We start from the raw sequence: 227,991 nt of genomic DNA on the forward strand, positions 1-227,991 counted from the left end.
GCTTCCTATGTGGAGGCCATCCTTGCGCTCTACATCGCGTTTGCGGCGGCCTTCCAGGTGCCTATCGTGGTGATGCTGCTGGTGCGCTTTGGCCTGGTGGAGATTGACAAGCTCAAGTCCTTCCGCGGCTACTTTGTCGTGGTGGCCTTCATCATTGCGGCCGTCATCACGCCTCCCGACGTGATTTCGCAACTGGCGCTGGCCATCCCCATGTGCCTGCTGTACGAGGTGGGCATTGTTGGCGCCCGCTGGTTCAACAAGGCATCGCGCCCCGAAGGCGAGTTGCCCGAAAGCACCGAAGTGGACAAGCCTGCCGATCAGAATTGAAGCTGCGGCCTATGGCCGAGTTCTGATCCCCAAAGCCCTTGAAGCGATTCAAGGGCTTTTGTTTTTATCGGTTTTGATAGCTGCAAGCGCTTGATGGGAAAGCGCCAGATGCCGATTTGATGCATAAAAAAGCCAGCGCATTGCGCTGGCTGGTGGTGAGCGGAGGCGGAACCCTTGGATGCCGCTGTGCTGTTTGAGTTAGCGGCGGCGCGCGCCTTGCTGCAAGGTGCTGGCCGCAGGTCGTACGCCGGGGGTGATGGCCAGAGCCACTTCGCTGTCGCCACGGCGCACTTCGAACTTGGAGGCCTCACCGGGCTTGAGTGCGGCCACGGCCGTCAGTAGTTGCGAGACATTGTGGATGTCGGTTTCGCCGACCTTGACGATCACATCGCCTGGGCGCATGCCGGCCTGGGCTGCGGGGCCGGCCTGCAGCACGCCGGTGATGATGACGCCGGCATCGGCCTTGACGCCAAAGGTTTCGGCCAGCTCGGGCGAGAGCTCGTTGGGCTCCACGCCAATCCAGCCGCGTGTGACCTTGCCGTCCTTGACGATGCCGTCCAGCACCATCTTGGCCGTGGATACTGGAATGGCAAAGCCTATGCCCATGCTGCCGCCCGAGCGTGAATAGATGGCGGTGTTGATGCCCAGCAGGCTGCCGTTGGCATCGACCAGTGCGCCGCCGGAGTTGCCGGGGTTGATGGCGGCATCGGTCTGGATGAAGTTCTCGAAGGTGTTGATGCCCAGCTGGCTGCGGCCCAGCGCGCTGATGATGCCGCTGGTCACGGTCTGGCCCACGCCGAAGGGGTTGCCGATGGCCAGCACGCGGTCGCCCACGGCCACCTGATCGGAGTTGCCCAGCACGATGACGGGTAGCTTGTCGAGTTCGATCTTGAGAATGGCCAGATCGGTCTCTGGGTCGGTGCCTATCACCTTGGCCTTGGCCTGGCGGCTGTCGGTCAGCGTGACCTCGATATCGTCGGCACCTTCGACCACATGGTTGTTGGTCAGGATGTAGCCATCTTGACTGATGATGACGCCGCTACCCAAACCAGATTGCTCTTGCGGACCCTGGTCGCCAAAGAAGAACTGGAACCAGGGATCGTTGGCGCGTGGATGACGCACGGCCTTGCTGGTGTTGATGCTGACCACGGCGGGTGCGGCCTTGCGGGCGGCAGGTGCAAAGCTGCCAGGGGCGACTTCACCGGCTGGCGCAGCTGGGGCCTGCAGCAGGGAGACGCCAGCACTGCTGCGGACATTTCCGCGCTGAAGCCAAGTGGGCTGTAGGGTAGCTACTACAAAATAGATAGCCACCAGCACGGTGACGACCTGCGAAAACAGCAACCAGGTGCGTTTCATGTAATGCGTATGAAAAGTGGTGGAAACAAGCCCCATTGTGAAGCATGGCGCCATGGGCCCTGATGACGGGCATTGAGCTTGCTTGTATTTGCTTAACGCAAAGTTGCAAGTTCTGCACGCGAGGCAGGCATAGGGTTGCGGCCATCTATAGTTTTGCAGCGGCTGTAGCCATGGGTGTAAACCCTAGAATGATTTTTCGACTGCGCCAATGTCGCCGTTTGCCAGAGTGATTGCCCACCAAGCGCTCATCTCTCGCCAAGCGTGGCTTTGCACCTGAAGCCCGCCGCATCCGGTTTGCTGCTGCACGCTGACCCGTGCGAGCCGCTTCTATCCGCGCTGTCCTGCTGTTCGATCTAGGAAACACCATGACTACGCTTGACACCGCCGCCCCGATAACCACGTCGGCTGCTGCGAAAAACCGTTCCCTGAACCGGGAGGACTACAAGACCCTGGGCCTGTCGGCCCTGGGCGGAACGCTGGAGTTCTATGACTTCGTGGTGTTCGTCTTTTTTGCCAATGTGATTGGCAGCCTGTTCTTTCCGGCGGAGATGCCTGAATGGATGCGCCAGCTGCAGACGCTGGGCATTTTTGCGGCTGGCTATCTGGCCCGCCCCATTGGCGGCATTCTGATTGCCCACTTCGGCGACATCCTGGGCCGCAAGAAAATGTTCACGCTGTCCGTCTTTCTGATGGCCGTGCCCACGCTGGTCATCGGCCTGTTGCCCACCTATGCCTCCATCGGCATCGCGGCGCCCATCCTGCTGCTGCTGATGCGTGTGATGCAGGGCGCAGCCATTGGTGGCGAGATGCCCGGTGCCTGGGTGTTCGTGGCCGAGCACGCACCGCAAAAACGTTATGGCTTTGCCATTGGCGCGCTGACCTCGGGCATTACCGGCGGCATTTTCCTGGGCTCCATCATTGGCGTATGGCTTAACAGCACGTACAGCCAGGTGGAAGTGCACGACTGGGCCTGGCGCATCCCCTTCATCCTGGGTGGGGTGTTTGGCCTGGTGTCGGTGTATCTGCGCAAGTTTCTGCACGAGACCCCCATCTTCCAGGAGATGCAGGCCCGCAAGGCCGTGGACCGCGAGCTGCCCATCAAGACCATTTTGCGTGACCACCGTGAGGCCAGCATCGTCGTTGCGCTGATGACCTGGGTGCTGTCCACAGCCATCGTGGTGGTGATTCTGTTCACGCCCGCCTATCTGCAAAAGGTCTTTCACATCGCTCCTGCGGATGCGCTCAAGGCCAATGCGGTGGCCACGGTGACGCTGACCATAGGCTGCGTGTTCTGGGGCTGGCTGTCCGACAAGATCGGCACCAGGCTGAGCATGATCATCGGCTGGGGCGGCATGACGGCCACTGCCTATCTGTTCTATCTGAACCTGCCAGGTACCGAGGCCTCGCTGGTCTGCACCTATGCGACGGTGGGATTCTTTGTGGGTGCCATCTCGCTGCTGCCCGTGGTGGGCGTGCGCGCCTTTCCGCCCGAGGTGCGCTTCACCGGTCTGTCCTTCTCGTACAACATGGCTTATGCGGTGTTCGGTGGTCTAACTCCCATGCTGGTCTCGGTGTGGCAACAGGTGGATGTGATGGCGCCTGCCCACTATGTGGCCGCCATGGGCGTGCTGGGTGTGGTCATGGGCTTCTGGCCGCTGGCCTGCAAGGGCTGGCAGGCTTCGGTCCCCCTGAGTCGCTGACGCGCCTTCCCCAAAGGGGACGACGGCCTTTGCTGCGGGGCGGCCCTTGCTGGCCGTCCTGCGCATAGGGAAGCTTTGGTCATGGATAGGATGGTCTTGGCACAATGGCAGCCATGAGCATTGAGCGAAACAACCTGCTGTCCGTCTTCAATGGACTGCTGCAACCCGAGCGATTCAAGGACTACGGCCCCAATGGCCTGCAAGTGGAGGGCAAGGGCGAAATCCGCCGCATCGTCAGCGGCGTCACGGCCAGCCGTGCGTTGATCGAGGCCGCCATTGACGCCAGGGCCGATGCCATCTTCGTGCACCACGGCCTTTTCTGGCGCGGCATGGATGGTCGCATCACCGGTTGGCTCAAGGAACGCATACGCCTGCTGCTGGCCCATGACATCAATCTGTATGCCTACCATCTGCCGCTGGACGCCCATGCAGAGCTGGGCAATAACGCGCAGCTCGGCGCCAGGCTGGGTGTGCAAGGGCAGGCCGCATTCGGCGACCAGAACCTGGGCTGGCTGGCCGATGCCGATTTTGCCAATGCCGATGCGCTGAACACCCATGTGCAAACCGTGCTGGGACGCAGTGCCACCTTGGTCAGTGCAGATGCTTCGCGACCCATCCACAAGCTGGCCTGGTGCACAGGGGGTGCCCAGGGCTTTTTCGAGGCGGCCATTGCCGCAGGTGCCGACGCCTTCATCACGGGGGAGATTTCGGAGCCTCAGGCCCATCTGGCGCGTGAGACTGGGGTGAGCTTTATTGCGGCCGGCCACCATGCGACCGAGCGTTATGGCGCACCGGCTGTGGCTGACCATGTGGCGCGGGAGTGCGGCATAAAGCACCAGTGGATAGAGATCGATAATCCCGCCTGAGCTGTTTATTGACACGACTTGCGCAAATTAGGCCCAGGTAAGCGTTTCGCCTCAAGGACGCTGCCTTGGTGCATCCTCATTTGCGTCAGTTCTATTTAATTTGATAGCTGCAAGCGCTTTAAAACAAAGGGTTTGAGCTTAATCTCTATGTTTGCTGCCGAAACAACTGCTGCCTTGCCCATAGCCATCACCCAGGGTGACTGCGCCGGCATTGGTCCCGAAATCATTGCCAAGGCTTTTCGTGCGCAGCCGCAGCTGCTGCGCGGCTGTTTTGTCGTGGGGGAATTGCAGACGCTGCGCCGTGCCACGGCCCTGGCGGCCAGGGCCGCCGACGGCGAACAAGGCATTGCTCAACCCATTGCCGTGATTGACCAACCGCAGGATGCCTGGTCTGTACCCGAAGGTGCGATCGCATTGCTGGGGCTGCCGGGGCTGGCTGGTCCTCAGCCCTATGGCCAGATATCGGCGGCGGCGGGCGAGGCGGCGGCCAGGTGCGTGGTCTGGACCGCGCAAGCGGCTTTGCGTGGCGAGATTGCGGCCCTGGTGACGGCGCCTTTGCACAAGGAAGCGCTGCATCTGGCAGGTGTCGCTTTTCCCGGTCACACCGAGCTGTTGCAGGCCGAGGCCGCCATGCATGCCGGTGTTTCGATTGCACAGATGCCGGTGCGCATGATGCTGGCCAACGACGAGTTGCGCACGGTGCTGGTCAGCATTCATGTCTCTTTGCGCGAAGCCATCGAGGCCGTCACGCAGCCGCAGATTCTGCAGACCTTGCGCATCACGCATCAGGCTTTGAGCAAAAGTCTGGGCCGCTCACCACGCATTGCCGTGGCCGGCTTGAACCCGCATGCAGGGGAGGGCGGCATTTTTGGCCGCGAGGAAATCGACATCATTGCGCCGGCGATTGCGGCTGCGCGGGCCGAAGGTATCGATGCATCCGGGCCCTTTGCACCCGATACCGTGTTCATGCGCGCGCGAAACACGCTGGATCACCCTGGGGAATTCGATGCAGTGTTGGCGATGTACCACGACCAAGGGTTGATCCCGGTCAAATATTTGGGTGTGGAGGACGGCGTGAATGTGACGCTGGGGCTGCCTCTGGTGCGCACCAGCCCGGATCACGGAACCGCTTTTGACATCGCCGGAAAAGGCATTGCCGACGCAGCCAGCCTGCTGCAGGCCGTGCAGATGGCGCGCAATCTGGCGGCCTGAATCGCAAGCCAAAGCGATGGCCGATTGCAGCCATCCGCTCGCAATGCGCTCTTCATTTTTTGAGAGTGAGTTCAGTCATCGCTGCATGGCATTGCAAGCTCTTGATCAAGAAAAATCAGGATGAAAAAAGCCTGCTGGGTGCAGCAGGCCGAGTATCTTGAAATCTGTTTTTTCAGGCTTTGCGATTGAGGCTGTCGCGGATCTCGCGCAGCAGCTGGATGTCTTCAGGCGTAGCAGGCGCTTCTTCTGGAGCGGCCGGTGCTTCGCGCTTGAGACGGTTGATTTGCTTGACCATGATGAAGATGATGAAGGCCAGAATCAGGAAGTTCACCGCCACGGTGATGAAGCTGCCGTAGGCAAAAACAGGAACTCCGGCCTTCTTCAATGCGTCCAGTGTGCGCGGCACACCCTCGGGCATGGTGCCCAGCACCACAAACAGATTGGAGAAGTCCAGCTTGCCAAAGATCAGGCCTACCAGAGGCATGATCAGATCGCTGACCACCGAGTCCACGATCTTGCCAAACGCGCCGCCAATGATCACGCCCACGGCGAGATCCATCACGTTTCCCTTGATTGCGAATTCGCGGAATTCTTGCATCATGCCCATAAGCAGTTCCAGTCACTGAGAGTTTGAGATAGCGCAGTATTGCGTGACTTTGGCGCTTGTCAACGTCGGACATGGGCTGGAATAACCATAACCCCGCCGCTAGAATTTGCAGTTGACCCCAAATCAAGCGATGTACTTCGAGGAAATCCATGAGTGACTCTCCAGTCGACTCCAGCAAGCGCACGTGGATCATCACGTCAGCCTGTGCTGGTGCCGTGGGCGGTGTGGCAACGGCCGTCCCTTTTGTGAGCTCCTTTCAGCCTTCTGAAAAAGCCAAGGCAGCAGGTGCTGCGGTAGAGGTGGATATCTCCAGCCTCAAAGAGGGTGAGAAGCTCACCGTCGAATGGCGAGGCAAACCTGTCTGGATCATCAAGCGTACGGCCGAGCAGCTCAAGGAGCTGCCAAGCCTGGACGCGGAGCTGGCTGACCCCAAGTCGCAGCGCCACCCGGAAGAGTTCACTCCCGTCTATGCGCAAAACGAAGCGCGCTCCATCAAGCCCGAAGTGCTGGTGGTGGTCGGCATTTGCACCCACCTGGGCTGCTCTCCTACCGACAAGTTCCACGCGGGTCCGCAGCCTTCGCTGCCCAACGACTGGAAGGGCGGCTTTCTGTGCCCTTGCCACGGCTCGACCTTTGACATGGCAGGCCGCGTGTTCAAGAACAAGCCTGCGCCCGATAACCTTCAGGTGCCTCCGCACATGTATCTGTCTGACACCAAGATCCTGATTGGTGAAGACAAGAAGACCGCCTGAGGGAGACAAGAACAATGGCCCACGAATTCAAGCAAATTGACCCGAACTCCACGACCGGAGCGAAGGCGATGAACTGGTTGGAGAACCGTTTCCCGACAGCATTTGACGCCTACCGCGTCCATATGTCGGAGTACTACGCTCCCAAGAATTTCAACTTCTGGTACATCTTCGGCTCGCTGGCCCTGCTGGTGCTGGTGATCCAGATCGTGACCGGCATCTTCCTGGTGATGCACTACAAGCCCGATGCAGACAAGGCGTTCGCATCGGTCGAGTACATCATGCGCGATGTGCCCTGGGGATGGCTGATCCGCTATATGCACTCCACGGGCGCATCGGCCTTCTTCATCGTCGTGTATCTGCACATGTTCCGCGGTCTGCTCTACGGTTCCTACCGCAAGCCGCGTGAGTTGGTCTGGATCTTCGGCTGCGCCATCTTCCTGGTGCTGATGGCCGAAGCCTTCATGGGCTATCTGCTGCCTTGGGGTCAGATGTCGTACTGGGGCGCGCAGGTGATCGTGAACCTGTTTGCTGCCATCCCCTTCGTCGGTCCCGATCTGGCGCTGTTGATTCGTGGTGACTATGTGGTGGGTGACGCCACGTTGAACCGCTTCTTCAGCTTCCACGTGATTGCCGTGCCTCTGGTGCTGCTGGGCCTGGTGGTGGCGCACTTGCTGGCGCTGCACGATGTGGGCTCCAACAATCCCGATGGCATCGAGATCAAGGGTCCGAATGCACCCAAGGATGAAAAGGGCCGTCCGCTGGATGGCGTGCCTTTCCACCCCTACTACACGGTGCACGACATCTTCGGTGTGACGGTGTTCCTGTTCCTGTTCTCGGCCGTGGTGTTCTTTGCGCCCGAGTTCGGTGGCTACTTCCTGGAGTACAACAACTTCATCCCGGCCGATCCGCTCAAGACGCCCAATCACATTGCTCCCGTCTGGTACTTCACGCCCTTCTATTCGATGCTGCGTGCCATCACCAGCGAGATGGTGTATGTGCTGATCGCCTGCGTGGTGCTGGGTGCCGGCTACGGCATCCTGAAGTCCCGCCTGCCTGGCTTTGCCAAGGGTGCAGTGGGTATCGTGGCTCTGGCCGTGATCGCCATGATGCTGTCCATCGATGCCAAGTTCTGGGGCGTGGTGATCATGGGTGGTGCCGTCATCATCCTGTTTGCCCTGCCATGGCTCGATTGCAGCCCGGTCAAGTCGATTCGTTACCGACCCAGCTGGCACAAGTATGTGTATGCCGTGTTCGTCGTGAACTTTGTCATCCTGGCCTATCTGGGCGTGCAGCCTCCCTCGCCCGTGGGTGAGAAGGTGTCGCAGGTTGGAACCCTGTTCTATTTCGGCTTCTTCCTGCTGATGCCGTGGTGGAGCCGTTTGGGCGAGTCCAAGCCTGTGCCTGAGCGTGTGACCTTCAAGCCTCACTGAACCGGGAGACAACAAGAATGAAGAAACTGATTCTGACCCTGGTTGCAGCCCTGGGCATCATGGGTGGCGCGCAAGCGTCCGAAGGTGGTATTCACTGGGACAAGGCCCCGGTCAATACCGGTGATACGGCCTCGCTGCAAAACGGCGCCAAGATTTTTGTCAATTACTGCCTGAGCTGCCACTCCGCTGCCTTCATGCGCTACAACCGCCTGAAAGACATCGGCCTGACCGATCAGGACATCAAGGACAACCTGCTGTTCACCACCGATAAGGTCGGTGAAACCATGAAGGCAGCCATCAACCCCAAGGAGGCCAAGGAGTGGTTTGGTGCCAATCCGCCGGATCTGACCGTCATTGCGCGCTCGCGTGCGGGGGCGGGTGGAAGTGGCGCGGATTACCTGTATACCTTCTTGCGTACTTTCTACCGGGATGACACAAAAGCCACAGGCTGGAATAATCTGGCCTTTCCCAGCGTAGGCATGCCGCATGCGCTGTGGGAGCTGCAGGGCGAACGTCGCGCGATCTTCGAGGAACACGATGATCACGGCACTAAGACCCAGGTCTTCAAGGGTTGGGAGCAGATCACTCCTGGCAAGATGACCGCAGTGCAGTACGATCAAGCGGTTGGCGATCTGGTGAATTACCTGCAATGGATGGGAGAGCCTGCCCAAAATACCCGTACCAAGGTTGGCGTGGGTGTGCTGATTTTCCTGGCTTTCTTCATCTTTGTAGCCTGGCGCCTGAACGCCGCGTTCTGGAAAGACGTCAAGTAAGTTGTTGCTGTGCAGATGCTGTCTGCAGCCAAACCGTGTTAGTGCAGAGTGGGGCGCCGTGGGCGACCCACTCTTTTTGATTTTTAGGAGCCTCCACCATGATGGTGCTTTATTCGGGAACGACCTGCCCCTTCTCACACCGCTGCCGCTTTGTGCTGTTTGAAAAAGGCATGGATTTCGAAATCCGCGATGTGGACTTGTTCAGCAAGCCCGAAGAAATCAGCGTGATGAATCCCTATGGCCAGGTGCCTATCCTGGTGGAACGCGACCTGATCTTGTACGAGTCGAACATCATCAACGAGTACATCGACGAGCGCTTCCCCCATCCCCAGCTGATGCCCGGTGATCCCGTGGACCGTGCCCGTGTGCGCCTGTTCCTGCTGAACTTCGAAAAGGAGCTGTTCGTGCACGTGAACACTCTGGAAGAGCGCAACGTCAAGGGCAACGAGAAGGCACTGGAAAAGGCTCGTGCTCATATTCGCGACCGTCTGACCCAGATGGCTCCCATCTTCTTGAAGAACAAGTACATCATGGGCGAGAACTTCTCCATGTTGGACGTGGCCATCGCTCCCCTGCTGTGGCGCCTGGACTACTACGGCATCGAGCTGTCCAAGAACGCAGCTCCTTTGCTCAAGTATGCCGAGCGCATCTTCTCGCGCCCCGCCTATATTGAAGCGCTGACGCCTTCTGAAAAGGTCATGCGCAAGTAATTGCACATGAGCATGGAGCGGGCACGCTGAAGGAGGTTTCCTTCATCTGCCCGCTTTTTTGTCTTTGCAAATGTCCGGAATTGATTGGTCAGGAAACGACATGACAGCCCCTGAAGCGACATCGACCCGCCCCTATCTGCTGCGTGCCCTGATGGAGTGGTGCACCGACAATGGGTTCACTCCTCACATCGCAGTGCGTGTGGATCGCAATACCCAGGTTCCGATGGAATTTGTGCGCGATGGACAGATCGTGCTCAACATCAGCTATGACGCCACCAGCGGCCTGCTCATCGGTAACGACTATGTGCAGTTCACGGCCCGCTTTGGCGGCAAGCCTCGCGAGATCATGGTGCCCGTGGTCAACGTCATGGCCATTTATGCGCGCGAGACCGGACAAGGCATGGCTTTCCCGCCGGAGGACGAAGAGCTGGATGAAGCTGCTGAAGTCGAATCCGAAGAGCTGGAGGCCGCGCTGGATGAGGAACACGCTGCTGAAGACCGTGTGGTGCAGCTGGTCACAGCGAAGGCCGAGGACGATGACCCAGATGACGATCAGCCCCGTACGCCACCTCCCGCCGGTGGCCGCCCTGCGCTGAAGCGGGTCAAGTAAGGCAGCAGGCAAGGCAGGCGGGAATTTGCAAATAAATTGCCGCTTCCAATTTTGAGAGCAAATTTCTCAGTTAGAATTTGGGCTTCGCCGGTTTAGCTCAGTTGGTAGAGCACCCGCCTTGTAAGCGGTAGGTCGTCAGTTCGAATCCGACAACCGGCACCAAACAAATAGGTCTCTTCGGAGGCCTTTTTTGTTTTCTGGCCTCGGCTGGCTTCAGCCCTGAACCTTGATGCGGATGCTGGCTACGTTCCAGCCCTTGCTGCGCAAATGGGCGGCCATGGCCGGCAGCAACTGGCGCACCTTGGCCGCTGCGGCATTGTTCTTGACCAGCAGGCACCAGCAATCACCCTCGATAGGGCCAGCCTGAAGACTGGCACGCAGCATGGGTGGAATCAGGGGCTGCACGGCCTTGAGTCGCCTGCTGGAGTCCTGAGTCAGCGCCGCCAGCTTGGCCAAGGTGGGTGAAGACTCCACGGCAGTGATGGCTGTGACGGCGTGATGGCGGCGAACAATGGTCATGGCGGCGGCAGACTGATGGGCAGAAGGCAGCTTATCCCAGAGCGGATGGCCTGCAGGCCTGCAGGGCAAGGGCGAATGCCCTGTCCAGGCGCAAAAACAGCGAAAAACCTAGGGTGGCTTGCGCGGTTAGAATCATTTTTTGGTCCGTGTTTCAGTTTTTGGCAGTTCAGGCCGGCTTTAATGGTTAAAGCAGGCTCTTGATTGCCGCTGGGACGGCCCCATTTGAATACCAACAATCAAGGGATTCTGGGCATCGTGCTCTACGTCTGTGACGCATGAGAGCAGGGTGTCTTTGCACGCATGGCCACCAATTTCCTCACCAAACTGTTCGGCAGCCGCAATGACCGGTTGCTCAAGCAATACCGCAAGACAGTCGCTCGCATCAATGCGATGGAGCCTGAGTACGAAAAGCTCAGCGATGAGGCATTACGCGCCAAGACACAGGAATTCAAGGATCGCGTCGCCAAGGGCGAATCGCTGAACGCCTTGCTGCCCGAAGCTTTTGCCGTGGTGCGCGAGGGCTCCAAACGCGTCATGAAGATGCGCCATTTCGATGTGCAGCTGGTCGGCGCCATGGCCTTGCACGAAGGCAAGATTGCCGAAATGCGCACCGGCGAAGGCAAGACGCTGACTGCAACTTTGCCGGTTTACCTGAATGCCCTGTCCGGCGACGGCGTGCATGTGGTGACCGTCAACGACTATCTGGCCAGGCGCGATGCGATGACCATGTCGCGCTTGTACAACTTCCTGGGCCTGACAGTAGGCATCAACCTGCCCAACCTCTCGCGTGAGGAGAAGCAGGCAGCGTATAACTCCGACATCACCTACGGTACGAATAACGAGTACGGCTTCGACTACCTGCGTGACAACATGGTCTACGAGCCCGTGGATCGCGTGCAGCGCGTGCTGAACTACGCCATCGTCGACGAGGTGGACTCGATCCTGATCGACGAGGCGCGTACCCCACTGATCATCTCAGGCCCTGCCGAAGATCACACGGCCATGTATGTGGCCATGAACCAGATCGTTCCGAGTCTGGTGCGCCAGGAAGGCGAGGCCGATCCCCGCACGGGCGAAGGCGTGACCAAGCCCGGCGACTTCACGGTCGACGAAAAGTCTCATCAGGTTTATCTGACCGATCAGGGCTATGAGGCGGCCGAGCGTCTGCTGGCGCATGCCGGTCTGATTGCCGAAGGCTCGTCGCTGTACGACCCATCGAACATTTCGCTGGTGCACCATCTGTACGCAGCGCTGCGTGCCAACCAACTGTATTTCCGCGACCAGCACTATGTGGTGCAGGATGGCGAAATTGTGATCGTGGACGAGTTCACGGGCCGCCTGATGGCAGGCCGCCGCTGGAGCGATGGTCTGCACCAGGCCGTGGAAGCCAAGGAAGGCGTGACCATTCAGGCCGAGAACCAGACCATGGCCTCGATCACCTTCCAGAACTATTTCCGCCTGTACCGCAAGCTGTCGGGCATGACGGGTACGGCCGATACCGAAGCCTACGAGTTCCAGGAAATCTACGGTCTGGAAACCGTGGTCGTACCGCCCAACAAGCCCAGCAAGCGCCAGGACCAGCTCGATCGCGTCTACAAGACTACCAAGGAAAAGTACGACGCTGCGATCAAGGACATCCGCGAATGCTACGAGCGCGGCCAGCCCGTGCTGGTGGGAACAACCTCGATCGAGAACTCCGAAATTATCGACCAGCTGCTGACGCGCGAAGCTCTGCCGCACCAGGTGCTCAATGCCAAGCAGCACGACCGCGAAGCCGACATCATCGCCCAGGCCGGTAGCGAAGGCATGATCACCATCGCCACCAATATGGCTGGCCGTGGTACCGACATCGTGCTGGGCGGCAATATCGACAAGGAGATCTCTGCCATCGAGGCAGACGAGGCCTTGAGCTCCGAGCAGCGTCAGCAGAAGATCGAGCAGCTGCGTGCCGACTGGCGTGTGGAGCATGACAAGATCGTGGCCCTGGGCGGCTTGCGCATCATTGCGACAGAGCGCCATGAGTCGCGCCGTATCGACAACCAGCTGCGTGGCCGTTCGGGCCGTCAGGGCGACCCCGGTTCCTCGCGCTTCTATCTGAGCCTGGACGACCAGCTGATGCGCATCTTCGCGGGTGACCGCGTCAAGGCCATCATGGATCGCCTGAAGATGCCCGAAGGCGAAGCCATCGAGGCCGGCATCGTGACGCGATCCATCGAGTCGGCCCAGCGCAAGGTGGAAGCACGCAACTTCGATATGCGCAAGCAGCTGCTGGAGTATGACGACGTGGCCAATGACCAGCGCAAGGTCATCTACCAGCAGCGCAACGATATTCTGGATTCCAGCGATCTGGCCGGCATGCTGGCTGCCATGCGTGATGACGTGATCACGGGCGTGGTGCACCAGTACGTGCCTCCCGAGTCCATGGAGGAACAGTGGGATATTCCGGGCCTGGAAAAAGCCTTGTCCAGCGAATGGCAGGTCGAGCTGCCGCTGCAGCAGGAAGTGGCTGCCTCGGAGTCCATCACCGACGAAGACATTCTGGAGATGGTGCTCAAGGCCGCGAACGATATGTTCGATGCCAAGGTGGCTCTGATCGGTCAGGAGAACTTCACCCAGTTCCAGCGTGCCGTGCTGCTGCAAAGCTTCGACACCAACTGGCGTGACCATTTGGCCGCGCTGGACTATCTGCGCCAGGGCATTCACCTGCGCGGCTATGCCCAGAAGCAGCCCAAGCAGGAATACAAGCGCGAAGCCTTCGAGCTGTTCCGCCAGCTGATCGACCAGGTCAAGTCCGAGGTCACCCGTGTGTTGATGACGGTGCAGGTGCGTTCGCGTGAAGAGATGGATGAAGCTGCCGTCGCCATGAACGAGCGCGGCGCGCAAAGCCTGGAGCATATGAGCTATGCCTCGCCTTCGGAGACGGAGGCCATGAGCATAGAAGACGATGTGACGCTGGCCGAGCCTCTGGCCCTGCCGGAGGGCGTGCATGTGGGTCGCAACGATCCTTGCCCCTGCGGCAGCGGCAAGAAGTTCAAGCTCTGCCACGGGAAATTGTCGTGACCCTCTGAGCGGCTTTGCCGCTTCCCCCTGGAAGGGGGACGACGCCCTCGCCGCGAGGCGGCTCTTGCTTGGCGTCTCTGACTTGGGTCAGCGATTTGGCGGAGCGCAAACACAACACGGGCTGAGGCCCGTGTTTGCGTTTGTGCAGTGGCTTTTTACTCGGGCAATCTCAACAAAGCCCGGCAAGGCTTGGATTGTTCCGATAATGGAGCGCGTTTTCTCAATCACAAGGACTTTTGCAATGCCCGTGAATCTCTCCGCTCCTGTTGCTGCTGATCTGCTGGCGATCAACGGCGTTCGCATCGGCATCGCCGAAGCTGGTGTGCGCAAGGCCAATCGCAAGGACCTGACCGTGTTCCTGCTCGATGAAGGTGTGTCGGTTGCGGGTGTGTTCACGCAGAACCGTTTTTGCGCTGCGCCGGTGCAGATTTGCCGCGAGCATCTGGCGGCGGGCAGCGGCATCCGCGCCATGGTCATCAACACCGGCAATGCCAATGCCGGCACTGGCGCTGCGGGTCTGGCCAATGCACGTGCCACCTGCGCTGCGCTGGCCAAGGAGCTGGAGCTGAATGCGGGCCAGATCCTGCCTTTTTCCACCGGCGTGATCATGGAAGAGCTGCCCGTGGATCGCATCGTGGCCGGCTTGCCCAAGGCCATCGCTGCTGCCAAGGCCGATAACTGGGCTACAGCTGCCGAAGGCATCATGACCACCGACACTCTGCCCAAGGCTTTCAGCCGCAGCGTGAGCATCGGTGGCAAGACGGTTGCCATCACCGGCATCAGCAAGGGCGCGGGCATGATTCGCCCCAATATGGCGACCATGCTGGGTTTTCTGGCCACCGATGCGGCGATTGCTCCCGAGCTGCTGCAACCCCTGGTCAAGGAGCTGGCCGACGGCTCCTTCAATCGTGTGACGATTGACGGCGACACATCGACCAATGACTCCTTTGTGCTGATCGCCACCCACAAGGCGGGCAATGCACAGATCACGACGCTCTCCAGCGCCGAAGGCGAGCAGCTCAAGGCTGCGCTGCTGGAAGTGGCGCAAAAACTAGCTCAAGCCATTGTGCGCGATGGCGAAGGAGCTACCAAATTCATCAGTGTCAAGGTCGAAGGAGGCAAGAGCGAGGAAGAGTGCCGTCTGGTTGCTTATTCCATCGCTCACTCGCCCCTGGTCAAGACAGCTTTCTTTGCCTCCGACCCCAACCTGGGTCGTATCCTGGCGGCGGTGGGCTATGCTGGCATTGCCGATCTGGATCAGACCCAAATCGATCTGTATCTGGATGACGTGCATGTGGTGATCGACGGTGGCCGCAACCCTTCCTACAAGGAAGAAGATGGCCAGCGCGTGATGAAGCAGCAGGAAATCTCGGTGCGTGTGCTGCTGGGCCGTGGCAATGCAGCGCAGACCGTGTGGACCTGTGATCTGAGTCACGAGTATGTGACGATCAACGCTGATTATCGTTCCTAGTCACCCCCTGAGCGGCTTTGCCGCTTCCCCCTCTCTGGCGCTTTGCGCCGGAGGGGGACGATACCTTCGCTGCGCGGCGGCGCTTGCTCGGTATCTCTGGCTTGGCTTGCGCCAGTTTTATGCCTCGCAGGCCATGATTTGCGCTTCAAATTGAGAAGCTGCTAACGCTTGCTTGTATTGGATCTCAGTCATATTTGTTGCTGAAACCAATCAATACCAAGCGCAGGCAGCTATAAAAACAGATGGAGATACTGCCGTGCAAGATGTGATGAACCCTTTGGAGCGCTTGGTCGAGCGTGCCGAGCAATTGATGCAGCGCATCGAATCCGTGCTGCCTCAGCCCCTGCAAGCGCCTGCCGACTGGAATGACGCCATTGCCTGGCGCTACCGCAAGCGCTCCAATGGCTGCGGTGTGCTGGAGCCGGTGCGCCATGTGGGTGCCATGCAGCTTTCCGATCTGCAGAACATCGATGTGCAAAAGGAAAAGATTGCACGCAACACCGAGCAGTTTGTCAGCGGTCGCACGGCCAACAACGTGCTGCTCACGGGCGCGCGCGGTACGGGCAAGTCTTCGCTGATCCGCGCCTGCCTGCACAGCTATGCACCCCAGGGCCTGCGTCTGATCGAAGTGGACAAGGTCGATCTGACCGATCTGCCCGATATCGTTGACGTGGTGGCGGGCCGGAGCGAGAAGTTCATCATCTATTGCGACGACCTGAGCTTCGAAGAAGGCGAGCCCGGCTACAAGGCCATGAAGTCCATGCTGGACGGCTCCGTCTCGGCTGCCACGCCGAACGTCCTGGTCTACGCGACCAGCAACCGCCGTCATCTGCTGCCCGAGTACATGACGGACAACCTGACCCAATCCAAGGGCGAGAACGGTGAGATCCATCCCGGCGAGGTGGTGGAGGAGAAGATTTCCCTGTCCGAGCGCTTTGGCTTGTGGGTGAGCTTCTATCCTTTCAGTCAGGACGAGTACCTGCGCGTTGTGGCGCAGTGGCTGTCGGCTCTGGGCATGGACGAGGCCACGATCGAGGCAGCAAGGCCCGAGGCTCTGGTCTGGGCGCTGGAGCGTGGCTCGCGCAGCGGCCGCGTGGCCCACCAGTTTGCACGCGACTATGCGGGCCGTGCAGAGCGCCCCGCGTCCGGCATTGCACGCATTGCCGATGTGCATGGCTTGGCCGAAGAGGCGGATCTGGAATAGAGCTCTGCACCACGCCTTGCCACCTTATTGATGAGAAAGACTGAAAGTGACTGCTGAAAACATGGCCAAGCCTGTGCGCAAACATACCGAAGTGGCGGTGGGCGTGCTGCTGCGCGAATCCGATGGAGCGCTGCTGATTACCAGCCGTCCTGCGGGCAAGCCCTATGCGGGCTACTGGGAGTTTCCTGGCGGCAAGCTGGAAGAGGGCGAGACCGTGGAGCAGGCGCTGCGCCGTGAGCTGATCGAAGAGCTGGGCGTGACCATAGGCGCGGCCATTGCCTGGAAGATCACCGAGCATGACTATCCGCATGCGCTGGTGCGTTTGCACTGGTGCAAGGTAACCGAGTGGACAGGGAATTTCGAGATGCGCGAGGGCCAGAAAATGGCCTGGCAACAGCTGCCGCTGGATGTGCATCCGGTGCTGCCCGGTTCCTACCCTGTGCTGCAGTGGCTCAGCGAAGAGCGGGGGCTGAGCTTTGATGCCCGGTACTACGAGGAGCATCAGCCAGCCTGAGCTTCGGCTAGAGACTTGCAAAAGAAGAGCGCCTTGCGCTTGCCAGATAGTGACTTCAGTGATGAATCGGCTGAAGTTGCATGACTGGCAAGCGCAAGGCGCTCCATTTTGGTGAATGCCCGAATCAGGGCTCGGTTTTGGGGTCACCGAAAGGTGCGTCCTCTGGCGGTGTCTGCGCAGGAACGCGGAACTCTTCATTGGCCCAGGCGCCCAAGTCGATATTGCGGCAGCGTTCGCTGCAGAAGGGGCGGAATTTGTTGCTCGGCGCAAAAACGCTGGGGCCGCCACAGGTGGGGCATGTCACCATGGTTGGCGATGGCTTGTCAGTACTCATGGCGTAGATGTATCACAGGCGGAAAATGCGCGCGCAGTGCGGAGTTTGATGCGGGTGCGGATCAGGCAAAGATCAGGCGCACAGGGTGAGTTCGAACGAGGCGTCCTCGGTGCAGGGCTGAGGCTTGCTGCCGCTTTCCATCTTGAGTAGTCGCACGGACACCAGCAGGCGGTTGCCACTGATCTCGGGCACCAGATTCAGGTGCGGCGCTATGCGCAGGCGCAGCAACTGAAAGCTGCGCCCCGCTGGCATGGCCTGCTGAAAAATGCCCTGCTCGGCCGCCACGCGCTGGGGAACCCCTGTCTCGCGCAGCAATTGCAGGATCAGCTCCAGCGACTGGCCCAGCGGCATCAGCTCTGCGGCCCAGTCTTCCAGATCGCGCTGGCGATAGCGCGGGTCCATATTGAGCCAGGCATGGTAGGCCGGCAGGTCAAAGCTGCAGGTGCCGCCAGGAATGCCCAGGCGGCTGCGAATGGACATCAGCCATTCGTTTTCCGTCAGTGCCTGGCCGGTGCGGCCGGTCTGCTCGTTGATGATCTTGAAGCAGTGCTCGACCTGCCGCGCCACCTGGTGCAGCATGTGCTGGGAGATATCGGGGTTGTCGCGCAGCACTTCCAGCAGGGTTTTCTGGCGCTCCAGATCCTTGAGCACATCGGCCCTGAGGTCGCTGCGTGACGCCACCTCCATGATCTCGAAGATGGTGGTCAGCGTGAAGTGGTGATCGACCGCGTGCGCGCGCGTCAGCAGTTCGCTCAGACGGCGATACAACTGCTCCAGACGCAGATAGGTTCTAAGACGCTCGTTAAATGGATATTCGTACAGGATCACGCTTGCTGGGCTCCTTGGTGCACACAGGAACAGCGGTTAACGTGCACATGCGGCGATCACACGCACAGGCCAAGCCATGCGCGCATCATAGCCCGAACCATGCAGCGATTTGGTCTGTAAATGCGTCGAGAGCTTCGATCGTGACGCCCTCATCGTTGTAGAGCACCCAGTCGGCCGCGGCCAGGCGCTGCGCGCGGCTGGCCTGGGCATGCATGATGGACCGTACGGCATCGACGCTCAGGCCATTGCGGGCCATGACACGTTCCACCTGGGTGCTCTCGCGGCAATCGACGACGAGTACACCATCGAGGTCCTGGCGCCAGCGGCCGGACTCGACCAGCAGGGGAATGTCATGCACCACCAGCTTGCAGCCGGTCGCCACGGCTGCCGCATATTGCTGCCGGGTTTGTTCGGCGATCAGAGGGTGGAGGATGCTCTCGAGTTGCTGGCGAGTCTGGGTATTGGCAAACACCAGCTCGCGCATGCGGGGGCGGTTGAGAGCGCCATCCCCGGCAATCAAATCGTTACCAAAAACCTGTGCGATGACGGGCAGTGCGGCACCGCCTGCCGCTGTAAGGCTACGGGAAATGGCATCGGCATCGATCAACGCGGCGCCGCGCTGGGCCAGGCGCATGCCCACGGTGCTTTTGCCGCTGCCAATGCCGCCGGTCAGGCCGAGGCGAAAGGGCTGGGCTGATGTCGCTGCTGCCATTTGCATGCTTATGGGTAGCTGCTCAGAGTCCGGCTAAGCTCAACACGGCCTGAGGGCCCCAGATCAGGCTGACAAAGCCGCCACCTGCCAGAAATGGGCCAAAGGGGACATAGCCACCTTCGCGCAGCTTGCTGTTGATCTTGAGCGCAATGCCAATAACGGCACCTACCACCGAAGCCATCAGAATGATGGGAATCAGTGCCTGCCAGCCAAACCATGCGCCCAAGGCAGCAAACAGCTTGAAGTCACCATAACCCATGCCTTCTTTGCCAGTGGCAAGTTTGAAAGCCCAGAAAATCAGCCACAGCGACATATATCCTGCCACAGCGCCCCAAAGCGACTGCGCCAATGGCACTGCAGTCCATTGCAGAGCCGAGGCGATCAGTCCGGCCCAGAGCAAGGGCAGGGTGATGGAATCCGGTAAAAAGGTGGTGTCCCAGTCAATCAGAGCCAGTGCCAGCAGCGCCGCGCTGAAGCCGCACCAGGCAAAGCCCGTGGGGGTCAGGCCATCACGGCTCAGGCAAAAGGCGAAAAGTGCTGCGCATGCCAGTTCCACCACGGGGTAGCGCAGGCTGATCGGCTTCTTGCATTTTGCGCAGCGCCCGCGCAGAAACAGGTAGCTGAACACGGGGATGTTCTCGTACCAGGCAATCTGGTGACCGCAGTGGGGGCAGCGTGAGCGAGGTGTGCTGAGTGTGATGGGATCTGCTGCGGGAGGCAGCTGGATTTTTGCGCCTTTTTCCTTTTGTTCCTCGGCCCATTGCGCGCCTTCGGCATTCCATTCCTGCTCCATCATGCGGGGCAGGCGATGGATGACAACATTGAGGAAGCTGCCAATCAGCAGACCCAGCACGCCACCCATGGCGGCGTTTGTTGCGACTTCGGAAATCATCAGACGACTTGGCCCAGTTTGAAGATGGGCAGATACATGGACACGACAATGCCGCCGATCAGCGTACCCAGGAAAACGATGATGATGGGCTCCATCAGGCTGGAAAGGCCGGCTACCATATCGTCCACTTCTTCTTCAAAGAAGTCGGCAGCCTTGCCCAGCATGTGGTCGATGGAGCCGGATTCTTCGCCGATGGCGCACATCTGGATCACCATGGAGGGGAAGATGTTGGCATTGACCATGGCCACGGTCAGGCTGGTGCCCGTGGAAACCTCCTGTTGGATCTTCTCCGTGGCATTCCGGTAGATGTAATTGCCCGAAGCTCCGCCGACGGAGTCCAAGGCTTCGACCAGTGGCACACCGGCTGCAAACATGGTGGACAAGGTGCGCGTCCAGCGCGCTACACAGGACTTCTCGATCAGTACGCCGAAGACGGGCACCTTGAGCATGGTGCGGTCCATGAACTGCTGTACGCGTTCATTGCGTTTCCAGGCCTGCATGAAGAAGTAGATGCCGCCACCCAGAATGCCGAAGATCAGCCACCAGTACTGCACAAAATAGTCACTGATGCCCATGACGATCAAGGTGGGGGCGGGAAGATCGGCACCAAAGGAGGTAAAGACCTCCTTGAAGGCCGGAATCACGAAAATCATGATGATGGTCACCACGATGAAAGCCACGACGACCACCGAAGTGGGGTACATCAATGCCGATTTGATCTTGGACTTGATGTTCTCCGTCTTTTCCATATAGGTGGCCAGGCGATCCAGCAGAGACTCCAGGATACCGGCGGCTTCACCCGCTTCCACGAGGTTGCAGTAAAGGCTGTTGAAGTACAGAGGGAACTTGCGGAAAGCCGAACTCAGGGACGTGCCGGTTTCCACATCCGAGCGGATGTCATTGAGCAGCTTGGTGACGCTGGGATTGTTGTTGCCACGGCCCACGATGTCGAAGGCCTGCAGCAGCGGCACACCAGCTTTCATCATGGTGGCCAGTTGGCGCGTGAACAGGGCAATGTCCTTGGGCTTGATCTTCTTGCCGCTGCGGGTCTTGCGCTTTTTGATCTTGGAGGGCGTGACGCCCTGGCGGCGCAGCATGGCCTGGATCTGGTTTTCACCACCAGCCCTGGTTTCTCCGCGCACGATCTTGCCGTGCCTGTCCTTGCCTTCCCACTCGAAGACGAACTCCTTGATACCGCTGGACGCTGCAGTCGCCATGGCATTCCCTCGCTGATCTTATGTTTTTACTCGTTGGTGACGGCCAGCACTTCTTCGAGTGATGTCAGGCCTAATTTCACTTTGTGCAGACCGGATTCGCGCAGAGAGCGTACACCTTCGGCCTTGGCTTGTGCGGCGATTTCTAGCGCACTGCCGTCGCGCAAAATGATGCGCTGAATTTCCTCGCTGATGGGCATGACCTGATAGATACCAACACGTCCCTTGTAGCCATTGTTGCAGGCGGCGCAACCTACGGGCTTGTAACTCACCCAGCTGCCATCCACTTCGTCCTCGCTATAGCCGGCATCGATCAAGGCTTCATGCGGTATATCGGCCGGCTGCTTGCACTGCGAGCACAAACGTCTCGCCAGCCGCTGGGCCGTGATCAGAATCACGCTGGATGCAATATTGAAGGGCGCAATGCCCATATTGCGCATGCGCGTGAGCGTTGTCGGGGCGTCGTTGGTGTGCAGCGTTGACAGCACCAGGTGGCCGGTCTGCGCAGCCTTGATGGAAATGTCGGCGGTTTCCAGATCCCGAATTTCACCCACCATGATGATGTCCGGATCCTGACGCAGAAAGGACTTGAGAGCCGCCGCAAAGGTCAGACCGGCCTTTTCGTTCACATTGACCTGGTTGACCCCCGGCATATTGATTTCGGAAGGGTCTTCTGCGGTCGCAATGTTCACACCGGGCTGATTGAGCAGGTTCAGGCAGGTATAGAGCGACACGGTCTTGCCGGAACCTGTGGGGCCTGTGACCAGAATCATGCCGTAAGGGCGCTTGATAGCCGACAGCAGGCGTTCCTTTTCCTCGGGCTCATAGCCCAGGGCATCAATGCCCATCTTGGCGGAGCTGGGATCCAGAATACGGATCACGATCTTCTCGCCAAACAAGGTGGGCAAAGTGCTGACGCGAAAGTCGATGACCCGATCCGGGCCAACCTTGAGCTTCATGCGGCCGTCCTGGGGCACACGCTTTTCGGAAATATCGAGGCGTGAGATCACCTTGATGCGAGAAGCCAGCTTGTCCTTGATGGCGATGGGCGGGGAGGTGATTTCGCGCAACTCGCCGTCAATACGGAAGCGCACGCGATACTGGTGCTCATAGGGCTCGAAGTGCAGGTCAGATGCCCGCATGTTGAAGGCGTCAAGCAGCATCTTGTGCAGAAACTTGACGACAGGCGCATCCTCTACATCGGCTCCGATGGCGTTGTCTTTTTCCTCGGGAGCATCTTCGATCTTGACGTCATCAAAGTCGAAATCGTCGGAGCTGGGGTAGGTATCGAGGGATTCACCGACACTTTTTCCAGCTTGGTCAATGAGCTTGTGCAGCTTGTCGGCTTCAACGACTACCCAGTCCACGAACAGCTGGGTGGTGAACTTGATCTGCTCGGCCGCTTCCTGCTGCGTGGGGTCGGCGGTGGCAACCGTCAATCGGTTGCCACGCTTGCTCAGGGCCAGGACGCGATAGCTGCTGCTGATCTTGGGATCCAACAGTTCGCGCGGCAGCTGCGAGACATCCACGGCGTTCAGGTCCAGCAAAGGTGTGCTGAACATGGTGGAGATCGTCTCGGCGATTTCCAAGGCGCTGATTTCGCCGGATTGACTGAGCTCCGAAATAAACGGGGTTTTGCTGCTGGCAGCTTTTTTTGCAGCAGCTTCGGCCGCTTGCTGTGAAACCTTGCCAGCAGAGATCAGCGCACGACCCAGGCCGGGGATAGCGATGGGTGCTGGAGGGGTTTTTTGCAGCGAATCGGCAGCAGCCATGTAAGCAAGCTCTGTAGGACAAGGAAGGGTGATCCTACCATTGCTACAGGGAATTCAGATGCGCACAAGCTCCCATGACTGGCCTTGATGCAACGCCATTGCATTGGCTCAATAAAAGAGGGTAGAGGAGGAAGTGGTCGGGGTGAGAGGATTCGAACCTCCGGCCTCTACGTCCCGAACGTAGCGCTCTACCAGGCTAAGCTACACCCCGCAAACTTTTATCGCTGAGCACCTTTGCGCACCTGTAGCTTCAGGTGCGGCGCTCCAAAAGTTGAGAGGCCAATTGTAGCAAACTTGCCGTGTGTTCGTTGTCTGGCAGTGCCGCCAAGGAGTCGATGGCGCGCTGTGCCTCGTCATGTGCCGCTGCACGTGCAATGTCCAGGGCGCCTGTGCTGCGCACGATCTCGACCACTGCATCAAGCTGGTCGGTGGAGCCCTGCTCGATAGCATTGCGAACGATGGTCGCCTGCTCGGGTGTGCCGCGCTGCATGGCCGCAATCAGAGGGAGTGTACATTTGCCTTCGCGCAGGTCATCACCAAGGTTCTTGCCCATTTCCTGGGCGTTGCCGGTGTAATCCAGCACATCGTCGATGATCTGAAAGGCCGTGCCCAGTGCCTGACCGTAGGTGGCGCAGGCTTGCTCGACTTCGGGGGATGCATCTGCCAAAACGGCTGCCAGCTGAGCACTGGCTTCGAAGAGCTGTGCAGTCTTGGAACGGATGACATGCAGGTAGCCGGCTTCATCCAGCGAGGCATCATGCGTGTTGATCAGTTGCTGCACTTCGCCTTCTGCGATGACGTTGGTGGCATCGGACAGGATCTTCAGCACGCGCATACTGCCCACTTCCACCATCATCTGGAAGGAGCGGGTGTGAAGAAAGTCGCCAACCAGCACGCTGGCAGGATTGCCAAAGGTCTCGTTGGCTGTGGGGCGGCCGCGGCGCAATGTGGACTCGTCCACTACATCGTCGTGCAGTAGGGTTGCGGTATGGATCAGTTCCACCACGGCGGCAAGAATGTACTTGTGATGGCCTTTGTAGCCCAGGGCGCCGCAGATCATGAGCAGCAGGGCTGGGCGAAGACGCTTGCCGCCTGCTGCGATGATGTACTGAGAGATTTGACCAATCAAGGGAACGCTGGTTGTCAGTCGCTGAGCAATGACACGATCCACTTCACGCATGTCGTCTGCGATCAGGGCAAGCGGATTGGATGTGGAAATTTCTGTAGTCAAGGTGATGAACCGCCAAGTGGACTTGCGATTATAGAAAGATGCAGCTCTTCTCAGAGCAGCAAGTGCCGGCATGCTCCAGTGAACACTGTGGGGGAATAAAAGCGAAAAAAATCCATGCGTGCTAGAATCTACGGCTCTGTGGAAATCATTTCGCAGAACTCTCAAACTTTAGAGGTTTTCATGTACGCAGTCATAAAAACCGGCGGCAAGCAGTATCGCGTTGCAGCTGGCGAAAAGATCAAGGTAGAACAGATTGCTGCGGACGTAGGCCAGGAAATCGTGATCGACCAAGTTTTGGCCGTCGGCAACGGCGCTGAAATCAAGGTCGGTGCACCCCTGGTGTCCGGCGCATCTGTGAAGGCAACCGTGGTTGCTCATGGCAAGCACGACAAGGTGCACATCTTCAAGATGCGTCGCCGTAAGCACTATCAAAAGCGCCAAGGCCATCGTCAGCAGTTCACCGAACTGCAAATCGTGGCGATTGCTGCTTAATTTTTAGGAGCTAGACATGGCACAGAAAAAAGGCGGCGGCTCTACGCGCAACGGACGTGATTCCAAGCCAAAAATGCTGGGTGTGAAGGCCTTTGGTGGCGAGCTGGTGACAGCTGGTTCCATCATCGTGCGTCAGCGCGGCACCAAGTTCCACCCCGGTGAGAACGTTGGCGTGGGCAAGGATCACACCCTGTTTGCATTGGTTGACGGCCACGTGTCGTTCGGTGTGAAGGGCGCTCTGTCCAAGCAAACAGTCAACATCACGGCTGCATAAGTCGTATTTGACTCACACAAAGCCCCGACTTGTCGGGGCTTTGTTGTTTGAAAAGGCTCCAGGCCGCAGATTTCTGGCAGATGGGGCATGGTAATAGAGCACTCAAGTGTGGCCCGGGGCTCTGGTGCACACTGATTTAGTAGACTGGATGCCTCATGAAGTTTGTTGACGAAGCTTTTATCGACATTGCAGCCGGTGACGGCGGCAATGGTTGCGTGTCTTTCCGGCACGAAAAATACAAGGAATTTGGCGGCCCCGACGGTGGTGACGGTGGCCGTGGCGGTCACGTTTTCGCCGTGGCCGATGTAAATCTGAACACCTTGGTGGACTACCGCTATTCGCGCCGCCACGAAGCCAAGCGCGGCCAGCATGGCATGGGCTCCGACATGTTCGGGGCTGCGGGTGCCGACATCACGCTGAACATGCCTGTGGGCACCATCATCAGCGATGCCGATACCGGCGAAGTGCTGTTCGAGCTGCTAGAGCCTGGTGAGATCATCACCATTGCCAAGGGCGGCGATGGCGGTTTTGGCAATCTGCGTTTCAAGAGCGCCATCAACCGTGCTCCACGCCAGAAGACTCCCGGCTATCCCGGCGAACGCCGCAGCCTCAAGCTGGAACTCAAGGTGCTGGCCGACGTGGGTCTGCTGGGCATGCCCAATGCGGGCAAGTCCACTTTCATCACGGCCGTGTCCAATGCACGTCCCAAGATTGCCGACTATCCCTTTACCACTCTGCACCCCAATCTGGGTGTGGTGCGCGTGGCTGCCGAGCAGAGCTTTGTGGTAGCCGATATCCCCGGTCTGATCGAGGGAGCCTCCGAAGGTGCGGGCCTGGGTCACCAGTTCCTGCGCCATCTGCAGCGCACGCGTCTGTTGCTGCATATCGTGGACATTGCGCCTTTCGACGAGGGTGTGGATCCGGTCGAGCAGGCCAGGGCGATTGTGGGCGAGCTCAAGAAGTACGACGCCGAGCTCTATGACAAGCCGCGCTGGCTGGTGCTCAACAAGCTGGACATGGTTCCCGAAGAGGAGCGTGAGGCCAGGGTCAAGGATTTCGTCAAGCGCTTCAAGTGGAAGGGACCTGTCTTTGAGATCTCGGCGCTGACCCGTGAAGGCTGCGAGCCGTTGATTCGCAAGATCTTCGAGCATGTGCACAACCAGCAACTGGCGGAGCAGGCTCCCAAGGAGGTTGACCCTCGTTTTGCGGGAGGCGAGGATTCTGGTCTGGATATGACCGATCCGCGTTTTGCCCCCCAGGATCCGGAATAAGCTTGGGGCTATGAACCAGCAGCGCACTTGGTGCGCTGTTTTGCTTTGAATTTAATAGCTGCTTGCGCTTTCCTTATAAGCGTTAGAGGCCTAAAACACTGTAGATTCTCATGTCTTCCAACGTGTTGCGTGATGCCCGTCGCATCGTCGTCAAAGTCGGCTCCAGCCTGGTGACCAATGAAGGTCGAGGGCTGGATGAGGCTGCCATTCAGGAGTGGAGCCGCCAGCTGGCGGCCTTGGTGCATGGTGAGGATGGCATCAAGCGCGAAGTCATCATGGTCTCCAGTGGCGCCATTGCCGAAGGCATGAAGCGTCTGGGCTGGGCCACGCGTCCGACCGAGGTGCATGAGCTGCAGGCCGCTGCTGCCGTCGGTCAGATGGGGCTGGCCCAGATGTACGAGACCAAGCTGCGCGGCGAAGGCGTGCCCAGCGCCCAGGTGCTGCTGACTCATGCGGATCTGGCCGATCGCGAGCGCTATCTGAACGCCCGCACCACGCTGCTGACGCTGCTGCAACTGGGCGTGGTGCCCGTCATCAACGAGAACGACACGGTGGTGATCGATGAGATCCGCTTCGGCGACAACGACACCCTGGGCGCGCTGGTGGCCAATCTGGTCGAGGCCGATGCCCTGGTCATACTGACCGATCAGCGCGGCCTCTATAGCGCCGATCCGCGCAAGAATCCCGATGCCCGGTTCATCGACGTGGCCGAAGCCGGCAACCCCGAGCTGGAGGCGATGGCCGGCGGCGCGGGCCTGTCCATCGGTACGGGCGGCATGATCACCAAGATTCTGGCGGCCAAGCGTGCGGCGGGCTCCGGTGCTTCCACCGTGATCGCCTGGGGGCGTGAGAAAGACGTGCTGCTGCGCCTGACGCGTGGCGAGTCCATAGGCACGCTGCTGGTTGCCAACACGCACAAAATGCAGGCGCGCAAGCAGTGGATTGCCGACCATCTGCAGCTGCGCGGCTCGGTGACCGTGGATGCGGGTGCCGTCTCCAAGCTGCGTGATGAAGGCAAGAGCCTGCTGCCCATCGGCATGATCGCTGTGGACGGCGATTTTTCGCGCGGCGAAGTGATTGCCGTGCGTGATGAGGACGGTGTCGAGATCGCCCGTGGCCTGGCCAGCTATGCCAGCGCGGAAGCGCGGCTGCTGTGCCGCAAGAGCTCCTCGGAGATTGAATCGCTGTTGGGCTACTCGGCAGGTCCCGAAATGATGCACCGCGACAATATGGTGGTGGCAGGACACTGAGCACCAGCCGTCACCAAAAAAGCCGTAATGCTGTGAGGCATTACGGCTTTTTTCATTGTAGAGGCTTGTGATCGGGCGGATTGTCTATGCCGGTCTGCGGGTCCGGGTCAAAACTGGCGCCGGGCGGCAGCTCTATGCCGGGGTTGATGCGAAAGCTCCCTGTGCGGGCAGGGTACATGACCTGATGGTGCTGCCCCGGATGGGGAGTGCCGCCGGTGGCCTGGCCTGCCTCCTGATCGCGCGGCCGCATGCCGCTGCGAAGATAGCGGTTGCGCTGCTGCTCGCCGCGCGGCAGAAAGCGCGCCAGCTCGGTCAGCGCCATTTCATAGACGCCGCGTTTGAATTCGACCACCACATCCAGAGGAACCCAGTAGTCATTCCAGCGCCAGGCATCGAACTCAGGGTGGTCGGTGGCACGCAGGTTCAAGTCCCAGTCATGCCCGACCAGTTGAAGCAAAAACCATATCTGCTTCTGGCCTTTGTAATGCCCGCGCGCGTCGCGGCGGATGTACCTGTCTGGCACCTCGTAGCGCAACCAGTCCCTGGTGCGGGCAACCACGCGAACGTGATTGGGCTTCAGCCCCACTTCCTCGTGCAGCTCGCGGAACATGGCTTGCTCGGGTGTCTCACCCCGATCAATGCCACCTTGCGGAAACTGCCAGCTGTGGGTGCGAATGCGTTTTCCCCAGAACACCTGGTTTCTTTGGTTGAGCAGGATGATGCCGACGTTCGGGCGAAATCCGTCCCGGTCAAGCATAATCAAACCCCAAATTTTTGAATTGTGTTCATTATGCATGGCCCCTTGTGATCGACAAGCGGGCCATGCCTATTTCCACTGAATTGCCAGTTCCATGAAAGCCTCCCAATTTCTCATCTCCACCCTGAAAGAAGCTCCGGCCGACGCCGAAGTGGTCAGCCACAAGCTCATGATGCGGGCTGGCATGATCAAAAAGCTGGGTGCTGGCATTTACAACTACATGCCCATGGGCCTGCGCGTGATCCGCAAGGTCGAGGCCATCGTGCGCGAGGAAATGAACCGCGCCGGCGCCATCGAAACCACCATGCCCGTGGTGCAGCCTGCCGAGCTGTGGCAGGAAACCGGCCGTTTCGAGAAGATGGGCCCCGAGCTGCTGCGTATCCAGGATCGCCATGGCCGTGATTTCGTGATCCAGCCCACTTCCGAAGAGGTGGTTACCGATATCGCGCGCCAGGAGTTCAAGAGCTACAAGCAGCTGCCCAAGAACCTCTACCAGATCCAGACCAAGTTCCGCGACGAGCGCCGTCCCCGCTTCGGCCTGATGCGCGGTCGCGAGTTCATCATGAAGGACGCCTATTCCTTCGACAAGGATCGTGATGCGGCCCAGATCAGCTACCAGACCATGCGCGAAGCCTACAAGCGCATCTTCGACCGCTTCGGCCTGCAGTACCGCGCCGTGCGTGCCGACTCGGGCGCCATCGGCGGCGATCTGAGCGAAGAGTTCCAGGTCATCGCTTCCACGGGCGAGGACGCCATCGTCTACTGCCCGAACAGCGACTACGCTGCCAATATCGAGAAGGCCGAGAGCCTGGCGCCCACCCAGGCTCGTCCTGCCGCCGCCCAGGCCATGCAAAAGGTCGCCACACCCGGCAACAGCACCTGCGAAGCCGTGGCCGAGCAGCTGGGCCTGCCCCTGGCGCAGACAGTGAAGTCGCTGGTGCTGGCCACGGACGAGCTCGACGACAAGGGTCTGATCGTCAAGTCGCAGGTGTGGCTGTTGCTGCTGCGCGGTGATCACGAGATGAACGAGATCAAGGTCGGCAAGGTTGAAGGCCTGGCGGGCTTCCGTTTCGCGACCGTAGGCGAGATCGAGGAGCACTTCGGTGCCAAGCCCGGTTATCTGGGCCCCATCGGCCTCAAGAAGCCCGTGAACATCGTGGTGGACCGCGACGTGGCCGTGATGGCCGACTGGGTCTGCGGTGCCAATGAGGAAGACTTCCACATCACCGGCGTGAACTTCGGCCGCGACCTGCCCGAGCCCGCCGTGGTGGCGGATCTGCGCAATGTGGTGGCTGGCGATCGCTCGCCCGACGGCGCGGGCGAACTGGCGATCGAGCGCGGCATTGAAATCGGCCACGTATTCTATCTGGGCACGAAGTACTCCAAGGCCATGGACGCTACCTTCCTCGGCGACAACGGCAAGCCCCAGCACTTCGAGATGGGTTGCTACGGCATTGGCGTGACCCGCCTGCCCGCCGCTGCCGTGGAGCAGAACCACGATGAGCGCGGCATGATCTGGCCCGATGCGATTGCGCCGTTCACCGTGGTGATCTGCCCCATCGGCATGGGTCGCAGCGAGGCCGTGAAGACCGAGGCCGAGAAGCTCTATGGCGAGCTGCTGGCACTTGGCGTGGACGTGATCCTCGACGACCGCGACGAGCGCCCCGGTGCCATGCTGGCCGACTGGGAGCTGATCGGCGTGCCCCACCGCGTGGTGCTGGGTGACCGTGGCCTGAAGGAAGGCGTGCTCGAGTACCAGCAGCGCCGTGACACGGAAGCCACAAAGCTGGCGACGAATGAGGTGCTGGGTCACCTCAAGAGCCGCCTGGGCTTGTAAGCTTCTGCTTCCATGTTGCTCAACAGACGTTCCTGTCTCGCTGCCGCTTCGCTAGCCCTGCCGTCGGCGGGCTGGCTGCTGCCGCAAGCGGCCTGGGCTGGAGGACAGCTGGAAGAGCCGCTGGCCGACTCTGTGCGTAGCGCCATGAGTGCTGCCGTGGCTGGATCGGGGGCGCCTCCCGAGCTGGAGTTCATCTCCACCGAGTCTCGCATGAGCTATCTGCGCTGGCTGGTGGCCTGCAGCGACAAACTGGCCAAACGCAAGCCCGACCCGCAGGTGCGGCGCGAGTTTTTGCAGACCGTCTGGTATGAAGCCAAGCGCGCGGGTCTCGATGTATCCATGGTCATGGGCCTGGTTCAGGTAGAAAGCGGCTTTCGCAAGTACGCGATCTCCAGTGTGGGCGCGCGAGGCTATATGCAGATCATGCCGTTCTGGATGCGTCTGATTGGCGATGGAGACTCGGGCAAGCTGTTTCACATGCAGACCAATCTGCGCTTTGGCTGCGTGATCCTGCGTCATTACCTGGACCGGGAAAAAGGCGATGCCTATATGGCCCTGGGCCGCTACAACGGCAGCCGTGGGCAGCCCCAGTATCCGAATGCGGTCTTTGGCGCACAAAGGCGTTGGCTGATTGAAGAGCCGCGTTCGGTCTGAGTACCCAGCTTTCATGCGAAAAGCGAGCCTCAGGCTCGCTTTTTTATGCTCGAAAAGGCTTGAAATCCAGGGGAGTCAAGCGCTGTCAGCTATGGTTCGAGGAGTCTTTGGCTGATATGGCCGAGCTCTGTACCTTGGCTGCGGCAGCGGCCGCCGGGGCCGCTGACTCTGCCGCGTCTGTGGACATGCGTGTGACCATGACCTGGTCGATACGGTAGCTGTCCACGTCCAGCACCTCGAACTTGTAGTGGTTCCAGTTCACGGTGTCCGTGCGTCGCGGCACGCGGCGCAGCATGACCATGAGAAAGCCGGCCAGCGTTTCGTACTCGTCGTCATGTGGCATATCGTCCAGATGCAGCACACGCATCACGTCCTCGATGGGCGTGATGCCGTCGATCAGCCAGGAATGCTCGTCGCGGCGGATGATCTGCTCCTCGTCGGCCGGGCCCACCAGGTCGCCCATCACCGTGCTCATCACGTCGTTGAGCGTCACCACGCCCACGACCAGGCTGTATTCGTTGACGATGACGGCAAAGTCTTCATGCACCATGCGGAACTGCTCCAGCACCTCGGCCAGCGTCAGGCGGTCGGGCACGATGAGCACCTTGCGGATCAGGCTGTCGTCGCTGAGCGACAGCGGCTGGTTGTTGAGCGCGCGCTGAAACAGGTCCTTGGCGTCCACATAGCCGATTACATGGTCGATATCGCCGTCGCAGACCGGGTAGGTGGAGAAGGGCTCCTCGGCAATGCGGGCGCGGATGATGGCATCGCTGTCGTCGCGGTAGAAAAAGGCCACGCTGTCGCGCTGGGTCATGGCCGAGGCCACGGTGCGCGAGTCCAGCTCGAAGACATTGGCAATCACCTGCTGCTCGCGGGCGGCCAGCACGCCGGCCTTGGTGCCCGCTTCGGTCATGGCCAGGATGTCGTCGCTGGTGATGCGCTCGTCGCGCGTGGCGGGCAGGCCCAGCAGGCGAAACAAGGCGTCGGTCGCGAGGTTGTAGAACCAGATGATGGGCTTGAAGATCACCACAAACCAGCGCATGGGGGCGAGCACGCGCACCACGTAGCGCTCGGGCTCGTTCATGCTGATGCGGCGCGGCAACAGGTCGGCCAGCAGGATGAAGGCCGAGGTGACTATGAAAAACGAGAGCAGGAAGCCGAGGGTTGCAGAGAGGCTGGGCGAGAACCAGATCGAGAAGAACTCGGTCAGCGCAGGGCTGAACGCCCCCTCGCCGACGATGCCGCCGAGTATGGCGACGGCATTCTGCCCCACTTGCACCACGGTGAAATATTCGCCCGGCTGCTCCTGTACGCGCAGCGCATGCTCGGCTCCCTCATTGCCGTCGTCGGCCATCTGGCGCAGGCGCAGGCGACGCGAGGCGGCCAGAGAAATCTCCGCCACAGAGAAAAAGGCGCTGAGCAGAATCAGCAGAACAATCACCGCAAGGCTTTGGGACACACTCATAGGCAGGGCTGCTGCGGCACGTCGACGTGCCTGCGGCCGGTTATCAAGGAGTCTCTATTCGACCACATAAAGCCTGTGGCAGGCAGCCGTACTGGCTTCAGGACTGAAGCGCGGCTGCCGAATGGGCCATGCGTGCCAGCGCATCGGCCTCGGTGTTGCGGTGTCTGGGCACCCATTGCAGCACCAGCTCGTCAAAGCCCTGCATCTGCGCACGGGCGGCCTCGAACAGCGTGGCGAGCCGGGCGATGGGCCGCGCCGGCTTGGCCGTGGGCGGGCCGAGCTGCTCCAGCAGCACCTGGGAGTCGGTGCGCACGGTCAGGCTGCGCGCGCCGAGATCGCGTGCCAGCGTCAGGGCGGCCATCAGGGCCCGCAGCTCGGCTTCGTTGTTGCAGCCGCTGCGGTGCAGATTCTGCGACAGCGTATGGCGGCTGCCGTCGGGCAGCTGCAGCAACACGCCCAGGCTCATGGGGCCGGGGTTGGGCAGGGCACTGCCATCGATATGGATGCAGCAGTGGTGAGGGGGAATGGGTTTGGGGGGCGGCATGAAAAAAGCCACCGGGGTGCCGGTGGCTTGCAGACGGGATGCGGCTTACTTGGCGGCCAGCACTTGCTGCAGCTCGCCCGATTCGTACATCTCCATCATGATGTCCGAGCCACCGATGAATTCGCCCTTGATGTAGAGCTGGGGAATCGTGGGCCACTGGCTGTAGTCCTTGATGCCCTGGCGGATTTCCTGGTCTTCCAGCACGTTCACGGTGGCGATGGACTTGGCATCCACGCCGCAGGCCTTGAGGATCTGGATGGCACGGCCCGAGAAGCCGCACTGAGGGAAGCTGGCGTTGCCCTTCATGAACAGCAGGATGTCGTTGTTCTTGACCAGGTCGTCGATGCGTTGTTGGGTGTTGCTCATAGTGGGCTCCGGATTTTGGAAATGGCGGTACCAGCCGCGATGTCTGTGATTATTTCACCGTCTGCAAGCAATGCGGCGGTGTGAGGAAATGTGAAGAAATCCTGTGCGGTCTTAGCTGAGGCTGCCTGACGGAATTTCAAGCCTTGCCGGGCCATTGGCCGCCGGTGCAGCGTTCTATGCCTGCGAGGTCTCTTCGGTGCTGCACCTGGACAAAGCCTGCCTCGCGCATCAGTTGGGTCACATCATCGGCCTGATCCCAGCCATGCTCGAAGATGAGCCAGCCACCGGCCTTGAGCACCTGAGGGGTCTGACTGATGATGGCACGGATATCTTGCAGTCCGTCCGCTCCGCTGGCCAGTGCCGAAAGCGGCTCATGGGTGAGGGCGGCCAGGTGGGGGTCATCCGAGCGGATATAGGGAGGGTTGCTGATCACCAGATCGAAGGCAGCCTGGCCAGCCAGTGGCTCCAGCCAACTGCCATGGGCAAACTGCACTGGCAGTTTCAGCTGCCGGGCATTGCTTTGGGCGACGGCCAGTGCATCGGCACTGGCGTCGACAGCGAAGACCTGCGCGGTAGGGCGCTGGCTTTGCAATGCCAGAGCAATGGCGCCGCTGCCGGTGCCCAGATCGACAGCACGCAGGGGCCGGTTCTCGGGCATCAGTTCCAGCGCCCAGTCCACCAGGGTCTCGGTATCGGGGCGCGGATCCAGCACACGGCTGTCCACGGCCAGATTCAGGCCGTAGAACTCCTTGTTTCCGGTCAGATAGGCAACGGGTGTGCCTTGCTGGCGCAGGGCGCACAATTGCTCCCAGCGTTGCTGCTGCTCGGTGCTCAGAATATCGGTGTCATGCGTGATAAGCCAGGCACGGGCATGCGCTGGCTGCTGCACTAAATGTAGCAGCAGCATCTGTGCATCGACACGAGCTATGCCTTGGCGGGCGGCTTGTGCAAGTGCCTGAGCCACGTTGAGCGGGCTGGGAGTGATGATCTCTGTCATGTTCTTAACGACCGGGCGCCGAGATAAAGGGGCGCGACTGCAGGATGATGAGCTGATCGCCCTGCACGGCCCATTCAATATCCTGATCCCTGCCGCCAAAGCGCTGCTTGATGCCGGCACCGGCGCGGGCCAGGCGCTGCACCAGTTCATCGCTGAGAACGGCGCGGCCGGCGGCCACGGGTACTTCGCGCACGCCGCCTGCGTTGTCGAGTTGCAGAGCCACGTTGTCATCGGAGCGGTTGAGCACCTGCACGGCCTTGCTGCGGCTGTTATAGAGGATTTGCTCTGCGACTCGCTTGCCTTCCACCACGCGTATGCCTATGCCACGCTTGGCGGCGATATAGCTGGCGTAGCGGCGGGCGGCATCAAACGGGTCGCGCGTGATCATCACGCCCGAAGCCGTGGAGTCCACGGCCTTCTGCACAAAGACGGACATGACAACCTGCTGGTCGTCAATGCCCGCGGCCTGGCGGGCTTCCCAGGCCTCGAAGTTGTAGACCGAGGCCCAGACCTTGCGCACGGCTGCTGCCAGATCGGCGCTGCTGCGCACATTGGGGACGGTGGTGTAGAGACCCGCGCCGCTGAAGCCGGGAAGGTCTTCGGAGCTTGAGGAGCTGCGCACAAATACGCCCTGGCTGCCCAGCTGGCTGGCCCAACGCTTGGCCCAGGCGTCTGCGACCGGCGGACTAACAGGCCATTGTTCGATTTCGGCCTGCAGCGCAGACAGGGCCTGCCTGCGAACTCCTGCATCTGTAGCAAAACCGGGCTGCTGGCGCATGCGGGCAATGCGTTCTGCCAGGCCGTTGCCGCGCATGAAGTCGGCATAGGCGGCAAAGGGAATGCAAAAACCATCGGGCACGATCACATCGGCCAGCCTGGCCGACTGAATTTCCCCCAGGTTGGCGGCCTTGGCCCCGCAGCGCTGGCGGTCTGTGCTGCGCAGGCTGGTCAGTGGAATCAAGTCGCTGCGCTTCAGATCAGGCTTGATGAGCACGCGATTACCATTGGCGGGCTTGTTCTGGAAATTCTTCTCGGCGGCCTGACGCTCGGCATCGGTGGCAGCGCGCAGTTGCATGCCAGAGGGCTGAACATCGATATGTACCCATTGGCCGTTGAACGGTGCATATTGCTCGGCGGCTTCCTGCACATAGGCATTGGGTATGCCCCAGCCGCGGGCCAGCAGGTTGACGTGGGAAAGCACGGTGGAAGGGCGCTCCGTGACTATGCCGGCAACCGGGGGTAGGCTGATGGGAACTTCGCGCAACAGGACGATGTCCTGCGGTTTCAGATCGCTGACTGCTTCTGCCGCAGACAAAATGCGCAGCCGACCCGTGGCTCGGCCCTGGTTCAAAGGCAGGAAAGTCTGCGAGCCCAGCAACTGCGCCTGGGTTACGGCTTCGATACCGGCGGTCTGGGCGACGGCCTCATGCAAGGTGGAGTTGGCCTTGAAGCGTACCGGGGCGAAGAAGCTGGTCTTGAGCGCGTTGGCCGTGGTCTGCAGCAGCTGCGGGGTCAGTTGGTCGCCTTCCCAGAACTCATAGCTGTAGTCCTTGAGCATGGGCTGCCAGCTCAGCGTGCCCAGGATAAAGCGTCGGTCGGGCTCGCGGTAATTGCGGTTGAGCGCCTGTTTGCCCGGTGGCAGCAGATGCTTGGCATGCAGGAAATCTTCGTGAAAGGCGTAACGCGGTGTGTTGATGAAATAGATCTTGGCGGGCTTGCTTTGACGGTCGATGACAAACAGCAGATGCGGCATGGCGTTGGCGCTGCCGGCGTCATAGACGCGGGCCAGACGGTCAAAGTCCGCACGGTTGCCCAGAAGGCCGAGGCTGGCGGGAGAGGTGCGGTTGCCGCTGGCATCGACCGGGCTGCCTGCGCCGGAGTCATAAGCCGAGGGCTTGCGCACCACCAGTGCATGGGCAGGGCTGAGGAAGGCTGTCAGCAGGGTGCAGGAAAGCAGCAGGGTGCCCAGGTCTGGCAGCAGTCGTCTCATATCAATGGGTCTCTAGTTCGGCAAGCAGTTCGGCTTCGCGGGCATGTTGCAGGGCTTCGATCACGTCGCCCAGATCGCCTTCCATCACGGCCAGCAGCTTGTATAGCGTGAGGTTGATGCGGTGGTCGGTCAGGCGGCCTTGCGGGAAGTTGTAGGTGCGGATGCGGTCACTGCGGTCGCCAGAGCCTATCAGACCTTTGCGCATGGCCGCTTCCTTGGCGGCGCGCTCGCTGCGCTCTTTTTCCTGGATGCGGGCCTGCAGCACCTGCAGAGCCTTGGCCTTGTTGCTGTGCTGGCTGCGGCCGTCCTGGCATTCGGCGACGATGCCGGTAGGCAGGTGGACCACGCGCACGGCGGAGTCGGTCTTGTTGATGTGCTGACCACCTGCACCGCTGGCGCGGAAAGTGTCTATGCGCAGATCGGCGGGGTTGAGGGTGATGGCCTCGGCCTCGTCGGGCTCGGGCATCACGGCCACGGTGCAGGCGCTGGTGTGGATGCGGCCCTGGGTTTCGGTGGCAGGCACACGCTGGACGCGGTGGCCGCCGGACTCGAAGCGCAGCGCGCCGTAGACGTTGTCGCCCTCGATGCGCAGCACCACTTCCTTGTAGCCACCGATTTCATTCTCGTTGGCGCTCATGACTTCCACTTTCCAGCCCACGTTGGCTGCATAGCGGGTGTACATGCGGGTCAGATCGCCGGCAAACAGCGCGGATTCGTCGCCGCCGGTGCCGGCGCGGATTTCCACGAAGGCGGGACGAGCGTCATCGGGGTCCTTGGGCAGCAGCAGACGCTGCAGCTCGGCTTCGAGCTTGAGCAGCTCCTGCTCGCCACCGGCGATTTCCTCCTGCGCCATCTCAACCATGTCGGGCGAATCTTGGGAGTCCGCGAGCATTTCGCGGGCAGCGGAGACGTCGGCCTCGGTCTGCTGATAGCGGGTGTAGCGGCTGGCAATGGCCGTCACGTCGGCATGTTCGCGCGAGATGGCGCGGTACTGCTTCATGTCGCCCATGATGTCCTCGCGCGAGAGCAGGAAGTCCAGCTCCTGCAGGCGTTGGGCATAGCGTTCTAGCTGGTTGCGCAAAAAGTCTTGCATGGTGTCTACCAATGGCTGGGAATATGCGCGGCGGCATGTTCCTTGAAGGGGAGGAGAAGGGAAAGTCTTCAGGCCACGACCGGGCCCGGGCGCTGCGGGAAGGGAAGCGCGGCATGCGGGCGAGCGCCGCTAAAGCTTGCTGGAGTTGCGGCTGGCGCGCAGGAACAGGCGGGAGACAGCATCGGCCGTCTGGGCGCGCTCCTCGGCACCACCCTTGTGCAGCTCGGCCATGGTGCCGTGCAGCATTTTCTGTGTGAGACCGCGCGAGAGCGCTTCCAGCACGGTGTCGATGTCTTCGCCCTTGGCCAGCAGCTTTTTGGCACGGGCAATCTCCAGCGCGCGCCATTCGTCGGCCTGGGCGTTGACCTGCTGGATCAGCGAGACCGAGCCGCCTACGGGCTTGCGCTGGTCCATCCATTGCATAAAGCTTTGCACGCCGGTGTCGATGATGACCTCGGCCTGTTGCACGGCGGCCTGGCGCTGGGCCTGACCGGTGCGCACGACGGTTGCCAGATCGTCCACGGTATAGAGATAGACGTCGTTGAGGTTCTTGACCTCGGATTCGATATCGCGTGGCACGGCCAGATCGACCATGAAGATGGGGCGGCGTTTGCGCTTCTTGAGTGCCGATTCCACCGCTCCCAGGCCGATGATGGGCAGGGTGGAGGCGGTGCAGCTGATGATGGCGTCGTATTCGTGCAGATGCTCTGGCAGATCGGCCAGACGCATGGTGCCGGCGCCGAATTGGGCCGCGAGCTTCTCGCCGCGCTCCATGGTACGGTTGGCGATGGTGATCTGCTTGGGGTTGCGTGCGGCAAAGTGGGTGGAGACCAGCTCGATCATCTCGCCTGCGCCGACAAACAGCACGCGGATCTTGGTCAGGTCTTCGAACAGCTGACCGGCCAGACGCACGGCGGCGGCAGCCATGGAAATCGAGTGCGCGCCGATTTCGGTGGAGCTGCGCACCTCCTTGGCAACGGCAAAGCTGCGCTGGAACAGCTGGTTCAGCGTGGAGCCCAGAGCGCCCGCGGTCTCGGCGGCGCGCACGGCATTCTTCATCTGCCCGAGGATCTGGGCTTCGCCCAGCACCATGGAGTCCAGGCCCGACGCGACGCGGAAGGCATGGCGGGCGACCGAGCCGTCCTGCAGCAAATAGGAGTGCTGGCGCAACAGCTCGGGCGTCACGCCGCCGCTATTGGCCAGCCAGTGCACGGTGTGCTCCATGGCAGGCGCATTGGCGGCGCAGTAGATTTCCGTGCGGTTGCAGGTGGAGAGAATGGCGGTCTCCACAGCATCATGGGCTTTGCCGGAGCTGCTCAGAGAGCTGCGCAGACCCTGCAGCGTCGGCGCGATCTGATCGAGCGCGAACGCAAAACGGCCCCGCATATCGAGCGGAGCCGTGTGGTGATTGATACCTAGAGCCCAGACTGCCATAAGTGCCGATTATAAAATTTCGTGCCGGATTGGGCATCTTGCCGCCTCAAAGCCTTGGAAACGATTGCTGTCATGGGTCTTATTGCGAGCGTGAATCATTTGCTGAACTTTGTGGCCCCGGCGTTTTTTATGGCGCTGGGCTTGGCGCTATGTGCTCGTATTTTCAAGCAAAACAAGCCTGGATCCCAATCCTTTATTGCGCAAGTAGCTATTAATTTCATACTGGGAAGCTTGGTTCTGCTTGCCGGTTTGTGGCTGTTTTCCCGGGATGGAAAGATGGCCAGCTATGCCGCTTTGGTCGGCTTAAGTGCCTTGTGCCAGTGGGTGCTTTCACGCGGTTGGCGTTGATTGCGGCATCAAACGCGAAGCTGTTTTGTGCAAAAGCTTGATGTGACTCAAGGCGACTGTTGTATTTGTGCCCGCTGTTCAGAGTGAAATTGCCTTGGGTGCGGCCTGCTCCCGTATCCAGCTTCTGAATTGATCGAGAGCCTCCGTCGCTGTGCGGTTGGCCGGGCGGCACAGAAAGTAGCCGCGTTCGATATTGACCGGTGCATCCAGAGCCAGGGCCACGCGGCCTGCAGCCAGGTCTTCCTCGACCAGACAGCGCTGTACCACGGCCACGCCCATGCCGGCGGCCACGGCCTGCACCAGCAAGGCCACGGTTTCAAAGTCTGCAATCGGGGCGGGACAGGGCTGGCTCAGACCCCGGGCCTGCATCCAGCTGGCCCAGTTGCCTGGGTAGTTGGTGTGGAACAGCAGCGGGCGGCCCAGCAAATCCTGCTCGGTGCGAATAGGGGCAGGCCCCTGCAGCTCGCGCGGGTGGCAGATGGGTATCAGGTCGCGGCCAATCACATATTCGGCTTCCATGCCCGCCGGCCATTGCTGGCCGCCGACGCGAATCCAGGCATCGATCTCGGGAGCGTTGAGCGGATCGTCGCGCCGGTAGGGCGCAAAGGAGAGCATGATTTGCGGATGGCGGCGGTTGAAGTCGGGCAGGCGTGGAATCAGCCAGTGGCTGAACAGCGTGGGAATGACCGACAGGCGCAACTGCGGCCCGTGACGGCGCCGGCGTGCGGCGGCCGATGCGGCTTCTATCGCCATGACGGCGGGCTCTACCGCCTGCAGATAGTCCTGCCCTGCCGGGGTGAGCGCGTTGCGTCTGCCCAGGCGTTCGAACAAGGCAAAGCCCAGATGCTCCTCAAGCCGAGCAATGGCCCGGCTGACGCCGCCCTGCGTCACATACAGCTCCTGTGCGGCGAGCGAGTAGCTGCCCAGGCGGGCCGCGGCGGCAAAGGCGTGAAGTTCGGACAGGGAGGGGGAGTGCATGCGCATGACGTCTTGAATTATGACGGCTGGTAATACTTGCGTGCCGTCTTGTCGCTTTTCGTTGTGTGGTCAGCGGCACAGAATGAAAAAAAGGTCGGAGTGCCGGCGGAGCGCCGGATGAAGTGCTCTCAACCGACTCATAACCAGTCTTTCAAGAGATCCAAGGAGAAGCCGCATGGCTATTCGTCGTACCGTTCTGTCGTCCATTGCTGCTTGCGCAGCTGCAGCAGCGCTGTCCCCCGCGTTTGCTGCCAATGCCGCAGCCGATTACCCCAATCGTCCCATCCGCCTGGTCGTGCCCTTCGGTGCCGGTGGCTCCACCGACATGGTCGCGCGCCTGCTGGCCGAGAAGATGAGCACGGTGCTGGGCAAGTCCGTAGTGGTGGACAACAAGGGTGGCGCAGGAGGCTCCATCGGCGCCTCCGAAGTGGCCAAGGCCGCCGCCGACGGCTACACCATCGGCATGGCCACGGTGTCTACCCATGGCTCCAACCCCGCCATCTTCCGCAAGCTGCCTTACGACGCGATCAAGGACTTCGCTCCCATCACCAATGTGATGGCCGTGCCCAGCGTGTTTGTGGTCAACGCCAGCGTACCCGCCAAGACCATGAAGGAATTCATTGCCCTGGCCAAGGCCAACCCCGGCAAGTACAGCTTTGCCTCGCCGGGCACGGGATCGCTGGGTCATGCCAATATCGAGAACTTCATGAATCTGGCCGGTATCGACCTGCTGCACATCCCTTACAAGGGAGCAGGCCAGGCCATCACCGATGCGCTGGGCGGCCAGGTCAATGCCATGACGGACAACCTGCCCTCGACCCTGCCGCATATCAAGGATGGCAAGCTGCGCCCTCTGGCCGTGCTGGCCTTCAAGCGCGCCGATGTGCTGCCCGATGTGCCTACCTATACCGAGCTGGGCTTCCCCCAGATGGGTGATGGCGGCTGGTTCGGGCTGGTGGCGCCTGCCGGCACACCCAGGCCCATCATCGACAAGCTCAATGCCGCTGCCCACAAGGCCATGGCCATGCCTGACTATCTGGAAAAGCAGAAGTCCATCTCGGGCGAATCCATGGGCAATACGCCCGAGCAGTTTGCAAAGCAGATCAAGACCGCCATCGACCGCTACACCGCTGTGGCCAAGCGCGCCAATATCAAGCTGGACTGATGAAGGCCTGGATGTCTTTGCCTGACTTTCTGCAAGCCCTGCCCGACCAGCCGGTGCTAGTGCATCTGCCCCAAGGCCGGGTGCTGCCCATAGTCTGCGATTCGCCACATAGCGGCACGGCCTATCCCGAGGACTTCGGTGCGGTCGTGCCCATGAGCCTGCTGCGCCGTGGCGAGGACACGCATGTGGCGGCGCTCTGGGACCGCTGGCCCGAGTTTGGTGCAAGCCTGCTCGAGGCCACATTCCCGCGCACCTATATCGACCCCAATCGCAACGAGTCCGATCTGGACCCGGCGCAGATCGAGGGCGAGTGGCCCGTGCCGCTGGCGCCCAGTGTCAAGACCCAGCAAGGGCTGGGCCTGATCTGGCAGCGCATCAGCAAGGCCGGTGTGGCGACGCCGCTGTATGAGCGCAAACGTACGGTGGCGGAGGTGCAGCATCGTATTGCCAATTACTGGCGTCCCTACCATGTGGCGTTGGCGCAGGCGATCGATGACAGCGTGAGCCGTTTTGGCCGCGTCTGGCATCTGAATCTGCATTCCATGCCCAACGATGTGTATCAGCGCCTGGGGCGTACCGATGCGCCGCCGCTGGCCGACTTTGTGCTCGGAGACCGCGATGGCACAACCTGTGCGCCGGAGTTCATACACCTGATCGGCGACACGCTCCAAGGCTTTGGCTATAGCGTGGCTTATAACGAGCCTTACAAGGGGGTGGAGCTGATTGGTCGTATCGGTCAGCCGCAGCTGGGCCGTCATTCGCTGCAGATCGAGATTCGTCGCCCTGTCTATATGGATGAGGATACGCGCGAGACCAATGCCGGCTTTGAGCCGCTGCGCGCCCACTTTGCCCAGCTCATGCAGGTGGTGGCCGATTATGTTGAGCAACAAATGGCTACAAACTGAGCGCCAATTTCTCGAGAAATCCAGAAAAACCTGTCCAAAGCCCGGCATCGCCGGGCTTTTTATTTCAGCCTGGAAATGTCAAAAAACTGTGGCGAGGAAGCTGCGATTCAGGGATTCCTTGCCTTATCTGCTATCAGAATCAGTTACGCTCGCAGGCTGGTGTCATCGTATATCTGATGTAACTACACGAAACAAAGCGTCTAGGAATCGTACCGGAATGAAGTTCACTCCCATCGCAGTGCTGGTCATGTCGAGTCTGGCGGCTTTTGCCCAGAGCGCATCCGCGCAAGCCGGAGCAGAAGGCCGTATGAATTTCCTGCGCGATGCCCGCGCCAGTACCTCCGGTCCGCAGTTCGAATTCAGCCGCCTCCAGTACGGGCCTTTGCCGATTTCTGGCTCCCGTGTGGCATCCCCTGCCGGGCCTTTGCAGGCCGCCGAGCGGGGTGACGCCAAGGCCCAGAATCAACTGGGCGAGATGTATATGCATGGTCAGGGCGTGCCGCAGAATGCCGCCACGGCTGTGCAATGGTTCCGCAAGGCCGCCGCGCAAAACCATGTGGGTGCGCAAAACAGCCTGGGCGCCCTGTATGCCAGCGGTCAGGGTGTGCCACAGAATTACCGCGAAGCGGCCCAGTGGTACGCGCGTGCTGCCCAGCAGGGCAATGCCGTGGCGCAGTACAACCTGTCTCACCTCTATCAGGAAGGTCTGGGCGTTCCCCAGAGCTTTGGCACGGCTGCCCAGTGGCTGGAAAAAGCCGCGGCGCAAGGTCATGTGACGGCGCAGTTCGAGCTGGGTCAGCGTTACCTCAAGGGTAATGGCGTGGCCGTCAACTACATGACGGCGGCAGACTGGTTCAAGAAGGCCGCCGACCAAGGCCATGCCGAGGCACAGAATCAGCTGGGCTCCATGTTGTCCGATGGCGTGGGCGTGAAGCTCGATCCCGTGCAGGCCGCCCAGTGGCTGCAGCGTGCTGCGGAACAAGGCGATGCCCGCGCCCAGAACAGCCTGGGTCGCATGTATATGGATGGCGTGGGGGTCTCGCGCAACTACCAGACTGCGGCGGGATGGTTCCAAAAGAGTGCCGAACAGTGGAATGCCGATGGCCAGAACAATCTGGGTCGCCTGTATCTTTACGGCCTGGGTGTGGAGCAAAGCCCGGCCTATGCCGCGCAATGGTTCCAGCGCGCCGCCGACCAGAACCATGCCGATGCCCAGTACAACCTGGGTACGGTTTATGCCGAAGGCCTGGGTACGCCCCAGAACTACGGCACGGCCCTGCAGTGGTATCAGAAGGCGGCCGAGCAAGGCCATGCCGCTGCCATCAATAACGTGGGCACGCTCTACGCCGAAGGCCGAGGCGTGCCGCAAAACTATGCGACGGCCATGCAATGGTTCCGCCGTGCGGCCGACAAGGGCGATGCCTCGGCCCAGTTCAATCTGGCGCGTCTGTATGCCGACGGTCAGGGCGGTGCGGCCAGCCCGGCTCAGGCTCTCAAGTGGTATCTGGCTGCGGCCGAGCAAGGCCACTCCGGTGCGCAGAACCGCCTGGGCGTGATGTATGCCGAAGGCCAGGGCACGGCGCGCGACTACGGCAAGGCCGTGCAGTGGTACCAGCGCTCCGCCGAGCAAGGCGATGCCGCAGCCCAGTTCAATCTGGGCATGGTCTATGCGCAGGGCCAGGGCGTGCCGCGTGACAATGCCAAGGCCTATTTCTGGTACAACCTGGCCGCCATGGAGCTGGGTGGCGACGCGGCCAAGCGCCGCGACGAGACCGCGCAAAAGCTCTCGATCGCCCAGGTGGCCGAACAGCAGAACAAGGCTTTGGCCTGGCAGCCCAAGCGCTGATCGCGATCGGGCCCCGGGATTCCTGTCAAAGCGCTTCCTTGATGAAGCGCTTTTTTCTTGGGCGTTTCCATGGGTTTATGCGGATGCTTCACCTCTGAATCAACGCTGGGCGGCGTGCAATGCGCCGCTACACTGCAGCCTCCCGGAGAGGGGCGCACCAGGGCAATTCAGGCTTGGATGCGTTCGCACAATTTCTATTCGTGATGGAGACAACAATGAAGAAAACCGTTCGCACCTGCCTGGCAGCCCTGATGGCTGGTGCAGGCCTGCTCATGTCCATGGGTGCTCAGGCTGCCGATGCCTTCCCCAGCAAGCCCATTCGCATCGTCATGGGCTTTCCGGCGGGCGGCCCGCTGGATCAGCATGCCCGTCTGCTGACCGACAAGTTGCAGGGCATTCTGGGTCAGCCCGTCGTGGTCGATTACAAGCCCGGTGCCGGCGGCTCCGTGGGCGCGCAGGATGTGATGCGCTCGTCGGCCGATGGCTACACATTGATGCTGGCCAATACCGGCGTGATGGTGATCAACCCCGCGCTCTACAGCAAGCTACCCTACAGCACGCTCAAGGACTTCACTCCCATTGCGCGTACTGCCATGCAGCCGCTGGCCTTGCTGGTCAACAACAAGGTGCCTGCCAAGAATCTGCAGGAGCTGATTGCCTATGCCAAGGCCAATCCTGGCAAGATCAATTTTGGCTCGGCCGGCAACGGTGGCATCAGCCATCTGGTGCCCGAGATGTTCAAGAGTGCAGCGGGCGTGGACCTGGTGCATATCCCCTACAAGGGCAGTGCCCCGGCCTTTACCGATCTGATCGGCGGTCAGGTGCAGTTCATGGCCGAGAGCATTCCCCAGGCTGCGGCTTATCACAAGCAGGGCAAGGTACGTGCCCTGGCCGTGACCAGCAAGGAGCGCAACCCCGCATTGCCCGAGGTGCCGACAGCGATCGAATCCGGTCTCAAGGGCTTTGAAGTCGTGGGCTTTTACGGCTTTCTGGCTCCCGCCAACACCCCCAAGGATGTGGTGGCCAAGCTCAGCAATGCCTTTGGTCAGGTCATGAACATGGCCGATGTACGCGGCCGCATGGTGGAGCAGGGCGCGGATCCTGCCTTCCTGGACTCGGAAGCCTTTGGCAAGTTCCTGGCGGCCGAAACGCCGCGCTGGGCTGCTGCGGTCAAGGCATCGGGTACGAAGCTGGATTGACACCCCCCTGAGGCGCTGTGCCTAGGCGGCCCCGCGCCTTCCCCCGCTCTCGCAGCGCTGCGCACTGCGGGCAGGGGACGCAGCCATCGCCGCGAGGCGGCTCTTGCTGGGCTGCTCTGATTCTGTCAGCGCCAGTATTGGAGGTCGTGAACGCAAAAAAGCCCGGTCACTTTGCAGTGGTCGGGCTTTTGTTTGCTATCAGTAAGAGAGCTGTTAGCGCTTTTTATACAAAGATTTCAGACTTGATCATTCCTGAAATATCGACTGGTTAAGCGGCGGCAGCTCTCAAATTAGATATGCTTGCCCGTCTGCGCGGGGCTGAACAGGTCCACGCGGTCGGTGATGATGCCGTCCGTGCCCAGGTCTATCAGGCGCTGGGCGGCCCATTCGTCGTTGACGGTGTAGCTGCTGCAGCGCAGGCCTGCGCCATGCACCTTGGCAACCAGCTCTGGGCTCCACAGGCCCTGGTTGAGCACCATGGCCGAGCAGTCCAGATCCAGCGCGATTTTCAGATCGGCGTCCCCCGTGCCGTCGGCAAGCTTGTCCACCAGCAGGCCGCGCGGGATATGGGGTGCTACCTCGCGTGCGCACTTGAGCGAGCTGGCCTTGAACGAGGTGAATAAGGGTTGGACGATGTCCTTGGGCCAGATGCGGTTCATCAGCTCGCCGCAGGCACGGCCTGTTTCCTCTTCCTGGCCGGGCGTGGGCTTGATTTCCACATTCAGGTGCAGATGGTTGGCCAGGCACCAGCGTGCCAGGGCTTCCAGCGTGGGCAGGGCCTCACCCGCATAGGCGCGCGAGTGCCAGCTGCCTGCATCGAGCTGAGCGATCTCTCCCATGGTCAGCTCGCCGCCGATGCCATGGCCGTTGGTGGTGCGCTCCAGTGTGGCGTCGTGCATCAGGAACAGCACGCCATCCTTGCTGAGCTTGGCATCGCATTCAAAGAAGCGGTAGCCATGCTGGGCGCCCAGGCGGAAGGCGCTCATGGTGTTCTCGGGGGCCAGCTTGCCGGCGCCACGGTGGGCTGCCCAGCGGGGGTAAGGCCAGGGTTTCAATGCGGTAGTCATAACTTTTGTATGCCTTTATGTGACAAGAGCACCGCAAGCTGGTGCCTGGGTGCTCTTTGAAAAGTCAGTCTGGTGTGACCTTTGGCTGAATCAGACGCGCTTGCCTGTTTCAGCGTTGAACCAGTGCAGACGGTCTTCGCGGGCGGAAATACGGGCGGTTTCGCCGGGCTTGGGGAAGGGCTTGCCTTCTTCCACGCGCACGGTCACATCCTCGTCGCCGACCTTGCCGTACAGCAGGCGTTCGGCGCCCAGTAGTTCCACGGTGTGGACCTTGAACTCCACGCCACCGGCCTCGACCAGGTCGATATGTTCGGGGCGGATGCCCAGGATCAGGCCGGGCTTGCCGTTGGGCGAGTTCTTCAGCAGGTTCATGGGGGGCGAGCCGATGAAGCTGGCCACAAAGGTGGACGCCGGCGTGTGGTAGACCTCTTCGGGCGTGCCGAACTGCTCCACATAGCCGCCGTTCATTACCACCATGCGCTGGGCCAGTGTCATGGCTTCGACCTGGTCGTGGGTCACGAACAGGCTGGTGATGCCCAGCTCGGCGTGCAGCTTCTGGATTTCCAGGCGGGTCTGGCCGCGAAGCTTGGCGTCCAGGTTGGACAGCGGCTCGTCAAACAGGAAGACCTGGGGCTGGCGCACGATGGCGCGGCCCATGGCCACGCGCTGGCGTTGGCCGCCCGACAGCTGGCGGGGCTTGCGGTCCAGCAGGTGGCTCAGTTCCAGAATCTTGGCGGCCTTGTCCACGCGGCGCTTGATTTCGTCTTCGGGTACCTTGGCGAGCTTCAGGCCATAGGCCATGTTCTCGTAGTTGGTCATGTGCGGGTACAGCGCGTAGTTCTGGAACACCATGGCGATATTGCGCTTGGCGGGTTCCAGGTCGTTGACCTTCTTGTCGCCGATCAGCAGGTCGCCGTCGGTGATTTCTTCCAGTCCGGCGATCATGCGCAGCAGAGTGGACTTGCCGCAGCCCGAGGGGCCGACCAGAACGATGAATTCGCCGTCCTTGATTTCGACGTTGATGCCGTGAATGACAGGCACGGCAGCCTTGCCGGTGCCGTAACGCTTGATGATGTTCTTCAGAGAGATGGATGCCATGAGAGGTATTCCAGGTATTCGTTCAATGGGGCAAAAGAGGGGGAGTCTTGGGGCGAGGCTTACTTCTCGGTATCCACCAGACCCTTCACAAACCACTTTTGCATCAGCATCACCACGGCCGTAGGCGGCAGCATGGCCAGGATGGCAGTGGCCATCACGATATTCCAGTCCACGCTGGCGTCGCCGCCACCGCCCAGCATGCTCTTGATACCCACGACCACGGGGTACATGTCTTCCGAGGTGGTCATGAGCAGAGGCCACAGGTACTGGTTCCAGCCGTAGATGAACTGGATCACGAACAGGGCGGCAATCGAGGTCTTGGACAAGGGCACGAGGATGTCCTTGAAAAAGCGCATGGCGCCGGCGCCGTCAATGCGGGCCGCTTCCACCAGCTCGTCCGGCACGCTCAGGAAGAACTGACGGAACAGGAAGGTGGCCGTGGCCGATGCAATCAGCGGCAGCGACAGACCGGCATAGCTGTTGAGCAGGCCCAGCTCGGCCACAACCTTGTAGGTGGGCAGGATACGCACTTCCACGGGCAGCATCAGGGTCAGGAAAATGGCCCAGAAGCAGAGCATCTTGAAGGGGAAGCGGAAGTAGACGATGGCAAAGGCCGAGAGCAGGGAGATGGCGATCTTGCCCACGGTGATGATCATGGCCACGACAAAGCTCACCCACATCATGCGCACGACATTGGTGTTGGAGCCCAGCTTGCCGGAGCCCAGCAGCGCTTCCTTGTAGTTGTCCCACATGTGGGCACCGGGCAGCAGCGGCATGGGGGCCTGCACGATGGCGTCGGCCGTATGGGTGGACGCGATCAGCGCCAGATACAGCGGGAAGGCGACGATGGCCACGCCGAGAATCAGTACGGCGTGAGAGAGGAAATTAAGCCAGGGGTTGCGATCCACCATGATCAGTACTGCACTTTCTTTTCAACATAGCGGAACTGGATCACAGTCAGCACGACAACGATAAACATCAGGATGACCGACTGCGCGGCCGAGCCGCCCAGATCCAGCGCCTTGAAGCCGTCCAGATAGACCTTGTAGACCAGGATCGAGGTCGACTGGCCGGGGCCGCCGTGGGTAGCTGCGTCGATGATGCCGAAGGTGTCGAAGAAGGCGTAGACGATGTTGATCACCAGCAGGAAGAAGGTGGTGGGCGACAGCAGAGGCAGCTGGATGTTCCAGAAACGACGCCATGGGCCGGCGCCATCAATGGAAGCCGCTTCGATCAGCGCCTTGGGGATGGACTGCAGGCCCGCAAGGAAGAACAGGAAGTTGTAGGAAATCTGTTTCCACACCGAGGCGATGACGATCAGGGTCATGGCCTGGTTTTCGTTCATCAGGTGATTCCAGTCGTAGCCCAGCTTGCCCAGGTAATAGGTCACCACACCGATGGAGGGCGAGAACATGAACACCCAGAGCACGCCGGCGATCACGGGAGCGACGGCGTAGGGCACGATCAGCAGGGTCTTGTAGACCATGGCGAAACGGATGATGCGGTCGGCAAAAATGGCCAGGGCCAGCGATGTGGCGATACCGATGCCTGCGACCAGCACGGAAAACAGTGCGGTGCGCTTGAAGGAATTCAGATAGGTGGGGTCATCGAGCAACTGTCTGAAGTTGTCCAAGCCTACCCATTCGGAGCTCATGCCGAACGCGTCTTCCATCTGGAATGACTGGAGGACAGCCTGACCAGCGGGCCAGAAAAAGAAGATACCGATGATGAGGAGCTGGGGCGCTATCAGCACCCAGGGCAGCCATCTGGATCGGAAAAGAACGCGTTTTTCCATGAGGAGTCACAAATAAAAAAACCACCGGAGCCTGGGTTCAGTCAACGTGGCATTCAAGGGGCTGTGCCTTGGGTGAAGGCACAGCGGGCCCGCAGGCGCCTTGCGGCGCCGGCAGGATTACTTCTTGTAAGAACGCTCGAAACGGGCCAGCAGTTCGTTGCCGCGGCTCACGATGGCGTCCAGCGCTTGCTGGCCGGTCTTCTTGCCTGCCCACACCTGTTCGAGTTCTTCGTCCTCGATGGTGCGGATCTGCACATAGTTGCCCAGACGGATACCGCGCGAGTTGTTGGTGACCTTGCGGATCATCTGCGTCACGGCAGTGTCGGTGCCGGGGTGCTTCTGGTAGAAGCCGGACTTGTCAGTCAGTTCATAGGCAGCCATGGTCACAGGCAGATAGCCGGTGCGTTGGTGAGAAGCTGCCTGAACCTTGGTCTGGGACAGGAATTCGAAGAACTTGGCCACGCCCTTGTAGTGTTCTGCCGACTTGCCGGCCATGACCCACAGCGAAGCGCCGCCGATCACGGTGTTCTGGGGCGCGCCCTTCACATCGGGGTAGTAGGGCAAGGGAGCCAGGCCGTAGGCGAACTTGGCGTTCTTGGCCACATCGCCGTAGAAGCCGGACGATGTCTGGATCATGGCGCACTCACCGGCGGTGAACGAAGCCTGGGCGGTGGAGGCACGGCCCTTATAGACGAATTCGCCGGCCTTGGCAGCAGCCGCCAGGTTGTCGATATGCTTGACGTGCAGAGGCGAGTTGATCTTCAGGCGGGCCTTGTAACCATTGGCGCTCAGACCGTTCTGTTCGGTGGCGAATTCCACGTTGTGCCAGGTGGAGAAGGACTCCAGCTGGGTCCAACCCTGCCATGCCAGCGTCATGGGGCAGCTATGACCGCTGGCCTTGAGCTTCTTGGCGGCTTCGAACACTTCGGGCCAGGTCTTGGGAGCCACGTCGGGGTTCAGGCCGGCCTTCTTGAAGGCGTCCTTGTTGTAATAGAAGATCGTTGTCGAGCTGTTGAAGGGGAAGCTCAGCATCTGGCCATTGGGGGCCGTGTAGTAACCAGCCACGGCGGGGATATAGGCCTTGGGGTCGAAAGCGACGCCAGCGTCGGCCATCACCTTGCCCACGGGCACGGTGGCGCCCTTGGAGGCCATCATGGTAGCGGTGCCCACTTCAAACACTTGCAGGATGTCGGGTGCATTGCCCGAGCGGAACGCGGCAATCGCAGCGGTCATGGACTCGTCATACACGCCCTTGAAGGTCGGCACGACCTTGTAATCCTTCTGGCTTTCGTTGAACTGCTTGGCCAGGTCGTTGACCCACTCGTTGTTCACGGCAGTCATCGAATGCCACCATTGGATTTCGGTGGCGGCTTGTGCCGAGAAGGCGGTAGCGGCGACGGCGGCGGCCATGGCCAGTTGCTTGAATTGCATGAGGGCTCCTCTAACTATGGGTGACTAAATGTGCAGCACGCACATTAGGTCATGCATATGACATATACGTGTCATTGTTTGCCAGGACTTCGCGGACTGTCGTAGGTCTCAACCCTCAGAGGTTTGACAGTTTGATGACGTCGAAATGACGAACCAAGGCCGCGCGAAGCTGCGCCATTCTATGGCAAGCTCATTTCGTTTGTTGTTGGTAGTCTTTCGTATTGAGTTGTTTTTGATTCGTAAATGGTTGGTTCTGTCGTAAATAGCCTATGAAAATCGGGAGTTGCGCAAGAACATGGCTGGAATGATTCTTCAAATATCCTGCCTGGACATGTGTCAATGAACGAGGGGGGAAGCTGGAAAGGCTGCTGGCAGCTTCAGCGCTGGTTTCAAGGCGGCGCCTGTCGCCCATGGCGATGGCATGACAGAGTCCTCAGCAAAGCATAAGAAGGCGGGCGTCGCTTAAAATCGTCATCCCACTGGCTTAGGGGCGCCACCGGGCGCCCAACACGGTCTACCCCATGAATGTACCGATTGCGTTGGCTGCCGCCTTGCAGGCACAGGCTGCCGAACCTGCTCGACTGCGCGAGATTCCCTATAACTACACCTCGTTCTCTGACCGTGAGATCGTGATCCGTCTGCTGGGCTCATCCATGTGGGATGTGCTCAACCAGCTGCGTCAGGAACGTCGCACGGGGCGATCTGCACGCATGCTCTATGAGGTGCTGGGGGATATCTGGGTTGTGCAGCGCAATCCCTATCTGCAGGACGACCTGATCCACAACCCCGAGCGCCGCAAGTCGCTGGTCGAGGCACTGGAGCACCGTCTGGCTGAGATCGACAAGCGCCGCGAGCCCAACGAAGACCCCGTGCGTGATCGTCTGGTGGGCCAATTGGTGGATGCTGCGCATCGTGCCGTGCATGAATTCAACGCCACGTTTGTGGAGGCCGAGCAGCTGCGCCGCCGCGTGCAAAAGACGCTGCGCCCCTACACCGCCAAGGACAACATCAAATTCGACGGTCTGTCGCGCGTGGCCCATGTGACCGACGCGACCGACTGGCGCGTCGAATACCCATTCGTCGTTCTGACGCCCGATACCGAAGCCGAGATGGCCGGTCTGGTCAAGGGCTGTATCGAGCTGGGTCTGACCATTATTCCCCGTGGAGGCGGCACCGGATATACGGGTGGTGCTATTCCTTTGACATGGCGTTCGGTGGTCATCAACACCGAAAAGCTCGAAGCGCTGAGCGAAGTCGAGATGCGCATGATCCCCGGCGTGGATCACGAAGTGCCCACGATCTACTCCGAAGCCGGTGTGGTGACCCAGCGTGTGGCCGATGCGGCCGAGCGCGGCGGTTTCGTGTTTGCCGTGGACCCGACTTCCATCGAGGCCTCCTGCATAGGCGGCAATATCGCCATGAACGCGGGCGGCAAGAAGGCCGTGCTCTGGGGCACGGCCCTGGACAATCTGGTGTCCTGGCGCATGGTGACGCCAGACGCTCAGTGGCTGGAAGTCACGCGCCTGGATCACAACCTCGGCAAGATTCACGATGCCGCAATGGCCTGCTTCGAGCTCAAGTACTTCGAGGCGGACGGTAAGACCCCTATCCGAACCGAGCGTCTGGACATTCCGGGCAGCACTTTCCGCAAGGAAGGCTTGGGCAAGGACGTGACCGACAAATTCCTCTCGGGCCTGCCCGGTATCCAGAAGGAAGGCACGGACGGCCTGATCACCAGCGCGCGCTGGGTGGTGCACCGCATGCCCGCGCATACGCGCACCGTGTGCATGGAGTTCTTTGGCAACGCCAAGGATGCCGTGCCCTCCATTGTCGAGATCAAGGACTTCATGTTCGCCGAGCAAAAGCGCTCGGGCGTGCTGCTGGCCGGTCTTGAACACCTGGACGACCGCTACCTCAAGGCCGTGGGTTACGCGACCAAGAGCAAGAAGGGCAACGGCCATCTCCCCAAGATGGTGCTGCTGGGCGATATCGCTGGCGACGATGCCGACGAAGTGGCCCGCGTGACCAGTGAAGTGGTGCGCATTGCCAATTCGCGCAACGGCGAAGGCTTTATTGCCATCAGTGCGGAAGCGCGCAAGAAGTTCTGGCTGGACCGCAAGCGCACGGCAGCCATTTCGCGCCATACCAACGCCTTCAAGATCAATGAAGACGTGGTGATTCCTCTGCCGCGCATGGCCGAGTACACCGATGGCATCGAGCGCATCAATATCGAGCTGTCGCTGCGCAACAAGCTCAAGCTCTGCGACGAGCTGAGCGGTTTCTTCAAGCATTCCGACCTGCCACTGGGCAAGAGCGATGACGCTGGGGATATCCCCAGCGCCGAGCTGCTCGAAGACCGTGTGCAGCAGGCCCTGGCTCTGGTGGCCGAGGTGCGGGGGCTCTGGCAGGGCTGGCTGGACGGCGTGGCCACGCTGTTCCCCGAGCTGCAGGATCACCGGCTGCGTGCGAGCTGGAAGACCCAGCTCAAGGAGCCGTTGTCCAAGATTTTCGCGGGCGCTGCCTTCCAGCCGCTGCGTGAATCCCTCAACGAGATTCACCAGAAGGTGCTCAAGGGCCGTGTCTGGGTAGCGCTGCACATGCATGCCGGCGACGGCAATGTGCACACCAATATTCCCGTCAACTCCGACGACTATGAAATGCTGCAGACCGCGCACGAAGCCGTGGCCCGCATCATGGAGCTGGCGCGCAGCCTGGACGGCGTGATCTCGGGCGAGCACGGCATCGGTATCACCAAGCTGGAATTCCTCTCGGATGCCGAGCTGGCACCGTTTGCCGATTACAAGAAGCGTGTGGACCCCGAGGGCCGCTTCAACAAGGGCAAGCTGATCCGCAACGAGGAATGGGATGCGTCGGCGCACCAGAGCCACGACGGCCGCTCGCCGCGCGAGTCGCTGATGTTTGCCGACCTGACCAATGCCTACACGCCGTCCTTCGGCCTGATGGGCTATGAGTCCATCATCATGCAGCAGTCGGACATTGGCGCCATCGCCAACTCCGTCAAGGATTGCCTGCGCTGCGGCAAGTGCAAGCCCGTGTGCGCCACTCATGTGCCGCGCGCCAATCTGCTGTACTCGCCGCGCAACAAGATTCTGGCGACCTCGCTGCTGGTGGAGGCCTTCCTCTACGAAGAGCAGACACGCCGTGGGGTCTCGCTCCAGCATTGGCAGGAATTCGAGGATGTGGCCGACCACTGCACGGTCTGCCACAAGTGCTTCAACCCCTGCCCGGTCAAGATCGACTTCGGCGACGTGACCATGAATATGCGCAATCTGCTGCGCAAGATGGACAAGAAGAGCTTCAGGCCCGGCAACAAGCTGGCCATGGCCATGCTCAACGCGACGAATCCGGACACCATCAAGTTCATGCGCTCCGCCATGGTGGGTGTGGGCTTCAAGGCCCAGCGTCTGGCTGCCGATGTGCTGGGGGCCGTCGCCAAGAAGCAGACTGCCCATCCACCGGCATCGGTGGGCACGGCTCCCATCAAGGAGCAGGTGATTCACTTCATCAACAAGAAGCTGCCTGGTGGTCTGCCCACCAAGACGGCGCGCGCCTTGCTGGACATCGAGGACAAGGACTACGTGCCCATCATCCGGGACCCGCAGGCTACCAAGTCGGATACCGAGGCGGTGTTCTACTTCCCTGGTTGCGGTTCTGAGCGCCTGTTCAGCCAGGTGGGTCTGGCCACCCAGGCCATGCTCTGGCATGCCGGCGTGCAGACCGTGCTGCCGCCCGGTTATCTGTGCTGCGGCTATCCCCAGCGCGGCTCGGGCCAGTTCGATAAGGCCGAGAAGATGATCACGGACAACCGTGTGCTCTTCCACCGCGTGGCGACCACGCTCAACTATCTGGACATCAAGACCGTGGTGGTGAGCTGCGGTACCTGCTATGACCAGTTGCAGGGCTACCAGTTCGACAAGATCTTCCCTGGCTGCCGCATCATCGACATCCATGAATATCTGCTCGAAAAAGGCATCACGCTGCAGAACAAGGGTGCTTACCTCTACCACGACCCCTGCCACACGCCCATGAAGCTGCAGGACCCCATGAAGACCGTCAAGGCCTTGATGGGCGACGATGTGCTCAAGAGCGAGCGTTGCTGCGGTGAGTCTGGCACGCTGGGCGTGACGCGGCCCGATATCTCCACGCAAATACGTTTTCGCAAGACTGAAGAGATCCGCAAGAGCGAGGCAGTGCTGCGCGAGACCGGCAAGGTGGGCGAGAAGGACAACGTCAAGATCCTGACCAGCTGCCCCAGCTGCCTGCAGGGCCTCTCGCGCTACGGCAACGATCTGAACAACGGTCTGCTCGAAGCCGACTACATCGTGGTCGAGATGGCGCGCGACATCCTGGGCGAGAACTGGATGGCCGATTACGTCAAGCGCGCCAACGATGGCGGTATCGAGCGCGTGCTGGTCTGAGGTCGCCATGAGCCATCAAGACAACTGTCCTCTGTGTGCAACCGACGGCGGCGCACTGATCTGGAGCGGTGAGAAGCTGCGCGTGATCCGCGCAGCGGAAGCCGGCTTTCCCGGTTTTTATCGCGTGGTCTGGAACGACCATGTGGCTGAATTCTCGGATCTGAGCGCGCCAGACCGCAATCTGTGCATGGACGCTGTGGCCGTGGTGGAGCAGGTGCTGCGTGAGCAGCTCTCGCCTACCAAGATCAACCTGGCAGCGCTAGGTAATATGGTGGCGCATCTGCACTGGCATGTGATCGCGCGCTATGACTGGGATAGCCATTTCCCGGGCTCCGTCTGGGCGCAGGCCCAGCGGCCACGCGATGAAGCGAGGGAAGCAGTTCTTGCCCAGCAACTGCCGCAAGTGGACGCAGCGCTGCAAGAGGCATTGACGCGCTGGGCCGCTTGAAGTTTTTTAGAACTTACGCAAACAAGGATGCACAACGGGCATTTCTATGGAGGAAACGCCATGTCTGATCCGAATTTGCGTAAGTCGTGTTTTTGTCTCCTGGCTGGAGATTCAAAGGGCAGCTCCAGGCTGCCCTTTTACGCATTGAATAGGAGAAAGTCATGGCCGGATTGCAAGCCCATACTCCCACCCCCAAATCCCTGACCGTGCACGGAGCATCGCGTGTGCTGGAGGTTTCCTACTCGGACGGCAAGACCTTCCGCATTCCGTTCGAGCTGCTGCGAGTGTATTCGCCCTCGGCCGAAGTGCAGGGTCATGGCCCCGGCCAGGAAGTGCTGCAGACCGGCAAGCGCGAGGTGGGCATCAACACCATCGAGCCCGTAGGCAACTACGCGATCAAGCCCTTTTTCAGCGACGGCCATGAAAGCGGTCTTTTCACCTGGGAATACCTGTACCAGCTGGGCAGCCAGCAGGATGAGCTGTGGCAGCAATATCTGCAGCGCCTGCAGGAGGCGGGTCTGGATCGCGACACACCCATGCCCGAGAAGGGCGCCAGCGGCCATGGCTGCAGCATGCACTGAGATTGAGATATGACTTTTCAGGGCCTGCCAGCAGCGCCAAAAGCCTGCGGCAGCGTCCCTCTTGCACCACATCACCCATGCGTTGTACGCAGGGTTATTGAGGCTGGTGCTATATTTCCAATAGCTTATGGCGCAGGCGTACCAAGCGCGCAAGGCCAATTCTTTCAAAAAACCATAGTGCTTCAAAGCCTGTAGTCATACGGGGTTGTCGCTGTACGCGCAAGCACTGCCTGCTTAGCATTCTTTGTTATGAGCTCCACACACTTCGGATTCCAGACTGTTGATGAAAGCGAGAAAGCATCGCGCGTACGCGGTGTGTTCGACTCCGTGGCGTCCAAATACGATGTCATGAACGATGTGATGTCCGGTGGTCTGCACCGCGCCTGGAAGGCCTATACCTTGATGGTGGCCAACCTCAAGGAAGGTGACAAGGCGCTGGATATCGCAGGCGGTACCGGAGACTTGGCCCTGGCCTTCTCCAAGAAAGTGGGCGCGTCGGGGCAGGTGGTGCACACCGATATCAACGAAGCCATGTTGCGCGTGGGGCGCGACCGCCTGACCGACAAGGGCGTGATCCTGCCCACCATGGTTTGCGATGCGGAAAAGCTGCCCTTTCCCGACAACTATTTCGATCTGGTCAGCGTGGCCTTCGGCCTGCGCAATATGACGCACAAGGATGCCGCGCTCAAGGAAATGAACCGCGTGCTGCGTCCCGGCGGCAAGCTGCTGGTGCTGGAGTTTTCCAAGGTGGCCAAGCCCCTGGAGAAAGCCTATGACTGGTATTCGTTCAAGGTGCTGCCTGCCATGGGCAAGCTGATTGCCGGCGACGCGGAAAGCTACCGCTATCTGGCCGAGTCCATTCGCATGCACCCTGGCCAGAAGGAGCTCAAGGCCTTGATGCAGCAATGCGGTTTTGGCCATGTGGACTATCACAACATGACAGGAGGCGTCTGTGCCTTGCATGTGGGAATCAAGTGTTGAGAGCGCCTTGTGCGCAGATTTGTAGCGACTTTCCAGAAGAAGGGAGATGAGATGAAAAAATTGTGGTCAATCGCCTTGGTGGCAATGCTGGTCGTGGCCCATGGCCAGGCCGATGCAAAACGCATGGGCGGCGGCTCGTCGTTCGGCAAGCAGTCCGGCAATGTCACCCAGCGTGAAGCTTCTCGTGCTCCCGCCCAGAACCCCCAGCAGGCTCCTCAGCAGAATGCTGCCCAGCAAAACCGTGCTGCAACGCCTCCTGCACCTGCGGCTGCTCCCAAGAAGCCATGGGGCGCCATGCTCGGCGGTCTGGCTGCAGGCCTGGGCTTGGCCTGGCTGGCCAACTCCCTGGGCCTGGGTGCAGCCTTCGGCAATATTTTGCTGATCGCTTTGCTGGCCATGGTGGCCATGGCGGTGATCGGCATGATCATGCGCCGCCGCAATGCAGCGCCTGCTCAGGCCAATAGCAGTCCTTTTGCCTTCCAGGGCGCTGCGCCCGCGGGTGCCGGCAATATGGGCGGCAACGTCAACGCGCCTCAGGCTCGCCAGTACAACCCCGAGAAGGTGGGTAACGATGCATCGGCTCGCCCCTGGGAGCAAGACCATCTGCCCCAGGCTGCTGCTGGCGGCTCCATGATCGGCTCGGCGCTCTCCGGCTCGCAAAGCTGGGGCGTGCCTCCCGGCTTCGATGCCGAGGGCTTCCTCACGGCCGCCAAGCGCAATTTTGTGTCCCTGCAGTCTGCCTGGGACCGCTCCGACATCACGTCGCTGCGCGCCATGATGACCGACGAAATGCTGACCGAGATCCGCTCGCAGCTGTCCGAACGCGAAGCACAGCGCCCGGGCGAGCCCAATCACACGGAAGTCCTGATGATCGATGCCCAGTTGCTGGGTATCGAGGATCTGGGCAACGACTACATGGCCAGTGTCGAGTTCTCGGGCATGATCCGCGAAGATGCTTCCGCAGGTCCAAGCCCGTTCCGCGAAGTCTGGAACATGACCAAGCCCAAGAGCGGCTCCAGCGGCTGGCTGGTGGCAGGCGTGCAGGCGCTGCAATAAGCAGCGACGGCCCAAGCAGGCATGCCCCAGCTAAGGGGCGCCGAGCAAGGGCCGCCCCGCCGCGAAGGTGCCGTCCCCCTCAGGGGAAGGCGCGTAGCGCCACAGGGGGGAATCAATTTCATGAATAATCGGGGGCTATGGCAACACAGTCCCCTTTTTCTTTTCTGGGCGGTCTCGTCGAACGCGCGATGGCCGGACCTCAGGCTCCCCAATGGCTGGTGAGTGAAATGCACCAGCGTCTGGTGCTGTTCCTCAATCATGTGCTGATGCAGGAAAAAGAGGCCATGGATCGCCTCGTGCGTCAGAAGGGCCGCATTGCGCGCGTGCAATGGCGCCAGTATTCGGTGGCTTTGCTGGTGACGCCAGCTGGCCTGTTCGATGTCGCTCCCGAAGACGCCACGCCAGACCTGATGCTGGAAGTGACCGAGACATCTCCTTTCTCTCTGGCCCAAACCGCTCTGCGTGGTGACAAGCCTTCCATTCGCATCGAAGGCGATGTGCAGTTTGCCGCCGAGATCAACTGGCTTGTGGACAACGTCAAGTGGGATGTGGAAGAAGACCTGGCGCGGGTGATCGGCGACGTGCCGGCGCACACCATCGCCAAGGTGGCACGTACAGCTTCCCAGGGGCTGCGCCAGTTTGTGGGCGCACGCATGGGTGGCAAGGCCGCAGCGACAGCGACCGAAGCCAATACCGCCAGCACAGTGCCCGTGGCCTCCATGCCGGGCGGTGATTACACACAGCCATGAGCCGTTTTCTGCGAGGTTGGGCCATCCTCTGGGTGGTGTTTCGTTATGGCCTGGACGAGCTGGTGCTCTCCGGTCTGCCCCATCCGGCGCTGCGCAAGCTGCGTGGCGTGCTCACCTTTGGCCGCAAGCTCGACAAGCCGCGCGGCCAGCGCCTGCGTGAGGCACTGGAGGAGCTGGGCCCCATCTTCGTGAAGTTCGGTCAGGTTCTGTCCACGCGCAGCGACCTGATGCCGCCCGATGTGGCCGAAGAGCTGGCCAAGCTGCAGGATCGTGTGCCGCCGTTTGATTCGCAGATTGCCGTGGACACCATAGAGCGGTCCTTTCGCAAGTCGCTCGATCAGATTTTCGTGAGCTTTGAGCGCGAGCCTGTGGCCAGTGCCTCGATCGCCCAGGTGCACTTTGCCGTGATCCGTGACAAGAACGGTGTGGAGCACGAGGTCGCAGTCAAGGTGCTGCGCCCCGGCATGAAGACCGTGATCGACAAGGATCTGGCGCTGATGCACATGATGGCGAGCTGGCTGGAAAGGCTCTCGCACGACGGCAAGCGGCTCAAGCCCAGGGAGGTGGTTGCCGAGTTCGACAACTATCTGCACGACGAGCTGGACCTGATCCGCGAAGCCTCCAATGCTGCGCAATTGCGCCGCAATATGGAAGGCCTGGATCTGGTGCTGATTCCCGAAATCTTCTGGGATTACTGCCACACCGATGTGATGGTGATGGAGCGCATGAAGGGCGTGCCCATCAGCCAGGTCGAGCGCCTGCGTGAAGCCGGTGTCGACATCCCCAAGCTGGCGCGCGATGGCGTGACCATCTTCTTCACCCAGGTGTTCCGCGACGGCTTCTTCCATGCCGACATGCACCCGGGCAACATCATGGTCAGCCTGGAGCCCGAGACCTTCGGGCGCTATATCTCGCTGGACTTCGGCATCGTCGGCACGCTGACCGAATTCGACAAGGAATATCTGGCGCAGAACTTCCTGGCCTTCTTCCGCCGCGACTACAAGCGTGTGGCTGCCTTGCACGTGGAAAGCGGCTGGGTGCCGGCCAATACCCGTGTGGAAGAGCTGGAAGCCGCCATACGCGCCGTGTGTGAACCCTATTTCGATCGCCCGCTGGCAGAAATTTCGCTGGGCATGGTGCTGATGCGCCTGTTCCAGACCTCGCGCCGCTTCCAGGTCGAGATACAGCCGCAACTGGTGCTGCTGCAAAAAACCCTGCTCAATATCGAAGGGCTGGGCCGTCAGCTCGACCCCAATCTGGACCTCTGGAGCACGGCCAAACCATTTCTCGAAAAATGGATGCTGGACCAGATGGGCCCGCAGCGCCTGTGGCGCGAAATCCAGGCGCAGGCTCCGCGCTACGCGAAAATCCTGCCCGATCTGCCGCGTGTACTGCACCAGTACCTGTCCAGCAAGGGCGCAGACCGCGAGCACGATGATTTGCTCAAAGAGCTGCTCAAACAACAACAGACCACAAACCGTCTGCTGCAGGCCATTCTCTGCGGCGGCATTGGCTTCGTCATCGGTCTGGTGGTGCTGCAGATTCTGCTGCGCGTCCGCTTCTAACAAACAACCTCCAATTTCTGCAACAGGAGTGCCAGCGTGCTGCTCTCATTGGTGATCGTCTACCTGTTTGTGACCATAGGCATTGGCCTGTGGGCGGCCAAGCGGGTGAAAAATACGGCCGACTTTGCCATTGCCGGGCGTCATCTGCCTCTGTACATGATCATCACCACCACCTTCGCGACCTGGTTCGGGTCCGAGCTGGTGCTGGGCGTACCTGCCAAGTTCATCGAGGGCGGTCTGCACGCCCTGGTGGAGGACCCGTTCGGCGCGGGCATGTGCCTGATTCTGGTGGGGGCCTTTTTCGCGGCCAAGCTCTACCGCATGAATCTGCTGACCATCAGCGATTACTACCGCGCGCGTTATGGCCGAGCCATCGAGGTGATCTGCTCGATGATCATCATGCTCAGCTATCTGGGCTGGGTCTCGGCCCAGGTCACGGCGCTGGGTCTGGTGTTCAACCTGCTTTCGGGGGGCGCGGTCAGTATTCCCATGGGCATGACGATCGGCGTGCTTTCGGTGCTGGTCTATACGCTGTTCGGTGGCATGTGGTCCGTGGCCGTGACGGACTTTGTGCAGATGATCATCCTGGTGCTGGGTCTGCTGGTGCTGGCCTTCTTCGCTGGCGACATGGCCGGCGGTGCCGGCAAGGTGGTGGATCTGGCCACCAGTCGCGATCTGTTCAAGTTCCTGCCCGAGCCTTCGCTGCATGAAATCGTGTTCTTCATCGGCGCTGCCGTGACCATGATGCTGGGCTCGATTCCGCAGCAGGATATCTTTCAGCGCGTGATGTCGGCCGATACCGAGAAGTCTGCCGTGCGCGGCACCATCATCGGCGGTGCCTGCTATGTGATTTTTGCCTTTGTGCCCATGTTCCTCGTGGCCAGTGCGCTCATCATCATGCCGACGGAAGCCACGGCCCTGCTGGCCGAAGATCCGCAGAAGGTGCTGCCTACCCTGGTGATGGACAAGATGCCGTTCGCCATGCAGGTGCTGTTTTTTGGCGCGCTGCTCTCGGCCATCAAGTCCTGTGCTTCGGCTACCTTGCTGGCGCCCAGCGTGACCTTCACCGAGAACATCTGGCGCCAGTTCCGTCCGTACACCACGGACAAGGACAACCTCAAGACCATGCGTATCAGCGTGCTGGTGTTTGCTGCATGTGTGCTGGGCTACTCCATCCTGATGCAGGGCACGCCGATCTATGAGTTGGTGGCCAGTGCCTATCAGGTGCCGCTGGTGGGGGCATTCGTGCCTCTGGTCTTTGGTCTGTACTGGAAGCGCGCCACGACTCAGGGGGCCATCAGCGCCGTGGTTCTGGGCATTGGCGTATGGCTGGTCTTCATGGTCACGCCGGTGCTGAACCAGTCTTTCCCACAGCAGCTGGCTGGTCTTTTGTCGGCTGTCTTTGGCATGGTGGCGGGCTCCCTGCTGCCGCAATGGATTGGCAATCACCAGCGTGAAATCGAGAACTACACGCAGGCCAAAGCCTGAATCCAAAATCCGGGCGCTGTCGGAGATGTCGCTGCAATGCAGCAAAACAAGGGTCGGCGCCTATAATTGAGAGTTTTTGCACTTCCCTCGTTTTAGCGCTATGCCTATCTATGCATACAAGTGTGGCTCCTGTGGCCACGCCAAGGATGTGCTGCGGAAAATCTCGGACGCGCCGCTGACCGTGTGCCCAGCTTGCGGGGCCGAGGCCTTTTCCAAGCAGCTCACAGCCCCGGGCTTTCAGCTCAAGGGCTCTGGCTGGTACGCCACGGACTTCAAGAACAGCGGCAGCAAACCGGCTGCAAGCAGCTCTCCATCCACTGACAGTGCTGCTGCGCCTGCAGCCGCTCCTGCTCCTGCCACCGCCAATTCCTGAGGCTCACTCACACTATGTCTGCATTGCGCAAGTGGTTGATTGCCGGCCTGCTGGTCATCGTTCCCTTGGTGATCACGCTGGGCGTGCTCAACTGGATCATAGGAACCCTGGACCAGACCTTGGCAATCCTGCCCGAGGCCTGGCAGCCCGACAAATTGCTGGGCATGCATATCCCGGGCTTCGGCGTCATATTGACTCTGCTGATTCTGCTGCTGGTCGGCGGCATTGCCAGCAACTTCATCGGCCGCAAGCTGGTGGGCTGGGGCGATGCGCTGGTGCGCCGCATTCCCGTGGTGCGCTCCATCTACTCCAGCGTCAAGCAGGTCTCGGATACCGTGTTCTCCGACAGCGGCAATGCCTTTCGCACCGCCGTGCTGGTGCAGTGGCCGCGCGAGGGCGTATGGACCGTGGCTTTTGTCACGGGTCAGCCCAGCGGTGAAGTGGCGGCCCTGCTGCGCGATGAATATGTGAGCGTCTTTGTGCCCACCACGCCCAACCCCACCGGGGGTTACTTCGTGCTGGTGCGCAAGAGCGAGTGCATCGAGCTGGAAATGAGCGTGGATGCGGCGCTCAAATACATTGTTTCGATGGGTGTGGTGGCTCCGCCAGACCTCGCCCTGATCGAAGAATCCAAACAAACAACCTTGTCGCACCCCTAAGGTGCAGGAAGACTTTTCATGGCAATGCGTTCTCAATACTGCGGTCTGGTGACCGAAGCCCAAATGGGCGAAACCGTGACCCTGTGCGGCTGGGTGAACCGCCGCCGTGACCACGGTGGTGTGATCTTCATCGACCTGCGCGACCGCGAAGGCTATGTGCAGGTGGTCTGCGACCCTGACCGTGCCGAGATGTTCAAGACCGCCGAAGGCATCCGCAACGAGTTCTGCGTGCAGGTCAAGGGCGTGGTGCGTGCACGTCCCGCAGGCACGACCAACGACAAGCTCAAGAGTGGCCAGATCGAAGTGCTGTGCCATGAGCTCAACGTGCTCAACGCTTCCGTCACGCCTCCCTTCCAGCTCGACGACGACAACCTGTCGGAAACCGTGCGCCTCACAAACCGCGTGCTGGACCTGCGCCGTCCCGTCATGCAGCGCAATATGATGCTGCGCTACAAGACCGCCATCCAGGTGCGCAACTATCTGGACAAGCTGGGCTTTATCGACATCGAAACCCCCATGCTGGGCAAGTCCACGCCCGAAGGTGCGCGCGACTACCTCGTGCCCTCGCGTGTGCATGACGGCGAATTCTTCGCGCTGCCCCAGTCGCCCCAGCTGTACAAGCAGATGCTGATGGTGGCCGGCTACGACCGCTACTACCAGATCACCAAGTGCTTCCGCGACGAAGACCTGCGCGCCGATCGCCAGCCCGAATTCACGCAGATCGACTGCGAAACCTCCTTCCTGAACGAAGAAGAGATCCGCGCCATCTTCCAGCAGATGATCACGGAAGTGTTCCAGACCCAACTGGGCGTGGAACTGGGCGAGTTCCCCATCATGACCTACCAGGACGCGGCCTTCCGCTTCGGTTCGGACAAGCCTGACCTGCGCGTCAAGCTGGAGTTCACCGAGCTGACCGACTGCATGGGCGACGTGGACTTCAAGGTCTTCTCCGTGCCTGCCACCACCAAGGGTGGCCGCGTGGTGGCCCTGCGCGTGCCTGGCGGTGCCCAGATTTCGCGTGGCGAGATCGACGGCTACACCGAGTTCGTCAAGATCTACGGCGCCAAGGGCCTGGCCTGGATCAAGGTCAATGAAGTGGCCAAGGGCCGTGACGGCCTGCAGTCGCCCATCGTCAAGAACATCCATGACGCGGCGATCGCTGAAATCTTGAAACGCACCGGCGCGCAAGACGGTGACCTGTTGTTCTTCGGTGCAGACAAGGAAAAGATCGTCAACGACTCCATCGGCGCCTTGCGCCTGAAGGTCGGTCACAGCGAATTCGGCAAGAAGAACGGTCTGTTCGAAGACAAATGGGCGCCGCTGTGGGTGGTGGACTTCCCCATGTTCGAACATGACGAGGAAGACAACCGTTGGGTGGCCGTGCACCACCCCTTCACCTCGCCCAAGGATGGCCACGAGGAGCTGATGGTCACCGACCCCGGCAAGTGCATCGCCAAGGCCTACGACATGGTGTTGAACGGCTGGGAGCTCGGCGGCGGCTCGGTGCGTATCCACCGCGCCGACGTGCAGGCCAAGGTGTTTGCGGCTCTGAACATCTCGCCCGAAGACCAGCGCGCCAAGTTCGGCTACCTGCTGGATGCGCTGCAATACGGCGCGCCTCCCCATGGCGGCCTGGCCTTCGGCCTGGATCGTCTGATCACGCTGATGACTGGTTCGGACTCCATCCGCGACGTGATTGCCTTCCCCAAGACCCAGCGCGCCCAGGATCTGCTGACCCAGGCTCCTTCGCCCGTGGATGAGAAGCAGCTGCGCGAGCTGCACATCAAGCTGCGCAACCCCATGGTGACCACCACCGAGGCTTGATGCATTGCTGTCGGCACAAGGCCTTGAGGCTTTGTGCGATAGTCCGGGCGCCAGACAGCGAATTCGCTGCTGGCGCTTTTTTGTTGCCGGGCCGCCCAAAGGCAAAAAGCGGTCCCCACCGGGGACAGCGGCCACACGTCAATGGGCGCGTGAGGGTATTTGTTGGTTGTTGCTAGGCTATCAATAGCTGAAGCCGCCTGTCTTTATTGATATTCCATGAATTTGATACCTGAAATCCATGATGGACGCGCGCAGTCAGCTCTCAAAATGGCTGCAATAGCCTTGCTGACAGGCTTGGCCCTGGCCGGCTGCAACAAGCAGCAGACCGAGCTGGGGCAGGGGGGCTCCGAGATCTCGGGCTCCGCCGGACCGCTGGGTGCCAACCACGCGGCCAAGTCGCTGGAGCAATGCGATGCGCCCATCGCCACCGTGGCCCTGGTGGAGAATCCGCGCGGCTATGTCATGCCTCACGGCAACGGTCAATTGCCGCCCACGCCCGTGCCGCTGATCAAGCTGCTGGCCCAGCAAAGCGGGTGCTTCCGCGTGGTGGACCGCAACGCCGGCCTGCAGGGCACGATCCAGGAGGGCGAGCTGCGCGACTCGGGCGTGTTGCGCAAGAACGGCACGGTGCACAAGGGCCGGGGCTACGAGGCCCAGTACCAGATGGTGCCCAGCCTGACCTTCAGCGAGCAGAATGCGGGCGGCGGCCTGTCCGGCATCATCGCCATGATTCCCGTGTTGCGCGATATTGCCGGGCTGGCGGGTCTGGCCGAGAACGTCAAGCTCAAGGAAGCTCAGACCGCGCTGTTTCTAACCGATACCGAAACCACGGAGCAGGTGGCGGCCTCCACCGGCTCGGCCCGCGCCACCGACCTGGGCGTGGGTGGCCTGGTGCTGGGCAAGCTGGGCGGCGGTGGCGGCGCGGGCTGGAGCAATACCAATGAAGGCAAGGTCATCGCAGCGGCTTTTCTCGATGCCCACAACCAGCTGGTGCACCAGCTGCGCGCGCTGCAGGCCAAGGAGCTGCCGCCGGCCGTGGCCACCAGGGCAGGTCGCTCCTGAGTCGATGGCCGTGCTCAGCCTGCCGTCATGCTCCAGGCGTAGGATGGAGGCATGACTTCATCGTCCGAAGAATCCAGGCCACTGCCCAGGCCCTACAAGATTCCGGAATCCGTGCTCGTGGTGATCTACCGCGAGGGCGGACAGGTCCTGCTGCTGCGCCGCACCCTGCCAGCGCCGCAGGGCGAGGATTTCTGGCAATCGGTGACCGGCAGCAAGGACAGCGCTCAGGAAGACTGGCGCGAGACCGCCGTGCGCGAGGTGCTGGAAGAAACCGGTATCGATGCACTGGCCGAAGGCTGCCAGCTCACGGACTGGGAACTTGAGAACATCTACACCATCTATCCAGAGTGGCAGCACCGCTATGCGCCAGGGGTCTGGCACAACCATGAAAGAGTCTTCGGGCTTCGTGTGCCGTCCTACATGCCTGTGCACTTGAATCCGAGAGAGCACACCGCACATGATTGGCATGATTGGCGCGAAGCAGCCCGGCGCTGCTTTTCCTCTTCCAATGCCGAAGCGATTTTGCTGCTGCCGCGCTTCGCACCGGAGCTTGCCGGTGCCCAAGACCGTTTGCCGCAGCCATGAACAAGCCTGAGCCTATGCCTGAAACACAGTTGTCCGCCGCAGCCGATCCGCAGATTCTGCGTGTGGCCACTTACAACATTCACAAGGGAGTGCAGGGCCTGGGGCCCGCCAGACGGCTGGAAATCCACAATCTGGGACTGGCCGTGGAGCAGCTCGATGCCGATATCGTCTGCCTGCAGGAAGTGCGCAAGATGAATCGCAAGGAGGAGCAGTACTTCGACCGCTGGCCCAGCGTGCCCCAGGCCGAATATCTGGCTCCCGAAGGCTACGAATCCGTTTACCTGACCAATGCCTACACGCGCGATGGCGAGCACGGCAACGCGCTGCTCAGCCGCTGGCCCGTGATCGGCTACCAGCGCGAGGACATCTCCGACCACCGTTTCGAGCAGCGCGGCCTGCTGCATGTGGAGCTGGATATTCAGGGCAAGCGCGTGCACTCCATCGTCGTGCACCTGGGCCTGATTCATGGCAGCCGCATTCGCCAGATTGCCCAGCTGCATCGCTTCATCGAGCGCGAGGTGCCGCCCAATGCCCCGCTGGTGGTGGCGGGCGACTTCAATGACTGGGGCAACCAGATCAAGCGCATGCTGGCCGGCTTTGGCCTGTTCGAGTTCGAAGGCGATCGCGGTGCACTGACCTATCCCTCGCGCCTGCCGATTGCCCAGCTGGACCACATCTATGTGCGCGGGCTGACGCCGCTGGGCCTGCAGGTGCCCAAGGGGCGCATCTGGTGGCGCATGTCGGACCATCTGCCCCTCATCGCAGAGTTCAGGCTGTAACACCCCCTGAGGCGCTTTGCGCCTTCCCCCTCTGTTCAGGAGGGGGACGACAGCTTCGCTGCGGGGCGGCCCTTGCTTGCTGTCTCTTGTTTAGGCTCTGCCTGATCTGAGTTGCTCCTGAAATAATAGCTTTCTGGGCCTTCTAAATCAGCCTGGGATGACAAATCCTTTGTGGCCTTGGGTCGTTTATTCGCTGGTACCATGCCTGCCATGTTCAGAGATCTCGCCGACATGAAAAAAGACAACTCAGCCGAGGGGACGCCCGTCTCGGTCAAGATCCGCGAGCGGCTGCATGCAGCGCAGAAGCGCTTCCACGCTAACGACAATATTTCCGAATTCATCGAGCCCGGCGAGCTGGAAAAGCTGCTGGACGAGGTGCAGGAGAAGATGCAGGGCGTGCTCGACTCCATGGTCATCGACACCGAGCACGATCACAATACCCGCGCCACGGCCCGCCGCGTGGCCAAGATGTACCTCAACGAAGTGTTCCGCGGCCGCTATGTGCACCAACCCGCGATCACCGAGTTCCCCAATGCCGAGCATCTGAACGAGCTGATGATTGTCGGCCCGATCACCGTGCGCAGCGCCTGCAGCCACCACCTGTGTCCCGTGATCGGCAAGATCTGGATCGGCGTGCTGCCCAACAAGAACACGAATGTGATCGGCCTGTCCAAGTACGCCCGTCTGGTGGACTGGATCATGGGTCGCCCGCAGATTCAGGAAGAAGCCATCATCCAGCTGGCCGACCTGATCATGGACAAGACCCGTCCCGACGGCCTGGCCGTGGTCATGGAGGCATCCCACTTCTGCATGTCCTGGCGCGGCGTGCGCGAGATGGACAGCAAGATGCTCAACTCCGTCATGCGCGGTGCTTTCCTCACCAACTCCGAACTGCGCCGCGAATTCCTGTCGCTCATAGCAGCTAGAAAATAAATGATCCCCCTGTGGCGCTTCGTGCCTTCCCCCACGGGGGGACAACGCCTTTGCTGCGGGGCGGCCCTTGCTTGGCGTCCCTCACAAGTGCTGTGCCAGTCACATCAGGCACTGGTCATGTGCGGCCAGATGAGCAACTGAATTTTTCTTTTCAAAAGGCTGCGCGTCGCGCGGCCTTTTGCATTTCTGGCCCTCATGTCCCTGCAAGCGTTCACTCTCATCATTTTGGCCGGCCTGATTCATTCGGGCTGGAATATCGTGGCCAAGAAGGCGAGGGGAGATGCGCGCTTTTCGCTGTATGTCTCGGTCTTCAATGCGCTGATCTGGGCGCCGCTGGGCTGGTGGCTGGGGCGGGATGTGGTGCCGGGATGGGGCTGGATGGAATGGGGCTTCGTCACGGCCAGTGCCTTGCTGCATGTGGCGTATTTTGTCGTGCTGCTGCGTGGCTACCGCGTGGCGGATCTGACGGTGGTCTATCCGCTGGCGCGTGGCAGCGGGCCGCTGATTTCTTCGCTGGTGGCGGTGCTGTTCCTGGGAGAGCAGATTTCCACACTCGGTGCAGCCGGCATCGCAGGCGTGGTGCTGGGCGTGTTTCTGATTGCCGGTGGACCGCGCATGATTCTGGCCGTCCGTGAGGGCCAGAATGCCGAGGCCCGCCAGCGCGTGCTGGCCGGGCTGTACTACGGCTTGCTGACGGGCATGTTCATTGCCGCCTATACGGTGGTGGACAGCTACGCGGTCAAGATGCTGCTGATGTCGCCGATTCTGGTGGACTATGTGGGCAATCTGATCCGGCTGCTCGTTCTGGCCCCGCTGGCGGTGCAGGACTGGTCCGAGACCCGGCGGCTGTGGCGCGTGCAGTGGCGTTATGCGGCTCTGGTGGCCTTTTTCAGTCCCATTGCCTATGTGCTGGTGCTGTATGCGGTGCAAAGCGCGCCCATCTCCCACGTGGCTCCCGCGCGCGAGGTCTCCATGCTGTTTGCCGCGCTGATCGGCGGCAAGCTGCTGGGCGAGGGCGATAGAGGTCTGCGCATTGCGGGCGCCATCATGATCGCGCTTGGCGTGACGGCGCTGGGTCTGGGTTGAACAGGGGCTTGGCATGCAGTTCACACGATTGCTGGGTTGTGACTTCAGCAGCAGTCCAAACCGGCGCAAGCCCATAGTCGTGGCACGTGGGCGGCTATGTATTGATGAGCAATTCATACAGCTGCAGCAGCTTATTGAGTTTGACTCGCTCGATACTTGGCAGCAGTGGCTGGCCAGCGCGGAGCATGGCCCCTGGGTCGGCGGCTTTGACCTGCCCTTTGGCCTGCCCAGGGAGTTGCTGCAAGCACTGGGCTGGCCCATGGAATGGGCGGCTTGCATGGACTTCTACGCCGGCCTGAGCCGTGCGCAGATACGCGAGCAGTTCAAGTCTTTCTGTGATGCCCGGCCTGCCGGCAGCAAGTTTGCGCACCGTGCCACCGACTTGCCTGCAGGCTCCAGCCCATCCATGAAATGGGTGAACCCGCCGGTGGCCTATATGTTGCATGCGGGCCTGCCCAGGCTACGCGCAGCCGATGTTTACCTGCCAGGGCTTGAGCCCCTGAAACCCCAGGCGCAGCGCGTGGCGCTGGAGGCCTATCCAGGCCTGCTGGCGCGCACCGTGCTGGGACGGCGCAGCTACAAAAGTGATGATGCGAGCAAACAGACGACAGCACGTGCAGAAGCCAGGGCTCTGTTGCTGCAGGCGCTGGAGCAGGGCGATGCGGGCGGCCTGGGGCTAAGCCTGCAGCTGGACGAAGTGCAGCGCAGCCTTCTGCTGGCCGATGGCAAAGGGGATGCGCTCGATGCCGTGCTGTGCCTGATGCAGGCCGGCTGGGCCGCCTGCCGGCACCATGCTGGCGACAGCTTGTACGGCCTGCCGCCGGACATGGATGCGCTGGAGGGCTGGATTGTCACCGCGGGTATGCCGTCACCGGGAGTAGCCAAGTCTTGATAAAGCCGAATTTTCACTGGAGCCACTCGCTATGCCTGTGCGTTGCATTGCTGGCCGCGCAGCAGCCCGCTGTTCAGGCCGCGCCTGCGCCCTGGTATCTGTGGCGCAGCCAGCTCGATGGCGCGCTGACCTGCCAGCAGTTCTCGCCGGGTCAGGCCTGGAGCCTCTACGACGGTCCGTTTGCCGATCTGGCCTGCCAGAAGCGTGTGACTATCAAAAGGTGAGCTGCCCGCGCTTGATAATCCAAGGTTTAGATGTGTAATCAGTGCAGATTGAGAGACTGCAGCGCGCAAGCAGCTATTGATTTGATTGCCGCAGAGAAATCCATATGCCTACTTTGCAGACCTTGATCGCGTTTTTCGGTGTGGCCGTCCTGCTGGGCCTGAGCCCTGGGCCGGACAATCTGTTCGTGCTCATGCAGTCGGCCCAGCGCGGCTGGCGTGTGGGCCTGTGCGTGGTGCTGGGTCTGTGCCTGGGTCTGGTGGGGCACACGGCCGCCGTGGCCATGGGGCTGGCCGCCATGGTGGCGACTTCGCCCATGCTGTTTACGGCCATCAAGCTGTGTGGCGCGGCCTATCTGCTGTATCTGGCCTGGGGCGCCTGGCGCGCACCGGTCAGCGCCGGGGGCTCGGTGCTGCAGCAGTCCGAGCGTGACCGGCTCACCTGGGACTCGGCCCTGCGCTGGGTGGGGCGCGGCACAGTCATGAACCTGACCAATCCCAAGGTGCTGATCTTTTTCCTGGCCTTTTTGCCGCAGTTCGCCGACCCGGCCCGCGGCAGCCTGGCGCTGCAGGTCGTCGTGCTGGGCTGCGTGTTCATGCTGGCGGCGCTGCTGGTGTTCGGCTCCATTGCCTGCGGCTCTGGCCTGTTCGGCGAGCTGCTGCTGCGCTCGGCCCGCGCCCAGCGCTGGCTCAACCGCATCGCCGCCACGGTATTTGGCGCGCTGGCGCTAAAACTGGCTTTAGCCCAGCGCTGAAACAAATATCTTCAAAAACTGGCGCGGTCCAAGCCAGGGATGCCGAGCAAGAGCCGCCTCGCGGCGGGGCCGCCCAGGCGAAGGCATCGTCCCCCTCCCATAGCGCGAAGCGCGTAGAGAGAGGGGGAAGGCGCGCAGCGCCTCAGGGGGTGTTCAACGTCACCCCCAGGATAAGGAAGACAGGTCGTTGACGAAGACGGGCATATCCTTCCACAGCCCGCGCAGCTTCTTGTCGGCCACGCTGACCCATTGCGGGGTGTAGAGGAAACCGTGTACCGCGTCCCTGGCCAGCAGGCGCTGGGCATCGCCGAGCAGGCGGGCTCGGTCTGCCGGGCGCGGGGTGCTTTTGATCTTCTCGAACAGCTCGTTGAACTCCTGGGAGTGGTAGCCCCAGTAATAGTCGGGCTTGGCAAAGTTGCCCAGATCGAAGGGCTCCACATGGGAAATGATGGTCAGGTCATAGTTCTTGTTGGTATAGGTACCCGACAGCCACTGGGCCCATTCCACGTTCTGCAGCTTGACCTGAATGCCGATCTTGGCCAGCTGGGCTGCAATCAACTCGCCCCCCTGGCGCGCATAGGGAGTGGGCGGCAAGGTCATGGTCAGCGACAGCGGCGTCTTGATGCCGGCCTCGGCCATCAGCGCCTTGGCTTTTTCCAGATCAAAGGGGTTGACGCCCGTGGTGTCCACATAGCCGAAGGCCGTGGGCACGTAGTAGCTGCCTATGGGCACGCCATAACCGTCGGCAGCGCCGGCAATCACGGCCTTGCGGTCGATGGCTGCGGCGATGGCGCGGCGCACGCGTACATCGTTCAAGGGCTTGCGCGCATTGTTGATGGCCAGGATGGTCTTGGCGCGTGAATTGCTCACCACCACCTGAAAGCGCGGGTTACGCTGGAACTGGGGCACGCTGCGCGGCGTCACGCGGGGGAAGGCGTCCACGTCTCCGGCCAGCAGCGCCGCGACCTGGGCTGCAGGGTCGGGGATGAAGCGAAATACGGCGCGCTTGATGCGAATGCTCTGCGCCGCGCGGAACTCGGGCCAAGCGGCCAGGGTTACCGACGAGCCCTTGCTCCAGCTGCGCAGCACATAGGGGCCGGTGCCCACGGGCTTGGCGGCATTGGTGGCGGCGCTTTTGGGCTCGACGATGATGGAGGTGGCCTGGCCCATCACGAACAGGAAATCGGGGTCTATGTCCTTGTTGGTGATGACGATGGTGTGCTCGTCCGAAACCTGGGTGCTGAGGTTGGCAAAAGTGCGCTTGTCCTTGTTGGTGCTCTTGTCGCCGGCTGCGCGGTCGAACGAGAACTTCACGGCGGCGGCGTTGAAGGGTTCGCCGTTGTGGAATTTCACATTCTTGCGCAGGCGGAAGGTATAGGTCTTGAGGTCGGAAGAAACCTCCCAGCTCTCGGCCAGCAGGGGTGAGACGCTGCCATCGGAGTTGATCTTGGTCAGTGTCTCGAAGAGGTTGTAGTGCACCACTTCGGCAATCGAAGAGGCTGCGCCTGCAGTGGGGTCCAGTCCTGGCGGCTCCAGCGTCATGGCCAGCGTGACGCTGTCTTTTTTGGCCTGGGCCAGAGCGGGCCAGGCCGTGAACAAGGGCAAGCTGGCAGCCGAGCTGGCCAGCAAGGAGCGGCGATTGAGCATCAACAAAGTCTCCGAAGGGCGTGCGCAACCCTGAAAGCTGCGCAAAAAGGCGGTGCAGTCCATGGCGATAGAGCCAAGGCTGTTTCACCTGCCTTTTTACACCAGGCCACGGGTGCTACCCGAGCTCGACCGGCATATAAGCGGTAACTTCCGTCAGCCTATGCGTGGAGCGGCGCGGACCAGGGATTGGGTGTAGGGATGCTCGGGGGCACTGAAAAGTTTCTGCGGTGTGCCGCGCTCCACGATTTCGCCTTGATAGAGCACGATGACCTGGTCGCAGACATGTTGCACCACGGCCAGATCGTGGCTGATGAAGAGGTAGGACAGGCCCAGCTCCCGCTGCAGATCCTGCATGAGGTTCAGCACCTGGGCCTGCACCGAGACATCGAGTGCGCTGACGGGCTCGTCGGCCACGATCAGGCGTGGCCTGGTCATCAGCGCACGGGCGATGGCAATGCGCTGGCGTTGGCCGCCAGAAAACTCATGCGGGTATTTGTGCGCGTCCTGCTCGCGCAGGCCAACCTGCTGCAGCACGTCGTGCACGCGTTGCCGCTGTTCATCATGGCTGGGCTTTTCATGCAGGGTGATCAAGGGCTCGGCAAGAATGCGAGCCACGGTCATGCGTGGGTCCAGCGATCCGTAGGGGTCCTGGAACACCATTTGAAAATCACGGCGCGCGGCGCGCAGCTCGCGCTCACCCAGTTGGTGCAGACTGCGGCCCAGCAGTTCCACGCTGCCGGCGCTGGGCCGGTCCAGCGCCATGATCAGACGGGCCAGCGTGGATTTGCCCGAGCCCGATTCGCCGACCACGCCCAGGCTCTGGCCGGCAGCCAGTTCAAAGCTCACGCCGCGCAGCGCCTGCAGCGGCTCGGCCGCATGCCACAGGGAGGTGCGCGGTCTGGGATAGGCACGTTCCAGCCCGTTAACCCTTAGCAGTGGCGCGCTGGATGCTGCGATTTCAGGAGTCATCTCCGGGCTCATGGCTGCTCTCCGGGCTGCAGGGCTGCTTCATACAGGCAGTGCGCGATATGGGGCTGGCGCCAGAAAGCCAGGGAAGCCGGGGCGGCGGTGCCGGGCGCTTGCAGCAAGTGGGCGGGCGGCGTCTGCAGATAGCAGTCGCCCTGGGTATAAGGACAGCGGCCCGCAAACGGACAGCCAGCGGGAAGATCGACCAGCTCCGGCACGGTACCCGCGATGGTGGGCAGTTGGGTGGGCTGCGAGATCCGGGTGCTGGCCACATTGAGCTGCGGCCGCGCGGCAAACAGGCCACGCGTGTAGGGGTGGGCGCGGCGGGCAAACACGGCCTCGGTCATGCCGGACTCGACCACCGTGCCGCCGTACATGACCAGCAACTGCTCGGCATTCTGGGCAATCACGCCCAGATCATGCGAGATCAGCACCAGTGCCATGGAGTGCTCGGCCACCAGCTCCTGCAGCAGGTCAAGAATGCGTTGCTGCACGGTGACATCAAGGGCCGTTGTGGGCTCATCGGCCACCAGCAGGTCGGGACCGCAGGCCAGGGCCATGGCAATCATGATGCGCTGGCGCTGGCCGCCCGAGAACTGGTGCGGATAATCATGAAGTCGCTGTGCGGCCTGGGCAATGCCTACGCGTTCCAGCAGCTCGGTGGCGCGGGCGAGGGCCTGGGCACGGCTCAGACCCAGGTGCAGGCGCAGCGGCTCTGCAACTTGGCGGCCAATGCTGTGCACGGGGTTGAGGGCGCTCATGGGTTCCTGAAAGACCATGGCCAGACGATTGCCGCGCAGCGCGCACAGCTGGCGCTCGTTCAGGTCCAGCAGTTCCTTGCCATCCAGGCGTATGCTGCCGCTGACCTGGGCATGTTCGGGCAGCAGGCCCATCAGGGACAGCGCCGTCAGCGATTTGCCGCAGCCCGATTCACCGATCAGGCCCAGCGTGGCTCCATGCTCCAGCGTGAAGCTGACATTGCGCACGGCCTGGGCCAGCCCGCGCGGAGTTTGCAGATTGATGCAGAGGTTGGATACTTCAAGCAAAGCCATGGTCGGCATTCCTGCGCATTAGCGCTCGCGTGTCAGTCGGGGGTCCAGCAGATCGCGCAGACCGTCGCCCAGCAGGTTCAGGCCCAGCACCGACAGGGCAATCGCCACGCCGGGCCAGACGGCCAGCAACGGTGCCTGGAACATCAGGGTTTGGGCTTCGCTGAGCATGCGGCCCCAGGAGGGCTGGGGCGGCTGGGTGCCCAGGCCCAGGTAGGACAGGGCGGCCTCGGCCAGAATGGCCAGCGCAAACTGTATGGTGGCCTGCACCACCAGTACCGAGGCGATATTGGGCAACACATGGCGCAGGGTGATGGCCGTGCGGCCTTGCCCACAGGCGCGCGCCGCCATCACGTAGTCGCGTGCCCAGATGGCATTGGCAGAGGCTCGGGTGATGCGCGCAAAGGTCGGAATGTTGAAGATGCCGATGGCGATGATGGCATTGACCATGCCCGGCCCGAAGACTGCCGTGAGCATGATGGCCGAGAGCAGGGCGGGAAAGGCGAAGGTGAAGTCCGCCAGCCGCATGATGATTTCTTCCACCCAGCCACGACGTGCGGCGGCGATCAGGCCCAGCACCACGCCCAGGCATAAGCCTATGCCCACGGCGATCAGGCCTACGGCAATCGAGGCACGGGCGCCGACGAGTATCTGGGAGGCCACATCACGCCCGTAGGCATCGGTGCCCAGCCAGTGCTGGCCGCTGGCCGGCAGCAAGGCGGCATCCATATCCATCTCGTAGGCAGAGCCCGGCGTCCAGACAAAGGACAGCAGGGCTGCGGCAATCAACAAGATGGTGAGCATGGCGCCCAGCACAAAGCTGCGATGCCGCAGGGCTCGCTGCAGCAGGTTTTGCGGTTGCTGGCGACTGAGCGCGCGCGTGGGATAGGAAAAAGGCTCCGGCGCGCTCATATATCGCTGGCCTGGATGCGCGGGTCTATGAATGCGTAGAGCATGTCGACCACAAAATTGACAAAGATCACCATGGCTGCCAGCAGCAGCACGCAGTTGCGCACCACGATCACATCGCGGTTGGAGATGGACTGAAAGATCAGCCGGCCAAGCCCTGGCAGATAGAACACACTCTCCACGACGATGGTGCCGGCCAGCAGATTGGCAAACTGCAGGCCCATGACGGTGACGACGGGAATCATGGCATTGCGCAGCACATGGCCCCAGAGCGCGGAGCGGCGGGACAGCCCCTTGGCACGCGCCGTGCGTACAAAGTCCTCGCGCAGTACCTCCAGCACGGCAGAGCGTGTGATGCGCGCCAGGATGGCGGCCTGCACCACGGCCAGAGAGATGGCGGGCAGCAGCAGCGCCTGCAGCGCAGGCCAGAAGCCGCCGCCGTCTTCCTCGCGCCAGCCCGGAAAGCCGCCGGCCGAGAACCATTGCAGCTTGACCGAAAACAGCAGGATCAAAAGAATCGCAAACCAGAAGTTGGGGATGGCAATGCCGATCTGCGCCAGTCCCATGACGCCGATATCGCCCCAGCGCTTGTGCCTGGCTGCGGCAAACACACCGGCGGCGATGGCCAGCACGGCCGTGATGAGCATGGCCAACACCGCCAGCGGCACCGTCACCAGCAGCCGCTCCCAGACCAGCTCGGATACGGGGGAGCCGTAGGCGTAGCTGTTGCCCATGTCTCCATGCAGCAGACCGCGGATCCACTGGCCGTAACGGGTGAGAACTGGTTGATCGAGACCCAGTTGCTGCACCATGGCTTGCACGGCCTCAGGCTCTGCATCGGGGCCCATGAGCATCTGGGCAGCATCGCCGGGCAGGATTTCAAGCACGGCAAAGACCACGATGGAGGCACCGAGCAAAGTGACTATCAGGGTGATCAGGCGTTTGAGCAGAAAGATGCTCATGACTTCAGGCGGATTTCATCGGAGGAAAAATCGGAGAGGAAGGTGTATCCAGGCTTCGATTGCGCTGTGCAGCATAGCGGCAATTGCGCAGCGCCGTGCTGCAGCCCCAGACTTTGCCTGACGGGCAGCGCTGTCTCTTGGCGCACAGGATAATGTGCCTTCGAAAGATGTATAGCCCACCAAAACTGGCGTACCCCGAGCGAGGGACGCCGAGCAAGGGCCGCCCCGCAGCAAGGGCGTCGTCCCCCTTTGGGGGAAGGCGCGCAGCGCCTCAGGGGGAAAGGACAATATGGCATTGATGATCACCGATGAATGCATCAACTGTGATGTGTGCGAGCCCGAGTGCCCGAACGACGCCATCTATATGGGCGAAGAGTTCTACGAGATAGACCCGCACAAATGCACCGAGTGTGTGGGGCACTTCGACGAGCCGCAGTGCGTGCAGATCTGCCCGGTGGCCTGTATTCCCGTCAATCCCGAATACATCGAAAGCCGCGAGGTATTGCTCAGAAAATATGAGCTGCTTACGCAAGCCAAGAAGGCAGATTAAAGCCTTTCTGGGAGAAATCCCAGGCCCATCAAGCGCTGATAGCTCCTTTTCAAGGAGCTATTTTTTATTCAGGCTGGCTTTGCGGGTTGGCTGCGGCTTCGGGTGCGGGCTTGCGTGGGGGCTTGGGACGTGGCGCCTTGGTGGTATGGATGGCGAGAGTGGCCTTGTCCATCTGGCCGGCCACCATCTCGGGCCAGGCCTTGAGCGAATGTGAGATCGCGTCTTCGATCAGCTTGAGCTGATCGGGAGCTGGCTTCTTGAGCACCCAGTTGGCGACTTCGCCCTTGTTGCCGGGGTGGCCTATGCCCACGCGAAGGCGCCAGTAGTTGGGTGAGCCCAGCTGCGCATGAATGTCGCGCAGACCGTTGTGGCCGCCATGGCTGCCGCCTTGCTTGAGTTTGACCACGCCAGGTTCAAAGTCCAGCTCGTCATGCACGACCAGCACTTCCTCGGGCTGAATCTTGAAAAAGCGTGCCAGTGAGCCTACCGATTTGCCGGAGAGGTTCATGAAGGTCTGTGGCTCCAGCAGCCAGACGTTCTGACCGTGGATGGTGGTGCGTGCCATCAGGCCCCAGTAGCTGCGCTCGGGCACCAGTGTGACCTTGAGTTCGCGCGCCAGTGCATCAATCCACCAGAAGCCTGCGTTATGGCGCGTATCTTCGTATTCAGGGCCAGGATTGCCGAGGCCGACAAACAGTTTGATCATGGCTTGATTATCTTCTTGCTGAAAAAGGTGGACGAGGGATTGGCAAGGTTCCAAAGAAAAAGCCCACCGAAGTGGGCTTTTTCTTTGGATACAGCGGCAGGCGCTGTACCTGGGACACAAGAATTACTTCTTGCCCTTCTTGGCGGGAGCAGCTGCGGGAGCAGGTGCGGCGCCTTCGGCAGGAGCCACTTCGGGCAGCTTGATGGACACCAGAGCGGGGTTCTTGTTGGCGCCACGCACCACAGCCTTCACGCCGTTGGGCAGCTTCAGAGCTTGCAGGCCCAGCACGGATTTGGAGGTCAGGGCGCTCAGGTCCACCTTGATGAACTCGGGCAGGCTTGCGGGTTCGCAGATCACTTGCAGTTCGTGCATCAGAGGAGTCACGGTGCAGTTCTCGACCTTCACGGCGGGGGATTCAGCAGCGCCTTCGAAGTGCAGAGGCACGTTCATGTGCAGCTTGGTGTTGGCGTCCACGCGCTGGAAGTCGATGTGTTGCACCAGCTTCTTGTAGGGGTGGAACTGCACGTCGCGCAGCACAACCTTGGTCACTTGACCGTTGATTTCCATGTCCAGGATGCTGGAGTGGAAAGCTTCCTTGTGCACAGCGTGCCACAGGGCGTTGTGATCGATTTCGATCAGTTGGGCTTCACCAGCACCGTAGACGATACCGGGGGTCTTGCCCGACAGACGCAGACGGCGGCTCGCACCCGTACCTTGCTTGGCGCGCTCAGTAGCGACGAATTGCATAACTAACTCCTTGATGGGCGGACCGCGACCAGTCTCGCCCGATTGAAAAAAGAATCTGTACCTACTAGAAAGGCCCTGGACTCTTGCGGTGGCCTCGAAACAGTCAAACCTCCCGAAGGAGGTTTGCTTGGGCCCGAAGCCGAAAAACCAGAGATTTTAAGCGGTAAACAGGCTGCTCACCGAATCACCTGTGGAAATGCGGTGAATTGTCTCGGCAAACAAGCCGGCCACGGACAGCTGGCGGATCTTGCCGCACTGCTGGGCAGCGGGGCTCAGGGGGATGGTGTTGGTCACAACCACTTCGTCCAGAGCGCTGCCGTTGCCGATGCGCTCCAGGGCCGGGCCCGAGAAGATGGGGTGCGAGCAGTAGGCGTACACGTTCTTGGCACCGCGCTGCTTGAGCACTTCGGCAGCCTTTACCAGGGTGCCGGCGGTGTCGATCATGTCGTCCATGATCACGCAGTTGCGGCCGTCGATATCGCCGATCACATGCATGACTTCAGACACGTTGGCCTTGGGGCGACGCTTGTCGATGATGGCCAGATCGCAACCCAGTTCCTTGGCCAGGGCGCGAGCACGCACCACGCCGCCAACGTCGGGGGAGACAACGATCAGGTCTTCGTAGTTCTTCTGACGCAGGTCACCCAACAGCACGGGGGTGGCGTAGATGTTGTCCACGGGGATGTCGAAGAAACCCTGGATCTGGTCGGCGTGCAGGTCCATGGTCAGCACACGTTCCACGCCGACGGCCTGCAGCATGTTGGCAACCACCTTGGCGGTGATGGGCACGCGGCTGGAGCGGGGGCGGCGGTCTTGACGGGCGTAGCCGAAGTAGGGGATCACGGCGCAGATGCGCTCGGCAGATGCGCGCTTGAGGGCATCCACCATGACCAGCAACTCCATCAGGTTGTCGTTGGTCGGTGCGCAGGTGGACTGAACCACGAACACGTCGCGGGCGCGAACGTTCTGCTTGATCTCGACTGCGACTTCTCCGTCGGAGAAGCGGCCAACGTCGGCAGCACCCAGGGTAGTGCCAAGGTGCTTAACAATCTCTTCAGCCATGCCAGGGTTGGCATTGCCTGTGAAGACCATGAAATCAGAGTGATGTGAATGCATTGTGCGTCCCAGTGCTGTGGGTTGCTTTGACGCAAGAAGATGTTTGGCAGGGGAGGAAGGATTCGAACCTTCGCATGCTGGAATCAAAATCCAGTGCCTTAACCAACTTGGCGACTCCCCTACACAGGCTTTCTGTCGGAAACAAAAAGCCTTAAAACTTTTGATCTGAAACCCAACTTGAAAGCGGATGAATTTCGAGATTTTTGCAGATTTTGACTTCCCATGTGCGAGCTGCACTATTGATGTCAATAGTCTGCGTCAGCGGTGCAAAGACTGCACTTCCTGAGCCGGTCATTCTAGCATGCAATTTGAATGATTCCAGCCATTGTATGGCTTGGCTCACTTCAGGCTGCAGACTTTCTGCGACTGGCTGCAAGTCGTTATGACCGAAGTCATAGTGCTTTGCAACGAAGTCGGCGATTATAGCAGGCTTTGTGTCGCGCTTGAGCGCACTGCTGGTGAAAATCTTGCCCGTATCCAGTCCGTGTTCGGGCTTGACCACGACGAACTGCTGGCTGGGCAGTGCATGGTTGCCCGTCAGCGGCTCGATGATTTCGCCGATACCGCCGACCCAGGCCGAATGACCGCAAAGGAAAAACGGCACATCGGCGCCCAGCGCAAGGCCAATGGACTGCAACTGCTGCCGTGTCAGACCCAGGTTCCAGAGCCGGTTCAGCGCAATCAGGGTGCTGGCCGCGTCCGATGAGCCGCCTCCCATGCCGGCCTGAGCGGGCAGATTCTTGTGGATGCCGATATGCACGCCTTGTGTGCAGCCCGTGGCTTGCTGCAGCGCGCGCGCCGCGCGGGTGATGAGGTCATCAGCCGGCAAGGCCATGCCGCTGAGATCTTCCCGGCTGATCTGTGCGGTGCTGCTGCGCTCGAAATGCAGCACGTCGTGCCAGTCGAGCAGCATGAAGACCGATTCCAGAAGGTGGTAGCCGTCGGGCCTGCGGCCGGTGATATGCAGAAAAAGATTGAGCTTGGCCGGAGCCGGCACGTCATAGAGCGAGTGCATGGCGAAATAGAGGATGGGACTTGCGCAAACAAGGGGTCGCCAGGGATTGCCGCCTTGAGGCGAAGCTTTGGCCTGAATCTAATTTGCGTAAGCCGTGTATTGGAGAGGGAACGGCGCAACCTTAGCACCGAAAAACAGTTCTCAGCGCGCGTCCTGATCGAGAACAATGCGCAGAGACGCTTCTGGCGGCGGGCTGAAACGGTCGGCGCGCAGGCGTCCCTGGGTCAGATTGCTCAGATCGGTCTTCCAGCCGCCAACTGCCGTGTTCTTGCCTTGCAGCCAGTCAAACAGCGCCGTCACCGGAATGTCGCTGCCGGTCATGCGGTTGATGAGTTCGGGCAAAGATGCGGACTCGGTAATGTTCTCGCCTTGCTGCAGGGTTGCGCCCTGAGGCGTCCATTGCAAGCGTGCAATGACCGAGCCCAGAGGGTTGAAGACCAGCAGCGTGCCTTGTTCGGGGCGGCCCTGCAGCTCGAACCCGGCGCTGAAGGATTGCTGCTGCGAGTCCTGCACCTGAAGTGCCATGCGACCAGACCAGTGATGGCTTGCGCCGACCTCGCCTTGCAACTGGCGCACGGGCTGGGCGCAGCCCGCGAGAAGGGCGCTCAGTACAAGCAGAGCGGACAGAGGGCGCGGCAGTCTCATGGCTTGACGTTCAGGCGCTTGAGGGTTTCGAGCAGGGTGGCGTTGCTGTCATCGGTCTGCAGGCCTTCGCGCCAGACTTTCAGGGCGCGGTCGCGCTTGTTCTGCGCCCAGAGCACTTCACCGAGGTGGGCCGCAATTTCGGCATCCTGTCGGGTTTCGTAGGCTTGCTCCAGCAGTTTTTCCGCCTCGTCGAGATGGCCGCGGCGGAAATGCACCCAGGCCAGGCTATCGGTAATGAAGGGGTCGCCGGGCGTCATGTCCAGCGCTTTCTGGATCAGTGCCTGGGCTTCTTCAAGCTTGATGTTGCGGTCTGCGTAGGAGTAGCCCAGGGCGTTGTAGGCATGCTGGAAATCGGGCTTGCGCTCGATGATGCTGCGCAGCAGGCGCTCCATCTCGTGGGTCTTGCCGGCTCTTTCGGCCATCAGCGCCGTGTCGTAGGCCAGCTCGATATCGTCGGGGAACTGGGTCTGCAAACGGGCCTGCAGCGCATAGGCTTCCTGGGGCAGGTTGGCATCGCGCAGCAGCTGAATTTCGGCGATCTGCTTGAGCCTCTGCTGGTTCGGCCCTTCGGCCGGGACGGCGCGGATGATGGCGCGGGCTTCCCTGATCTTGCCCTGACGGGCCAGCAGGTCGGCGCGGCGGGCCTGTACGCTCAGCAGATTGGGGGCATCTGGAATAAGCTGGAGATAGGCATCCGCTTCGTCATAGCGTTTGCGCTTTTCGGCCAGATCGGCCTGCAGCAGATACAGCTGAGCCTGGCCCGCCTTGCGTGCCACGCCATCGGGCAGCCTGGGTTGCAGGGCTGCAAATTGCGTGATGGATTGCTCGGCCTCGTCATATTCCTTGTCCTGCAATTGCAGATTGGCAAGGACGGCCCAGGCTTCAGGAAACTCGGGTGACTCACTGGTAATCGCCTTGATCTGGGCCTTGGCGTCGGCAGGCCGCTTCTGGCCAATCAGCACGCGGGCAAAAGCCATGCGCAACTGGGGCGAAGGGTTCTTGTTGATGTAGCGCTGTACCAGTGGCTCCACCTCGGCAGAGCCCGATTCCAGCAGCTCCATGCCCAGCAGGGCGACGGCGCTGGAGTCGGGGTTCAGCTTTTCACCGTTTTGCAGAGCTTGCAATGCGGCGGGCTTTTGCCCCGCGACCAAGCGCATATGACCGATGGCGGCCCAGGCCATGGGGCCGGTTTGCGGATCTCTGAGGCTGCTCTCAAGGGCCTGTTCAACCACATCGGCAGCCAGGGGTTTGTCCGAAGCATTGCCATAGAGCTGGGTGATTGCCAAAAAAGTGGAGCCGCGTCTCTCGGCAGGCGTCAGCTCCACCTCGCGGCGCAGATAGCTGGCGGAGTCGGCAATGCGGTTCATCGTCACCATCAGCCGCAGCACGGCGCGATTGGCATCTCGGGATTCGGGGTAGGCGTTGAGCCAGGCGCGGGCGTTGCGCAATGCCTGCTCACCGGATCGAGACTGCACGGCCAGTTCGGTTGCGCGGCGATACAGCTTTTCGTTGTCGCTGTTGCGAGCGGCCTCCATCATCAGGGCCTGGGCATCGGTCAGGGCACCTTCCTGGGCGGCCATTTCCCCTACCAGGATTTCATAGAACAGCTCGGCAGACATGGCTGCCTGGCGGTTCTCGGTCTCCATGGCTTTTTCCAGGTCAGAGGTTTGCTCCGATTCGGCAGGCTTGGCCGGTGGGTCTGAAGGTTGGGCGGAAGCGATTGCTGTTCCCATGGCCAGAATGGCGGCCACGGCGAGTCCCTGAAAACGATGAGGATGAGCCATCAGCCCATAATAATCGAAGCCTGTTGAACACTTGCCGAAGATGAGATTGCATGCCTGAGTTGCCAGAAGTCGAGGTCACGCGCCGCTCCTTTGCCGAGCGCATTGCCGGTGCACGCATTGTTTCCTCAGTCTTGGGCAAGCCTTTGCGCTGGCCACTGGGCCTGCAGCCCCAGGCATTGCAGGGGCGGCTGGTGCAGGGCGTGCGGCGCAGGGGCAAATATCTGCTGCTGGACCTGAACGAGGGTCTGCTGCTGATTCATCTGGGCATGTCGGGCAGTCTGCGCTTTGTGGGCGGTGATGAAGAACCTCTGGGGCCGGCCGGGGTGCATGATCATTTCGACCTGCAGACCACGCGCGGATTGCTGCGGCTTCATGATCCGCGCCGCTTCGGGGCAGTGATCTATGTGCCGTCCGAAACCGATGCACTGGCGCGCAAGCTGCTCGATCATCTGGGCATGGAGCCTCTGGGCGACGGCTTTACCCTGCCTGACTTCAAAGCAGGGCTGGCGGCCAGCCGTGCGCCCATCAAGCAGTTGCTGCTCAGTGGCAGCGTGGTGGTGGGCGTGGGCAATATCTATGCGTCCGAGGTTCTGTTCCTCTCCAGAATTCACCCGGCAACGCCGGCGCGGGACATCGGTCCGCGCAAGGTCAAGGCTTTGTACGAATCCATCCGTGAGGTGCTGGCTCTGGCCGTGGAGCAAGGCGGCACCACCTTGCGCGATTTCTCGTCGGCCAACGGCATGGAGGGGCACTTTCAGCTGCAGGCCAAGGTCTATGGGCGTGAAGGCATGCCTTGTACCCATTGCGGAGCCCCCATCCGGTTGCTCAAGCAGGGGCAGCGCAGCACCTATTACTGCGCTCGTTGCCAGAAATCGTCCTGATTTATCAAGATTGATAGCTGTCTGCGCTTATGAGATAAGCGTTATCAGCCTTTTCTATGAATTTTGGCGTAGTGCTTGATATGTGTCAGAGGGCGGACGCAAGCGGGCCGTCTCCTGGGGTTGAGGGACAGGCAGGCGCGATACTTCATACCGTCAAAAAGCATCGGGCCTAGCCCTGTGCCGCTCTGTCACGGGCCAGTGCTATATTTTGTAAGGCTCGGCAGCAGGCGCTGCCAGGGCCTACAGCAAGAATAAAGAGGGATTCACGTGGGAGCTTCATTCAACGAGCAGTTTGACCAGCATGGCGCATGGCGAAGAGGCTTTGCCGCGCAACTGCAGGAGCTGCGCGAGTGGCTGATGGCCCAGGAGTTGCTGGACGCTTCCGTACAGGAGCGTCTGCAGAGGCTGGAAGAGCAGATGCGCAGTGACAAGGTCATGGTGGCCTTTGTGGCTGAGTTCTCGCGTGGCAAGTCCGAGCTGATCAATGCCATCTTCTTTGCCCATTACGGGCGCCGCTTGATGCCGGCCAGCGCAGGCCGCACCACCATGTGCCCGGCCGAGCTGGCCTGGGATTCAGAGCTGCAACCCTGCTTGCGTCTGCTGCCCATCGAAACCCGTGCCTCGACGGAAAGCCTGGGCCAGTGGCGCATGCGCTCCGACGCCTGGCAGCAGCATATGCTGGACATCGCCAGCGCGCAGCAGATTGCCGACACCCTGGCCAAGGTGGCCGAGGTGCGCAAGGTCAGCATCGACGAGGCGCGTGAGTGGGGACTGTGGCATGACGACGAAGCGGCAGACAACCCCTTGGTCGATGCACAGGGCATGGTGGAAGTGCCCATGTGGCGCCATGCCCTGATCAATATGCCGCACCCGCTGCTGCGTCAGGGGCTGGTGATTCTGGATACACCGGGTCTCAACGCCGTGGGCGCAGAGCCTGAGTTGACCGTCAACCTGATTCCCCAGGCCCATGCGGTCGTGTTTGTGCTGGGTGCCGATACAGGGGTGACCAAGTCCGATCTCGCCATCTGGCGCGACCATGTGCTGCCTGCGGGCGCGGGCAAGCTCGCAGGGGACGAGGCTTTGACGGCTTCGCGGCTGGTGGTCCTCAACAAGATAGACACCTTGTGGGACAGCCTGAGCTCGGGGGCGCAGGTGCAGGCCCAGCTGCGTCGCCAGCAGCAGGATTCAGCCCATCTGTTGGGCCTGCCCGAAGACCGAGTGCTGCCAGTGTCCGCGCAGAAGGGACTGGTTGCCAAGGTTGGCAAGAACGATGCCTTGCTGCAGGCCAGTGGCCTGCCGGCTTTCGAGGATTTGCTGGCCAACGGCATCATGGGGCGACGCCAGCAGGTGCTGCAGGCCGCCATGCAGGCCAATGTGACCCGGCTGCAGGGCGAAGTCGAGCGCGTCATCAATATGCGCCGCAGCGATCTCGATGATCAACTGGCGGAGCTGTGCAGCCTGCGCGGTAAGAACGTCAATGTGATTGCCGGCATGCGCAGCCGTATCGAGGCCGAACAAAAAGAGTTCGAGCAAAGCACGAGCAAGATTCTGGCCATGCGTGCGATACATATGCGCATGCTCAAGGAGCTGTTTCAGCTGCTCAGCTCTGGCGCGCTCAAGACCGAGCTGGCCGAACTCAAGGACGCGCTGGCCCAGCGGGGCTTGAAGCTGGGCGCGCGCAAGGTCTATGCTCATACCTTCGAGCGCTTGCATGCCATTGCCGCCAAGGCACAGGCGCAGGCCGAGGAGATCCACGCCATGCTCAGTTCCGCGTTCAAGGAGCTCAATGCCGAATATGGCTTCTCGCTGCAGGCGCCGCCGCAGCTGGTGCTGCCGGAGTTCACGGATGACCTGCGCAGCATCGAGGCCAGCTATACCCAGTACCTGGGCCTGAGCAGCGCCATCAAGCTTAGCAGTGCGGCTTTTTCTCAGCGCCTGATCAAGGCGCTGGCGCTGCGCATGCGCACCGTGTTCGAAGCGGCATCCAATGATGTGGATATGTGGAGCAAATCCCTGACTGCGCCAGTCGATGCACAATTGCGGGAACGTAAACGCAGCTATACACGTCGCCTGGAAGCCGTGGACCGCATACAAGGTGCGGCCACAGGTCTGGAGGAGCGTATTTCCGAGATGGAGAGCGCCCAGGTCCGGCTTGGCATGCTGCAGTCACAACTGGCCAGCGTGACAGGGCAATTGCTGCATTCTTTGGTGTCCACAAAGCAGGCAGGTGCCGTGCTGCTGGACATCAATCTGGTAGCCTGAGATCTTGACTCTTCCTTCGATTGCCACCGCCGTCGTGCAGTGGCAGGCCAGCCATGGCCGCAACCACCTGCCCTGGCAGCAAACCCGTGATCCTTACCGTGTCTGGCTGTCGGAGATCATGCTGCAGCAGACCCAGGTCAGCACCGTGCTGGGCTACTACCAGCGCTTTCTCGACGCTTTTCCCGATGTCGCCAGTCTGGCCGCCGCTCCGCAGGACGCGGTGCTGGCGCTGTGGAGCGGCCTGGGCTACTACAGCCGCGCGCGCAATCTGCACAAGTGCGCGCAGGCCGTGATGGAACTGTGGGGCGGAGCCTTCCCCGGCAGGGCCGAAGACCTGGAAACATTGCCCGGCATTGGCCGTTCGACGGCGGGCGCGATTGCCTCGTTCTGCTTTTCCGAGCGAGTGCCGATTCTCGACGCCAATGTGCGGCGCGTGCTCACGCGCGTACTGGCTTTTGACGGCGATCTGGCCCAATCCCGCAATGAAAAGCAGCTCTGGGAGCATGCCCAGCAACTATGCCCCACGCAGGATCTGCAGCAGTCCATGCCGCGCTACACCCAGGGCATGATGGATCTGGGCGCCAGCATCTGCACGCCGCGCAAGCCCAGCTGTCTGGTCTGTCCTTTGCACGGTGAATGCCGTGCAGGCCGCGCAGGCAATCCGGAAAACTATCCCGTACGCACCCGCAAGGTCAAACGCACGGCGCAGGCCTGGTGGTTGCTGATCGTCATGGATGGGCGGGGGCGTGTCTGGCTGCAAAAGCGCCCGCAGGCGGGTATTTGGGCCGGGCTCTACAGTCCGCCTGTGCTTGACAGCTATGAAGCATTGCAGAGTTATGCGCAGCAGCGCTGGCCGGAAAGCACTGCGCAATCTTGGCGGGAGCTACCAGGATTCCTGCATGTGCTGACCCATAAGGACTTGCATCTGCATCCTGTTGTGGTGCCCGTTGCTAGTGTGCAAGCAGCTATGGTTTGCGAAGCGGATGAGTCCTGCTGGGCTGATGCCGCGGGTTGGGCAGACCTGGGGCTGCCGGCGCCCATACGCAAATTGCTGGATACCGAATTGAGTTGATCCGGTTCGGCGCGTTCCATAAAAAAAGCTGAGCCTGCAAAGGTCTCAGCTTTTTTTGGGTCTTGCAGACGGTTTTAGAAACGCATGCGTGGCATCAGCATGGAGCAGCGCAAGCCCATCAAGGCCAGGCACAGCGCTTTGGCTCTTGGGTCGCCGCGCCTTGCCTGCAGTTGACGGCCCGCTGCTGCTACCAGCTCGCGTATGGATTGCTGGGCCTGGCGGTTACCGCTGCTCTGCGCCACCTGCCATAGTTGCCGGTATTGCTGCACGCGGGTTTGCCAGTCTTCTTCGCTGAGCAGGTGGCGGGCCGAGATTTCCAGCAGCGCAGCAGCATGCGGATTCAGGTTGGCATTGTTCATGGTTCCTGCTCCTGGATGGAGATGGCTTGCGTGGCAGATTTGGCATCAGTACCTTGGCCAAACGCATACCAGTCCACGCGGCGGGTGCAGATCATGACCAGAGTCAGCACGGCGAACAGCGCGATGGAGCCCACGACCAGCGCGGTCTGCTCCAGCTGCAGCAGCACGAACAGCAACCCGTAGAGCGCAGCAATGGCGGCCGCAAACGGCAGGCCGCGCCTTATGCTGCCGAGAATGTGGCTGGCATAGAAGGCGAGCAAGGCAACGCAGGCACTGGCTGCAATCGCATAGGCAGTGGCAAAGCCCAGGTGCTCGGACAGACTGATCAGCAGCAGGAAAAAGCTGCACAGCGCCGTGCCCACCAGCAGGTATTGCACGGGGTGAACACGCAGCTTTTTCAGAACCTCGAACAGGCCCACGGCCACAAAGGTCAGCACCACAAACAGCAAGCCATACTTGGTGGCGCGCTCGCTCAGCGAGTAGATGTTGACGGGGTTGACGAACTCCGTGCCCATGGTCTCGATGCAAGAGTCATCCTCGCCGGAGGCCGCAGCGTTCATGGTGTGAGCGAATGCTAAGTTGCCCTGATCCACGCACAATGGTTGCTGGCGATTGAAGGCGGTGCTGGACGAGGTGGCCAGCGAGGAAATCTCCCAGTCGGCGGTAAAGCCGTTGTTCGTCACTTCACGGCGTGTGGGCAGAAAGCTGCCGCCGAACGAGGGGTGGGGCCAGTCTGCCGTCAGCGTGACTTTGTTCTCGGTGGCGATAGGCGTGAAGGCCAGGCGTTCCGTGCCCAGCAGTTGCAGCTTGAGGCTGATGTTCAGCGGCTCGCCTTTCTTCAGGGCAGAGGTATTGACCTCGGCTTGAATGCCTTTGCTGTAGCGCTGCAGCGAGGTGCCGGTCTCTACCGACAGCTCCTTGTCATTGGCCTGCATGGTGGCGCTGCGAATGCCACGGGGGTCGCTGAGCGCAAATGTCAGATAGAGCTTTTCGCAGCTGACGACTGTCTTGCCGGCAGCCGGCGACTTGCTCAGACGCTCAGAACCACCAGATCCCGGGGGCTGGGCAAATTGCTCGGCATTGCTAAAGCTGGCCTGAATCTGGTCATGCAGCACATAGGCATTGACGCGGTGCAGGCCGCGCGCACGTTCCTCCATCGTGGCGTTGGCGTTGTGATGCACGCTGTCGGGCAGCAACTGGCGCTGGAATTCGCGCGTGGTGTATTCGATCTTCTTGCCATTGGGTATGGCCGTGGTTTCGGTGCAGCTTTGCACCAGAGCCGGACCTATCAGCGTCTGCGAGCCTGCAAGGCTGGAGACCACGCTTTGCACCGCATATTCACGGTTGTTGATGCGGTCTCTGACCACGTCCTGGATGATGTTCAGTCCAAGCATCAGCAAGGCCAGAACAATGAGCAGCGAGACTGTCTTGAATATCCGCTGGTGTTTCATGAATGCTCCCGAAGTTCAGATTCGAGAGCGAGTGTGGACAGGGTCTGTGTGCCGCCAATGAAGTCTGTGAAGGCAGTGTGAAGTCGGCTTCAAATCACTTGGGTCTTATGCAGACAAGGGTGTGGCAAGGACTGCTGCCCTTGAGGCGAAGTGCTTGGCCGAGCCTGATTGGCGTAAGTCTTTTCACTTCTCAGGAGCAAAGTCCAGTGAGACGGCAAGACCGGGGTGCAGATTGCGCACGCTCATATAGCCGCCGTGCAAATGCATGATGCGGGTGACGATGGACAGGCCCAGTCCCGTGCCGCTGCGCTCGCCATTGGGCCTGGGCGTGGTCAGGAATCGCTCGCCCAGGCGGGCCAGCATGGTTTCGGGGACGCCCGGCCCCTGGTCGCTGATGGTGATGCGATGCGGCGCCAGTGTGGCCGTGATGCAGCTGCCGTCAGGTGAAAAATCGAGTGCGTTCTGTAGCAGATTGCTGATGGCCAGCACGATCAGACCTGCTTCCCAGGGACCGGTGCTGTCCACGCCTTGCAGCTGCAGCGTGATGCCGCGCTGGCTGGCATGGCCGTTCAGGGCCTGGATGGCTTGTTGAGTGCAGTCCATCAGGCTGCAGCTATGGCTTTTGTCCAGTTGCTGGCGCTGCTCCAGGCGGCTGAGCTGGAGCAACTGGTCGATCAGGTTTTGCAGGCGCAGGCTCTGGTCGACCACCTGGCGCGCAAACATTTCGCGGTCCTGCGCAGGCAGGTCCTCCTGCAGCAGCTCGCCCGCGCCGCGTATGGCGGCCACAGGGCTTTTGAGCTCGTGGGTCAGGGCGCGCACATAGCCTTCGATGTAGTCGCGTCCCTCCAGGCGTTTGCGCATGGTGTCCATGGCCAGGGCCAGCTCGCCCAGCTCGCCAGGCATTTGCGGCACTGCGAGTGCGGGGCTGGCCTGATCGGGGTGAAGAGCCTCGTTGAGCGTGGGTGCCTGTACCTGCTGGGCATAGCGGCGCAGCCTGCGCACATGGGCCACAAACCACAGGGTCACGGCGCAGCCCACACCAGCCGAGAGCAGCACAAACAGCAGGCCGCCGCGCAGGATCTTGCGCTCGGCTCCATCCACGATTTTCTGTACCGAGCGGGAGGGTTTGGAGGCCGTCAGCACTCCGGCAATCCTGCCGTCCACCATGATGGGGGCAGAGACATGCATGACGCTGCTGGACTCATCGTCCTTGACCGCGCGTGTGGTGCGGGCGCCGTATTCGCCGCGCAGCGTGAGATAGACATCGCGCCAGCGCGAATAGTCGGCGCATTCGTCCTTGCCGTCCGAATCAAACAGCACCATGCCTTGTGCATCGGTGACCGTGATGCGCATGTCCAGCGTGGTCTTGCGCGTGTCCCAGATCCAGGCCTGGATGGGGCGCTGCGTATAGCCCGTCAGCTGCTGGCGGAACTGGCTGTTCTTGCCCGGTTGCAACTGGCCGCTGGCCAGGTCAGGGCTGGCCAGCGCGGCCAGGGCATAGGCAGTCTCGACCAGAGTGTCCTCCGTCACCTTGCGCACGCTGGGCTTGATCTCGACCATGAAGACGCGCAGCACAAAAAATGCGGCCAGCCCGTTGATCAGGAAGAAGGCAAAGAACAGGCGCAGGCCCAGGCGCATGGCAGCTAGACGGGCAGGCTCAGGCTATAGCCCAGGCCGCGGTGGGTGGCGATGATTTCCCTGTCGGGCAGATGCTCGCGCAGCTTGGCTCTCAGGGTTTTGATGTGGGTGTCCACCGTGCGGTCCGTGCTTTCGCTGTCCAGTCCCCAGATCTGCTCGAGCAGATGCTCGCGGCTCAGAATGCGGCCCGCGCCTTGCATCAGGCATTGCAGCAACTGGTACTCGCGGCGTGTCAGGTCCAGTGTCTTGGCGTGAACCAGTGCACGCTGACCTTGCTCATCTATTTGAAGTGCTGCCGCTGGCTGGGCTTGCGCTGCAGGCTGAAATTGCCTTAAGCGGCGCAGCAGGGCGCGTGTGCGGGCCAGCAGCTCGCGCGGGCTGAAGGGCTTGGTCAAATAGTCGTCTGCACCGAGCTCCAGCCCCAGCACCTTGTCCATTTCTTCACCACGTGCGCTGAGCACCAGAACAGGCGCGATGGAGCCTGCAGAGCGCAGCTCGCGGCACCAGTCCAGGCCGTTGCCGTCGGGCAGGCCCACATCCATCAGCAGCACATCAAATGGTCTGCTGCCCCATTGCCGACGTGCGTCGGCAATCAGCAGGCTGTGGGTGACGGCAATGCCCTCGCGCTCCAGCGCATAGCAGATGGTGCGGGCAATGGCCGGATCATCTTCGAGAAGCAAGACCTGGGGCGCGTTGGCGGGCATGCGGAATCAACCGGCGGCGGGGGCTGCCAAAAACTGCTGGGAAACCTGCATGAAGTGACCGCGGAAGTCTAGCGAGCGATGGCGGCGCACCGTGGGCCATGTTTTCTCGAAGTGCCTGGCCAGTGCCTCCACCAGATAGACCGAGCGGTGCTGTCCGCCCGTGCAGCCAATGCCGATGGTGACGTAGCTGCGATGATCCTTGGCCAGCAGCGGCAGCCAGCGTTCCAGGAACTGCTGTATGTCCTGCTGCATCTGCTGCACCTCGGGCAGGTTGCGTAGATAGCTGGCCACCGGCTCGTCCAGTCCGGTCAGAGGGCGCAGGTCTTTCTCGTAGTGCGGATTGGGCAGCATGCGTACATCGAACACATAGTCTGAGTCCGTGGGCATGCGGTGCTTGAAGCCAAAGGACTGGAACATCAGCGTCATCTGGCTCTCGGGAGCCTGGATGGTCTGCTTGATATAGCTTTGCAGCTGCGCGGACTTCAGGTCGCTGGTATCGATGACGGTGGAGCGATCGCGCAGCGCACCCAGCAGTTCTCGCTCCTTGTCGATGTCCTGCACCAGTGCCTGACGCTCTGACACCGAGGGACCCGGCGAAAGCGGGTGACGCCTGCGGGTTTCGGAAAAGCGCCGTATCAGGGTGGAGGTGCTGGCGTCGAGAAAGATCAGATGGGGTTGAATGCCCAGTGCCGAGCACAGATGCTCCAGCTGCTCCGGCAACTGGGGCAGGCCCTGGGCACTGCGTGCATCCATGGCAATCGCCACCTTGTCGTTGCTCTGGCTGAGCTTGAGTTCCACAAAGGCTTGCAGCAGCTCGGGCGGCAGATTGTCCACGCAGTAATAGCCTGCATCTTCCAGCGCATGCAGTGCAACGGATTTGCCCGATCCGGACATGCCGCTGATCAGAACAAGCTCCATAGACATGATTTCAGACTCCTCTGACTCTGCTGCCCGTTTTGCGGGCCGCAGTCGTCGATTTGTTGTCCCGGAGGCCGGGCGTATTCAGATGGGGGGTGGACGTCAATCTTGCCATGCCCAGCATTTCTCTGGCATGTGCCATGGTCGCTTCGGACAGGTGCTCTCCGCCCAGCATGCGAGCCATTTCCATTTCGCGCTCCGCGCCTTCCAGGGGGTCCACGCTGCTGATCGTGGTGTTGGACTTGGGACGCTTGGTGACGCGGTAATGCTGGTCGGCATAGGCCGCCACCTGGGGCAGATGGGTCACGGCCAGCACCTGGCGAGATACACCCAGCGAGCGCATGAGGCGACCCACCGTCTCTGCAACGGCTCCGCCGACGCCGGAATCCACCTCGTCAAAAATCAGCGTGCCGGCTTGGCCCAGTTCACTGGTCGTGACGGCAATTGCCAGCGAGATGCGAGACAGCTCGCCACCCGATGCCACCTTGGCAATCGGTTTGGGGGTTGCGCCAGTATGGCCTGCGACCAGAAAAGTCACATTGTCCGTGCCTGCAGGGCTGTTGGTCTGGGAGGATTCCAGCTGAACTTCGAAGCGACCGCCTTTCATGCCCAGGCTTTGCATGGATTGCGTGATGGCACGCGACAGGCGCGGGGCGGCCAGGCTGCGTTGCTGAGAGACCTGACGCGCTTCGGTCTGAAAGCGCTGCAAGGCCGCTTGCTCCGTAGCGCGCAGACCATCCACATCCACGGCAGCATCCAACTGGCGCAGCTCCTGCTTCCAGCCCTGCAGCAGACTAGGCAGCTCCTGCGGTGTGCGCTTGTAGCGGCGTGCCAGCTGCATCCAGAGCGACAGGCGCTGATCCAGATCGGCCAGTTGTTCCGGGTCCAGGTCTGCGCGGCGCAAATAGGCCTGCAGTGAATGGCGAGCATCATGCAGCTGGGCCACGCAGGAGCCCAACACATCGGCGATGTCCTTGAATTCCGGCTCCAGATGTTCCTGATCCTGAAGCATGTGGTGAGCTCTGCCCAATGGCGTAGCCGCACCGGCATCGTCATCCTCCAGCAACTGCAGGCAGGTCTGGGCGCTGTCCATCAAGGTCTGCGCATGGGACAGTCGCGTGTGCTGCGCGTTGAGCTCCTCCCACTCATCGTCGCGCGGGGCGAGTTTGTCCAGCTCGGAAATCTGCCATTGCAGGCGTTCACGCTCGCGCTGCAGATTGTCCTGGGCTGCCAGGGCCTGCTCCAGTGCCTGGCTGGCCGAGCGCCAGTTGGACCACAGTGTTTTGAGGCCGCTGGTGTCTATGCTTCCGTAGGTGTCCAGCATGGCGCGCGCCGCATCGGGGCGTGTCAGGCTTTGCCAGGCATGCTGGCCATGGATGTCGATCAGCTGATCGCCGAGCTGGCGCAACTGGGTGGCCGTAGCCGGGGTGCCGTTGATCCAGGCACGGCTGCGGCCCTGGTTGTCGATCACGCGGCGCAGCAGCAATTCAGGCTCTTGCGCAAAGCCGGCCTCTTCCAGCCAGGTCTGCAATGAAGCGGGGCAGTCAAATGCCGCGCAGATGTCTGCCTGGTTGCAGCCTTCACGCACAACCTGAGCGTCGGCGCGTGCACCCAGCACCAGTTGCAAGGCGTCGAGCATGATGGATTTGCCGGCCCCGGTCTCGCCGGTCAGCACCGTGAAACCTGCCTGCCAGTCCAGATCCAGCGACTGCACGATCACAAAGTCCCTCAGGACGATGCGCTTCAAGGCCATGATCAGGAACCTCCCTCGTTCCAGCCCAGCTTTTTGCGCAGCGTGGCAAAGTAATTCCAGCCCTTGGGATGCAGAAAGTGCACGCTGTGGTCGGCTCGCTTGACCAGAATCCGGTCACCATGCTGCAGCGATGCCAGCGACTGCATATCGAAATTGGCACTGACGTCACCGCGACCGCCAACAACTTCGATCGTGATTTCCTGCGCGTCCGAAAGCACGATGGGGCGGTTGGAGAGGTTGTGCGGCGCAATCGGCACCATGACCCAGGCCGGGATGGATGGGTGCAGCATGGGGCCGCCTGCGGACAATGCATAGGCGGTGGAGCCTGTGGGTGTCGCCACGATCAGGCCGTCGGCGCGCTGGTTGGAGACGAAATGACCGCCGACTTCGATACGTAGCTCCACCATGCCGGAGGTGGAGCCGCGATTGACCACCACATCGTTCATGGCCTGGGCCTCGAAGACGCAGACATCGTCGCGCATGACGCGCGCATGCATCAGCGGGCGCTCATCTTCTTCGTACTCGCCCTGCAGGATGGAGGAGATGGAAGACTCGAAATCATCGAGTGCGATATCGGTCACAAAGCCCAGGCGACCCTGGTTGATGCCCACCAGCGGCGTGCCATAGCGCGCAAGATGGCGGCTGACACCCAGCATGGTGCCGTCTCCGCCCACGACCAGACCCAGGTCGCAATGCTTGCCCAGCCCGTCCACGTCCATGCTGGGGTAGTCGGTCATGCCTGCATAAATGGCGGATTGGGTATCCAGAATCACTTCACAACCCAGGCTGCGCACATGGGCGGCAATGCGCTGCAGCGACGCGCTCGACTCAGCCGACGGAGCCGCTGCAGAAGGGGTGTGGTACTTGCCTATCAAGGCAATATGGCGAAACGTGGATGTCATCTGGGAAATTACATCATTAAAATGAAATCATGCTCGACGAACGTGCCAAGTTATTGCTCAAAGCGCTGATCGAGCGTTATATCGCTGACGGTCAACCAGTCGGCTCGCGCACACTCTCACGTGCATCCGGGCTTGAATTGTCGCCTGCCACCATACGCAATGTGATGGCCGACCTGGAAGAAATGGGGCTGATCATCAGTCCCCATACCTCGGCGGGCCGGGTGCCCACAGCCAGAGGTTATCGCCTGTTTGTGGACACCATGCTCACCGTGGACCGGGCGAACCTTGTAACGCCGGATCTGGTGCCCGAGCAGCCGCAGAAGGTCATTGCCAATGCGGCCAATCTGCTCTCCAACCTCTCCCAGTTTGTGGGCGTGGTCATGGTGCCGCGCCGCAGTTCCGTCTTCAAGCATATCGAGTTTGTAAGACTGTCCGAGCGGCGCTTTCTGGTCATCATTGTTTCGCCCGAGGGAGATGTGCAGAACCGGGTGATCTTCACGGATGTGGATTACGGCTCCTCGCAGCTCATCGAAGCCTCCAACTTCCTTAACCGCCACTATGCAGGACTGACCATGGAGGAGGTTCGCGTGCGCCTGAAGACCGAGGTCGAGCAGTTGCGCGGAGAAGTGGCCAGCCTTATGCAGGCTGCCGTTAATGTGGGCGCAGAGGTCATGAGCGGCAACGAACAGGAGGATGTGGTCATCGCTGGCGAGCGCAATCTGCTGTCCGTCAGCGATTTCTCCAGCGACATGGGCAATCTGCGCCGAGCCTTCGATCTGTTCGAGCAGAAAACCCAGATTCTGCGGCTGCTGGATTTTTCCAATCAGGCCGATGGCGTGCGCATCTACATTGGCGGTGAAAGCCAGACTGTGCCGTTCGAGGACCTCTCGGTCGTCAGCGCGCCCTATGAGCTCGATGGGCAGGTGGTGGGCACGCTGGGTGTGATCGGACCCACGCGCATGCACTACGACAAGATGATCCAGATTGTCGATATCACATCCAAACTGGTGAGTAATGCTCTAAGTCACAAGCGTTAGGCCCTACAATGGTGGAGTTTTTCTGTCGGCAGCCATGGCTGTTGTCAGTGTTGGGGCGTTAGCTCAGTTGGTTAGAGCAGAGGACTCATAATCCTTTGGTCGTCGGTTCAAGTCCGCCACGCCCTACCATTTTTTCTAATGGAAACAACAGATTAGGCTTGCACTGTTGTAGCGAAGGCTATTCACCATAGCCCCTGAGGTAACAGTTTCGGTACATTGAACCGAAGGCACCTCATGGCAAGCATCATCAAAACCCCCTCTGGCACCTGGAAGGCCATCATCCGCAAGCGCGGCTTTCCCACCACCATCAAGACTTTCCGCGTCAAGCGAGATGCCGATGATTGGGCTCGCACGACTGAGGATGAAATGGTGCGCGGCTTGTACATTCGTAGACAGTCCGCCGATCGCATGACGTTGGTCCAGGCTCTGGAGCGCTATGCGGCTGAAGTCACTCCCACCAAAAAGCATTACACCCAGCTCGGTGAGCGATCGCATCTTGCTGCCTTGACGAAGTTCTTTGGGGCGTACTCCATGAGTGCAGTGACGCCCGAGCTGGTAGCTAAATTCCGTGATCAGCGTTTGGCTGATGGCAAGGCTGCCAACACAGTGCGGCTTGACTTAGCGCTGTTAGGCCATCTGTACGCTGTGGCTATGCGTGAATGGGGTGTAGGGCTCGTTTACAACCCGGTGCGCTTGATTAGGAAGCCTACTCCTGGCGCTGCCCGCGACCGGCGTTTGGATGCTGGTGAAGAAGCTCGATTGTTTGCCGCAGTGGCAGCACATAGCAATCCCATGTTGAAGTGGATTGTGGAGCTGGCTATTGAGACTGGAATGCGCCGATCCGAAATAACTTCATTAAAGCTAGAGCACGTGGACATGGAGCGGCGTATCGTCAGACTGCTTGACACTAAAAATGGTGAGCCACGAACCGTTCCTCTCAGTCGGCGGGCTACCGAAGTGATGCAAGAGGCTATTTCTAACCCTGTTCGTCCTGACGATACCCGTCTTATATTTTTTGGAGAACCTGGCCGGGATGGTCAGAGAAGACCATGGCAATATGATCGAGTTTGGCGCCAAATTTTGACGAAGAAAGGGTTCCGTGACCTTCACTTTCACGATCTTCGCCATGAGGCTGTAAGCCGTCTAGTTGAGCAAGGTTTCAGCGATCAAGAGGTGTCTGCGATCAGTGGGCACAAATCCATGCAGATGCTGAAGCGCTATACCCACTTAAGGGCAGAAGATTTGGTTGCGAAGCTGGACAAGAGAAGTGAATCAAACTTACTCGATTGACGGCATTTTGGAGCTGAGCACAACTTGTCTAGATAGCGCTTTGCAACGATTGCTGCTGGTTGAGTTGTTTGCTTTTTAGGTGAGGTTTCACCGTCGGGAGCGGGCGCTTGCCATCAACAGCTTCGCCTCATCGCGTATGGAGATCAAGCGCTTAGATTTGTCGTTTAGTTCGAATAATGCGAGCGCATATCAATCGTCTGGTTCGCGCAATGAAATCAGGCATCGAAGGACTATGCCAATTCTTCTCTCGAAGCCTCGGTCTGAAGTAGTCGACCGCCTGTCGAGATGTTGAATAGTACCCTCGACGCACGTTCAAGCGTGATATATGGCGCGCCCGTTCCTCGATAGGCAGACGCAAAAGTAGGCCAGTCGGCGAGCACCATTTGCCTTAACAACTCAACCTCGGTCTCCGACTCGCAAGCCACGCCAAGAACACAGTCCGACAAGGTCACTCGTCGACCTTTGCCGAGCACGCACAACTTACCCGGCGTGACGAGCCCGACGCGAGGGAAGAGGAGAGCTGGACCAGTAAGGACCGCCCCCACGACATACACCCCGGAGCTCGTTACGGCGCCATTCTGCAAGTGGTTCGTGTGGACCAACGGTTTTCCTGCTCGGGACGAGACTACTTTGCGGGAGTGCATCTGAACGCAGCCGCGCACAATCGCAAGCGTTGGTGGGCTGGCAACATGCTCGGAGGCAGCCAAAGGTATGCTCAACTTCGTCATACGAACTAGGCATGTGCGTGCCCTTACGCCCTGGAATGCAGACCGAGCGTTGTCGCGAATCACCTCGACTTTGAACTGCTTGTGCAGAGCCCTCCACACAGGCTCATCATGTTTACTCACCAGACATCCGTCAGGTAGAACTGCCAAGATGGCGCCATCCGTCCTCAGGAACGGAATGCTGTTGACGACAAACGCCATTGCAATGCTGGCGTGAAATATCTCATCTCCAAACGCAACCTCGAAAGTCTGTCGGTTTCTACGCGAGAACGGAGGGTTCAGCAGGACCAGGTCGACGCCTGTAAGGTGATTCCGGAGCGAAGACGACCGTACAGAGCGTGGGTTCAGGAAGTCCGAACATGCTGTCCGCCACTTCGGCCGGCTCTTCCGCAGGCTGCCCACCGATGCTGCGGAGACGTCATTGGCGATCATCAAAGCCGCTGGCCAGCGCCGCTCGGCGGCCAGCAACAGGCTGCCTTCGCCACATGCAAAGTCGGCAATCGTAAGCGTACGACGATGCAACGTTGCGAGGCCAACCAGTGCATCGGCAAGTTCGGGCGATGTGTAGAAGCGGTCCATTAGTACCGCCCCACTCCGGTCGTCATTGAGTTGCCGCCCGCGCCTGCGGTGATGGCGCCAACGTGATAGACCAAGAGCCTATCTAGGCCGTCAGTTCGGCCCTCCTTACGAATCGGGTTGTCATAGATGAGCTCAATGCGATTCGGTGACGTCAACGCGAACATCACCGCCCCCAGTGCGTGTGGCTTCGTGCCAATCATGGCAACCTTCAACGTGGAGTTGGGATGGTACTGAGCCAATTCCTGCAGAAGGTAGAAGCAACTGAAGGGGCAGTTCGCCGGCACGAACTCAATGTGGTGCCAGGCGCTCGTTTCCTCTAGCGCCGCCCTGTTCCCCATGTAGGCTTCGAAGACGTACCAGGGTTTGAAGCCTGGGATGCCCACCACTGGCACCATCCGCTCGTTGCTTGGCTGCACTTGCTCGATGACATGACGAAACCTTGCACCTTCGAACCCCAGCAGAGGCACAAAGACTGATTCCTCCGTTGTGGAAATTGTTGCGAAGCCCGGCATTGGCGCGATACCTGCGATGCGTGCACTGAGGTCGTAGATTTGGCCTTCAAGCGGTGCTGCACTTCGCTTGTACCGATACGGTTCCACATAGACAGCACGCACCTCCATCCTTGCGGCGATGGCTGCCCGGATGAGCGCAGCCCAGGTCGGATGGCTTAGGCCGGTGATGTCGACATAGAGGACTCGACCGGTTCCCAATGGAGCAAGCAGCCTCGAAAGCGATGCGGCGCTCCGCAGGAAGAATTCCTCCTCGCCTCCAGAAATCTGGAAACCAGAGACGGATTCAGTGGTGACCTCGATGAACTGAACATCCTTGCAGCTCTGTTGCCATTGTCCGGTGTGACCGCTGCGGTCTTCACTGCTGACGCGATAGATGTACACGCTTCCAGGCACGGGCGTAAACAGGTTGACCGACTCGAAGGTGTCAGTAAGAATCGGCTCGCGCTTCAACTCACGCATAGAAATCACCGAACAACTGCATCTGATCGGGAAGGTCTGCTTCAGACTCCCTGTGGTTGAGCTTTAAGACGGCTTCGATGCCCTCTCTAGGCTTGTCCACCAAGCTCAACAGGTTCGCCGTCGACAGCAGAATTTTTCGTTTCTTTCGGTGGCTGAAGACAAAGAAGGGCGCAAAGATGGGGTGAATCATGTAGTCGTAGGCCTTGGTGTCCCGCTCGTCCAGTAACTTGCTGCCGGCATACCTGACCAACGCCAAATGCATCACCGAATGCTTGAGCAGGTCCATTGCCTTCCCGTCACTATCGGACTCCTGCTCCTCGCGGAGGTGGAACTGGTTCGCCTCAGGCGTGTGTCCAGCTGGCGACTCAGCCAGAACGCCAAAGACCCGGCCGAGGCTTAAAAGTAGCTTCGTTAACCGCGCGCCGTCGACGCTGAGACCCTCCAGCTCGGATAGGTTCTTCCGCCCGACTGCTTGGGCAGCTCGGGTCTGAACTTCGGGGCTGATGGGCAATAGCGGCTCGCCACCTTCTTCGTCGTGAAGGAGAAGCGCTGAGTGCACCAGCTCAAGAAGGTAGCGGATGTTGCCTTCACAGAGCGCCAGGTAAACATCCCAGCCACTGTAGTACTTTCGGATGCCCCGCTTGCCGTTGCGAATAGCGAACAGTGACGCATGAAAGTGGTTGTTGAAACGGTCCTTGCTGGAAGATTTTTCCGAAAGCCACCCATCAATCTCGTCGGACAGCGTAGTCGTTCCCTTGTGAGAACTCGCCCAATAGTCCAAAAAATACTGAACGCCAATCGGAAGCGCCTTGGCAGCCTCGAGCTGCTCTGGAGAGCTGGCTGCTGCAATCGCCTTGCGAACCCGAGCTTCTTGACCCTTGTCAATCAGGCGCGCGGCCTCATTGAGTTCATCCAGCTTAGGAAACAGTGAAGGGAAATCTGCAACAACGGCAGTTCCCTCAACTGCTCCCTGGTATCGCGCCGACAGAACGCCCTCAGCGAACGATTTGAAGCGAGATTCCGTCAGCATCTCCGCGATGGAGATGCGTGCGTAGTCAGCCGGAGAGGTCAACTGCTCGTTCTCATTCAACGTTGATCGCTCTCGCCATCCAAGCTCTCGCACACCGACCTTAAATGTGTAGGCGCTCTGCGAGTGCTTGATGATGGTGTTGAGGATGCGCTGCTGATAATCCTCAAAGTTTTCAAATTCGTCGATGAGAAAATAGAACTGCTTGCCTGCCAACTCCTTCGTACCGAGTAGCGCGGAGGCAAGCGTGTCAACTGGCGTGCCCTGCATTGACAGGAAGGTCGGTGGCGAATCTATGATGCTGTTGATAGATGCTTCAAACACCAACATCTGAAGCCTGACTTCCTGGGCCAAGTCAGCGAGGCGGCCAGTGGACTTGAGGTTTAGGGTCGCTCGGAACGCGGCTAATTCGTTCGGGGCCAGTGACAGATCTCGACCCGTCTGAAGTTCGTACCAGCAGGCAAACTCCAGGAGCTGCATGCAGAACACCAAGTTTAGATAGTGGGCAAAGCAAGCGCGCCACCTTTCTTCAGACAGCTCCGGTCCCCGGAAGGCCGTCACGCGGTTGGTGTTGACGCGGTGGTAGAGGCCAAAGAACTGCCAAGTGTCGATGACCTCCTTGTTAGATTTAGCTAAGGCGAATTGACCTTGATACGAGAGTCCCTGCAGGACAGTCGTCTTCCCCGTGCCCCGTCCTCCAATAAGTACACAAGGGCGGTTCGTCTTCAGTAAGTCGAAGTACCCCGGCACCGAAAATAAATCGAACAGCTGCTCACGAAGCCATTCAGCCTTGTATAGGCCAAGCACCGTACTCAGCTTATCGATAGACCCGTTCTGGCTTGTCATGTTATCTCTGCTTCAGAAGCGGCTTCCAGCCATTCTTTTGGTGTGTGAAGATAGGCAGCACCGCGTCTGGCCACCCATGCTCGAAGGCAAGCGCCAAGCCAAGCCCTCGGTAGCCCGTCCAACAGCCTTCTTGTCCCTCGCGAAAGGGGATACCCGCCCTCTCGCTTGCGCGTTTGACGAAGAGTGGGCCATCCTCTTGCATGTCATCCCGCCATATCACGGAGTTAACAGACAAGGCGCTGTAGGTTTCTGGCAGTACGTGGGCTGGTACTACCTTCACCCAAGGACAGTTGTCCGAGATGTGCTTACGGCCGCGCTCGGTGCAAATCAGTGGACAGTAATAAAATCCCACAGTGCCTGAGCCGATAGCGCTGACCAGCGAGTTGAATGACGCGGAGGCGAAGCCAGACAGCCAGTGATTCTTGGTCCAGGTGTCCTGGAACTGCTCACCCGAACCTACGAAGTCGTCCACAAAGACGACATTTCCGCGCGGTGTTGCCCGCAGCTTCTCCAGTGCCTTCGCCGGCGAAAGAAGCTGCTCTTCCTGCACACCAAGCTTGTTGCGCGCCAGCCTGGTGAAGATGAAGCCGCTGTCAGCGTCGCTGCTGTAGTTGCCCTCGGCGCGAACGACAATGACCGACTCTAGGAACTGGGTCCACTGGGTGCTGGCGGAGAAGTAGTTGTTTTTATTCTGAACTACGAGCTGCGAGAGGTTCTGGAAGGCCGCCTGGAACAATGCCTCAATCAGCTCATCCGCGAAGTAGGTGAAGCCCTCCAACAAGCGGATTGCGTATTTTTGGTCAGCCTCATCGAAGTTCGTGAGCCAGCCCTTGGGGTCAAAACGGGCTGCACGAGGCCACAGCTGCGCGTTAACAAAGAACTTCCAGTTCTCGGCAACCGTAGGTGGTAACTCAACGGTCACGCATTACCTCGGCATACTTCTTTGAAAGCTGACCGTAGAGCTCGACTGCGAAGGTGGTCGGGTTCTTGTCCAAGCCCGCCGCGAACTCAACCAACCACACGTTGTCCTCGCGGCCGTCCCAGGTCTTGATGTACGTGCCCGCCTTGTAACCATGGTCCTGCCGGAACGCGTTGAGCACGTTCTTCCCGACGTACATCTCGTAGAGGGTTTGCTCTTCTAGGCCGACGGCACTGGCGAGCTCGCAGAACCCAGCTAGGTCGAAGCGCCTCGTCGTCAAGACGAACGTCGCAAAAGCTTCCACCAGAGTGATGCGTGCCGTGGAGTCGTCAACGCCTGCACCGCTGCGCTTTCCGTAGACGACGTAGGCACTGAGGAGCTGCGTTGTTGCCGCGTTCGGCGTCCCGTGCTGCTGCAGAAGCTCGCTCAACCCGAAGTGAAAGATGTCGACCAGCTCCAAGTGGACCTGAAGGATGTCTGGCGATTGATGCTTCCACCACTTCCAGCCGATGTGGTCCACGAGCTCCGCACATTCCGTCCAAATCGCCCGGAACCAAGCGTTGTTCGCGTTGCGCCAGTCGGGACGAATCTTGCTATTGATGCCATCCTGAAGCTCGAGCATGGACTGCAGCCTGCTCTTGAAAATGACGTCGTCTACACCATTCATATCGTTAAGCCTAATATTTGTCCAGGGCATTCTAAGTGGGAACCGAGCTATGAAGCCCCTGGGCGATACCAGATCTCGACGGGCTTCTCTACTGCCGCTTCAGTCGATAGCGGCCCCGACCGCGAAGCATGCAGCGAATGGCTGCAATTAGCTGCCTGAAGCTGACACTGGTGTAGATCAGGCAGGTCGGTGCTTAGTTAGCCGCTGTCGTGATTTCCAAGATATCTAAGCCGTTCTCACAGGTGGTGAAGTAAAAGAATTTTTAAAAAACATATATATGACAACATGTTAAGGGTTTCTGTCTCATTTTTACTATATTCACCATACTTCCGCTGATCAGTTCATTTGCTCAAACTCCGCTCATACCCGATGTGTTTCGGTTGTTTGTGGAGTAAGAACATGACAAAAGAACAAGCCCTAATCAGCAAGTACGGCACCTTGATGACATTGGTGCATTTGGCTCAAGAACTTCACCGTTCACCCGATGGCCTGCGTATCAGTTTGCGTAGCAATGCCGTATGGGCAAGTCAGGTCAATGCCGCACGCAAAAAATTCGGGCGACGCGTTTATTTCGACACTGCGCAGATCGCAGCCATCATTGATTCAATGAACTGATCTGGGTTTCGGCATGTTGATGTCAGAACTCGTTGACGCGCCGCAAATTGAGGCGTTGCAGCGGTAGTCGCGTATGGAAGATTCCTTCGAGTGGCTTAAACAGCGTGTATACGAGGCACAGGCTTATACAGAGCCGCCACAAGTAGCTCGTAAGCCCGTTGAATTGTTTCTTCGTGGCATGGATGATCTCAGGCGAGCAATGCCGAATCAGATAGCAAGATCGTCACTCTTTGCCCCTCTAGCTAGAGGGCGGCGAGAGCAGCTCACCGAGGCGCAGCTTGTAACGCGCGCAGATGCTGTCATGAGCTATTCGGGAGAGCAGCTTGATGAAGCTGATGCGGATATTGCGTTGCAGCTATTCTTCGAGGCCAAAAATCAACCGTTGGGCTTGCCAATGAAGCTTAATCGTGCAGCTTTTCTGCGTGCAATGGGCAGGCAAACAAGCGTGAGCCAGTACCAGTGGCTCATGAGGCGGATGAAAGCGCTAACCAAGGCAACACTCATCGTTGAAGCAAGGAGATCGGACGGCAACAGGAAGTACCGAGTGGGAAAAGCTGATGCGTTTCACATTGTTCAGAGCTTTTGCTATGACCCCGTCACAAAGAGCTATACCTTCACGTTGGATTCGCGGTGGGCAGTACTGTTTGGCAACGACGAGTATGCCCTTCTGGACTGGCAGAAACGAAAGCAAATAGCTAGGGGGCAAGATATGGCTAAGGCTCTTCAGCGGCTTGTAGCAACCTCTAGTGACCCCATACAACGCTATTCGCTTGAACGGCTCAAGGAAAAAATGCAGTATCAGGGGCGGATGCGAGATTTCAAGAAGGCACTCGTGCGTGCGTGCCAGGAACTTGAGCGTTTGAGCATCGTTGTCAATAGCAAAATCGAGATGAGTACCAAGGGCGGGCGTGTCCGAATTTTTGTGTAAACGGTTCGGACTTCAATTGACGGAGATGCGGTCTCCGAACTGAATGGTAAAGCGGGTCAGCGCAGCCTTCCAATCCCGGATGGGCATGGTCCACTTCTGACTGATGTTGCGCAGGGCCAGATAGAACAGTTTGGTCAGCGCTTCGTCACTGGGGAACGAGCCCCGGTTCTTGGTCAGCTTCCTCAGGCTCATGTTGACCGACTCGATGGCGTTGGTGGTGTAGATGACCTTGCGGATTTCGGGTGGGTAGTCAAAGAACGGAATCAGCCGGCTCCAGTTCCTGCGCCAGGACTGGCCGATGGGTTGGTACTCGGCATCCCAGCGGGCCTCGAATTCACCGAGCATCAGCTCGGCCTCCTCGGCGGTGGTTGCCGTGTAGATGCGTCGCAGGTCGGCGGCCACTTCTTTGCGACGCTTCCACGAGACGTAGTTCAGGCTGTGGCGCACCATGTGCACGATGCACAGTTGCACCACCGCCTTGGGGAATACCGCCTCAATGGCGTCGGGGAAGCCTTTGAGCCCGTCGACGCAGGCGATGAAGATGTCCTGCACGCCCCGGTTGCGAAGTTCGGTGACGACCTGCAGCCAGAACTTGGCACCCTCGGTTTGCGCCAGCCACAGGCCCAGCACCTCCTTGTCACCCGTCATGGTGATGCCGATGGCCAAGTACACCGCCTTGACCCGCACAGCGCCCTCGCGCACCTTCACATGGATGCAGTCCAGATAGACGATGGGGTAGATTGCATCGAGCGGGCGGGCTTGCCAGGTCTTGACCTCATCGGCCACGGCGTCGGTCACCGAGGAAATCAGGCTGGGCGAGACCTCGGTGCCGTACATCTCCTCCAGGTGGGCCTGTATCTCGCGCACCGTCATGCCGCGGGCGTACAGCGAGATGATTTTGTCGTCGAAGCCGGCCCAGCGGGTCTGGTGCTTGGGGATGAGCTGGGGCTCGAAGCTGCCATGGCGGTCACGTGGCACCTCGATGGGCAACTCGCCGAAATCGCCCTTGAGGGTCTTCTTGCTCTTGCCATTGCGGGTGTTGCCAGTGGTGTTGGCTACCGCTTCGTTGCGTTCGTGGCCCAGATGCTCGGTCAGTTCGGCGTCTAGGGCTCGCTCCACCAGCAGCTTGGTCAACTGCTTGAGCAGGCCGTTCTCGCCGATGAGGTCTTCGGGCTTCTTGTAGTTGGCCAGCAGGCCAGACAGCAGTTCTTCGGGTACGTCGTGTTTCTTGATGCTCATTGTGCTTACGGACAGGCCGGCTTGCGCCGGCGGTTGATTGTCCGTTTACACAAAATTCTGCACACCCTCCCAAGGGCAAGCAACAACTATCGCTCTGGATGGCTGTCTCCGCATAGCGTCGCTCCTAGCATCGAGCAACGTATCCCTGCCGGATTCAGCGCTTGTCCTGGTTAAGATGGATCGGTTTGCTGGTCGTGACCTACTGAGTTCAGCTGTAGAAGTTCAGCCAACAGTAGTCGGCATCAACCCTTTAAGGATGACTGCTTCGGACGGGGCGCGGATATTGAACTCATACCACCCGGGGGTGCCTCAACAATGGAGACGCTCAACCCTCTCTTGTGGCTTTTTCTAGCCCCGATCCCGGTCTGCTGCATAGCGGCCTGAGCAGTAATAGCAGCGGTACTCAACTCCGTGTTCGTCACTCCAAGTTTCTAGGTCGCCGGATGTCATGTGCGCGCCGCAGATTGTGCAGTTGGCAGGCAATTCATCTCCATATTCGTTATCGCAGAACGTACAGCGATAGCCCGTTCCAGATTCTTTATTGACCACCATCGTGTGGTTACCGCACTCCTCGCAATCCATGCGAACAGGATCGATTTCAGGATCCATTGGATCGGTAGGGTTCGCCTTCTCGACTTCATCTGCGGTCTTGAGGGCATCGTGCAGCTTGAACTGGTACTCATCGGAGAGAACCGAGAAGATCGCTTTGGTCTCTTCCGGGATTCGCTTCTCAACGTCTACGACCCCGTAGTAGTCGAGGAATTCCAGAACAGAGCGGAAAAGACGGCCGATGGCGATCCGAGCGGTAGGCACGTCCATCTCGAACTTGTGGTGCTCGATGTCGTTCCGCAATTTCTTTAGCCACTCCAAATCCTTTCTGAAATCTCCTGCAACGGCGTCCTTTTCTTCGTTATTGATGAAGTTGACCGCCTCCCATAGGCCGATGGTCTTAGCAGTCGCTGGGTCTATCTTTGCCGCGAAAGGGTTGGCGTAAATTAGCAGCGGGTGCTTCTCGGTAATGTGGTGCTTGAAGATCAGCTCAATGAAGTGCGCCATGTGGAGCACGCAGAACTTGTAGGCCTTATGGTCACCTTCGTCTCCTTCTTGAAACTTCTTCAGCGCCTCTTCCAGGCTGTCCATCGCATTGCCGAGCAAATCTAGCTTGTGGCTCATGTGAGCACCCTCCCGTGGTTGTCTTTCGATAGTGCGTGCATGCCGTAGACAGGCATCCGCTTTTGCCACAATTGTCGCGACTTCGGCCGACCGTTAGGCATCTTGACGCTCCTGCAACTGGCAAACGAATTCATCATGAAGAGACCCAACTGCAGATGACATTCAGATGGCGGCTGGCCAATTCATTCAACACGCTGGACTACAGAACTCTGGTCGATTCAGTTTAGGTACTGAAGTTGCTCAGAACATCCGCATAGCGTCGCGCCCCTTTCCGCATAGCATCGCTCTTCATCTGCATAGCGTCGCGCTTTATCCGCATAGCATCGCGCAGGGTGTCTGCAAGGTATTGTCACCATTGGTTTTTTTGACACTTTTTTGCCCTTTACCTTCTTATTACCTTCTTTTTACCTAGCGTGACCTGTGGATAGACAGTTATGCATGGGCTTTATCGAGCAACTGCTGGGGCTGGCCATCCGCCCACGCTCCGCTTGGAAAAACTGGCCTCTGCTTTTTGGACGCTGGCGTTACTTGGATTTTTTCCAGGCCTTGGCCGGTGCGGGTCTGCCCAATGGATGGCCTGAGGGGAAAGTGGAAATGCGCGTCCTTAAGCGCATCCTGAGGTCAACTCTTTAGAGCTTGCTGATCTTTTGCTTATGTTTTGCTGATGCCCTATTGAGAGTTGCTGATGTTTTGCTGATCCCGACTGCATTGCGGAACGTGGTCGATATTCGATGGAGTGTCTTGGACACTGCGGCAACTCAACTGAACGAACTTCGCTGCTTAGTGGAACATAAAGAACGTGCCACGTTGCAGGTTGTTTTCAATGATTTTTCTTTGTAAATCATTGAGTTAGTGAGTGGCACATGCAAGCCGCAATGTGCTCCATTTCGAGCACATGTCATGACGTCCTGTTGGGGCAGTGAATTTGCAGTGAAACTGCAGTGAACTTGCGGTGTAAGGGGTCGCCTCAGAAAACGGAAAATAAAGCACGTTAAGGCAAAACGGCTCCGCCGTTGGGCATCAATACGGCTTTGTCATTGACGCGCTGTCGCGCATTCCTGGCAGAACACAACAGCAGGATCGGCGTTCAACAGTTCCGGCTCCAAATCACTGTGACAGGCGCAGCACAGCCCATAGGTGCCAGAGTCGAGGCGGGCCAGCGCAGCTTCGACCTTGCGCTTGCGAATGGTCAGCCGCTCCCGCAATCCTTGGGCGAGAGCCTGCTGTTGGAGGGCGTCGATACGCGACACCCTACCGACACAGGATTGATCCAGCTCGACCGGCGCGGCGGACTGTTGAGCCTGCTGGATTGCCTCAACGGTTTCCCTTTGCTCGATCAGCAGTCGAGCGCGGAACTGTTCCATGTCCATTGAGGCGACTCCTTCGCTATCGCAGTAGAAGCGTGGGGACGGTCGAGGAACGCAGCAGGTCAGCGGTCTTGCTGCCGAACATCAAAGTGCGCAGCGGCGAGTGACCGAATGCGCCCATGATGAGCATGTCGATGGACTGCTCCTTGACCGTCTTGGCGATGATGTTTTCCGCATCGCCGGGGATCAGCGAGGCGGTCACATTGAAGCCAGAGGCCTCCAAGGTGGTCTTGGCCCAATCAAGCTGCTTGGGTGCGTCCTGGCTTTCCTTTCCCGACATCAGCAGGGTGATTGGCAAGCCACGGAACAGCGGGCTGCCTGCGACCATTTCGACGCCACGCCGGGTCACGGTACTACCGTCGAAGGCGATCATCACGCGCTGCGGCTCTTTGAAGCCTTCGGTCACGGTCAGGATCGGTTTGTGCAGGGACCGCACTACCTGTTCCACATTGCGGCCCAAGTCGCGCTGTGTGGCTCTGTTGCAAAGATTGGCGGCAGTCAGAGGTAGGCTGTCGCTCTGCGCCGATCAGGCGGCTGCTGCGAAATGGTGGTTGAGCATGCCCATGGCCTCCGTCAGCGCCGAGGGCCCAATGCCAAAAGCTCTCTCCACAAGGCGCACCTCGCCCCTGATGCCGGGCTGCAGGCACCAGGGGCGAGCCTGTCCTTTGCGCAGGGCTCGCATGACTTCGAATCCCTTGATCGTGGCATAGGCCGTGGGGATCGATTTGAAACCGCGCACCGGCTTGATCAGTATCTTGAGCTTTCCGTGATCGGCCTCGATCACGTTATTGAGATACTTCACCTGCCGGTGGGCCGTCTCCCGGTCCAGCTTTCCTTCGCGCTTCAATTCGGTGATCGCTGCACCATAGCTCGGCGCTTTGTCGGTATTGAGCGTGGCAGGCTTTTCCCAGTGCTTCAGGCCTCGCAGGGCCTTGCCCAGGAACCGCTTCGCTGCCTTGGCGCTGCGGGTCGGCGACAGGTAGAAATCGATCGTGTCGCCCCGCTTGTCGACTGCCCGGTACAGGTAGGTCCACTTGCCCCGCACCTTGACGTAGGTTTCATCCAGGCGCCAGCTCGGATCAAAGCCACGCCGCCAGAACCAGCGCAGCCGCTTCTCCATCTCCGGGGCGTAGCACTGGACCCAGCGATAGATCGTCGTATGGTCGACCGAAATGCCGCGTTCCGCCAGCATTTCCTCAAGGTCGCGATAGCTGATCGGATAGCGACAATACCAGCGCACCGCCCACAGGATCACATCACCCTGGAAATGGCGCCACTTGAAATCCGTCATCGTTCCGTCCGTCCAATCTCCGCCAAGCATGCTCAAGCTTCACGATTTTTGCAACAGAGCCGGCCAGCGTGCCGGTGCAGATCGCCGCCCGGCGGCTGGCGCAGTACCGGATCGCGGTGCTGGCGGGCCTGCGGCCGGTGGAGCTGGGCGAACTGGACGGGGACAGGGTGCTGCCGCCGCTGGACACCCGTCTGCCGATCGGCGACGTGAGCGCCTTGCTGTCGCGCCGCCCCGACGTGCTGGCGGCCGAACGCAACATGGCCGCCGCCAACGCCGACGTGGGGGTGGCGACCGCCGAGCTGTACCCGCGCATAGACCTGGGCGGCTTCCTGGGCTTCGTCGCCTTGCGCGGCGCGGATTTCGGTTCGTCGGCCAGCCGCGCCTTCAGCGTCGCGGCCAATGCCAATTGGCCCGCCTTCCACCTGCCGACGGCACTGGCGCGCAAGCGCGGCGCGGTGGCGCGCTCCGATGGCGCCGTCGCCAGCTACGAGCAGACCGTGCTGCGCGCGGTCGAGGAGCTGGAGTCGGCGCTGACGGAATACGGTCAGACGCAGCAGCGGTTGGGCAGCCTGGCGCAGGCCGCCGTGCATAGCGGCAGGGCGGCGGAGCTGGCGCAGCTGCGCTACCGCGAAGGCAGCGCGCCGTATTTGACGGTGCTGGACGCGCAGCGTACGCTTTTGCGCGCCCAGGACGCCGTGGCCGTCGCCGAGACCGAGTCCTATACCCGCCTGATCGCGCTGTACAAGGCGCTGGGCGGCGGCTGGGAAGCGCCCGAGGCGGCGCCGCAAGCGGCCGCCGGCTGACCGCCAGGCGCGGTTCGTGGCACCATAGGCACCTATCCGGAGACCCCACATCCATGTCCGACAGCCCGTCCCATCCCGTCGCCTGGCAGCATCAACCGGCGGACCGCGTGCTCATGACCCTGAAGACGCGCGGCCCGCAATCGGTCGCGGTCATCGCCAAGGCCATGGACGTGACGGCCGAGGCCGTGCGCCAGCAGATGGCCCGCCTGCATGCCGAGGGATTGGTAGATTCGGAAAGCCAGAGCGCGGGCCGGGGCCGGCCTACGCAGATCTGGTTCCTGACGGAAGCGGGGCATGGGCGCTTTCCGGACACGCATGCCGAAATGACGGTGCAGATGATAGGCGCCATCCGCCAGGTGTTCGGCGAGGATGGCGTCGAAAAGCTGATCCAGGCGCGCGAGACGGCCATGCTGAACGGCTACCGCCAGGCCATGCAAGGCGCCCGCAGCCTCAAGGAAAGGCTGGAGCGGCTGGTGGAAGTGCGGTCCGCGGAAGGCTACATGGCCGAGCTGCGCAAGGACGGCAAGGACTATCTCTTCATCGAGAACCATTGCCCGATCTGCTCCGCGGCCAAAGCCTGTATGGGCTTTTGCCGCAGCGAGCTGGAACTCTTCCACAAGGTGCTGGGCGACGAGGTCCAGGTGCGGCGCGAAGAGCATATCCTTGCGGGCGCGCGCCGCTGCGCCTATCGCATCGAGAAAAGCTGACGGCGGGATGGGGCCGCGTCGAAAGGCCGGAACAGGAATTCCGGCCTGCGGCGCGCGTAGCCCGCCAGCGCATCAACCGGAAATGCCCGGCGGGTCCGCCTGTTCCCAGCCTCCCAAGGCCTTGTACAACTCCACCGCATTGACCAGCCGGCGCTGTTGCAGCCGGATGAACTCCTGCTCGGATTCGAACAGGCTGCGCTGCGCTTCCAGCATTTCCAGGTAGCTGGCCACGCCGCGTTCGTAGCGTCTTTCGGTCAGGCGCTGGCGGTCGCGGTCGGCGTCGCGGACCTTGCGCTGGGCGTCGATCTGGGCGCGCAGCGTGTCGCGCGCGGACAGGGCGTCGGCCACTTCGCGGAAGGCTTGCTGGATGCTGCCTTCGTACTGCGCCACCGCGATGTCCTTGCGCGTTTCGGCCAGCGACAGGTTGGCGCTGTTGCGCCCGGCGTTGAAGATGGGCAGCGTCAGCTTGGGCACGAAGCTCCAGGTGCCCGTGCCTGAACCGAACAGGTCCGAGAAGCTGCCGGCGGTGGTGCCGATGTCCGTCGTCAGCTGCACCGACGGAAAGAACGCCGCGCGCGCCGCGCCGATGTCGGCGTTGGCGGCGCGCAGCGTGTCTTCGGCTTGGCGCAGGTCCGGGCGCCGGACCAGCAGCGTGGACGGCAGGCCGGCCGCCAGCGGCGTCAGGCTTTGGCTTTCCAGCGTGACGGCGTCGGCGTCGGGCGGCAGGGAAAAGTCGCCCGCCAGCAGGCCCAGCGTATGCACGGCCTGGCGGTACTCGCGGCTCAGCTCGGCGTGCGTGGCGCGCGACGACTCCACCAGCATCTGCGCGGTGCGCAGTCCCACGGCCGTTTCCAATCCAGCGTCATAGCGGCGCTGCGTGAGTTTGAGCGAGGCCTCGCGCACCGCCAGGGTGCTCTCGGTCAGGCGCAACTGCTCGGCCAGCGAGCGCTGGTTGAAATAGGCCGTCGCCGTTTCCGAGACCAGCGACAGCGTGGCGGCGCGGTGCGCCTCCTCGCTGGCCAGGTAGCGCGACAAGGCGGCGTCGCTCAGGCTTTTCACGCGGCCGAAGAAATCCAGCTCGAACGCGGAAATGCCGACGGCGGCGCGGTAGCGGTCCGCCACGGGCATGCGCGGCTGGCCGGGTTCGGCGTCGCGGCCGCGGCTGTACTCGCCCACGCCGTCGATGGACGGCAGGCGGTCGGCCTGTTGCACGCCATAGAGCGCGCGCGCTTCCTGGATGCGGAGCGCCGCCACCCGCAGGTTGCGGTTGTTCTTCAGCGCGGCTTCGATCCAGGCTTGCAGCGCCGGGTCGTTGAAGTAGCCGCGCCAATCCTGCGGCATGGCCGCCAGGCCTTCGGCGGCGGGCGTGTCATAGGCCTGCGGGACCGGCGCGGCCGGGCGTTCGTACTTGGGGGCCAGCGAGCAGCCGGCCAGGGCCAGCGCAAGCAGGGTCATTGCCATAGCCTTCATGGCGAGGTCTCCAGCGTTTCGCGGCCTTGCGGACGCAAGGGGCGGACGCGCGTGCCCAGCACGCGGCCCACGATGAGAAAGAACAGCGGCACCAGGAAGATGGCCAGCACCGTCGCGGTGATGATGCCGCCCAGCACGCCCGTGCCGATCGCGGCCTGGGCGCCCGAGGCCGCGCCGGTGGCCAGCGCCAGGGGCAGCACGCCCACGCCGAAGGCCAGCGAGGTCATCACGATGGGGCGCAGCCGCAGCCTTGCCGCCTCCAGGGTGGCGGACACGATGCCCTGGCCGTCGCGCACCAGGTCCTTGGCCACTTCCACGATCAGGATCGCGTTCTTGGCCGACAGCCCGATGGTGGCGATGAGGCCGACCTTGAAGTAGATGTCGTTGGGCATGCCGCGCAACGTCACCCCCAGCACCGCGCCGATCACGCCCAGCGGCACCACCAGGATCACCGCCAGCGGGATGGACCAGCTTTCATACAGCGCGGCCAGCGCCAGGAACACCACCAGCACCGACAGCGCGAACAGCACGGGCGCCTGGTTGCCGGACAGCCGTTCCTCGTAGGACTGGCCCGACCAGTCGAAGCCGATGCCGCGCGGCAGGTCGGCCGCCAGGGCTTCCATGGCGCGCATGGCTTCGCCGCTGCTGTGACCCGGCGCCGCCGAGCCGTTGATCGTGAACGAAGGGAAGCCGTTGTAGCGGTTGAGCTGCGGCGGCCCCATCGACCACGTCAGGGTGGCGAAGGCGGACAGCGGCACCATCTGGCCCTGCAGGTTGCGCACGTGCAGGCGCGACACGTCGTCCACCTTGACGCGGCTCTTGCCGTCGGCCTGCACGGTCACGCGCCGCACCTGGCCGTTGAGCATGAAGTCGCCGATGTAGTCCGATCCATACATCACCGCCAGCGCCGTGTTGATCTCGTCGATCGTCACGCCCATGGCCTGGGCCTTGTCGCGGTCGACGAACAGCTGCAGCTGGGGGGCGTCTTCCTGGCCGGCGAAGACGACCTCGGTGAGCGCGGGATGCTTGGCCGCCGCCGCCAGCAGCTGCTGGCGGGCCTGGGTCAGGGCCTCGTAGCCCAGGCCGCCGCGGTCCTGCAGGCGGAAGTCGAAGCCGGAGGTGGAGCCCAGGTCGGGCAGCGGCGGCGAGTTCAGCGCGTGCACCATGACGTTCTTGCGGTCGGCGAAGGCGGCGTTGATGCGTTCGACCACCGCATTCACGTGCAGGTCGGCGGCGCCGCGCTGCTTCCAGTCCTTCAGCGTGACGAAGAACATGGCCGAGTTCGGTCCGCTGCCGTAGTTGCTGAAGCCGTTGACCGAATAAACGTATGCGACGGGCTCGTGCTCCATCATGTAGCGCTCGACCTCCTTCACCATCGCCATGGTCTCGGCCTGCGGCGAGCCCTGGGGCAGGATGACCATGGCCATGAAGCTGCCCTGGTCCTCGTCCGGCAGGAAGGAGGAGGGCAGGCGCGCGAACAGCAGCGCCACCGCGGCGATCACCGCCAGGTAGGCCAGGCCGAAGCGCACTGGCCGCGCCAGCACGCCCGAGACCCGCGCCGTATAGCGCGTGGTCAGGCGCGCGAAGGCCCGGTTGAACCAGCCGAAGAAGCCGCGCTTCTCGTGGTGGCCCGCGGCGATGGGCTTGAGCATGCTGGCGCACAGCGCCGGCGTCAGCGACAGCGCCAGGAAGGCCGAGAACGCGATCGACACGGCCAGCGTCACCGCGAACTGGCGGTAGATGTTGCCCACCGCGCCGTCGAAGAAGGCCATGGGCACGAACACCGACACCAGCACCACCGTGATGCCCACGATGGCGCCGCTGATCTGGCCCATGGCCTTCACCGTGGCCTCGCGCGGCGGCAGGCCTTCCTCGGCCATGATGCGCTCGACGTTCTCCACCACGACGATGGCGTCGTCCACCAGGATGCCGATGGCCAGCACCATGCCGAACATCGTCAGCACGTTGATGGAATAGCCCAGGCCCAGCATCACGCCCAGCGTGCCCAGCAGGGCCACGGGCACGACCAGCGTCGGAATGAGCGTGGCGCGGAAGTTCTGCATGAACAGGTACATCACGCAGAACACCAGGGCCACGGCTTCCAGCAGCGTCATCAGCACCTTCTTGATGGAGATCTCCACGAAGGTGGAGGTCTCGTACGGAATGTCCCAGGTCACCCCCGGCGGGAAGTACTGGGCCAGCTCCTGCATCGTGGCGCGGATGCGCTTGGTGGTTTCCACCGCGTTCGACCCGGGCGCCAGCTTGATGCCCAGGCCGGTGCCGGTCATGCCGTTGACGCGCGACAGGTACATATAGTCGGTGCCGCCCAGCTCGACCCGGGCCACGTCCTTCAGGCGCAGCGTGGCGCCGTCCGGCTGCGCGCGCAGCGGGATGTTGCCGAACTGCTCGGGCGTGCGCAGGGATTCGCCGGCGACGATGCTGGCGTTCAGCGGGGCGTCCTTGGGCACGGCCTGGTTGCCGAGTTCGCCGATGGTGACCCGCGCGTTATGGCTGCGCAGGGCCGTGACGATGTCGCCCGGGGTCAGGGACATGGCCGTCAGCTTGGCCGGATCGGGCCAGATGCGCATGGCGGCTTCGGCGCCGAAGGATTGCACCTTGCCCACGCCTTCCACGCGGCGCAGGGCCTGCAGCACGTTGGAGGCGGCCAGCTCGCCCAGCTGGATGTCGTCCAGGCTGCCGTCCGATTTCAGCGACACCACCAGCTGGATGTTGTCGGCCGCCTTCTCCACGCGCACGCCGTCGCGACGCACCGATTCGGGCAGGCGCGGCTCCACCGCCTTCAGGCGGTTCTGCACTTCCACGGCCGCCAGGTCCGGATTGGTGCCTTGCTTGAAGGTCAGGTTGATGCTGGCCCAGCCCGTCGAATCGCTGCTGGACGAGGTGTACATCAGCCCCGGGGCGCCGTTCATCTCGCGTTCGATGATGGCGGTGACGGCCTCTTCGACCACCTTGGCCGAGGCGCCGGGATAGCTGGCGCCGACGTTGACCACCGGCGGAGCGATGTCGGGATACTGAGCCACCGGCAACGCGCGGATCGACAGGATGCCGACCAGCACGATCAGTAGCGAGATCACCCAGGCGAAGACCGGGCGATCGATAAAAAAACGCGCCATTGCGGTTTATCCTTTTTTGCCCTCGGCGGCCGTCCTTGCCTGGACGCCGGCCTCGGGATTTTCTGCGGCGGCGGCCTGCGCGCTGGGCGCGGCCCGTTCCACCGGTTTGATTTTCTGGCCCGCGGCCAGGTGCGCGGCGTTCTCGACGACGATGCGCTCGCCGCCCGCCAGTCCCTGCGTGACGATCCAGTTGGCGCCCTGCAGCCGATGCGCCGTGACGGCGATCTTCTTCAGTTCGCCGTCCGGCCCGGCGGCCAGCACGTGCGCGCCTTCGGCGTTGCGCAGCAGGGCGTTGCGCGGAACCAGGTAGGTGTCGCGATTGATCGCCTGCTCCAGCCGCACCCGCACGTACATGCCCGGCAGCAGGTCGCGGCCCGGGTTCTCGAACAGCGCCCGCATGGTGACGTTGTCCGTGCCCGGATCGACCGCCAGGTCGGCAAACGACAGCGTGCCGCCGCGCGCGTACTCGGAACCGTCAGGCAGCAGCAGCCGCACCCGAACCTGGTCCGGCGCCACGCTTTCCAGGGCGCCGGCGCGGATCTGCTTCTGCAGCTGCATCACCTCGGCGGCGGGCTGCGCGAAGTTCACGTAGATGGGATCGATCTGCTGCACCACCGTCAGCGGCGTGGCCTGGCCTTCGCCGACCAGCGCGCCTTCCGTCACCAGCGCGCGCCGCGCCCGCCCGTCGATGGGCGAGGTGACGCGGGCGTAGTCCAGCTTCAGCTTGGCGCTTTGCAGGTTGGCGCGGGCCAGGGCGACCTCGGCCCGGGCCTGGCGTTCCTGTGCCACGCTTTCGGCGTGGTCGCGTTCGCTGATGGCGCGGTCCGACACCAGGTCCGCGTAGCGGCGCAGCTTGTCGGCGGCGGCGGACAGGTTCGCCTGCGCCCGCGCCAGGTTGGCGGCTTCGGAATCGTAGGCGGCCTGCAAGGGGGCGGGATCGATCTGGAACAGGGCGGCGCCGCGCGCCACGTCCTGGCCTTCCTCGTACAGGCGCGCGGTGACGATGCCCGCCACGCGGGCGCGCACCTCGGCCTCGCGATAGGGTTCCAGCCGGCCCGGCAGTTCGGTGGCGACGCTGGTGGGCGTGGCCGCCGCGACGATGACGCCGACCTCGGCGGGTTCCTGGGCGGCTTGCTGGGCTTCCGGCTTCGAGCAACCAGTAATAAGAACTACTACGGATAAAAGGGCGAGCGTGCGTAGAGAGACTCTTTGCTTCATTTTTAAAATTGTCGTGGTGTGGCCGCAGGGGGCCGTGGTGGGGAAAGGCGCCGACTTTCCCGGTGGGGAAGCGAGTCTATCATTTAAGAAAACTGCGAAAAGCGCACCTAGCCCGCGCAATGCATCATCCAGCCGTAACAGAACGAATGGTTTGATGCGAACCGGCTTTCCGGTCCCGCCATGGCTGTGATGAGTCTCCTTGAGGAAAATGCAGGCAAGCAGGAACGCGAACCCGTTGAGAAGGGCGGCGGCGATAAACGGGGCATGAGCAGAGATACCACCGAGCATGCCACCAAGTGCTGGCCCGGCAATCATGCCCGCCCCATAACAGGCCCCCATGTAGCCGAACCAGCGTGCGCGAGAACCTTCCCCCGTCGAATCGGCAATGGTTGAGGCTGCTACAGCTCCGGTTGCGCCCGTGACGCCGGACACGAGTCGGCCGATATAGAGCACCCATAAGACCGGCGCTGATGCCATAATCGTGTAATCGACTGCGGCTCCTGCAAGAGAAGCCAGAAGTACCGGACGCCGACCGTAAGAATCCGAAAGCTGTCCAAGCATGGGCGCGAAGACGACCTGCATCAATGCATAGAGCGACAGCAAGGCACCATAGTGTCCAGCGACCTGCTCTGCTGGCACAAGCTCACGCAGAAGCGTCGGAAGGACGGGCATGATGAGGCCGAGACCCATGGCGTCAAGACCCACGATCAGCAGGGCAATGATGGCAGAGCTGCGCACCTGAAACTCCAGCGCCGCTCAATGGAGCGACTTTATCAACGATAAGGAGATGGAAATATAACTTATCGGTGATAAATTGTCAAGCACTGGCGAAGGAACGTGAATGACCAAACTGGACAAGGGCACCGTGATCGCGGCGGCGCTAGAGCTGTTGAACGAGGTTGGCATGGACAGCCTGACGACGCGGAAGCTCGCTGAACGCCTCAAGGTTCAGCAGCCTGCGCTTTACTGGCATTTCCAGAACAAGCGAGCGCTGCTTGATGCGCTCGCCGAGGCGATGCTGGCGGAACGCCATACCCGCTCGCTACCCGAAGAGAATGAGGACTGGCGGGTGTTCCTGAAAGAGAATGCCCTGAGCTTCAGAACGGCGTTGCTCTCTTATCGGGACGGCGCGCGTATCCATGCCGGCACTCGACCGACAGAACCGAATTTTGGCACCGCCGAGACGCAAATACGCTTTCTCTGCGCGGAGGGCTTTTGTCCGAAGCGCGCCGTTTGGGCGCTCCGGGCGGTCAGTCACTATGTGGTCGGTTCCGTTCTCGAGCAGCAGGCATCTGATGCCGATGAGAGAGTTCCGGACAGGCCAGATGTGTCCGAGCAAGCACCGTCGTCCTTCCTGCACGATCTGTTTCACGAGTTGGAAACAGACGGCATGGATGCTGCGTTCAACTTCGGACTCGACAGCCTCATCGCTGGTTTCGAGCGGCTGCGTTCATCTACAACAGATTAGAGGCTTATGCCCCTTTGCCGCCCCAACTGCCACGACACCGATCCGCTTTGCACGATGCCCATGACCTCACGGCCGAGCTGGCGGTCGATGACCGGCCGCCACGGGACAAGGGAAATGAGCGGTATCTTGCCAGACAGGATACCGCCATTCACGAGGTTTCGAAGATTATTGCGCCGCATCGGAGCGGGCTTGCTTCCAGTCGTCGGCTAGACGACTGGCGACTTCTCGGTGGCAGCATCACGGGATCGAAGGAGCGCCAGCCCCAACGACACCAGCACTGCCATTGCCGTGGCGTAACAAATCACGGGCCACGCTGTATCGCCGTTTAACAGCGTCACCGCCAATGTCCCGACGATACTGACTATCAGGCTTTGGATGCAGAAGTAGAACGCAACCGCTGATCCAGCGATGTCGTCGAACTCTGCCAAAGCGCCGTTCGCGGTAACGGACACCGTGAAGACAATACCGACCGCGACAACCCACATCGGTAGGATGAAGGTGAGGAATGACGGCGAGCCGTAAAGTTCGCCGATCCCCAACAGGACCGCTCCGCAAACAAGCAACGCCATCCCACGCGCCACGCATCCTGCGATGCCCCATCTGGCGACAAAGGACTTCGCGAAACGGGTTGTCACGATCATTACAAGCGCGACAGTGGCGAAGGCAAAGCTGAATCCGATCTCGGAATATTCCGCTTGGCCTATGAGCACACGGGGAGCCGTCGAGAAGAAGACGAAGTAGGTGCCCATACCGGCGCTAAAGCCGACAGTGTAAACCCAAAAAGCCGGACTCGCGAAGATCGGCAAGACAGATCGGCGCGTCTTGACTTGATCCAGAGGGCGGGTTTCGTGCCACCTGAAACCCGCATTTAGGAGTGCGAGCATCGCCAGTATAGCCAAAGTAATGAATATCGCCTGCCATCCCAAGAACTCGCCGATCAATACTCCGGCGATAGGGCCGAGCGCAGGCACGAACGCCAGCATCGAACTGAAAAGGCCGTAGATGACGACACCCTCAGGACGGTTGGCATAAACGTCGCGAACCGTCGCGAACGTCGCCACCAGCATGGCCGACGCGCCCACTGCTTGAAGTAGACGGAAAGCGACAAAGGCCGGTGCAGTTGAAGACCAAGCTGCTCCCAGAGACGCAATGACGAAAGCCGTTGCGCCCGCAAGTAGAATTGGCCGTCGCCCGATTCTGTCTGAGAGCGGACCAAAAATCACCTGGCCCACGCCGAGCATCACCATATAGAGGCTCAACGTGAGTTGGATCATAGCGGGCGTCGTGTTCAGGATGCCGGGCATCGCTGGAACGACAGGGAGATAAATATCCATCGCCAGTGAAGCGAGGATGTCGAAAGGAGCCATCAGCAGCAGTGCTGCCGGCAGCGTATAGGCCCACGCGGGGCGTGTGGTGGTCATGACGAATCAACCCTCGATTAAGGAATACCGGGCGACGTCTGCTCGTCAGCAATCAGATGAGACTAGCCTTACAGAGCGCCGCAACAACAATACTGGTTGTTGCGGCTTACTTGTCTGCTGACTTGGAATTTCCCATCTGATTACTCCACGCTTACGAATATGAATTGCTACATTTTATCCGATTATCTTTTGCTTCGCAATGCGGCATGGGCGCACTCAGCGTTCCAGCCCCCTCTGCCGCCCTAACTGCCACGACACCGACCCGCCCTGCACGATGCCCATAACCTCGCGGCCGAGTTGGCGGTCGATGATCGGCCGCCACGGGACAAGGGTGAACTCATGGGATTTCTCGACCACGGCGAACTTGCCGCTCGATAGATGCACGGTTCCGGTAAACTTGCCGCTGACGCTCTCGCCGTCCGTGGCGGCGCGGAACGGCAGGCCCTTACTCAAAGCCATATCCGATCCGACGCCGGCTACCTCGCGCTCCCGCAGGATGGCGAGAAGGTTGCGCCGGTAGAAGACGCGGCTGTCCCGGCTGCGGGTGGCGTCGCCCTGTTCGATATGGTGCTCGCGGCGCTGGTCCATGGCTTCGCGGACTTGTTGCCCGAAGCCGGTTGGCGCAAGGTCGGCCGTCTCGCCGTGGATCAGCCGCCGGTCCATCCCCGGATCGAGGATGAGCCGGTCGGCAGCGACCCCGCTCCGTCGCAAGGCGGAAACCCGCGCCTCGAAGAACCGCACAATCTCGTCGAGCGCGTCTTCGGGTCGAAGGTGACCGGTGCGGGTGGCGATGCCATCCCGCTGCGCTGAGTGCATAACCACCAGCCTGCAGTCCGCCTCAGCAATATCGGGATAGAGCGCAGGGTCAGGAAATCCTTGGATATCGTTCAGGTAGCCCACGCCGCGCTTGAGCGCATAGCGCTGGGTTTCCGGTTGGAAGCTGTCGATTGAAACACGGTGCATCTGATCGGACAGGGCGTCTAAGAGCGGCGCAATACGTCTGATCTCATCGGCCGGCGATACAGGCCTCGCGTCCGGATGGCTGGCGGCCGGTCCGACATCCACGACGTCTGATCCGACTCGCAGCATTTCGATCGCCGCGGTGACAGCGCCGGCGGGGTCTAGCCGCCGGCTCTCATCGAAGAAGGAGTCCTCGGTGAGATTCAGAATGCCGAACACCGTCACCATGGCGTCGGCCTCCGCAGCGACTTCCACGATGGGGATCGGGCGAGCAAAAAGGCAGCAATTATGAGCCCCATACCTACAAAGCCCCACGCATCAAGCTTTTGCCCATGAAGCAACCAGGCAATGGCTGTAATTATGACGACGCCGAGTCCCGACCAGACTGCATAAGCAACACCGACAGGGATGGATTTCAGAACCAGAGAAAGAAAATAAAATGCGATGCCATAACCGATTATGACAACGGCGGAAGGGGCAAGCTTAGTAAAGCCCTCGCTAGATTTTAATGCGGATGTTGCGATTACTTCGCCAACTATTGCGATAACAAGAAAAAGCCAGCCTTTCATGATATATCTCCCAATTTGTGTAGGGCTTATTATGCACGCTTAAAAATAATAAAAGCAGACTTGACCTGATAGTTTGGCTGTGAGCAATTATGTGCTTAGTGCATCTAACGTTTGACATGAGGGGCGGCCAAGGGCGCCAGCCCTTGGACGTCCCCCTCGATGGAAGGGTTAGGCATCACTGCGTGTTCGCTCGAATGCCTGGCGTGTTTGAACCATGTACACGGCTGGACCATCTGGGGTGGTTACGGTACCTTGCCTCTCAAACCCCGCTTTCTCGTAGCATCGGATCGCTCGCAAGTTGCTCGGCGACGGGTCCGTTTGGATCTTGGTGACCTCGGGATCATTGAACAGCAACTCAACCAGTGCTCGAACCAGCTTGGTTCCCAAGCCTTTGCCCAGTTGTGATGCATTCGCCAGTGACTGGTCTATTCCGCGTACTCCTGGATCGGTTTCTTCTTCCCACCATCCGTCCCCGCTTCCAAGAGCAACGTACGACTGGGCATACCCAATCGGCTCTCCATTCAGCATTGCAATGTATGGAGTGACGGACTCTTGCGCTAAAACGCTTGGCAAGTACTGTTCCTGTACGTCAGCAAGTGTCGGGCGTGCTTCTTCTCCGCCCCACCACTCGACGATATGAGATCGATTTAGCCACTCATAGAGCATCGCAAGGTCATGCTCAGTCATGAGGCGCAGTGTGACGGAATCGTTGCTGTTGGTCACGATGCTGTACTTTGTGATGCCTAACGCCGAGTTCAGCCGCAGGCTGTAAGTTGGTTTTTTGTGGAATACTTTTGCGTAGCAAAACCACAAAAAGGCAACTTACAGGCTGTCGAGTGCGCGAAGCGCACGCTGCTGGAACGATTTGTTAGGCAGGCTCCGCTTAATCATATATGACATGAAGTCCATTGCGCTTTAGATTCTCCAAGGAATCCAGCATCGCTTTCAGGGCTTCAGCGGAGTGTCCCTCCCACTCTTCAACGACCCCCACAATCTGGAGAGGCTCAGAAGTTCGATAGGACATTGTTGGATTTCCTGGAAATTTTTTATTGGTAAGATTCGGGTCATCCTCGAAAGGTCCAGTTGGTTCAACTAAGTATATGTATCCCCGGCCATCTAGACCAGACAGTGAAACAGCGAGTTCAGCCCCCCAAATTGCTGGCTCAAGCATAGCTGAAAAATAAACGTGCTTGAGTGTGCGACCCTCTTCAAAATGAGTGTTGAACCCAGTTGTTAGGAGTTCACCTACCGATAATTTAGCTTTGGTACCATGATAAAACGGTCCCTGCATATTTTTACAATTTTCATGTGTGGTTGGAATCCAATCTTTAATCATTCTTCACTCCGAAGGTTGGGAAAAGGTTTGACAGCCTAACTTTGTTTTAGGGCGACTGCCCTGCTGCGTAACATCGTTGCTGCTCCATAACATCAAACATCGACCCACGGCGTAACGCGCTTGCTGCTTGGATGCCCGAGGCATAGACTGTACAAAAAAACAGTCATAACAAGCCATGAAAACCGCCACTGCGCCGTTACCACCGCTGCGTTCGGTCAAGGTTCTGGACCAGTTGCGTGAGCGCATACGCTACTTGCATTACAGCTTACGAACCGAACAGGCTTATGTCCACTGGGTTCGTGCCTTCATCCGTTTCCACGGTGTGCGTCACCCGGCAACCTTGGGCAGCAGCGAAGTCGAGGCATTTCTGTCCTGGCTGGCGAACGAGCGCAAGGTTTCGGTCTCCACGCATCGTCAGGCATTGGCGGCCTTGCTGTTCTTCTACGGCAAGGTGCTGTGCACGGATCTGCCCTGGCTTCAGGAGATCGGAAGACCTCGGCCGTCGCGGCGCTTGCCGGTGGTGCTGACCCCGGATGAAGTGGTTCGCATCCTCGGTTTTCTGGAAGGCGAGCATCGTTTGTTCGCCCAGCTTCTGTATGGAACGGGCATGCGGATCAGTGAGGGTTTGCAACTGCGGGTCAAGGATCTGGATTTCGATCACGGCACGATCATCGTGCGGGAGGGCAAGGGCTCCAAGGATCGGGCCTTGATGTTACCCGAGAGCTTGGCACCCAGCCTGCGCGAGCAGCTGTCGCGTGCACGGGCATGGTGGCTGAAGGACCAGGCCGAGGGCCGCAGCGGCGTTGCGCTTCCCGACGCCCTTGAGCGGAAGTATCCGCGCGCCGGGCATTCCTGGCCGTGGTTCTGGGTTTTTGCGCAGCACACGCATTCGACCGATCCACGGAGCGGTGTCGTGCGTCGCCATCACATGTATGACCAGACCTTTCAGCGCGCCTTCAAACGTGCCGTAGAAGGCACTGTTGCAAAGTTAGCGATGAGGCAGCCTTTTGTCTTATTCAAAGGCCTTACATTTCAAAAACTCTGCTTACCAGGCGCATTTCGCCCAGGGGATCACCATAATAAAATGCTGAGGCCTGGCCTTTGCGTAGTGCACGCATCACCTCAATACCTTTGATGGTGGCGTAAGCCGTCTTCATGGATTTAAATCCCAGCGTGGCGCCGATTATCCGTTTCAGTTTGCCATGATCGCATTCAATCACGTTGTTCCGGTACTTAATCTGTCGGTGTTCAACGTCAGACGGGCACCGGCCTTCGCGTTTGAGCAGAGCAAGCGCGCGACCATAGGCGGGCGCTTTATCCGTGTTGATGAATCGCGGGATCTGCCACTTCTTCACGTTGTTGAGGATTTTACCCAGAAACCGGTATGCAGCTTTGCTGTTACGACGGGAGGAGAGATAAAAATCGACAGTGCGGCCCCGGCTGTCGACGGCCCGGTACAGATACGCCCAGCGGCCATTGACCTTCACGTAGGTTTCATCCATGTGCCACGGGCAAAGATCGGAAGGGTTACGCCAGTACCAGCGCAGCCGTTTTTCCATTTCAGGCGCATAACGCTGAACCCAGCGGTAAATCGTGGAGTGATCGACATTCACTCCGCGTTCAGCCAGCATCTCCTGCAGCTCACGGTAACTGATGCCGTATTTGCAGTACCAGCGTACGGCCCACAGAATGATGTCACGCTGAAAATGCCGGCCTTTGAATGGGTTCATGTGCAGCTCCATCAGCAAAAGGGGATGATAAGTTTATCACCACCGACTATTTGCAACAGTGCCTCAGCAATCATATTTTTAAATTATATAACTCCCAACTGAGCTTTTGCTCCAACGATAAGGCTTTCATTTTGAGTTTCTAAGGCAAATAAACCATACATCAAAGGAGAGGCCGCTGCTCTTTCTAAAGTCTGTTCATATAGTTTATTCCAAACTTTACCCCCTAGTTTTTCATACTCGATGATTAGAGTTTTGAGGCTTTCTTCTCCAAACAAAGTTACATGCCCAGCAAAATCAATCGCTGGGTCATCTATATGGGCTGTTGACCAATCAATAACGCCTGAAACAGCTCCATCCTTTGAAGCTAGTACATGCCCAGCATATAAATCGCCATGTATAAATTGGGTGAAATCTGCCCATAGAACATCATTATCCAACCATTTTCTGTAGCGGGTTTCCAATTGCTCACTTATACCAATTTCAGATTTTACTAACTGCAAATTGTTTGCTATTTCAGGTCTTAAATCTGAAGGTTTCATAATTTTCAAATCATTTTCCCGAACTTCTTTTTCAGGAATACTATGGATTTCAAATAAGGTTTTTGCCAAAGATGTTATGTATTTCGGGCTATCTTTGTCCATATTCCAAATTATTTCATAGGTTTCAGCATCCAAATTTAAAACAGGATTATCTTTAAGTATGGGATAAGCCACTAATTCTGTAGATGAAATTCTCCAATCAGGAACCTCTACAGAAAGATGTTTTTTTACCAATTCTAAAATGCGTTTTTCTTTCTTGATTTGTTCCCTCATGCCATCACGACGAGGAATACGCAGCAACCATTGTTGCCCCTTTGTATCAAGAGCAAAAACGACCTTAAAATCAATGCCCATTTCATTGAAATTCATTTTGTCCGTAAGCAACAAGCCGTGTGCTTCAGCAAGTGATTGAATATCTTGAATTGTCATTTTTAATTTCCTTTAAAGAGTTCAATAATTAATGTTCGGATTAGATTGGCTATCATTAACAATCTCTCTCAAAAGTCTTGATGATTTTGTGGTCTTTGATCTCGTAGATAATGTCAGCAATATTATCGACCAATTGCTTGTCATGAGATACGAAGATAATAGTTCCTGCATAGGACTTCATCATTGTTTCTAATGCGGCAATACTTTTTAGGTCAAGATAGTTTCCTGGTTCATCCATAAGCAAAATATTATATTTTCCTAAAAGCATTTTGGATAAAAGCAGTTTGATGATTTCACCTCCCGATAAGTCGGATAAGTTTTTTTGAATATCATTCGCTCCGATCCCCATTGAAGCCAATACTGCACGAATTTCCGCAACTGTGTACTCGCACTCTTCCTGCATAAAGGAGAGCACAGATTTATGCGTGTTAAATTTATATCCTGTTTGTGTAAAGTAGCCAATTTCAGCTTTTGGAGATATGGTTAATCCATCAGCACGTTCTGATATCATTTTTAACAAGGACGTTTTCCCTGTTCCATTCGATCCAGTTATAGCGACTTTAGCGCCAAGCGGTATTATAAAGTTAGCGTCATCAAAGATAGTACGGCTACCAAATTTTAAGCTCAGACCATCTGCCGTAATCGGGAACTTATTGTGCAGTTCTAGGGCTGAACTTTGACGAAAACGAATAGAACGCAAATGCTCTGGTGCTTGAATATCTTCTAATGCAGCCAAACGCTTTTCCATACTCTTAGCTGCCTGATACAGTTTTCTTTGCTTGGTGCCAGTCATTTTTGCATGCCCAAGTCGTCCAGCACTTTCGGTAGAGTTTTTGGATTTTTCTCCTTTTTTCTTATTGTCTAATCGATTAGCTTGCTGGCGTTTTTCTTGCACAGCAGATTCTAATCGCTCCCGTTCCTTCATCATCAGCTCATATTCTACGGCTTGGTGTTGTCGCTCTTCTTCTTTTTGACGCAAGTAATCCGAGTAACCACCCCAATATTCCGTAATTTTACCGTCTTTTAACTCCCATATCTTGTCTACAACCATATCAAGAAAATATCGGTCATGACTGATAACAAGTAATGCTCCATCAAATGCTTTAAGTTGACCAATAAGTAGATCTATTCCATTGAGATCAAGGTGGCTGGTTGGTTCATCCGCTAGAATGCCATGTACTTGTTGGGAAAATGCGGCAGCAATTTTTGCACGAGTTTCCTCTCCGCCACTCATTGTGTCGTTTTGTACATTGGAAACACCAAGGCGAGATAACATTGCCCGGTCTTCGACCGTTTCTATTTCGATTCCGCCCAGTTGGCTGATATGTGCAAAATCACCAAAACGCTGTAATGTCGCTTCGGCTAAAACAATTTCGCCATTAAGTACTTTGAGTAAACTACTCTTTCCTGCTCCGTTATCACCCACAAGACCAATACGGTCATAAGAGTGAATTTCCAATTCATCAATATCCAAAACATCACGCCCAGCATAATCCAAGCGTATGTTTCTCGCTTTAATAATTAAACTCATTTTTATTTACTCCTGTTTAGCTCTTGAAATTTTTTATGCAGCAAACAGGATTTAGGTGAAAACAAAAGCTAGCATCACAGTGTCCTCCCAAAAAAAAAGCTATTCATCCACAGGGTGGACAAATAGCTAGTCAATTAAGTTATAACTGGAAACTATGCACTAAAAGCATACTTATAAATTAAGCATACTTTTACTTTATATATCCGCATATATTCTTAAAGACACAACAAAAGCCCACCATTATAAAATAGTGTCACTATGCAAATAGTTGTGTCTTAACGAATGCGGATAGAATGCATAAACTTACCTAAAAAATAAAATTCAGTTTTATGATAACTTTACTGTTAAAAGAAGTCTAGACAACCTTGTTTTATGCTTGGATATAAGGCTTATTTTAGGCACTGTTGCAAAGTTAGCGATGAGGCAGCCTTTTGTCTTATTCAAAGGCCTTACATTTCAAAAACTCTGCTTACCAGGCGCATTTCGCCCAGGGGATCACCATAATAAAATGCTGAGGCCTGGCCTTTGCGTAGTGCACGCATCACCTCAATACCTTTGATGGTGGCGTAAGCCGTCTTCATGGATTTAAATCCCAGCGTGGCGCCGATTATCCGTTTCAGTTTGCCATGATCGCATTCAATCACGTTGTTCCGGTACTTAATCTGTCGGTGTTCAACGTCAGACGGGCACCGGCCTTCGCGTTTGAGCAGAGCAAGCGCGCGACCATAGGCGGGCGCTTTATCCGTGTTGATGAATCGCGGGATCTGCCACTTCTTCACGTTGTTGAGGATTTTACCCAGAAACCGGTATGCAGCTTTGCTGTTACGACGGGAGGAGAGATAAAAATCGACAGTGCGGCCCCGGCTGTCGACGGCCCGGTACAGATACGCCCAGCGGCCATTGACCTTCACGTAGGTTTCATCCATGTGCCACGGGCAAAGATCGGAAGGGTTACGCCAGTACCAGCGCAGCCGTTTTTCCATTTCAGGCGCATAACGCTGAACCCAGCGGTAAATCGTGGAGTGATCGACATTCACTCCGCGTTCAGCCAGCATCTCCTGCAGCTCACGGTAACTGATGCCGTATTTGCAGTACCAGCGTACGGCCCACAGAATGATGTCACGCTGAAAATGCCGGCCTTTGAATGGGTTCATGTGCAGCTCCATCAGCAAAAGGGGATGATAAGTTTATCACCACCGACTATTTGCAACAGTGCCGTCCTGGGGGCTATTTGCGGAACTGCGGGCGTGGCGCTGTTGGTGTTGACACCAAACGCAGCGCTAGATCCTGTCGGCGTCGCAGCGGGCCTGGCGGGGGCGGTTTCCATGGCGTTCGGAACCGTGCTGACCCGCAAGTGGCAACCTCCCGTGCCTCTGCTCACCTTTACCGCCTGGCAACTGGCGGCCGGAGGACTTCTGCTCGTTCCAGTAGCTTTAGTGTTTGATCCGCCAATCCCGATGCCTACAGGAACCAATGTTCTCGGCCTGGCGTGGCTCGGCCTGATCGGAGCGGGTTTAACCTACTTCCTTTGGTTCCGGGGGATCTCGCGACTCGAACCTACAGTTGTTTCCTTACTGGGCTTTCTCAGCCCGGGGACCGCCGTGTTGCTAGGATGGTTGTTCTTGGATCAGACGCTGAGTGCGCTTCAAATCATCGGCGTCCTGCTCGTGATCGGGAGTATCTGGCTGGGCCAACGTTCCAACCGCACTCCTAGGGCGCGTATAGCTTGCCGGAAGTCGCCTTGACCCGCATGGCATAGGCCTATCGTTTCCACGATCAGCGATCGGCTCGTTGCCCTGCGCCGCTCCAAAGCCCGCGACGCAGCGCCGGCAGGCAGAGCAAGTAGAGGGCAGCGCCTGCAATCCATGCCCACCCGTTCCACGTTGTTATAGAAGCCGCATAGATCGCCGTGAAGAGGAGGGGTCCGACGATCGAGGTCAGGCTGGTGAGCGCCGCCAGTGAGCCTTGCAGCTGCCCCTGACGTTCCTCATCCACCTGCCTGGACAACATTGCTTGCAGCGCCGGCATTCCGATGCCACCCGAAGCAAGCAGGACCATGATCGGGAACGCCATCCATCCCCGTGTCGCGAAGGCAAGCAGGATGTAGCCTGTGCCGTCGGCAATCATTCCGAGCATGAGTGCCCGCCTTTCGCCGAGCCGGGCGGCTACAGGGCCGGTGATCATTGCCTGGGCGAGTGAATGCAGAATGCCAAATGCGGCAAGCGAAATGCCGATCGTGGTCGCGTCCCAGTGAAAGCGATCCTCGCCGAAAATGACCCAAAGCGCGGCCGGCACCTGTCCGACAAGTTGCATGATGAAGAAGACCGCCATCAGGGCGGCGACGACGGTCATGCCCCGGGCCCACCGGAACGAAGCGAGCGGGTTGAGAGCCTCCCGGCGTAACGGCCGGCGTTCGCCTTTGTGCGACTCCGGCAAAAGGAAACAGCCCGTCAGGAAATTGAGGCCGTTCAAGGCTGCCGCGGCGAAGAACGGAGCGTGGGGGGAGAAACCGCCCATCAGCCCACCGAGCACAGGTCCCGCGACCATCCCGAACCCGAAACAGGCGCTCATGAAGCCGAAGTGCCGCGCGCGCTCATCGCCATCAGTGATATCGGCAATATAAGCGCCGGCTACCGCCCCAGTCGCCCCGGTGATGCCGGCCACGATCCGCCCGATATAGAGAACCCAAAGGAAAGGCGCCGTCGCCATGATGGCGTAGTCGACAGCAGCGCCGGCCAGCGAGACGAGCAAGACCGGCCGCCGCCCGAAACGATCCGACAGCGCGCCCAGCACAGGTGCGCAGGCAAATTGCATCAACGCATACAGCGCCAGCAGAATGCCATAGTGGGCGGTGACGTCGTTCGAGTGAACCAGATCGCGCAGGAGGCCCGGCAGCACCGGCATAATCAGGCCGATGCCGACAGCGTCGAGCGCGACAGTGCTCAGAATTACGATCAGGGGTCTGTTGGGTTTCACGTCTGGCCTCCGGACCAGCCTCCGCTGGTCCGATTGAACGCGCGGATTCTTTATCACTGATAAGTTGGTGGACATATTATTGTTTATCAGTGATAAAGTGTCAAGCATGACAAAGTTGCAGCCGAATACAGTGATCCGTGCCGCCCTGGACCTGTTGAACGAGGTCGGCGTAGACGGTCTGACGACACGCAAACTGGCGGAACGGTTGGGGGTTCAGCAGCCGGCGCTTTACTGGCACTTCAGGAACAAGCGGGCGCTGCTCGACGCACTGGCCGAAGCCATGCTGGCGGAGAATCATACGCATTCGGTGCCGAGAGCCGACGACGACTGGCGCTCATTTCTGATCGGGAATGCCCGCAGCTTCAGGCAGGCGCTGCTCGCCTACCGCGATGGCGCGCGCATCCATGCCGGCACGCGACCGGGCGCACCGCAGATGGAAACGGCCGACGCGCAGCTTCGCTTCCTCTGCGAGGCGGGTTTTTCGGCCGGGGACGCCGTCAATGCGCTGATGACAATCAGCTACTTCACTGTTGGGGCCGTGCTTGAGGAGCAGGCCGGCGACAGCGATGCCGGCGAGCGCGGCGGCACCGTTGAACAGGCTCCGCTCTCGCCGCTGTTGCGGGCCGCGATAGACGCCTTCGACGAAGCCGGTCCGGACGCAGCGTTCGAGCAGGGACTCGCGGTGATTGTCGATGGATTGGCGAAAAGGAGGCTCGTTGTCAGGAACGTTGAAGGACCGAGAAAGGGTGACGATTGATCAGGACCGCTGCCGGAGCGCAACCCACTCACTACAGCAGAGCCATGTAGACAACATCCCCTCCCCCTTTCCACCGCGTCAGACGCCCGTAGCAGCCCGCTACGGGCTTTTTCATGCCCTGCCCTAGCGTCCAAGCCTCACGGCCGCGCTCGGCCTCTCTGGCGGCCTTCTGGCGCTCCTGCTGCGGCGTCCGCTCGTGGGCCGTGGCGCGGGTCCGCGCGCCGGCCTCGTGCGCCTGGCGCTCGCGGGGGTCGATAGAGAAAACGGGAAATAAAGCACGGTAAGACAGCGGCAGGCCATGCCATGCTTGGTCTTTCTGGAATGGTGTCCAGTTGAAGTATACCCTAATCTGGCGTCAATGATTGCTCCCGAAATCCGTCAGGATAGAGTGAGTTTTGATATTTGTTGACACGATCAACAAAGGGTCATAGATTCTTTTCTGACATTTTGCACGGGAGAGCATCTTGAAGGGACAACGGATCGGGTACGTCCGGGTCAGCAGCTTCGATCAGAACCCGGAACGCCAGCTTGAGCAGACACAGGTGGACAAGGTGTTCACCGACAAGGCATCGGGCAAGGACATCCAGCGCCCAGAACTGGAAGCCCTGCTGGCCTTCGCCCGCGAGGGCGACACGGTGGTGGTGCATAGCATGGATCGTCTGGCGCGCAACCTCGATGACCTACGCCGTATGGTGCAGACGCTCACCAAGCGCGGGGTACGGATCGAATTCGTCAAGGAGTGCTTGACCTTCACCGGCGAGGACTCGCCGATGGCGAATCTGATGTTGTCGGTGATGGGCGCGTTCGCCGAGTTCGAGCGCGCCTTAATCCGTGAGCGGCAACGCGAGGGCATTGCGTTGGCCAAGCAGCGGGGCGCGTATCGTGGACGCAAGAAAGCACTGTCCCCTGAGCGCGCCTCCGAATTGCGTCATCGCGCCGAGGCTGGCGAACAGAAATCGAAGCTGGCCCGTGAGTTCGGCGTCAGTCGGGAAACCCTGTACCAATACCTGAAAGATGCCTGACGATGCCCCGCCGATCGATCCTGTCCGCCGCCGAGCGCGAAAGCCTGTTGGCGTTGCCGGACACCAAGGACGACCTGATCCGACATTACACATTCAGCGATACCGACTTCGCCATCATCCGGCAGCGGCGCGGCCCGGCCAACCGCCTGGGCTTCGCCGTGCAGCTTTGCTACCTGCGCTTTCCTGGCGTCATTCTTGGTGTCGATGAGGCGCCGTTTCCGCCCTTGCTGAAACTGGTCGCCGACCAGCTCAAGGTCGGCATTGAAAGCTGGGGCGAGTACGGGCAGCGGGAGCAGACCCGGCGCGAGCATCTGGTCGAACTGCAAACGGTATTCGGCTTCCAGCCCTTCACCATGAGCCACTACCGGCAGGCCGTCCACACGCTGACCGAGCTGGCCATGCAAACCGACAAGGGTATTGTGCTGGCCAGCGCCTTGGTCGAACATCTACGGCGGCAGTCGATCATTCTGCCCGCGCTCAACGCTATCGAGCGGGCGAGCGCCGAGGCGATCACCCGCGCCAACCGGCGCATCTACGATTCCTTGGCCGAACCGCTGTCGGACGCACATCGCCGCCGTCTCGACGACTTGCTCAAGCGCCGGGACAACGGCAAGACGACCTGGCTGGCCTGGCTACGCCAGTCACCGGTCAAGCCGAACTCGCGGCACATGCTCGAACACATCGAACGCCTCAAGGCGTGGCAGGCGCTCGATCTGCCTTCCGGCATCGAACGGTCGGTGCACCAGAACCGGCTGCTCAAGATCGCCCGCGAGGGCGGCCAGATGACGCCCGCTGACCTGGCCAAGTTCGAGCCGCAACGGCGCTCCGCGACCCTGGTGGCGCTCGCCATCGAGGGCATGGCCACCGTCACCGACGAAATCATCGACCTGCACGACCGCATCCTGGGCAAGCTGTTCAATGCCGCCAAGAACAAGCATCAGCAGCAGTTCCAGGCATCCGGCAAGGCGATCAACGCCAAGGTGCGGCTGTTCGGGCGCATCGGCCAGGCCCTGATCGAAGCCAAGCAAGCTGGCCGCGATCCGTTCGCCGCCATCGAGGCCGTCATGTCCTGGGACGCCTTCGCCGAGAGCGTCACCGAGGCGCAGAAACTCGCCCAACCCGAGGACTTCGATTTCCTGCACCGCATCGGCGAGAGCTACGCCACGCTGCGCCGCTACGCGCCGGAATTCCTTGCCGTGCTCAAGCTGCGGGCCGCGCCCGCCGCCAAGGACGTACTCGACGCCATCGAGGTGCTGCGCGGCATGAACAGCGACAACGCCCGCAAGGTGCCCGCCGACGCGCCGACCGACTTCATTAAGCCGCGCTGGCAGAAGCTGGTGATGACCGACGCCGGCATCGACCGGCGCTACTACGAGCTGTGCGCACTATCGGAACTCAAGAACGCGCTGCGCTCGGGCGACATCTGGGTGCAGGGATCGCGCCAGTTCAAGGACTTCGAGGACTACCTGGTGCCGCCCGCGAAATTCGCCAGCCTCAAGCTGGCCAGCGAATTGCCGCTGGCCGTGGCCACCGACTGCGACCAGTACCTGCATGAGCGGCTGACACTGCTGGAAACGCAACTTGTCACCGTCAACCGCATGGCAGCGGCCAATAACCTGCCGGATGCCATCATCACCGAGTCGGGCCTGAAGATCACGCCGCTCGATGCGGCGGTGCCCGACACCGCGCAGGCGTTGATCGACCAGACGGCGATGGTTCTGCCGCACGTCAAGATCACCGAACTGCTGCTGGAGGTGGACGAATGGACCGGTTTTACCCGTCACTTCGCGCACCTGAAGTCAGGCGACCTGGCCAAGGACAAGAATCTGCTGCTGACCACGATCCTGGCCGACGCGATCAACCTGGGCTTGACCAAAATGGCCGAGTCCTGCCCCGGCACGACCTACGCCAAGCTGGCCTGGCTACAAGCCTGGCACATCCGCGACGAAACCTACGGGGCGGCCCTGGCCGAGCTGGTCAACGCGCAGTTCCGCCATCCCTTTGCCGAGCACTGGGGCGACGGCACCACGTCATCGTCGGACGGTCAGAACTTCCGCACTGGCAGCAAGGCCGAGAGCACCGGCCACATCAACCCGAAATACGGCAGCAGCCCAGGGCGGACGTTCTATACCCACATCTCCGACCAGTACGCACCGTTCCACACCAAGGTAGTGAACGTCGGCGTGCGCGACTCGACCTACGTGCTCGACGGCCTGCTGTACCACGAATCCGACCTGCGCATCGAGGAACACTACACCGACACGGCCGGATTCACCGATCACGTCTTTGCGTTGATGCACCTGCTGGGCTTCCGCTTCGCCCCGCGCATCCGCGACCTGGGCGACACCAAGCTCTACATCCCGAAGGGCGATGCCGCCTATGAGGCGCTCAAGCCGATGATCGGCGGCACGCTCAATATCAAGCACGTCCGCGCCCATTGGGACGAAATCCTGCGGCTGGCCACCTCGATCAAGCAGGGCACGGTGACGGCCTCGCTGATGCTCCGAAAACTCGGCAGCTACCCGCGTCAGAACGGCTTGGCCGTGGCGCTGCGCGAGCTGGGACGCATCGAGCGCACCCTGTTCATCCTGGACTGGCTGCAAAGCGTCGAGCTGCGCCGCCGCGTGCATGCCGGGCTGAACAAAGGCGAGGCACGCAACGCGCTGGCCCGCGCCGTGTTCTTCAACCGCCTGGGTGAAATCCGCGACCGCAGTTTCGAGCAGCAACGCTATCGCGCTTCCGGCCTCAACCTGGTGACGGCGGCCATAGTGTTGTGGAATACGGTCTATCTGGAGCGGGCCGCGAACGCCTTGCGTGGCCATGGCCAGACCGTCGATGACGGGCTGTTGCAGTACCTTTCGCCGCTCGGCTGGGAGCACATCAACCTGACCGGCGATTACCTCTGGCGCAGCAGCGCCAAGATCGGCCCGGGCAAGTTCAGGCCATTGCGACCGTTGCAACCGGCTTAGCGTGCTTTATTTTCCGTTTTCTGAGGCGACCCCTGTAAGTGCAGTGATCAGGCCGTGAATTTGCAGTGCCAGTGCAGTAGTCGCCGAGGGGCTATGTAAAGACAGGGCCGCGTGCTTTGCTCGCTAGGAATGCTTCCCAAGCGTCTGTAACCGTCCCGCTCCCGCCTGAGTGGGCTATCCAGTGCTTGCGGTTGGCATCATCAAGTTGGATCCACCAATCTTCACGTGCCCGCTCGTAGGCGGTGGGCAGGTTTTCTGCCCAATCCGGTAATGGCAGATGTTGACCTGGTTGGAGGTACGCTCTAAAACAAGGAGTTGGTTCGCGCTTCATGCGTGTGGATCCTAGAGTTGTTGGTCGATGTGGAAAGCGGTCAAATTTTTAGCTTCTACCGGAAATTCAAACCCTCTTGTGAAGAGCTTGTTTGGCTTTTGACCTGGGATTTCTCGGTACACCAGCGGTACACCCACCAGTTCTATCGAACTCCATCAAACTTCGCTAACTTACTGTCACTAAAATACTTTTAGCTTCTGCAGGTTTCGGTGCACTTCGGTACACTTCCCTAGGCAAGCACAAACCTGCCGAAACTCATAATCCTTTGGTCGTCGGTTCAAGTCCGCCACGCCCTACCAATATTCATGAAAAGCCTGCTACCTAAACCGTAGCGGGCTTTTTTTTCGGGCTGATGGCGAAAAAATTCCGGATTTGGCCTGGAGCGTGTTCTTGCGCTGCTAGAATACAACCCTGTTGCGGCTGTAGCTCAGCTGGATAGAGTACTTGGCTACGAACCAAGGGGTCGTGGGTTCGATTCCTGCCAGCCGCACCAAAACGTCAATCCTCAGAATCGAAAGGTTCTGGGGATTTTTCGTTTCCAGGGCTCTGGTTTGATGTGTTCAAGCCTTGGGAATCAGCAGGGTGAAGGTGCTGCCCTGACCTGGCGCACTCTGGATTTGCAGCTGGCCGCCATGTCGCTCAGCGACGGTTCGCACAAAGGCCAGGCCCAGACCCACTCCGTCCATGCGCTGATGCTGTTGCAGGCGCTCGAACGGCTGGCTCAGGCGGGCCAGCGACGCGGCATCCATGCCTGAGCCATGGTCGCGCACGGCAAGGCCCCAGAAGGCGTCGTTGTCGATCAGGCTGCATTCCACTGTGGCTGTGGCTGTGGCTTTGGTGTCTGATGGTTTGCCGTACTTGATGGCGTTGCTCAGCAGGTTGATGGTGGCACGGTAGAGCAAGCCCGGGTCGCCGCGCACCATGGCTTCGGCTTCGGGGAGCTCGAATGCCAGCTTGACCTGCTGCTTCTGTGCAGCGGTCCAGCTGTCCGAGACGGCTTGATCGGCCAGCAAACCCAGGTCCAGCTCCTCGCTGCGGTAGCTCTGCTGCTGTGCACGGGCCAGATGGACAAAGTTGTCTGCAAGCTGCAAGGAAGACTGGGCATAGCCTTCGATGCGCGTGAACAGTTCTTTGTCAGCCTGCTGTGCCTGGCTGCCGCGCTGCATTTCCAGCAAGGTGATGATGGAGCCAATGGGGGCGCGTATGTCGTGCGAGATGAACTGCATGGCCTGGTCGCGCTGGGTCTGGGCGCTGCGCAGCTCGCTGATATCGACCAGCGTGATGAGCCAGCCTGAATTGGGCGGTGCATCGAAAGCTTGGCTCAACAGCATCAGATTGCGGCCCTGAGCATCTCTGCCTTCGCTTTGCCTGGGCAAGCTGGATTGCAGCATCTCGGATCGCTGCAGCAGCGAGGTACGCTTGGCTGGCTGGCCGCTGGGTGATGCAGCCGGTTCCGCGCTACTTAGATTCGCCAGCAGGCTGACCAGGTCATCGCCTGTTTGCAGCGTGATTCCCAGGCTTGCGACATAGGCATGGGCTGCGGTATTGGCCAGCAGCACCCGGCCGTTGCGGTCGCAGACAAAGGTGGCAGATGGCAGCTGACGCAAGCTCTCACTGACGAAATGGTGCAAAGAGCGCAGCTGGCGTGAGGCTTGTTCCACCGCCGCGATGCGCTGATCCAGCACATCGCCGGTCAGCACATTGGCGTTGCTGATGGGCAGGCCCTGGCCTTGCAGGTCTTGCAGCTCCAATGCCAGAAAATGGGTGGCCGAGCGCAGGCGCAGCCAGCTCCAGAGCGGATAGGCCAGCGCTAGTCCCAGCAAGGCCGCAGCCGGCTCGGTTTGAATATGTCCCCAGCGCGGCGCAAGGCCTGCAGTCAGCAGGACAAGCGCTGCCAGACCTGCGCATGCCAGCAGACCACCGGAGGGGCCGAACCAGGCCAGACCCAGCAGGGCCAGCAGCACGGGCAGCAGGTTGAGAGCGCGGTTCCAGGGAGTGGAAGCAGGTTCCAGATGCAGGTGCAGCTGGATGCCGCTGAGCACATGGCCCAGCATTTCCACATTCGAGATCAGCCGTGCGCCAAAGCCCACGGGGGCCGTGAATTTTTCTCCCAGCCCGGCTGCCGTGGCGCCTATCAGCACATATTTGCCACGGAAAGCAGCGGCGGGAATATTGCCGCGCAGCACATCGATATACGAGTAGGTGGTGAAGGGAGAGCTGCCTTGCGATTCCTGCTCTTTTTGCGGTGCGGCGAAGGCCAGGATTTCAGGCTGCAGCTGCAACCATTGATGATCTGCTGCATCGGCTGCAGAAGCAGAGGCCGGTGCGATGCAGGCTGCGCCTGTTTCGGCCACGCAATGCAGGCTCAGCGCCATATGCCACTGCAGTGCGTCCCTGGGGCCTTCGATGGCGTTGAAGCGGCGCACCACGCCATCGGCATCCACCGGCATCTGGGTGTGGCCGACAGCGGCGGCAGCCTGGCGCAGGCTGGGCAGCGGCTCATTGAGCCTGCCCGCTGCACTGCGGCTGACGGGCAGCACGGTGCGGCCGTTTTTTTGCAGGGCGCGCTGCAGCAGCAGGTCGTCGCCGGGGTAGTCCAGGTCCTCTTCGCTGAAGACAATGTCCATGCCGATGGCGCGGGGCTGGCCTGCCGTGATGCGGTCAGTCACCGCCGCATGCAGAGCGCGGCGCCAGGGCCAGCGGCCTATGGCGTCTATGCTGTGGTCGTCGATGGCGACGATGACGATGTCGGCAGACGCCGGGCGCTGATGGAGCCAGGCCGAGGTGTCCTGCAGAGCGCCGTTGAATCGCGTGAGCTGCTTGGGTCCACTCAATACATAGACCAGGGTCAGCAAGAAGGCGCTGAGCAGCAACCAGCTGTAGCGCAGCTTTTGCGGTTTGCGGGTCGTGGCCTCAGGCATGAGGCGGGCCTGCCGATATGCTCATCAATGCATAGCTGCTTGCGCATGCCATGCATTGAGTTGAGATGAAAAGCGTATGAAGTTCTGCAGTCATCATGCGCTAGATGCTCACATTTTTATTGACGCATCAGGCGTACACCATCGCCGGATGACAGCGTCTGTCCGTCACCTGTGGTGACCCAGTTGCCCGTCTGGAACTGGCGTGCGGGTGTGAAATTGCTGCGCAGGCCGTTGCGGTCTTCCACCTGCATCTGCAGGTAGTAGTGACCGGGCGCGAGATCCTGGGTGGCCCATTGCGGCTCGGTCAGCCAGGTGTCGACCACGGGCTGCGCAAAGCCGGCATCCTGGGCGACCACGATGTGATAGCGATGTCCTTCCTCGCCGGCCCAACGAATATTGCGGCTGCCTTCACCGGCGGCGCCGTCGAGTTGCAGCTCGGGCGAGCGTGGGGCTTCGGCCAGTTTCATGCGCTGTGCGGGGGCGAAGGGGCCAGGGTCCAGCTTGCCATCGGCCAGCGTGCGGATGCTGGCCGCCCGCCACAGATAGTCGCCCACGGGCAGTTGGGCCAGCGTTTGAGCGGGCAGGCTGCAGTCCTGCAGCAGATTGGCATCGATGAGTGGTTGGGCAAAGTCGCTGTCAGCCGGGGCGACCTGAATGCGGTAGGCCGATGCCTGATTGACCTTGGTGCACTCCAGGCCGCGCTGACTCAGGCCGACCACGGCATCGGGCTCGGGCGATTCATACAACGGCGGCACGGGCGTGGCCTTGACACGCAGGCTGTGCGTGCTGCGTGCTGCGTGCGCCGGGAATGCCGTTGGCATCTATGGCACGGATGGAGACCAGGTAGTCGCCATCGGCGACGCCGGTCAGGCGGGCGGGCGATTGCTGGAAAATGCCGCCACGCACGACCTGATTCAAGTCCTTTTTGGCGTCCTTTTGCTCAGCCAGTTGGATCTGATAGCGCACGGCGCCTGCCATGGTCGGCAGAGGCAGGCTGACCCAGCTGGCATCTTCGGCCAGAGCGGGCCAGGAAGCGATGTCCGGTGCGGGCAGCATCTTGGTGGCTTTGCCCAGCTTGCCGTCGGCAGACACTGCCACGCCTTGGCCGGGTTTGAGCAGGGTGGAGGGCTGGCCGGACTGCACGGCCACCGAGCCTTCGTCCACGGCGGCCGCTGTCTGGCCCTGGGCATCGGTCAGCACCAGAAACTGGGTGCCGCGTACGCTGGTGGATGCTGCCGGAGTGCGGATCTCAAAACGGCGCTCGCGCTCAGACTGGGCCTGTTGGGTGACAGAGGCTTCAACGCCGCCCTCGCGCAGGTCCAGCACAGACTGTAAGGAGCCAGCGCGGCCCTTGCGGCGCATCTGGCGCAGTTGCACATCGGACTCGGACTGCACGCGCACCAGCGATCCATCAGCCAGACGTACGGAGACAAAGCCGTTGGCCGGGACCTTGAGCGAATCGCCTTCCTGCAGCAACTGGCCTTTTTGCACAGGCTGGCTGTCTGCCGCGGGCGAAGCCGCGGCTTCGGTGTCGGCCAGGTGGTTGAGCGAACGGCTGCTGCGCACATCGCCCTGTACAAACTCCACCGACGCCGCTGCGGCGCGCAGCAGCCTGGTGGGGATCTCCAGCATGGAGCCCGGGCGCAGCCGCAGGGGGTCCTGTACGCGGTTATGGCTTTGCAGCGCTGTCCAGCGGGTGTGGTCGCCCAGGTAGCGTGCTGCCAGCTGTTCCAGCGTATCGCCTGTCGTGACCCGGTGCTCCAGCACATCGCCCTTCGGTGATGCAGGGCGAATCTGCGCCGTTGCCTGGCCTGCCAGGGCCATACCGGCGGCGCCGGTACAGGCCAGTACTACCTGCATGCCAGACAGTGGCTTGCGGGAGTTGTGGGGCGGCTGAACATGGAGGCAGATGGGCATAAGGCGTAGATGGGGTATGCGCTATGAGCTATGAAAAAAGGAAATCAGCTGGAGCTGGGCGTGGGCTGTGTTTCGGCTTCCGGCACATCGAGGCGGTAGCCATAGCCATAGATGGCGGAGATGGAGTAAGGCTGTCCGGCGCGCAGATTGAGCAGATTGCGCAGGCGCGAAACATGGGTGTCCAGAGAGCGTGATTGCACCTCGGAGTTATGGCCCCAGACCACTTCGCGCAGATGATCGCGAGAGAGCAGACGGCCCTGGTTCTGGAACAGGGTCAGCGCCAATGTGTATTCGCGGTGGGTGACTTCCACGGGCTGGCCATCCATCTCGATGCCGTTGGTGGCAGTGATGAAACGGTAGGGGCCGAAATTCAGCACGCTCTGGGAGGTCAGCGGATAGGCACGGCGCAGCAGAGCCGACATGCGCGCCCGCAGCTCGGCCGCGCGGATGGGCTTGATCATGAAATCGTCGGCCCCGCAGTTCAGACCTTCGACAATGTCGGCCTCTTCGCTGCGGTGGGTGATGAAGATGATGGGCAGCTCCTTGCTGATCTGCTCACGCACCCAGTGCACGACCTGCGTGCCGGGAATGTCGGGCAATTCCCAGTCCACCAGCAACAGGTCAAAGCTTTCACGGCGCAGCGCCTGCTGCAAGGCCGCTCCTTTGAGAAAGTTGTGGCAGCTGTGACCGGCTTCCGTCACGACCTGCTCCAACAGCTGCAGTTGCAGGGCATCGTCATCCAAGGCGGCGATACGCATGTGTCATTCCTTTTAAGGACTTACGCAAACAAGCCGGGCGTCGCCGAGCCGGGCCGCCGCTGCGGGTGTGCCAAGACGGCTGTCTTGAAACAAAGCTCCTGCCTGAATCTGGTTTGCGTAAGTCATGCTTTTGTCCGAAGGATTTCATCCTCTCACAACCCGTATTGCGGTCGGCGGGCTGGTTCTCATTGTGCTGCGCCCAGTGTTTACTGTTCGGCAGCTTCGCGCAGTTGCTCCAGGGCTTGTATCACCTGCTCGTCCTGTACGCCATCCACGGCTTGCAGACGGGGCTTCAGAGTGGACAGGGCCGCCGCGCCTTCACGCTGCAACTGCGCAATGCTCTGGCCGGCTTCCTTGGGGGCTGCAAAGCCCTGGCTTTGCAGCAGCAGTTGACCATCGGCGGCCACCAGCTTGAAGTAGAACTGGCCATCGGCTTCGCGGTATTGCTTGAACTGGGGCAGCGATGCCTTGACTGCCTTGACCTTGGCCTTTTGCGCCTGGGCCAGATTGCGGATGCCCACGGCGCTGCGCAGCTGCTGCACGAAAGGCGTTGCCAGCTTGCGGGCCTTGGCGGCGCCCGCCTGCAGGATTTCCTCAAGCTCGGCGGGGTGGGTGATCAGGTATTCATAGCGCTCGCGCATGGGCGCGATTTCGCGGTCTATGCGCTCGAACAGCATCTGCTTGGCGTCGCCCCAGGCAATGCCGTCGGCATATTGCTGGCGCAGGGCGGCGGTTTCCTCTTCGCTGGCAAAGGCCTGGTAGATCTGGAACAGGGCCGAGCCTTCGACCTCCTTGGGCTCGCCGGGTGCGCGTGAGTCGGTGGTGATGCTGTTGATGAGCTTTTTGAGCTGTTCGCGCGGCGCAAACAGAGGAATCGTGTTGTTGTAGCTCTTGCTCATCTTGCGGCCATCGAGGCCGGGCAGGGTGGCGACGGATTCTTCCACCACGGCTTCGGGCAGCGTGAAGTAGTCGCTGCCATAGATGTGGTTGAAGCTGGACGCCATATCGCGCGCCATCTCCAGGTGCTGCACCTGGTCGCGGCCCACAGGGACCTTGTGGGCGTTGAAGATCAGAATGTCGGCACCCATGAGCACGGGGTACATGAACAGACCGGCTGTCACGCCGTCATCGGGCTCGGCACCCGAGGCATTGTTCTTGTCCACGGCAGCCTTGTAGGCGTGGGCGCGGTTGAGCAGGCCTTTGCCGGTCACGCATGTCAGAAACCAGGTCAGCTCGGGAATCTCGGGGATGTCCGACTGGCGGTAGAAGGTCACATGCTCGGGGTCCAGCCCTGCGGCCAGCCAGCTGGCGGCAATCTCGATGGTGGAGCGTTGCACGCGATCCGGGTCCTGGCTCTTGATCAGCGCATGGTAGTCGGCCAGAAAGTAGAAGTTCTCCACCTTCTTGTCGCGGCTGGCCGCGATGGCGGGGCGCATCATGCCTGCGTAGTTGCCCAGGTGCGGAGTGCCGCTGGGGGTGATGCCAGTCAGAAAACGGGTAGTGCTCATAGGATCCACAGCAAATGTCGGTAACGGTCTGCAGCGTCGGTGTCAGCGCAGCAAGGCCATGAAGGGGTAGAGAATCAGGTCGATGGCCGAATAGCCCAGGCTCATCAGCGGGCGCAGCCAGTAACTGCCCACCACACCGGCAATCACCAGTGCCATGACGATGAAAAAGCCATAGGGCTCCACGCGGGCCACGGCCTGTGCCTGCTTCCAGGGCAAAAGACCGACGAGGATACGGCCCCCATCGAGCGGGGGCAGCGGAAACAGGTTGAAGGCCCACATCACCAGGTTGACCATGATGCCAGCGCGGCACATCTCGAGGAAAAAGCGCTCGTGCAGGCCCAGCCCCACCAGCAGCACCAGCATCAGGGCCCAGAAGATGGCCTGCACGAAATTGGAGGCTGGACCGGCCAGCGCCACCCAGATCATGTCCCGCTTGGGATGGCGCAAATGGTCGAAGCGCACGGGTACGGGCTTGGCATAGCCGAACAGAAAAGCCCCAGACGTGGCGAAGTACAGCAGCAGCGGCATCAAGATGGTGCCGATGGGGTCGATATGCTTGATGGGGTTGAGCGTGATGCGCCCCATCATGGCCGCCGTGTTGTCGCCAAAGTGACGTGCGGCATAACCGTGTGCTGCCTCATGGATGGTGATGGCAAACAGCACGGGCAGGGCGTAGATCAGTACGGTCTGTATGAGTTCTTGGATTTCCACGGATGGATTGTCTCAGACCAGAGGCCCAAGTGCAGAGGATGCCGGCGAAGCTGAGGCAAGCACTTAGTTGTGTTGTTCACGGATTGTTGCAAAATGCAACGAAAACCGGTCATTGACACTGGAGACAAAGTTAGGAATCCATCGTGGGAATTTTTGCAAGACTGCCCATCAGCATGCGGCTGGTGATCGTATTTGGTTCCATCGGCATGCTGATGCTGATCCTGATGGCCATGGTTTCGAGTTCGCTGTCAGCGGTAGATGCAAGTTTGCAAGCAGGGGCGCTGCAGCCTGCCCAGATGCAGGACTTGTTGGCGGATGTGCACAGCACGCGCTGGTGGGCTTTGGGATTGGGAGGAGTGGTGTGCGCGGTCTGTGTAGTGGCGTGGTTTAGCCTGCGCAGAGGTATCGTGCAGCCGCTGCAGCAGGCCATCCTGATTGCGGAGACGGTGGCTTCCGGCGACCTGAGCCAGGAATTCTCCTCCGACATCCAGGGCGACTTTGGCCGTCTGTTGACAGCCCTGGGCACCATGGAAGACACATTGACCGAACTGGTGGGGCGCATCAAGCAGTCGACCGATGCCATCAGCGTGTCGGCCGGTGAAATCGATGCCGGCAATGACAATCTCTCCAGCCGTACGCAGGCCCAGGTCAGCGCCCTGACCGAAACAGCTGCGAGCATGGAGCAGCTCACGGCGACCGTGCGGCAGAACGCAGAGCGTGCGCATTCGGCCAGCTCTCTGGCTGTCTCTGCGTCGGCGCGTGCCGAGCGGGGTGGCGAGGTGGTCGGCCAGGTGGTGCACACCATGGATGCGATCAGCGGCAGTTCACGCAGGATCGTGGACATCATCCAGGTCATAGAAGGCATTGCCTTCCAGACCAATATCCTGGCCCTGAATGCAGCGGTGGAAGCGGCTCGCGCCGGTGAGCAGGGGCGTGGTTTTGCCGTGGTAGCCAGCGAAGTGCGTTCGTTGGCCCAGCGCAGCGGCGAGGCCGCCAAGGAAATCAAGGAGCTGATTCATGCCAGCGTCAGCCAGGTGCAAAGCGGTGCCGGGCTGGTGAGTCAGGCAGGCAGCACCATGCAGGACATCATGCAGGCGGCCGGGCAGGTCAGTGGTCTGTTGGGAGAGATCTCGCATGCACTGCAGGAGCAAAGCGAAGGCATTGCCCATGTGAACATGGCCGTAGCGCATATGGATAGCACCAACCAGGAAAACGCCGTGCTGGTGCAGCAGGCCACGCAGGCTGCGGGCGAACTCAATGCGCGAACGCAAGATCTGCAGCAGGCCGTGGGTGCCTTCAAGCTGGACGACGACGAAATGCCGGCCTTGGTGCCTGCTGCCTTCGCTGTTCCAGCTGTGCGACATGGCTTCAGCACGCGACCGGCCATGCAGAAAAGCCGAGAGCTGGAGTACGAAGAGGCGTGATCTAGCGGCTCTGGTTGAACAAGCTGCCGATCATCAGTGCGGTAAAGCCAAGGTGCATGCAGATGGCAATACCCAGCACGATGCGACGGAGCTTTTGGGAGTCATCGGCTGCGGCGTACAGGCCTGGCGCAACATGGAATCTCTTGCCCTTGGCATAGGCATGGATGGCCCAACAGGTCCAGGCCGTGGCAATGGCGTAAATCAAGCCGAAATGCGTGCTGGGCATGGAGACAAGGGCCGTCACCGCCGCCAAGGTGCAAATGCCCGAAATCAGCAGTGGCCAGCGAGCCTGGACAAAGTCAAGGTTTGCGATCGGCGCCGGGGTTGGCCCGCTCATTGCGCTTGCAGGCCCAGGGACGTGAGACTGCCCAGGCCCTGGCGCACCAGGGCAGGAGGATTGTTGGCCGCCATGGGTGTCAGGTCCAGCACCGTGGTGGGTTCGCTGGGGCAGGCCCCGGAATCGACCACGGCATCCAGCTCATGAGGGAAGCGTTCCAGGATTGCTTCGGCATCGTTGAGAGGCTCGGTCTCACCGGGTGCAATCAGCGTGGTGGCCAGCAAAGGCTCGCCCAGTTCATCGAGCAGCAACTGCAGGCCCTTGCGGTTGGGGACGCGCAGGCCAATCGTCTTGCGTGAAGGGTGGCTCAATCGCTTGGGCACTTCCTTGCTGGCTTCCAGGATAAAAGTGTAGGGGCCGGGTGTGGCCAGCTTCAGCAGGCGGTACTGACGGTTGTCCACCCGTGCATAGTTGGCCAGCTCCGACAGGTCGCGGCACAGCAGGGTCAGGTGGTGCTTGTCATTGATCTGGCGGATGCGGCGCAGCCTGTCCACGGCGTTCTTGTCGTCGAGGTGGCAGACCAGGGCATAGCTTGAATCCGTGGGGACAGCCATGATGGCACCCTTGCGCAGCATCTCGGCCGCCTGCTTGATGATGCGGGGCTGAGGATTTTCTGGATAGACTTCAAAGACGGTCGTCATATGATTCCTTGTCGTTGTCAGGCGCGCTGTATGCGTTCTTGCAGCAGTTCCCACACGGGCGTCAGATGCGCAGGCAGATAAGGCAGCTCGCCCAGGTCGATCTGGGATTCATCGGGGCTGTGGAAATCGCTGCCGCGCGAGGCTGCCAGCTCAAACTCCCGCGCCATATCGGCATAGGTCAGATATTCGGCTGGGCGGTGGCTGCCGGTGATGACTTCCACGCCTTGCCCACCCAGCTGCTTGAACTCCGAAAACAGTGCGTACTCCAGATTGGGGCTGAAGTCATAGCGCGCCGGGTGGGCGATCACGGCAACGCCCCCTGCATTGGTGATCCAGTGCACGGCATCGCGCAGACTGGCCCAGGTATGGGGCACATAGCCGGGCTTGCCTTCCGTCAGGTAGCGGCGAAATACCTCATAGGTATCGCTGCAGACGCCGGTTTCCACCAGATAGCGGGCGAAGTGGGTGCGCGAGATCAGCTCGGGGTTGCCCGCGTGGCGCAGGGCACCTTCGTAGGCTCCTGCAATCCCTGACAGCTCCAGCTGTCTGGCCATTTCACGGGCTCTGGGGCCACGGCCATTGCGGGTGTCGTACAGGCCCTGAGTGAGGGCAGCGTCATCAGCGTCAAAGCCCAGACCCACGATGTGCACCGTGCTGCCGGCAAAACTGACCGAGATCTCCGTGCCGGTCAGATAGTCCATCCCCGCTGCGCGCGCTGCGTCTGAAGCGCGGTGCTGGCCTCCAACCTCATCATGGTCGGTCAGCGACCACAGTTCCACACCGCGTGCAGCGGCGCGCTGGGCCAGTTGTTCGGGCGTCAGCGTTCCGTCGGAGACGACAGAGTGACAGTGCAGGTCGGCGTTGAGATAGGTTTGAGGCACGGCTTCATTGTAGGCCGGGCCTCGGACCAAGGGTTTGCAGCAGCGGGCTCAACTTTTGCGCAAATGCGTCGAAAAGCTATCAGCGCGCGTGGCCCTGTGCTCGGATGAGCTGGCACTTTGGGTTTGCGCAGATGTTGATGAGGTCAAACTTTCATGAGATTGAATCAGTTCTCGGTGACCCAAAAGTTGTGGTCCCTGGTCGGGTGTCTGCTGGCGGGGCTGCTATTGGTTACGGCAGGCAGTCTTTTCTATCTGAACGGCGTCTCTGCAGGCATTGCCCTGCAGGTGCAGCAGGCACAGCAGGTGGCAAGCCTGGCCAGCGAGTGGCGGCACCTGACGGAGCTCAGTGTGGATCGTTCCATCGTGGCTGCTATTTCGACCGAGGAGAATCTGGTCGAGCAGCAGCGCAAGCTGATGACCGATGGTATTGCCCGCATCAACGAGCTGCAAAAGCAGGTGACCGATCTGGCCCAGGACGATGCCTCGCGCAAATCGCTGGAGCAGGTGGCGCAGTGGCGCAGCAAGACGCTGCAGGCCAACAGCGCCGTGCAAAAGGCCCGCAGTGAAAGCGACTTCGCCACAGCCTATGACATTGTGGAAAAGCAGCTGCGCCCGGCAGCGCTTGATTACATGGGGGCACAGCAGGCATTTGTGAAACTGCAGGAGCAGCGACGCAACCAGGCTGTGCTCAACGGTGAAAGCAGCCAGAGGAATGCCTATGTGGTGATTGCCGTGGTCTGCAGCATCATCGTGCTGTTGGGTCTGGTGACGGCCACCTTGATTCTTCGCACCATCACCAGCCCCCTGCACGAGGCCGTGGCCCTGGCGGACCGCATTGCCGAAGGTGACCTGACGGCCAAGGTGGCCATCAATCGTCATGATGAACTGGGACGTTTGCTGGGCTCCCTCAATGCCATGACCGAACGTCTGCGCTCGGTGGTAGGGGAAGTCCGCTCCGGCGTGGATTCCGTGTCCACCGCTTCGGGCGAGATCGCCACAGGCAACCAGGACCTGTCGGCGCGTACCGAGCAGACTGCCGCCAATCTGGAAGAGACCGCTGCCAGCATGGAGCAGCTGACCGCTACGGTGAGCCAGTCTGCCGACACGGCCCGTCAGGCCAATCAGCTGGCCGCCACGGCCGCCCAGGCTGCCGAACAAGGCGGTACGGTGGTTCAGCAGGTGGTGCAGAGCATGCAGCAGATCACCGACAGCAGCCGCAAGATTGCCGACATCATTGGCGTGATCGATTCCATTGCTTTCCAGACCAATATCCTGGCCTTGAATGCCGCAGTGGAAGCGGCCCGTGCCGGCGAGCAAGGGCGTGGCTTTGCCGTGGTGGCTGGCGAAGTGCGTGCACTGGCCGGGCGTTCGGCCGAAGCTGCCAAGGAAATCAAGCAACTGATCACTACCAGCGTGGATAACGTGCAGTCGGGCTCCCAGCAGGTGGAGCAGGCGGGGCGCAGCATGGACGAGATCGTGGCCAGCGTGCGCCGCGTCAGCGACCTGATTGGCGAGATCACGGCCTCGTCCACCGAGCAGCGTGACGGCATCAACCAGGTCAATCAGGCCGTGAGCAATCTCGATCAGATGACGCAGCAGAACGCTGCTTTGGTCGAAGAGTCGAGTGCGGCGGCCATGGCACTGCAAGAACAGGCCAGCCGTCTGTCGCAAGTCGTCTCGGTTTTCAGAATTGGCCATCAGGAGCAGTTCAAACAGGCTGCTCCCCGGCTGGCTCCCGTTTCGGTGTCCGCTGCAGTATCAGTGGCCAAGCCCGCACAGGCTGCGTTGCGGACCCCAGCCAAGACGGCTGCTGCAGCGAGTCCTGCACTGGCTGCCAGTGTCAGCAGGGGCAAGACTGCCGACAGCTCAGCGAAGGCTTCAGATGATGAGTGGGAAACATTCTGAACTGGCTTGCAGGAGCTGATATGGAGCCGGCTTGCAAATGACAAGGAAGAGCTGCGGCGCAAAAGCCGATGTAGCGCTGTAGAGGAGCCAAAAGATGTTCAATCTCAATCACGTATCTGTTTCCCGCAAGCTGTGGCTGCTGGTTCTCGGCCTAGCCATGGCCATGCTGCTGGTGCTGGGCGGTCTGCTGGCCTATGTAAATCGCTTGAATGACCAAGCTGCGCAGACAGTCCAGGAGAACCAGGATCGTATTTCCATCGCATTGCGCTGGCGGGGGCTGGCAGCTTTGACGATGGAGCAGGTGACTTTTTCCCTCTCCATGGCGGATGAGGCCCAGGCCGCAGAAAAACTGAAACAGGCCAAGGATGGCATCAAGCTTGTCGTACAGCTTCAGAAGCAGGTTGAGGAGGCTGCCGACTCTGCTGCAGACAAGGCGTTGCTGGCACGCGTGGCGCAGGCGCGCCAAACGGTTGCGGCAGTTCAGGGTGAAGTGAGAGAAAAAAAGGCCGAGGGCGACATTGCAGCGATGCAGTCCATCATTGCATCGCGACTGGCATCCACTGCGGATCAATATCTGGCCACCCAGGATGAATTCGTGCAGTTACAGGAGCGGCAGCGTGATGAGGCCAAGTTGGCTGCTGAACACTCACGTCGCAATGCAATCTGGATGGCAGCAGGCATTGCGGTTGTCGTCATGTTGTTGGTGGGCTGGATGGCCTGGCTGCTGGTTCGCTCCATCACGCATCCTTTGGGGCAGGCTGTGGGCCTTGCCGACGCAATTGCAGCAGGCGATCTGAGCCAAAGCGTATCCGTGCAAAGAAAGGACGACCTGGGCCAACTGCTGAATGCGCTCAACGGTATGACAGCACGCCTGCGCTCGGTGGTGGGCGAAGTCCGCTCCGGCGTGGATTCCGTGTCCACTGCTTCGGGTGAGATCGCCACAGGCAACCAGGACCTGTCGGCGCGTACCGAGCAGACTGCCGCCAATCTGGAAGAGACCGCCGCCAGCATGGAAGAGCTGACCGCTACGGTGAGCCAGTCCGCCGACACCGCCCGTCAGGCCAATCAGCTGGCCTCGACCGCGGCCCAAGCTGCTGAGCAGGGAGGCCGCGTGGTTCAGCAGGTGGTGCAGAGCATGCAGCAGATCACCGACAGCAGTCGCAAGATTGCCGACATCATCGGCGTGATCGACTCCATTGCTTTCCAGACCAATATCCTGGCCTTGAATGCCGCTGTGGAAGCGGCCCGAGCAGGCGAGCAAGGCCGTGGCTTTGCCGTGGTGGCTGGCGAAGTGCGTGCACTGGCCGGACGTTCGGCCGAAGCGGCCAAGGAAATCAAGCAGCTGATCACTACCAGCGTGGATAACGTGCAGTCGGGCTCCCAGCAAGTGGAGCAGGCGGGACGCAGCATGGACGAGATCGTGGCCAGCGTGCGCCGCGTCAGCGACCTGATTGGCGAGATCACGGCCTCGTCCACCGAGCAGCGTGATGGCATCAACCAGGTCAATCAGGCCGTGAGCAATCTCGACCAGATGACACAGCAGAACGCCGCTTTGGTCGAAGAGTCGAGTGCTGCAGCCATGGCGCTGCAAGAACAGGCCAGCCGCCTGTCGCAAGTCGTCTCGGTTTTCAGGATCGGCCAACAGGCACAGGCCTCGATAAAGCCGCTTGCGTCACATTCGGCGGTTGTATCAGCGGCCAAGCCAGCCCATGCGGCGCAACGCCCGCAGCCCAAGGCCGCCGCGCCAGCTGCGTCCAGGCCGGCGGTTGCCAGTCGGCCACCAGAGCATGTACGTGCCAGCATTGCTGGCGGGAGGGAGCCTGTTGGAGTGCAGGCGAAGGCTGCGGATGACGAGTGGGAGAGCTTCTGAGATCCGGTCTGAGAGAGGCCAGGGCATTCAGGAGGTTCCGGCAAACATGGGGCCGACCATGCGCACGATCTGGATGATGGCCGGGCCAAGCACCACCATCACGATGGCCGGGAAGATGCAGGTCACCAGTGGGAACAGCATCTTGGTGGGAATCTTGGCCGCCAGTTCCTCGGCGCGTATCTGGCGCTTGTGGCGCAGGTCCTCGGAGAACACGCGCAGCGAATCTCCAATGCTGGTGCCGAAGCGGTCCGCCTGCGTCAGCATGGCCGCGAAGGTATAGATCTCATCCACGCGAGTACGAGCGGCCAGATTGCGCAAGGATTTTTCGCGGGTGCTGCCGGCGCGTATTTCCAGATTGGTCCAGTGCAGCTCTTCGGCCAGGGCTTCACTCTTGATGCGGATTTCGTCGGTCACCTTGCCCAGGGCCGCATCCAGACCCAGGCCGGCTTCCACGCAGACCAGCATCAGGTCAGCGGCATCGGGAAAGTTCTCGAAAATCTCGCGCTTGCGCTGCTTGGCCAGCCAGCGCAGCACCAGGTTGGGCAGATAGCAGGCAACCAGTGCGGCCGCCAGGGGAAAGAGCAGCAACTGGCTGGACTCTGTGGTGCTGGAGGCCCGCATGAGGGAGTACACGGCAAATGCCATGACCAGCGGCAGCAGGGTCTTGATGCCGAAGTACAGCAGCGGTGCATGCTCGTTGCGGATGCCGGCATTTAGAAAGCGCAGCCGCAGCGGTGTGGCGTCGACGCCTTCTGTCGGCGAGGACAACTGAGCGAACGGGCCCACCAGCTTGATGGCGGTCTCCGTCCAGTGGCTTTGTCCGGAGGCTGGGGACAGCGCCTGCAGGCGCTGTGCGGTGGCCGTCGGCGTCAGCCAGAAGAACAGGGCGCCCGCGGCCAGCATAAGGGCGGTAAAGGTGAGCAGGGCGATGATTAGCATGGCGGACTCCTTGCGTTCGGTACGGGCTCAGACCCGGATGCGGGCAATGCGGCGCAGCAGCAGCATGCCGATGACCATCATCACCGCCAGCCATTGGAGGATGGTGATGCCTATGGGATCGGTCCACAGCGGGGACATGAACTCAGGGTTCAGCAGGTAGAGCAGGGCGCCCAGACCGAAGGGCATGAGGCCCAGAATCCAGGCCGACATGCGCCCGTCGGCCGAGAGCACGCGAACCTTGGCATGGAGCTTGAGTCGCTCGCGGATCAGATGGCTCAGATTGCCCAGCATCTCTGTGAGGTTGCCTCCCGATTCACGCTGTATGAGAACGGCCACAATGAAGTAGCGCAGATCGGTGATCGGCACGCGCTCGCCCAGATTGCTCAGGGCCTGCTGCAGCGAGGTGCCGTAGTTGATCTCGTCGTGCACCAGGCGGAACTCGCCGGCCAGGGGCTCGGCCAGTTCGTCCCCCGCCATCTGCAGGCCCACGGAAAAGGCATGGCCGGCGCGTAGTGCGCGCGTCATCAGGTCCAAGGCGTCGGGCAACTGGCGCTCCATCAGGGCAAGGCGCTGGTGGTGCTTGCGTTGCAGGTAGAGCCAGGGCAGGGCGCCCAGTGCGGCTCCGGCCAGCATGGCCAGCACCATGGGCTGGCGCAGCATGCTGGCCGCCAGCATGCCCAGGGCCAGCAGTATTGCGCTGCTCAGCAGCAGGCCGGACACCGTCCAGTCCAGCCCCGACTGGACGATGATGCGGTCCAGCCGGTGGGCGCGCGGCATGCGCTGCAGCGTGCGCTGCAGCGCCGGCATATTGCTGAGCACGCGCTGCTTGACGAGATTGGTTGGCGCGCTGCGGTCATCGGCCGCGGACAGCGCCCGCAGGCGGCGTTCCAGCCGCTTGGCCTCGGGGCTTTTGTACTGTTTCCACAGCGTATGGGCGGCCTGCAGCAACAGCAGCACCGCAGCAAACACCAGCGCGATGATGATGAGGACCGAATGGGAGGAAAAAAAGGACGGCATGGCGGCTCCTTCTCACTGCGTTCTCTCGGCGTTCATTGATAGCGACGGGCAGGGTCGAAGACCGCGTCAGGCAGCGCAATGCCAAAGCCCCTGAGCCGGTCGGCGAACTTGGGCCGCACGCCCGTGGCGTGAAAATGCCCCTGTACTTCGCCCCCGGCGCCGACACCGGTCTGGGTAAAGGCAAAGATCTCCTGCATGGTGACGACCTCGCCCTCCATGCCCGTAATCTCCTGGATGCTGGTGATCTTGCGCTTGCCGTCCGTCATGCGCAGCACCTGGACGATGACCGTGATGGCCGAGGCAATCTGCTGGCGCGCTGCCTGGTGCGGCAGGTTCATGCCGGCCATGCCCACCATGTTCTCCAGCCGGGCCAGCGAATCGCGCGGCGTGTTGGCGTGGATGGTCGTCAGCGAGCCTTCGTGGCCCGTGTTCATGGCCTGCAGCATGTCCACGGCCTCTGCGCCGCGCACCTCGCCGATGATGATGCGGTCGGGCCGCATGCGCAGCGCGTTGCGCACCAGGGCGCGCTGCGTGATCTCGCCACGGCCCTCGATATTGGGTGGGCGCGTCTCCATGCGTACCACGTGCGGCTGCTGCAGCTGCAGCTCGGCGGCATCCTCGATGGTGACCAGGCGCTCCGCCTCGGGGATATAGCCCGAGAGGATGTTGAGCAGTGTGGTCTTGCCGGCGCCCGTGCCGCCCGAGATGATCATGTTCACCTTGGCCTTGGCCAGCGCTTCCAGCACGCTGGCCATGGCCGGCGTCAGGCTCTTGAGATCGTTGACCAGGTTCTCCATGCGCAGCGGCGTGCGCGCAAAACGCCGGATAGACATCATGGGACCGTCCAGCGCCACGGGCGGAATGACGGCATTCACGCGCGAGCCGTCAGGCAGGCGGGCATCGACCATGGGGCTGGATTCATCAATGCGCCGGCCTATGCGCGAGACGATCTTGTCGATGATGCGCAGCAGATGCTTCTCGTCTGTGAAGACCACGGGTGTCAGCTCCAGCCGGCCGTAGCGTTCCACATAGATGCGGTCGTGGCGGTTGACCAGGATGTCCGAGACCGCGGGGTCGGTCATCAGCAGCTCCAGAGGGCCGAAGCCCAGCATCTCGTGCTGGATGTCGCGGATAAGCAGCCGCCGCTCCATATCGTTGACCGCAGTCGTGTCCTCGGCCAGCAGGCGCTCGGTCATGACCGCGATTTCCTGCTGCAGAGTCTGCCTGGGCAGGGACTCCAATGCGGAGAGGTCGAAGCGCTCCAGCAGCTTGGCATGGATGCGACCCCTGAGCGCCAGATAGGCCGCCGAGTGCCCATGGATGGCGGGGGGCTGAGCCGCGGAGGGGGGCGCAGGGGCGTCATCCGCAGCTGGCATGTCTGGTAGGGCCGCAGGCTCGGGCACCACCTGCAGCGCAGGCTTGGGGGTACGTGTCGCCGGTGTGGCGAGAAGGTCGCGCAATGACATGGCCAGTTCCTCCCATGTGGGTTGCAATGCTCAAGTTCCCAGGCCCTCAGGCCCGGCGGAACAAGCGGTTCAGAAAGCCGCCGCCTTCTTCCTGCGGCCGGGGCAGCAACTGCTCGGCCCAGGCCGCCAACTCGCGCGCCACGGCGCTGCCACGGCTGGATTCGGCCAGCGGCACGCCGGCGTTGACGGCGGCCTGTACTTCCTGTGGAGCGTCGGAGATGGTGCGCCACTGCAGGTCCGGCCCCACGGTTCTGCGTACCTCGGGCAGACCGATCTCGTGGCGTCGGTCCACGCGGTTCAGAACCGGGTGCAAGCGGCCCTCCGGATAGCCCAGGTCGTGGAACATGCGCAGCAGCTTCTGCGCATTGCGCACGGCGGGCACATTGGGCAGCAGCACGGGCACGATGTGCTGAGCCTTGTCCAGCATGCGCAGGGCCAGCGGGTCCAGCACCCGGCCCAGGTCCAGCAGCACGAACTCATAGTGCACGGCCGCCAGCTGCACGATGGCCTCCACATGCCCGGGCTCTACCTCCATGGCGTGGATCACATCTTCCGGGGCAGCGAGTACATGCAGCCCGGGTGTGAGCTTGACTGTACTGGCCGTGAGAAAGGAGGCATCCAGGCGGTGGATGTCGCGTGCCACGTCGGCCAGGGTCGATGCGGGCTTGCCCTCGTGGAGGTAAGCCAGCGCATCGCCGAACTGCAGATTCAGGTCGATCAGCAGCACCGAGTGATTGCGCGCCAGCGCCCAGCCCAGATTGGTGGCCAGAAAGGTGGCGCCGGCGCCGCCCTTGCAGGGCAGAAAGGCCATGGTCTGGCCTTGTACACGGAGGGGGGCACCGTCCTGCAGCTTGGCGGCCATGCGCTGTACGGCATCCAGCAGCGCCTGCGGCGGCGGTGGCGAGGGCAGAACTTCCCGCACGCCCGCGCGCATGGCCTGCAACAGAAACTCGGGCGTCTGCTGGGCGCACAGCAGCAGCACCGCCGTTCGCGGGTAGCGGTTGGTCACGGACTCCACGGGCGCCAGGTCGGCCGGGTCGCAGCACATGCCGTCCACCAGCATCAGGTCGGGCCGCTCCTGCTCGGCAATGGCCGGCATGCGCGTTTTGCCGCCCTCGAAGGTCCGTACCTGATGCGAGCGTTGCTGCAGCACCTGGGCCATTTCCTGCAGATGGATGGTGTTGGGGGAGATGATGGCGATTTTCATCTTGGTCCTCACTTGTCAGGGTCACATTCCTGGGCGGCAATGACTTGTGGGTCCTGGCGCATGATTTCGCGAGGCAGGGTGGTGCTGAATCCCGGCATGTCAATGATCTGCGGCGCCACAGAGCCCACGATGGGGGCAATCCATTGGAACTTCAGACTGTTCTTGGGAATGCTCACCGTCACGCTCTGGCAGGTGGCGGGCGTGCAGCTTCCTCCCCAATCAATCGCCACATCGGTGATCTGCGGCAGCCGATTTTGCATATACCGCAGCACGTTGGCCTTCTGGTTTTTGTCATCGCACACCACTGCATAGCGCGCGCCCGCGCGCGTGGCTTCGTTGGCGGCGGCCCAGGTGTAGAGCAAGCGGCTGAAGTCCACCACGCCCAGCAGAAACATCAGAAAAATCAGCAGCCCCAGAGCAAACTCGATGAGCGTGGCGCCGCGCTGATGGACAAAGTGTTTCATGTCAGCGTCCTCATCGTGGCAGCGATATCGCTGAAGGTAATGCCGCCGTTGGTTAACTGTGTGCCGAATACGCTGCTCACCATCGACTGGAAGCGGTAGCCGGTGACCGTGACAGTGACGGTGTTGATCAGCGGATAGGTTCCGGCGGTCTGCCAGCTACAACTGACGGCGCTGGTCTTGAGCCCTGGCGCCAGCGGCGTGTTGCCAGAACCGTAGACCACCAAATTTTGCGCCGTAGGACAGCCCGTGTTGGGCTGCTGTGCAGACAGATAGCGCGCCGCATCGCGCACTGATTTAGTGACTGTGTTGTACTCGTACAGCGCACGGCCAAACTCGATGACGATCATGCTCAGCAAAATCATGAATGGAATGCTCAGCGCCAGCTCAATTAGCGCGGCCCCTTGTTGTGAGCGGTGTTTGTGCATCATGCTTACCTCACAAGAACGGGAACCAGCGGGCCATTGGTTCCGCCTGCCAGGCCTGTGGTAGTGCAGGGACTGTCGAGGTCGGTGGCGTTACCTCGGTATTCAAGGTAAATGTCGTCTTTGACGGGTTGGGGTATCGGCTGCAGCATCAGCATGCAGGCGAAATTGACGACATTACCTGTGCCATCTACTACGGGTACTAGTACCAGGCGGCGATCTGCGCCATAGCTTTGGAGTTGATTGGAGTTAACAGCAGTTTCGTTGCTTCCATTAATGGGGCAGTTGGGGCCGCAAGGGGTAAACGACTGGCGCTGCGTTATGAAATTTTGGATAGAGCCCGATGCTGGACCGTTGTACGCATTGAACTGACTAGGCCAGTTTGTTGAGGTGTAGATGTAGCCCGTGTAATCGGGGCGACTTGCGGTTGGGCCATTGGTCGTGTTAATCGCACCCTTGTAAATACCAAAGCGATGATTCCAGTACTCAAAGGCGGAGGCCACCACGCCGCTGGTGCCAATGGGGAGCTTGGGGAATTGAGTGCTGCAGTATTTCCCTTCCAACTCAGACCATGTTTCTGGGGCTTGATTGGAACCATCCAGATTGGCCCAACCAAAATCGCTGCCGCTTCCGGACTTGGTTAGGGCGACGATCCAGGTGCCTTTACCACCGCCGGGTGAACTGTTAAGGGCATCGAACTTGGTTTTTTTAAACTGCACCGGAATTGGGCAGGCACTTTGCGAAGGCGCACGTGTAGCCACGGCCCGCGCCCCCACGGTGCCGGTGCTGGACCAAGTGGCGCTGTCGCCCGTGAAGGCGCCCATAGTCTGCAACAGCCACAGCTTGATGCTGTTCATGGTGTATTTGCATTCGGCATATTGGGCTGATGCCGACGCGCTGGTGACCGCATAGTTCTTGTCTAGAAAGGAAATATTGGCCGAGGCGATCTTGTCGGCACCGTTCCAGTTACTTGATTGCAGATTGGTGTTGTTGTCGTTGCCGGAGGCCTTGCCTGCGCTCTGGGCGCGGTCGATGGCGTCGGTTTGGCCGTTGAGCTCGCGTGCCGCAGCTAGCGCGCAGCTGTCCATGGCCGTCTGCAGCTCAGTTTTGACGACAAATAGACGACCAATATCGAGAGCGATGCCCATAAAACCCAGCAGGAACAGCATGAGCAGCGCAAAGGTAATTAGAAAGGCACCATGCTGGCGCCGCAGCGCGGCGGCAGAACCGCGCATAGACCTTGCTAAAGGCCATTTAAGCGGATGAATCTTCATGGTGTTTTGAGTTAGAAAAAAGGGGTTTTTTAGTCAGTGAAAACCATCTGTTATGTAACGATGGTTTTCACTGGGGATTAATTTAGGTGCATGTAGCAGTGCCAGTCAGGCATTTTGTTACACGAGCAATGAAGTCTCCGAAGGGAGTACCTGTACCAGTGCCGGCTAGTCCTTTCAATGCGAGCACTAACGCGATAGAGACAACAGCAATAATCAATCCGTATTCGACGATTTGAGCGCCTTCTTCATCGCGGACAAAGGATTGCAGGGAATTACCAAATTGCGGAGCGATCTTGTTCATGGTGATACCTCGAAAGTGAATGAAGAATGGGAGACACGTTGGAAGCGCCGGCGTGTGGGGCCGGTGGATGGCGTGCAAGGCCGATATGCGGTCTGGACTCCTTTCAGATTCATTCAGCTGGAATAGCTAAACCAGTGGCCGGAAGATATTTGGGCTAGGGTGTGCCACTACCGCCGCCGCCGTTTGAGTTACTACTCAGCGAGCCGCCGATATTGATGACGTTGACTGCTTGCGGCGGCGTCTTGAAGCTGTGTTCATAGCGCTGCATGGTCTCGTCGGTAGCGCGGCCGTCCATGCCGGTGGCGGCATCCGCACCCATGCCCACGGTCCGGCCGGCATCGGGGTTGATGGTCATCTGCATACGGGCGGTGCGAACAGCCTCGCCAAAGTGGGCGTCGTAGTTGGGCGTGGTGCTGCCGCAGCCGGCCAGCAGCATGGTGCAGGTGGCCAGGGGAAAAAAGATGCGCGTGGTCATGGCGGGTCTCCGGTTCATGCGGGCGAATGCAGCATCGGGTACTGCCGGCGAACTGGCTGCTGTGGCGCAGTTGCTGGCGGCATGGGCGTGGGTTCGGTGATGGATGCCGTCGGGACCGGCGCAGATGCAGCTGCCGGCTGCGGTGTTACGGCGGGTGCCGGTGCCTCAGGTGCCACAGGTGTCACCGGTGCTATGGGGGCAGGCGCCATGGATGCCGGTGCTGACACCGGTGCCGGCTGCGGGGGCGCGGCCTGCGGTGCAGGCGCTGTGGCAGGTGTCCGGGGCGGCGTGGCGCTTTCGAGCGAGCCGTTCATATAGACCTCGGCACGCGAGGGTACGACATGGTTGTCGGTGGGCACGCGCGGGGCTTCGGCCAGGGCCTGGACCATGCGCGGGGTGATGACGAACATCAGCTCGGTCTGGTCGGTCTGGAACTCGGTGCTGCGCGCCAGCGCGCCGAGCACGGGAATCTCGCCCAGGCCCGGGAAGCGCTTGACGGCTTCGGTGAGGTTGTTCTTGATGAGGCCGGCGATCACCAGACTCTGCCCGTCGTTGAGTTGCACCGTGGTGTCGGCCCGGCGCACGGTAAGCGAGGGGATGACTGAGGTAACGCCGTTGATGGCGGTGAAGGGCGAACCGGTCTGCGACAGGTCGGACACTTCGGAAACCAGCTTGAGGTTGACGCGCGAGTTGCCGAGCACGGTGGGCGTGAACTTGACGCCTATGCCGAATTCCTTTTCCTCCAGCGTCATCACCGGCACGCCGTTGCTATTGCTCTGGGCCACGGGGATGAAGATCTTGCCGCCCGAGAGAAAGCTGGCCTGCTGGCCGCTGATGGCCATGATGTTCGGCTCGGCCAGGATGCGTACCAGGCCGTCGTCTTTCTGGCCGTCAATGCTCAGCGAGGCCTTGCCTATGCGCAGGGCGCTGAGCACGCCGTTGCCGCCGCTCAGGAAGTTGGAAATGATGGAGTAGGTGTTCGAGCCGTTGACGGCCTGCTTGGCGAAACTGGAGCCCAGTTTGTCGAGCAGGGTCTTGCTGACTTCGGCGATCTTGACTTCCAGCATCACCTGATGCGGTGAGGTGGTACGCATCAGGTTGACGATCTTCTTGCTGTCGCCATAGGCCGAAGCCAGCGTCAGCACGTCGTCAAGCCGCAGCGGGTTGCTGATCTCGCCGCTGAGCACCAGGGCGTTGTCGGCACCCTGCACGCGGATGCCACGTTCTTCGGGCATGAGCTCGGAGAGCTTGGCCTGCAGCGGGCCCGGGTCCATGGTGACGACCACGTCCTTGATGAAGCAGGTGCCCTGGGCGTTCTGCAGGATGACGTTCATGGCGCCGGCCTTGCGGCCGCGGAAGAACAGGTCGCGGGGGCTGAGCAACTGCACTTCGATATCGGCGATACCGCTTTGCGCCTGCATGGGCATCTGGCCGCCGGCAGGCATGGCCGCCGGCGAGGCACCGGGCGTTTGTCCGCTCACCAGGATGCGCGCCATGGGCGAGGCCAGCGGAATGACGACGGATTTGCCCAGGGTGACGGTGGCGGGTTCTTCCGTGCGGATGGAGGTGCAGTTGCGCGCCGGCATCGTGGTGCGTGCAGTGGCGTGGGCTGCCGCGGGCGCAGGCGCCGCTGCGGGAGCCGCCATGGCCACGGCCTGCTGCGGAGGAGTGCTCACGGACTGGGCGTTGGCGGCCAGGGCCGTAGCGGCACTGGCAAGCAGCATATTAGCTGCCGTGTACAGATGATGGTATTGCACGGCCGGCCTCTCTTGGTGGTTGATCGGTTGTTGCTTGTGCGGAAACCAGAAACATCAGAAGCAGTTGAGGGTGCTGCTGCCGCCCTGGATGACCTCGACGCAGGTGGCTGGCGAGGGCTGCGGGGCAGGCCGTGCGCGCTGCACTGCCTGCCTGGCGGGGGCGGCGACCTTGACCGGTGCCGGAGCAGGTTCGGGGGCGCCGAACAGCTGGTGCTTGGTGATGCCGGCAGTGCTCACCGGGTCTTTGTCGATCTGGTTGCGCAACACCAGCGACAGGCTGCCCACGCTACGGGCCAGGTCCAGCTTTTCGGCATCCGACGGGCTGAGCTCGAGCGTGACGGCGCTGACCACCTTGGGCTTGGTCTCGTCACGGCCGGCCTCTTGCGCCACGGCCAGCACCAGCACGTTTTCGAGCACGGTCATGCTGATCTGGCGCGAGTCTTCCGCCTTGCCGCTCTGTTCCTGCTGGGCATTGACCACCACATCCACGTAGTTGCCGGGCAGGGCAAAACCCGCAACGCCGACCACATCGTTGACACGCACGCTCATGGCCCGCTTGCCAGGGGCGATGATGGCAGCCAGCCCGCCCTTGGTGCCCTCGGGCGCCAGCTTGCCTTCGAGCACGGCTTCGCCGCGCAGCACACCGACCTTGACGACGCGCTCCTGGAGCTTTTGCATGTCGTTGAAAGCGCCCTCGGGGATGGAGCCACGGGGCCAGTCCACCGTGCTGAGCATGGTGGGCGTGATCTTGCTGCCCAGCGGTATGTCGGCGGCCGCGACGACGACCTTGTCTGCGTCTATGCTGCCGCGTTGAGCGACCCAGTTGGCCGCATAGACCGCGGCCGCCAGGCTGGCGAGCACCGCCAGGACGAACAAACTCAGAGCCTTGAGGTTTTTCATGGGACCCCCTTGCTATGTCGTTGCATTGACTGTTGCGCTTGCCGTGGTGGTGGGGCAGCGCTATGGGCCTGTTTTGGCTATACCCAGGTGAACTGGCGGGCCACCAGGAACGCGACGGTTCCCAGGGCAATGCTGACGCCGTAGGGCAGACTGCCCACCGACTGCGTCGAGCTTGCGCGGGCATCGGGCCGGATGCCAGCAGCAACGGTTACGAACAGAAGTTCCGTGGTCTGCAGCGTGTTGCGCAGCAGCTTGCCGGCCACGCGGTGCCACAGCGCATAGGCCAGGGCAGCGATGCCTCCGGTGATGAAGACGAAGATCACGGTCTGCCAGGTGCCATCGGGGCCGAGAAAGGCACCGGCCATGGCCATCAGCTTGACGTCGCCAGCGCCCATGGCGCGCACCAGATAGAGCGGCAGCATGAGCGCAAAGCCCAGGCCTAGGCCACCCAGTGCCCACAGCAGGCCGCCGCCGTGACGTGGCGCAGCCATGCCGTACAGCAGGGCAACGGCCGCGCCGCCAAATGTCAGCAGGTTGGGGATGCGGCGCGTGCGCAGGTCGCAGATGGAAGCCGCCAGCAAAAGCAGCAGCAAGGTGAGCGAGCGCAGATCCGTCAAAAGCATGCCTAGCAGTTCGGCTGCGGCTCGGAATTCGGTGAAGTCCACGGCACACCCCTTCATTCGTTAGAGCCCTGCGAACCGTGTTCCGCGCCACCTGCTGACGCTTTGCATCAGATGTGTTGCCGGCCTGAGGGCCCAGCTCCAGTCATCTGTGCCGAATCACGATTCAGAGGACAGACATGCAACGAAATTAAGAATTTCTATTGAAATCTGTAACTCGTTTGGGCAAATATTAGGAGTGTTAAAAATTCTTATCAAGCTTTTTTTGTCGTTAGTTAGAAATTATTTTCAAGGGTGAAAAAAGGCCCCGGAGACGGGGCCTCTGTTGGGGTGGAACGACCTATTCGGCGATCTGCGCTGCCGCTTCCACGAGAAACTGCACCTTGCGCTCGCCGCGCCATTCATTGATATCGAGGCGGTAGGCCAGCGTGGTACGGCTGGGCAGGGGCTCGGTGTGGTTGAACCAGATGCCGTCAATCTTGCTGCCGTGGTGCAGCAGCTCCAGCTTCAGATGCTTTTCCCCGACCAGGCGCTGCGAGGTGATTTCCATCTCTTCGCTGAAGGTGGGCGCGGCAAAGCCCTGGCCCCAGACGGCCAGCTGCATCTGCTCGACCAGCGCCGTGGTCAGCCATTGTGGTGACAGCGGGCCGTCGGTTTCCAGGCGGCGCGTCAGCGTGGCGGCGTCCAGCCATTCCTGGGCAACCAGGGCCAGTGCCTGCTCGAATTCGTCGAAGCGGGCCTCCTCCACCGTGCAGCCTGCGGCCATGGCGTGGCCGCCAAAGCGCAGCAGCAGGCCGGGGTGGCGCTTGCTGACCAGATCCAGCGCATCGCGCAGATGAAAGCCGGGAATGCTGCGGCCCGAGCCTTTGAGTTCATGCTCCTTGCCGGGTGCGCCACTGGCTGCGAACACAAACGTGGGGCGGTGCAGCTTGTCCTTGATGCGCGAGGCCACGATGCCGACCACGCCCTCGTGAAAGTCGGGATCGAACACGCTGACGGCGGCGGGAGGTGTCATGCCGTCTTCGCACAGGCCTTCGGCCATGAGGAAGGCGTGCTCGCGCATGCCGACTTCAATTTCGCGGCGTTCGCGGTTGATGCTGTCCAGTATGCGTGCCAGATTGTCGGCACGGCCCGCATCTTCGGTGGTCAGGCATTCGATGCCGATGGTCATGTCGGCCAGGCGGCCCGCTGCGTTGATGCGCGGGCCCAGTGCAAAGCCGAAATCGAAGGTGGTAGCCGCGTCGAAGCGCCGTCCAGCCGCATCGAACAGGGTGCGAATGCCGGGTTGCATCTGGCCCTTGCGGATTTGCTTGAGACCCAGGGCCACCAGGCGGCGGTTGTTGGCATCGAGCTTGACCACGTCGGCCACCGTGCCCAGGGCCACCAGCGGCAGCAGCACTTCCAGGCGCGGTTGCGTGTGCTTGTCAAAGTGGCCACGGTTGCGCAGCTCGGTGCGCAGCGCCAGCAGCACATAGAACATCACGCCGACACCGGCCATGGACTTGCTCTCAAATGTGCAGCCCGGCTGGTTGGGGTTGACGATGGCATCGGCCAGCGGCAGATGCGTGCCGGGCAGATGGTGGTCGGTAACGACCACGGAGAGGCCCAGCTCCTTGGCCACGGCCACGCCTTCCACGCTGGCAATGCCGTTGTCCACGGTGATCAGCATGTCGGCGCCGGTTTCCTTGACGCGGCGCGAGATGGGGGCGGTGAGGCCGTAGCCGTCCACCACGCGGTCGGGCACCAGATAGTCGACATGGGCGGCACCCAGCAGGCGCAGGCCGCGCAGGCCCACGGCGCAGGCCGTGGCGCCGTCGCAGTCATAGTCGGCCACGATGCACATGCGCTTTTGCTGGGCAATCGCATCGGCCAGCAACTGCACGGCGGTATCGATGCCGCGCAGACCCGAGGGCGCCAGCAACCTGGCCGGGGCCTCGTCAAGCTCGTCAGGCGAACACACGCCGCGTGCCGCATAGAGCTGGGCCAGCAGCGGATGAATGCCTGCCTGCTGCAGCGCAGAGACGCTGGCATCTGGAATTTCGCGGGGAATGATTTTCATCGCCGGGCCGCCCCAAGATGAAAATGCGCCCTTCCAGGAGGGGCAGCGAGCACACGAAGTGGGGAGCGTGGGGTGTCATTTTTCATCGCCGGGCCGCCCTGAAAAAGAAGAAAGTGCTAACTGTTTTCATAGCATTCCCCGCAGATCAGGCAAGGGCTTAGCGCCAAAAAGGCTCTTGATCTTGTCCATCAAGCCCTGAGGCTTGCTCTGCCAGGTCACCGCATTGCGCTCGCCGCAGAGAGTGAGCCTGATGGCTTCGCCCTTGGCTGCGCGCTGCTGCAGCGTGGCGATCAGGCTCTGGTCCAGCGCCTGCCATGCCTGACGCCAGCCCTGCACATCGCCTTGCAGTGCGGGCTGGCCGAGGTCGCCCACGCAGATGGCCTGAGGCTTGCCGGCGGGCAATTGCATAAGACTGCCCGTGCCATGCACCCAGAAGGAGTTGATGGGCGCCAGGCCGCGATGGCTGCGCTGGTCGTTGAACACATTGGTGTAGAGCAACATCTGCAGCTCGGTCTGCAGGCGCTGGATGACGGCGCCCTGAATCGGGTTGGGCATCCAGGGGCGAACATCGCGGCCTATGGCCCGGTCCATGGAGGCCGTGGCCAGGTCCCGAAACGCTTCGCCACGCGCCAGCCAGGTGTCGGGACGCAGGTATTCAAGGGTGATGCCGTCGTCACTGAACCAGGGCGCAATCAACGCCAGCAACTGGCGGGATTCATCCTCGCCCAGCGGCGCGCTGGCCGGGTCGGTCTGGTGCACCTGATCGGGCGTGATATGCCAGTGGCAGGGCGTGATGAAGGCGCAGGCCTGCGCGGTATCGGTTGCGGCCACGGCGGCCCAGGGAATCAGGCCCGGGGTGTCGGGCAATTGCATGGCGCGGGCCAGCACCCGTTCATGCGGAGGAGAGAAATCCATCTCGTCGCCTTGCACTGCGGTGGTGGGCGACAGGCTGGCCAGCAAGGCTTGCAGATGTGGCAGTTGCAGACCTTCCCAGACTTGGGGAATGTCGGCGGGGCCGCTGGCGTAGGCAACAATGATTTCAGCAGCATCTGCGGCCAGGGCTTGGGCAGCAGGGAGCAAGGGCGCGGTCAAGGACATGGGCGCTATTGTCGAGCATGCCGGTTGTGCAGGTGCAGAGCGGGGTGTCTTGCCGTGTTTGCAATGCTATGGATTGGGGAGCTGCTTGCGTTTGATGGGGGCTTGATTTTCCATTGAACCATCTTGAAATCAATAACAGACAAGCGCAAGCAGCTCTTTTTTCAGAAGCGGCCTAACGCTGAGGCATGTTCCTGGCCGTGTAGACCAGGCTGAAGCTGGCATCCGGCGCAATGGCGGGCATCTCGGCATTCCAGCGTTCCCAGTCGGCGCGCATGCGCTGCAGGCGCTCGGGTTCCTGGGGCGCCAGATTGGCGCGTTCGCGTTCGTCGCTGGCGATGTTGAACAGATAGTCGTGCTCGTCCACGCGCAGGTATTTCCAGTCGCCGTCGCGTAGCGCACGCTGGCTGCGGTACAGCATGCGCCAGTACAGCGGGCGTGCGAACTCGGCGCCTTCGCGCTGCAGCACGGGCAGCAGAGAGATGCCGTCCAGCGGATGGCCGGGATCGGCGGCCACGCCCGCTGCGGCAAGCACCGTGGCCGACCAGTCCATGCTCATGCACTGCTGGGTGCTGGTGCGGCCGGCGGCTATGACGGCGGGCCAGTGCGCAATCCAGGGCACGCGGATGCCGCCTTCGGTCAAATCCATCTTGCCGCCCACCAGCGGCCAGTTGTCCGAGAAGCGCTCGCCGCCGTTGTCGCTGGTGAAGACGATCAGCGTGTTGTCCAGCTGGCCGTTGGCGCGCAGCGCCTCGACGATCCAGCCTATGCCCTCGTCCATGTGATGGATCATGCGGCGGTACTGGTGGATGTTGCCGCCCGCCAGATGCGCGATACCCGCGCCCAACTGCTCGGCCGTGGTGCGGTCATCGCGTGTTTCCCAGGGCCAGTGCGGGGCCGTGTAGTGCAGGCTCAGGAAGAACGGGGCATCGCCTTGGCTCATGCGGTTGACGAAATCCACGCTGCGCTGCGACAGCAGATCGGTCAGATAGCCTTCGTCGTGGTGCTCTTCCTCGCCGATCCACAGGTCATGTTGGCCCGAGCTGCTCAGATGGGTGAAATAGTCCACGCCGCCCGACATGGGGCCGAAGTATTCCTCGTAGCCTGAACGCAGCGGGCCGAAGTGGGGCGGGTAGCCCAGATGCCATTTGCCGATCAGCGCGGTGCGGTAGCCCGCATTCTTGAGCAGAGAGGCCACGGTGGGCACCTCGGGCGGCAGGCCCAGCTTCTCGCCCAGCGGCGTGCCGCGAGTCTTGCTGTTGATGGGTTCCTCGGCCGCTCCGCGCAGCCGGTACTGGTAGCGCGCCGTGGCCAGGGCAAAGCGTGTGGGCGAGCACACAGGCGAATTGGCATAGCCCTGGGTGAGCTTCAGGCCGCCCGCGGCCAGGCGGTCGAGCACGGGTGAAACCGGACCGAAGTCGGCCTCGCGGCCGCCGTAGCAGCCCAGGTCGGCATAGCCGAGATCGTCGGCCACGATGAAGATGATGTTGGGACGGGACATGAAAAAAAGTGTCGTTGTGGAGGGACAGGAGAGGGATTTATTCCATCTTCATGCCCGTGGCCTGGGCCAGGCTGCGGTAGCGGTCGGCCAGGGCCTGGATGCGCTTGGCTGCGGCGTCGCCGGTCAGCCCTTCGTAGACCATGTCGTTGATGCGCATGCGCTCGCGCAGTGCGCCGTCCTTCATGGCTTTCTCGAAGCCGGCCTGGATCTTCTGCACCAGCGGTTCGGGCATGCTGCTGGGCACCCAGGCGGCGAACAGCACTTCCTGCTGCAGCTCCTTGTGGCCCAGCTCATCGACCGACGGCACATCGGGCAACAAGGGGTTGCGTTTGGCTGTGGTCACGGCCAGCGGCGTGATCTTGCCGGCCGCCACATGGGACAGCATGGCCGTGGAGCTGATGACGCCGCCGTCCACCTCGCCCGAGAGCATGGCCAGCGTGGCCGGTGCGTTGCCCTTGTAGGGCACGTGGTTGACCTTGGCACCCGTGGCATGCGTGAGGATGCTGGCCGCCAGATGGCCCGGCGTGCCGTAGCCGGCGGAACCCAGGGTCAGGCCTTTTTCCTTGCCGCGGGCGATGAACTGTTCCAGCGTCTTGATGCCGGTCTGCGGATTCACGGACACCAGCATGCCTTGCGAGGCAAACACCATCACCGGGCGCAGATCGCTGTTCTTGAACGGCATGCTCTTGTAGATGAGCGGGTTGACGGTGAAGGTGGTGTCCAGGCCGAACAGAATGGAGTAGCCGTCGGCGGGTGATTTGGCCACGTTGTCGGAGCCGATATTGCCGCCGGCGCCGGTGCGGTTTTCGACCACGAAGGGCTGCCTGGTCTCGCGCTGGAGCACTTCGCCGACACCGCGCGCCAGAATGTCCACGGCGCCGCCCGGCGCAAACGCCGCCACCAGGCGCACCGGCTTGCTGGGCCAACTGGCAACGGCATCGCCCGTGGTCTGGGCCTGGCTTGTGATTTGGCCGGTGAGTGCGGCGGCACCCAGGGCAAGAGTCAGGCTGTGGCGCACAAAGTGGCGGCGTGAAGCGGGAAGCGCGGAAAACATGGACGGCGACCTTTCCTGGCAATATTTCTTTGCAATAGGGGGGCTTGGCTTTGGGGAAAATCAAGTGGCTGCCGGGTGAGGCCATCAGGCCTTGTGTCGGGAGCGCCCACTGTAGAAGTCGCTTCGTCAATTGACCAAATCAACTCTTGCCCGTGAATACCCGACCGATACCGCAAACGATCCACCAGATGCTGCTGTTTCGCATCAACCGTTTCTTTGGTGCGGCCGGTGGCGTGGCCATGCGCATGTGCGAGGCGCGCTTCGGGCTGACGCGCCGTGAGTGGGGCGTGATGGCCACGGTGGCCATGAACGAGGGGCTGCTGTCGTCGGAACTGGCGGACAAGGCGCAGCTCGACAGGGCGCGCACCTCGCGTGCGCTCAGCGGACTGGAGGGCAAAGGCTGGGTGCGGCGCCAGCCTTTGCCGGGCGACCGGCGGCGCGTGGCCATCCATCTGACCGAGGAAGGCCGGCGCATGTACGAGCGCATCCTGCCGGCCATGGCCCAGATTCATATGGATCTGGTGTCGGTGCTCAGCGATGAAGAGGTGCTTCAGTTCGACGCCATGCTGGCCAGGTTGCAGGCCCATGCCCAGACCTTGGAGCAGCTGCCGCAATACGTGGATCTGCCGCGGGTGGAGCGGAGTAGAAAGAAGTGACCCCCTGAGCCGCTGCGCCTGGGCGGCCCCGCGCCTTCCCTCTCTCTTCGGGAGGGGGACGATGCCTTCGCGGCGGGGCGGGGCGGTGCGGCCGGCGTAGGCCCTTGTTCGGTGTCCCTGATGTGGGTGGCGGTGAAATAGACGGTTTCACAAGAACAGCCCGATTGGGGGAGGGCTGGAGCAAGGGCATCGCCGCCAGTGCCACAATGCGGGCAACATGCAATTTCCCTACGAATTGGCCGTCGGCTGGCGCTATACCCGTGCGGGGCGCGCCACACGCCGCAATGGCTTTATCTCCTTTATTTCCGGTGTCTCCATGCTTGGCATTGCGCTGGGCGTGGCGGCTTTGATCATTGTGCTCAGCGTGATGAACGGCTTCCAGAAGGAAGTGCGCGATCGCATGCTCAGCGTGGTTTCCCATGTGGAAATCTTCGCGCCGCAGGGCGCACCGCTGCCCGATGTGGAACGCACCATGCGTGAAGCCCGTGCCAACCCCGATGTGGTGGGGGCGGCGCCCTTTGTCTCGGCCCAGGCTTTGCTGGCGCGCGGCGAGGACATGAAAGGCGCCCTGGTGCGCGGCATAGACCCCGCGCGCGAAGGCGAGGTCACCGATCTGGCTGCCGCCAGTGGCGAGGTGTTGCAGCGCCTGCAGGCCGGCCAGTTCAAGGTGGTGCTGGGCATAGAGCTGGCGCGTTCTCTGGGCGTGGTCGAGGGCGATGTGATCACGCTGATCGCGCCCAGCGGTCAGGTCACGCCTGCCGGAGTCTTGCCCCGCATGAAGCAGATGACGGTGGCGGGTACCTTTGACTCCGGCCATTACGAATATGACTCCACGCTGGTGATGATGCATTACGAGGATGCCGAGCGCATCTTCCGTCTCGAAGGGCCGACCGGCATTCGCCTCAAACTCAGGGATCTGCACGAAGCGCCGCGTGTGGCCCATGAGCTGGCCGACACCTTGACGGACCGACTCTTCATTCGCGACTGGACGCAGCAGAACAAGACCTGGTTTGCCGCCGTGCAGCTGGAAAAACGCATGATGTTCATCATCCTCACGCTGATCGTGGCGGTGGCGGCCTTCAATCTGGTTTCCACGCTGGTGATGAGCGTGCAGGACAAGCGCGCCGACATCGCCATCCTGCGCACGCTGGGCGCATCGCCATCGTCCATCATGGGCATCTTCATGGTGCAGGGCGCCATGGTGGGGGTGATCGGCACACTGGCAGGGCTGGCGCTGGGCTTGCTGATTGCCGTGAATATCGACGTCATCGTGCCCGCCATCGAGCATGCCTTGCACGCCAGCTTCCTGCCCAAGGACATTTATCTGATCAGCAAGATGCCCAGCGAGCCGCAAAGCGCAGACATCGTGCCGATTGCCGTCATCTCCCTGATTCTTTCTTTTGTGGCCACGATCTACCCCAGCTGGCGTGCCAGCCGCGTGAACCCTGCGGAGGCACTGCGTTATGAATGATTTTGTGACAGGGCAGACCGTGCTGGAAGCACGGGGCCTGACCAAGCGCTTTGCCGAGGGCAAGCTGGATGTGACGGTGCTGCAGGGCGTGGACCTGCAGGTGCATGCCGGCGAGACGCTGGCAATTGTGGGTGCATCAGGCTCGGGCAAGTCCACCTTGCTGCACTTGCTGGGCGGGCTGGATTCGCCCACGACGGGCAGCGTGACCCTGATGGGCCAGCCGCTGCACCAGCTCAGCCCGCAAAAGCAGGGCGCGCTGCGCAACCAGCATCTGGGCTTCATCTATCAGTTTCACCATCTGCTGGCAGAGTTCACGGCCCAGGAAAACGTGGCCATGCCGCTGCGCATACGCCGCGACGCCAGGGAAGATTGCATGGACCGCGCGGCCGAGATGCTGCGCGCCGTGGGCTTGAAGGAGCGCATGTCACACCGCCCGGCCGAGCTGTCTGGCGGCGAGCGCCAGCGTGTGGCGATCGCCCGCGCGCTGGTCACGCGTCCGGCTTGCGTGCTGGCCGATGAGCCCACGGGCAATCTGGACAGGGGCACGGCCGATTCCGTCTTTGCGCTGATGCTGGAGCTGGCGCGCAGCCATGGCACGGCGTTTGTGATGGTCACGCATGACGAAGGCCTGGCCGCGCGTTGCGACCGCATGGTACGGCTGGTGCGCGGGCGGTTGGCCTGAAGCGGACAGACGAAAAAAGGTAGGACTTGCACAAACAAGGATGCACCCAGACTGCAGCCTTGAAGCGAAGCTCTTGCCTGAACCTGATTTGCGTAAACCGTAAGGCTCCCAGGGAGCCTTTTTACATTGAAATAGAGCTCTATCCCTTTATCAGCAAGCGCTGACAGCTGCATTCTTGATAGCGAGATGGGCCTGTTCGCGTGCCAGTTTCCGGGTCGAGGCAGGTGCGAGTTCGGACGGTTCCAGGTCTTGCGCACTGACCGTATCCTGCGCAGTCAGGTTCTCGGTCAGCTCATGCAATCTGGAGGATTGGGCCAGCAAGGTCTGTACCACATCACCCATGATCTGCGTGACCTGGTGTGAGGACGCGACGATCTCTTCCATGGTCTTTCCGGCATCGCGCACCTGGGTCACGCCCTGGGTCACCTGATGGGCCGAGGCCTGGATCAGCTGCTTGATCTCCTTGGCGGCTTCTGCGCTGTGCTGGGCCAGCTGGCGCACCTCGCTGGCGACCACGGCGAAGCCGCGGCCCTGTTCGCCCGCGCGGGCGGCTTCCACGGCAGCGTTGAGTGCCAGCAGATTGGTCTGGAAGGCGATGGAGTCCATCATGCCGATGATGTCGCCAATCTTGCGGGAGCTGGCGCTGATGGACTCCATGGTGCTCACCACGTTCTGCACGGTGCGCCCGCCCGCCTCGGCCACATGGCAGGCATCTTGTGCCAGCTCATTGGCCTGGCGTGCCTGGCTGGCGCTGGTCGTCAGGCCTTGCACCGTCTGGCGCAAGGTCTGCACGGCCATCACGCGGCGGGTGATATCGGTGGCGAATTTGACGACCTTGAAAGGCCTGCCTTCTGCATCCAGGATGGGGTTGTAGCTGGCTTCAATCCATACCTTGCGGCCATTCTTGCCGATGCGCAGATACTGCCCTGCATCGTGATGCCCCTGGCTCAGCTTGCGCCAGAACTGCTGGTAGGCGAGGCCTTGCCGCTCCTGCGTCTGCACGAACATGCTGTGGTGCTGGCCCACGATTTCATGCAGCGCATAGCCCATGGTCTGCAGAAACAGCGCGTTGGCGTCCAGGATGATGCCGTTCAGATCGAACTCGATGGTGGCCTGCACCTTGGCAATCGCATTGAGCTGGCCGCGCGCATCGTCTTCGCGCAGCTGCTGCTTGGTGACGTCGGTGGCGTATTTGACCACCTTGCAGGGCTGCCCCTGGCTGTTGAAGATGGGGTTGTAGCTGGCCTGCAGCCAGACATCCTGCCCCTGGCTGTTGATGCGGCGGTAGCGGCCGCTGTCATGCACACCGGCGCCCAGGCGCTGCCAGAAGCTCGCGTATTCGGCAGACTGCCGGGTTTGCTCGTCGACGAACATGCGGTGGTGCTGGCCGATGATGTCCTGCGCGCTGTAGCCCATGGTCTGCAGAAAGATGTCGTTGGCGGCCAGGACATGGCCCTGCAGGTCGAATTCGATCACCGCCTGAACCTCGTTGAGCGCATCGAGCTTGCCCCGCATGTCGGCGTATTGCTGGCGTTGGCTGCGGGCTCCCCAGAGAAAACCGGTCATGACGCGCTCCCATCGGTGATAGCAAGTTTGTTAATGTTTTATTTGTTTCAATTTGTTATGTGTAGGACGAAGCAGTCTCTTGTATCTGCCTGGGTGCAGAGCATTCCCTGAGTCCGTTGCCGGACGGATGGCATGATGTCTGCATGCCTTGCTGGATCGATACCCACTGCCATCTGGATGCTGCCGAATTTGCCCCGGACCGTGATGAGGTGCGCGCGGCGGCCCGCGCGGCGGGCGTCGCTCATCTGCTCATTCCTGCGGTGGAGCGCGGCCATTGGCAAGAGGTGGTGGAACTGGCACATCGCCATGGCGACAGCTATGCGCTGGGCATTCACCCGCTCTATACGCCAAGAGCCGATGAAAGCGATATAGCAGCCCTGCGTGATTTGCTGACCAGGCAGCGTAGCGACCCGCATCTGGTCGCCGTGGGCGAGATCGGCCTGGATTTCTTCGTGCCGGGGCTGGATGCGCAGCGCCAGATCTGGTTTTACGAGCAGCAGATCCGTCTGGCGCGCGAGTTCGAGCTGCCCGTCATCCTGCATGTGCGCAAGAGCAGCGACCGCTTGCTCAAGACCTTGCGCCAGCACAAGGTGGTGGGCGGTATTGCCCATGCTTTCAATGGCAGCGCCCAGCAGGCTCAGGCGTTCATCGATCTGGGCTTCAAACTGGGCTTTGGCGGTGCGGTGACTTACGACCGCGCTCTCAAGCTGCGCGAGCTGGCGGCCAGCCTGCCGCTGCAGTCCCTGGTGCTGGAAACCGATGCGCCCGATATTCCACCGCACTGGCTCTACACCACTGCCGAGCAGCGCGCAGCAGGCATCAGCCAGGGCCGCAACAGCCCCGCCGAGCTGCCGCGAATCGCGGCCCAGGTGGCGCAATTGCGCGGCATCAGCATCGATGCCTTGGCCGAGGCCAGTACGGCCAATGCCAGGCAGGTGCTGGGGCTGGCATGAAACTGGCGGCTGGCGCATACCTGTCAAGCGCGGGATGCTCCTTTTTTGAATAGCGCTGCGGCACACGGGTCGATGGCAGCTGGGCGACAATTGGGCATGTCCGAAAAACGATCCGCTGCCGATGCTGTTCCCGAGTCTGTTCGCTGGCAGGGGCTGGGTGCGGTGGCCGATGCGCGTACCCAGGCGCTGGTGCTGGGCAGCTTTCCCGGCGTGCGTTCGCTGCAGCTGCAGCAGTACTATGCCCATCCGCAAAACCAGTTCTGGCCCCTGTTGCAAGCTCTGTGGCCGCAGTGTCCACAGCCGCCTCGCGAGGATTACGCGGGCCGTTGCGAATGGCTGCTGGCACGCGGGCTGGGGCTGTGGGACGTTTATGACAGCTGTGAACGTGAAGGCAGCCTGGATAGTGCCATCCGCGCAGCCCAGGTCAATGATTTTGCGGGCCTGCGCGAGCGTTGTCCCGGACTGAAACTGGCCTTGCACAACGGAGGCGAAAGCTATAAGCATGCGCGCCAGACCGAGGCCCTGGGTCTGACAGCGATCAAGCTGCCATCGACCAGCCCGGCTCATGCCAGCTGGTCATTCGAAAAAAAACTGCAGGCATGGCGCGAGGCTCTGGCCGCCCATGAACTGCTTTGAACACGACTTATGCAAATCAGGTTCAGGCAAGAGCTTTGCTTTTCAAGACAGCAGCCCTTGCCGCATTCTTTTTTGCGCAAGTCTTATTGAAGATTGGTGTGAAACGTGATTCGTAAAACCCGTGGCGGCGCCAAGTCCGCGCAAGACAAGAAAGTGGCGACGGCGCCTGACCTGCCCGAAGTCAGCGTCTCCGACGACGGCGATGTCCGTTATCTGCACCTGGGCACGCCCTGGGTGCAGGGCTCCATGCGCATACGCGACCCCTTCGACATTGATCTCGAGTATGTGCAGCGCATGATGGGCTGGCTGCTGTTTGCAGACCCTGCGGAGGTGCCCCGTATGCACGCCATGCAGCTGGGTCTGGGCGCTGGTGCCATCACCAAGTTCTGCCACAAGAAGCTGCGCATGAAGACCACGGCCATCGAGCTGAACCCGCAGGTGCTGGCCGTGTGCCGCAGCTGGTTCAAGCTGCCGCCCGACAGCAGTGCGCTGCAGGTGGTACTGGCCGATGCGGCGGTGGAGATCCAAAAGCCCGAATGGCATGGCACGGTGGATGCGCTGGCCGTGGACTTGTACGACCACGAGGCGGCGGCGCCGGTGCTGGACAGCGCCGAGTTCTATGCCGACTGCCGCAATCTGTTGACCGAGGACGGCATCATGACCGTCAACCTGTTCGGCCGCTCATCGAGTTTTGACAGAAGCCTGGATCAGATGGCACAGGCTTTCGGTGAAGACGCACTCTGGGCCTTTCGCCCCACGCGCGAAGGCAACACCGTGGTGCTGGCCCAGCGCACGCCGCGTGTGCTGCAGGGCGCCGAGCTGGATGTGGCTTGCGATCAGGTGCAGGCCCGCTGGGACCTGAACACCACGCGCTGGGCCAAGGTATTTGTTCCTGCGCGCGATGCCGAGGCGGGCAGTACGCTGGCCAAGGTCAAAGCCAGGATCGAGAAGATCAACCGCGGCCAGACGGACTGATTGGACAGGCCTGACGCTCGATACAGATGCTGAGCTGAATCAGCCAATGGTGCCTGGGATGCGCTGAAGGCTAGCCGGGCGCTGCAGCAAGGTCGTCGAACGGGGTACAGTCGAAGCAGTTTTTCTGCCCAGGCCCATCATGTCCTTGATTGAACCCACTCTTACCCGGCCCATCGAGTCTGCAGCCTATCAGGGGCCGCTGGACTGGCGCATGCTGGTGCAGTGGTTGCAGGACGACGGCGTGATCACGGCGCAGGAAGCCGAGCGCACGGTGGCGCGCTGCTCGGCGGCCGAAAGCGTGCAGCTGCCGCTGGTGCGGCTGGCCAATGTGGGGGTGCAAGGCGCGCAGTCCGGCAGGCCGTTGGATATTGAAACCCTGACCCAGTATCTGGCCCGGCGCAGCGGCCTGGCCTATCTGCGCATCGATCCCTTGCGTGTGGATGTGGGCCGTGTCGGTGAGGTCATGAGCGCCAGCTATGCCGAGCGTCACAAGGTGCTGCCCGTGCAGGTCACGAGCAAGGAAGTGGTGATAGCCACGGCCGAGCCTTTCATCACCGACTGGGTCGGCGAGGTCGAGCGTCAGGCACGCCGCAGCGTGCGCTGCGTGGTGGCCAATCCTCTCGATATCAAACGCTTTACAGCGGAATTCTTTGCGCTGGCCAAGTCCGTGCGCGCCGCCGAGAAAGCCGGGGGAGCCGCCAGTGCCGCCAGCTTTGAGCAACTGGTGGAACTGGGCAAGAGCAACAAGCAGCTTGACGCCAACGACCAGGGCGTGGTCAAGGTGGTGGACTGGCTCTGGCAGTACGCTTTCGATCAGCGCGCCAGCGACATCCATCTGGAGCCGCGGCGCGAGCAGGGGGTGATCCGCTTTCGCATCGATGGCGTGCTGCACCCGGTCTACCAGATGCCCATGGGCGTGCTCAATGCCATGGTCGCGCGCATCAAGCTGCTGGGCCGCATGGACGTGGTGGAAAAGCGCCGCCCGCTGGATGGCCGCATCAAGACCCGCAACCCGCGTGGCGAGGAGGTGGAAATGCGTCTATCGACGCTGCCCACGGCCTTCGGCGAAAAGATGGTGATGCGTATCTTCGACCCCGAGAACACGGTCAAGAACCTCGATGCCCTGGGCTTCAGCGCTCATGATGCCCAGCGTTGGGAAGAGCTGGTCAAGCGGCCCCACGGCATCATTCTGGTCACCGGCCCCACGGGCTCGGGCAAGACCACCACGCTGTATTCCACGCTCAAGCGCGTGGCGACCGAGGAGGTCAATGTCAGCACGGTGGAGGACCCCATCGAAATGATCGAGGCCAGCTTCAATCAGACCCAGGTCCAGCCCCAGCTGGACTTCAATTTCACCGAAGGCCTGCGCGCGCTGATGCGCCAGGACCCGGACATCATCATGGTCGGCGAGATCCGGGATCTGGCCACGGCAGAGATGGCGGTTCAGGCCGCGCTGACAGGGCACCTGGTGTTCTCCACGCTGCATACCAACGACGCTCCCAGCGCGGTCAGCCGTCTGATGGAACTGGGCGTGCCCGCCTATCTGATCAATGCCACCTTGCTGGGGGTGCTGGCCCAGCGTCTGGTGCGCACGCTGTGCGCCGCCTGCAAGCAACGCGATGAGGCGGCCACGCCAGAGGAGCTGGCCGAAACCGTCAAGCCCTGGAAACTCAGCGGCAGCTACCAGCCCTACAAGCCCGTGGGCTGCGAGGACTGCCGCATGACGGGCTATAGGGGACGCATGGGACTTTACGAGTTGCTGATGGTCTCGGAAGCGCTCAAGAAGCAGATTCACGATGCCCCATCCATGGATGCCTTGCGCCGTCAGGCGGTGCAGGATGGCATGCGCCCGCTGCGGCTTGCCGGCGCTTTGCGGGTGGCAGAAGGCGTCACAACCTTGTCCGAAGTGCTGGCCTGCACGCCATTGATGAGCGAAATCTGAACTGCTCAATGTGTGCGCCTGCTTGCGTCTTGATGCAGGCAGGCAAAACATTCCATGACCGTTTTCTGGATACGGAAATGTGTGCAAAACGTCGACACTAGGGTATGCCCTCTGTAGGTGGAATCCACATCAATTTGGCATATCTATGAAACGAGAATCGCCAAGTCGTGATTTCCGTAAGGAGACGTTTTGTGAAAATCAAGAGCCAAAAAGACTTTTTCTCCGGTCTGATGTTCTTGGTCGTCGGCCTCGCATTTGCGATCGGCGCATCCAACTACACCATTGGCACCGGTGCCCGCATGGGGCCAGGTTACTTCCCTCTGATTCTGGGTGTGCTCATGGCCATCCTGGGTGCAGCCATCTGCATCGGCGGTTTGACCAAAGGCCCCGAAGGTGGTGACAAGATCGGCAAGTGGGCCTGGAAGCAGGTGTTCTTCATTCTGGCAGCCAACTTTGCCTTCGGCATCCTGTTGGTCGGTGTTCCTGGTCTGGGCATTCCTCAGTTCGGTCTGGTCATTGCGATCTACGCACTGGTCTTTATCGCAAGCATGGCGGGCGATAAGTTCAACTTCAAGGAAACAGCCATCCTGTCCACCATTCTGGCGGCTGGTAGCTATTTCGCTTTCGTGTGGGCGCTGAATCTGCAGTTCCCCGTGTGGCCTAGCTTCATCGCTGGCTAATCAGGAGCATCGTCCATGGATCTGATTCAGAACTTGTCGACGGGTTTTGGCGTGGCTTTCACGTTCCAGAACCTGATCTACTGCTTTGTGGGCTGTCTGCTCGGTACGCTGATCGGCGTGCTGCCCGGCATCGGCCCTGTGGCAACCATCGCCATGCTGCTGCCCGCAACCTATGCACTGCCTCCCGTGGCGGCGCTGATCATGCTGGCAGGTATCTACTACGGCGCCCAGTACGGTGGCTCCACCACCGCCATTCTGGTGAACCTGCCCGGTGAGTCTTCGTCGGTGGTGACCGTGATCGACGGCTACCAGATGGCCCGAAAAGGACGAGCAGGCCCTGCGCTGGCAGCGGCCGGTATCGGCTCCTTCTTCGCTGGTTGTGTGGGTACCGTGATTCTGGCTGCCTTCGCTCCTCCTTTGACCGAAGTCGCCTTCAAGTTCGGCCCTGCCGAGTACTTTTCGCTGATGACCCTGGGTCTGATCGGTGCCGTGGTTCTGGCTTCCGGCTCGCTGCTCAAGGCGATCGCCATGATCGTGCTGGGTCTGCTGCTGGGCATGGTCGGTACCGACGTGAACTCTGGTGTGGCCCGCTACAGCTTCGACATTCCTGAGCTGACCGACGGCATCGACTTCGTCGTGATTGCCATGGGTGTGTTCGGCTACGGTGAAATCATCTCCAACCTGGCTCAGCCTGAAGACGAGCGCGAAGTGTTCGCCGCCAAGGTGACCGGTCTGATGCCCACCAAGGAAGACTTCAAGCGCATGCTGCCCGCCATGCTGCGCGGTACAGCCCTGGGCTCGGCTCTGGGTATCCTGCCCGGTGGCGGCGCCATGCTGTCGGCCTTTGCTGCCTACACCATCGAAAAGAAGACCAAGCTCAAGCCCGGTGAAGTTCCTTTCGGTCAAGGCAATATTCGCGGCGTGTGCGCTCCCGAGTCGGCCAACAACGCCGGTTCGCAGACATCGTTCATTCCTCTGCTGACCCTGGGTATTCCTCCCAACGCCGTGATGGCGCTGATGGTGGGTGCCATGACCATCCACAACATCCAGCCCGGTCCTCAGGTGATGACCAGCAACCCCGAACTGTTCTGGGGTCTGATCGCCTCCATGTGGATTGGTAACCTGATGCTGATCATCCTGAACCTGCCGCTGATCGGCGTCTGGATCAAGCTGCTGACCGTGCCTTACCGCTGGCTGTTCCCCTCGATCGTGCTGTTCTGCGCGGTGGGTGTGTACGGTACCAACAACAATGCATGGGACGTGTGGATGGTCGGTATCTTCGGTTTCATCGGCTATGTGTTCCACAAGCTGGGTACCGAGCCTGCGCCTCTGCTGCTGGGCTTCATCCTGGGCCCGATGATGGAAGAAAACCTGCGCCGTGCCCTGCTGCTGTCGCGTGGTGATTGGTCGGTGTTCGTGACCCGCCCCATCTCCGCCTGCCTGCTGGCCGCTGCCGTGGTGCTGCTGGTGGTGGTGCTGATGCCTGCAGTGAAGAACAAGCGTGAAGAAGCCTTCGTGGAAGACTGATCGTCAATCTGATCGCTGATCATCGTTAAAGCGGCCCTTATGGGGCCGCTTTTTTTATATGAGGACCTTTGTTTCAGGGGCCATGGATTAGGGCGGCAAAATAGCTGCAGTTACTTGAGGATTGCATGGCTTCGTCTCTATTGCCCGAGCAGCACCCGGAGCGGGTTCAGCTGCATAACGAAATTCACGCTCGCCCCGCCGAGATCATCGAAGCTCCGCTGGCCATCACGCATATCGTGATGCTGACCGATGCAGCCCAGCGCGAGGCCAGCCGTGCCCATGTGGCAGCGCTGCTGCGTGACCATCATCGCCCGCTGCCCGATGCCGCAACCACCCATGTGCTGATCGACCTGGGCGCATTCCGCCTGCGCTGGGAGCAGCACACCGAGTTCGTCGCCTGGACCTTTGCCACGCCCATGGAGCCGTCTTCCGTGGCCGATATGCGAGAGCCTGAAACCGCGATCAATGCCGTGCCGCAAAGCTGGCTCAGAAAGCTGCCTGGCCAGTGCCTGAGCAGCCTGCATCTGTGGGCGCTGAGTGAGAGCGCGGTCGACGCGCCGCAACTGGTGCGGCATATGCTGCATGCGGACACCCTGGTGGGCTCCCGTGTGGCAGGCGATGCAGGCAGCATCTATACCGATTTTGCGATTCACGCCGATGGCTTTTCGCGCATGCTGCTGCTGGCCAGCGATGAGCTGACGCCACGCCGCCTGGGCCGCCTGGTGCAGCGGCTGCTGGAGATCGAAACCTACCGCATGGCGGCTCTGCTGGGCCTGCCCGCCGCGCGCAAGGCCGCAGCCGTGCTGGCCACGGCAGAGCGCGAGCTGGCCGAGCTGGCCCATGCCATCCGTGCAGCCGACCGTGATACCGAACCGGCGCTGCTGGACCGCCTGACGCGTCTGGCCGGTCAGGTGGAGAGCGAATATGCGGCCACGCATTCGCGTTTTTCGGCCAGCTCGGCTTACTTCGAGCTGGTGGAGCGGCGCATCCAGGAGCTGCAGGAAAGCCGGGTGGACGGTATTCAGACCATACGCGAGTTCATGGACAGGCGGCTGTCTCCGGCGCGTGCCACTTGCGAATGGGCCACACGCCGTCAGAATGCCTTGTCCGAGCGGGTCTCGCGCGTCAGCAGCCTGCTGCGCACGCGGGTCGAGATCGAGCAGCAGCAAAGCAGCCAGCAGTTGCTGGGCACCATGAACGACCGCCAGGGCATGCAGCTGAAGCTGCAGTCCACGGTGGAAGGCCTGTCGGTGGCGGCCATCACCTACTACATCACCGGCCTCATCAGCTATCTGGCCAAGGGGGCGCAGAAGCTGGGCTGGCCCTGGTCGCCGGAGTCCACGGCGGCCGTGGCCATCCCCATCGTGGCTTTCTCCGTCTGGTGGTCGCTGCGCAGACTGCACCACAAGCTGTTTGGACGTCATGCATGAAATTGGGCTCTAGCGCTTATGTATCAAGCGTTAGAAGCTATGTATTTTGATGTTTCCGGGCATGAGTGCCCGGATGGAAAACCGTGAAAGGACTCCGAAATGGACTTTGGTATCTCCGGGCGCTGGGCTTTGGTCTGTGGCGCCAGCAAGGGACTGGGTTTTGGCTGCGCCACGGCACTGGCGCAAGAGGGCGTGAATCTGGTCGTCAATGCCAGAAATGCCGAAGCGCTGCAGACTGCCGTGCAGAAGCTGCAAGCCATTGCTCCGCAGGTCCAGGTGATCGGCGTCGCTGCCGACATCACCACGCCCGAAGGCCGCAGCGCCGTGTTTGAAGCCGCTGGCGGCCCAGGCAAGGACTTCGACATCGTGGTGACCAATGCCGGTGGTCCGCCCCCCGGCGACTTCCGCAGCTGGGATCGCGAGGCCTGGATCAAGGCCGTGGACGCCAATATGCTGACTCCCATCGAGCTGATCAAGGCCACGGTGGACGGCATGGCCGAACGCGGCTTCGGCCGCATCGTCAACATCACCTCCAGCGCGGTCAAGGCGCCCATCGACATTCTGGGCCTGTCCAACGGTGCACGCAGCGGCCTGACGGGCTTTGTCGCGGGTCTGGCACGTTCGAGCATTGCCGCTCAGGGCGTGACCATCAACAACATCCTGCCGGGCAAGTTCGATACCGACCGTCTGGCGGCCACACACCAAGCTGCGGCCACCAAGACCGGTAAGGACCTCGATGCCGTGCGCCAGGCCCAGGCCGCACAGGTTCCCGCCAAGCGCTTCGGTACGGCCGAAGAGTTCGGTGCCATCTGCGCCTTCCTGTGCAGCCGTCAGGCCGGCTATATGACGGGCCAGAACATCCTGCCCGATGGTGGTCTCTACCCCGGCACCTATTGATCGGTGATGGATCTATGAACGCACAAAGCCCCGCATTGCGGGGCTTTGTTGTTGGGGCTGTGCTTATTTGCGGGACGACACGACGATGCCGGCCACGATCAGCGCAAAGGCGATGGCGTGATAGAGGTGCGGCGTCTCGCCCAGCACCGGAATCGACAGCAAGGCCGTGAACAGCGGAATCAGGTTGCCGAAGAAGCCCGCAATGGCAGGCGTTGCGCGCTGCACGCCCATGCCCCAGAAGCGGTAGGCCAGAATGGCAGGCCCCACGGCAATGAACAGCAAAGCGCCCAGCAGCGGCCAGCCGGGAACAAAGCGGAAGTCGCCCAGCAAGGCCTCGCCCCCGGTGAACAGCGCCGACCAGGCCAAGCCAAACGTCACCTGGGCCAGCAGAAAGCTGGCCCAGTGCGCCTTGACCTCCTGCGGCCCGGTGCTGCGCGAAAGCAGCCAGGTGTAGAAAGCCCAGGCAATCGTCGCCAGCATCATGAAAAGGTCGCCCGCCACAAAGTGCAGACCGAGCAGGGTTTGCAGATCACCGCGCGACATCACCACCGCCACGCCAAGTATGGACAGCGCCGCGCCGCAGAGCTGGCGGCGGCTGACCGCAATGCCCCAGAACAGACGGCCTATGGCCAGCATCCACACCGGCATGCTGGAGCTCACCAAGGTCACATTGAGCGGCGTCGAGGTCTTGAGCGCCAGGTACAGCAGGGCGTTGTAGCAGCCTATGCCCAGCAGGCCCAGCAATGCGTACTGGCGCCATAGGGGCCAGATGGGGCTGCTCCTGCGCAATACCTGCCAGGCCAGCGGCAGCAAGAGGACAAAGGCGATGCCCCAGCGAAAGAAATTGAGTGCAAAAGGGGAGATCAGGTCATGGGCGAGGCGGCCCACGATGGCATTGCCTGCCCACAGCAGCGGTGCCAGAGCCAGCATGGCTGCGGTGGAGGGCTTGAGCGAAGCATTCATGGAGCGTCACTGTACCGCGTGCTGCTGCGAGCGAGGCCTTCGCGCGCTGACTCATGACGCGTGCAGTCCTGTGCGGGACGCCGCAAATAGTGAGGCAAGCCTTCCCTGATGGAGAAGCTGAGCACAATGCCGACCATGGGAGATTTTTCATGAATCAGCAAACACGACAATGGCTGCAGGAACAACGCGCCCAGGCCCATCAACCGCTTTTGCGGGACAGGCAGGACCTGTGTGTGGATGGCGAGCAAGTAGGCAGCATAGAGCCCGCCCTGGTGCAGCAACTGGGGCCGACCTTGCTGGATGCCCATGCCGTGCATCTGCAGCACCGCGATGGCCAATGGGACTTGCAGGGCGAGGGCAGCGCCACGCAGAGGCTGAACCGGCTGGCGCTAGCCTTGCGCGGCGCTGGTCTGGCGGGGGCTTGGCGAGACGAGCAACTGGCGGTCTGCAACGGCGCGGGCCAGCGGATTGCCACGATAGAGCGGGGAGCAGTGCGCCCGCTGGGAATTGCCACCCGCGCCGTGCATCTGGTGGGGGCTGTGGCGGACGGGCGTTTGTGGGTACAGCAGCGCTCGCAGAGCAAGGCCAACAACCCGGGCATGTGGGATACCTTGATGGGCGGAATGGTGTCGGCCCAAGACAGCCTGGAGCAGGCCTTGGCGCGCGAAACCTGGGAGGAGGCAGGGCTGGAGCTGGCAAGCCTGCAAGGCCTGCGTCATGGCGGGCATGTGGACTTTTCCCGGCCCAGCGACGAGGCAGAGGGCCAGGGGCTGATGCGCGAGCATATCGACTGGTTTGCCGCGCAGCTTTCGGAATCCCTGATGCCCGCCAACCAGGATGGCGAGGTGCAGCGCTTCGAGCTGCTGCACCCGCAAACCGTGGAGGCCTGGCTGGTGCAGGGCCGTTTCACGCACGAGGCCTCTTTGATCCTGGCCGCGTACATGGGCTGGTAGCAGCGGCGGTCCGGCGCGAGGCGTGCGTGACGCTTAACGCTTGGCGTCCAGCGCGGATGGCTTGAGGCGGCTGGGCGCCAGCGCACCGGCCTGCTCCAGAATCGGATAGGCGACCGAGCACAGCAGGGAATTGATGCGCTTGAGGTCACTGATCATGTCGATATGCAGCGAGCTGGTCTCTATGCTCGATACCGTGTGCTGAGACAGGCGCGCCAGGTGAGTGGCGGAATAGGCCAGTTCCAGATCGCGGAAACGTGCTTTTTCTTCCAGCAGCTTCTGCGCCTCGCGCGCATTGCCGTTGAGGAACACGCTCATGGCTAGGCGCAGATTGTCCAGCAGATGCTGGGTCAGCTCGTGGATTTCCTGCATGCCGGCCTGCGAGAACTGGCGTCCCTTCTTGATCTTCTTGTCTTCCAGGTCCAGCAGCACGCGCTCGATGATGTCACCGATCTGCTCCATATTGATGGTGAAGCTGATGATTTCCGTCCAACGCTGGCCTTCGCGCTCGTCCAACTCGGCGCGTGAAATCTTGGTCATGTAGTACTTGATGGCCGAGTACAGATCGTCGACCGTGGCCTCGAGGTTGCGCACCTCTTCGGACAGCTTGGCGTCATCGGTTTCAGCCACTTTCTGCAGACCGATCAGCATGGACTCGATCACATCAGCCTGGTGCAGCGATTCGCGCACGGCGCAGCTGATAGCCAGCGAAGGCGTGGACAGGGCCGAAGGGTCCAGGTGACGGGGGCGCAGCAGTTTGGCCGAGCTTTCCTCCTCGGGCTTGGGCAGCATGATCGTGACCCAGCGGGCCACCAGTTGCGTGAGGCCGATGAAGCACAGGCTGTTGAAGACATTGAAGGCCAGATGGAACATGACCACGTTCTGGCCGGGGTCCGACAGATAGGGCTGCACATAGTGCGACCACAGGCCGATGAAAGGCGCAACAATGGCCACGCCCATGATCTTGAACAGCAGATTGCCGATGGTGACCTGGCGCTCTTCCACGGCCGACTTGGCGGTTGTGATGGCTGCGACCAGGCCGCTGCCCAGGTTGGCGCCCAGGGTCAGGCCCAGGGCCACATCCAGAGGAATGGCGCCCGAGCTGGCCATGGCTGCAATCAGCAGCACCACGGCCAGGCTGGAATAAGCCACGACGGCCAGTACGGCACCCAGCAGCAGTTCCATGAACAGATCGCTGCTGACCGAGGCCAGCAGGGTGCGCACGGCCTCGGCCTGCAGCAAGGGCTCGGTGGCCTCCACCACCAGACGCAGGGCCAGCAACATCAGGCCCAGACCGATGAGCACGCGGCCGATACGGCCGGGCTTGGAGTCCTTGCGCGTGATGTAGAGCACCACGCCGACAAAGATGAACAGCGGCGACAGCCAGGACAGGTCGGTGGAGAACAGCACGGCCATCAGCGCCGTGCCCACATCGGCGCCGCGCATCACTGCAAGAGCCGAAGGCAGGGTGATCAGGCCCTGGCCCACAAAGGATGAGGTCATCAGCGACGTGGCGGTGCTGGACTGCACCAGGGCCGTGACGCCCATGCCCGAGAGTGCCGCCGAGAAGCGGTTGCTCATGCTGCGGGCGAGGACGTTACGCAGATTGGCGCCAAAGACCTGCAGAACGCCGGTGCGAACCATCTGTGAGCCCCAGACCAACAGAGCTATGGCTGCTAAAAGATTCAGTAGATGCTTCATGTGCTATAGACGAAGAAGCAATCAAATATACCTCTGACTGACGAGCCATGCTGGCTTCGCAGTTTCCAAAAGGTGCATATCAGTGCGAATTAAGGGTAAATATGGGCGCGAAATTGTGCGTTTTCGAAAAAACACGCGTTTCCTCACATGGCATCGGTCGAGTCTGATCCGGGCAGTGCGCGCTGCATCGACCCTGGCGCCGAATTTCCGTGCCAGAAATCATGCAAATTCGGCACTGTAGTCACCTGCGGGGGCGGCACCGCTCGAGGCCAGACTGCTGGCCCAGGACGGAATTGTCTTCCTGGCAGGGCGCATGCCGGAGGTGGGTGGCCGTCCCGGCCCTGAATATCTCACCGGCCGGATGCAGCAGTTTCTGGGCTGGCTGCAGGCCCAGGCCGGGCAGGGGATGGCGGAAAACCCTTAAAGTGTCCCATATGCTGGATCGACAGGCGCCAGCTGCTATCAATATGGGTGAAACATGATTCCTGGTGCGGGCGGCGCGGCGGCTGCCGGTTTTTTGCTGATGGTGCTGGCGGCGTTCATCGGAGCGCTGCTGCTGCTCTGGTGGGGCTGGCGGCTGTGGAATGAGCGGCGCGGCACACCGCGCCCACCGCTTCGTCTATGGCAATGGGGGCTGGCCATCGTGCTGTCCGTGCTGCCCATATCCACGGCGCTCTCGCTGGCACAGTGGGCCCTGCATGACTTCATGAGGGAGCGAAAAATGGCGCAGCAGGACAGGCTCAAGCATTTCACCTTGCGGCAGGCCCTGCCCTGGGGCGAGATCACCCTGCCTGCTGGCAGCCATGCGCAGCGCGAGTTGCTGGAGGGCGATGAGCGCTTGAGGGGCGATGCTTCGGATCTGCGCAGCCTGACGGATATACGCTTTGCGCAGGCCGTGACCTGGGGCGAGGTGTCGGTGAATGCAATGAGCCTGAGCGGCAGGCAGTTGCTGCTGGAGCTGGACCGGCCTCACCGCTTTGCTGCACCCGCTCAGGCGCAGGACTGCCCTGCCGGATTTACCGCACAGTTCAATGCCCTCAAGGAGCCGGTGCTGCTGGCCGATGTTCCTTATCCGGTGTATGAGGCCCGGCCGCTGAACATGGCGGACTGGGTATTCGACAGCTGCTATCAAACCCAGCCCATTGCCGTGCGTTACTGGCGCGATGGTGAGCTGGTCTGGGCGAAGGCACCGGACTATGGCTATGAAGAATAAAACCCGCTGCTCTTGCGAGTCAGCGGGTCTTTGAATTGATAGCGGCCTGCGCCTGTCAGGCCTGCGTTTTGGCGCGTCTGGCCCTCAGAACCTCATCCAGGATCAGCAAGATGGCACCCAGGGTGATGCCCATGTCCGCCACGTTGAAGGCCGGAAAGTGGCTGGTGCCCCAATAGAAGTCCAGAAAGTCCACCACATAGCCATGCTGCAAGCGGTCCACCACGTTGCCGATGGCGCCGCCCAGGATGCTCGATAGCGAGAGGCAGAACACCTTCTGCTCGGGATGCTTGCGCAGCTGCCAGACGATGATGACGGTGGCCACCACGGCAATGCCCACGAACAGCCAGCGCTGCCAGCCGCTGCCGCCGGCCAGGAAGGAGAAGGCCGCGCCCGTGTTGTGCGCGCGCACGATGTTGAAGAAGCTGGTGATGGGGGTCCAGTCGCCGTACTGGTAGTGGCTCAGAATCATCTGCTTGGTGATCTGGTCCAGGCCGATGATGATCAACGCCCACAGAAGCCAGGGCCAGATGCGGCCAAAGCCTGCGGGAGATGTCTGGGTGTTGCTCATGGCAGCTCTTCAATGACTATGTTTTTGAGAGTGGCTGGCGCTGGTTGATCAAATCTTTCAAGATGATTCCAGCGTCAAAGAGGCTACCAGCTTGCGCTGGCAGCTCACTTTTTGAGGGCTTAGGCCTTGGAGCGCAGCTCGCCCGTGCCGTGCAGATTGCTGTCGCAGCGGCCGCACAGGTTGGGGTGCTCGGGGTTCACGCCCACATCGTCGCGGTAGTGCCAGCAGCGCTCGCACTTGGCGGCTTGCGAAGGCTTGACTTCCACGGCCAGCGCATCGCCAGCCACGGCCTGGGCGCTGGATGTGATGAACACGAACTTCAGGTCATCGGCCAGCGACTGCAGCAGGGCCAGGTCCTCGTGCTGGGCAGAGATGGTGACCTCGGCCTGCAGCGAAGCGCCGACCAGGCCCGTACCACGCACGGTCTCGATGTCCTTGTTGACCAGGTCGCGGATTTCGCGGATACGGGTCCACTTGGCCAGCAGGGCTTCGTCGCCTTCGGGCAGATCCAGGAAGGTTTCCAGGAAGATGGTTTCGCTCCGGCCCACGATCTTCCAGGCTTCCTCGGCCGTGAACGACAGGAAGGGCGCCATCCAGCGCAGCAGCGCCTGGGTGATCTGATGCAGCGCGGTCTGGGCCGAGCGGCGGGCCAGGCTCTTGGGCGCCGTGGTGTAGAGGCGGTCCTTGAGCACGTCCAGGTAGAAGCCGCCCAGGTCTTCCGAGCAGAACAGTTGCAGCTTGGCCACCACGGGGTGGAACTCATAGACCTGGTAGTGGCCGATGATTTCCTTTTGCAGCTGGGCTGCGCGCGCCAGGGCGTACTGGTCGATCTCCAGCATGTCCTTGTATGGGACGCTGTCGGCGGCGGCGTCGAAATCGCTGGTGTTGGCCAGCAGGAAGCGCAGCGTGTTGCGGATGCGGCGGTAGGCATCCACCACGCGGGCCAGGATCTTGTCGTCGATGCCCAGGTCGCCCGAGTAGTCGGTCGAAGCCACCCACAGACGGATGATTTCGGCGCCCATCTTGTTCGATACGTCCTGCGGTGCCACGGTGTTGCCGATGGACTTGGACATCTTCTTGCCCTGGCCATCCACGGTGAAGCCGTGGGTCAGCAGACCCTTGTACGGGGCGCGGCCGAAGATGGCCGAAGCCAGCAGCAGCGAAGAGTGGAACCAGCCACGGTGCTGGTCATGGCCTTCCAGGTACAGATCGGCTTCGGGGCCCTGGTCGTGGTGCATATCGGCGTGGGTGCCGCGCATCACATGCCAGAAGGTGGAGCCCGAGTCGAACCAGACTTCCAGAATGTCGGTGCTCTTGGTGTAGAGCTTGGCTTCCTCGGCGCCGAGGATTTCCTCGGTCGTCACGCGGCTCCAGGCCTCGATGCCGCCTTGCTCGATCATGTCGGCCGCCTGGTCGATGATCTCCATGGTGCGCGGGTGCAGCGCGCCGGTATCGACATGCAGGAAGAAGGGGATGGGCACGCCCCACGAACGCTGGCGCGAGATGCACCAGTCGGGACGGCCGGCGATCATGGCGCGCAGGCGGTCCTGGCCGTTTTGCGGGTAGAAGCTGGTGTGGTCGATGGCTTCCAGCGCGATCTGGCGCAGGGTCTTCTCGGGCTTCTGGGCCGGGTCGGTGAACACGCCTTCGCCTTCGTCCATGCGGATGAACCACTGGGCCGCTGCGCGGTAGATCACTGGCGTCTTGTGGCGCCAGCAATGGGGGTAGCTGTGGCTGATGGTGGTGGTGTCCATCAGGCGGCCCGCGACCTTGAGCGCGTCGAGGATGACGGGCACGGCCTTCCAGATATGCTGGCCGCCGAACATGGGCAGATCGGCCGCGTATACGCCATTGCCCTGTACGGGGTTCAGGATCTGCTTGTAGTCCATGCCGTTGGACATGCAGGAGTTGAAGTCATCCACGCCATAGGCGGGTGCCGAGTGCACGATACCGGTACCGTCCTCGGCCGTGGCGTATTCGGCCAGATAGACGGGCGAGATGCGGTCAAAACCCTTGTCCACATGGGCCAGCGGGTGCTTGAAGGGCATATGGTCCAGCTTTTCGCCCTTGGCAGTGGCGACCACCTTGCCGTCGAGCTTCCAGCGCTCCAGGCACTTTTCGACCAGGGCCGAGGCCACGATCAGCAGGCCGCGCTCGGTGTCCACCAGGCTGTATTCCAGATCGGGGTTGACGTTCAGCGCCTGGTTGGCGGGAATGGTCCAGGCCGTGGTGGTCCAGATGACGATAAAGGCTTGCTTGTCCAGCTGGGGCAGGCCGAAGGCGGCAGCCAGCTTGGCGGGCTCTGCCGCAGGGAACATCACGTCCAGCGTCTGGCTCTGCTTGTCGGCGTACTCGATCTCGAACTCGGCCAGAGACGAGGCGCAGTCGAAGCACCAGTACACGGGCTTGAGGCCGCGGTAGACGAAGCCGCGCTCCAAGACCTTCTTCAGGGCACGCAGTTCCTGCGCCTCGTTGGCGTAGTTCATGGTCTTGTAGGGGTGGTCCCAGTCGCCCAGCACGCCCAGGCGCTTGAAGTCCACCATCTGCTGCTCGATCTGCTCGGTGGCAAAGGCGCGGCTCTTGGCCTGCATCTCGTCGCGCGGCAGATTGCGGCCGTGCAGCTTTTCGATGGCGTTCTCGATGGGCAGGCCGTGGCAGTCCCAGCCCGGCACGTAGCGCGCATCAAAGCCTTCGAGCTGGCGGCTCTTGACGATCATGTCCTTGAGGATCTTGTTCACCGCGTGGCCGATGTGGATCTTGCCGTTGGCGTAGGGCGGGCCGTCGTGCAGGATGAACATGGGCGCGCCCTTGCGCGCCACACGCAGCTTTTGATAGGTGCCTTGCTCGTCCCATTCCTTGGCCCAGCCTGGCTCACGCTTGGGCAGATCGCCGCGCATGGGGAAGGGGGTATCGGGCATGTTCAGCGTCGATCGGTAGATGGACGCTTCGGACTTGTTGGACTTCGAATCAGACATGGAAAACCTTGAAAGCAATGCGTTGCCCGGGCAGGACTGCCAGGGCGTGAATGGAGAGGTGAGCGCCAGTGCGCTGCTGCGCCAGTGGCGTGCGAGCAGCGAGCGTCAAATTCGGTCGCGCGTGGTCTGGCGACGGGTCTCGGTATAAGACGGCAGATGAGAAGGCGTGTGGGCGGACGCGAAAAACGCGCGCGCATCATCGCAGTCCTTGGCGATGCCTGCCGTCAGGGCATCGAGACTGTCGTACTTCAACTCGTCGTGCAATTTGTGCAGAAGTTCCACATGGGCGATTTTACCGTAGGCCCCTTCCCCTCCCAGCTCGGCGGGCCAATCGAAGCAGTGGGTCTCCAGCAGCACGCGTCCGCCGTTGATGTCATTGGGGTCCAGCGACGGGCGTACGCCCAGATTGGCCACGCCGCGCAAAGGCTCGCCCGACAGGCCGTGGACCAGCACGGCGAAGATGCCGCTGGCAGCGGGCTTCCAGTGGTCAAAGCGCAGGTTCAGTGTGCGAAAGCCGTCATTGGCCCCTGTTTGCGACTCCGCGAGCTTTCTGCCCAGCTTTCGGCCATGGACCACATGGCCCGAAATCGTATAGGGGTGGCCGAGCAGCTTGGCTGCCTGCTGCATGTCACCGGCGGCCAGGGCGGCACGCACCTCCGTACTGGAGACGCGCAGGCCGTGTACCTCATAGCTGTTCATGCGGGCCACGTCAAAGCCCAGAGCCTGGCCTGCGTTATCCAGCATGGCGTAGTCGCCCGTGCGTTTGCGGCCGAAGCGGAAATCGTCGCCGACCAGCACATAGCGGGCGCCCAGGCCGGAGATCAGTACATCCTGTATGAAGTCCTCGGGGCTCTGATTGGCCAGCGCATCGTTGAACGGCAGTATCACGACCTGATCGACGCCGCAGATCTCCAGCTGGCTGAGCTTGTCGCGCAGCGTGCCCACGCGGGCCGGGGCCAGCTCGGGCTTGCCCAGCTTCTGCGCAAAATAATCACGCGGGTGGGGTTCGAAGGTCATGGCGCAACTGGGAATGCCGCGCTGGGCTGCTTCGGCCTTGAGCAGGCCCAGCATGGCCTGGTGTCCCCGGTGCACGCCGTCAAAGTTGCCAATGGTCACAGCGCAGGCGGGAGCCAGGCCGGGATGATTGATTCCGCGGAAAATCTTCATGGGCTGCTTTGTTTTTCGTAGCAGCTGGCGCCGATGCATGCGGCGCAAGCCGTCAATTTGACATAATTTCAGAGTATATTGCTTCCATCCGTGCAGCTGGGGAGGCTGTACAGGAACAGGTCTTTGTCATGCGCAAACCTGTTTCCAAAGAGCGCCAAGACGCTCTGCCGTTTCTGTGGTCGAACTGTTTGACTGGAGGCGTGTTGTGAAAGTCTTGAAGCTGACAGCCCAGGGGCTGCCGCAGTCCTGGGTTACGCTGGAGCAGGCGGCGCTGCATTACGCAGCAGATGAAGTGCGCTGGGAAGCAGGCGCGGAGATCGCCTGTTTTCGTGGAGGACACAATGCGGTGACCGGCAGGCAGTCAGTCATTCACATCAACTCCATCATCGGCACCAAGGGTGTTCCCAATATCAACCCGCACGAGCTGCTGCCGGGTCTGACCAACGGCAAGCTGTTTGCACGCGACCGCTGCCTGTGCGCTTATTGCGGGCGCCAGTTTCATGAAAGCGATCTGACGCGGGAACATATCAAGCCCGTGAGCGCCGGGGGCGAGCACAGCTGGATGAACCTGGTCACGGCCTGCCGTGCCTGCAACCACCGCAAGGGCGCCAGAACGCCGGAGCAGGCCCGCATGCCGCTGCTGTATACGCCCTACACGCCCACGCTGTGGGAGGACTTCATCCTGCGCAACCGCCGCATACTTGCCGATCAGATGGAGTTTCTCGTGGCCCATGTGCCGCGCAATTCACGCTGGCGCAGCTAGGCGGCCCCGACGTTTTCATCCTGGAGCGGCCCGCCAATGAAAAAAGCCCCGGGCCGAAGCGCGCGGGGCATGAGTGAAGAGAGGTCAGAGAAATGTGCGATCAGGCCGTGGTGGCGACGGCCTTTTGCCAGGCTTCGTAGAGGTCCTCGCCTTCATCGCGCACATGGTGGCTGATGAGGGTCAGTTCGCGCTGGTCTTCGGGCTTGGCAAATTCCACATAGCCGCGTGCCGCCGACAGGTCGTAGGGCTCGCCGTCTTCGTTGGAGTAGGCGTAGTACACCTTCTTCACGCCGGCAAACAGCATGGCGGTGTAGCACATGGTGCAGGGGTAGCCGCTGGCGTAAACCACGGCGCCCGACAGATCGGTCGTGCCCAGGGCCTTGGCGGCGGCGCGCACGGCCTGCATCTCGGCGTGGGCCGAAGGGTCGCAGAGCTCGTCGACCTGGTTGACGGCGCGGGCCAGCACCTGACCGTCCTTGACCAGTACGGCGCCAAAGGGCCAGGTGGCCTGCTTGCGGCCTTTGACGTTGCCCATGGCCAGGCGTATGGATTCGACCAGGTACTTGCCGGTGTCGTTATCGTTGCTCATCGAGTCGTTCTCCTAGGTAAAGACAATGGGACTTGCGCAGGATGTACCAAGGTGGTTTCCTTGAGGCCAAGCACTTGCCTGAACCTGATTTGCGTAAGTCGTGGAAAAAATCAGCTGCCGCGGTAGGTGTTGAAGAACCACGGCGAGCACAGCATGGGCACGTGATAGTGCTGGGCCGCGTCGAAGATGGAAAAGCGCACCAGCACTTCGTCCGACAGGGCCGTGGGCTCCTTGAAATGCTCGCCGGTGTAAAAGCGCAGTTCAAAGTCCCCGGTACGGGCCGCTGCCGCGGCCAGCATGGGCGCATCGGTACGGCCATCGGCGTTGGTGCGTGTGCTGGTGATGCGCTGCGCGGGCGTTTGCGCAACATCGTAGAGTTCCACCCGCATGCCGGCTATGGGGCGACCGGTGGTGAGGTTGAGTACATGGGTGCTGATGCCTGCCATGGTTGTCCTTCGTTGGGTTGCGATAGAGCGGTAGGGCGGCTCAGCTGCCGCGCGAATAGGTGTAGCTCCAGGGGCCGAACTGGATCGGCAGGTGGATGCGCTCGGCCACGTTGGTGATCTGGAAGCGCACCGGTACCTTGGAGAGGAAGGCCGGGCGGGGCAGCCTGGCACCCTTGGCGGCGAAATATTCGTCCACATGCAGCAGCAGCTCATAGCGGCCGGCGCGGTAGCTGTCGTCGATCAGCAGCGGCTCGTCGGCGCGGCCGTTGGCATTGATCGTGAAGCTGCGCACTGGCACATAGACCTCGCCGTCAAAGCGGGAGAAGTCGATGCGCAGGCCGGTGGCTGCCATGCCGTGGAAGGTGTCGATGGTGTGTACGGTCAGGCGGGGACTCGCGCCATGCAGCACGATGGGACCGGAGGATTGGGCTGGTGCATCGGCCGCCAGCGCGCCGCGAGCGGCCGTCAGGGCCGAGGCACCGAGCGCCAGGCCCGAGAGTGCAAATTGCCTGCGCGATGGCGCCAGTGGTTTTGTGGATTGCATGCTCATGTCTCCTTCAGGCGCTCTTGCGGCGCTGGATGCGGGCAATGAAGGCAATGGCCAGGATGGCTGCCAATGCTTCGACAATGGCCACCAGATACAGACCGGGGGCAACCTTGCCGGTGGAAGCCTTGATCAGACCCATCAGGTAGGGAGCGCCGAAGCCGGCCAGGTTGGCGACCGAGTTGATCAGCGCCACGCCCACGGCGGCGGCACCGCCGCTGAGCAGCATGTTGGGCATCTGCCAGAACACGGGGATCGCACTCATCGTGCCCACCAGGGCCAGGACCATGACGGTCAGTGCTGCGAGCACGGGGATGCTTTCCATGCCCATGGTGATGGCCAGGGCCAGCATGCCGACGGCACCCAGCAGGGCGGAGCCGGCAAAATGCCAGCGCACTTCACCGCGCTTGTCGGAGTGGCGACCGTTGATGATCATGCCTGCGGCACCCAGCAGATAGGCGGCGCCGGCAATCCAGCCCACTTCCATGGGGGAGGTGAAGCCCGCTTCGCGGATCACGGTGGGCATCCAGAAGGTCAGCGTGGAGTTGGCGCACAACAGGCAGAAGAAGACGGCGATCAGCAGCCACACCATGGGGTTGGTGAACATGGTGCGCCAGTCGCTGTCACGCTTGCCTTGAGCCTTTTCATCGAGTTCGAGCTGTTGCTTCACGATGGCGCGCTCGCTGTCGCTGAGCCACTTGGCCTGCTCGGGGCGGTCCGTCATATAGAAGTAGGCGACGATACCGGCCAGCACCGAGGGGATGCCTTCGATGATGAACAGCCACTGCCAGCCGTGCATGCCGTGCAGGCCCGAAGCCCAGGTCATGATGCTGCCGGCCAGCGGGCCGCCGAGCACGCCCGCCAGGGCCGAGGCCGACATGAAAGTGCCAAAGGCCTTGGCACGGCGCTTGGAGGGGTACCAGTAGGTCAGGTACAGGATCACGCCGGGGTAGAAGCCCGCCTCAAAGGCACCGAGCAGAAAGCGCAGGATGTAGAACTGGGTAGAGGTAGTCACCCAGGCCTGCAAGATGCAGATGATGCCCCAGCCTATGGTGATGCGCATCACCGTCTTCTTGGCGCCGATCTTTTGCAGCAGCGCGTTGGAGGGCACTTCGAACAGGAAGTAGCCGATGAAGAAGATGCCGGCGCCCAGGCCGTAGACGGCCTCGCTGAACTTCAGGTCATCGAGCATCTGCAGCTTGGCAAAACCGATGTTGACGCGGTCCAGCCAGGCCAGCACCCAGAGCACGCCCAGAAAGGGCAGCAGGCGCCAGGATATCTTGGAATAGGTGGCGTCGATTTCGTCGACGCTGTGGGAGGCTGCGCCGCGGATCGGCACATGTTGAGCACTCATGGCAAGTCCTTGTCTCGGAAGTTTGTTGTTTGGGTTTGTGGACGCTTGCATGGTCGCGGGTTGTGGCGGTATGCGAAACTAGGCAGCTGCTATGAGCCGCATAGCAAATCGCATATTTCTAGGGAAAACACTTGTCTCGAAGCGAAGACCCGTTCGATACCTATCTGCTGCGCGTGCTGTGCACCTTGATCAGCGAGAAAAGCGTGTCGCGCGCCGCCATCCGGTTGAATCAATCGCAACCAGCCATCAGTGCGGCGCTGCGGCGCCTGCGGGCCATCTTCAACGACCCGCTGCTGGTGCGGGACAAGAACCGCATGGTGCCCACGGCGCGGGCTCTGCAGGCCGTGGAGCAGGCGCGTGCGGCACTGGGCCTGATCGACGGGCTGCTGACCTCGGGCAAGGAGTTCTCTGCCGGGACCACGCAGCAGCGCTTCACCATCGCCACGCCCGACTATCTGGCGCCGCCCTTCATGGCGCGCGTGGTTCAGCTCATGCGTGCGCAGGCGCCGGGTGCCCGGCTGGTCATGCTGCCGCTGGGCCAGAATTTCGACTACGAGCAGGCGCTGCAAAGCGGCGAGGTGGACATCGTCATCGGCAACTGGCCCAGTCCGCCCGAGCATTTGCACATGTCCACGCTGATCGAGGACGAGGTGGTCTGCCTGCTCGATGAAACGCATCCGCTGGCTGCGCAGGGGGCGCTGACGACCGAGCTTTATCTGCAAGCTTCCCATGTGGTGTTCACGCCGTACTCGCCGGACCAGCGCGGCGTGGTGGAGACCAGCCTGGGCACCATGCGGGTGAGCCGCGACGGCCGTGTGCAGTGCACGCACTTTTCGCTGGCGCCGGATCTGCTGGTGGGAACCGATCTGCTGCTGACCACCAGCCGCCATTTCGCGGCCTATCACGCCAGGCGCCTGCCGCTGGCCATGGTGCCCTTGCCCATGGGAGCCCGCACCATGCGCTTCTATCAGCTCTGGCATTCGTCGAGGCACCGCGATGCCTCGCATATCTGGCTGCGCGGGCTGCTGAGCCAGGCCTCACAGGTGCTGGCCGAGCTGATTCCGCTTTCAAATCATTCGAGTACGGGAAGGCGAAGCGAAGGCAGTACAGATGTACGACGAGCGAAACCGACAAAGTAATCGGATGATGGGGAAATGGAATGACGTAGCCGGCTGCTATACGGGCTATAACAAGTCAGGACTGTGAGACGGCAAACACGCTTTCTACACTGGCTTCCATGACTACCACCACTACCCACCCCACGCTAGCCGAACTCAACACCATGACCCGCGAAGCCTTTGTGGCTGCGCTGGGTGAAGTCTTCGAGTACGCCCCCTGGGTCGCAGAATCGGCTGCGGCTCAGCGCCCTTTCAACAGCCTCGATGCGCTGCATGCCTCCATGCTGGCCGCCGTGCACGCCAGCCCCCGCGAGCAGACCGTGCGTTTTCTCTGCGGCCACCCTGAGCTGTCGGCGACCGCTGTGCGCTCCGGCACCTTGACCAGCGATTCGCAGCGGGAGCAGCAAAGTGCCGGCCTTGGTGATCTGGAGCAGGAGCAGGGCGAGCGTCTGGCCGCGCTGAACAAGACCTACCTCACGCGCCACGGCTTTCCCTTCATTGCCTGTGTGCGCCATTACACGCGTGCCGGTCTGTTCGCCGAACTGACATCGCGCACCGAGCGCGACACGGAGCAGGAGTTTGCCGAAGCCCTGCGCCAGATCAGTTTCATCAGCCGCCTGCGCCTTTCGCAGCGCGTGAGTGTAGGCAGCCTGTAATCGGCCTGCATCCGTTCCTGTCGCCGCCGGGCCCTGCAGATTGCGGGGCCTTTTTGTTTCAGCCTCGATTGGGCGCGGAGTTCCTCGGGAACGTCCTAGGAAATATAGTTTCCGGACTGCCGAAAATCGGTCTGCTTCATGGTGAAATACAGGGTTTCCCCTTGTTGATATACACCATGATCGTCAGAGACCGTCCTTCAGGCTTCAAGCTGCTCTGGATTGTTCGAGGCTCGGTGCTTCAGCGCATCAAGGCTGTGCTGGCCATCAACATCGTGCTGGCCATCATCGTGACGGTGGCTCACGGCAATCTGTTTCATACCAAGATACCGATCACGCCCATCCCATTCACGCTGATCGGTTTGCCGCTGGCGATCTTTCTGGGCTTTCGCAACAACACGGCTTACGCCCGCTATTGGGAGGGGCGCAAGCTCTGGGGGGAGATCCTCATCTATGCGCGCACCCTGGCACGCCAATGCCAGAGCCTGATTCAGTCCGATCTGCCCGTGGACCCACGCCAGCGCGCCAACGATGTGCGCGTGCGCATGGTGCACCGCACCGTGGCCTTTGCCCATGCGCTGCGTGCCCAGCTGCGCGTACTCAAGGAAGACACGGCGGCCGAGCATTGGCTGGTGGATACGGAATGGCAGCATGTGCAGCAACTGCCGCTGAACCACCGTGTGGACGCCATCATGCTGGCCATGGGCAAGGACCTGGGCCAATGCGTGCACGATCACCGTATCGATCCCTGTCTGGCGGTTTCCATTGACAAGACGCTCAACGGCCTGACGGCCGCCGCAGCATCCTGCGAGCGCATTCGCAACACGCCCATTCCGTTTTCCTATACCTTGCTGCTGCACCGCACGGCCCATCTGTACTGTTTTCTGCTGCCCTTCGGCCTGGTGGATATCACGGGCTTCATGACGCCATTTGTCGTCGCCATCGTGGCCTATACCTTCTATGGCCTGGACGTGCTCGGTGATGAGCTTGAGGAGCCTTTTGGCATGGAGAGCAACGACCTGGCGCTGGACTCCATCTGCCGCAGCATCGAGATCAGCCTCGGCCATTCGCTGGGCGATCCTCAGATTCCCGAGCCTCTGAAGCCTGTGGACTATCTGCTGACCTAGGCATTGACGCCAGAAATCACAAAGCCCTGAACTCATCCTTCAGGGCTTTGTTTTTGATAGCTGCTAGCGCAGGCGTTGCTTAGACAGTGGCGCGATTTTCGTCCACGGCTTTTTGCCAGGCTTCGTACAGGTCTTCGCCGGCATCACGCACGCGCTGGTTGATGATGGGCATCTCGCGCTTGCTTTCGGGGCGGGCCAGCTCGACATAGCCGCGCGAGGCGGACAGGTCATAGGGCTCGCCGTCTTCATTGGAATAGGCGACAAAGACCTTCTTCACACCCGCCAGCAACATGGCGGTGGCGCACATGGAGCAGGGGTAGCCGCTGGCATACATGACAGAGCCCGACAGATCGGTGCTGCCCTGGGCCTTGGCGCCAATGCGCAGTGCCTGCATTTCGGCATGGGCCGAGGGGTCGCACAGTTCCTCGACCTGGTTGACGGCACGGGCCAGCACCTGGCCATCCCTGACCAGCACGGCGCCGAAGGGCCAGGTGGCACGCTCACGGCCCTTGACGTTGCCCATGGCCAGGCGGATGGATTCCAGCAGGTATTTTTCGGTGTCTCTATTGCTCATTGGCGTCTCCTTGGGCGGAGATCATAGGAAGCCGGCGGGCTGCCATAGCGCATCCTGAAAGCAAAACAGCACGCCGCGGCGTGCTGTTGACTTGCTGAAAGTTGGCTTGTTTTGACGGCGGTTTAGGCGAATACGCCCGCAGAATCCTGCATATTGGCCGAGACAATGCCCAGGTGATGAAGCGTGTCGCCACCGGTCATTTCCATCTGCGTCAGGCGCTTGAAGTAATGGCTGCCTGCGTATTCGTCGGTCACGCCGATGCCGCCATGCAACTGTACCGACTGCTGGCCCACATAGCGCATGGCCTGGCCCAGCTGCACCTTGGCGCGGGCAATGGCCGTGTGGCGTTCCTCGGCGGGCGCGCCCAGCTTGAGCGTGCCGTAGTAGCTCATGGAGCGGGCCAGTTCCAGCTGCATCTTCATATCGGCCACGCGGTGGCGCAGGGCCTGGAAGCTGGAGATCACCACGCCGAACTGCTTGCGCTGGTTCATGTATTCGGCAGTCAGCTTGAGCGTCTGCTCCATCACGCCCACGCCTTCGGCGCACAGTGCCGCATTGGCCACATCCTGTGCCAGTGTCAGCGCCGTCAGGCCGTTGGCAGTGATCAAGGTGGCAGGTGCAGCCTTGCAAATCAGATCTGCGGCGCGGCCTTCATCCTGGGTGGCATAGCCCCGGGTGCTGAGGCCTTCGGCACCGCTTTCCACCAGAAAGAGGGCAATCTTGCCATCGAGCTGGGCGGGCACGATGAAGGCATCGGCCTGGTCGCCGACGGGGACTATGTTTTTCGTAGCGTTTACCGTATAGCCATTGGTCGTTTTGGTAGCAGTTCCTGCGCAAACATCAAGCCGGTAGCGCGCCTTGTGCTCCTGCGATGCGAGCACCACCAGCTTTTCGCCCGTAGCGATCTGCGGCAGCCAGGCTTGCTTGAGCGCCTCGTCGCCAAACTGGCTGAGCACGGCAGAGGCCACAAAAGCCTGTGTCAGCGGCTCCATCACCAGGCCACGGCCCAGCTCTTCCATCACCACCATGACATCGACCGCGCCCTGGCCCAGACCGCCATATTGCTCGGGCACGGTGAGGGCGGTCAGGCCCAGCTCGGCCAGCTCGTTCCAGACCTCGCGCGAGAATCCGCCCTGGCGGGCAATGCTCTGGCGGCGCTCGAAGGTATAGCCCTTGTCCACCCAGCGGGCGACGGCATCACGCAGTTGTTGCTGGTCGTCGGAAAAATCGAAATCCATATTTGTCTCCTGCTGCTGAAGCGAGTGCGCTTTGCGCACCATCACATTCAGCGAAGCTCTAGCAAGAACCCCCTCCCGGAGGGGGCACGGGGGAGCCGTACGTGCAAAATGCAGACAGTGCGGGGCTTTAGCCCAGCACCGTCTGCGCGACGATGTTTCGCTGCACCTCGTTCGAGCCGCCGTAAATCGTGGTCTTGCGCATATTGAAATAGGTGGCGGCCAGCGGTGCATTGCCCAGCACGCCGCCAGGGAAGTCGCCCTGGTAGCCTGCTTCCATGGCTTCCTGGATGAAGGGCAGGGAATAAGGGCCGGCGGCCAGCATCATCAGTTCGGAGTAGCGCTGCTGAATTTCGCTGCCCTTGATCTTGAGCAGGCCGGCAATCTCCAGCGGGTTCTTGCCCGACTTCATGGCCGAGAGCACGCGCAGCACCAGCATCTCCAGCGCAATCACATCGACTTCGAGCAGGGCGATCTGGTCGCGAAAGCGCTGGTCCTCCCACACGCCTTCGGCCTTGGCGATGCGCTTGACGCGCTCCAGCTCGCGCTTGGCACGGTTCACGTCGGCAATATTGGTGCGCTCGTGGCTCAGCAGGTGCTTGGCATAGGTCCAGCCCTTGTTCTCCTCGCCAATCAGCTGATCGGCAGGCACTTCCACATTGTCGAAAAAGACTTCGTTGACCTCGTGGCCGCCGTCCAGCAGCTTGATGGGGCGCACGGTCACGCCGGGGGACTTCATGTCCAGCAGCAGAAAGCTGATGCCGGTCTGGGGCTTGCCCTCGTTGCTGGTGCGCACCAGGTTGAACATCCAGTCGCCATACTGGCCCAGCGTGGTCCAGGTCTTCTGGCCGTTGACGATGTATTTGTCGCCTACGCGCTCGGCGCGGGTCTTGAGGCTGGCCAGGTCCGAGCCGGATCCGGGCTCGGAATAGCCCTGGCTCCACCAGACTTCACCGCTGGCAATGCCGGGCAGAAAACGCTTTTGCTGCTCGGGCGAGCCATAGGCCATGATGACCGGGGCCACCATCACGGGGCCGAAGGGCACGATGCGCGGCGTGCAGGCCAGTGCGCATTCTTCCTCGAACAAATGCTTTTGCACGGCGCTCCAGCCGGGGCCGCCGAATTCCTTGGGCCAGCCGTAGCCCAGCCAGCCTTTTTTGCCGAGGATCTTGGCCCAGCGCTGCATGTCGTCGCGCGTCAGGTGCAGATCGCTGCGCACCTTGTGCGCAATGTCCTCGGGCAGATGGGTCCGCACCCAGGTGCGAACCTCTTCACGAAATGCCTGTTCTTCAGGGGTGAAAGCCAAATCCATGCGTGGTCTCCTGCAAATCTGGAGCTTTTGTAGCACGCACGTTCTTTTTCCGACTGTCCAAATCGTGACAAGAAAGGGTTCCCCCTGAGCGGCGGGGAGGCTTGTTTCGGCCGGTCACTTCATGGAAGAGCGAAGCCCGCATCGCAAGGCGATTCTGACTTCTTGGGACTTCAGTGGAATTGGCCGCCAGCGCTTGTCGGTAAAGCGCTGGCAGCTATCCATTTCATTCAGTTGGGGCTGCGGGTGGTTCCACGCCCAGCGACTCGCAGAGCATCTTCACGGTGGCGTTCAGCTGGGCGACTTCGGCTTCCAGGGCGTCCACGCGCTGCTGCAGGGCCGATGCGTTGCTGCCCGTGCTGGCGCTGCTGGCCGTGGCCAGGGCGCTGACATCGACGGGGCCGCTCAGCAGATGGGCCCAGCGCTGCTCGCGGGCGCCGGGTGCGCGGGGCAGCAGCACGACCAGGGGGCCGCCTTTTTCCTCGCTGCGCTCGCGCAGTTCGTCAAGAAAGGCCTCGACCGAGGAAATATCGGCAAAGCGGTGCCAGCGCTCGGAGTTGATGCGCAACTCGCCCGCGGTCTGCGGGCCGCGCAGCATCAAGAGGGCCAGCAGCACGGCCGACTGGTCGGGCACGCCTATGCCGCGGGGGAAGTTGTGCTCCCAGCGGGTGGATCTGGTGCTGCTGATCTGCACGCTCAGGGTCTTCAGGCGCAGGCTGTCCAGCGCTTCCTGGGCTTCGCCCTCGCTGACTTCCATCACGGGGTCGCGGCTGGACTTCTGGTTGCAGCCCGTGACCAGGCTGTTGAGGGTGAGTGGGTAGCTGTCGGGCACGGTGCGGGCTTTTTCCATCAGCGTGGCCAGGACGCGGGCCTCGACGGTGCTCAAGGGGGTGTTGCGTGGGTCAAAAGGCATGGGGTCTCCTCGAAAGTCTTAGGGCAGCGCACAGGAACTGGTGCAAACCCGATAGGGTTTGTCCGTCAATGCGACAATCGCCGCCCATGAAAAACATCGTGATCCTGATCTCGGGCGGCGGCTCGAACATGGCCGCCATTGTGCGTGCATCCCAGCAGCAGAACTGGGCAAAGCAGTACAACGCCAGGGTTGCGGCCGTCATCAGCAACAAGGCCGATGCCCAGGGTCTGGTCTTTGCGCGCGACAACGGCATTGCCACCGAGGTGCTGGATCACAAGCAGTTCGACAGCCGCGAGGCCTTTGATGCCGAACTGGCCCAGGTCATTGACCGCCACTCCCCGGATCTGGTGGTGCTGGCCGGTTTCATGCGCATTCTCACGCCGGGCTTTGTCTCGCATTACGAGGGGCGCATGGTCAATATCCATCCCTCGCTGCTGCCGGCGTTCACGGGGCTGCACACCCATCAGCGTGCCATAGATGCGGGCTGCAAGTTTGCGGGCTGCACCGTGCATCGCGTGACGGCCGAACTCGATGTGGGCCCCATCCTCGACCAGGCAGCCGTGCCTGTGCTGCCCGGTGACACGGCCGAGCTGCTGGCCGCACGGGTGCTGGTGCAGGAGCACATCATTTACCCGCGCGCGGTGCTCAATCTGCTCAAGGGTTGATGCAGGTTTGATAGCTGTCAGCGCTTGATGCATAAGCGCTGCAGCCTGTTTTCATTCGGATTTCTGCTGCTCTGCGAGCAAGCGGCGAAAGCGTGGCTGCTCCACGCCATCAATCACCACGGTCTCGTTGAACATGGCGGCAGGGCGCACCCACAGGCCATGTTCGCCGTACAGGGCGCGGTACAGCGTCATGGGCTCCAGTGTTTCGCTGTGGCGCACGGTGCCAACCACCTCGTAGCGCATGCCTTTGTAATGCTCGTACAGACCGGGCGTGGTTTCGATCAACGGGGGAAGTTCGGAGTTGCTCATGGTTGGGTGCAATCAATAAAAGGCGTGACGACTGCCGTGTGAGAATGCTGAAAAAAACCAGCATCAGGGAGGCAGGACAGCGCCATGGAACAGGCAGATTATGTGCATCTGGTTCGCGTCAGCGAGCTTGCCAGCGCCGAAAACAGTCATGCATATAGGCGCAGCGTGGCCTTGTTTGCGGCACTGGGCTATGCCTGGGTGCTGGGCTGTCTGATTCTGGCACTGTGCCTGCTGCTCTGGGCCGGCTCGCATCTGCTGGCCGGGCAATGGCGCTTTGTCTGGGTCATGACGGCTATTGCCAGCCTGAGCCTGTTCTGGAACAGCCTGCGCGCGCTGTGGTTCAAGGTGGACAAGGCCGAGGGCATTGCGCTGATGCCCGAGGATGCTCCGGCCCTGTTCGAGGCACTGGAGCGCATTCGCCGCAAGATGGCCGGCCCCGGGATCGATGCCGTCTATCTGACCCGGGACTTCAATGCCAGCATTCGCCAGGTGCCGCGCTGGGGCGTGCTGGGCGGCGTACGCAATGAGCTGAGTCTGGGCTTGCCGCTGATGATGGCGCAGGACAGAAACCGTTTGCTGGCCGTGCTGGCCCATGAATACGGCCATCTGCGTGGCGGGCATGGCAAGTTCGGTGCCTGGGTCTACCGCACGCGGCTGAGCTGGACCCGGCTGTACGAAGGCATGCAGGATGACTCCGGCGTGGCCTCGTTTGCCACGCGCAAGTTTCTGCACTGGTATTTCCCGCGCTTTCTGGCCAGGACCTTTGCCATGGCGCGCCAGGACGAGTACGAGGCCGACAAGGCCGCGGCCGGTCTGCTGGGTCAGACCGTCATGGCTGATGCGCTGGTGGAAATCGATGTGCGCCAGCAATGGTTTCAACAGAAATTCTGGCCGCTGCACTGGCGCTCGGCCCGCAAGCAGGCAGTGCCCATGGGGCCGTACAGCGTCATGAAGTATTGGCTGGCGCAGCCCGTCAAGCCGGCGTTTGCGCGCCAGGCGCTCAAGGCCAGCCTGAGCCGCAAGTCCGGCCTGGAAGATACCCACCCGGTGCTCAGGGAGCGCGTGGATGCGCTGACCGGCGAGCGTCCGCAGCTGCCGCAGCAATGGTCGGCGGGCGGTGCGCTGGCCTTGCTCAACCCGCGCAAGCTCGGCGAATGGCTCAAGAGTTTTGACAAGCAGTGGTGCCTGGAAAACGCCAGCGCCTGGAAGGAGCATCACGCCCGCCTGGCGCGCAGCGAGCGCATGCTGGCTCAGCTCGAAGGCGAGGGCTACCAGTCCGTGGCCGACCTGCTGCTGCGCGTGCATCTCATGCTGAGGCTGGACCCCCATGCCGAAGTCAGAGCGCTGTATCAGGAGGTGTTGCGCCGCGAACCCGACAACGCCAAGGCGCTGGCAGGCATGGTTGACGTGTTGCCGCCGGACATGGGCGATGTGCAGCTCGACATGCTGGAGCGCCTGTTCGATCTGCATGTGGAATATCGCTGGTGGGCCGCCAATTTTGCGGCGGAGCTGCTGGAGTCCCGTCAGCAGATAGGGGTGGAGGGCGAACCGGTCCAGGCGCTCAAGCTGTGGCGCGAGCGGGTCAGGCAGACCAGCGAGCTGGAAGACCGGTTTTCCGAAGAGCTGATGCAGACGCCTTTGCTGAGCGCTCTGCTGCCGCACGGGCTGACGGATTTCGAGATTTCAGAGGTCGAGGCCGAGCTGCGCAATTTCCGCGCGGTATCCCAGGCCTGGCTGGTGCGCAAGCAGCTCAACACCATTCGCAGCCGGCCCGTCTTCCTGCTGCTGGTCGAAATGGACGGGCTGGGCGAAGAGGAAGGCGATGCGCTGGGGGAGCAGATTCACGACCGCCTCGAAGTGCCCGGCAAGCTCTACGTCATGCGGGTGCAGCAGGCGGCAACGCTAGACGATATAGCGCGCCAGGGTCTCAAACCCGTGTATCTGCGTACTTTTGCTGGCTAAATACATAGCTGTTACCGCTTGTCTTCATTGATCTTCAGGCAGTTTTGAATTAAAGATCAAGGCATGTATTGCGCTGAAAGCTATGATTTTCATGGTTTTGTCGCAGGCAGTCAGAGGGCGTCATATGGATATGCGGGCAGTGGGACAATTGCGCCCATGCATCCCAAACAGCTTCTCGACGCTTGCTCTGAACTCGTCAAGCGCGCCATGACATTTGAACACCCGGCCGATGCCGTGGTGTCCCGCTTTTTCCGCGAAAACCGTTACCTGGGCCCGCGCGAGCGCGCCACTCTGGCTGAAACCACTTACACCGTGCTGCGCAAGAAGCTGTTGTTCGAAGCGCTGGCGCACTCGGGCAGCGGCGCGCGTGAACGCCGCCTGGCCATCCTGGGCTTTGCCGCCGTGCTGCGCGAGCAGGCCAAGAAGGAAGGCAAGGTCAAGAACAAGGACGGCCAGGACAGCGAGACCTTCATCAAGGCCGCTCTGAACCCTCAGGAACTCAAGTGGCTGGCTGCCTGCGACGGCATCAAGCCCGAAGACCTGATGGAAGCGCACCGCCACAATCTGCCCGAATGGCTGGTCGAGCCGCTCAAGGCCCAGCTGGGCGACGAGTTCTGGGCACTGGCCGCCAGCATGGAGCAGGCCGCTCCGCTGGATCTGCGCGTCAACACCCTCAACGACAAGCGCTCCGATCTGCGCAAGGAACTGGAAAAAGCCGGCATCAAAGCCGAGCCCACGCCGTTCTCGCCCATCGGTCTGCGCGTGGACGGCAAACCCGCGCTGGCCAAGGTCGATGCCTTCAACCGCGGAGCCATCGAGGTGCAGGACGAAGGCTCGCAACTGCTGGCACTGATGCTGGACGCCAAGCGCGGCGAAATGGTGGTGGACTTTTGCGCCGGTGCCGGCGGCAAGACCCTGGCCATCGGTGCGGCCATGCGCAACACCGGCCGTCTGTACGCGTTTGACGTTTCGGGCCACCGCCTCGATGCGCTCAAGCCGCGTCTGGCCCGCTCGGGTCTGTCGAATGTCCACCCTGCCGCCATTGCCCATGAGCGCGATGAGCGCGTCAAGCGCCTGGCCGGCAAGATCGATCGCGTGCTGGTCGATGCTCCCTGCTCGGGCCTGGGCACGCTGCGCCGCAATCCCGACCTCAAGTGGCGCCAGAGCGCCAAGGCCGTGGAAGAGCTGACACAAAAGCAGGCTGCCATCCTGGAAAGCAGCGCCCGTCTGGTCAAGGCCGGCGGCCGCCTGATCTATGCCACCTGTTCCATCCTGCCGCAGGAAAATGAGGCCATTGCCGAAGCCTTCAGTGCCGCTCACCCCGAGTTTGTGCCGCTGGATGCGGGCGAGGTGCTGGAGCAGCTCAAGATCGCTGATGGCGACAAGCTGTGCAGCGGTGGCGAGGGCGGCAGACGCTATCTGCGTCTGTGGCCGCATCAGCATGAGACAGATGGGTTTTTCGCTGCCGTTTGGGTGAAAAAGGCGTAACTTCGGTGCAAATCCGGTATCCGCTGCCGGGAAATCGGCAGCAGATCGGTCGGCGTCTCACCTAAAATGGCACGACCGTGCTGATTGGGTGAGCGCGGTTTTTTGCCAAAGGCTTTGTTATTTATGTCGCTGGATATCGGCTTGATCTGGAATGCCGTCGTGGATTGGATGGCCAACGGGCTGTGGGATCTGTCCTGGTGGCAGCTGTTGCTGTACACCTTGTTCACGACCCATATCACGATTGCGGCGGTGACCATCTTCTTGCATCGCAGCCAGGCCCATCGTTCGCTGGATCTGGGCCCCATCCCCTCGCATTTCTTCCGCTTCTGGCTCTGGCTGGGCACGGGCATGGTGACCAAGGAATGGGTGGCCATCCACCGCAAGCACCATGCCAAGTGCGAAACCGAGGAAGATCCGCACAGCCCCCAGACCCGTGGCCTGGGCAAGGTGATGCGCGAAGGTGCCGAGCTGTATCGCGTCGAAGCCAGGAACGAGGAAACGCTGAAGAAATACGGTCACGGCACGCCCGATGACTGGATGGAGCGCAATATCTACCGCCATTCGGTGATGGGCCCCTCGCTGATGCTCATCCTCAATGTGGCGCTGTTTGGTGTCATCGGTCTGACGATCTGGGCCGTGCAGATGGTCTGGATCCCGTTCTGGGCGGCAGGTGTGGTCAACGGCGTGGGCCATTTCTGGGGCTATCGCAACTACGAGGCCTCGGACGCTTCCACCAATCTGGTGCCCTGGGGCATCATCATCGGCGGCGAAGAGCTCCATAACAATCACCATACCTACCCAACTTCGGCCAAGTTCTCCGTCAAACCCTATGAGTTCGACATTGGTTGGGTCTATATCAGCCTCATGCAGAAGCTGGGCTGGGCCAAGGTCAAGAAGACGCCGCCCCGTCTGCGCAGCGGTGTGGTCAAGCCCGTGGCTGACGAGCTGATGCTGGAAGCCATCATCGCCAACCGCTATGAGGTCATGGCCCGCTATGCGCGCGGCGTGCGTGCTGCGGTGCAGCAGGAGCTTGAAGGGCTGAAGGCACGCAAGGCGCGGCAAGCCGATGTGTCCTTGCTCAAGAGCGCCCAGCGCTGGCTGCATCGAGATGCCGAGAAAGTGCCTGCCAATGCAGCGGGTCAGCTGGTCCAGGCGCGTGCGGCCCACCCAGTCATCGACCAGATGCTGACCATGCGCGAAGAGCTGCGTCAGCTATGGCTGAACACCACGCTGAGCCGCGAACAGCTGACCGGCCAGCTGCAGGCCTGGTGCCAGCGCGCCGAGGCCAGCGGTATTGCGGCGCTCAAGGACTTTTCCATCAGGCTGCGCGCTGTCCACGCTTGATATTTCCAGTGGTCTTGCGTACCGCTGACCACTGAAGAGTCATCCACCGCCTCAGGTCCGCAAGACCGAGGCGGTTTTCTTTTGCGGGAGCCGGGTTCATCTGCACCTGTATGCGGCTGCGCTCGCCCACGCACAGCAGCTGGACCCAGAGAGCGGCAGGTGCTCGCCAGCTCTGGCCGTTATGCAGCTGCATCTGGTAGCCGCTGCAGGCATCCAGCGAGGGAAGTGATGTGGTGGACAGCTGAATCGCTGAACCCAGGCATAACAGCGTGCTGCCTTCGGGCAGGCGCAGAGTGAGCAAATTGCCAGGTGTCAGTGTGTGGCGCTCGATGGTGCTGCCGGTGCTTTCGGTTTGCATGAATAGCTTCTCTGGGAGTGATTCAGGGCTCCTAGCGTAGGTTTTGCCGGCATTTCACAACAGGCACAGCAAGCGCTTCGTACATGCGCATCAGTGCAGATGAGGGAGTGCCTGTTCTGGTCTGTTTGCTGGAAATCTGTATCTGTTGCAGAACAGGGCGCAATGGCATGATGGGCGCCCAGAAGCACGTTTTCGCCACCATGCTGATCTCCGCCGCTGCATTTGACGCCTCACCCACCGCAGGCCAGACCCTGCCCCTGTATCAGCGGCTGGCCGCCCACTACAGCACGGCCATCGTCCTGGGCACGCTCAAGGCCGGAGAGCGCATGCCTTCGGTGCGCGAGCTCATGGCCAGGCATGACATCAGCTTGTCCACGGCCTTGCAGGTGCTGCGCTATCTGGAAGAGCAGGGCAGTCTGGAAGCGCGTCCACGCGTCGGCTATTTTGTGCGGGCCATGGGCACGGGCTTGCCCTTGACCAGCGAGCCGGATCTGAGCCAGCCCGTGCAGCCCAACCCGCATGCGCATTTCGTGGGGATCAACGAGCATATTTCCCTGCTGCTGGAGCGCGGCCGTCAGGCCGAGGTCTACATGGATATCGGTGGCTGCACGCCACCGCCTGAACTTTTTGACCATGTGTTCCTGAACAAGACCGTGACGCGCTTGCTGCGCGAGCATCCGACCTTGCTGTCTCAGGGGCGCTCGCTGCTGGCCAATCAGGGCAACCATCCGCTGTTTCAGCAGGCCATGGCCAGACGGGCGCTGGCCTCCGGTATCCGCGTGGCGCCTGCCGATGTGCTGGCCACCACAGGCAATTCCGAAGGGGTGAGCCTGGCACTGGCCGCCGTGGCATCGCCCGGGGATATGGTGGCTGTCGAATCACCGACCTATTACGGCTTGCTGCAGGTCGTGGAGTCGCTGCAGCTGCAAACACTGGAGATCCCCTGCAGCCCGCGCACAGGCATGTCCATCGAGGCGCTGGAGCTGGCCTTCCAGACCCAGCCGCGGCTGAAGGCCGTGGTGGTGGTGCCGGATCTGCAGATGCCGCTGGGTGCGCGCATGCCCGATGAGAAAAAGGCAAGGCTGGTCGCGCTGTGTGCGGCCTATGGTGCGGCGCTGATCGAGGATGATTCCTATGGCCTGTTTGTCGAAGGGGCACAGGTAAAGCCGCTCAAGGCCTGGGATAGTGCCTCCGGCCATGTGATCTATTGCCAGGCCTTCAACAAAAGCCTGGCGCCAGGCCTGCGCCAGGGCTGGATGAATGGTGGCCAGTGGCATGGTCGTATCCAGATGCTGAAGTTTGCGCAAAGCCGCAATACGCAGACACTAGGCCAACTGGTAGTGGCCGAGGTGTTGGGCTCACCCACCCATCAGCGCAGCATGGAAAAGCTCAGGCAGCAGCTCAAGCGCCAGCGTGAAGCCATGGCCAGACTGGTGGCGCGCCATTTCCCTGTGGGGACGCGCATGAGCTTGCCAAGTGGGGGGCTGTGCCTGTGGCTGGAATTTCCGCAACAGATGTCCACCTCGGAGCTGTTCACGGCAGCCCTGGCGCGCGGCATACGCATTGCGCCGGGCAGCATGTTTTCGAACTCCGGCAGGTACGAGCACTGCATGCGGCTGGCGTGCACGCATCCGGTCAACGAGCTCATGGAGAGAGCCATGAAGGATCTGGGAGCCATGGCCTGCCAGCAACTGAAGCAGAGCCCGCGCAGCTAGAGCTGCCCATGCCTTTTATTTTGCGAGCTGTCCGGCCATGCACTGGCGCAGGAACTCGCGGGCCTTGCCTCCCTCCTTGTAGAAGGTGCTGATGACTTCCTTGCCTTCCACAGAGACCTTGAAGCTGGCTTCTTCCTCAAGCTCCTTGACCAACGCGTCAGATCCTCCAAGCGCATAGGCCATGGCTCCCCATTTGCCATTGGACATGGTGTAGTTGATGGCACCGACATCCTGGGGCTGCTCCTTGTTCTGGGTCAGCGTGGTTCTGACCTTGCGCGGGCTGGCGGGTTGGGGAATATTCATGCCCAGAAAGGTCAGCAGGGCGCCGTTGTGCTTGGCCGTGGGGCCGGAGAGCTGAACGGCGCCGGACATGCTGCCAAAAATCGCCGCACATTCAAGACCCGAGCGCGGGTTTTTCTCGTCATGCGAAAACATCCAGTAGCCCTTGCGCAGCTTCTGGTACTGCGGGTCTTGTGCAATTCTTTGCCCTTCCTTGATCAGCTCCTGCCCCTCGCGCAGCAGCTCCATCTGGCTGCGTGCCAGACCGCCCAGGGCATCGGCGGGCGATGGTTCGGCGCGTTGGGGGGCTGCGGGCGCGGAGCTGAACTGTTCACAGACCGGCACGGAGGCCAGGCCGGGCGAGCCGCCCGTCATGCCGACCTGCCGCTGGCCGGGTCCCGGGCCGGTGGGGCAGACAAAGGTCTGGCCGAAGACGGCGGGTGAGGCGGCAATCGAAATGAAGAGTGCGCCCAGCGTCTTGCGATTCATGTGATCCATCCTTCATCTTGAAAAACGCCAAGTATAGGGAGGGACCCGGTGGGGACAATCGGGCTGCCGCGAGCATAAAAAAACCGCCTGCACTTGCGTGAGGCGGTTTTGCAGGAGACAGGCTGAATTACTTCAGCTTGGCTTCCTTGTACTCGACGTGCTTGCGAGCCTTGGGGTCGAACTTGATGATCGACATCTTTTCAGGCATCGTCTTCTTGTTCTTGGTCGTTGTGTAGAAGTGACCGGTACCAGCAGTGGAAGCCAGCTTGATCTTTTCGCGTCCGCCTTTAGCAGCCATGGTGTTTCTCCTTCAGGAAATTAAGCTTGGCCACGAGCGCGCATGTCTGCGAGCACGGAGTCGATACCGTTCTTGTCGATCAGGCGCAGAGCAGCGCTGGAAACGCGCAGGCGCACCCAGCGGTTCTCGGTTTCCACCCAGAAACGACGGTATTGCAGGTTGGGGAGGAAACGACGCTTGGTCTTGTTGTTGGCGTGGGAAACATTGTTGCCCACCATGGGCTTCTTGCCCGTAACTTCACATACGCGTGCCATTGGGACACTCCGATAGTTGAATCGGCCGCCGACTCTGTAGCCCCGCTTGTGCAGCAGGATGTGTCGACAACCTCACCTCGCCAGTTTGTAATGGGTGGCGGTAGCCCGATTGCGGAAGTCCCATGCAGCACGGTAAAGCGCGAACCTGGAATTCAGCAAAGTCTGCGATTATAGCGTTTCCGCAAAAAAGCCCTTGGGGCGGGCCAAAACTGGCCAAACCCAAGGGCTTTTGCCTTGATCGTGCGTCAACAGGTTCTGAGCGCCGATCAGCAGGGCTTGCTCAGGACTCCTGCTCCAGGAAGCGTTGGGCATCCAGTGCGGCCATGCAACCCGTGCCGGCGCTGGTGATGGCCTGGCGGTAGACATGGTCCTGGCAGTCACCGGCGGCAAACACGCCGGGCACATTGGTCTGCGTGGCAAAGCCCTTGAGGCCGCCCTGGGTGACGATATAGCCGTTCTCCAGTTCCAGCTGACCCTGGAAGATGTCGGTGTTGGGGTGATGGCCGATGGCGATGAACGCGCCTTGCAGGGTCAGGTCTTCGGTATGGCCGTCCTGCGTGTGTTTGATGCGGATGCCGGTCACGCCCGATTGGTCGCCCAGCACCTCATCCAGCGTGAAGTGGGTCTTGAGCTCGATCTTGCCTTCCTTGACCTTTTCCATCATCTTGTCCACGAGGATGGGTTCGGCCTTGAACTTGTCGCGGCGATGCACCAGAGTGACCTTGCTGGCGATATTGGATAGATACAGCGCTTCCTCCACTGCCGTGTTGCCGCCGCCGATCACGCAGACGGGCTGATCGCGGTAGAAGAAACCGTCGCAGGTGGCGCAGGCGGAAACGCCGCGGCCCATGAAGGCTTCTTCGGAGGGCAGGCCCAGGTACTTGGCCGAGGCGCCGGTGGCGATGATCAGGCTGTCGCAGGTGTAGGTGCCGCTATCGCCGATCAGCGTGAAGGGGCGCTTGGAAAGGTCCACCTTGTTGATATGGTCGAAGACGATCTGGGTCTTGAAGCGCTCGGCATGCTCCTGGAAACGCTGCATCAGCTCGGGCCCCTGCACGCCCATCACGTCGGCGGGCCAGTTGTCCACCTCGGTGGTGGTCATCAGCTGGCCGCCCTGGGCCATGCCGGTGACCAGCAGGGGCTTGAGGTTGGCGCGCGCCGCATACACGGCAGCGGTGTAGCCGGCAGGGCCGGAGCCCAGAATGAGAACTTGTGCGTGTTGGGTAGAGGACATGAAGCGTGACTTGGAAAAAAGCAGGCCGACAACCGGCGCGCGGTCATGAAAACATGAAATGAGGTATGGGAGTATCGCTCCGGATCAAGGTCTGCGTTTTCGGCAGTCTTAATCACTGGAATTGTTAAAAATGATAGTGATACCCTGTTTGCACAGTTCGATGGCATGCTCTGTTGCATGTGCTTGCATTACGCTGAGAACCCGCTTGGCCGAATGCATCGCGTGGATAGGGGCCTAAGGTAAGCTTGCGCCTGCGTATGACATATACATTGAACGCTTCCAACGCGTCTTCTTCCAGTAAATCCAAATCCCGGACAGCCGCTCCGCGCTATGGGGTAATTCGCTTCAGCCAGGAAGTCCTGCTGCTGATCGGCTTGCTGGTGCTTGTTTTCTGGCTCATGGCCATGTTCACCTACTCGCCGCAGGATGCGGCCTGGTCCACCTCCGGTGCCGGTCAGAGGCCTTTTGTGCACAACTGGATGGGACGCGTGGGTGCCTGGCTGGCCGATGCCTGCTACTTCGGCTTTGGCCTGTCTGTCTGGTGGCTGGTGCTGGCGACGGTGCAGGCATGGATCACATCGCTGCTGCGCTGGATGCGCGGCGGCGTGGACAAGAATGGCTCCCCTCTGCCTCTGTGGCGCCGCCGTTTCCTGTTCTGGGGTGGGCTGGTGGTACTGATGGTGGCCAGCTGCGCGCTGGAGTGGACGCGCCTGTACCGCTTTGAAAACATGCTGCCCGGTCCTGCCGGTGGGGTGTTTGGCTACATGGTGGGCTTCAACAGCATCAAATGGCTGGGCTTTGCGGGCTCGGGCCTGATTGCCATCTGTCTGTTCGTGCTGGGCGCAGCCATGGTGTTCGGCTTTTCCTGGGGGCGCCTGGCCGAAGGCCTGGGTGCGCGCCTGGACGGTCTGGTGCAATTTGGCCGCGAGCGCCGTGAAATCGCCAAGGATGTCTCTGTCGGCAAAAAGGCCGCACGTGAACGCGAGCGCGAGGAAGTCGTGTTCGACCGCACCGAAGGCGCCATCACCGCCCCCGTGCATCAGCCCGTGCAGATCATCGAGCCGGTGTTGCAGGAAGCGGCTCAGCCCAGCGTACGCGTGGTCAAAGAGCGCCAGAAGCCGCTGTTCACCGATCATCCCGACAGCAAGCTGCCCCAGGTGGATCTGCTGGACGCGGCGCAGCAGCGCCAGGAGTCGGTTTCCGCCGAGACGCTGGAGATGACCAGTCGCCTGATCGAAAAGCGCCTCAAGGACTTCGGCGTGGAAGTGCGTGTGGTGGCCGCCATGCCCGGGCCCGTCATCACCCGCTACGAAATCGAGCCCGCCACGGGCGTCAAGGGTTCGCAAATCGTCAATCTGGCCAAGGATCTGGCGCGCTCGCTGTCCCTGGTGTCGATTCGCGTGATCGAGACGATTCCCGGCAAGAACTTCATGGCGCTGGAGCTGCCCAATGCCAAGCGCCAGTCGATTCGCCTGTCCGAGGTGCTGGGCTCGCAGGTCTATCACGATGCCAAGAGCCTGCTGACCATGGGCCTGGGCAAGGACATCGTGGGCAATCCCGTGGTTGCCGACCTGGCCAAGATGCCGCACGTGCTGGTCGCTGGTACGACGGGCTCCGGCAAGTCCGTGGGTATCAACGCCATGATTCTGTCGCTGCTGTACAAGGCAGAGGCCCGCGATGTGCGCCTGCTGATGATCGATCCAAAGATGCTGGAAATGTCGGTCTACGAAGGCATCCCGCACCTGCTAGCCCCCGTGGTCACCGATATGAAGCAGGCCGCCAACGGTCTGAACTGGTGCGTGGCCGAGATGGAGCGCCGCTACAAGCTCATGAGCAAGCTGGGCGTGCGCAATCTGGCCGGCTACAACAGCAAGATAGACGAAGCCAAGGCGCGCGAGGAGTCGATTCCCAACCCCTTCAGCCTGACGCCCGAAGATCCCGAGCCGCTGCAGCGCCTGCCGCATATCGTCATCGTGATCGACGAGCTGGCCGACCTGATGATGGTCGTCGGCAAGAAGATCGAGGAGCTGATCGCGCGTCTGGCCCAGAAGGCGCGCGCCGCGGGTATTCACCTGATTTTGGCCACCCAGCGCCCCAGCGTGGACGTGATCACCGGTCTGATCAAGGCCAATATCCCCACGCGCATCGCCTTTCAGGTGTCGAGCAAGATCGACAGCCGCACGGTGCTGGACCAGATGGGCGCCGAGTCGCTGCTGGGCATGGGCGACATGCTCTACATGGCCAGCGGCACGGGTTTGCCCATTCGCGTGCACGGCGCCTTTGTCTCGGACGACGAGGTGCACCGCGTCGTCAGCTACCTCAAGGAGCAGGGCGAGCCTGACTACATCGACGGCGTGCTGGACAGCGGCAGCGCCGAGGGTGAAGGAGAGGAGGGCGGCGAAGGTGGTGGCGAGAAGGACGAGCTTTACGATCAAGCCGTGGAGATCGTGCTGAAAGACCGCAAGGCCAGCATTTCCTATGTGCAGCGCAAACTGCGCATTGGTTACAACCGCTCGGCCAATCTGCTGGAGCAGATGGAACGCGCCGGGCTGGTCAGCTCGCTCACATCCAGTGGGCAGCGCGATGTTTTGGTACCGAACAGGGAATCTTGATACCCCCTGAGGCGCTGCGCGCCTTCCCCCGGAGGGGGACGGGCGCCTTTGCTGCTGGGCGGCCCTTGCTGGCGCCCCATCCTCCCATTGGAGAGCTTTTATGAAAAGATTAGTCACTGCAATTTTGATAGCTGGTAGCGCAGCATCCGTATGGGCTGATGGGCTGAAAAGCCTGGAATCCTTTATGAGGAACACCCAGGCGGGCAAGGCCGAGTTCACCCAGTCCGTGACTTCGCCGCCCAAGGCCGGGCAGGAATCGCGCACCAAGGTGTCGAGCGGCAGCTTCGAGTTCCAGCGCCCAGGCAAATTCAAGTTCAACTACACCAAACCCTTCGAGCAGCTTATCGTGGCCGATGGCAAGACGCTGTGGCTCTATGACGTGGACCTGAATCAGGTGACGGAGCGCGCACAGGCTCAGGCTTTGGGCAGCACGCCCGCAGCCATTCTGACCTCGGCAACCGACCTCAAGACACTGCAGAACGACTTTGCCTTGAGCAACCAGCCCGATAGTGAAGGTCTGGAATGGGTGCTGGCCAACCCCAAGCAAAAGGGCGGCCAGCTCAAGACCGTGCGCATCGGCTTCACGCCCGAGGGGCAACTGGCAGCGCTGGATATCGAGGACAGTTTTGGCCAGCGTTCATTGATGCAGTTCAAGAATCTGCAGGCCCAGGCTTCGCTTCCGGCATCGACCTTCCGCTTCACGGCGCCCAAGGGGGCGGATGTGCTCAAGCAGTGATCTGGCGCAGATATCAATAAAAAGGCCCGTGGATGAAAGTCCACGGGCCTTTTTGTATCGAATATGCCTTTAGCGCTTGTCCATGATGCGCTGTCAGCTCATGTTTTGATAGTTTCTCAAACCTGCTCGGCCGCTGTCCGGGTCTTGCCGTCGGCCATGAAGTCCATCAGGCCGCAGACCAGCAGCATGGCAAGCACGGGAGTGATCCAGCCCATGCCCATTTCGGCTCCGGGCAGCTTGGCTAGCCAGCCAGGAACCAGCGCATCGAAATTGGCTGCTTTGGCTGCATCGAACAGGCCCAGTACCAGGGCGATCAGCATCACAGGCCTGTAGACGCGTGCGGGGCGATTCCAGCGGTGCAGCAGGCTCAGGGCGATCAGCGTGATGGCCAGGGGATACAGACCCACCAGTACGGGCACGGCCACGGCGATCAACTGGGCCAGCCCTTGGTTGGCCACCACCGTGCTGAACACGGACAGACCGATGACCATCGCGCGGTAGGAAATGCCTGTGAGCTCGCTGAAGAAGCTGCTGCAGGCCGTGATCAGGCCCACGCCGGTGGTCAGGCAGGCCAGCATGATGACGATGGCCAGAAGCCACAAGCCTGCGGGGCCAAAGGTGTGCTGCACAAAGGCCGTGAGGATCTGCACGCCGGTGGTGGCGTTCTCTGCCAGATTGCTGCTGGTGGCTCCCAGGTAGATCAGCGACACATAGACCAGACCCAGGCAGGTGGCGGCGATCAGGCCGGCGTAGATGCAGTAGCGCGTGTGCAGCTTGCCGTCGGTCACGCCTGCGGCCTTGATGGCGTTGACGATGACGATGCCGAAGATCAGCGAGGCCAGGGCATCCATGGTCTGGTAGCCCTGCAAAAATCCCTCGGCAAAGGCCGCGCCCTGTGTGGCATAGGCATCGGTGCTCAGGCTGTAGCCGCCGGCGGGCGCCATGAAGGCGGCGCTGCCCAGCACCGCCAGTGCGATGATCAGAACCGGGGTAATGATCTTGCCCACGTTGTCCATGAGCTTGCCGGGGAACAGCGACAGCAGCGACACCAGCACAAAGTAGGTGATGGTGAAGGCCAGCAGCATGGAGGGGGTGTTGCCCACAAATGGCGCCAGGCCCATTTCAAAGGACACGGTTGCCGTGCGCGGTGTGGCAAAGAGGGGGCCTATGGTCAGGTAGATGGCAATGGCCAGAACCAGGCCTGCAATGCGGCCTAGGGGGCTGGTCAGCGTGTCCAGGCCTCCGCCCACGCGGGCCAGCGCCACAACGCCCAGCAGGGGCAGGCCCACGCCGGTCAGCAGAAAGCCGACCGAGGCGCCCAGCAGGTTGTGGCCTGCGGCCATGCCCACCATCGGGGGGAAAATGATGTTGCCGGCGCCCAGGAACAGGGCGAAAGTCATGAAGCCGAGGGCAATGATGTCCCGCGTCTTGAGTGTTGTCATAAGCGTAGGCCCCGGCGTGTGCTCATGCGGCGGCACACCCTGGAGCAGTTGGAACCAAGGAAAGCTGCGGATTCTTTCGATTGAGTTCTGGCCGATGGGTGGTAGCCGCATCAGTCGCAGGAGTTGCTAGCCAGGGGTGGCAGCAGGCAAACATCAGAGAGAAAGCCGCTCAGCCTGGCTTGTGGCAGACAGGTTCAGGGCGGCAGTCCATGTAGGTGAGGGGTGACCTCGCTAATGGAGATTGGTGATCCGCTAAAACACCTATTTTCCATGATCATTTATTCTGATAGCAAAACTGGGGTTAACACAGGCTGCGCAGATGCGCTTGCTATGCCGGGAAAAACTGCTTTGATCAGGCTCCAACCCGCATGCAGCAGCGGACAAGCATGGCAATGGATACTTGAGGGCCATGGTCACGCACAACAGCAACTCATCCCATCCCCCATCATCCTCGGCTGCACATCAGCCTCTGGCAGAGCGGCTGCGCCCGCGCACGCTGGCTGAAGTCATTGGCCAGCAACATGTGCTGGGCGAGGGCATGCCGCTGCGCCTGGCCTTCGAGTCGGGGCGGCCGCACAGCTGTATCTTCTGGGGGCCGCCCGGCGTGGGCAAGACCACGATCGCGCGGCTCATGGCCGACGCCTTCGATGCGCAGTTCATCTCCATCAGCGCCGTGCTGGGGGGCGTCAAGGACATACGCGAGGCCGTGGAGCAGGCTCAGATTGCCCGCGACGGGCTGATGCAGCAGCGCACCATCGTCTTTGTGGACGAGGTGCACCGCTTCAACAAGAGTCAGCAGGATGCCTTTCTGCCGCATGTGGAAAGCGGCTTGTTCACCTTTATCGGCGCGACCACGGAGAACCCTTCGTTCGAAGTCAACTCGGCCTTGCTCTCGCGTGCCGCTGTCTATGTGCTGCAAAGCCTGAGCACTGAAGATCTAAAGCAGATCGTGGTCAAGGCGCAGGCCATCAAAGCGGTGCCAGCTATCGAAGATGAAGCGCTGGAGCGTTTGATTGCATATGCCGATGGCGATGCGCGCCGGCTGCTGAACACGCTCGAGACCCTGGCCATCACGGCCGAGCAGGCTCGTGTCGCAAGCATCACCGATGCCTGGCTGCTCAAGGTGCTGGGCGAACGCATGCGCCGCTACGACAAGGGCGGCGAACAGTTCTACGATACCATCAGCGCGCTGCACAAGTCGGTGCGCGGCTCGGACCCCGATGCAGCGCTCTACTGGTTCTGCCGCATGCTCGACGGCGGTGCCGATCCGCGCTACCTGGCGCGGCGCATCGTGCGCATGGCCTGGGAGGACATTGGCCTGGCCGATCCGCGTGCCATGCAGATGTGCAACGACGCGGCTGCCACCTACGAGCGACTGGGCAGCCCGGAGGGCGAGCTGGCGCTGGCCCAGGCCGTGATCTATCTGGCCGTGGCACCCAAGAGCAATGCCGGCTATATGGCCTACAACAAGGCCAAGGCCTTTGTGAAGAGCGATACCACGCGGCCTGTGCCCTTGCATCTGCGCAATGCACCGACCAAGCTGATGAAGCAGCTTGACTACGGCAAGGACTATCGCTACGCGCACAGCGAGGAGGGCGGATTTGCGGCGGGCGAGACCTATCTGCCCGACGGTATGGAAGAGCCCGGTTTCTACCAGCCCGTGCCGCGCGGGCTGGAGATCAAGATCGGCCAGAAGCTTGAGGAGCTGCGCGCGCTCAATGCGGCCGCGCGGGAGCAGGCCAGGGGCGACTCCACAGAGGAGTGAATCAGGTGGCGCCTGCTGTGCCCAGGGCAAGCTGTATGCGCTCGCGCAGCAGCGGCAGCACCTCGGCCTCGAACCAGGGGTGGCGCTTGAGCCAGGCCATATTGCGTGGGCTGGGGTGGGGCAAGGGGATCACCGGCCCCGGCGCCTTGAGCCAGGCCGCCACCGCATCGGACAACGTGGCGCGCGCCTGCTCGGGGCAGTGCCAGGCCAGTGCATAACGGCCCAGCACCACGGTCAGCGCTATCTGAGGCAGCGATGCCAGCAGGGGTGCGCGCCAGGCCGGTGCGCATTCGGGCTGCGGCGGCAAGTCGCCGCTCTTGCCGGTGCCGGGAAAGCATAGGCCCATGGGAATGATGGCCACGCGGCTGGCGTCGTAGAACTGCTCGCGCGTCAGGCCCAGCCAGGCGCGCAGGCGTTCGCCGCTTATATCGTCGAACGGAATGCCGCTCAAATGGGCACGTCGCCCCGGCGCCTGGCCCGCAATTAGGATGCGTGCGCCGCTGCCGGCCTGCAGCAAGGGCCTGGGACCCAGCGGCAAACCCTGGCACAGCGTGCAGGCACGCACGCGCTCCAGCAGCGCATCGAGCTGGAGGGTCTGGGGTGAGGTGGACTGAGGCTGGTTCATAGGGTGCTGGTGGGCGGAGCCGTTGCCAGCAGGCTGCATGACGGCAGCTTTCATTGGCTTGACGACTGCGGTAATTTCTCTACTGAAATGCTAGCGCCAGGCGCGCGCTTTGAATGCATTTGAGCGTTGATCGACGGGTTAAGTAATTGATTTAAAAGCGCTGAATGCTCCTGTTTTTTATGTTGCACTGCTGCATAAAAGCCTTGTGTCCTCTTGTAAAGCCACGGGAAACCCCGCCCTTACGCCAGGGCGGGCGCTGCCTAGAATCGCGCCAGCTTCCTGCTGCGTGCGGCCCACAAAGTCGTGACAAAGCAGGGCGCAGACATGGCATCGCTGGCTCCGTCGTTCGGGATGAGAGGCTTGCAGTGTCTCCATCTTGGACGGGAGAAGGAGTGCGCGTGTATGGATATCCTGCTGCAGCAAATCATCAATGGTTTGGTACTGGGCAGCATGTATGCCTTGATAGCCCTGGGCTACACCATGGTGTACGGCATCATTCAACTGATCAATTTTGCCCATGGGGAAGTGCTGATGGTCGGCGCGCTGACCAGCTGGAGCTGCATAGGCCTGATGCAGGAAGCCATGCCTTATCTGCCTGGCTGGCTCATGCTTTTGATAGCCGCCATCATTGCCTGCGTGGTGGCGGCCTCGCTGAATCTGGTGATCGAAAAAATCGCGTACCGGCCGTTGCGCAACAGCCCGCGCCTAGCGCCGCTGATCACCGCCATCGGTGTCTCCATCCTGCTGCAGACGCTGGCCATGATCATCTGGAAGCCCAACTACAAGGCCTATCCCACGCTGCTGTCCTCCACGCCCTATGAAATAGGCACGGCGGTCATCACACCCACGCAGATTCTGGTGCTGGTGGTCACCGCAGTGGCTCTGGCGACTCTGATGTATCTGGTCAACTACACCAAGCTGGGGCGCGCCATGCGCGCCACGGCAGAGAACCCGCGCGTGGCGGCGCTCATGGGCGTCAAGCCGGACATGGTGATTTCGGCCACCTTCATCATCGGTGCCGTGCTGGCGGCCATCGCCGGCATCATGTATGCCTCCAATTACGGCACGGCCCATCACACCATGGGCTTTCTGCCGGGTCTCAAGGCCTTCACGGCGGCCGTGTTCGGTGGTATCGGCAATCTGGCCGGGGCGGTGGTCGGCGGCCTGCTGCTGGGGCTGATCGAGTCCATCGGCTCGGGCTATATCGGCGATCTGACGGGCGGGGTGCTGGGCAGTCAGTACACCGATATCTTTGCTTTCATTGTGCTCATCATCATCTTGACGCTGCGCCCCTCGGGCCTGCTGGGTGAGCGTGTGGCGGACCGCGCATAAGGAGTGCCCATGCAAAACAACAAGACACTCCACTGGGTTCTGGGTGGCCTGGCCTTGCTGGTGCTGCCGCTGGTTCTTCAATACTTCGGCAATGCCTGGGTGCGCATTGCCGATCTGGCCTTGCTCTACGTGATGCTGGCGCTGGGCCTCAATATCGTGGTCGGCTATGCCGGTCTGCTGGATCTGGGCTATGTGGCTTTCTATGCGGTGGGCGCTTATATGTTTGCGCTCATGGCCTCGCCCCATCTGGCCGAAACCTTTGAAGGCTTTGCCGCCATGTTTCCCAATGGGCTGCATACCTCGATCTGGCTGGTGATTCCGCTGGGTATGCTGTTGGCCGCAGGGGCCGGGGTGCTGCTGGGGCTGCCTGTGTTGCGGCTGCGCGGCGACTATCTGGCCATCGTGACCCTGGGCTTTGGCGAGATCATCCGTATCTTCATGAACAACCTGGATCAGCCTGTCAACATCACCAACGGCCCCAAGGGCATTGGACAGGTGGACTCGGTCAAGATCTTCGGCCTGGATCTGGCCAAGCGCCAGGAGATCTTCGGCTTCGATATCGCTTCCGTCACGCTCTACTACTACCTGTTCCTGGCGCTGGTGCTGTTCACGATTGTGATCTGCTACCGCCTGCAGGACTCGCGCATAGGCCGCGCCTGGATGGCGATTCGTGAAGACGAAATCGCCGCCAAGGCCATGGGCATCAATGTACGCAATATGAAGCTGCTGGCCTTCGGCATGGGGGCATCGTTCGGCGGTGTGGCCGGCTCCATGTTCGGCGCCTTCCAGGGTTTCGTCTCGCCCGAGTCTTTCAGCCTCATGGAGTCCGTGATGATCGTGGCCATGGTGGTGCTCGGCGGTCTGGGTCATATCCCCGGCGTGATTCTGGGCGCCGTGCTGCTGTCGGCATTGCCCGAGGTGTTGCGCTATGTGGCCGGCCCCTTGCAGGAGATGACGGGCGGGCGCCTCGATGCTTCCATCCTGCGCCAGTTGCTGATTGCGCTGGCCATGATTGTCATCATGCTGCTGCGCCCGCGCGGCCTGTGGCCGACCCCTGAGCATGGCAAGAACCTGAGCCGTCCATCGTGAAGACAAGGGGATGAACTGATATGGCAGATAGCATGACTTCCACGGTCCTCCACGTCTCGGATATCTCCAAGCGCTTTGGCGGGCTGCAGGCCCTGTCCGGCGTGAACATGAAGATCGAGCGCGGACAGGTCTATGGCCTGATCGGCCCCAATGGCGCGGGCAAGACCACTTTCTTTAATGTCATCACCGGCCTTTACACGCCCGATACCGGCAAGTTCGAGCTCGATGGCAAGCCCTACGAGCCTACGGCGGTGCACAAGGTGGCCAGAGCCGGTATTGCACGTACCTTTCAGAACATTCGTCTGTTCGCAGAAATGACGGCGCTGGAGAACGTCATGGTGGGGCGCCATGTGCGCACGCATTCGGGCCTGATCGGCGCGGTGCTCCGCACCCGGCGCTTCAAGGCCGAGGAAGCAGCGATCCGCGCGCGTGCGAAGGAACTGCTTGACTATGTGGGTATAGGCAAGTACGCGGACTTCAGGGCGCGCACGCTGTCCTATGGCGACCAGCGCCGCCTGGAGATCGCCCGCGCGCTGGCAACAGACCCGAAGCTGATTGCGCTGGACGAGCCTGCGGCCGGCATGAACGCCACCGAAAAAGTGCAGCTGCGCGAGCTGATCGACCGCATCCGCAATGACCAGCGCACCATCTTGCTGATCGAGCACGATGTGAAGCTGGTCATGGGCTTGTGTGACCGCGTGACCGTACTGGACTACGGCAAACCGATTGCAGAGGGCACGCCTGCCGAAGTGCAGAAGAATGAAAAAGTGATTGAAGCCTATCTGGGCACCGGAGGCCACTGAAGATGCAGGATCAAGTACAGGAACATCCTCAGGCCGCCAAGGCCGCAGGTGCGGTGCTGCTGCAGGTCACCGGCCTGAAGGTGGCTTATGGCGGCATTCAGGCTGTCAAAGGGGTGGATTTCGAGGTGCGCCAGGGTGAGCTGGTATCCCTGATCGGCTCCAACGGCGCCGGCAAAACCACCACCATGAAGGCCGTGACGCGGGGCCTGCCCATCGCGGACGGAGACATTCTTTATTTAGGCAAAAGCATCAGAAACAAGGGCGCCTGGGATCTGGTGGCCGAAGGGCTGGTCATGGTGCCCGAGGGGCGCGGTGTCTTTGCCCGCATGACGATTACCGAGAATCTGCTCATGGGCGCCTATACGCGCAATGACAAGGCCGGCATCCAGGCCGATATCGAGCGCATGTTCGGCATCTTTCCCCGTCTCAAGGAGCGCAAGGATCAGCTGGCCGGCACCATGTCCGGCGGCGAACAGCAGATGCTGGCCATGGCCAGGGCCTTGATGAGTCAGCCCAAGGTGCTGCTGCTCGATGAGCCATCCATGGGCCTGTCTCCCATCATGGTGGACAAGATTTTCGAGGTGGTGGCAGATGTCTATGCCTTGGGGGTGACCATGGTTCTGGTGGAGCAGAACGCCAGCCGCGCACTGGCGGTGGCTGACCGTGGCTATGTGATGGAGTCCGGCATCATCACCATGACCGGACCCGGTCAGACTCTGCTCAGCGATCCAAGGGTGAGAGCCGCTTATCTGGGGGAATAGAGTTGGGCAAGCAAGAGAGCGGCTGGCAGGTGCATCGCTTGGTCGATGGCGATGCACTGTTTGACGACCTGCTTCGACTCAGACTCAAATCCCCTTAAATCTGTGTAAGTGACAAAAATATGACGTTTTTGTGTCATATTTTTTTGTTTTATTTGCTTCTTTTTAACTCTTTTTGATTCGATTTAACAACTGAAAGAAATTTGGATAGATCGAAAAGAAATTATTGGAACGAAATCGCAACATCCGAATGGATTGCCATGTGCGGGTTGCAGCTTGCTCCGGGTCTTTGCATATCGCCGTTGCCGGTAAGTGATCCGGTTGGCTTGGTCGGCTTGGGACAGTTGATTGCCTGCCTCAGGGTTGCCGACTGGGAGCATTGACTGGGTGATGGTGGAGAGAGCCAGGATCCAGGTTTTTTGCATGGAAATACCTGGGGAATACCCTGTAGATCTTGCTCGTGAAGCTCGCCGTCAAGCGCGGCAAAGCGGCATGGCGACGGCTGCGGAACCACCAGTTTCGCAGCTGCTGTTACATGCTCGGACTGAGCTGTGTTTGGGTTCTTCTATTTGAACTGGCAGGCCGAGTGAAGTTTTTTATGGATGTCCAAGGCAAGACAGGTGAGGTGTATTTTATTTTTCGTGAGGCTTGAAGGGGTGTCTTGAATGCGCGCACAAACGCACAAAGACTCAAGAGTAAACTTCGCCCCGTTTAAGCCGGGAACCATGCTGTGTTGCAGTGCGTCGCCTGGTTTCTTTTTCCCCGGTAAGGAGCATTCATGCTGTTTGGCAAGCTATTGCCGCGCGAAGGTAATTTTTTCGAGATGTTCAATCAACATGCAGACCGCATCGTTGAAGCAGCTCACGCCTTCTCGCAACTCGTTGCAAACTACAACGACCCTCATTTGCGCGAAAAGTACAACGCTGACGTTGACAACGCCGAGCGCGCGGCTGACCGTGTGACCCACGATGTCTCCAAGCTGCTGCACAAGACCTTCATCACGCCTCTGGATCGCGAACATATCCATTCGCTGATCAACACCATGGATGATGTGGCCGACCTGATTCAGGACTCGGCGGAAACCATGGCCCTGTACGACGTGCGTCACATGACTGACGAAATCACACGTCTGACAGACCTGTGCGTGCGCTGCTGCGAGCGTCTGCGCGACGCCGTCAAGCTGCTGGATCGCCTGTCCGATCCGGCTATCGTCGAAGCCATGCATAAGACCTGTGACGAGATCGATCGTCTGGAAGGTGATGCGGACCGCGTGATGCGCGCCGCCATGAGCAAGCTCTTCCGCGAAGAGCCCGATGTGCGTGAGGTGATCAAGCTCAAGGCCATCTATGAGCTGCTGGAAACCATCACCGACCGCTGCGAAGACGTGGCGAACCTGATCGAGGGCATCGTCCTCGAGAATTCCTGATTCTCGCTGGAGCCCGATCATGGAGCCGGTACAGGCAGCCCTCTGGGTTGTGATTTTGCTGGTGGTGCTCGCCTTGCTGTTCGATTTCATGAACGGCTTTCACGACGCTGCCAATTCGATTGCCACCGTGGTCTCCACGGGGGTTCTCAAGCCCACGCAGGCCGTGGTGTTTGCCGCGTTCTTCAACGTGGTTGCGGTTTTTATCTTCCATCTGAGCGTGGCCGCAACCGTGGGCAAGGGTATTGTTCAGCCGGGCATTGTGGATACCCATGTGGTGTTCGGCGCTCTGGTTGGCGCCATCGTCTGGAACGTCATCACCTGGATCTACGGCATTCCCAGCAGTTCCTCGCACGCTTTGATTGGCGGCATCGTGGGCGCGGTGATTGCCAAGGCAGGTGCCGGTGCGCTGATCGCCAGCGGTATCTGGAAGACCGTGGCATTCATCTTTATTTCCCCGGTGCTGGGCTTTTTGCTGGGCTCGTTGATGATGGTGCTGGTGGCCTGGATCTTCCGCCGCACCAGCCCCAACCGCGTAGACAAGTGGTTTCGCCGTCTGCAACTGGTGTCCGCCGGTGCATACAGCCTGGGTCACGGCGGTAATGATGCGCAAAAGACCATCGGCATCATCTGGCTGCTGCTGATCGCCACAGGATACGCCAATGCCGGCGATGCCTCGCCCCCGACCTGGACCATCGTGAGCTGCTATCTGGCCATTGGCATGGGCACCATGTTCGGTGGCTGGCGCATTGTGAAGACCATGGGCCAGAAGATCACCAAGCTCAAGCCCGTGGGCGGCTTCTGCGCCGAATCCGGTGGTGCTTTGACATTGTTCTTTGCAACCTTCCTGGGTGTTCCTGTCTCGACCACACACACCATTACCGGTGCCATCGTGGGCGTAGGTTCCACTCAGCGCGCCAGTGCCGTGCGCTGGGGCGTGGCTGGCAACATCGTCTGGGCCTGGGTTCTGACAATCCCTGCCAGCGCTTTCGTGGCTTCGATTGCCTACTGGGTCAGCCTGCAGCTGTATTGATCGGCATCTGCTTCTTTATCAGTAGCTGATGACGCTTTCTGAATAAGGGTGAAATGCTAAAAAGGCTTCGCAATGCGAAGCCTTTTTGTTTGGCGCCTAGGGTGGGTCAGGCTGCTTTTCGTAGCTGACCGACTTGCGGCATATGCAGCAGCGATTTGAGTTGGTGTGCAGGCACTGGCGCGCTGAACAAATAACCCATGAAATGCTGGCAGCCATGCTGGGCCAGCAATGCTCTTTGCTCCAGCGTTTCCACACCAGAGGCGACGAGCAGAACCTGGGCGCGTTGGGCCAGAGCGATGGCCGTCTGTGCTGCAGCATCGCTGGCATTGTTGGGCCCCAGGCGTTGCACCAGAGTCTGGGAGAGCTTGACCTGAAAGAGCGGAAGTCGGGCCAGAACGTCCTGATTGCCAGCTCCGTTGCCGAAGTCGTCCAGTGACAAGCGCACCCCCATGGTGTTCAGTTGCCCGAGCACGGTGGCGAGATCGGCATCGAGTGGCTGCAGCGAGCGATTGGACAGTTCCAGAATCAGTAAGGTCGGGGCTATGCCTGTTTGGGAAAGAATGCTCTCCAGCTGTTCGACAAAGTCGGGCTGCTGCAGCTGTCTGGGGCTGATGTTGACGCTCACGGGCAGGTGATTCAACTGAGCATCGTTTTTCCAGCGAGCCATCTGCTCGCAGGTGGCCCGGATGCTCCAGAGTCCCAGTGGAACAATGATGTTGGAGTCTTCTGCCACCGCAAGAAAAATGCGGGGAGGCACCAGCCCGCGCACGGGATGGCGCCAGCGCAGCAAGGCTTCCAGGCCTGTTGCCGTGCCATGAACAGAATACTGAGGCTGGAACTGCATCTCGAACTGATTGAGGCGCATGGCCTTGCCCAGCTCCTGCTCCAGCAGGCTGCGATCAGTGGGGGCCATCAATTGCTCGGGGCGGAAGAAATGCAGGCCACGGCTTTCTTCATCGCGCAGGCGATACATGGCGCTCTCGGCCTGATTGAGCAGTTCACTGGCCGAGCGTGAGTGGGGGCCAAACAGCGTGGCGCCGATATTGGCCTGCAGTTTGAAGGACATGCCAGAGACGGTATAGCCAGCATTGAGGCTGTCTTGCAGCCGCTCACCAAGTCGCTCTACGAGCAGACTGGCCAGATCGGGGTCCGGGGAAAGGTCCGAAATCATGATGACGAAATGCTCGGCATCCACGCGCGCCACGCTATCGCATGCCCGCATGCAGCTGAACAGGCGCTGAGCAATCTCCTGCTGCAGGTGGCTGGCAGAGGCACTGCCGCCCGTTTGCTGCAAGGCTTCGCCTGCATTCATGTCTATGGTCAGCAGAGCACCGCGCCAGCCTGTGCGTTCAGACTGGATCATGGCCTGGGAGAGGCGATCCAGCAGCAGTCGGCGATTGGGTAGCTGAGTCAGTGCATCAAAGAATGTCAGGTCGTCGGCGTCGTTGCTGTCAGAGATGATTTCCTTGCAGGTCAGCAGGCTGTAGCTGGCCGATATGGGGTGAATTGCCAGCAAGACCTCACGCCCATTGGGAAGCGTGGCTTGTGCGCTGGGAAGCTGCCGGGATAATGTGCTCAGATGGGCTGCGGCCACACTGCTGTGTCTTTCAGCCGCGCAGGCTGTTTGCAGCACGGCTTGCAGCGAGGAGCCGACCTTCAAACTCTGAGCCAGCCATGGGAAGAGCTGGAGATAGCCTTCGTTCCAGCGCTGTGCACGGTTCTGCGCGTCGAGCAGAACAAAGCCGCTGCAGGCTTGCTCCAGAATGCGAAACAGTTGTTCGCCATAGGCCCCGACAAGGCTGGTGGCTGTGGGGAATGGAGATTCAGTCTTGGCAGACTTGTCAGTAGGTGCGGACATGGAACCTCTTGAGGCAGACATGAGGCAAGCCAGACCCTCGGAGCCTGCAAGGCGACGGCTGAGGTCTGCATTCATCACAAAATGTATGCGATGGTTACATTGTGGGCGGCCTGCTGCAAAGGCGGCTTTACCTGGAGGCGAAGTGACAAAAATTAGATTTTTGCCTACATGCGCGCAGGCGTTCAGCGTTCAGTTCAGGCAGTGCTGAAAGGCTCAGCACCGCTGTGGTTCAAGATCACTGGGAGATCTTGCGTGCTTCCTCGACTTGATATTCGAAGTAATGCTGGAAGCTATAGGCGATGCTGGCCATGAGCACGGTGGCCCCTAGCATCAATGACAGGCCTATTCCCATGATGGTGCCCCAGTGAGTGCTGCCGGCAGGCGCATCGGCTGGCAGCTCGGGGTTGAAACGCTGGTTCCAGCGGGTTTTGTCCATCAGCCCATAAAGAATGGCACGCAATGCGCAACCGGCCAGGGTGAAGCCCAGCATGGGTATCAGCAGCCAACTCAGTTGGTCGTCCTGCCCCAGTTGCTGAACGCGCTCGATTCCGTACACGCCAAGCGCTGTGGGAATGGGGAGCAGCCAGCCCATCCAGTCGCCCATGCCGTAGAGGTAGAAACGGTGCAAGCCCAAAGCGCCTCCCAAAAAGGCCAGCCAGGTTGCGACCGTCTTGTGCTTGGTTCTGGCGGTGACGGAGGAGGTGGTCAAGGTGCGGCTCATGAGCGGAAGATGCAGGGCATGGGAACGAATCCATTATTCATGCGCTGCAACATTTCGGGCTCAGGGCAATTGCGGGCTATACCGTGGTGGAGGCAGGTCTGTTGTAGTTTGGATAGGCATCCTCTGGAGAACTCGATATAATCGAGGGTTTTACAGCGTGTCGCTGGCCGGGTGGTCATGTCGCGTGTCTCAAACGCTGTAAGAGAACTTGCGCAGTCGGCAATTTTTTGACTGCCGTCTGTAACCACCCGAAGGAAATATCATGGTTGTTATTCGTCTGTCCCGCGGCGGCTCCAAGGCTCGTCCCTTCTACAACGTCGTCGTTGCTGACAAGCGCGTGCGTCGCGACGGTGCTTTCATCGAGCGTCTGGGTTTCTACAACCCCAGCGCCCGTGGCGCTGAAGAAGGTCTGCGTATCGCTCTGGATCGCGTGACTTACTGGAAGAGCGTGGGTGCTCAGGCTTCTGAAACGGCTGAACGCCTGATCAAGCAAGCTGCGGCTAAGGTTGCTGCCTAATTTCAGGTAGCTGCCCTCAAGGCACTTCTCAAAGCGGGTTCCGTTGGCTTGCCTGACGGAGCCCGTTTTTTATTGAATTTTCAAATATTCCCGGTTGATTCCTATGAGCCATATGCCTCTTCTTGAAGCCACAAGCTTGCCAGCGGATGCCATCGAGGTCGGTCGCATTGCCGATGCCTGGGGCATCAAGGGGTGGTTCAAGGTCCACGCCTTCAGCAGCGCCCCCGAGGCTTTGTTTTCTGCCAAGTCCTGGTATCTGCAGCCGGCTGAAAAAGGTGCCAAGCAGTTCACGGGGACGGTTGTCTTGCCCGTCAAGCAGGCCCGTTTTCACTCGGACACCATAGTCGCTACCTCGCCCGAGGTGGCGGACCGCAATGCTGCAGAAGCCTTGCGTGGCGCCCGTGTCTTTGTGGCGCGCGAGCATTTCCCCAAGACCGAGGACGGTGAGTTCTACTGGGTGGATCTGATGGGCCTGACCGTGGTCAACCGCGAAGGCGTTGAGCTGGGCGTGGTCAATGATCTGATGGCAACAGGCCCGCAGACCGTGCTGGTGCTGGGCTTTGAGCAAGATGGCAAGGAGCAGGAGCGCCTTATTCCCTTTGTGGATGCCTATGTGGATTCGGTGGACTTGGCCGGCAAGAAAATCGTTGCCGACTGGCAGCCGGATTACTGATTTTTTTGCAGCGTGTTTTAGCTATTGATTAAATAGCTGAAAGCGAAGACACATCATGCGTTTCGACATTATTACCCTGTTTCCTGAGCTGTTTGCCCCGTTTCTGGAGAGCGGGGTGACACGACGCGCCTACGGCTCGGGTCAGGTGGCTGTGCATCTGTGGAATCCGCGGGACTGGGCTGAGGGTAATTACCGCCGCGTGGATGATCGTCCATTCGGTGGCGGCCCGGGCATGGTGATGATGGCCGAGCCGCTGCAGCATTGCCTGGAGGCGATTCGCGCCGCGCGTGCCGAAGCTGATG

207 protein-coding genes, 5 tRNA genes and 4 pseudogenes (2 of these 216 cut by a window edge) are annotated in these 227,991 nt (G+C 61.0%); 99 read left to right on the forward strand and 117 right to left on the reverse strand.

Annotation, left to right across the window (positions count from 1 at the left end; translation table 11 throughout):
• Positions 1–327, forward strand: the 3' end of a protein-coding gene (gene tatC, locus QMY55_RS03865; RefSeq protein WP_283487392.1) for a twin-arginine translocase subunit TatC. It extends 483 nt beyond the left edge of the window; 327 of the gene's 810 nt are visible here — the last part of the coding sequence; its start codon lies off the left edge, out of view; its stop codon occupies positions 325–327.
• Between the two features lie 198 nt (positions 328–525).
• Here tatC and QMY55_RS03870 read toward each other — a convergent pair whose 3' ends face one another.
• A complete protein-coding gene (locus QMY55_RS03870) occupies positions 526–1,683 on the reverse strand; it encodes a S1C family serine protease (protein ID WP_283487393.1) in 1,158 nt (385 codons plus the stop codon).
• A 365-nt stretch (positions 1,684–2,048) separates the two neighbouring features.
• On the opposite strand from QMY55_RS03870, the gene QMY55_RS03875 reads away from it, so the two are divergent.
• The 3 genes from QMY55_RS03875 (at position 2,049) to pdxA (ending at position 5,461) form a co-directional block, all read left to right on the forward strand.
• Positions 2,049–3,383 carry an MFS transporter gene (locus tag QMY55_RS03875; RefSeq protein WP_283487394.1) on the forward strand — a complete coding sequence of 445 codons (1,335 nt, stop codon included), beginning with the start codon at positions 2,049–2,051 and terminating at the stop codon, positions 3,381–3,383.
• A gap of 113 nt (positions 3,384–3,496) precedes the next feature.
• Positions 3,497–4,249, forward strand: a complete 753-nt coding sequence (locus QMY55_RS03880; RefSeq protein WP_283487395.1) for a Nif3-like dinuclear metal center hexameric protein — start codon at positions 3,497–3,499, stop codon at positions 4,247–4,249.
• 147 nt (positions 4,250–4,396) lie between these two features.
• Positions 4,397–5,461: a 4-hydroxythreonine-4-phosphate dehydrogenase PdxA gene (pdxA, locus tag QMY55_RS03885; protein ID WP_283487396.1), complete on the forward strand. Its 1,065-nt coding sequence runs from the start codon at positions 4,397–4,399 to the stop codon at positions 5,459–5,461.
• A 172-nt stretch (positions 5,462–5,633) separates the two neighbouring features.
• Here the strand turns inward: pdxA and mscL are convergent, their stop codons facing one another.
• Positions 5,634–6,068 carry a large conductance mechanosensitive channel protein MscL gene (gene mscL, locus QMY55_RS03890; RefSeq protein ID WP_283487397.1) on the reverse strand — a complete coding sequence of 145 codons (435 nt, stop codon included), beginning with the start codon at positions 6,066–6,068 and terminating at the stop codon, positions 5,634–5,636.
• A gap of 149 nt (positions 6,069–6,217) precedes the next feature.
• On the opposite strand from mscL, the gene petA reads away from it, so the two are divergent.
• The 6 genes from petA to QMY55_RS03920 all read left to right on the forward strand — a co-directional run bounded on the left by petA (position 6,218) and on the right by QMY55_RS03920 (position 10,505).
• Entirely contained in the window at positions 6,218–6,820 is a 603-nt protein-coding gene (gene petA / locus QMY55_RS03895) for a ubiquinol-cytochrome c reductase iron-sulfur subunit (RefSeq protein WP_283487398.1), read from the forward strand.
• A gap of 14 nt (positions 6,821–6,834) precedes the next feature.
• Positions 6,835–8,250, forward strand: coding sequence for a cytochrome b (locus QMY55_RS03900; RefSeq protein ID WP_283487399.1), 1,416 nt, complete (start codon positions 6,835–6,837; stop codon positions 8,248–8,250).
• A 17-nt stretch (positions 8,251–8,267) separates the two neighbouring features.
• On the forward strand, positions 8,268–9,023 hold the full coding sequence (locus QMY55_RS03905; RefSeq protein ID WP_283487400.1) for a cytochrome c1: 756 nt from the start codon (positions 8,268–8,270) through the stop codon (positions 9,021–9,023).
• A gap of 98 nt (positions 9,024–9,121) precedes the next feature.
• The gene (locus tag QMY55_RS03910; protein WP_283487401.1) at positions 9,122–9,733 is read left to right on the forward strand and encodes a glutathione S-transferase N-terminal domain-containing protein; all 612 of its coding nucleotides are present in this window, start codon (positions 9,122–9,124) and stop codon (positions 9,731–9,733) included.
• Positions 9,734–9,833: 100 nt separating this feature from the next.
• Entirely contained in the window at positions 9,834–10,343 is a 510-nt protein-coding gene (locus tag QMY55_RS03915) for a ClpXP protease specificity-enhancing factor (protein ID WP_283487402.1), read from the forward strand.
• Between the two features lie 86 nt (positions 10,344–10,429).
• Positions 10,430–10,505 (forward strand) — tRNA-Thr (locus QMY55_RS03920).
• Positions 10,506–10,556: 51 nt separating this feature from the next.
• On the opposite strand, the gene QMY55_RS03925 is transcribed toward QMY55_RS03920, so the two are convergent.
• Positions 10,557–10,862 (reverse strand): hypothetical protein, encoded by a 306-nt coding sequence (locus QMY55_RS03925; RefSeq protein ID WP_283487403.1) that lies wholly within the window; start codon positions 10,860–10,862, stop codon positions 10,557–10,559.
• Positions 10,863–11,162: 300 nt separating this feature from the next.
• On the opposite strand from QMY55_RS03925, the gene secA reads away from it, so the two are divergent.
• The 4 genes from secA (at position 11,163) to QMY55_RS03945 (ending at position 17,111) form a co-directional block, all read left to right on the forward strand.
• Positions 11,163–13,922: a preprotein translocase subunit SecA gene (gene secA, locus QMY55_RS03930; RefSeq protein WP_283487404.1), complete on the forward strand. Its 2,760-nt coding sequence runs from the start codon at positions 11,163–11,165 to the stop codon at positions 13,920–13,922.
• A gap of 241 nt (positions 13,923–14,163) precedes the next feature.
• Complete coding sequence (gene argJ / locus QMY55_RS03935) at positions 14,164–15,393, forward strand: bifunctional glutamate N-acetyltransferase/amino-acid acetyltransferase ArgJ (RefSeq protein WP_283487405.1); 1,230 nt, start codon at positions 14,164–14,166, stop codon at positions 15,391–15,393.
• A 268-nt stretch (positions 15,394–15,661) separates the two neighbouring features.
• Positions 15,662–16,597 (forward strand): ATP-binding protein, encoded by a 936-nt coding sequence (locus QMY55_RS03940; protein ID WP_283488876.1) that lies wholly within the window; start codon positions 15,662–15,664, stop codon positions 16,595–16,597.
• A 61-nt stretch (positions 16,598–16,658) separates the two neighbouring features.
• Positions 16,659–17,111 (forward strand): NUDIX domain-containing protein, encoded by a 453-nt coding sequence (locus tag QMY55_RS03945; protein WP_283488877.1) that lies wholly within the window; start codon positions 16,659–16,661, stop codon positions 17,109–17,111.
• A 124-nt stretch (positions 17,112–17,235) separates the two neighbouring features.
• On the opposite strand, the gene QMY55_RS03950 is transcribed toward QMY55_RS03945, so the two are convergent.
• The 8 genes from QMY55_RS03950 to QMY55_RS03985 form a co-directional block, all read right to left on the reverse strand.
• Positions 17,236–17,445, reverse strand: a complete 210-nt coding sequence (locus QMY55_RS03950) for a DNA gyrase inhibitor YacG (protein WP_283487406.1) — start codon at positions 17,443–17,445, stop codon at positions 17,236–17,238.
• A gap of 72 nt (positions 17,446–17,517) precedes the next feature.
• Positions 17,518–18,273, reverse strand: a complete 756-nt coding sequence (zapD, locus tag QMY55_RS03955; RefSeq protein ID WP_283487407.1) for a cell division protein ZapD — start codon at positions 18,271–18,273, stop codon at positions 17,518–17,520.
• Positions 18,274–18,358: 85 nt separating this feature from the next.
• Entirely contained in the window at positions 18,359–18,985 is a 627-nt protein-coding gene (gene coaE, locus QMY55_RS03960; protein ID WP_283488878.1) for a dephospho-CoA kinase, read from the reverse strand.
• 22 nt (positions 18,986–19,007) lie between these two features.
• Complete coding sequence (locus tag QMY55_RS03965) at positions 19,008–19,877, reverse strand: prepilin peptidase (RefSeq protein WP_283487408.1); 870 nt, start codon at positions 19,875–19,877, stop codon at positions 19,008–19,010.
• Positions 19,877–21,094 (reverse strand): type II secretion system F family protein, encoded by a 1,218-nt coding sequence (locus QMY55_RS03970; protein WP_283487409.1) that lies wholly within the window; start codon positions 21,092–21,094, stop codon positions 19,877–19,879. The genes QMY55_RS03965 and QMY55_RS03970 overlap by 1 nt, the downstream gene beginning before the upstream one ends.
• Before the next feature lie 26 nt (positions 21,095–21,120).
• A complete protein-coding gene (gene pilB, locus QMY55_RS03975; RefSeq protein ID WP_283487410.1) occupies positions 21,121–22,863 on the reverse strand; it encodes a type IV-A pilus assembly ATPase PilB in 1,743 nt (580 codons plus the stop codon).
• A 134-nt stretch (positions 22,864–22,997) separates the two neighbouring features.
• Positions 22,998–23,074 (reverse strand) — tRNA-Pro (locus tag QMY55_RS03980).
• A 39-nt stretch (positions 23,075–23,113) separates the two neighbouring features.
• Positions 23,114–24,043, reverse strand: coding sequence for a polyprenyl synthetase family protein (locus QMY55_RS03985; RefSeq protein ID WP_283487411.1), 930 nt, complete (start codon positions 24,041–24,043; stop codon positions 23,114–23,116).
• A gap of 231 nt (positions 24,044–24,274) precedes the next feature.
• On the opposite strand from QMY55_RS03985, the gene rplU reads away from it, so the two are divergent.
• From rplU to proB, 4 genes are all read left to right on the forward strand, one after another.
• Positions 24,275–24,586 (forward strand): 50S ribosomal protein L21, encoded by a 312-nt coding sequence (rplU, locus tag QMY55_RS03990; RefSeq protein WP_003058536.1) that lies wholly within the window; start codon positions 24,275–24,277, stop codon positions 24,584–24,586.
• Between the two features lie 16 nt (positions 24,587–24,602).
• Positions 24,603–24,860, forward strand: a complete 258-nt coding sequence (gene rpmA, locus QMY55_RS03995; protein ID WP_003058534.1) for a 50S ribosomal protein L27 — start codon at positions 24,603–24,605, stop codon at positions 24,858–24,860.
• A gap of 155 nt (positions 24,861–25,015) precedes the next feature.
• Positions 25,016–26,131 carry an Obg family GTPase CgtA gene (gene cgtA, locus QMY55_RS04000; protein ID WP_283487412.1) on the forward strand — a complete coding sequence of 372 codons (1,116 nt, stop codon included), beginning with the start codon at positions 25,016–25,018 and terminating at the stop codon, positions 26,129–26,131.
• Positions 26,132–26,241: 110 nt separating this feature from the next.
• Complete coding sequence (gene proB / locus QMY55_RS04005; protein ID WP_283487413.1) at positions 26,242–27,381, forward strand: glutamate 5-kinase; 1,140 nt, start codon at positions 26,242–26,244, stop codon at positions 27,379–27,381.
• Between the two features lie 52 nt (positions 27,382–27,433).
• Here proB and QMY55_RS04010 read toward each other — a convergent pair whose 3' ends face one another.
• Positions 27,434–28,138: an RNA pyrophosphohydrolase gene (locus tag QMY55_RS04010; protein ID WP_087084995.1), complete on the reverse strand. Its 705-nt coding sequence runs from the start codon at positions 28,136–28,138 to the stop codon at positions 27,434–27,436.
• Positions 28,139–28,232: 94 nt separating this feature from the next.
• On the opposite strand from QMY55_RS04010, the gene QMY55_RS04015 reads away from it, so the two are divergent.
• Together QMY55_RS04015 and QMY55_RS04020 are read left to right on the forward strand one after the other, a co-directional pair.
• Positions 28,233–29,975 (forward strand): proline--tRNA ligase, encoded by a 1,743-nt coding sequence (locus QMY55_RS04015; RefSeq protein WP_283487414.1) that lies wholly within the window; start codon positions 28,233–28,235, stop codon positions 29,973–29,975.
• 12 nt (positions 29,976–29,987) lie between these two features.
• Positions 29,988–30,629: a lytic transglycosylase domain-containing protein gene (locus tag QMY55_RS04020; protein WP_283487415.1), complete on the forward strand. Its 642-nt coding sequence runs from the start codon at positions 29,988–29,990 to the stop codon at positions 30,627–30,629.
• Positions 30,630–30,714: 85 nt separating this feature from the next.
• Here QMY55_RS04020 and QMY55_RS04025 read toward each other — a convergent pair whose 3' ends face one another.
• From QMY55_RS04025 to hemA, 7 genes are all read right to left on the reverse strand, one after another.
• Positions 30,715–32,094 (reverse strand): hemolysin family protein, encoded by a 1,380-nt coding sequence (locus tag QMY55_RS04025; protein ID WP_283487416.1) that lies wholly within the window; start codon positions 32,092–32,094, stop codon positions 30,715–30,717.
• Between the two features lie 97 nt (positions 32,095–32,191).
• Entirely contained in the window at positions 32,192–32,650 is a 459-nt protein-coding gene (locus QMY55_RS04030) for a ribonuclease HI family protein (protein WP_283487417.1), read from the reverse strand.
• 33 nt (positions 32,651–32,683) lie between these two features.
• A complete protein-coding gene (gene grxD / locus QMY55_RS04035; protein ID WP_003058519.1) occupies positions 32,684–33,004 on the reverse strand; it encodes a Grx4 family monothiol glutaredoxin in 321 nt (106 codons plus the stop codon).
• 136 nt (positions 33,005–33,140) lie between these two features.
• Positions 33,141–34,001, reverse strand: coding sequence for a peptide chain release factor N(5)-glutamine methyltransferase (gene prmC, locus QMY55_RS04040; protein ID WP_283487418.1), 861 nt, complete (start codon positions 33,999–34,001; stop codon positions 33,141–33,143).
• A 4-nt stretch (positions 34,002–34,005) separates the two neighbouring features.
• A complete protein-coding gene (locus QMY55_RS04045; RefSeq protein WP_283487419.1) occupies positions 34,006–35,991 on the reverse strand; it encodes a PEP/pyruvate-binding domain-containing protein in 1,986 nt (661 codons plus the stop codon).
• Between the two features lies 1 nt (position 35,992).
• Positions 35,993–37,084 (reverse strand): peptide chain release factor 1, encoded by a 1,092-nt coding sequence (gene prfA, locus QMY55_RS04050; protein WP_283487420.1) that lies wholly within the window; start codon positions 37,082–37,084, stop codon positions 35,993–35,995.
• 129 nt (positions 37,085–37,213) lie between these two features.
• Entirely contained in the window at positions 37,214–38,518 is a 1,305-nt protein-coding gene (gene hemA, locus QMY55_RS04055; protein WP_283487421.1) for a glutamyl-tRNA reductase, read from the reverse strand.
• Between the two features lie 72 nt (positions 38,519–38,590).
• Here hemA and QMY55_RS04060 point away from each other — a divergent pair, with 72 nt between their 5' ends.
• Positions 38,591–38,866 carry a hypothetical protein gene (locus QMY55_RS04060; RefSeq protein WP_283487422.1) on the forward strand — a complete coding sequence of 92 codons (276 nt, stop codon included), beginning with the start codon at positions 38,591–38,593 and terminating at the stop codon, positions 38,864–38,866.
• Between the two features lie 78 nt (positions 38,867–38,944).
• On the opposite strand, the gene QMY55_RS04065 is transcribed toward QMY55_RS04060, so the two are convergent.
• Complete coding sequence (locus tag QMY55_RS04065) at positions 38,945–39,850, reverse strand: LysR substrate-binding domain-containing protein (RefSeq protein ID WP_283487423.1); 906 nt, start codon at positions 39,848–39,850, stop codon at positions 38,945–38,947.
• Between the two features lie 169 nt (positions 39,851–40,019).
• Between QMY55_RS04065 and QMY55_RS04070 the strand changes: the two genes are divergently transcribed.
• The 4 genes from QMY55_RS04070 (at position 40,020) to QMY55_RS04085 (ending at position 44,959) form a co-directional block, all read left to right on the forward strand.
• Positions 40,020–41,009, forward strand: coding sequence for a tripartite tricarboxylate transporter substrate binding protein BugE (locus QMY55_RS04070; RefSeq protein ID WP_283487424.1), 990 nt, complete (start codon positions 40,020–40,022; stop codon positions 41,007–41,009).
• Between the two features lie 11 nt (positions 41,010–41,020).
• Positions 41,021–41,914 (forward strand): N-formylglutamate amidohydrolase, encoded by an 894-nt coding sequence (locus QMY55_RS04075; protein ID WP_283487425.1) that lies wholly within the window; start codon positions 41,021–41,023, stop codon positions 41,912–41,914.
• A 217-nt stretch (positions 41,915–42,131) separates the two neighbouring features.
• On the forward strand, positions 42,132–43,760 hold the full coding sequence (locus tag QMY55_RS04080) for an SEL1-like repeat protein (RefSeq protein WP_283487426.1): 1,629 nt from the start codon (positions 42,132–42,134) through the stop codon (positions 43,758–43,760).
• 215 nt (positions 43,761–43,975) lie between these two features.
• Complete coding sequence (locus QMY55_RS04085; RefSeq protein ID WP_407650612.1) at positions 43,976–44,959, forward strand: Bug family tripartite tricarboxylate transporter substrate binding protein; 984 nt, start codon at positions 43,976–43,978, stop codon at positions 44,957–44,959.
• A 290-nt stretch (positions 44,960–45,249) separates the two neighbouring features.
• Here QMY55_RS04085 and ugpQ read toward each other — a convergent pair whose 3' ends face one another.
• The 5 genes from ugpQ to ugpB form a co-directional block, all read right to left on the reverse strand.
• Positions 45,250–46,026, reverse strand: coding sequence for a glycerophosphodiester phosphodiesterase (ugpQ, locus tag QMY55_RS04090; protein WP_283487427.1), 777 nt, complete (start codon positions 46,024–46,026; stop codon positions 45,250–45,252).
• Positions 46,027–46,116: 90 nt separating this feature from the next.
• Positions 46,117–47,124: a sn-glycerol-3-phosphate import ATP-binding protein UgpC gene (locus tag QMY55_RS04095; protein ID WP_283487428.1), complete on the reverse strand. Its 1,008-nt coding sequence runs from the start codon at positions 47,122–47,124 to the stop codon at positions 46,117–46,119.
• 59 nt (positions 47,125–47,183) lie between these two features.
• Positions 47,184–48,035, reverse strand: a complete 852-nt coding sequence (gene ugpE / locus QMY55_RS04100; protein ID WP_283487429.1) for a sn-glycerol-3-phosphate ABC transporter permease UgpE — start codon at positions 48,033–48,035, stop codon at positions 47,184–47,186.
• Between the two features lie 2 nt (positions 48,036–48,037).
• On the reverse strand, positions 48,038–48,919 hold the full coding sequence (gene ugpA, locus QMY55_RS04105; protein ID WP_283487430.1) for a sn-glycerol-3-phosphate ABC transporter permease UgpA: 882 nt from the start codon (positions 48,917–48,919) through the stop codon (positions 48,038–48,040).
• 117 nt (positions 48,920–49,036) lie between these two features.
• Positions 49,037–50,350: a sn-glycerol-3-phosphate ABC transporter substrate-binding protein UgpB gene (ugpB, locus tag QMY55_RS04110; protein ID WP_283487431.1), complete on the reverse strand. Its 1,314-nt coding sequence runs from the start codon at positions 50,348–50,350 to the stop codon at positions 49,037–49,039.
• 521 nt (positions 50,351–50,871) lie between these two features.
• Between ugpB and QMY55_RS04115 the strand changes: the two genes are divergently transcribed.
• From QMY55_RS04115 to QMY55_RS04205, 19 genes are all read left to right on the forward strand, one after another.
• Entirely contained in the window at positions 50,872–54,789 is a 3,918-nt protein-coding gene (locus tag QMY55_RS04115) for an FAD/FMN-binding oxidoreductase (RefSeq protein WP_283487432.1), read from the forward strand.
• A gap of 7 nt (positions 54,790–54,796) precedes the next feature.
• On the forward strand, positions 54,797–55,237 hold the full coding sequence (locus QMY55_RS04120) for an HIT family protein (protein WP_283487433.1): 441 nt from the start codon (positions 54,797–54,799) through the stop codon (positions 55,235–55,237).
• 161 nt (positions 55,238–55,398) lie between these two features.
• The gene (locus QMY55_RS04125; RefSeq protein WP_283487434.1) at positions 55,399–55,818 is read left to right on the forward strand and encodes a DUF971 domain-containing protein; all 420 of its coding nucleotides are present in this window, start codon (positions 55,399–55,401) and stop codon (positions 55,816–55,818) included.
• Positions 55,819–56,067: 249 nt separating this feature from the next.
• The gene (gene ubiE / locus QMY55_RS04130) at positions 56,068–56,799 is read left to right on the forward strand and encodes a bifunctional demethylmenaquinone methyltransferase/2-methoxy-6-polyprenyl-1,4-benzoquinol methylase UbiE (RefSeq protein ID WP_283487435.1); all 732 of its coding nucleotides are present in this window, start codon (positions 56,068–56,070) and stop codon (positions 56,797–56,799) included.
• A gap of 51 nt (positions 56,800–56,850) precedes the next feature.
• On the forward strand, positions 56,851–57,855 hold the full coding sequence (locus tag QMY55_RS04135; RefSeq protein WP_283487436.1) for a Tim44 domain-containing protein: 1,005 nt from the start codon (positions 56,851–56,853) through the stop codon (positions 57,853–57,855).
• Between the two features lie 137 nt (positions 57,856–57,992).
• On the forward strand, positions 57,993–58,604 hold the full coding sequence (locus QMY55_RS04140; protein WP_283487437.1) for a ubiquinone biosynthesis accessory factor UbiJ: 612 nt from the start codon (positions 57,993–57,995) through the stop codon (positions 58,602–58,604).
• Complete coding sequence (gene ubiB, locus QMY55_RS04145) at positions 58,601–60,169, forward strand: ubiquinone biosynthesis regulatory protein kinase UbiB (RefSeq protein ID WP_283487438.1); 1,569 nt, start codon at positions 58,601–58,603, stop codon at positions 60,167–60,169. Before QMY55_RS04140 ends, ubiB begins: the two co-directional genes overlap by 4 nt.
• Positions 60,170–60,205: 36 nt before the next feature.
• Positions 60,206–61,657: a sodium:solute symporter family protein gene (locus QMY55_RS04150; protein ID WP_283487439.1), complete on the forward strand. Its 1,452-nt coding sequence runs from the start codon at positions 60,206–60,208 to the stop codon at positions 61,655–61,657.
• Positions 61,658–61,757: 100 nt separating this feature from the next.
• On the forward strand, positions 61,758–62,030 hold the full coding sequence (locus QMY55_RS04155; protein ID WP_283487440.1) for an FmdB family zinc ribbon protein: 273 nt from the start codon (positions 61,758–61,760) through the stop codon (positions 62,028–62,030).
• Positions 62,031–62,044: 14 nt separating this feature from the next.
• Entirely contained in the window at positions 62,045–62,689 is a 645-nt protein-coding gene (locus tag QMY55_RS04160; RefSeq protein WP_283487441.1) for a DUF502 domain-containing protein, read from the forward strand.
• A gap of 18 nt (positions 62,690–62,707) precedes the next feature.
• Complete coding sequence (gene aspS, locus QMY55_RS04165) at positions 62,708–64,513, forward strand: aspartate--tRNA ligase (RefSeq protein ID WP_283487442.1); 1,806 nt, start codon at positions 62,708–62,710, stop codon at positions 64,511–64,513.
• Positions 64,514–64,780: 267 nt separating this feature from the next.
• Positions 64,781–65,575 carry a CsgG/HfaB family protein gene (locus QMY55_RS04170; protein ID WP_283487443.1) on the forward strand — a complete coding sequence of 265 codons (795 nt, stop codon included), beginning with the start codon at positions 64,781–64,783 and terminating at the stop codon, positions 65,573–65,575.
• A gap of 51 nt (positions 65,576–65,626) precedes the next feature.
• The gene (gene nudB / locus QMY55_RS04175) at positions 65,627–66,160 is read left to right on the forward strand and encodes a dihydroneopterin triphosphate diphosphatase (RefSeq protein ID WP_283487444.1); all 534 of its coding nucleotides are present in this window, start codon (positions 65,627–65,629) and stop codon (positions 66,158–66,160) included.
• Between the two features lie 14 nt (positions 66,161–66,174).
• Positions 66,175–66,939: an endonuclease/exonuclease/phosphatase family protein gene (locus tag QMY55_RS04180; RefSeq protein WP_283488880.1), complete on the forward strand. Its 765-nt coding sequence runs from the start codon at positions 66,175–66,177 to the stop codon at positions 66,937–66,939.
• A 210-nt stretch (positions 66,940–67,149) separates the two neighbouring features.
• A complete protein-coding gene (folE, locus tag QMY55_RS04185) occupies positions 67,150–67,872 on the forward strand; it encodes a GTP cyclohydrolase I (RefSeq protein ID WP_283487445.1) in 723 nt (240 codons plus the stop codon).
• Between the two features lie 195 nt (positions 67,873–68,067).
• On the forward strand, positions 68,068–68,958 hold the full coding sequence (locus tag QMY55_RS04190) for a DMT family transporter (protein ID WP_283487446.1): 891 nt from the start codon (positions 68,068–68,070) through the stop codon (positions 68,956–68,958).
• Between the two features lie 13 nt (positions 68,959–68,971).
• Positions 68,972–69,850, forward strand: a complete 879-nt coding sequence (locus QMY55_RS04195) for a DUF429 domain-containing protein (RefSeq protein ID WP_283487447.1) — start codon at positions 68,972–68,974, stop codon at positions 69,848–69,850.
• Positions 69,847–70,074, forward strand: coding sequence for a hypothetical protein (locus tag QMY55_RS04200; protein ID WP_283487448.1), 228 nt, complete (start codon positions 69,847–69,849; stop codon positions 70,072–70,074). The genes QMY55_RS04195 and QMY55_RS04200 overlap by 4 nt, the downstream gene beginning before the upstream one ends.
• Positions 70,075–70,178: 104 nt before the next feature.
• Positions 70,179–70,826, forward strand: coding sequence for a LysE family translocator (locus QMY55_RS04205; RefSeq protein ID WP_283487449.1), 648 nt, complete (start codon positions 70,179–70,181; stop codon positions 70,824–70,826).
• A gap of 159 nt (positions 70,827–70,985) precedes the next feature.
• Here QMY55_RS04205 and QMY55_RS04210 read toward each other — a convergent pair whose 3' ends face one another.
• The 5 genes from QMY55_RS04210 to QMY55_RS04230 form a co-directional block, all read right to left on the reverse strand.
• Positions 70,986–72,473, reverse strand: a complete 1,488-nt coding sequence (locus QMY55_RS04210) for an ABC transporter substrate-binding protein (RefSeq protein WP_283487450.1) — start codon at positions 72,471–72,473, stop codon at positions 70,986–70,988.
• Positions 72,474–72,626: 153 nt separating this feature from the next.
• The gene (locus QMY55_RS04215; RefSeq protein ID WP_283487451.1) at positions 72,627–73,454 is read right to left on the reverse strand and encodes an ATP-binding cassette domain-containing protein; all 828 of its coding nucleotides are present in this window, start codon (positions 73,452–73,454) and stop codon (positions 72,627–72,629) included.
• A complete protein-coding gene (locus QMY55_RS04220) occupies positions 73,451–74,491 on the reverse strand; it encodes an ABC transporter ATP-binding protein (protein WP_283487452.1) in 1,041 nt (346 codons plus the stop codon). The genes QMY55_RS04215 and QMY55_RS04220 overlap by 4 nt, the downstream gene beginning before the upstream one ends.
• 18 nt (positions 74,492–74,509) lie before the next feature.
• Positions 74,510–75,400, reverse strand: a complete 891-nt coding sequence (locus QMY55_RS04225) for an ABC transporter permease (protein ID WP_283487453.1) — start codon at positions 75,398–75,400, stop codon at positions 74,510–74,512.
• Positions 75,397–76,359 (reverse strand): ABC transporter permease, encoded by a 963-nt coding sequence (locus QMY55_RS04230; RefSeq protein ID WP_283487454.1) that lies wholly within the window; start codon positions 76,357–76,359, stop codon positions 75,397–75,399. Before QMY55_RS04230 ends, QMY55_RS04225 begins: the two co-directional genes overlap by 4 nt.
• A 289-nt stretch (positions 76,360–76,648) precedes the next feature.
• Here QMY55_RS04230 and QMY55_RS04235 point away from each other — a divergent pair, with 289 nt between their 5' ends.
• A complete protein-coding gene (locus QMY55_RS04235; RefSeq protein WP_283487455.1) occupies positions 76,649–76,909 on the forward strand; it encodes a YfhL family 4Fe-4S dicluster ferredoxin in 261 nt (86 codons plus the stop codon).
• Positions 76,910–76,973: 64 nt separating this feature from the next.
• Here the strand turns inward: QMY55_RS04235 and pth are convergent, their stop codons facing one another.
• The 7 genes from pth to QMY55_RS04270 form a co-directional block, all read right to left on the reverse strand.
• A complete protein-coding gene (gene pth, locus QMY55_RS04240; protein WP_283487456.1) occupies positions 76,974–77,615 on the reverse strand; it encodes an aminoacyl-tRNA hydrolase in 642 nt (213 codons plus the stop codon).
• A 123-nt stretch (positions 77,616–77,738) separates the two neighbouring features.
• The gene (locus tag QMY55_RS04245; protein ID WP_283487457.1) at positions 77,739–78,362 is read right to left on the reverse strand and encodes a 50S ribosomal protein L25/general stress protein Ctc; all 624 of its coding nucleotides are present in this window, start codon (positions 78,360–78,362) and stop codon (positions 77,739–77,741) included.
• A gap of 156 nt (positions 78,363–78,518) precedes the next feature.
• Complete coding sequence (locus QMY55_RS04250; protein WP_003058452.1) at positions 78,519–79,478, reverse strand: ribose-phosphate pyrophosphokinase; 960 nt, start codon at positions 79,476–79,478, stop codon at positions 78,519–78,521.
• 44 nt (positions 79,479–79,522) lie between these two features.
• Positions 79,523–79,599: transfer RNA gene (locus QMY55_RS04255), tRNA-Gln, on the reverse strand.
• Between the two features lie 30 nt (positions 79,600–79,629).
• Positions 79,630–80,493 carry a 4-(cytidine 5'-diphospho)-2-C-methyl-D-erythritol kinase gene (ispE, locus tag QMY55_RS04260; protein WP_283487458.1) on the reverse strand — a complete coding sequence of 288 codons (864 nt, stop codon included), beginning with the start codon at positions 80,491–80,493 and terminating at the stop codon, positions 79,630–79,632.
• 141 nt (positions 80,494–80,634) lie between these two features.
• The gene (locus QMY55_RS04265) at positions 80,635–81,138 is read right to left on the reverse strand and encodes a lipoprotein insertase outer membrane protein LolB (RefSeq protein ID WP_283487459.1); all 504 of its coding nucleotides are present in this window, start codon (positions 81,136–81,138) and stop codon (positions 80,635–80,637) included.
• Positions 81,135–82,922, reverse strand: coding sequence for a tetratricopeptide repeat protein (locus QMY55_RS04270; protein WP_283487460.1), 1,788 nt, complete (start codon positions 82,920–82,922; stop codon positions 81,135–81,137). The genes QMY55_RS04265 and QMY55_RS04270 overlap by 4 nt, the downstream gene beginning before the upstream one ends.
• 50 nt (positions 82,923–82,972) lie before the next feature.
• On the opposite strand from QMY55_RS04270, the gene mutM reads away from it, so the two are divergent.
• From mutM to mutY, 3 genes are all read left to right on the forward strand, one after another.
• The gene (mutM, locus tag QMY55_RS04275) at positions 82,973–83,803 is read left to right on the forward strand and encodes a bifunctional DNA-formamidopyrimidine glycosylase/DNA-(apurinic or apyrimidinic site) lyase (RefSeq protein ID WP_283487461.1); all 831 of its coding nucleotides are present in this window, start codon (positions 82,973–82,975) and stop codon (positions 83,801–83,803) included.
• Positions 83,804–84,070: 267 nt separating this feature from the next.
• Complete coding sequence (locus tag QMY55_RS04280) at positions 84,071–86,065, forward strand: dynamin family protein (protein ID WP_283487462.1); 1,995 nt, start codon at positions 84,071–84,073, stop codon at positions 86,063–86,065.
• A gap of 4 nt (positions 86,066–86,069) precedes the next feature.
• On the forward strand, positions 86,070–87,137 hold the full coding sequence (mutY, locus tag QMY55_RS04285; protein WP_283487463.1) for an A/G-specific adenine glycosylase: 1,068 nt from the start codon (positions 86,070–86,072) through the stop codon (positions 87,135–87,137).
• Between the two features lie 74 nt (positions 87,138–87,211).
• Here mutY and QMY55_RS04290 read toward each other — a convergent pair whose 3' ends face one another.
• From QMY55_RS04290 to QMY55_RS04320, 7 genes are all read right to left on the reverse strand, one after another.
• Positions 87,212–87,496: a hypothetical protein gene (locus tag QMY55_RS04290; RefSeq protein WP_283487464.1), complete on the reverse strand. Its 285-nt coding sequence runs from the start codon at positions 87,494–87,496 to the stop codon at positions 87,212–87,214.
• On the reverse strand, positions 87,493–88,947 hold the full coding sequence (gene creD / locus QMY55_RS04295; RefSeq protein WP_283487465.1) for a cell envelope integrity protein CreD: 1,455 nt from the start codon (positions 88,945–88,947) through the stop codon (positions 87,493–87,495). Before creD ends, QMY55_RS04290 begins: the two co-directional genes overlap by 4 nt.
• A gap of 183 nt (positions 88,948–89,130) precedes the next feature.
• Entirely contained in the window at positions 89,131–90,585 is a 1,455-nt protein-coding gene (gene creC / locus QMY55_RS04300; protein WP_283487466.1) for a two-component system sensor histidine kinase CreC, read from the reverse strand.
• A gap of 5 nt (positions 90,586–90,590) precedes the next feature.
• Positions 90,591–91,289, reverse strand: a complete 699-nt coding sequence (locus QMY55_RS04305) for a winged helix-turn-helix domain-containing protein (protein WP_283487467.1) — start codon at positions 91,287–91,289, stop codon at positions 90,591–90,593.
• 6 nt (positions 91,290–91,295) lie between these two features.
• Positions 91,296–92,213: an RNase adapter RapZ gene (gene rapZ / locus QMY55_RS04310; protein WP_283487468.1), complete on the reverse strand. Its 918-nt coding sequence runs from the start codon at positions 92,211–92,213 to the stop codon at positions 91,296–91,298.
• A gap of 4 nt (positions 92,214–92,217) precedes the next feature.
• A complete protein-coding gene (gene recN / locus QMY55_RS04315; RefSeq protein WP_283487469.1) occupies positions 92,218–93,960 on the reverse strand; it encodes a DNA repair protein RecN in 1,743 nt (580 codons plus the stop codon).
• 2 nt (positions 93,961–93,962) lie between these two features.
• A complete protein-coding gene (locus QMY55_RS04320) occupies positions 93,963–94,862 on the reverse strand; it encodes an NAD kinase (protein ID WP_283487470.1) in 900 nt (299 codons plus the stop codon).
• 29 nt (positions 94,863–94,891) lie between these two features.
• Here QMY55_RS04320 and hrcA point away from each other — a divergent pair, with 29 nt between their 5' ends.
• The 3 genes from hrcA to QMY55_RS04335 all read left to right on the forward strand — a co-directional run bounded on the left by hrcA (position 94,892) and on the right by QMY55_RS04335 (position 97,189).
• Positions 94,892–95,899 (forward strand): heat-inducible transcriptional repressor HrcA, encoded by a 1,008-nt coding sequence (gene hrcA / locus QMY55_RS04325; protein ID WP_283487471.1) that lies wholly within the window; start codon positions 94,892–94,894, stop codon positions 95,897–95,899.
• Positions 95,900–95,951: 52 nt separating this feature from the next.
• Positions 95,952–96,028 (forward strand) — tRNA-Ile (locus QMY55_RS04330).
• 105 nt (positions 96,029–96,133) lie between these two features.
• Positions 96,134–97,189 carry a site-specific integrase gene (locus QMY55_RS04335; protein ID WP_283487472.1) on the forward strand — a complete coding sequence of 352 codons (1,056 nt, stop codon included), beginning with the start codon at positions 96,134–96,136 and terminating at the stop codon, positions 97,187–97,189.
• Between the two features lie 230 nt (positions 97,190–97,419).
• On the opposite strand, the gene QMY55_RS24830 is transcribed toward QMY55_RS04335, so the two are convergent.
• From QMY55_RS24830 to QMY55_RS04355, 5 genes are read right to left on the reverse strand one after another with little or no spacing between them, the layout of a single operon-like run.
• On the reverse strand, positions 97,420–98,493 hold the full coding sequence (locus QMY55_RS24830) for a methyltransferase (RefSeq protein ID WP_407650614.1): 1,074 nt from the start codon (positions 98,491–98,493) through the stop codon (positions 97,420–97,422).
• Positions 98,493–99,464, reverse strand: a complete 972-nt coding sequence (locus tag QMY55_RS04340) for a hypothetical protein (protein ID WP_283487473.1) — start codon at positions 99,462–99,464, stop codon at positions 98,493–98,495. The genes QMY55_RS24830 and QMY55_RS04340 overlap by 1 nt, the downstream gene beginning before the upstream one ends.
• Positions 99,457–101,337: an ORC-CDC6 family AAA ATPase gene (locus QMY55_RS04345; RefSeq protein WP_283487474.1), complete on the reverse strand. Its 1,881-nt coding sequence runs from the start codon at positions 101,335–101,337 to the stop codon at positions 99,457–99,459. Before QMY55_RS04345 ends, QMY55_RS04340 begins: the two co-directional genes overlap by 8 nt.
• 1 nt (position 101,338) lies before the next feature.
• Positions 101,339–102,259 carry a phosphoribosyltransferase-like protein gene (locus tag QMY55_RS04350; protein WP_283487475.1) on the reverse strand — a complete coding sequence of 307 codons (921 nt, stop codon included), beginning with the start codon at positions 102,257–102,259 and terminating at the stop codon, positions 101,339–101,341.
• A complete protein-coding gene (locus QMY55_RS04355; RefSeq protein WP_283487476.1) occupies positions 102,249–102,923 on the reverse strand; it encodes a dUTP diphosphatase in 675 nt (224 codons plus the stop codon). The genes QMY55_RS04350 and QMY55_RS04355 overlap by 11 nt, the downstream gene beginning before the upstream one ends.
• 399 nt (positions 102,924–103,322) lie before the next feature.
• Here QMY55_RS04355 and QMY55_RS04360 point away from each other — a divergent pair, with 399 nt between their 5' ends.
• The gene (locus tag QMY55_RS04360; protein ID WP_283487478.1) at positions 103,323–103,538 is read left to right on the forward strand and encodes a DNA-binding protein; all 216 of its coding nucleotides are present in this window, start codon (positions 103,323–103,325) and stop codon (positions 103,536–103,538) included.
• A gap of 73 nt (positions 103,539–103,611) precedes the next feature.
• The gene (locus QMY55_RS04365; protein WP_283487480.1) at positions 103,612–104,466 is read left to right on the forward strand and encodes a replication initiation protein; all 855 of its coding nucleotides are present in this window, start codon (positions 103,612–103,614) and stop codon (positions 104,464–104,466) included.
• Positions 104,467–104,478: 12 nt separating this feature from the next.
• Here the strand turns inward: QMY55_RS04365 and QMY55_RS04370 are convergent, their stop codons facing one another.
• The 5 genes from QMY55_RS04370 to QMY55_RS04390 all read right to left on the reverse strand — a co-directional run bounded on the left by QMY55_RS04370 (position 104,479) and on the right by QMY55_RS04390 (position 109,536).
• On the reverse strand, positions 104,479–105,705 hold the full coding sequence (locus tag QMY55_RS04370) for an IS256 family transposase (RefSeq protein WP_283487482.1): 1,227 nt from the start codon (positions 105,703–105,705) through the stop codon (positions 104,479–104,481).
• A gap of 348 nt (positions 105,706–106,053) precedes the next feature.
• A complete protein-coding gene (locus QMY55_RS04375) occupies positions 106,054–106,878 on the reverse strand; it encodes a hypothetical protein (protein ID WP_283487483.1) in 825 nt (274 codons plus the stop codon).
• 1,034 nt (positions 106,879–107,912) lie between these two features.
• Complete coding sequence (locus QMY55_RS04380; protein ID WP_011518936.1) at positions 107,913–108,248, reverse strand: TraR/DksA family transcriptional regulator; 336 nt, start codon at positions 108,246–108,248, stop codon at positions 107,913–107,915.
• A 16-nt stretch (positions 108,249–108,264) separates the two neighbouring features.
• Complete coding sequence (locus QMY55_RS04385) at positions 108,265–108,681, reverse strand: universal stress protein (protein WP_234687952.1); 417 nt, start codon at positions 108,679–108,681, stop codon at positions 108,265–108,267.
• A 90-nt stretch (positions 108,682–108,771) separates the two neighbouring features.
• A complete protein-coding gene (locus QMY55_RS04390) occupies positions 108,772–109,536 on the reverse strand; it encodes an IS6-like element IS6100 family transposase (RefSeq protein WP_001389365.1) in 765 nt (254 codons plus the stop codon).
• Positions 109,537–109,625: 89 nt separating this feature from the next.
• On the opposite strand from QMY55_RS04390, the pseudogene QMY55_RS04395 reads away from it, so the two are divergent.
• Together QMY55_RS04395 and QMY55_RS04400 are read left to right on the forward strand one after the other, a co-directional pair.
• Positions 109,626–110,339 (forward strand): annotated as a pseudogene (locus tag QMY55_RS04395) (TolC family protein); the annotation flags it as partial.
• A gap of 53 nt (positions 110,340–110,392) precedes the next feature.
• Positions 110,393–111,046, forward strand: coding sequence for a helix-turn-helix transcriptional regulator (locus tag QMY55_RS04400; protein WP_054065468.1), 654 nt, complete (start codon positions 110,393–110,395; stop codon positions 111,044–111,046).
• Between the two features lie 72 nt (positions 111,047–111,118).
• Here the strand turns inward: QMY55_RS04400 and oprZ are convergent, their stop codons facing one another.
• The 4 genes and pseudogenes from oprZ to QMY55_RS04420 form a co-directional block, all read right to left on the reverse strand.
• Positions 111,119–112,516, reverse strand: a complete 1,398-nt coding sequence (gene oprZ, locus QMY55_RS04405; protein WP_054065467.1) for a multidrug efflux RND transporter outer membrane subunit OprZ — start codon at positions 112,514–112,516, stop codon at positions 111,119–111,121.
• Positions 112,513–115,650, reverse strand: a complete 3,138-nt coding sequence (locus tag QMY55_RS04410; protein ID WP_054065466.1) for a multidrug efflux RND transporter permease subunit — start codon at positions 115,648–115,650, stop codon at positions 112,513–112,515. Before QMY55_RS04410 ends, oprZ begins: the two co-directional genes overlap by 4 nt.
• A 6-nt stretch (positions 115,651–115,656) precedes the next feature.
• Positions 115,657–116,868 carry a MexX/AxyX family multidrug efflux RND transporter periplasmic adaptor subunit gene (locus QMY55_RS04415; RefSeq protein WP_054065465.1) on the reverse strand — a complete coding sequence of 404 codons (1,212 nt, stop codon included), beginning with the start codon at positions 116,866–116,868 and terminating at the stop codon, positions 115,657–115,659.
• A gap of 87 nt (positions 116,869–116,955) precedes the next feature.
• A pseudogene (locus tag QMY55_RS04420) lies at positions 116,956–117,606 on the reverse strand (MFS transporter); the annotation flags it as partial.
• Positions 117,607–117,709: 103 nt separating this feature from the next.
• Here QMY55_RS04420 and tetR(G) point away from each other — a divergent pair.
• Complete coding sequence (gene tetR(G), locus QMY55_RS04425; RefSeq protein ID WP_000163574.1) at positions 117,710–118,336, forward strand: tetracycline resistance transcriptional repressor TetR(G); 627 nt, start codon at positions 117,710–117,712, stop codon at positions 118,334–118,336.
• Here tetR(G) and QMY55_RS04430 read toward each other — a convergent pair.
• The 6 genes and pseudogenes from QMY55_RS04430 to arr form a co-directional block, all read right to left on the reverse strand.
• Positions 118,333–118,449: pseudogene (locus QMY55_RS04430) on the reverse strand (DUF3363 domain-containing protein); the annotation flags it as partial. The gene tetR(G) and the pseudogene QMY55_RS04430 sit on opposite strands and share 4 nt — an antisense overlap.
• 93 nt (positions 118,450–118,542) lie before the next feature.
• Positions 118,543–119,757, reverse strand: a complete 1,215-nt coding sequence (floR, locus tag QMY55_RS04435) for a chloramphenicol/florfenicol efflux MFS transporter FloR (RefSeq protein ID WP_130027288.1) — start codon at positions 119,755–119,757, stop codon at positions 118,543–118,545.
• Positions 119,758–119,973: 216 nt separating this feature from the next.
• A complete protein-coding gene (folP, locus tag QMY55_RS04440) occupies positions 119,974–120,945 on the reverse strand; it encodes a dihydropteroate synthase (protein WP_283487484.1) in 972 nt (323 codons plus the stop codon).
• Positions 120,939–121,286: a quaternary ammonium compound efflux SMR transporter QacE delta 1 gene (locus QMY55_RS04445; protein WP_000679427.1), complete on the reverse strand. Its 348-nt coding sequence runs from the start codon at positions 121,284–121,286 to the stop codon at positions 120,939–120,941. The genes folP and QMY55_RS04445 overlap by 7 nt, the downstream gene beginning before the upstream one ends.
• Before the next feature lie 168 nt (positions 121,287–121,454).
• Entirely contained in the window at positions 121,455–122,009 is a 555-nt protein-coding gene (locus QMY55_RS04450; RefSeq protein ID WP_003159191.1) for an aminoglycoside N-acetyltransferase AAC(6')-Ib4, read from the reverse strand.
• Between the two features lie 160 nt (positions 122,010–122,169).
• Positions 122,170–122,622: an NAD(+)--rifampin ADP-ribosyltransferase gene (gene arr / locus QMY55_RS04455; protein ID WP_137162084.1), complete on the reverse strand. Its 453-nt coding sequence runs from the start codon at positions 122,620–122,622 to the stop codon at positions 122,170–122,172.
• A gap of 175 nt (positions 122,623–122,797) precedes the next feature.
• Here arr and QMY55_RS04460 point away from each other — a divergent pair, with 175 nt between their 5' ends.
• Positions 122,798–123,757: a class 1 integron integrase IntI1 gene (locus tag QMY55_RS04460; protein WP_015057121.1), complete on the forward strand. Its 960-nt coding sequence runs from the start codon at positions 122,798–122,800 to the stop codon at positions 123,755–123,757.
• Here QMY55_RS04460 and QMY55_RS04465 read toward each other — a convergent pair.
• From QMY55_RS04465 to QMY55_RS04480, 4 genes are all read right to left on the reverse strand, one after another.
• Complete coding sequence (locus QMY55_RS04465; RefSeq protein ID WP_001067855.1) at positions 123,648–124,352, reverse strand: IS6-like element IS26 family transposase; 705 nt, start codon at positions 124,350–124,352, stop codon at positions 123,648–123,650. The two genes, QMY55_RS04460 and QMY55_RS04465, sit on opposite strands and share 110 nt — an antisense overlap.
• An 83-nt stretch (positions 124,353–124,435) precedes the next feature.
• Positions 124,436–125,320 (reverse strand): Mph(E) family macrolide 2'-phosphotransferase, encoded by an 885-nt coding sequence (locus QMY55_RS04470; protein ID WP_000155092.1) that lies wholly within the window; start codon positions 125,318–125,320, stop codon positions 124,436–124,438.
• Positions 125,321–125,375: 55 nt separating this feature from the next.
• Positions 125,376–126,851 carry an ABC-F type ribosomal protection protein Msr(E) gene (gene msr(E), locus QMY55_RS04475; protein WP_000052512.1) on the reverse strand — a complete coding sequence of 492 codons (1,476 nt, stop codon included), beginning with the start codon at positions 126,849–126,851 and terminating at the stop codon, positions 125,376–125,378.
• A gap of 449 nt (positions 126,852–127,300) precedes the next feature.
• Entirely contained in the window at positions 127,301–128,005 is a 705-nt protein-coding gene (locus tag QMY55_RS04480) for an IS6-like element IS26 family transposase (protein ID WP_001067855.1), read from the reverse strand.
• A 93-nt stretch (positions 128,006–128,098) separates the two neighbouring features.
• Here QMY55_RS04480 and QMY55_RS04485 point away from each other — a divergent pair, with 93 nt between their 5' ends.
• Positions 128,099–128,596 carry a DMT family transporter gene (locus QMY55_RS04485; protein WP_001196786.1) on the forward strand — a complete coding sequence of 166 codons (498 nt, stop codon included), beginning with the start codon at positions 128,099–128,101 and terminating at the stop codon, positions 128,594–128,596.
• A 31-nt stretch (positions 128,597–128,627) separates the two neighbouring features.
• Here the strand turns inward: QMY55_RS04485 and tet(A) are convergent, their stop codons facing one another.
• On the reverse strand, positions 128,628–129,827 hold the full coding sequence (gene tet(A), locus QMY55_RS04490) for a tetracycline efflux MFS transporter Tet(A) (protein ID WP_000804064.1): 1,200 nt from the start codon (positions 129,825–129,827) through the stop codon (positions 128,628–128,630).
• A gap of 106 nt (positions 129,828–129,933) precedes the next feature.
• Here tet(A) and tetR(A) point away from each other — a divergent pair, with 106 nt between their 5' ends.
• The 4 genes from tetR(A) to QMY55_RS04515 all read left to right on the forward strand — a co-directional run bounded on the left by tetR(A) (position 129,934) and on the right by QMY55_RS04515 (position 135,399).
• Positions 129,934–130,584, forward strand: a complete 651-nt coding sequence (gene tetR(A) / locus QMY55_RS04495) for a tetracycline resistance transcriptional repressor TetR(A) (protein WP_000164043.1) — start codon at positions 129,934–129,936, stop codon at positions 130,582–130,584.
• Positions 130,585–131,048: 464 nt separating this feature from the next.
• A complete protein-coding gene (locus QMY55_RS04505; RefSeq protein WP_029306731.1) occupies positions 131,049–131,606 on the forward strand; it encodes a recombinase family protein in 558 nt (185 codons plus the stop codon).
• Between the two features lie 2 nt (positions 131,607–131,608).
• Positions 131,609–134,575: a Tn3 family transposase gene (locus tag QMY55_RS04510; protein WP_031943241.1), complete on the forward strand. Its 2,967-nt coding sequence runs from the start codon at positions 131,609–131,611 to the stop codon at positions 134,573–134,575.
• Between the two features lie 747 nt (positions 134,576–135,322).
• Positions 135,323–135,399: transfer RNA gene (locus QMY55_RS04515), tRNA-Arg, on the forward strand.
• 67 nt (positions 135,400–135,466) lie between these two features.
• Here the strand turns inward: QMY55_RS04515 and QMY55_RS04520 are convergent.
• From QMY55_RS04520 to QMY55_RS04545, 5 genes and pseudogenes are all read right to left on the reverse strand, one after another.
• Positions 135,467–137,827 (reverse strand): CHASE2 and HATPase_c domain-containing protein, encoded by a 2,361-nt coding sequence (locus QMY55_RS04520; RefSeq protein WP_283487486.1) that lies wholly within the window; start codon positions 137,825–137,827, stop codon positions 135,467–135,469.
• Positions 137,828–137,943: 116 nt separating this feature from the next.
• Positions 137,944–139,687 (reverse strand): annotated as a pseudogene (locus tag QMY55_RS24815) (FecR domain-containing protein).
• A 101-nt stretch (positions 139,688–139,788) separates the two neighbouring features.
• A complete protein-coding gene (locus QMY55_RS04535; protein ID WP_283487489.1) occupies positions 139,789–140,502 on the reverse strand; it encodes a response regulator transcription factor in 714 nt (237 codons plus the stop codon).
• Between the two features lie 206 nt (positions 140,503–140,708).
• Positions 140,709–142,010 carry a tryptophan--tRNA ligase gene (locus tag QMY55_RS04540; protein WP_283487490.1) on the reverse strand — a complete coding sequence of 434 codons (1,302 nt, stop codon included), beginning with the start codon at positions 142,008–142,010 and terminating at the stop codon, positions 140,709–140,711.
• A gap of 42 nt (positions 142,011–142,052) precedes the next feature.
• Positions 142,053–142,721 carry a site-2 protease family protein gene (locus QMY55_RS04545; protein ID WP_283487491.1) on the reverse strand — a complete coding sequence of 223 codons (669 nt, stop codon included), beginning with the start codon at positions 142,719–142,721 and terminating at the stop codon, positions 142,053–142,055.
• A gap of 161 nt (positions 142,722–142,882) precedes the next feature.
• Here QMY55_RS04545 and QMY55_RS04550 point away from each other — a divergent pair, with 161 nt between their 5' ends.
• Positions 142,883–144,145 carry a methyl-accepting chemotaxis protein gene (locus QMY55_RS04550; RefSeq protein WP_407650684.1) on the forward strand — a complete coding sequence of 421 codons (1,263 nt, stop codon included), beginning with the start codon at positions 142,883–142,885 and terminating at the stop codon, positions 144,143–144,145.
• Position 144,146: 1 nt separating this feature from the next.
• Here QMY55_RS04550 and QMY55_RS04555 read toward each other — a convergent pair whose 3' ends face one another.
• From QMY55_RS04555 to QMY55_RS04565, 3 genes are read right to left on the reverse strand one after another with little or no spacing between them, the layout of a single operon-like run.
• Positions 144,147–144,482, reverse strand: coding sequence for a hypothetical protein (locus QMY55_RS04555; protein WP_283487492.1), 336 nt, complete (start codon positions 144,480–144,482; stop codon positions 144,147–144,149).
• Positions 144,479–145,123, reverse strand: coding sequence for an L-threonylcarbamoyladenylate synthase (locus tag QMY55_RS04560; RefSeq protein ID WP_283487493.1), 645 nt, complete (start codon positions 145,121–145,123; stop codon positions 144,479–144,481). The genes QMY55_RS04555 and QMY55_RS04560 overlap by 4 nt, the downstream gene beginning before the upstream one ends.
• A 17-nt stretch (positions 145,124–145,140) precedes the next feature.
• Positions 145,141–146,004 carry a 3',5'-nucleoside bisphosphate phosphatase gene (locus QMY55_RS04565; protein ID WP_283487494.1) on the reverse strand — a complete coding sequence of 288 codons (864 nt, stop codon included), beginning with the start codon at positions 146,002–146,004 and terminating at the stop codon, positions 145,141–145,143.
• Between the two features lie 153 nt (positions 146,005–146,157).
• On the opposite strand from QMY55_RS04565, the gene QMY55_RS04570 reads away from it, so the two are divergent.
• Positions 146,158–147,909 carry a methyl-accepting chemotaxis protein gene (locus QMY55_RS04570; RefSeq protein WP_283487495.1) on the forward strand — a complete coding sequence of 584 codons (1,752 nt, stop codon included), beginning with the start codon at positions 146,158–146,160 and terminating at the stop codon, positions 147,907–147,909.
• A gap of 94 nt (positions 147,910–148,003) precedes the next feature.
• The gene (locus tag QMY55_RS04575; RefSeq protein ID WP_283487496.1) at positions 148,004–149,779 is read left to right on the forward strand and encodes a methyl-accepting chemotaxis protein; all 1,776 of its coding nucleotides are present in this window, start codon (positions 148,004–148,006) and stop codon (positions 149,777–149,779) included.
• A gap of 27 nt (positions 149,780–149,806) precedes the next feature.
• Here the strand turns inward: QMY55_RS04575 and QMY55_RS04580 are convergent, their stop codons facing one another.
• From QMY55_RS04580 to QMY55_RS04655, 16 genes are all read right to left on the reverse strand, one after another.
• Entirely contained in the window at positions 149,807–150,718 is a 912-nt protein-coding gene (locus QMY55_RS04580) for a type II secretion system F family protein (protein ID WP_283487497.1), read from the reverse strand.
• Positions 150,719–150,745: 27 nt separating this feature from the next.
• A complete protein-coding gene (locus QMY55_RS04585; RefSeq protein WP_283487498.1) occupies positions 150,746–151,735 on the reverse strand; it encodes a type II secretion system F family protein in 990 nt (329 codons plus the stop codon).
• Positions 151,736–151,767: 32 nt separating this feature from the next.
• Positions 151,768–153,201, reverse strand: coding sequence for a CpaF family protein (locus QMY55_RS04590; RefSeq protein ID WP_283487499.1), 1,434 nt, complete (start codon positions 153,199–153,201; stop codon positions 151,768–151,770).
• A gap of 46 nt (positions 153,202–153,247) precedes the next feature.
• Positions 153,248–154,408 carry an AAA family ATPase gene (locus tag QMY55_RS04595; protein WP_283487500.1) on the reverse strand — a complete coding sequence of 387 codons (1,161 nt, stop codon included), beginning with the start codon at positions 154,406–154,408 and terminating at the stop codon, positions 153,248–153,250.
• A gap of 8 nt (positions 154,409–154,416) precedes the next feature.
• Positions 154,417–154,872, reverse strand: coding sequence for a TadE/TadG family type IV pilus assembly protein (locus tag QMY55_RS04600; protein WP_283487501.1), 456 nt, complete (start codon positions 154,870–154,872; stop codon positions 154,417–154,419).
• The gene (locus QMY55_RS04605; protein ID WP_283488882.1) at positions 154,869–155,297 is read right to left on the reverse strand and encodes a TadE/TadG family type IV pilus assembly protein; all 429 of its coding nucleotides are present in this window, start codon (positions 155,295–155,297) and stop codon (positions 154,869–154,871) included. Before QMY55_RS04605 ends, QMY55_RS04600 begins: the two co-directional genes overlap by 4 nt.
• Before the next feature lie 5 nt (positions 155,298–155,302).
• The gene (locus tag QMY55_RS04610) at positions 155,303–156,568 is read right to left on the reverse strand and encodes a pilus assembly protein TadG-related protein (protein WP_283487502.1); all 1,266 of its coding nucleotides are present in this window, start codon (positions 156,566–156,568) and stop codon (positions 155,303–155,305) included.
• Between the two features lie 82 nt (positions 156,569–156,650).
• Positions 156,651–156,869, reverse strand: coding sequence for a Flp family type IVb pilin (locus tag QMY55_RS04615; protein ID WP_283487503.1), 219 nt, complete (start codon positions 156,867–156,869; stop codon positions 156,651–156,653).
• Between the two features lie 154 nt (positions 156,870–157,023).
• Positions 157,024–157,344, reverse strand: a complete 321-nt coding sequence (locus QMY55_RS04620; RefSeq protein ID WP_283487504.1) for a hypothetical protein — start codon at positions 157,342–157,344, stop codon at positions 157,024–157,026.
• A gap of 14 nt (positions 157,345–157,358) precedes the next feature.
• The gene (locus QMY55_RS04625; RefSeq protein WP_283488883.1) at positions 157,359–159,068 is read right to left on the reverse strand and encodes a type II and III secretion system protein family protein; all 1,710 of its coding nucleotides are present in this window, start codon (positions 159,066–159,068) and stop codon (positions 157,359–157,361) included.
• An 87-nt stretch (positions 159,069–159,155) separates the two neighbouring features.
• A complete protein-coding gene (cpaB, locus tag QMY55_RS04630) occupies positions 159,156–160,001 on the reverse strand; it encodes a Flp pilus assembly protein CpaB (RefSeq protein WP_283487505.1) in 846 nt (281 codons plus the stop codon).
• Positions 160,002–160,078: 77 nt separating this feature from the next.
• Positions 160,079–160,666: an A24 family peptidase gene (locus QMY55_RS04635; protein ID WP_283487506.1), complete on the reverse strand. Its 588-nt coding sequence runs from the start codon at positions 160,664–160,666 to the stop codon at positions 160,079–160,081.
• A gap of 295 nt (positions 160,667–160,961) precedes the next feature.
• Positions 160,962–162,680, reverse strand: coding sequence for a single-stranded-DNA-specific exonuclease RecJ (gene recJ, locus QMY55_RS04640; protein WP_283487507.1), 1,719 nt, complete (start codon positions 162,678–162,680; stop codon positions 160,962–160,964).
• Positions 162,681–162,806: 126 nt separating this feature from the next.
• The gene (locus QMY55_RS04645; RefSeq protein WP_283487508.1) at positions 162,807–163,778 is read right to left on the reverse strand and encodes a phosphoglycerate mutase; all 972 of its coding nucleotides are present in this window, start codon (positions 163,776–163,778) and stop codon (positions 162,807–162,809) included.
• A gap of 172 nt (positions 163,779–163,950) precedes the next feature.
• Complete coding sequence (locus QMY55_RS04650; RefSeq protein ID WP_283487509.1) at positions 163,951–165,276, reverse strand: sulfatase family protein; 1,326 nt, start codon at positions 165,274–165,276, stop codon at positions 163,951–163,953.
• Between the two features lie 37 nt (positions 165,277–165,313).
• Positions 165,314–166,330: a Bug family tripartite tricarboxylate transporter substrate binding protein gene (locus QMY55_RS04655; protein ID WP_283487510.1), complete on the reverse strand. Its 1,017-nt coding sequence runs from the start codon at positions 166,328–166,330 to the stop codon at positions 165,314–165,316.
• A gap of 188 nt (positions 166,331–166,518) precedes the next feature.
• Here QMY55_RS04655 and QMY55_RS04660 point away from each other — a divergent pair, with 188 nt between their 5' ends.
• The 3 genes from QMY55_RS04660 to lolD all read left to right on the forward strand — a co-directional run bounded on the left by QMY55_RS04660 (position 166,519) and on the right by lolD (position 169,139).
• On the forward strand, positions 166,519–166,986 hold the full coding sequence (locus tag QMY55_RS04660) for a MarR family winged helix-turn-helix transcriptional regulator (protein ID WP_328517800.1): 468 nt from the start codon (positions 166,519–166,521) through the stop codon (positions 166,984–166,986).
• 217 nt (positions 166,987–167,203) lie between these two features.
• Positions 167,204–168,457, forward strand: a complete 1,254-nt coding sequence (locus QMY55_RS04665; protein ID WP_283487512.1) for a lipoprotein-releasing ABC transporter permease subunit — start codon at positions 167,204–167,206, stop codon at positions 168,455–168,457.
• Positions 168,450–169,139, forward strand: coding sequence for a lipoprotein-releasing ABC transporter ATP-binding protein LolD (gene lolD, locus QMY55_RS04670; RefSeq protein WP_283487513.1), 690 nt, complete (start codon positions 168,450–168,452; stop codon positions 169,137–169,139). Before QMY55_RS04665 ends, lolD begins: the two co-directional genes overlap by 8 nt.
• A gap of 150 nt (positions 169,140–169,289) precedes the next feature.
• Here lolD and QMY55_RS04675 read toward each other — a convergent pair whose 3' ends face one another.
• Positions 169,290–170,705, reverse strand: coding sequence for a methyl-accepting chemotaxis protein (locus QMY55_RS04675; protein WP_283487514.1), 1,416 nt, complete (start codon positions 170,703–170,705; stop codon positions 169,290–169,292).
• A gap of 143 nt (positions 170,706–170,848) precedes the next feature.
• Here QMY55_RS04675 and QMY55_RS04680 point away from each other — a divergent pair, with 143 nt between their 5' ends.
• The 8 genes from QMY55_RS04680 (at position 170,849) to QMY55_RS04715 (ending at position 179,745) form a co-directional block, all read left to right on the forward strand.
• A complete protein-coding gene (locus QMY55_RS04680; RefSeq protein WP_283487515.1) occupies positions 170,849–171,658 on the forward strand; it encodes a TatD family hydrolase in 810 nt (269 codons plus the stop codon).
• A gap of 96 nt (positions 171,659–171,754) precedes the next feature.
• Positions 171,755–172,294, forward strand: a complete 540-nt coding sequence (locus QMY55_RS04685) for a DNA-deoxyinosine glycosylase (RefSeq protein ID WP_283487516.1) — start codon at positions 171,755–171,757, stop codon at positions 172,292–172,294.
• 105 nt (positions 172,295–172,399) lie between these two features.
• A complete protein-coding gene (locus QMY55_RS04690) occupies positions 172,400–173,269 on the forward strand; it encodes a class I SAM-dependent methyltransferase (protein ID WP_283487517.1) in 870 nt (289 codons plus the stop codon).
• Positions 173,270–173,408: 139 nt separating this feature from the next.
• On the forward strand, positions 173,409–175,211 hold the full coding sequence (locus QMY55_RS04695; protein WP_283487518.1) for a GspE/PulE family protein: 1,803 nt from the start codon (positions 173,409–173,411) through the stop codon (positions 175,209–175,211).
• A gap of 191 nt (positions 175,212–175,402) precedes the next feature.
• A complete protein-coding gene (locus tag QMY55_RS04700) occupies positions 175,403–175,891 on the forward strand; it encodes a tripartite tricarboxylate transporter TctB family protein (RefSeq protein WP_283487519.1) in 489 nt (162 codons plus the stop codon).
• 15 nt (positions 175,892–175,906) lie between these two features.
• Positions 175,907–177,418 (forward strand): tripartite tricarboxylate transporter permease, encoded by a 1,512-nt coding sequence (locus QMY55_RS04705; RefSeq protein ID WP_283487520.1) that lies wholly within the window; start codon positions 175,907–175,909, stop codon positions 177,416–177,418.
• Between the two features lie 125 nt (positions 177,419–177,543).
• Positions 177,544–178,848, forward strand: a complete 1,305-nt coding sequence (locus QMY55_RS04710; protein ID WP_283487521.1) for a DUF3422 family protein — start codon at positions 177,544–177,546, stop codon at positions 178,846–178,848.
• A 99-nt stretch (positions 178,849–178,947) separates the two neighbouring features.
• Entirely contained in the window at positions 178,948–179,745 is a 798-nt protein-coding gene (locus QMY55_RS04715) for an SDR family oxidoreductase (protein WP_283487522.1), read from the forward strand.
• A 63-nt stretch (positions 179,746–179,808) separates the two neighbouring features.
• On the opposite strand, the gene QMY55_RS04720 is transcribed toward QMY55_RS04715, so the two are convergent.
• The gene (locus QMY55_RS04720; protein ID WP_283487523.1) at positions 179,809–180,708 is read right to left on the reverse strand and encodes a DMT family transporter; all 900 of its coding nucleotides are present in this window, start codon (positions 180,706–180,708) and stop codon (positions 179,809–179,811) included.
• Positions 180,709–180,857: 149 nt separating this feature from the next.
• Between QMY55_RS04720 and QMY55_RS04725 the strand changes: the two genes are divergently transcribed.
• Positions 180,858–181,661, forward strand: coding sequence for an NUDIX hydrolase (locus QMY55_RS04725; RefSeq protein ID WP_283487524.1), 804 nt, complete (start codon positions 180,858–180,860; stop codon positions 181,659–181,661).
• Between the two features lie 33 nt (positions 181,662–181,694).
• On the opposite strand, the gene QMY55_RS04730 is transcribed toward QMY55_RS04725, so the two are convergent.
• On the reverse strand, positions 181,695–183,359 hold the full coding sequence (locus QMY55_RS04730; RefSeq protein ID WP_283487525.1) for a Na/Pi cotransporter family protein: 1,665 nt from the start codon (positions 183,357–183,359) through the stop codon (positions 181,695–181,697).
• A gap of 478 nt (positions 183,360–183,837) precedes the next feature.
• On the opposite strand from QMY55_RS04730, the gene QMY55_RS04735 reads away from it, so the two are divergent.
• Entirely contained in the window at positions 183,838–184,572 is a 735-nt protein-coding gene (locus QMY55_RS04735) for a hypothetical protein (protein WP_283487526.1), read from the forward strand.
• 55 nt (positions 184,573–184,627) lie between these two features.
• On the opposite strand, the gene lspA is transcribed toward QMY55_RS04735, so the two are convergent.
• The 3 genes from lspA to QMY55_RS04750 form a co-directional block, all read right to left on the reverse strand.
• Positions 184,628–185,140: a signal peptidase II gene (gene lspA, locus QMY55_RS04740; RefSeq protein WP_283487527.1), complete on the reverse strand. Its 513-nt coding sequence runs from the start codon at positions 185,138–185,140 to the stop codon at positions 184,628–184,630.
• A gap of 119 nt (positions 185,141–185,259) precedes the next feature.
• A complete protein-coding gene (ileS, locus tag QMY55_RS04745; protein WP_283487528.1) occupies positions 185,260–188,115 on the reverse strand; it encodes an isoleucine--tRNA ligase in 2,856 nt (951 codons plus the stop codon).
• 105 nt (positions 188,116–188,220) lie between these two features.
• Entirely contained in the window at positions 188,221–189,282 is a 1,062-nt protein-coding gene (locus tag QMY55_RS04750; RefSeq protein WP_283487529.1) for a bifunctional riboflavin kinase/FAD synthetase, read from the reverse strand.
• A 205-nt stretch (positions 189,283–189,487) separates the two neighbouring features.
• On the opposite strand from QMY55_RS04750, the gene QMY55_RS04755 reads away from it, so the two are divergent.
• On the forward strand, positions 189,488–190,045 hold the full coding sequence (locus tag QMY55_RS04755; RefSeq protein ID WP_283487530.1) for an HNH endonuclease: 558 nt from the start codon (positions 189,488–189,490) through the stop codon (positions 190,043–190,045).
• A 100-nt stretch (positions 190,046–190,145) separates the two neighbouring features.
• On the opposite strand, the gene QMY55_RS04760 is transcribed toward QMY55_RS04755, so the two are convergent.
• From QMY55_RS04760 to QMY55_RS04775, 4 genes are all read right to left on the reverse strand, one after another.
• Entirely contained in the window at positions 190,146–190,634 is a 489-nt protein-coding gene (locus QMY55_RS04760) for a nucleoside deaminase (protein WP_283487531.1), read from the reverse strand.
• Between the two features lie 110 nt (positions 190,635–190,744).
• On the reverse strand, positions 190,745–191,080 hold the full coding sequence (gene uraH, locus QMY55_RS04765; RefSeq protein ID WP_283487532.1) for a hydroxyisourate hydrolase: 336 nt from the start codon (positions 191,078–191,080) through the stop codon (positions 190,745–190,747).
• A gap of 40 nt (positions 191,081–191,120) precedes the next feature.
• Positions 191,121–191,624, reverse strand: a complete 504-nt coding sequence (locus QMY55_RS04770; RefSeq protein ID WP_283487533.1) for a hydroxyisourate hydrolase — start codon at positions 191,622–191,624, stop codon at positions 191,121–191,123.
• A 13-nt stretch (positions 191,625–191,637) separates the two neighbouring features.
• On the reverse strand, positions 191,638–192,978 hold the full coding sequence (locus QMY55_RS04775) for an MFS transporter (RefSeq protein WP_283487534.1): 1,341 nt from the start codon (positions 192,976–192,978) through the stop codon (positions 191,638–191,640).
• Positions 192,979–193,109: 131 nt separating this feature from the next.
• On the opposite strand from QMY55_RS04775, the gene QMY55_RS04780 reads away from it, so the two are divergent.
• The 3 genes from QMY55_RS04780 (at position 193,110) to QMY55_RS04790 (ending at position 195,876) form a co-directional block, all read left to right on the forward strand.
• Positions 193,110–194,117, forward strand: a complete 1,008-nt coding sequence (locus tag QMY55_RS04780) for a LysR family transcriptional regulator (protein WP_283487535.1) — start codon at positions 193,110–193,112, stop codon at positions 194,115–194,117.
• Between the two features lie 98 nt (positions 194,118–194,215).
• Positions 194,216–194,752, forward strand: coding sequence for a 2-oxo-4-hydroxy-4-carboxy-5-ureidoimidazoline decarboxylase (gene uraD, locus QMY55_RS04785; protein ID WP_283487537.1), 537 nt, complete (start codon positions 194,216–194,218; stop codon positions 194,750–194,752).
• 176 nt (positions 194,753–194,928) lie between these two features.
• Complete coding sequence (locus tag QMY55_RS04790) at positions 194,929–195,876, forward strand: bestrophin family protein (RefSeq protein WP_283487538.1); 948 nt, start codon at positions 194,929–194,931, stop codon at positions 195,874–195,876.
• Between the two features lie 79 nt (positions 195,877–195,955).
• Here QMY55_RS04790 and QMY55_RS04795 read toward each other — a convergent pair whose 3' ends face one another.
• From QMY55_RS04795 to QMY55_RS04810, 4 genes are all read right to left on the reverse strand, one after another.
• Positions 195,956–196,450 carry a nucleoside deaminase gene (locus QMY55_RS04795; protein WP_283487539.1) on the reverse strand — a complete coding sequence of 165 codons (495 nt, stop codon included), beginning with the start codon at positions 196,448–196,450 and terminating at the stop codon, positions 195,956–195,958.
• A gap of 122 nt (positions 196,451–196,572) precedes the next feature.
• Positions 196,573–197,688, reverse strand: coding sequence for an acyl-CoA dehydrogenase family protein (locus QMY55_RS04800; RefSeq protein ID WP_283487540.1), 1,116 nt, complete (start codon positions 197,686–197,688; stop codon positions 196,573–196,575).
• Between the two features lie 127 nt (positions 197,689–197,815).
• Positions 197,816–198,997 (reverse strand): acyl-CoA dehydrogenase family protein, encoded by a 1,182-nt coding sequence (locus QMY55_RS04805; RefSeq protein ID WP_283487541.1) that lies wholly within the window; start codon positions 198,995–198,997, stop codon positions 197,816–197,818.
• 223 nt (positions 198,998–199,220) lie between these two features.
• Positions 199,221–199,907, reverse strand: a complete 687-nt coding sequence (locus QMY55_RS04810; RefSeq protein ID WP_283487542.1) for a YceH family protein — start codon at positions 199,905–199,907, stop codon at positions 199,221–199,223.
• A gap of 86 nt (positions 199,908–199,993) precedes the next feature.
• Between QMY55_RS04810 and purN the strand changes: the two genes are divergently transcribed.
• The gene (purN, locus tag QMY55_RS04815; protein ID WP_283487544.1) at positions 199,994–200,572 is read left to right on the forward strand and encodes a phosphoribosylglycinamide formyltransferase; all 579 of its coding nucleotides are present in this window, start codon (positions 199,994–199,996) and stop codon (positions 200,570–200,572) included.
• A gap of 51 nt (positions 200,573–200,623) precedes the next feature.
• Here purN and QMY55_RS04820 read toward each other — a convergent pair whose 3' ends face one another.
• Positions 200,624–200,881, reverse strand: coding sequence for a DUF1653 domain-containing protein (locus tag QMY55_RS04820; protein ID WP_283487545.1), 258 nt, complete (start codon positions 200,879–200,881; stop codon positions 200,624–200,626).
• A gap of 84 nt (positions 200,882–200,965) precedes the next feature.
• Here QMY55_RS04820 and QMY55_RS04825 point away from each other — a divergent pair, with 84 nt between their 5' ends.
• The 3 genes from QMY55_RS04825 to QMY55_RS04835 all read left to right on the forward strand — a co-directional run bounded on the left by QMY55_RS04825 (position 200,966) and on the right by QMY55_RS04835 (position 205,675).
• Positions 200,966–202,843 carry a M48 family metallopeptidase gene (locus tag QMY55_RS04825; RefSeq protein ID WP_283487546.1) on the forward strand — a complete coding sequence of 626 codons (1,878 nt, stop codon included), beginning with the start codon at positions 200,966–200,968 and terminating at the stop codon, positions 202,841–202,843.
• Positions 202,844–202,999: 156 nt separating this feature from the next.
• On the forward strand, positions 203,000–204,331 hold the full coding sequence (locus tag QMY55_RS04830) for an RsmB/NOP family class I SAM-dependent RNA methyltransferase (protein WP_283487547.1): 1,332 nt from the start codon (positions 203,000–203,002) through the stop codon (positions 204,329–204,331).
• 123 nt (positions 204,332–204,454) lie between these two features.
• On the forward strand, positions 204,455–205,675 hold the full coding sequence (locus QMY55_RS04835; protein ID WP_283487548.1) for a DesA family fatty acid desaturase: 1,221 nt from the start codon (positions 204,455–204,457) through the stop codon (positions 205,673–205,675).
• Here QMY55_RS04835 and QMY55_RS04840 read toward each other — a convergent pair.
• Positions 205,650–206,033 (reverse strand): hypothetical protein, encoded by a 384-nt coding sequence (locus tag QMY55_RS04840; RefSeq protein WP_283487549.1) that lies wholly within the window; start codon positions 206,031–206,033, stop codon positions 205,650–205,652. The two genes, QMY55_RS04835 and QMY55_RS04840, sit on opposite strands and share 26 nt — an antisense overlap.
• Before the next feature lie 200 nt (positions 206,034–206,233).
• Between QMY55_RS04840 and QMY55_RS04845 the strand changes: the two genes are divergently transcribed.
• Positions 206,234–207,748 carry an aminotransferase-like domain-containing protein gene (locus QMY55_RS04845; protein WP_283488884.1) on the forward strand — a complete coding sequence of 505 codons (1,515 nt, stop codon included), beginning with the start codon at positions 206,234–206,236 and terminating at the stop codon, positions 207,746–207,748.
• A 15-nt stretch (positions 207,749–207,763) separates the two neighbouring features.
• Here QMY55_RS04845 and QMY55_RS04850 read toward each other — a convergent pair whose 3' ends face one another.
• The 4 genes from QMY55_RS04850 to trxB form a co-directional block, all read right to left on the reverse strand.
• The gene (locus QMY55_RS04850) at positions 207,764–208,516 is read right to left on the reverse strand and encodes a hypothetical protein (protein ID WP_283487550.1); all 753 of its coding nucleotides are present in this window, start codon (positions 208,514–208,516) and stop codon (positions 207,764–207,766) included.
• A 127-nt stretch (positions 208,517–208,643) separates the two neighbouring features.
• Positions 208,644–208,814, reverse strand: coding sequence for a 50S ribosomal protein L33 (rpmG, locus tag QMY55_RS04855; protein ID WP_027014627.1), 171 nt, complete (start codon positions 208,812–208,814; stop codon positions 208,644–208,646).
• Between the two features lie 20 nt (positions 208,815–208,834).
• Entirely contained in the window at positions 208,835–209,068 is a 234-nt protein-coding gene (rpmB, locus tag QMY55_RS04860; protein ID WP_066539714.1) for a 50S ribosomal protein L28, read from the reverse strand.
• Between the two features lie 280 nt (positions 209,069–209,348).
• Complete coding sequence (gene trxB / locus QMY55_RS04865) at positions 209,349–210,302, reverse strand: thioredoxin-disulfide reductase (protein ID WP_283487551.1); 954 nt, start codon at positions 210,300–210,302, stop codon at positions 209,349–209,351.
• 257 nt (positions 210,303–210,559) lie between these two features.
• Here trxB and QMY55_RS04870 point away from each other — a divergent pair, with 257 nt between their 5' ends.
• Together QMY55_RS04870 and lolA are read left to right on the forward strand one after the other, a co-directional pair.
• The gene (locus QMY55_RS04870; RefSeq protein ID WP_283487552.1) at positions 210,560–212,914 is read left to right on the forward strand and encodes a DNA translocase FtsK; all 2,355 of its coding nucleotides are present in this window, start codon (positions 210,560–210,562) and stop codon (positions 212,912–212,914) included.
• Positions 212,915–213,014: 100 nt separating this feature from the next.
• Positions 213,015–213,650: an outer membrane lipoprotein chaperone LolA gene (gene lolA, locus QMY55_RS04875; RefSeq protein ID WP_283487553.1), complete on the forward strand. Its 636-nt coding sequence runs from the start codon at positions 213,015–213,017 to the stop codon at positions 213,648–213,650.
• A gap of 116 nt (positions 213,651–213,766) precedes the next feature.
• Here lolA and brnQ read toward each other — a convergent pair whose 3' ends face one another.
• Positions 213,767–215,092, reverse strand: a complete 1,326-nt coding sequence (gene brnQ / locus QMY55_RS04880; RefSeq protein ID WP_283487554.1) for a branched-chain amino acid transport system II carrier protein — start codon at positions 215,090–215,092, stop codon at positions 213,767–213,769.
• Positions 215,093–215,501: 409 nt separating this feature from the next.
• Between brnQ and QMY55_RS04885 the strand changes: the two genes are divergently transcribed.
• Positions 215,502–216,857: a replication-associated recombination protein A gene (locus QMY55_RS04885; protein ID WP_283487555.1), complete on the forward strand. Its 1,356-nt coding sequence runs from the start codon at positions 215,502–215,504 to the stop codon at positions 216,855–216,857.
• A 1-nt stretch (position 216,858) separates the two neighbouring features.
• Here QMY55_RS04885 and QMY55_RS04890 read toward each other — a convergent pair whose 3' ends face one another.
• Positions 216,859–217,482, reverse strand: a complete 624-nt coding sequence (locus QMY55_RS04890; protein WP_283488885.1) for a uracil-DNA glycosylase family protein — start codon at positions 217,480–217,482, stop codon at positions 216,859–216,861.
• Between the two features lie 402 nt (positions 217,483–217,884).
• On the opposite strand from QMY55_RS04890, the gene QMY55_RS04895 reads away from it, so the two are divergent.
• The 6 genes from QMY55_RS04895 to QMY55_RS04920 all read left to right on the forward strand — a co-directional run bounded on the left by QMY55_RS04895 (position 217,885) and on the right by QMY55_RS04920 (position 223,920).
• Entirely contained in the window at positions 217,885–218,814 is a 930-nt protein-coding gene (locus QMY55_RS04895) for a branched-chain amino acid ABC transporter permease (RefSeq protein WP_283487556.1), read from the forward strand.
• 9 nt (positions 218,815–218,823) lie between these two features.
• Positions 218,824–219,903: an ABC transporter permease subunit gene (locus QMY55_RS04900; RefSeq protein WP_283487557.1), complete on the forward strand. Its 1,080-nt coding sequence runs from the start codon at positions 218,824–218,826 to the stop codon at positions 219,901–219,903.
• A gap of 20 nt (positions 219,904–219,923) precedes the next feature.
• On the forward strand, positions 219,924–220,706 hold the full coding sequence (locus QMY55_RS04905) for an ABC transporter ATP-binding protein (RefSeq protein ID WP_283487558.1): 783 nt from the start codon (positions 219,924–219,926) through the stop codon (positions 220,704–220,706).
• A 2-nt stretch (positions 220,707–220,708) separates the two neighbouring features.
• A complete protein-coding gene (locus QMY55_RS04910; protein ID WP_283487559.1) occupies positions 220,709–221,467 on the forward strand; it encodes an ABC transporter ATP-binding protein in 759 nt (252 codons plus the stop codon).
• Between the two features lie 775 nt (positions 221,468–222,242).
• Positions 222,243–222,890, forward strand: a complete 648-nt coding sequence (locus QMY55_RS04915) for a DUF47 domain-containing protein (protein WP_283487560.1) — start codon at positions 222,243–222,245, stop codon at positions 222,888–222,890.
• Between the two features lie 19 nt (positions 222,891–222,909).
• Complete coding sequence (locus tag QMY55_RS04920) at positions 222,910–223,920, forward strand: inorganic phosphate transporter (protein WP_283487561.1); 1,011 nt, start codon at positions 222,910–222,912, stop codon at positions 223,918–223,920.
• Positions 223,921–224,026: 106 nt separating this feature from the next.
• Here QMY55_RS04920 and QMY55_RS04925 read toward each other — a convergent pair whose 3' ends face one another.
• A complete protein-coding gene (locus tag QMY55_RS04925) occupies positions 224,027–225,778 on the reverse strand; it encodes an EAL domain-containing protein (protein ID WP_283487562.1) in 1,752 nt (583 codons plus the stop codon).
• Between the two features lie 235 nt (positions 225,779–226,013).
• Entirely contained in the window at positions 226,014–226,499 is a 486-nt protein-coding gene (locus tag QMY55_RS04930; protein ID WP_283487563.1) for an NINE protein, read from the reverse strand.
• Between the two features lie 262 nt (positions 226,500–226,761).
• Between QMY55_RS04930 and rpsP the strand changes: the two genes are divergently transcribed.
• The 3 genes from rpsP to trmD form a co-directional block, all read left to right on the forward strand.
• On the forward strand, positions 226,762–227,016 hold the full coding sequence (rpsP, locus tag QMY55_RS04935) for a 30S ribosomal protein S16 (protein WP_283487564.1): 255 nt from the start codon (positions 226,762–226,764) through the stop codon (positions 227,014–227,016).
• 103 nt (positions 227,017–227,119) lie between these two features.
• On the forward strand, positions 227,120–227,689 hold the full coding sequence (gene rimM, locus QMY55_RS04940) for a ribosome maturation factor RimM (protein ID WP_283487565.1): 570 nt from the start codon (positions 227,120–227,122) through the stop codon (positions 227,687–227,689).
• A 55-nt stretch (positions 227,690–227,744) separates the two neighbouring features.
• Positions 227,745–227,991, forward strand: the 5' end (the start) of a protein-coding gene (gene trmD, locus QMY55_RS04945; RefSeq protein ID WP_283487566.1) for a tRNA (guanosine(37)-N1)-methyltransferase TrmD. It continues 533 nt past the right edge of the window; 247 of the gene's 780 nt are visible here — the first part of the coding sequence; the start codon lies at positions 227,745–227,747; its stop codon lies off the right edge, out of view.

The organism is Comamonas resistens, assembly GCF_030064165.1.
Taxonomy (GTDB): domain Bacteria; phylum Pseudomonadota; class Gammaproteobacteria; order Burkholderiales; family Burkholderiaceae_C; genus Comamonas; species Comamonas resistens.

Bases quoted from the DNA above. Each gene is read 5' to 3' on its own strand.
- QMY55_RS03870 (WP_283487393.1), bottom strand. From the start codon at position 1,683: ATGAAACGCACCTGGTTGCTGTTTTCGCAGGTCGTCACCGTGCTGGTG.
- QMY55_RS03875 (WP_283487394.1), top strand. From the start codon at position 2,049: ATGACTACGCTTGACACCGCCGCCCCGATAACCACGTCGGCTGCTGCG.
- QMY55_RS03880 (WP_283487395.1), top strand. From the start codon at position 3,497: ATGAGCATTGAGCGAAACAACCTGCTGTCCGTCTTCAATGGACTGCTG.
- pdxA (WP_283487396.1), top strand. From the start codon at position 4,397: ATGTTTGCTGCCGAAACAACTGCTGCCTTGCCCATAGCCATCACCCAG.
- mscL (WP_283487397.1), bottom strand. From the start codon at position 6,068: ATGGGCATGATGCAAGAATTCCGCGAATTCGCAATCAAGGGAAACGTG.
- petA (WP_283487398.1), top strand. From the start codon at position 6,218: ATGAGTGACTCTCCAGTCGACTCCAGCAAGCGCACGTGGATCATCACG.
- QMY55_RS03900 (WP_283487399.1), top strand. From the start codon at position 6,835: ATGGCCCACGAATTCAAGCAAATTGACCCGAACTCCACGACCGGAGCG.
- QMY55_RS03905 (WP_283487400.1), top strand. From the start codon at position 8,268: ATGAAGAAACTGATTCTGACCCTGGTTGCAGCCCTGGGCATCATGGGT.
- QMY55_RS03910 (WP_283487401.1), top strand. From the start codon at position 9,122: ATGATGGTGCTTTATTCGGGAACGACCTGCCCCTTCTCACACCGCTGC.
- QMY55_RS03915 (WP_283487402.1), top strand. From the start codon at position 9,834: ATGACAGCCCCTGAAGCGACATCGACCCGCCCCTATCTGCTGCGTGCC.
- QMY55_RS03925 (WP_283487403.1), bottom strand. From the start codon at position 10,862: ATGACCATTGTTCGCCGCCATCACGCCGTCACAGCCATCACTGCCGTG.
- secA (WP_283487404.1), top strand. From the start codon at position 11,163: ATGGCCACCAATTTCCTCACCAAACTGTTCGGCAGCCGCAATGACCGG.
- argJ (WP_283487405.1), top strand. From the start codon at position 14,164: ATGCCCGTGAATCTCTCCGCTCCTGTTGCTGCTGATCTGCTGGCGATC.
- QMY55_RS03940 (WP_283488876.1), top strand. From the start codon at position 15,662: ATGAACCCTTTGGAGCGCTTGGTCGAGCGTGCCGAGCAATTGATGCAG.
- QMY55_RS03945 (WP_283488877.1), top strand. From the start codon at position 16,659: ATGGCCAAGCCTGTGCGCAAACATACCGAAGTGGCGGTGGGCGTGCTG.
- QMY55_RS03950 (WP_283487406.1), bottom strand. From the start codon at position 17,445: ATGAGTACTGACAAGCCATCGCCAACCATGGTGACATGCCCCACCTGT.
- coaE (WP_283488878.1), bottom strand. From the start codon at position 18,985: ATGGCAGCAGCGACATCAGCCCAGCCCTTTCGCCTCGGCCTGACCGGC.
- QMY55_RS03965 (WP_283487408.1), bottom strand. From the start codon at position 19,877: ATGATTTCCGAAGTCGCAACAAACGCCGCCATGGGTGGCGTGCTGGGT.
- QMY55_RS03970 (WP_283487409.1), bottom strand. From the start codon at position 21,094: ATGGCGACTGCAGCGTCCAGCGGTATCAAGGAGTTCGTCTTCGAGTGG.
- pilB (WP_283487410.1), bottom strand. From the start codon at position 22,863: ATGGCTGCTGCCGATTCGCTGCAAAAAACCCCTCCAGCACCCATCGCT.
- QMY55_RS03985 (WP_283487411.1), bottom strand. From the start codon at position 24,043: ATGCGTGAAGTGGATCGTGTCATTGCTCAGCGACTGACAACCAGCGTT.
- rplU (WP_003058536.1), top strand. From the start codon at position 24,275: ATGTACGCAGTCATAAAAACCGGCGGCAAGCAGTATCGCGTTGCAGCT.
- rpmA (WP_003058534.1), top strand. From the start codon at position 24,603: ATGGCACAGAAAAAAGGCGGCGGCTCTACGCGCAACGGACGTGATTCC.
- cgtA (WP_283487412.1), top strand. From the start codon at position 25,016: ATGAAGTTTGTTGACGAAGCTTTTATCGACATTGCAGCCGGTGACGGC.
- proB (WP_283487413.1), top strand. From the start codon at position 26,242: ATGTCTTCCAACGTGTTGCGTGATGCCCGTCGCATCGTCGTCAAAGTC.
- QMY55_RS04010 (WP_087084995.1), bottom strand. From the start codon at position 28,138: ATGCTTGACCGGGACGGATTTCGCCCGAACGTCGGCATCATCCTGCTC.
- QMY55_RS04015 (WP_283487414.1), top strand. From the start codon at position 28,233: ATGAAAGCCTCCCAATTTCTCATCTCCACCCTGAAAGAAGCTCCGGCC.
- QMY55_RS04020 (WP_283487415.1), top strand. From the start codon at position 29,988: ATGTTGCTCAACAGACGTTCCTGTCTCGCTGCCGCTTCGCTAGCCCTG.
- QMY55_RS04025 (WP_283487416.1), bottom strand. From the start codon at position 32,094: ATGAGTGTGTCCCAAAGCCTTGCGGTGATTGTTCTGCTGATTCTGCTC.
- grxD (WP_003058519.1), bottom strand. From the start codon at position 33,004: ATGAGCAACACCCAACAACGCATCGACGACCTGGTCAAGAACAACGAC.
- prmC (WP_283487418.1), bottom strand. From the start codon at position 34,001: ATGACAGAGATCATCACTCCCAGCCCGCTCAACGTGGCTCAGGCACTT.
- QMY55_RS04045 (WP_283487419.1), bottom strand. From the start codon at position 35,991: ATGAGACGACTGCTGCCAGACCTGGGCACCCTGCTGCTTTCCTGCACC.
- prfA (WP_283487420.1), bottom strand. From the start codon at position 37,084: ATGCAAGACTTTTTGCGCAACCAGCTAGAACGCTATGCCCAACGCCTG.
- hemA (WP_283487421.1), bottom strand. From the start codon at position 38,518: ATGGCAGTCTGGGCTCTAGGTATCAATCACCACACGGCTCCGCTCGAT.
- QMY55_RS04060 (WP_283487422.1), top strand. From the start codon at position 38,591: ATGGGTCTTATTGCGAGCGTGAATCATTTGCTGAACTTTGTGGCCCCG.
- QMY55_RS04065 (WP_283487423.1), bottom strand. From the start codon at position 39,850: ATGCGCATGCACTCCCCCTCCCTGTCCGAACTTCACGCCTTTGCCGCC.
- QMY55_RS04070 (WP_283487424.1), top strand. From the start codon at position 40,020: ATGGCTATTCGTCGTACCGTTCTGTCGTCCATTGCTGCTTGCGCAGCT.
- QMY55_RS04075 (WP_283487425.1), top strand. From the start codon at position 41,021: ATGTCTTTGCCTGACTTTCTGCAAGCCCTGCCCGACCAGCCGGTGCTA.
- QMY55_RS04080 (WP_283487426.1), top strand. From the start codon at position 42,132: ATGAAGTTCACTCCCATCGCAGTGCTGGTCATGTCGAGTCTGGCGGCT.
- QMY55_RS04085 (WP_407650612.1), top strand. From the start codon at position 43,976: ATGAAGAAAACCGTTCGCACCTGCCTGGCAGCCCTGATGGCTGGTGCA.
- ugpQ (WP_283487427.1), bottom strand. From the start codon at position 46,026: ATGACTACCGCATTGAAACCCTGGCCTTACCCCCGCTGGGCAGCCCAC.
- QMY55_RS04095 (WP_283487428.1), bottom strand. From the start codon at position 47,124: ATGGCATCCATCTCTCTGAAGAACATCATCAAGCGTTACGGCACCGGC.
- ugpE (WP_283487429.1), bottom strand. From the start codon at position 48,035: ATGGTGGATCGCAACCCCTGGCTTAATTTCCTCTCTCACGCCGTACTG.
- ugpA (WP_283487430.1), bottom strand. From the start codon at position 48,919: ATGGAAAAACGCGTTCTTTTCCGATCCAGATGGCTGCCCTGGGTGCTG.
- ugpB (WP_283487431.1), bottom strand. From the start codon at position 50,350: ATGCAATTCAAGCAACTGGCCATGGCCGCCGCCGTCGCCGCTACCGCC.
- QMY55_RS04115 (WP_283487432.1), top strand. From the start codon at position 50,872: ATGAATGTACCGATTGCGTTGGCTGCCGCCTTGCAGGCACAGGCTGCC.
- QMY55_RS04120 (WP_283487433.1), top strand. From the start codon at position 54,797: ATGAGCCATCAAGACAACTGTCCTCTGTGTGCAACCGACGGCGGCGCA.
- QMY55_RS04125 (WP_283487434.1), top strand. From the start codon at position 55,399: ATGGCCGGATTGCAAGCCCATACTCCCACCCCCAAATCCCTGACCGTG.
- ubiE (WP_283487435.1), top strand. From the start codon at position 56,068: ATGAGCTCCACACACTTCGGATTCCAGACTGTTGATGAAAGCGAGAAA.
- QMY55_RS04135 (WP_283487436.1), top strand. From the start codon at position 56,851: ATGAAAAAATTGTGGTCAATCGCCTTGGTGGCAATGCTGGTCGTGGCC.
- QMY55_RS04140 (WP_283487437.1), top strand. From the start codon at position 57,993: ATGGCAACACAGTCCCCTTTTTCTTTTCTGGGCGGTCTCGTCGAACGC.
- ubiB (WP_283487438.1), top strand. From the start codon at position 58,601: ATGAGCCGTTTTCTGCGAGGTTGGGCCATCCTCTGGGTGGTGTTTCGT.
- QMY55_RS04155 (WP_283487440.1), top strand. From the start codon at position 61,758: ATGCCTATCTATGCATACAAGTGTGGCTCCTGTGGCCACGCCAAGGAT.
- QMY55_RS04160 (WP_283487441.1), top strand. From the start codon at position 62,045: ATGTCTGCATTGCGCAAGTGGTTGATTGCCGGCCTGCTGGTCATCGTT.
- aspS (WP_283487442.1), top strand. From the start codon at position 62,708: ATGGCAATGCGTTCTCAATACTGCGGTCTGGTGACCGAAGCCCAAATG.
- QMY55_RS04170 (WP_283487443.1), top strand. From the start codon at position 64,781: ATGGCTGCAATAGCCTTGCTGACAGGCTTGGCCCTGGCCGGCTGCAAC.
- nudB (WP_283487444.1), top strand. From the start codon at position 65,627: ATGACTTCATCGTCCGAAGAATCCAGGCCACTGCCCAGGCCCTACAAG.
- QMY55_RS04180 (WP_283488880.1), top strand. From the start codon at position 66,175: ATGCCTGAAACACAGTTGTCCGCCGCAGCCGATCCGCAGATTCTGCGT.
- folE (WP_283487445.1), top strand. From the start codon at position 67,150: ATGTTCAGAGATCTCGCCGACATGAAAAAAGACAACTCAGCCGAGGGG.
- QMY55_RS04190 (WP_283487446.1), top strand. From the start codon at position 68,068: ATGTCCCTGCAAGCGTTCACTCTCATCATTTTGGCCGGCCTGATTCAT.
- QMY55_RS04195 (WP_283487447.1), top strand. From the start codon at position 68,972: ATGCAGTTCACACGATTGCTGGGTTGTGACTTCAGCAGCAGTCCAAAC.
- QMY55_RS04205 (WP_283487449.1), top strand. From the start codon at position 70,179: ATGCCTACTTTGCAGACCTTGATCGCGTTTTTCGGTGTGGCCGTCCTG.
- QMY55_RS04210 (WP_283487450.1), bottom strand. From the start codon at position 72,473: ATGCTCAATCGCCGCTCCTTGCTGGCCAGCTCGGCTGCCAGCTTGCCC.
- QMY55_RS04215 (WP_283487451.1), bottom strand. From the start codon at position 73,454: ATGAGCCCGGAGATGACTCCTGAAATCGCAGCATCCAGCGCGCCACTG.
- QMY55_RS04220 (WP_283487452.1), bottom strand. From the start codon at position 74,491: ATGGCTTTGCTTGAAGTATCCAACCTCTGCATCAATCTGCAAACTCCG.
- QMY55_RS04225 (WP_283487453.1), bottom strand. From the start codon at position 75,400: ATGAGCGCGCCGGAGCCTTTTTCCTATCCCACGCGCGCGCTCAGTCGC.
- QMY55_RS04230 (WP_283487454.1), bottom strand. From the start codon at position 76,359: ATGAGCATCTTTCTGCTCAAACGCCTGATCACCCTGATAGTCACTTTG.
- QMY55_RS04235 (WP_283487455.1), top strand. From the start codon at position 76,649: ATGGCATTGATGATCACCGATGAATGCATCAACTGTGATGTGTGCGAG.
- pth (WP_283487456.1), bottom strand. From the start codon at position 77,615: ATGATCAAACTGTTTGTCGGCCTCGGCAATCCTGGCCCTGAATACGAA.
- QMY55_RS04245 (WP_283487457.1), bottom strand. From the start codon at position 78,362: ATGCAATTCGTCGCTACTGAGCGCGCCAAGCAAGGTACGGGTGCGAGC.
- QMY55_RS04250 (WP_003058452.1), bottom strand. From the start codon at position 79,478: ATGCATTCACATCACTCTGATTTCATGGTCTTCACAGGCAATGCCAAC.
- ispE (WP_283487458.1), bottom strand. From the start codon at position 80,493: ATGCACTCGCTCTATGACGTGCCGGCTCCGGCCAAGCTCAATCTTTTT.
- QMY55_RS04265 (WP_283487459.1), bottom strand. From the start codon at position 81,138: ATGAGACTGCCGCGCCCTCTGTCCGCTCTGCTTGTACTGAGCGCCCTT.
- QMY55_RS04270 (WP_283487460.1), bottom strand. From the start codon at position 82,922: ATGGCTCATCCTCATCGTTTTCAGGGACTCGCCGTGGCCGCCATTCTG.
- mutM (WP_283487461.1), top strand. From the start codon at position 82,973: ATGCCTGAGTTGCCAGAAGTCGAGGTCACGCGCCGCTCCTTTGCCGAG.
- QMY55_RS04290 (WP_283487464.1), bottom strand. From the start codon at position 87,496: ATGAACAATGCCAACCTGAATCCGCATGCTGCTGCGCTGCTGGAAATC.
- creD (WP_283487465.1), bottom strand. From the start codon at position 88,947: ATGAAACACCAGCGGATATTCAAGACAGTCTCGCTGCTCATTGTTCTG.
- creC (WP_283487466.1), bottom strand. From the start codon at position 90,585: ATGCGCCTGGGCCTGCGCCTGTTCTTTGCCTTCTTCCTGATCAACGGG.
- QMY55_RS04305 (WP_283487467.1), bottom strand. From the start codon at position 91,289: ATGCCCGCCAACGCGCCCCAGGTCTTGCTTCTCGAAGATGATCCGGCC.
- rapZ (WP_283487468.1), bottom strand. From the start codon at position 92,213: ATGTCTATGGAGCTTGTTCTGATCAGCGGCATGTCCGGATCGGGCAAA.
- recN (WP_283487469.1), bottom strand. From the start codon at position 93,960: ATGGCCTTGAAGCGCATCGTCCTGAGGGACTTTGTGATCGTGCAGTCG.
- QMY55_RS04320 (WP_283487470.1), bottom strand. From the start codon at position 94,862: ATGACATCCACGTTTCGCCATATTGCCTTGATAGGCAAGTACCACACC.
- hrcA (WP_283487471.1), top strand. From the start codon at position 94,892: ATGCTCGACGAACGTGCCAAGTTATTGCTCAAAGCGCTGATCGAGCGT.
- QMY55_RS04335 (WP_283487472.1), top strand. From the start codon at position 96,134: ATGGCAAGCATCATCAAAACCCCCTCTGGCACCTGGAAGGCCATCATC.
- QMY55_RS24830 (WP_407650614.1), bottom strand. From the start codon at position 98,493: ATGGACCGCTTCTACACATCGCCCGAACTTGCCGATGCACTGGTTGGC.
- QMY55_RS04340 (WP_283487473.1), bottom strand. From the start codon at position 99,464: ATGCGTGAGTTGAAGCGCGAGCCGATTCTTACTGACACCTTCGAGTCG.
- QMY55_RS04345 (WP_283487474.1), bottom strand. From the start codon at position 101,337: ATGACAAGCCAGAACGGGTCTATCGATAAGCTGAGTACGGTGCTTGGC.
- QMY55_RS04355 (WP_283487476.1), bottom strand. From the start codon at position 102,923: ATGAATGGTGTAGACGACGTCATTTTCAAGAGCAGGCTGCAGTCCATG.
- QMY55_RS04360 (WP_283487478.1), top strand. From the start codon at position 103,323: ATGACAAAAGAACAAGCCCTAATCAGCAAGTACGGCACCTTGATGACA.
- QMY55_RS04365 (WP_283487480.1), top strand. From the start codon at position 103,612: ATGGAAGATTCCTTCGAGTGGCTTAAACAGCGTGTATACGAGGCACAG.
- QMY55_RS04370 (WP_283487482.1), bottom strand. From the start codon at position 105,705: ATGAGCATCAAGAAACACGACGTACCCGAAGAACTGCTGTCTGGCCTG.
- QMY55_RS04375 (WP_283487483.1), bottom strand. From the start codon at position 106,878: ATGAGCCACAAGCTAGATTTGCTCGGCAATGCGATGGACAGCCTGGAA.
- QMY55_RS04380 (WP_011518936.1), bottom strand. From the start codon at position 108,248: ATGGACATGGAACAGTTCCGCGCTCGACTGCTGATCGAGCAAAGGGAA.
- QMY55_RS04390 (WP_001389365.1), bottom strand. From the start codon at position 109,536: ATGACGGATTTCAAGTGGCGCCATTTCCAGGGTGATGTGATCCTGTGG.
- QMY55_RS04400 (WP_054065468.1), top strand. From the start codon at position 110,393: ATGTCCGACAGCCCGTCCCATCCCGTCGCCTGGCAGCATCAACCGGCG.
- oprZ (WP_054065467.1), bottom strand. From the start codon at position 112,516: ATGAAGGCTATGGCAATGACCCTGCTTGCGCTGGCCCTGGCCGGCTGC.
- QMY55_RS04410 (WP_054065466.1), bottom strand. From the start codon at position 115,650: ATGGCGCGTTTTTTTATCGATCGCCCGGTCTTCGCCTGGGTGATCTCG.
- QMY55_RS04415 (WP_054065465.1), bottom strand. From the start codon at position 116,868: ATGAAGCAAAGAGTCTCTCTACGCACGCTCGCCCTTTTATCCGTAGTA.
- floR (WP_130027288.1), bottom strand. From the start codon at position 119,757: ATGACCACCACACGCCCCGCGTGGGCCTATACGCTGCCGGCAGCACTG.
- folP (WP_283487484.1), bottom strand. From the start codon at position 120,945: ATGGTGACGGTGTTCGGCATTCTGAATCTCACCGAGGACTCCTTCTTC.
- QMY55_RS04445 (WP_000679427.1), bottom strand. From the start codon at position 121,286: ATGAAAGGCTGGCTTTTTCTTGTTATCGCAATAGTTGGCGAAGTAATC.
- arr (WP_137162084.1), bottom strand. From the start codon at position 122,622: ATGATTAAAGATTGGATTCCAACCACACATGAAAATTGTAAAAATATG.
- QMY55_RS04460 (WP_015057121.1), top strand. From the start codon at position 122,798: ATGAAAACCGCCACTGCGCCGTTACCACCGCTGCGTTCGGTCAAGGTT.
- QMY55_RS04465 (WP_001067855.1), bottom strand. From the start codon at position 124,352: ATGAACCCATTCAAAGGCCGGCATTTTCAGCGTGACATCATTCTGTGG.
- QMY55_RS04470 (WP_000155092.1), bottom strand. From the start codon at position 125,320: ATGACAATTCAAGATATTCAATCACTTGCTGAAGCACACGGCTTGTTG.
- QMY55_RS04480 (WP_001067855.1), bottom strand. From the start codon at position 128,005: ATGAACCCATTCAAAGGCCGGCATTTTCAGCGTGACATCATTCTGTGG.
- QMY55_RS04510 (WP_031943241.1), top strand. From the start codon at position 131,609: ATGCCCCGCCGATCGATCCTGTCCGCCGCCGAGCGCGAAAGCCTGTTG.
- QMY55_RS04520 (WP_283487486.1), bottom strand. From the start codon at position 137,827: ATGCCTGAGGCCACGACCCGCAAACCGCAAAAGCTGCGCTACAGCTGG.
- QMY55_RS04535 (WP_283487489.1), bottom strand. From the start codon at position 140,502: ATGCGTATCGCCGCCTTGGATGACGATGCCCTGCAACTGCAGCTGTTG.
- QMY55_RS04540 (WP_283487490.1), bottom strand. From the start codon at position 142,010: ATGAGCACTACCCGTTTTCTGACTGGCATCACCCCCAGCGGCACTCCG.
- QMY55_RS04555 (WP_283487492.1), bottom strand. From the start codon at position 144,482: ATGAGCGGGCCAACCCCGGCGCCGATCGCAAACCTTGACTTTGTCCAG.
- QMY55_RS04560 (WP_283487493.1), bottom strand. From the start codon at position 145,123: ATGACGACCGTCTTTGAAGTCTATCCAGAAAATCCTCAGCCCCGCATC.
- QMY55_RS04570 (WP_283487495.1), top strand. From the start codon at position 146,158: ATGAGATTGAATCAGTTCTCGGTGACCCAAAAGTTGTGGTCCCTGGTC.
- QMY55_RS04575 (WP_283487496.1), top strand. From the start codon at position 148,004: ATGTTCAATCTCAATCACGTATCTGTTTCCCGCAAGCTGTGGCTGCTG.
- QMY55_RS04580 (WP_283487497.1), bottom strand. From the start codon at position 150,718: ATGCTAATCATCGCCCTGCTCACCTTTACCGCCCTTATGCTGGCCGCG.
- QMY55_RS04585 (WP_283487498.1), bottom strand. From the start codon at position 151,735: ATGCCGTCCTTTTTTTCCTCCCATTCGGTCCTCATCATCATCGCGCTG.
- QMY55_RS04590 (WP_283487499.1), bottom strand. From the start codon at position 153,201: ATGTCATTGCGCGACCTTCTCGCCACACCGGCGACACGTACCCCCAAG.
- QMY55_RS04595 (WP_283487500.1), bottom strand. From the start codon at position 154,408: ATGAAAATCGCCATCATCTCCCCCAACACCATCCATCTGCAGGAAATG.
- QMY55_RS04600 (WP_283487501.1), bottom strand. From the start codon at position 154,872: ATGAAACACTTTGTCCATCAGCGCGGCGCCACGCTCATCGAGTTTGCT.
- QMY55_RS04605 (WP_283488882.1), bottom strand. From the start codon at position 155,297: ATGCACAAACACCGCTCACAACAAGGGGCCGCGCTAATTGAGCTGGCG.
- QMY55_RS04610 (WP_283487502.1), bottom strand. From the start codon at position 156,568: ATGAAGATTCATCCGCTTAAATGGCCTTTAGCAAGGTCTATGCGCGGT.
- QMY55_RS04615 (WP_283487503.1), bottom strand. From the start codon at position 156,869: ATGAACAAGATCGCTCCGCAATTTGGTAATTCCCTGCAATCCTTTGTC.
- QMY55_RS04620 (WP_283487504.1), bottom strand. From the start codon at position 157,344: ATGACCACGCGCATCTTTTTTCCCCTGGCCACCTGCACCATGCTGCTG.
- QMY55_RS04625 (WP_283488883.1), bottom strand. From the start codon at position 159,068: ATGCTGCTTGCCAGTGCCGCTACGGCCCTGGCCGCCAACGCCCAGTCC.
- cpaB (WP_283487505.1), bottom strand. From the start codon at position 160,001: ATGAAAAACCTCAAGGCTCTGAGTTTGTTCGTCCTGGCGGTGCTCGCC.
- recJ (WP_283487507.1), bottom strand. From the start codon at position 162,680: ATGAAAATCATTCCCCGCGAAATTCCAGATGCCAGCGTCTCTGCGCTG.
- QMY55_RS04645 (WP_283487508.1), bottom strand. From the start codon at position 163,778: ATGTCCTTGACCGCGCCCTTGCTCCCTGCTGCCCAAGCCCTGGCCGCA.
- QMY55_RS04650 (WP_283487509.1), bottom strand. From the start codon at position 165,276: ATGTCCCGTCCCAACATCATCTTCATCGTGGCCGACGATCTCGGCTAT.
- QMY55_RS04655 (WP_283487510.1), bottom strand. From the start codon at position 166,330: ATGTTTTCCGCGCTTCCCGCTTCACGCCGCCACTTTGTGCGCCACAGC.
- QMY55_RS04660 (WP_328517800.1), top strand. From the start codon at position 166,519: ATGCTGCTGTTTCGCATCAACCGTTTCTTTGGTGCGGCCGGTGGCGTG.
- QMY55_RS04665 (WP_283487512.1), top strand. From the start codon at position 167,204: ATGCAATTTCCCTACGAATTGGCCGTCGGCTGGCGCTATACCCGTGCG.
- lolD (WP_283487513.1), top strand. From the start codon at position 168,450: ATGAATGATTTTGTGACAGGGCAGACCGTGCTGGAAGCACGGGGCCTG.
- QMY55_RS04675 (WP_283487514.1), bottom strand. From the start codon at position 170,705: ATGACCGGTTTTCTCTGGGGAGCCCGCAGCCAACGCCAGCAATACGCC.
- QMY55_RS04680 (WP_283487515.1), top strand. From the start codon at position 170,849: ATGCCTTGCTGGATCGATACCCACTGCCATCTGGATGCTGCCGAATTT.
- QMY55_RS04685 (WP_283487516.1), top strand. From the start codon at position 171,755: ATGTCCGAAAAACGATCCGCTGCCGATGCTGTTCCCGAGTCTGTTCGC.
- QMY55_RS04695 (WP_283487518.1), top strand. From the start codon at position 173,409: ATGTCCTTGATTGAACCCACTCTTACCCGGCCCATCGAGTCTGCAGCC.
- QMY55_RS04705 (WP_283487520.1), top strand. From the start codon at position 175,907: ATGGATCTGATTCAGAACTTGTCGACGGGTTTTGGCGTGGCTTTCACG.
- QMY55_RS04710 (WP_283487521.1), top strand. From the start codon at position 177,544: ATGGCTTCGTCTCTATTGCCCGAGCAGCACCCGGAGCGGGTTCAGCTG.
- QMY55_RS04715 (WP_283487522.1), top strand. From the start codon at position 178,948: ATGGACTTTGGTATCTCCGGGCGCTGGGCTTTGGTCTGTGGCGCCAGC.
- QMY55_RS04720 (WP_283487523.1), bottom strand. From the start codon at position 180,708: ATGAATGCTTCGCTCAAGCCCTCCACCGCAGCCATGCTGGCTCTGGCA.
- QMY55_RS04725 (WP_283487524.1), top strand. From the start codon at position 180,858: ATGAATCAGCAAACACGACAATGGCTGCAGGAACAACGCGCCCAGGCC.
- QMY55_RS04730 (WP_283487525.1), bottom strand. From the start codon at position 183,359: ATGAAGCATCTACTGAATCTTTTAGCAGCCATAGCTCTGTTGGTCTGG.
- QMY55_RS04735 (WP_283487526.1), top strand. From the start codon at position 183,838: ATGATTCCTGGTGCGGGCGGCGCGGCGGCTGCCGGTTTTTTGCTGATG.
- lspA (WP_283487527.1), bottom strand. From the start codon at position 185,140: ATGAGCAACACCCAGACATCTCCCGCAGGCTTTGGCCGCATCTGGCCC.
- ileS (WP_283487528.1), bottom strand. From the start codon at position 188,115: ATGTCTGATTCGAAGTCCAACAAGTCCGAAGCGTCCATCTACCGATCG.
- QMY55_RS04750 (WP_283487529.1), bottom strand. From the start codon at position 189,282: ATGAAGATTTTCCGCGGAATCAATCATCCCGGCCTGGCTCCCGCCTGC.
- QMY55_RS04760 (WP_283487531.1), bottom strand. From the start codon at position 190,634: ATGAGCAACGATAACGACACCGGCAAGTACCTGGTCGAATCCATACGC.
- uraH (WP_283487532.1), bottom strand. From the start codon at position 191,080: ATGGCAGGCATCAGCACCCATGTACTCAACCTCACCACCGGTCGCCCC.
- QMY55_RS04770 (WP_283487533.1), bottom strand. From the start codon at position 191,624: ATGCAATCCACAAAACCACTGGCGCCATCGCGCAGGCAATTTGCACTC.
- QMY55_RS04775 (WP_283487534.1), bottom strand. From the start codon at position 192,978: ATGAGTGCTCAACATGTGCCGATCCGCGGCGCAGCCTCCCACAGCGTC.
- uraD (WP_283487537.1), top strand. From the start codon at position 194,216: ATGACTACCACCACTACCCACCCCACGCTAGCCGAACTCAACACCATG.
- QMY55_RS04790 (WP_283487538.1), top strand. From the start codon at position 194,929: ATGATCGTCAGAGACCGTCCTTCAGGCTTCAAGCTGCTCTGGATTGTT.
- QMY55_RS04795 (WP_283487539.1), bottom strand. From the start codon at position 196,450: ATGAGCAATAGAGACACCGAAAAATACCTGCTGGAATCCATCCGCCTG.
- QMY55_RS04800 (WP_283487540.1), bottom strand. From the start codon at position 197,688: ATGGATTTCGATTTTTCCGACGACCAGCAACAACTGCGTGATGCCGTC.
- QMY55_RS04805 (WP_283487541.1), bottom strand. From the start codon at position 198,997: ATGGATTTGGCTTTCACCCCTGAAGAACAGGCATTTCGTGAAGAGGTT.
- QMY55_RS04810 (WP_283487542.1), bottom strand. From the start codon at position 199,907: ATGCCTTTTGACCCACGCAACACCCCCTTGAGCACCGTCGAGGCCCGC.
- purN (WP_283487544.1), top strand. From the start codon at position 199,994: ATGAAAAACATCGTGATCCTGATCTCGGGCGGCGGCTCGAACATGGCC.
- QMY55_RS04820 (WP_283487545.1), bottom strand. From the start codon at position 200,881: ATGAGCAACTCCGAACTTCCCCCGTTGATCGAAACCACGCCCGGTCTG.
- QMY55_RS04825 (WP_283487546.1), top strand. From the start codon at position 200,966: ATGGAACAGGCAGATTATGTGCATCTGGTTCGCGTCAGCGAGCTTGCC.
- QMY55_RS04830 (WP_283487547.1), top strand. From the start codon at position 203,000: ATGCATCCCAAACAGCTTCTCGACGCTTGCTCTGAACTCGTCAAGCGC.
- QMY55_RS04835 (WP_283487548.1), top strand. From the start codon at position 204,455: ATGTCGCTGGATATCGGCTTGATCTGGAATGCCGTCGTGGATTGGATG.
- QMY55_RS04840 (WP_283487549.1), bottom strand. From the start codon at position 206,033: ATGCAAACCGAAAGCACCGGCAGCACCATCGAGCGCCACACACTGACA.
- QMY55_RS04845 (WP_283488884.1), top strand. From the start codon at position 206,234: ATGCTGATCTCCGCCGCTGCATTTGACGCCTCACCCACCGCAGGCCAG.
- QMY55_RS04850 (WP_283487550.1), bottom strand. From the start codon at position 208,516: ATGAATCGCAAGACGCTGGGCGCACTCTTCATTTCGATTGCCGCCTCA.
- rpmG (WP_027014627.1), bottom strand. From the start codon at position 208,814: ATGGCTGCTAAAGGCGGACGCGAAAAGATCAAGCTGGCTTCCACTGCT.
- rpmB (WP_066539714.1), bottom strand. From the start codon at position 209,068: ATGGCACGCGTATGTGAAGTTACGGGCAAGAAGCCCATGGTGGGCAAC.
- trxB (WP_283487551.1), bottom strand. From the start codon at position 210,302: ATGTCCTCTACCCAACACGCACAAGTTCTCATTCTGGGCTCCGGCCCT.
- QMY55_RS04870 (WP_283487552.1), top strand. From the start codon at position 210,560: ATGACATATACATTGAACGCTTCCAACGCGTCTTCTTCCAGTAAATCC.
- lolA (WP_283487553.1), top strand. From the start codon at position 213,015: ATGAAAAGATTAGTCACTGCAATTTTGATAGCTGGTAGCGCAGCATCC.
- brnQ (WP_283487554.1), bottom strand. From the start codon at position 215,092: ATGACAACACTCAAGACGCGGGACATCATTGCCCTCGGCTTCATGACT.
- QMY55_RS04885 (WP_283487555.1), top strand. From the start codon at position 215,502: ATGGTCACGCACAACAGCAACTCATCCCATCCCCCATCATCCTCGGCT.
- QMY55_RS04890 (WP_283488885.1), bottom strand. From the start codon at position 217,482: ATGAACCAGCCTCAGTCCACCTCACCCCAGACCCTCCAGCTCGATGCG.
- QMY55_RS04895 (WP_283487556.1), top strand. From the start codon at position 217,885: ATGGATATCCTGCTGCAGCAAATCATCAATGGTTTGGTACTGGGCAGC.
- QMY55_RS04900 (WP_283487557.1), top strand. From the start codon at position 218,824: ATGCAAAACAACAAGACACTCCACTGGGTTCTGGGTGGCCTGGCCTTG.
- QMY55_RS04905 (WP_283487558.1), top strand. From the start codon at position 219,924: ATGGCAGATAGCATGACTTCCACGGTCCTCCACGTCTCGGATATCTCC.
- QMY55_RS04910 (WP_283487559.1), top strand. From the start codon at position 220,709: ATGCAGGATCAAGTACAGGAACATCCTCAGGCCGCCAAGGCCGCAGGT.
- QMY55_RS04915 (WP_283487560.1), top strand. From the start codon at position 222,243: ATGCTGTTTGGCAAGCTATTGCCGCGCGAAGGTAATTTTTTCGAGATG.
- QMY55_RS04920 (WP_283487561.1), top strand. From the start codon at position 222,910: ATGGAGCCGGTACAGGCAGCCCTCTGGGTTGTGATTTTGCTGGTGGTG.
- QMY55_RS04925 (WP_283487562.1), bottom strand. From the start codon at position 225,778: ATGTCCGCACCTACTGACAAGTCTGCCAAGACTGAATCTCCATTCCCC.
- QMY55_RS04930 (WP_283487563.1), bottom strand. From the start codon at position 226,499: ATGAGCCGCACCTTGACCACCTCCTCCGTCACCGCCAGAACCAAGCAC.
- rpsP (WP_283487564.1), top strand. From the start codon at position 226,762: ATGGTTGTTATTCGTCTGTCCCGCGGCGGCTCCAAGGCTCGTCCCTTC.
- rimM (WP_283487565.1), top strand. From the start codon at position 227,120: ATGAGCCATATGCCTCTTCTTGAAGCCACAAGCTTGCCAGCGGATGCC.